Consider the following 230,686-nt stretch of genomic DNA (forward strand, 5'->3'; position numbering starts at 1 on the left):
CAGTGGATAATGCATTAAAAAATGTAAAATAGATATTTTATTGAAAGTATATGGGGGTGTACTTATGAAAAAAAGATTAATAATATTAGGCCTTATTGCGGCTATGTCAGTATCATTATTTGCAGGCTGTAGCAGTAGCGGTAAAACTGGAAATTCCACAGATGTACTTGTTATCGGTGGCGGTGGAGCAGGGATGGTATCAGCTATAACTGCTGCGGAAAATGGAGCTAAGGTAATATTAGTGGACAAGATGCCGATGCTTGGAGGAAATACTTTAGTTTCTGCTACAGGGATCACTGCTTCTGACACAAAGCTTCACAAAGATGCAAATAGACCATTTACTGTTGAGGATCATATTAAGAAAACAATGGAGGCTGGTAAGAATCTACCCAATGAAAAATTGGTAAGGCTTTTGGCTGAAAGTAGTAATGATGCCTATGATTGGTTAGTATCTTTAGGGTTAAAGTATAAATTAGATCCAAATGACTCATTTTGGATAATACCAGAGGAAGGACATTATGGAGCGCAACTTGTAGGAGCATATAAAAGAGAGCTTGAAAAACATAAAGAAAATATCGAAGTAAAGCTTGAAACAAAAGCAATGGAGTTAATAGTTGAAAATGGCAAAGTAGTCGGAGCTAAGATTAAAGATAATTCAGGAAAAGAAAGCACGATAAAAGCTAAATCAGTTATCTTAGCTACAGGTGGATTAGGCAACGCTCCAGAGATGATTGGAAAATATAATCCGAAATATAAAGGTGCACATGGTGTAATGAGTACTCCAGGTATAACAGGAGATGGTATTACAATGGCAGTGGCAGTAGGAGCCGCTTTAAGAGATATGGAATATCACCAGATGAGACCTCTCGCTACTGCATCATACTGGATAAGAGAAAGTGTATTGAGTGAAAAGGATCTTGGCGGAATTCTTGTTAATATGGATGGAAAAAGATTCACAAATGAAGAGCTTAAACCATTAGATTTAGTGCCAGAAATACTTTCACAAAAGAAAAGAACATCATTTGTAATATTTGATTCAAACATAGCCGAAACAAAAAATGGACAGGCTGCAATTAAAAAGGCCAATATTATTAAGGCTGATACTATAGAGGAATTAGCACAAAAGCTAAAACTAAATCCAATGGTAGTTAAACAGACAGTAGAAGAATACAACTCAGGCAAGGATGAATTTAGTAGACAAAACCTTGGTAAGGTTCAAAAATCACCTTTCTATGGTGTCCAAGTATTCCCATCCTCTCACTATACTATGGGTGGTATTGAAATAAATGAAAAAGCTGAAGTTTTAAATAATAAAGGTATGAAAATAGAAGGACTATATGCTGTAGGAGAAGTTGTAGGAGGACTTTATGGTGCAGGTAGAGTAGCAGGTAATAACACATTAGATGATATAGTATTTGGTAAGATTGCAGGGAAATTAGCTGCAGGAAAATAACAAGTATCTCACCCGTTTTTTATAATATATATTTAAAAGGTTGCTCTCTAAATATTAATATTAGAGTACAACCTTTTATTAGTTTTTTGTATATGATTTAATATATTTAATTATACAAACTATGCTATGTGTACTTCATATTGAAACAGAATATAACGTAGTTATATTCATCAGGGAGAGATTTAATTGCTCACTGATTTCTTTTTCTAAACACCATCCCTTAACACCAGACTTTATCTAGGTGTTAGGATATGAAGACATATTTACCTCCAAAAGAAAGATTAATCTTTCATATAGTATGCAAATTTATAGAGGACTGATAGTATGTAAACTATAGAAGGATATAAAAATTTTATATCCTTCTAAGAGGACTATAATTAATCAGTAAATCTTATAGAATTAAGGCGCTAAATTTTCCATTTTAGAAAGAACTTTTTTTAGTAAATTCATCTCATCCTCACCAATATACTGAGTTATAAACTTTTGTGTCTCCATCCAAAGAGGTTCTGCTTTACTTAATAGGTCGGTACCTTTATTAGTCAACGTTAACTCGCGGTTTCTAGTTCCTTTTTCGGAAGTATCTGCAACCAGGCCTTTTTCTTCTAATGGCTTCAATGTTCTAACCAGAGTGCTTCTATCTAATCTCATTTCTAGAGCTAAATCACTAACACTTAGGCCTCCATAAAATTTTAAATATCGAAGTAATGAAAATTGATTTACTGTGAGTCCACAAGATTTTAGTTTCTCATCATAAAATGATGTAATACTAGTAGAAGCACGGCGTATATTTATACAATGACAGGGGCTAGATTTTTTATTATAATTTTTTTTCAATAATTTCACTCCTTAAACATTTGTGTATATACACAATTAACATAGTTATTTTACTATTCTAAAAAATATATGTCAATGTATACACTATACCTAAATATGAAGAGGTGATATAGAGGTAATAAGGTTATATGAAAAGTACTCATGTTGACAAGCTAAATATTCAGTAGTAAACTAAGCTCATAAGTAATGCAAGCTATATCACAGAGAGATGTGATAAATTTTTTTAGATATATTCGTGCATATACACGAAATTTGCAGACGTTTTCAAATTTATTATCTTAAATTAAAAGGAGAAAGTTAGATTATGAACATAAAAGAAGATATTCGTAATTTTGTACTTGATTTAGGTATTGATGATGTAGGCTTTGCTGCTGCAGTAGATTATAAAAGTCCACGAACTACTCCTCTAGAACAAATTCTACCAGGTGTTAAAAGTATCATTGTTCTAGCTATACGTGAAATGTCTCACGTTGAAAGTCTGAGTGCAGAGATAGCTATGAATGGTAGATTAGATTCTATGAAATTTTTACACCACTGCAATTTTAAACTGGCTAGATATATAGAAATGAAATTACAGGCAAAAGCTATGGCAATCCCTTTTTCTTATCCACTAAAAATGGATCCTAACAATAAAGAAGGGATTGTAGCAGAAGTATCTCTGCGACACGCCGCAATAGCAGCAGGTCTTGGAAATTTTGGGAGACATAACTTGGTAATACATCCTCGTTTAGGAGCAAGAGTTATTTTTACAGCTATATTAACAGATCTAGAATTAGAGTCTGACCCACCAGTTACTGAAGATTTATGCATTCATTGTAATATTTGTGAAAAGACTTGCCCTGCAAATGCCCTAGAAGAAGAGAATTTTACTGATGTAAACCGTTGCCGAAAAAAATCTCAACCTTATGGATTAGGTAAAGCAATCGGCTTTTGGAATGAATTCGTGGACAAAACACCAGAAGAGCAAAAGAGAATGTTTATGACAAAAGATTACTGGCAAATGTATCAAACACAATTTATAGGTTTTCAATATTTTTGCTTTAACTGCTATAAAAATTGCCCTATAGGAATGAAGAAGATTTAAATGATATATTTAATAATTAAATATCTAAGATAAAAGCCAACCTAGCATTAATAGAAATATAATGCTAGGTTGTTTTATATATGAAAAAGGTTAATAGTCATCGGATAAAATAAAAAGCTTTAAAAATAGAAAACTTTTTGGAAATAAATAAGGTATATACTTATGAAAGCAACTAAGCAGGTATCCCAAATCTAGGATTTGGTGATGGTCGCTTACTCATTCGAGGAACGAGAAGGAGCTTCCTCCTTGTTAAGGAAAACTTACACCAAGAGTTAGTTAGATTAAAAAGTTGATTTAAAGGAATTAAGGAGAAATAGGGGGTAAGACAGTGGAGAGAGTTTTATTAGAAAAAATTAGAGAAGGAGATAATGAAGCCTTTGCTCAGCTGTATGAGAAATATGCAGAATACGCACTTAGGGTTGCCATGGCAGTTACAAGGGATAAGATGAGTGCTGCAGATGTTGTTCAGGAAACCTTCATAAAAACTTATAGGAGCATTAATGGGTTTGATTTAGATAGAGAGTTTAAGCCTTGGTTTTATAAAATTTTAATAAATGAATGTAATAGATTACTCAAAAAAACTCCAGATGCAGTACTTGTAGAAGATTTTGTAGAAGCAGGAATGCAGGATTATATAAAAGAAGATGATGATTATGATTTTGAGAAATACGAGGATTTGTATAAAGCTATAGAAAGTCTTGAAGATATAAATAGAGTTACCATAATTTTAAAATACTTAAATGGGTTTAAGGAAGCTGAGATTGCTGAGATACTAGGAATTAACATAAATACAGTAAAATCTAGACTGTTTAAAGGACGGCAGAAGCTGAAAAATTTAATGAGAAATTTTGAGGGAGGTAGTAAGATTAATGGATAATAGAGAAGATAAAAAAATTAATGAAGTACTTCTTAAAGGCACAGATGAAGCTTTAGAGTTAAAGGATATGGTATGGAAGAATATTGAGAAGGAATTAGGTTTAAAAGTAGGAAAGGTGATAGAGATGAAGTCTAAAGAGAAAAATAATAGAAGATTATTTAAATATGGAAGTATGGTTGCAGCAGCTCTTGCCGTAGTAATATTTTCAAATACAGAATATGGTCATGCAACAGCAAATAAAATTAGAGAAATATTTGCTCCTAATAAAACTATTACTCAAAGCTTAGAGGGAATGGACGAAGAGAGTAATGTTTCACTTAAAGAGGGTTCATCAAAATATATAGTCTACATTGATGAAGAAAGATATACTATGGTAAGTGAAAATGGGAAAGATCTAATTTCTCCAAAAACTAAAGCTGAAAACTTACCAGAGGTATACATGGAAATAGAGCAAGTTAAAGGGAAAAGTCCCAAAATAGTAGCTTCTGAAATAGAAAGTACTCTTAAAGTTAAATATCCTAAGGTAGAAAATAAGAGAGAGGTTACAGATCCAATTGAGAGTATATTAATTTCTGCATATAGCGGTTCAAATTGGAATGACACAGTTATAAAGTATTATTTTGTTGATAATAAGGAAGGGGGCACTTTTATAATTAAAGAACAGTACTTCCTTGAAGCAGCGGAAGGGCATGGAGCAAGATTCTATAATATGCTTAAAGAATTTAAAATACTAGAAGAATAAGAGGTAGGTTGCGGAGACGCAACTTACCTTTTATTCTTGAAAATCTAACAACTTGAAGTTCAATTTTTATAGCTTGACTTTAATAATAATATAAACTATATTAGTATAGTTATAATAATATAACTATTATACTAATATAACTAAGCTTGTTTACAAATAAGGTGGTTGATAAATTTGGAAAAAGAAAAACTTGAAGAGATAATGGAAAACTTATTTCTAATTCTACCTCTGTTTAAAAAGAAGTTAATAAGACATGATCTTTACGAAGAGGATATAGACTTATCTCCTTCACACTTTCATATACTTTTTACCTTACAAGAGAAAGGGGCAATGGCTACCTCGGAGTTAGGAAAAGTGCTTCATATATCTAAATCAAATGTTACTCCACTAGTACAAAAGTTAATAAATAAAGATATGGTTAAAAGAATTACTAGTGATAATGATAGAAGGTATATATATATTGAAGTTACAGAAAAAGGTGAAGAATTTTTAGCAAGACATAAAGAATTAGTAATAGAGCACCTAAAAAAGAAGATTTGTGGATTAAAAGAGGAAGAATTAGAAGTGCTAGCTGTATCACTACAAAACTTAAAAGAAATCATTATGAAATTTGAATAGAAAAATTAAATATTTAAGATGGGAGAGTAGATTATGAATAATTCAAATCAGTTAGGAGAAGAAAAGATTTTAAAATTATTATTGAGATTTTCTGTTCCTGCTATTATAGGTATGCTAGTTAATGCTTTATATAACATTGTGGATAGAGTATTTATAGGACGAGGAGTTGGATCTCTTGGAATTGCAGGGATTACTATAGGGTTTCCTATAATGCTTGTAATAATGGGATGTGCTATGCTAGTTGGTATTGGAGCAACTTCTTTAATTTCTATTAAGTTAGGAGAGCAAAACAAGGACGGGGCAGAACATATCGCAGGAAATGGTATGGCATTACTAATTATAATTTCTATAGCATTAACAGTTATAGGTTTGATTTTTTTAACTCCTCTATTAAAACTTTTTGGAGCAAGTGAGATTGTATTGCCTTATGCAAGAGATTACATGAGGATTATTCTTTTGGGAACTATATTTCAGTCTATTGGATTTGGTATGAATAACTTTATTCGTGCAGAAGGAAATCCTAAGATTGCTATGTTTACAATGTTGATTGGTGCAATTCTAAACACTATATTAGATCCTATTTTTATATTTGTATTTAACTGGGGAATAGGTGGGGCAGCCCTTGCAACCATAATATCACAAGCAGTATCTGCAGCTTGGGTACTATATCACTTCTTTAGTGGTAGAAGTACATTAAAAATTTATAAGAAAAATCTAAAGTTAGATAAAGCAGTAGTAAAAGGAATTGTAGCGATTGGATTTGCACCTTTTGCTATGCAGATTGCAGCTAGCCTTTTAAATGTAGTTATGAATAAAAGCTTAAGCTTTTATGGAGGAGATGTTGCAATATCAGGTATGGGAATAATTAATAGTATAACTATGTTAATGCTAATGCCTGTATTTGGTATAAACCAAGGTGCTCAACCTATTATTGGATATAATTATGGAGCAGAAAGATTTGATAGGGTTAAGGAAGCATTAAAACTTGCAATTGTTGGAGCTACTATAATTGTAACTATTGGGTTCATTGCTACTAGATTATTTCCAGAGGAGTTTATTGCAATGTTTAGCAAGGAAGATACGGAGCTTATAGCTTTTGGGGTTCATGCGTTAAATATATTCTTAATCTTCTTACCTATAATCGGATTTCAAATTGTAGGAGCAAACTACTTTCAAGCTGTAGGAAAACCAAAGCAAGCTATGATGCTGAGCTTATCAAGACAAGTGCTTATATTAATTCCAGCTTTATTAATTCTTCCAAAGTTTTTTGAAATTAATGGACTATTAATGGCAGGGCCACTTGCAGATTTATTATCATCAATAATAACAGGAACTTGGCTATATAGGGAATTAAAGCATTTAGGGGCAAAACATGAAGAGAGCTTTTCGGGCATATTACAAGAAGAATCATAACCTAGACTTAATTACTTAAGCAAATTTTAAATATAGAATAAAATATTTATTTAAGTATAAGCTTCAGGAGGGTTAGGATGAAGAATAAAATTTTGGTAACGGGTATTACAGGAAATGTGGGAAATGACGTTGGAAAGAAATTACTTGAAAAAGGTGCTAGAGTAAAGGCAGCTGTTAGAAACGTTGAAAAAGTAGAAAAGGAAGGCTTAGAGGGGGTAGAGTATGTGAAATTTGATTTTGAAGACACTACTACCTATGAGGAAACTTTAAAAGATGTAAGTAAGGTATTTCTAATGAGACCGCCACAAATTACTGATGCTAAAAGGCAGATAAAGCCTTTCGTAGAGGAAGCTAAGAAAAGGGGTGTAGAGCAAATTGTATTCCTATCCCTAATGGGAATTGAGAGGAATCCAATTCCACCACATTATAAGGTAGAAAAATACATTAAAGAATCGGGAGTGCCCTATACCTTTTTAAGACCTAGCTTTTTTATGCAAAATTTAAATTCAACCCATCGTGATGATATAAGGATAGGGATGATATTTTTATTCCAGCAGGAAAGTCTAGGTCAAGCTTTATTGATACAAGAGATATAGGAGAAGCGGGAGCCATAGTATTAACAGAAGAAGGACATAAAAATAAAGCCTATACCTTAACAGGGAATGAGGCGCTAGATTACTATGAGGTGGCAAAGATTTTTTCAGAAGTTTTAGGAAGAGATATCAAATATACAAATCCATCTCCTCTTAAGTTTAAGAGAGTAATGCTTGAAAGAGGAGTGGATAAAGCATTTGTCAATGTAATGGTTGCTCTTTACTTTACTACTGGAATGGGAATGGCAAAGAAGGTAACTCCAGATCTTGAGAACTTACTTGGAAGAAAACCAATTACAGTTAAACAATTTGTAGAAGATTATGAGAGTTGCTGGAGATAAGATTTAGTTTATTTTTTCTACTAAGTTGTTTTATAGCATATTCTCTTTTTTGAGCGGATATTTTATTATCATATTCTTCAAAGTATACCAGTTTAACTGGAAGTCTACAGCGTGTATATTTTGCACCTTGTCCACTAAGATGGGTCTTTAAGCGCTTATTTATATCAGTAGTCCAACCGGTGTAAAGAGTATTATCAGAGCATTCTAATATATAAACATAACACATTTTCATCACCAAAATTATTATAGCGTATAGACGGATTTACTGTCTATACGCTATATCTGTATTTAGAGACTATTAAATAAAATCAATTAATGAGTATATTTTAAAAATACAGCGTAAATTTAAAAGTATTTACACATACTAGATATATATAACTTAGAAGGTTTTACTTATGAAAGGATGATAAACTGATGAAAAAGTTAGCTAGATGTGTACTTTTTTTATTTATTTTTTGCATTGGATATACTAATAATTATAAATTAGTTTTTGCAGAAGATATACAATCTAATGAAAGCTACAATATAACAATGAAGAGAGATATTTTATGCCTAATGATGGCTTATCCAGAGTATATTACTGGAGTGGAGAGCAGTGAAGGAAAAGTATATATAGTTATGAAATCAGGTAGAAAAATTCTTTATGATGATAAAAAAGAAAAGAGTTTTAGTGCAAAACTACAGAATCCAGATCTACAGGATGCCCTAGAAGAGATTTATCCAATGGGTGATATAAAAGAATTAATGGCTGAAAATTGTGATCCAGGAAGAGCAAGGATTTATCCTATTCTAAAGGAAGTATACGGTGGTTCAAAAGCTCAAGTTCAATCTAATCTTAAAGGTATAAGGATTGGAAATCAACATTTTCAGTTTAATAAGAATAATAAAGCTGCTGAATCGTTACAAAAAACTATGAACGAATTAACTACTCTCGCTAAAAGTAATAGTAAGATATGGGCTGTTGCTTTCCCTGTTAATGGTACATTCAACTATAGGGTTATAGCAGGTACAAATCAGTTAAGTCCTCATTCATTTGGAACAGCTATAGATTTAAAAAGTGATAAACGAGATTACTGGAAGTGGGCATCAAGAAAAGACGGACAGGTAAGAATGCTCTCATATCCTAGAGAGATTGTAGAAACTTTTGAGAAGAATAATTTTATTTGGGGAGGAAAATGGGGACATTTTGATATTCTACATTTTGAATATAGACCTGAGATTATAATGAAGGGCAAGTATTTCTCAAATAAGTCATTAGATAAGGAAAATTGGTATAAGGGAGCACCTGAGGAAGATGAAAATGTAAAAAACTATATAAAGTTAATTGATGAAAAGGTTAAATAATAAAATGTAAAATTATTAGAAATAGTAATGGTCTATCTAATTTTCAGATAGACCATTATTTTTACCACTCTACTAAAAATCTATTTAGAGCAGGATTTATTTTTAATGCTTTCATTAAATCATTATATTCTTCTAAGGATTTAGGATTTTCTTCTTTTGTCTTTATAGCTCTTATCATAAGATTTTTAGGAGTTTCAAGAGGAGATATATATTCTACTACTGAAACATCATATCCCTTTGCTTCCAGCATAGCAGAGCGCATACCATCTGTAAGTATGTCTGCAAGCCTAGCTTTTAATACACCATGTTTTGTTATACTTTTAAAAGGATCATAAGAATATTGACTTAAAAGCTCTCTATGACAACATGGCACTGCAATAATTAAATCAGATGTTACTTTTATTCCTAAGGCTAATGCCATATCAGTTGCAGTATCACAGGCGTGTAGAGATAAAACTACATTTATTTTTTTATCAGGTACATAATCTTTTATATCTATTGCATGAAACTCCATATTTCTATAACCTAAATTATCAGCCATCTTTCTAGAAGATTCTATAACTCCTTCAGAATAATCAAGTCCTATAAAGTGGGATTTTATCTTTTTTACTTCTGTTAAATAATAGTTTAAAACAAAGGATAAATAAGATTTACCACAGCCACAATCTAGTATAGTTAAAGTTCCTTTATAATCTAATTTATCAAAAATACCATCAAGAAGCTCTACATAATGATCAATTTGATTATATTTTCTTATTTTATCATTCTTAATTTTTCCATCCTTAGTCATTATGTTTATTTCTTTTAAAAGACTATCTGCTTTTCCAACTTTAACGTAGTAGTCTCTGTTTAACAAAGTTGAAGTTGTTCCATCACTATGATTTCCTATAGTTGATAATTTAGTGATCTTTGCTTTGGGGTCAGCTAGATCCTCATCTTTAATTTCAATATTTTTCATTGTAACATTTTTATTATCTGCTGAAATTAATATATCTGTTCCACGTTCACTATATATAAAGGCAAGGCTCTCGTAACTTTCCGCATCTTTTAGGATTCTTTCTAATACAGTTTTAATATCATCAACTTGAGTTATTCCATTAAAATTATATTTAATTTTGCTATCTTCATAGCTTCCAGTACCATTAAAGGATTTTAATCCTGTATTAAAGGTAATCTTTAATCCTTTAAAAGTTGAGTTGTTTTCAGAAAACCTATTTTCTATTCCCATAAAAAAAAGCTTTAATTTGCTTAAACTTTGTTTGTTCATATGTAATTTTTAATCCTCCACTTTCACAAATCTTTTAATAGATAGTATATCAAAGTCAATGAAGGGTTACAAGGATGTAAGTTACAGGTGCTAGGCTGAGATGTATATTATTAAAATAATATATTCTAGTACTTAGCACCTGATTTTTACCACTTCTTAAAAGAGTCCTATTTAGTTATTACTTAATATTTACTATCTTTATTATCTATTGGGTGTTCCATTGCAGCCATCATTCGTTTTGCCATCTCACCATCTGCATTGCGGGCACCTGCCATAGATTTGTGACGATTTTTATATGAATCTAATCCCATATCTTCAGCTACTTCCATCTTAAAACTATTTAATCCTGTATTTGCTTCAGGAATAAGAGCTTTACGTCTTGACATAGTACATTCTCCTTTCTTTTTTAGAGTTACAATAATAGTTTCTGTAGAATACAAGCATATATACTAAAAAAGAACTCTAATTTATTAATATGTATTTTAGGCATATTAATAAATTAGATATTGTTTATAAAGTATTCAGAAAATTTTAAAAAATCTATTTATATCTTTATTTGTTTGTGTCATAATTATATTAGAGTCATAAACACTTTTATATGAGGAGGTTAAATTTTATGAAACTATATACAAGACGTATTGGCAAAAGTATGGGTACTGGAAGGATAGAAATAGAAAGTCCTAGGGAACTTTTGGATATTGAAATGGCCTTAAAACAATATAGAAAGCTGTTAGAAAAGAAAACTCAAACACCTTATGTTGTAGAACAAAAGAGTGAAATTGAAAGATTACTAGAGAGATTAAATTTTAGAAATGGAATAGCAATAGATTAAATACATAAGGATATCTGTGAAGTTAAAACTTCATCAGATATCTTTTTTACTATATATATTTTAAAACTATAACAAGATTTATTTAATAAATATTAAAAAATAGTTGCATAATTATAAATTTAATGATACACTAACAATAATTTAAAAAGTTAATAAAATGTTAGTTGCCTAGGGTAGAGGCGCTATAATTAATAGTATTTACTAGGAGTCGGCAGATGTTGATGAGTAAAGAAAGGAATTATGGCCGAAGAAATTAAGCTGGCAAGTTTAATTTCTGGCTTTGCATAAAATATATGTAAAGTTGTCGCGTAAGAAATTACGTGGAGAGCTACAAGGTACACTGAGTTCGGAATATAAGGATTTTTTATTTATATTGCGGCAAGGGTGTTCCTTGCTGCAATATTTTTTTTGAAATATATTGCAGCCACAATCTTCTAAATCATTAATCACTAATCGCTAATCTTTATTCACTACATTATGTGTGGAAACTATAGAGATAGCTATTAGAGACTAGAGATTAAGAGATTATGTGTTTTCTCCTAGTACCTCATATTACCACCTGAAAAGGATGGCAACTGCTTACTAAAAAGCGGGGGGCTATAAATATGGAAATAGTAGTGCAAAAATACGGTGGGAGTTCTGTGGCTACAACAGAAAAAATAAAAAAGATTGCAAAAACCTTAATTAAAAGAAAAGAAAAAGGGGCTAGTTTAGTTGTTGTAGTATCAGCCATGGGAGATACTACAGATGATTTAATTTCAATTGCTAAGCAAATCTCTAAGAATCCAGATAAGAGAGAGTTAGATGCTTTGTTATCAACAGGGGAAATGATGTCTTCAGCATTACTATCTATGGCAATAAAGGAATTAGGTCATGATTCTGTTAGTTATACAGCATACCAAATAGGGGTAAAAACAACGGGACAGTATGGCAAAGGATTAATTGATGATATAGATGATACAAAAATAAAGAAGAGTCTTAAAGAAGGTAAGGTCGTAATTGTGGCAGGGTTCCAAGGGATTAATGAAGATGGGGATATAATTACTCTTGGAAGAGGCGGCTCTGATACGTCAGCAGTAGCCCTTGCAGTTAAGTTAAAAGGTATATGTGAGATATACACAGATGTTGATGGAATATATAGTGTTGACCCGAGAAGATATAAAGAAGCTAAAAAACTTGAAGTTATTGATTATGAGGAAATGCTTGAACTATCAAGTTTAGGGGCACAGGTCATGCATTCAAGATCTATTGAACTGGCACAAAAATATGATATATCAATATATGTGGGTTTAAGTAATAGTGATATTAGGGGAACAATTATCAAGGGGGTTAATAAAATGAACTTAGAGAGTAAACCAGTAACTGGACTAGCTACTAGTGATGATGATATAGCGGTAACTTTAAAAGATATAGATGGGGATATAAATATACTTTCAGCTTTATTTGAAGCTATTGGTAGTAGAAAGATAAATATAGATATGATAAGTCAAACTGCACCTTTAAATGGAAAAGTAAATGTGTCGTTTACAATTCCAAGGGATGAGGAAGAAGAATGTATGGATATAATTAAGAATTTTGCAAGAGACAGGTATATAGCCATAGATGAGGATATAACTAAATTCTCAGTAGTTGGAATAGGAATGAAGAATACCTCTGGAGTTGCAGCAAAGATGTTTAAGCTTTTTAGTGCTAATAATATAAATGTTAAAATGATAACTACATCAGAAATAAGAATTACATGTGCTATAAAACAAGAAGATAAAACTAAAGCAATTCAGATAGTAGCAAAAGAATTTAATCTTTAATCAAGGTAATAATATTATTGAATGGGGGCTATTAAAGTGAAATTATTTGGAAGTACAGAAGTAGTAAATGAACATTTGCATATAGGAGGTATCAGCTCTAGTGAGTTAGTTGAAAGATTTCAAACACCTCTTTATGTTATGGATGAAAACCTAATTAGAAATAATTGTAGAAGATTTTATAATGGATTTAAAGCTAATGAAGGAAGAAATAGAGTAGCTTATGCTGGAAAAGCATTTTTGACCCTAGCTATGTGTCAGATTGTTAAAGAAGAAGGATTATACCTTGATGTAGTTTCTGGTGGAGAGCTATATACAGCATATAAGAGTGGATTTCCAATGGAAAAGATATATTTTCATGGTAATAATAAAACTCATGAAGAAATAGAAATGGGAATTAAGCTTGGAGTTGGAAGATTTGTAGCTGATAACTTTTATGAAATAGAAAAAATAAATGAAATAGCAGAGAAACATAATAAGACTCAAGAAATACTTTTAAGAATATCTCCAGGAATAGAAGCACATACTCATGATTATATAAAAACTGGACAAATAGACTCTAAATTTGGTTTCACTTTACTTGAAAATCAAACGTTAAGAGCTGTAAAGCAGGCTATATCTTTCAAGAATATAGACCTTACAGGATTCCACTGTCACATTGGTTCTCAAATATTTGATATAGAACCTTATAGGGATGAAGTTAGAATAATGCTTACTATAGTTAAAGATATTAAGGATGAATTAAGATATGATATTAAAGAACTAGATTTAGGCGGAGGATTCGGAATATACTACGAAAAAGGCGATGACCCAAAGGAAGCTGAAGAGTTTTGCACAGCTATATTAGATGAAGCTGAAAAAGTGGCAAAAGACCTTGGTATAGACTTACCAACTTTAACTATAGAACCAGGTAGGTCAATAGTAGGAAATGCAGGAACTACCCTCTATACAATAGGATCAATAAAACAAATACCAGAAATTAGAAAGTATGTAGCTGTAGATGGAGGAATGACTGATAATATAAGACCAGCTTTATATAGAGCTCAATATGAGTGTGTAATTGCAAATAAGATAAACTCATCAAGCACAGAAAAGGTTACAATATCAGGAAAATGCTGTGAATCAGGAGATATATTATTAAATAATGTAGAGATACCAGCAGCTGAAAGTGGAGATATATTAGCCGTTTTAGGAACTGGAGCTTATGGTTACTCTATGTCTAGTAATTACAATAAAATTCCTAGGGCTGCAGTAGTTTTAGTGAAAGATGGAAATGCAAAAATTATATGCAAAAGACAGTCTTATGAAGATTTAATAATTAATGAACTTGAGCTTTAAGCTCATTAAAATTTGCCATCCAAATTTAAAAAATATATTAGTAGGGGACTTATACAGAAATTTATGTATAAGTCCTTTGCTGATTTTTTGTTTAATCTTAATTTTTTTGGGGAACAATAGTTAGGCAATAATGAAAATGTAATTACATAACGAAGGAGTGACTTTAAATGGCCTATATTATGGCAGTTATATCTATAGTTTTGGTTATAGTAATATATTTATCATTCTTCAATAATGAGAAAGATAAGGAAGAAAATATATTAGACGATATGCCAGTTATAGATGTAAATGGAGAAGACTTAGAAAAGCATGCTATGCAAATATCAAAAAACTATTCTTATGCAAGAAAATCAAATTGTAGAAGAAAGTTATTTGGGAGCTTAGATATTAGCTATAAAAAAATAATAGAGGGCTATGAACATATAGATAGAGATGTAAGGGAGAAAAAAGACGTAGCTCCAGCATCAGAATGGCTTTTAGATAATCTGTATCTAATTGAAAAAGAATATAAACATATAAAGCATAATATGCCAAAGTCATATTATAAGGATTTGCCAGTTATAAAAAAGGGAATGATGAAGGGATACCCTAGAATTTACCATATAGCAGTAGAGTTAGTTTCTCATACTGATGCTAGAATTGATGAACATATAATAGAGAGATTTATTAGGGCTTACCAAAGTAACTCTGTTTTAACTAGTGGAGAGATTTGGTCACTTCCTATTATGCTTAGAATAGCTTTAATTCAAAACATAAGCAAAATAACAGAAAAAATAGTTATGAACTCAAAAGAGAAATCTGAAGCAGATAAAATTGCAGATAGACTAATAAACGCAGTTGAAAATCAGAAGACAAAAGAAGAAGTTTACCGTATTTCAAGAGAAGATATAAATTTTACTTCCCATTTTACAGAGAGATTGTTAAAGGTACTTAGAGATAAGGGAATAGACTCTAGTGAAATATATGAGTGGATAGATGAGAGACTTGAAATGAAAGAAACAAATTCTGAGAAGATGATAAATTTAGATCATCAGGAGCAGGCTACTTATCAAGTTTCCATTGGAAATTCTATAAGTTCAATTAGAGAAGTTGAGGCATTGAATTGGAGAGAAAGTTTTGAACATCTAAGCTTTGTTGAAAATGTTTTAAGAGAAGACCCAGCAAATATATATTCCACTATGGACTTTGAATCTAGAGATTATTATAGACATAGAGTTGAAAAATTAGCAAATATAATGAAAAAACCAGAGTCTTTTATAGCTAAGAAGGCAGTTCAATGTGCTGAAGAGGCAGAGCTGGTAGAAGGAAGAGAATTTGAAAAGCATGTAGGATATTATTTAGTAGATGATGGAGTAGATTGCTTAAAGAAAAAATCCTATTTTAAAGATAAAGGAATACATGGTATAAAGAATTCTATGAAGAGTTCTTCAGTAGGATATTACGTAGGGGTTATAGCTATAGGAACTATAATTGCCATGAGTATTTTTCTTGCAGTAAGCTATATGAATGATACAAATAGAGCTTTGTGGAGATATGTTGTTGCAGGATTTATTTTAATAGTACCATGTAGTGAGATAATAGTTTCTGTTCTAAATTGGAGTATAAATAATCTCACCACTCCTAGATTCATTTCTAAAATAGAATATAAAGAAGGAATAGGCGAGGAAAATAGAACAATAGTAGTAATACCTACAATTATAAACAGTGTTCAAAAAGTACATGAATTATTAAAAAATATTGAAGTGTATCATTTAGCTAATCTTGATGACAATATATATTTTACTCTCTTAAGTGACTTTCAAGATAGTTCTACTGAGGTAAATGAAGAGGATGAAAAGATAGTAGAAGCTGCTTTAGAACATGTAAAAAAATTAAATAATAAGTATTCTAAAGATAAGGGAGATAAATTTTTCTTTTTTAGTAGATACAGAAAGTATAATGAAAAAGAAGCTAAATGGCTTGGATGGGAAAGAAAGCGTGGTAAATTAGAGGAGTTTAATGCTCTAATTAGAGGGGAAGAAAAAACTAGTTATAATGTTATAAGTGGAGATATAAGTGAACTTAAAAAAGCTAGTTATGTAATAACTTTAGACAGTGACACTCAGTTACCTAGAGATAGTGCAAAAAAACTAGTTGGAGCTATGAGCCATATACTAAATAAGCCTTGTATTGATAAGCCTAAAAAAAGAGTTACAAGAGGATATGGGCTTATGCAGCCAAGAATAAGTATTAGTACTTTAAGTGCAAATAAAACTATTTTTTCAAGGATGTTCTCTGGAGAAACTGGTTTAGACACTTATACTACAGCTGTTTCTGATGTGTATCAGGATTTGTTTGGAGAAGGTATTTTTACAGGAAAAGGTATCTATCATATAGATACTTTTAATGAGATGCTTAAAGGAGAAATAGCTGAAAATATGGTGTTAAGTCATGATCTTTTAGAAGGATCTTATGTGAGAACTGCTTTAGTTACTGATGTAGAATTAATAGATAGTTACCCAGCTTACTATATGGCAAGTTCAAAAAGATTTCACAGATGGGTTAGAGGTGACTGGCAATTACTTCCGTGGATTAAAAATAAAAAGTCTATCAATTCTCTTTCAAAGTGGAAGCTATTAGATAATTTAAGGAGAAGCTTAGTAGCACCATCAATAATGCTATTGATATTATTATCTTTTAATGTTTTACCAGATGGAACAGATAAGTGGGTATCAGCAGCTGTTCTTGCGCTAATTGCACCTATACTTTTTAATGTTAGTGAATCTGTTACATCACCTATAAGGGGTATAAGTCTGTCAGGCAGAATTAATAATAGCAAAACTATTATTGAACAAGTTTTTTTAACATTTGCTTTTCTACCCTTTATAGCCTATTTAACATTAAATGCTATTGTAAAAACTTTATATAGAGTTTATGTGAGCAAAAAGAATCTATTAGAATGGCAAACAGCAGCAGATGCTGAAGCAAAGTCAGGAAAAAGTTTAACGGATTATATAGCATTTATGTGGATAGGAAGTTTGATATCTGCAGTAACATTAACTATAGCTTTTAACAGATCAAGTGATTTAGGGATTTTTATGCTACCATCTTGTGCAATATGGTTTTTAAGTCCTTGGATAGCTTGTTATATAAGTAAAGATATAAAAGAAAAGAATGTACAAATAAATACGCAACAAGAAACTATGCTAAGAAGAATAGGAAGAAAGACTTGGGCGTATTTTGAAGACTTTGTAAATGAGGAAAATAATTGGTTAGCTCCTGATAATTATCAGGAAGATCCAAGCAATGGAGTTGCCCACAGAACATCTCCGACGAATATTGCAATGGGTCTTACATCAAATCTTGTTGCTTATGATTTAGGATATATAGGTTTGGTAGAAAATATAAACAGACTAGAAAATGTAGTAAGAAATGTAGAAGACTTAAAAGGATATAGAGGGCATCTATTTAACTGGTATAACACTATAACGAAGGAGCCATTACACCCTAAATATGTATCAACTGTTGATAGTGGTAATTTAGTGGGATATCTTTGGTTATTAGAAGAGAATTTAAGAGAATATTTAAATAAACCAGCTATTAATAGAGAAATGATAGTAGGCCTTTCAGATACACTAACTCTTGCTAGTGAGGAGATATCTAGAGAACTTACCATTAAGGACTACTATGAGAATGATATAAATACATTGAAGGGATTAGAGTTTACTGTATTTTCTTGGAAGGAATTAACAATACGGTTAAGAGATAAGGCACTAGAAATAGAAAAAGATAGTAATAGTATAGAGCTTTACTGGAATAACAAAGTAAAAAGCGGGGTTAATAAATTCCTAGAAGAGATAGAACTACTTTTCCCTTGGGCTGATACTATAGGTAAAAATAAAGAAAATGATATTAGTTTATACAATAGCTTAAACAGAATAGTATTAAATACTTCTTTGAAAAATATAGGAGAAGAATTAAATAATGTATTAGAAAACTCTGATAGTTCTTATAAGACTATTGAAGAATTAAAAGGTTTAATACAAAAAACAGTAAAAGAAGTAGAAACTCTTATACAAAGAATAGAATTGCTAATGAATACATTAAACAAAATGGTTGAAAGTACAGACTTTAAGATGTTGTATGACAAAAAAAGAGGGCTTTTCTCTATAGGATATGATGTAGAGAGAGATTCCCTAGGAAAAAGTTACTATGATTTATTAGCTTCTGAGGCAAGGCAGGCAAGTTTTGTTGCCATAGCAAAAGGTGATGTTGGAATAAGACATTGGTTCAAACTAGGTAGGTCTATGGCTATAATAGGTAGAAGTAAGGGACTTGTATCTTGGACTGGTACTATGTTTGAATATTTAATGCCTTTGCTTATTATGAAGCCGTATCCTAATACACTTTTAACCCATACCTATAAGGCTATAGTAGAAGGTCAAAAGAAATATGGTGGTATTAAAAAAGTGCCTTGGGGGATATCAGAATCTGCTTATAAAGCTTTTGATGTAAGTTTAAATTATCAGTATAAAGCATTTGGAATTCCAGGTATAGGATTAAAGAGAGGACTAAAGAATGAGTTAGTTGTTTCACCATATTCTACAGTATTGGCACTACAAGTAGATCCTAAGAGTGCTATAGATAATATGAATAGACTTATTAATGAGGGATTAGAAGGTAGATATGGATTTTATGAGGCTATAGATTATACGAAAGATAGAATGATAAATGGTCAGGATAAGTCTATTATAAAATGTTTTATGGTTCATCATGAAGGCATGAGTCTTATGGCATTAGACAATGTATTGAAAAACAATATACTTGTAAATAGATTTCATAATATACCTTCTGTAAAAGCTACAGAACTACTTCTTCAAGAAAAAGTTCCAAATAGAATAGTTTATGAAAGAGAACAAAGATTTGAGGTAACAGAAGTAAGGGAAGAAAAACAAAGCATAATTGCTAGAACTTATGATACAGCACTTACTCCTATTCCAGAGACTCAACTATTTTCAAATGGAAGCTATTCAATGATGATTTCTAATAGTGGTAGTGGATATGGTAAAAAGAACGATATGACAGTATACAGGTGGAAAGGAGACGTTACCTCCGATAATAGTGGAATGTTTTTTTATATTAAAGATGTAAGAACAAATAATTATTGGAGTTCCACTTATGAACCTTGTAAAAGTGAAGGAGATGACTATAAAGTTATTTTTTCACAGGATAAAGCAGAATTTAAAAGAGTTGATGGAGATATACTTACCTATACAGAAATTACAGTATCTAGCGAAGATGATGCAGAGATAAGAAAGATATCTTTAACTAATACTGGAAGTGAGGATAAGATCTTAGAGATAACCTCTTATTGTGAAGTGACATTAGCTCCATTTAATTCAGATATAGTTCATCCGGCTTTTGGTAACTTATTTATAAGTACTGAATTTATCCAAGATCATGAATGTATAATTGCTAATAGAAGACCAAGAGCAAAGGGACAAAAAAAGCCTTATGTAGTTCAATGCATAGCACTTGAAGGAAACTCTATTGGAACAACACAATATGAAACAAGTAGAGCTGACTTTATTGGAAGAGGAAAAAGTCTAATGGAACCTATTGCATTAGGAGAAGATACACCTTTAAAGAATAATGTAGGGCCAGTTTTAGACCCAATAATAAGTATGAGAAAGAGATTAAAGCTTGAACCAGGAGAAACTTGTAGAATAGTTTATACAACAGCAGTAGCAGACTCAAGAGAACATGCTATTGAGCTAGCTATTAAGTATAAAGAGATAAAGAGTATTGATAGAGTCTTTGAAATTGCTTGGAGTCAAAGTACTGTTGAAATGAAATATTTAGGTATAAAATCACCACAAGCAAATCTTTATCAGCTTATGGCCTCTAGAATACTTTATCAAACAAGTCAATATAGAGATAGAGAAGATTATATAAAGAATATTAAAAGAAGTCAGCAGGATTTATGGAAATATGGTATATCAGGCGACGTACCTATTGTTTTAGTTGAAGTTAAAGAAGAAAAAGACAAAGATACGGTTCGTCAAATGTTAAATGCTCATGAATATTGGAGCGTTAAAGGTTTAAAGGTAGACCTTATAATTTTAAATGTTCAAAATGTTGCATATACTCAACCATTACAAGATAGCTTAAGGGATTTAATAGCTACAAGTCATGCAAGAGATAAGCAAAATAAGTCAGGTGGAGTATTCTTAACAGGAAATTCTACAATGGAACAAGAAGATATGGATTTGTTAAAAGCGCTTGCTAGAATTGTTATTGATGGAAGTAATGGGCTTATAATAAATCAAATAAAGAAGGAAGAAGGTGTAGAAGAAACTTCTACTACGAAACTCTTATCAGCTAAAGAAAATAACTATGTATATGAATCATATAAATTCAAAACAAATAAGCTAGATTATTACAATGGTTATGGTGGTTTTGACTTAAAGGATAACAAATATGTTATAGTCCTAAGAGATAGAAAAATCACTCCTGCTCCTTGGATAAATGTCATAGCAAATGAGGATTTTGGATTTATAGTATCGGAAAGTGGATCACCTTATACATGGCATAAGAATAGTAGAGAAAATAAGATAACTACTTGGTCTAATGATTGGGTAATTGATCCTCCTTCAGAAGCTCTTTACTTAAGAGATGATGATAGTGGGGATGTATGGAGTATAGCACCTAAACCGATTAGAGATGATAGAGAGTACGTAATTGAACATGGATTTGGTTATTCTAACTTTAAGCATGAAGCATACGGCATAATTGGTGAAGTTTCTATGTTTGTGCCTATTGAAGAAAAAGTGAAGTTATTAAAAGTAAAATTAAAAAATAATAGTAATCTCGATAGGAAAATATCGTTAACTTATTATGCTCATTTAGTTTTAGGTGTGGTTCCTCAACAAACAGCTACTAACATAGCTACTTATTTAAACGAAGAAAAAAAATATATTTATGCTCAGAATTCATACAGTAGTAATTTTAGCGATCAATACGCATACCTAAAGATTGTAGGTGGAAATGAAGAAAGTTTCACCGGAAATAGAACAGAATTTATAGGTAGGGGAAAAAGCATAGAAAATCCAGATGCATTGAAGCGAGTAGGATTATCTAATGATGTAGGAGCTGGAATGGATCCATGTCTTGCTGAGAACGCTAAAATAAGTTTAAGAAGTGGTGAGGAAAAGACACTAATAGTTATTTTTGGTGAAGATGCAGGAATTGAAAATATAGAAAAAATTATAAATAAGTATGTAGATGTTAATAAAGCTGAGGAAGAACTAGAAAATGTAAAAGCATATTGGAATAACCTTCTTGGAACTATCAAAGTAAAAACTCCTGACAAAAGTATGGATATAATGCTTAATGGTTGGCTGTTATATCAAACTATTGTATGTAGAGTATGGGCTAGAAGTGGATTCTATCAATCAGGAGGAGCTTTTGGATTTAGAGACCAGTTACAAGATGTAATGGCTGTGGCGTATGTAGATCCTAATATGACAAGAGAGCACATTTTATATAGTGCTACAAGACAGTTTGTAGAGGGAGATGTACAACATTGGTGGCATCCTGTAATTGATAGCGGTATAAGAACAAGATTTTCAGATGATTTACTATGGCTTCCTTATGTTACTGTAGACTATGTGAAGAGAACAGGAGACTATAGTATATTAAATGAGCAAGCTGGATATCTAGAAGATAAACCGCTAGAAGAAGGAGAAGATGAAAGATACACTATATCTAGAAAATCTGATAAAACAGGAACTATATATGAGCACTGTGTAAAAGCTATAGAAAAATCCTTGAAATTTGGATCACACAATATACCATTAATGGGTTCAGGAGACTGGAATGATGGAATGAGTGAGATTGGAAATAAGGGAAAAGGAGAAAGTGTATGGCTTGGATGGTTTTTATATAGTATATTAGATAATTTTAAAGATATATGTAAAGCACAAAATGATGAGTATAGAGTGCAAAGATATGAAGAGATGAAGGAGTTTATAAAAGAAAATTTAAACAAAAATGCTTGGGATGGAAATTGGTTTAGAAGAGCTTACTTTGATGATGGAACTCCGCTAGGTTCTGCAGAAAATGATGAATGTCAAATAGACTCTCTTTCACAGTCTTGGGCAGTTATATCTAAGGCAGGAGAGAAAGAGAAGACTAGAGAGGCTATGAAAGCTCTTGAGAAGTATTTAATAAAAGAAGATACAGGAATGGTATTTTTATTAACTCCGCCTTTTGCAGATAGCAAGTTAGAACCAGGATATATTAAGGGATATGTTCCAGGAGTAAGAGAAAATGGAGGACAGTATACTCATGCATCAACTTGGGTAGTGTTAGCTATGGCAGAGCTTGGTGAAGGAAATAAGGCATGGGAAACTTATAACATGCTAAATCCTATAAATCATACTAAGACTTTTTATGAATGTGAAAGATACAAGGTAGAGCCTTATGTAATGGCAGCTGATGTATATGGAAGAGAACCACACATAGGTAGAGGAGGTTGGAGTTGGTATACTGGAGCATCAGGCTGGATGTACAGAGTTGCTATTGAAGGAATACTTGGACTTAGATTTAATGGAAAAGAAGGATTTACAATAGATCCTGTAATTCCTGATAATTGGAATGGTTTTGACATGGAATATACAAAAGATAAATGTAAATATAAAATAAAGGTTTCAAGAGGACAAAAATCAGAAATAACATTAGACGGAAACCCTATAGAAAATAGACTTATTCCAATTTTAGACGAAGGAATTCATCAGGTAAATATAGTTTTGGAATATAGTAGTGTTAATAAAAAACTAGTAGAGATAAATTAAATCTCTACTAGTTTTTTCATTCTATAAAAATTTTTAAATTATTATGTAATGCTTTAATTTACAGTCTAAAAATAGTCATCCCAATAATCTTCATCCCATATAACATCATCCTCTTGATTGTAAGTATATTTAGGTTCCTTCCAAGTAGTGTTTTTAGATGATGCAGAATTAGTAACATTATTATGGATATCTACATAATCTACTTTAGAAAAAGAATTTATTTCTTTAGACTCTGTATCAGGATATTCTTCTTGGTCTAGTTTATATAGCTTACGTTCAATCATGGTTATTATCTCCCTTCTAATAAAATATTGCTTTCAAAAATTAGTATTTCACTAAAATTAAAATAAATTATGATTTTTGAACATATTATTTAATTAGAAAATTTTTTAGATTAGAAGGAGAATTAATGTATTTGTAGAATATAATTATTAAAGAATAAAAGTTATTACTTAAAGGGGGATTTAATATGACAAAATTAAGAGAAGTTTATAAATGTGGAATTTGTGGAAATATAGTTGAGGTTGTTCATAACTCAGGTGGTGTATTAGTTTGTTGTGGTAAACCTATGACCTTAAAAGCTGAAAATTCAGTAGATGCATCAAATGAAAAGCATGTACCTGTTATTGAAAAAATAGATGGTGGAGTTAAGGTTATAGTAGGAGAAGTAGAGCATCCTATGGCAGAAGAGCATTATATTGAGTGGATAGAAATCCATACAGAAAATAAAGTATATAGAGAGTACTTAAAACCAGGTCAAAAGCCAGAAGCAGTATTTATGGTTGAAGAAGAACTTTTATATGCAAGAGAATACTGTAATCTTCATGGACTTTGGAAAAGGTAAAAATACTCATCAGTATTTTATGAGATAAATTTTCATATATAAATACTGCTGAATATAACACATAAGTAAAGTATAAAATATCCTATATAACAAGATAATTGTTATATAGGATATTTTACTTTATAATGGTATATAGTAAAAGTTATCTATAAGTAAAGTGAATTACTAAAGAATGTGGAGGTATATATAGTGGAGCAGATGGAACAAAAGAAGGTTATTTTTAGTGGAATACAGCCTTCAGGAGAATTGACACTAGGAAATTATTTAGGAGCATTAAAAAATTGGGTTAAACTCCAGGATGATTATGATTGCTATTATTGCATAGTTGATATGCATGCCATAACAGTAAGACAAGAACCAAAGGATTTAAGAAGAAGAACATTAGAAGTTCTTGCAATATATATTGCGTCAGGTATTGACCCAGATAAAAATACTATTTTTATTCAATCTCATGTACCAGCTCATGCTGAGGCTGCATGGCTTTTAAACTGTAACACTTATATGGGTGAGCTTAGTAGAATGACTCAGTTTAAAGATAAGTCACAGAAGTATGGAAATAATATTATAGCTGGGTTATTTAATTATCCAGTTTTAATGGCCGGCGATATTTTATTATATCAAACAGATTTAGTTCCAGTAGGAAGTGATCAAAAGCAGCATTTAGAACTAAGCCGTGATATTGCGGAAAGATTCAATAATGCTTATAGTCCAACTTTTAAAATTCCAGATCCTTATATAGCAAAAGAAGGGGCTAGGATTATGGATTTACAAGAACCTACTAAGAAAATGTCTAAGTCTTCAGACAACCCTAATTCATATATATTTATTATGGATCCGCCAGATGTAATAAGAAAAAAAATATCAAGAGCTGTGACAGATAGCCTTGGAATTGTTAAGTATAGTGATGAACAACCAGGTGTTAAGAATTTAATGACAATTTTAAGTGTAATTAAGGGGAAAAGTATAGAAGAAATCGAGAAAGATTATGAAGGTCAAGGATATGCTCAATTTAAAAAGGATGTAGCAGAGGCTATAGTTGAGGAGCTTGAACCTGTTCAAAATAAAGTAAAAGAATTAACTACAAATAAAGAGTATTTAGAGAGCATATATAGAAAAGGTTCAGAAAAGGCTAACTATGTAGCAACTAAGACTCTTAGAAAAATGCAGAAAAAGATTGGGTTTATACCAGTGTCTAAGTAAAACATTTTTGTTATATAAAAATTTGAGGAATCACTGCCTATTTTATAGTGGTTCCTTTTTAATTGCTTAATGTTTATCCACTTGGATAGGAATCTCCTGAACTGCTGAGCAAAACTCTTTAGAAAGATGAATAAATCCTCCAAATATATAAGCACTATTCGCTTCAGGTATAACCTGCATATGAAGAGCTACCCCATTTGAAAATACTAGGTTTATCGCAATACGCTTCCCAATAGAATAAGGATCTTTACCTAGCTCTGAGGATTGTAATAAAGGTAGCTTAGATAGTTCACTATTAATAAGTTCAAGCAATTGTTTATTTTCGGACACACCTATAACAGAACTATCCTCTTCGCTACGAAGTTCAACAGAAGATACTTTTGCATAATCATCATCTATAACCAGAATAGCCCTTTCCTTTTTTAGATTTTTAACTGTATAAATTTCAGTTCCCTCATCAAGGGCGCTTGAAAAACTAGGAGGTATTCCTGTATAGATTTTACCTTTTAAATCTAAAGTCACTTTGCCAAGTTTTTCTCCTTTAAGTTTATCATAGTTAGGATTAATAAATTCAGAGCGAGAATAATTCAACCACTCTGAGGGACTATAAGCATAACCGTCTAAATAGACGACACTTATATAGCATGCAGTTGAATTAATAGAATTTAGACCGATTATTGAAAATTGTCTATCTACTGTATCAAAATCCTTTCTTAAATCTAATTTAAGTACTTTTCTAGTGATATAGATATGAGGTTGCATCATTTCAACTATAATACGATTCAAAGAGAAAAGATATAGCATCTTTATGTAAATTTATTTAAAAAGAATAATATGAATTTTACCATAGTTTGTAAGTATATAAATAAGAAGAGTATACGGAGAGTATGCTCTTCTTATTATTGTTGCATCTATGTTTTTTAATGAGATTTAAGAAATTTATATTAGGTTTTTATCTATACATTTTAAAAATGCATCAACGACCTTTGGATCAAATTGTGTTCCGGAGTTTAGTCGAATTTCTTGTAGAGCCTGCTCTTTCCTCATGGGACTTTTATAAGGTCTATGGGCTGTCATAGCTTCCCAAGAATCAGTTACACTAACAATTCTTGACATTAGTGGAATGTTATCACCTTTTAGACCATCAGGATACCCTTTACCATCCCATCTTTCATGATGAAAATTTGCAATATCAGTAATGATATTAAATTCTTTTACGTTAAAGATTGTATTTTCATCTTGAAATATTTCAGAAAGAATATCTTTACTATATACTGGATGTAGCTTTATTATGTTATATTCTTCAGGGGATAGCCTTGAAGCCTTATTTAATATAGTTTCAGGAACTCCTATTTTACCTACATCATGAAGCATTGCGGCCCATTCCAGAGCCTTTAAGTTATTTTTATCAATTCCTAGTTCTTTTGCTAAAGCTACAGAATACTCAGATACTTTTTTCGAATGTTCCCATGTATATCCGCTTTTTTTCTCAAGACTTTTAAATAAAGAGTTAACTATGCTATTATAAGCTTTTTTGATATTGTTTTGTTCCAATTTTCTTTTGTGTAAAATTAAGAAAAGGAATGCTATAAAGTATAGTAATACTATTGAAATATATAATATTAATCTAGTTAAATCATTATAGAAGTAAGATAGAGAATAGTCTAAAGTAAAATCAACGCCTACAAGACCTATTACAACACCATGTTCGTTAAGAAGTGGTGTATAGCCTGATATAAGACTACCCCATTTATTATAATAACTTGCACCTTTAAAAAAACTCGGCATATATTTAGTATTGTATTCAATAGGAGTTGTATTTTCATCCTTTTCTCCAAGACTATCTTTTTCAGAATCGAATATATACTCGATTTCAGTATCACTTAAACGTCTTTCGATATAAATATATTTTGCACCTGTATTTCTTTGAAGTTCCGAGAAAAATTTTTGCATTCCATAAAAATACGAACTTTTATCCTTGGATGTAATTATATTTTTATATTCATCTATATTTACAAATTGCTCAATTGACTTTGATATAGCTATAGCTACATTTCCAACATTATGAACAGACGACTTATATTGGTTATAAATAAATATTCCTTGAAATAATAAGAAAGAAGTTACTAGAACAAATATAATTACATTAAATTGTATTTTTTTCAATAATATCCCCACCAAACTCATATAAATGACAAAAAACAATAAATTAATATTCTTACTGGATAATTATACATAAAATCCAAATATAAATAAATGAAAATATAAAGAATATTAACAAAAATTAAAGCGACTTTAGTACGAATTTATTAATTACATGAGCGACCCCGTCTTCTTCATTACAAAGTGTTACATAATCAGCAACGTCTTTAACATGAGAACTTGCATTTCCCATAGCGACGCCAAGACCTGCATAGTTTATCATATCTATGTCGTTTCCAGAGTCTCCAATGCATATAACTTCTTCTTGTTTAATCCCGAACTTATCTGCTAAAAGTTTTACTCCAGTGCCTTTGCTAACTCCCTTAGATAGTATCTCTAAAGTATTTGAGGAAGGTCTTAATACTGTAAATCTATCGAAAAGTGTTTTTGGAATATTCTCTTTATCAAGAACTAAAGCATCATTTCCATTTAAAATCTCAGGAATAGTAATATTATAGTTATGTTTTTTTATTATATTGATAAGATTTTCTGTAAATTTTGCATTCTCGTTTATATAAACTGCTCTATTTATAATTATATTTTTATCTAAAGAATTGAAGTCGGTAATTTTCATATTTAAACCAGATAATAGAATTTCAAATTGAGTAGTTAAATTTAAAGTAGGTGTTAGGATTAGATTTTGTTTTTGTAGTAATATATTTAAGGTTATTTTTAGCTCATTAGCTAAACTATAAAGAAATTGTAAATCATCGTAAGATAATGGACTTTCAAATATTATTTCTTTTGTTCCTAAGCACTGAATAAAAGCACCGCTACAGGCTATTCCATAATCATCATTAGAATTTAAATTTAATTCCTTTGCATATTTTTCTAGTCCTTGGATAGGTCTACCAGTTGATAATATAACTTTAACTCCTTTTTTAACAGCCTCTTCTATGGCTCTTATGGTAGAAGTAGAGATAGTTTTATTTTTTCTAGTTAGAGTTCCGTCTATATCAATAGCTATAAGCTTATACATATAATACCTCCTGTAATATAAATATAAAGTTTATTAATTATAGTATAATATGTTTATTTTATATATTATAACATTTTAAGTTAGAATAGTATTTATAAAAATGAAATACAATTTTCTTTTAATATGACTTTAATAACTATTTAAGTTGTGGTAAAATTAATAGTTGACAGAAAATATGATAACTTTCTATAAATATAACAATAAATTTTAAATTATATAAGAAAGAGGAGAAATAAGTGGTAGACTTTATACGAGAAATAGAAAAAAGAAGAACTTTTGCTATAATATCTCATCCAGATGCAGGTAAAACAACACTTACAGAAAAACTTTTACTATATGGAGGAGCTATAAGAGAGGCAGGTTCTGTTAAAGCAAGAAGAGCTTCAAAACATGCTGTATCAGACTGGATGGAAATTGAAAAACAAAGAGGAATTTCAGTTACATCTTCAGTACTACAATTTAATTATGATAATCACTGTATAAATATATTAGATACTCCAGGACATCAAGACTTTAGTGAAGATACATATAGAACTCTTATGGCAGCAGATAGTGCTGTTATGGTAATAGATGGAGCAAAGGGTGTAGAAGCTCAAACAAGAAAGTTATTCCACGTATGTAGTTTGAGAGAGATTCCTATATTTACTTTTATAAATAAGATGGATAGAGAAACTAGAGACCCATTTGACCTATTAGAGGACATAGAAAAAGAACTGGGAATAAAATCATATCCTATGAACTGGCCTATAGGTACTGGATCTGATTTTAAGGGAGTTTATGATAGAGAAAAGAAGCACGTTTTAGTGTTTCGTGGAGGAAACCACGGACAAAGTGCTGTAAATGTATTTGAAGGAAATTTAGAAGATAAAGAGATTATAGAATTAATAGGAGAGCAACTTCATGAAAAACTTCTTGAGGATCTAGAACTTTTAGATGAAGCAGGAGAAGAATTTGACATAGAAAAAATAAAAGTAGGGGAATTAACTCCAGTATTTTTTGGAAGTGCTTTAACTAACTTTGGAGTTGAACCTTTTCTAGAGAAATTCTTAAAGTTAACACCACCACCATTAGCCAGAAAATCAGATATTGGTAAGATAGAAGTATTTAGCGAGGATTTTTCAGCCTTTATATTTAAGATACAAGCAAATATGAATAAGGCACATAGAGATAGAATTGCATTTATGAGAATTTGTTCAGGTAAGTATACTAAAGGTATGGAAGTTTATCATGTACAACAAGGAAAGAAAATTAAGCTTTCTCAACCTCAACAATTTTTAGCTGAAGAGAGAGAGATAATTGAAGAGGCTTATGCAGGAGATATTATAGGTGTATTTGATCCAGGCATATTTGGTATAGGGGATACTCTGTGTCCAGCATCTAATAAATTTAAATTTGAAGGTATTCCTACTTTTGCACCAGAACATTTTGCAAGAGTTAGAACAGTTGATACTATGAAGAGAAAACAATTTATAAAAGGAATAACTCAAATTGCTCAAGAAGGTGCTATACAGGTATTTAAAGAACTTCATATAGGAATAGAAGAGATAATTGTTGGTGTAGTAGGCGTACTTCAATTTGAAGTTTTAGAATACAGATTAAAAAATGAATATAATGTAGATATAAGAATTGAAAGATTACCATTTAAAAATGTTAGATGGATTGAAAAGTCAGATATAAAACCAGAAGATTTAAATATCACTAGTGATACAAAAGTAGTTAAGGACTTAAAAGATAAAGACTTATTAATATTTGCAAGCGAATGGGCAATAAGTTGGGCTCTTGATCACAATAAAGGATTAGTATTATCTGATATTGGTAAGAGTGATGCATAATAAAAAAACAGTTTAGGAAGCTAAAGCCTTCCTAAACTGTTTTTTTACCTATTAAAAGAAAATAACTTAGTATAAGGATTTGTATCATATAAGATTAGATCTTTTATAATTTGTGCTCCCATAAGGCTATAACAAATAGGATTTCTCCCAAGGGCTAGATTGAAATAGCAGTTTTCAAATTTTGGATGATTTCCAATGTAAGGAAGTGCATCTATGCTCTCGCCATAGGATGTAGAAAAGGAATATTCAGCTGATAAAGTATTTGAATATTCACAGGTGTCTTTAAATAAGTCTAATAGTCTTTCGTTAGTATAAAGATTTTTGTCACTATTAAAACTTGCAATCATAATCCTTTTATCGTATGTAGATCTAATATAAGTATAATCTTTATTATAATTTAAAATAAAATTTTTATTAAGTATACTTAAAGGTGTATCTAACGGATTAGTTACTATAGTGTTTATATTCTTTATTTGTATAAGATCTTTAATAGGTAATATATTATTTATGGATAAATCATTGGTAAAAATTATTTTCTTACATTCTATATAATGAGACGTATTTGTTTTAACCCTCAAAGTATTGGAGTAAGAATCATAGTTAGTAGCAGACGTATTCTCATATATTTTTGCCTGCTTTTTCTGAGCATTTTTTAAAAGGCCATGACAGAACTTAAAAGGGTCTATTACAGCAGAGTATTTAGAATAAGCATGTTTATGAATACTTTTTATTATATTACTTTTATCAAATCCACTATTTATAGAGTATAAGGTTTCTTTTTTATCAAAGATATGTGAGAAGTTGATGCTATCTAAAATGTACTCAATATCATCTACGGCTTTTTCACAAAGTTTATGGATAAGGAGAGCATTCTTTTTACCTGTAAATCTTGAAAGTTTATCAAATTCAAGATCAGGAGAAGCTTCTAAAATACCTATACCAGCAGAAACATTGCCTTGAGCTATAAGATTTTTTTCAAGCAACACTGTGCTTATATTATAGGCTGAAAGGTAATACGCTGTTAAACAACCAGATAGTCCACCGCCTATTACAACTACATCACATTTTTCGTTATTTGATAAGGATGGATAGTTTTTATATCCTGTAGTTATGGAATTCCAATAGTAGTTTGAATTATTTTTCATGAAATTTCTACCCTCCCTAGAGTAAATTAAACTCATAGAGAGGCTCCCTATGAGTTCAAAACTTTACATAGTTTTTTCTTTGTTATAAAGTAGGTCGATGAAAAATATTAGTGCGGCAATAACAATTAAGAAATTTATATGATTATTATCCACTCTAAAAATTAAGGCACTTAACCAACCCACAAGTACAAGTGTACCTAACCATCTTAAAAAGTTCATTATGTAGCCTCCATCATATGTTAATAATTAATTCCTTAATAGTATTTACAAATCTGAAAAGATTATAAATAATTTAAAAAACTTTGTAGAAATACATTTTTAAAATTATTCTTAATTATAATAAAGTAATATTAACAGGGTAAACTTATATATAATATAAAGTAAAAGAATGATAATTAAAATTCTTAGTATAGAAGATTAAATTATAAAATGTGTAATAATTCATATAAAGTTAGATATATTTATATAAGGAAGAATTTGTATTACTTTCATTTAAAGGGATAATATGATATATTTATTATGTAAGAAAATAGATTTAAATTAAGTTCTAGGAGAAAGTGATACCTTATGGATAACTATAATAATAATGTCCAAAAAAGCTATTATGAGAAATATGTAAGAATTAAGGATGAATTTGAAACATATCAAAATTTTGCTGAAAGTACTATACAGATGTTAACTGAAAAAAATATAAAGTTAGAAAAGAAACTAGATTCTATAACTAATATAGTTGAAATAAGTAAGTATATAAATTCATACCTTAGTGATAAAAATTTAATTCCCATGATAAATGACATGATAATAGGTATATTAGGTGCAACTTATTCTACCATATATATTATGGAAGATAATGAATTAGTTATGAAGGCATGTAATCTTCAAAACTATAATTATCAATGTTGTATTTCACATAAGGATTCATATAAAGAACTTTTAGATGGTAAACCGTTTATTTTAAATTCACGAGAACCATTATTTGATGTGGAAACTTTTAAGAGTAATATTCATTCTTTAATAGGGGTGCCAATATATCTTAGAGAAAAGTTTATAGGATATATAATAGTTGAACATGCATTAAATAACTTTTTTGCTCATGATCATATAAAATTTATTTCTACTATAGCTAATCAAATAGCTATAGCACTAGAAAATAATGCATTATATAATCAAATTAGAGAAAATTCAATTAGAGATCCTCTTTTAGGTATATATAATAGAAAACAATTTTATGATATTATTGAAAATAAATTAGATAAGGAACCAGAAAAGCAATTTGCTTTAGTAATGATAGATATGGATAATTTTAAACAATCAAATGATTTATACGGACATCAATTTGGAGACGAGGTTTTAAAACAAACAGTAAAGCTAATGGAAAATAATATAGATAAAGAAGATATTATTGGAAGATATGGTGGAGAAGAGATTGTAATTTGTATAAGTAAGTTTGAAAGTTTAGATGAAGTGTATTACAAGATTGAAAATATTAGGACGAAATTGAGTGAGAACATTATATTTTTCGGAGAGGTAAAAGGAAGTATTACAGCAAGCTTTGGAATAAGTTATTATCCAATTGATGGGAATACTTTAAATGAAGTTCTAAGTGTAGCTGATTCAAGATTGTATATAGCAAAAGGAACAGGGAAAAATAAGGTTATTAACAATTAAGAAGACGATGAATATAATTTCATCGTCTCTATATTTATTAATTTTAAGGTTGTGGTTTAAGCTATGAACAAAAAAAAACTTAAAAGTCTACTTAAAAGTTCAGAAGGTGTTAAGTTGGATTTTAAATTACAATTAGACTTAAATGTAGAGACAGGAAAAAAAGAACTGGCTAAAGATATTTGTGCTATAGCAAACTCTAGGGGTGGAAGAGGATATCTCATAATTGGAGTAGAAGATAAGACAAAAAAAGTTGTTGGAATTGAAAAGGACTCTTTAAATGAAGAGCAGGTTCAGCAAATAATAAGTTCAAGATGCGAACCGCCTATACCCATTAGTTTAGAAATTGTAGATTATGAAGAAGTCTACGTAGCTGTTATAACTATATTCCAGAGCAATCAGAAGCCCTATCAACTTAGAGAAAATGGGGCCTTTTATATAAGACGTGGCTCTACTACTGATACTATGAGAAAACAAGAGTTAATTACTATTTTTCAAGAGAGTACAAATTTAAATATAGAGTTGACACCAATAATAAAAAGTAGAATATATAATTTTGATACAGCATTAATAGATACTTATTTTAAAAAGCATGGTATTGAAGTTAATGATGAAAATAGAATTGCTTTTATGGAAAATACGGGAATGATATATCTTGACGATGAATCTAAAGAGTATTACGGAACTTTAGGTGGTTTACTTGTGTTCTCAAAAATTAATTATTTGTATATTCCTAGTAATATGATTAGGATAGTTAATAATGTAAATGAGAATTACAATGAGTTAATTATTATTCAAGGTGACTTGTTAAGTATGCTTTATAGGAGTAAAGAGATTCTTGAAGAAATACTCCCTAAAAACTATCCGGTTGCTGCAGTTTATGAAGGAATAAAAAATGCTTTAATATATAGAGACTATACTATTATAAATAAAGAGATAGAGGTTATTTTAGGATATAATAGTGTAAATGTAATAAGTCCAGGAATACTTTTAAAAGATAACTCAAATCATAACACTTCATCTCATAATTATATAAGAAGAAATATGTGGATATATGAGAAGTTAGTAGTTTTAGATGAAAGTAAAAGTGTGACACATTCAGGTAGAGGTTTTACAAAGATGAAGAAAGCTTTTAAAAATTATGGGAAAATTATATTTATAAATTCAATAAAGGATAATATATTTAAGGTCATTTATCCTGGAATTAGTTCTATAAAGTAGTACTTTTAAATAATAAGTATGTAATATTAGTTCCCCTAAAAGAATACTATATAATTATAGCAAGTTATATTAAAAAAGGGGGATTAACATGCTACGTGTTTTTTGTGATAGGAAAGGTTCTGGAAAAACTAAAGCACTTATTAAATCTGCAAATGAAGAGGTTAGTTCATCAGAAGGAAGTATAGTATATATAAATGATGATAATAAACCCATGTTGAAATTAGACAGAAGAATCAGATTTATATCAGCTGAAGAGTATGAACTGAATGATTATAATGATTTATATGGATTTTTATGTGGGATTTTATCACAAAACTATGATATTATAACTGTATATATAGATGGGTTATTTAATATCACAGAAAATTCTGTTGACGATGTCACGGAAGCACTTTCTAAAATTGAAGAACTATCACAAAGACAAAATATAGAATTCTATTTAAATATTGACGTTGAAAAGGATATCATACCAGAGGGTATAAAAAATATGTTGCATAGTTAATTTTTTAGTGTTAAACTGCATGCTTTATAATAGTATGCAGTTTTATTAATTAGTAAGAAGTTTAGTAATCAAACTCTTATCAATTAAGTGTTGCAAAATTTATATCTTGCATTTAAGATGGAATATTTATATAATATTATGTAAATAACTAAAAGGTAAAGATAATGATGGAAAGAAGTAACTATATAAATCATTTAGAGAGCTAGTGGTTGGTGAGAACTAGTTGAGGAGCATAGTGAAATACATTCCTGAATCTTAGATTGAAAAGCAATGAAATATTGCTTAGTAGATTGTTACGTATCATCCCTACGTTATAAGGGATTTGAGAGAATATGCATGCATATTAACTTGGGTGGTACCACGGAGATAATTCGTCCCTTTATATTTTTATATAGAGGGATTTTTTATTTTATAAATCAAAAAAATGGAGGAATTGGATATGGAAAATGTATTTAATGTATTAATGGAACGAGGATACATAAAACAAACAACTCATGAAGATGAGATAAGGGATTTACTAGGAAAAGAAAAAGTAACTTTTTACATAGGCTTTGATCCAACTGCAGATAGTCTTCATGTAGGACATTTTATTGCTATGATGTTTATGTCACATATGCAAAAGGCAGGACATAAACCTATAGCCTTAGTTGGTGGTGGAACAGCCATGATTGGTGATCCAAGCGGAAAAACAGATATGAGAAAAATGCTTACTGAAGAGGAAATAGGAGCGAATGTTGATAGTATAAAGAAGCAACTCTCTAAATTTATAGATTTTACTGATGACAAGGCTATACTTGTAGATAATGCAGATTGGCTTTTAAAGTTAAACTATGTGGAGTTTATAAGAGACATAGGAGTCCAATTTTCAGTAAACAAAATGCTTACAGCAGAATGTTTTAAGCAAAGAATGGAAAAAGGGTTATCTTTCCTAGAATTTAATTATATGATAATGCAAGGATATGATTTCTTAGAGCTAAACAAGAGATACAATTGTGTTATGCAGCTTGGTGGAGATGACCAATGGTCTAATATGATAGCAGGAATGGATCTTATAAGAAGAAAAGAAAGAAAATCTGCTTTTGCTATGACTTGTACTTTACTAACTAATAGTGAAGGGAAAAAGATGGGTAAAACAGAAAATGGAGCATTATGGCTTGATCCTTCTAAGACATCACCATATGATTTCTACCAATATTGGAGAAATGTAAATGATGCAGATGTAGAAAAATGCTTATCATTACTTACTTTTATTCCTATGGATGAAGTTAGAAGACTTGCGGCATTAGAGGATGCAGCTATCAATGAAGCTAAGAAAATTTTAGCTTTTGAAGTTACTAAACTTGTACATGGAGAAGAAGAAGCAATTAAGGCTCAAACTGCAGCAGAAGCTTTATTTGGTGGTGGGGTAGATATGAGTAATGTTCCTTCAATTGAAATTACTAATGAAGAGATAGGAACAGCTTTATTAGATATACTTTTAAAAGGAAAAGTAATTCCGTCTAAAAAGGAAGGAAGAAGACTTATTGATCAAGGAGGACTTCAAATTAACGATAATAAAGTAGAAGATCCAAACTTTATTTTAAAAGAGGAAGATCTTAAAGATGGAAGTGCCCTTGTTAAAAAAGGTAAAAAGAATTACTACAAAATAGTTATGCAATAATATTTTCTTTGTAAAAATTCTAGGGGGTGTGAAATAAATGGGTGGAATTTTGCAGATTAATAATGCTTATAATATAGATTCGAAAAAGATGCATAAGAAACTATCTTTTACAGTAGGAGAGCAAGTTACTGCTAGAATTGCTAGTGTAGATAAGCTGACTAATGAAGCTGTCCTTAAGCTTCTAGATGGATGGCAATTTTCAGCACAACTTAAAGACTCAATAGATTTCACACCTAAAGAATTGATAAAGTTTCAGATAGAAGGTTATGAAAATGGAAAGCTCATTGTAAAAGTTCTTAGTGACTCTGGAGAAGAAACTCAAGAGAACGTAATAGGAGATATTCTAGAAGAACAAGGAATAAATATAAAGCAAGAAGATTATAGCATTATTGAAAAAATGGTAAAATATAAAATGGCTTTAACAAAAGAAAATATTTCAAAGACAAAATCTTTAATAGACTTTCAGATGAAAATTCTTCAAGATGTTAGAGAAGAAGATAGTTTCATAATGAAGTATTTAAGTAATAAAGGTATAGATATTAATAGTGAAAAAGGACAAAATATATCAAATTCACTTAAAGGATTTTTTCATGAATTTAAAAATCTTGATTTAGATGAATTAATGACCTTAATTGAAAATGATATAAAATTTACTGAAGAAAATATTAAAAGTTTTAACAAATTAAATAAGGAATCTATGTCTTTATATAAGGATATTAAAGAATTAGAGAGTGAATTATCTAAAGCAGATAAAGGAAGTATTAGTCCAAAGGAAATTGAAATAGAAATAAAAGATGTAACTATGAATAATTTACAAAGCAAAGATGGAGTTGTAGATAATAAGGCCAATACTCCTTCAAGAAGTAGTGCTTACATTCAAAATGCTTATGAAAATAATGAAATTAAAGAGCTAGATAAAAAAGAGATATTAAGAAGATTATTGGATTTAGGAGATACAAATAGCTCTGATATGGAAGATGGAATAATAAATAATATAGGGAAAAATAAACTTCAAGTTGATATAAAGAATATTGATAGGGATGGCAGTTCGGAATTTATATTGAATTCTGAAACTGAAGGTTTGTTAGAAGATAACTTGTCTTCTAATATATCAAAAGATATACACCTTGAAGAACTTACTGAAGATATACATATTAAAAAGCTCAACAATGAAAAGGTAGAAGCATCACAACTTGTAAAGGAACAAATAGATACTAAGATTAGTGAGATGAAAGAATTAATAAAACAAGTTTTAGAAGAAAGTAACAATGTTAATAAAGATATTGCAAGTAAAGTTCTTCAAGGACTTGAAAGTAAGATGAATGATTTTAAGGTGTTCAACTCTGTATCTAATCAATATTACTATGTAGATGTTCCTGTTAATTTGAAAGATAAAGAATATCCATGTAAGCTAATAGTTAAAGATGATAGAAAAAAAGGCAAAAAAATAGATTCAACTAATGTTAAATTTGTAGCCTCTGTAAAAACTATTAACATGGGTGTAGTGGATGCTTATATTAAGGTATCAAATAGTACTATAAATATAGATATTAAATCTGAAGAAAATTGGGTTAAGGTTTTAGAAATAGGAAAAAGTAAAGTTGAGAAGAGTCTAAATAATATGGGTTTTATAACTAGTGTTAAGGTTGATAAAAAAGAGAAGGAAGCAAATTTAGTTAAGTGTAGAGATTTTTTTGAGGATAACGAATTTACTAGAATTAATCTAAAGGTTTAATAAAAGATTATGGGGGGAGAAGATGAATAAAGGCATGAGAAGAAAAGCTGCTGCATTAAAATATGAATTAAACTATGAAGCCCCTGTAGTCACTGCAGCAGGAATGGGATATATAGCAGATAAAATAATTGAGGAAGCTGAAAAGAACGATGTTCCAGTAGTGTATAATAAGGAACTGGCTGAATTATTAACTAATGTAAATGTAGGGGAAAATATTCCATCAGAGTTATATAATGCAGTAGCAGAGGTTATAGCATACATAATGGATATAGATACATTAGCAGATAGAAGGTGAGAAAGTGGCATTATATGCGATATCAGATTTACACTTATCTTTTGCAGGTGATAAACCTATGGACGTTTTCGGAGAGCATTGGCTTAATCACCACGAGAGAATAAAAGAAAATTGGATTAAAAAAATTAATCCTGAAGATACAGTTTTAATAGCAGGAGACATATCTTGGTCTATGAGAATGGAAGATGGAATTAGAGATCTTCAGTGGATACATAGCTTACCAGGTAAAAAGATTATTTCAAAAGGAAATCATGACTACTGGTGGGGAAGCATAAGTAAATTGAATGATTTGCATGAAGATATAAACTTTATTCAAAATAACTTTTTTATCTATGGGGATTATGCCATTTGTGGAACAAGAGGATGGAATCCACCAGGAGATAAATATGGTGAGCATGATAGAAAGATATACAGTAGAGAACAGATAAGATTAAAGTTATCTCTAGATAAAGCTGTAAGTGCAGGATATAGTAAGATAATTGTAATGATTCACTATCCCCCTGTTAATGATAAGTTTGAAGAATCAGATTTTCTAAAAATTTTTCAAGAGTATAAAGTAGAGAAGGTTGTATATGGTCATCTTCATGGACCATCATTAAAGAATGTCTTTGAAGGAGAACATAAAGGAACGGAATACATAATGACATCTTGTGATTATATAAACTTTAATCCTATACAAATCCTATAAGTTAATAATGAATATTCTTTAGTGACTAAAATATTAAAAAGTTGCTAGTCACAATAAGGTGCACAGAAGTACCCAAAGTAGTGATTAGCAACTTAAATTTATTTAATAGTTTTATTTGTTAAAGAAGGATGAAAAAAATCCTTTCTTCTTATTAGAAGTAGACTCGCTTTCAGACTCATCTTTTTCTAAAGATGAACTTTTAATAAGATCCTTTTGATCTCTTGTCATTTCTTTAAGTCTTTTATTTATGTTAGGAGTAGTAATTACTTTACTAAACCAAAGTAATGCATCTTCGTTATTTCCTAGTTTTCTATTAAGTTCGCCTATCAAATACATAGTAGTAAATCTATCCATACCATAAATAGGAAAGTCTTCATTAAAATATGCATCATTAAAACCTTTTAGTGCTTGGCTTAGATATTCATTTTCAGATTTAGAATCTTCAATTACTCTACACATCCATGCTAACTTTAAACAATTCATTGCTTTTTTACTAGCAGGAGAGTCCATATAAAAATAATTTAATAAAGATAATTTATAGCGCTCAATTGCAGTGTTAACATCATAGGGCTCACTATAAACTCTCCCTTTCCATTTAGATGATATATTTTGTTTTATTAGATATTTTTGAAAGCTTTTAATTTTTTCAAAGTCTGCTTTCATAGCAGCATATCCACAACTATTGCAAAGCCAAACATCATAAAAATAAGGATTTACTAAGTCATACCTAATAAAAAAGTCGCTATCTTTACCTTGTGTTCTATATGATGATGTTTTTACGGCTTTTACCGAAAAATTTTCACCACAAACAGGACAAATAATTTTTTTATCATATAAATGTATTAATTCATTTCGTACTGATTTTTCAGATGCTTCTTCTAATTCTTTTTCAAATTCTTCTTTATTTTTTTGATACAAGTCTATAGAATCAACATTTTCAAAACCCAAATCATTTAATCCTGAAAAAATATCTTTCATATTTAACCACCACCCGAAGTAATTACAAAATATACGCATAAATAAATTATATCAAAAAAGTTTACAAAAAGTACACAACAGATGAAATAATAATTTATATAATGTACAATTATGTATTATAATATTATAAGATATGTAAAAGTATACAATAATAACGTAAAGGGTGAATTATATGGCAGTAAGAGAGTGGAAAAAGTTTTTAATACCTTACGAGCAAGCAGTAGAAGAATTGAAGGTGAAATTTAAAAGTATTAGAAGAGAATATAGAAGGAAAAATGAAAATTCACCTATTGAGTTTGTAACAGGTAGAGTTAAGGAATTATCTAGCATATTAGAGAAGGCAAATAAATTTAGCATTCCTATTGAAAGAATTGAATATGAGTTAGAGGATATTGCAGGAATGCGAGTAATGTGCCAATTTGTTGATGATATATATAAGGTAGTAGATTTAATTAGAAAAAGAAAAGATATGCAAATTATATATGAAAAAGACTACATAACAGATGTGAAAATGAGTGGATATAGAAGCTATCATATAGTTGTAAAATATCCAGTAAACATGGCCGATGGAGTTAAAGATATATTAGCTGAATTCCAAATAAGAACTTTAGCTATGAATTTTTGGGCAACAGTGGAGCATTCCTTAAACTATAAGTACAAGCATCAAATACCTGAAGAAATAAAAAATAAGCTTAAGAATGCCGCAGATGCAGCTTTCAATTTAGATCAAGAGATGCTTGAAATTAAAGATGAGATAATGGATGCTCAAAAGTTATTTGAAGTTAAATCAAGTCTAGTTTCAGACATAATGAACAATGTCTTTACTCTTATTTCTATTGGAAGAAATACAGAAGCAGATAATTATCGTATACAGTTAAATAAACTTGTAGCAGAAGGAGACGCGGCTGAACTTAGTAAATTACTTGAAGCAACTGAAAGAAGTATTAGGATATATAAATAAAAGGATTTTGCCCTTGGCAAAATCCTTTTATTATTATTTAGCTACTATATTTACAAGTTTTCCTTTTACAACGATAACCTTCATAACAGTTTTTCCTTCTAAAGCTTCTTTAATAGTTTCATTGTTTAAAGCAGCTTCTTTAATTTCATCCTCAGTAAGATTAGTAGGGATGTTCATTCTAGCTCTTATTTTTCCACTAATTTGGATAGCTATTTCAACTTCATCTTTTATTAATGCATTAGGATCAAATGTTGGCCAAGGCGCATTAAATACTGAGAAATCCTTTCCTAAGGATTCCCATTGTTCTTCAGCAAAATGAGGAGCGAATGGAGCTAGAAGTTTAATGTAGTCAGTTAAGGCTTCTTTAAGGAATTCTATATTTTTATTTTCTTCGCTTAAATATTTAGATAAAGCATTTGTAAATTCCATCATTCTAGCTATTGCAGTATTAAATTGGAATTTATCTGTGTCCTCAGTAACATGATTAATAGCATAATGTCTTGCATAGTTTAATTCTTTTTCGGATTTTCCCATATTAACATTTGTATTACTACCATTAGCTATTTCAGTTTTACTGTCTTCTAAAAGTCTTTGAACTCTATCTATAAATCTACCCATAGATTTAATACCATCATCAGACCAAGCGCCACCCTCAGAATATGCAAATCCAAACATTAGGTACATTCTAAATACATCAGCACCAAATTCTTTTATATAGTCATCTGGAGAAATAGTATTTCCTTTGGATTTACTCATTTTCATTCCATCTGGTCCAAGTATTAAGCCTTGGTGAGTTAAAGATTTAAATGGCTCATCGAAGTTTACATATCCCATATCTCTTAGAGCTTTAGTTATAAATCTAGCATATAAAAGGTGCATTACTGCATGCTCAGGACCACCTACATATTTATCTACAGGAAGCATTGCATTTACTTTATCAGAATCAAAACACTTTTCTTCATTTTTATTATCTACATATCTCAAATAGTAGAAAGAAGAACAAACAAAGGTATCTAATGTGTCAGTTTCACGTATAGCATGCCCTCCACATGTAGGACAAGTAGTGTTTAAGAATGCATCATTCTTAGAAAGTGGAGATTTACCATCAGGAGTAAATTCTATATCGTAAGGTAGTTTTACTGGCAATTGATTTTCAGGTACTGGTACTGTTCCACATTTATCACAATAAACTACTGGAATAGGTGCTCCCCAATATCTTTGTCTTGATACTAACCAATCACGAAGTCTGTAGTTTACTTTCCAACCACCTAATCTATCTTTTTTTAGTTTATTTATTATAGCTTCTTTAGCAGCTTCACTAGATAGACCATCAAATTCACCACTGTTAACTAAAGTGCCATATTCAGTATAAGGAAGAGACTCTCCACCTTCAATAACTCTAATTATTGGCAAATTATACTTTGTAGCGAAAGCAAAGTCACGTTCATCATGACCAGGAACGGCCATTACACAACCTGTTCCATAAGTTGCAAGAACATAATCTCCAACCCATATTGGAACAGTCTTCCCATTAATAGGATTTATAGCATAAGCCCCAGTGAATACCCCTGTTTTTTCTCGTGTAGTAGATTGTCTTTCTATATCTGATTGTTTTTGAGCTTGAAGTTTATATTCTTCAAGAGCTGCTTTATTTTCAGCAGTTGTAATCTCATCTACTAAAGGAGTTTCAGGTGCTAATACTACATAAGTAACTCCATTAAGAGTATCAATTCTTGTAGTAAATACATCAAAGGTTAAATTAGAGTCTTTAATTTTAAAGGTTACTTCAGCACCTTTAGACTTACCAATCCAATGTTTTTGCATTGACTTAGTTTTTTCAGGCCAATCTAAGTCTCCAAGTTTTTCTAAAAGTTCATCTGCATAGTCTGTGATTTTAAAGAACCATTGAGTTAATGCTTTCTTTGTAACCTCAGAATCACATCTCTCGCAACAACCTTCTACAACTTGCTCATTTGCAAGAACTGTATTACAACTAGGGCACCAGTTTACAGGAGCATTTTTTCTGTATGCGAGTCCTTTTTCAAATAGTTTTAAGAATACCCATTGAGTCCACTTATAATAATCAGGAAGACAAGTTACCACTTCATGATCCCAATTAAACATAGCTCCCATAGCTTTTAGTTGTTCTTCCATATTAGATATGTTCTGAATTGTAGAATCTTTTGGGTGAATCCCAGTTTTTATAGCATAGTTTTCAGCTGGAAGACCAAAAGCATCAAAACCCATAGGTTGAAATACATTATAGCCTTGCATTTTTTTGAATCTTGCCCAAGAATCAGTAGGGCCATAGTTAAACCAGTGACCTGCATGTAATTTTGATCCTGACGGGTAAGAAAACATTTCAAGTACATATAGTTTTTCACCTGGTGCATTTTCATTAAAGCTATGTAAGCCAGATTCTTCCCATTTGTTTTGCCATTTTTTATCTACTAATGTTCCGTAGTTTGCCATTTAAAGTTGACCTCCTTGAATGTTTAAGTATGTAATTAATTTTAAAAAACAAAAAAACCCTCATCTCTACACTGTAAGAGACGAAAGTTACTTCCGCGGTACCACTCTTAATTAAGCAATATTGCTTCACTCATAAACATAACGGTTTAACCGTATCTGATTTTCACAGATAAGCTCAAAGGCAAGTTCATGTTTTATCAATACTGCCTTGCACCCTACGGCAGCTCTCTGGAAATGAAAGTAACACTACTACTCCTTATCAACGCAATTATAATATATTCTTCTAATTTTTCAATTATAGTCTAAATAGGAAATAGTGTCAAGAGGTATATTGAAAACAATACCATACTTATTGAGGTCTAATACTAAAATTAAAAACATACATACTATATATTAAAAATTAGTGATTTCTTTAATATTTAAACATAATTTGGTATACTATAATAAGTAGAGTAAAATTATCATTAGAAAAGATAAGGAGAGGTTATATATGATAACTGAAAAGTTTGAAGAAGGTTCAATGAGTGAAATTATGGAGCACATAGATAAAACTATGAAGCCTGTTCACAGTGGAGATATCATTGAAGGAGAAGTTATATCCGTATCTGAAAAAGGAGCCTTGGTCAATATAGGTTATATGGCTGATGGAATAATAGATAGAGCAGAAGTGTCAGAAGAAGAAGTTAATCCTACTGAGATTTTAAATCCAGGAGATAAAATTACAGTATATGTATTAAAGGCAAACGATGGGGAAGGTAATGTAGTCTTATCTAAAAGAAAAGCAGATGCAATAAAGATTTGGAATGAATTTGAAGAAAACTTTAAAAAAGAAACTTTATTTGAGGTTAATGTTAGTGAAGTTATAAAGGGTGGAGTTATTTGTTACATAAAAGGAATAAGAGCATTTATACCAGCATCCCATGTATCTAATTCCTTTGTAAAGGATTTAAATGAATTTAAAGGTAAGAACTTATTAGTTAAGATAATTGAATTTGATAAAGATAAGCATAGGATTGTACTTTCAAGAAAAGAAGTTGAAAAGAAAGAAGAACAGGTAAAGAAAGATGAACTATGGGCTACTCTTAAAAAAGGGGAGAAAAGAGCAGGTGTTGTTAGTAGACTTGCTAAGTTTGGTGCTTTTGTAGACTTAGGTGGAATGGATGGATTAATTCATAATTCGGATTTATCATGGAAAAGAGTAAATGATCCTTCAGAGGTAGTGAAAGTAGGAGATGATGTAGAGGTTTATGTATTAGATTTTGATAAGGAGAAAGGGAGAATATCTTTAGGACTTAAAGATGTAAAAGAAAATCCTTGGATTAATGCAACTGCTAAATACAAAGTTAATGATGTAGTAGAAGGAAAAGTAGTAAGACTTGCAGATTTTGGTGCTTTTGTAGAGTTGGAACCAGGATTTGATGGGTTAGTGCATATTTCTCAAATTACAGATGATCATATTGCAAAGCCAGCACAGGTTTTAAATATAGGAGATAAGGTAAAGGTTAAGATATTAGAATTAAACGTAGAAGGAAAGAAAATGTCTCTAAGTATTAAAGAAGCTGATACTAGTGTAAAGGAAGAGCTAGATAAGTACAATAAGGATAACGATGAAGGAAACTTCTTGTTTGCAGACCTTTTTAAAAACATGAAGTTCTAAGGAGTAAGAGAATAATAGATAAATCTCTAATCCCTAGTCACCATTCGCTATAATAAGAGATTAGCGAATAGCGACTAAAAAAAGATATATCATGCGGAGAACGCATGATATATCTTTTTTTAGTTGGCTACCCAAGCAGGATTCGAACCTGCGAATACTTGAGTCAGAGTCAAGTGCCTTACCGCTTGGCGATTGGGCATTATTTACTAATAAAATTATAGCACTTTCCTATTAAAAGTCAATATCTAAAGGATCATTTTACAAATTTACCCTTTAGATTAGTGTTAAAATAAGCTACAAATAGAGTTAATACATAGTCATATATGAAAAATGCTATTTGTAGTAAAAACCAAACTATATATAGAGATAATCTTATTTTTGATAAATCTACTAGATTTACTAAAAATGCATCATATAAAAAGAACAATATTCCAAGGCAAGAATTAAAAAATAAAACTTTAAGAGTTATCTCTATAGGAAGTATACTTAATCTCTCAATATAATATTTTATAAAGCCATAAGCTCCGAAAAATATTAAATAAATAATTGCTATACCTTTAGATGTAAGGAGAAAGAAACTTAATATACTTACTGATATATATAGAAGAAAGCTACTTTTTAGCCCTATAATTAAAATAGAAGAGATTATTATAAATGAAGATAGGGTGAGTAAAGCTAGCTTATTTGTAGGTACTATGGAAGCTAAATATATAAAAATAAGGCTTAAGGCAGCAAATAAGCCGCCTCTTGTTATATTTGAAGTTTTAAACATTACAATATCTCTCCTTTAGCAGCAGGAAATAAGATCGCCGCCACAGCATTCGCAAAGAGAGTCTGCACACCATAGTTTACAACATAAATCACAACATTCATCATTGTTTCCATAACTACGCCTATATGGACTTCTATAGGAATAATTTCGTCTATTGATGGATTTAAAGGTATTTGCATATTCCTTATTAAATGGATCAAGACTACAAGCTGTATTCATGTAATTATAAGCAGCATCATACCAACCCTTGTTAATGTTTATAACCCCCATTAAAAAATTCCACTCTGCATTGTGATCAGTCATATTATTTAATTGCTGCTCAGCAAAAGCATAATTTCCATGTTCAATGTTCATTCTTATATTCTTATAATTGGCATTATTAGAAGCATGATGGTTGTCAGAATAGCTTGAGGATGTTTGAGCATTTTTAGTTAGATGCTCATAAGCTTCATTTAATTCCCGCATTTTATCCTCAGCAAGATCTTTTAATGGATTATTGCCATATTGATCGGGGTGATATTTTCTAGCAAGTCTTCGATAGGCTTGCTTAATTTCTTCAAGAGAAGAGCCTTCCTTTAATTCAAGGATATCATAAGGATTTTTCATTTATAAATTCGCTCCTTTTAAATACTAAATTCATTTTATTTAGTAATCCATAATGAAGTATATTTTCAAGTAAGTCAACATTTTTCTTTATAGGAAGTTTCAAAAAAGATTCATAACACTGTCTAGCACAGCTAGTAAGTGTAAAATCTACTCTTTCTTCTATAATAGGTTTTAGTTCATTATATGATAGATTATTAGCATTTAGCGATACATTTAAAGCATTAAATTTATTTTTATACATATCTTTTTCTAAATCATCATAAGCATCTATAATATAAATCCATTTGCCAAGATTATAGCCAAACCAATATAAGTCTAGTTTATAGTTAGTGTCTGTAATGTAATTTGATATGATAAAGCCTGTTAAGTCAGCAAAGCTATGGGATAGTTCATCTAAAGTTTTTCCTTTAGAGTTATGTTCCATTATATAAAGTTCATTAAGCTTTTTCTCAGTATAATCCATAACAATCTGAAGATTGGAGGGAGTATTTTTTAAGTAACTGTTTAGGAAATATCCGAATAGTTTACTTTTTACTGATTTGTCATCCCTATAATCATCCATAAGCTTATGATAAGTTAAACATATATTACAAAAAGCTGCATAGTCTAAAGCTGGATTATCTATAATGATATTTTTATGCTTAAGGGGATGGGCTATGCAATTACCTTTTATATAAGACACTTTACTAGAGTCTAAAGAATCTATTAGTATACCTAAAAAGGTCATGTCATAGTTTAAAGAGAATCTAGGTAGATTTCCATAATTTTTTTTTATAGCAATGCAAAGACCACAATAATAGGAATTAAATTTTTCATAATCTCGTACTTTCACTTCCATTTTGTATGGACCAACATATCCAAACATTATAGACCTCTTAGACCTTTATTTTGTAATAGTTCATAAATAGTTTTAGAAGTAGTATCTTTAAGAGAATATCCTAGAAGAGTAACTACTTCTTTTAATTGCTCTTCATTATTGGTTTCAATTTCAATATAGGGAAAAGGACAAAAGGATTTTTCATTAATATCAATTTCAATAAGAGTATCCTTATATTTGTAGCTTTCTCTATACTTTTTAATAGACTGGACTAAATGAAGTCCAAGTGCTTTAAAAATATTCTCACCTTCAAGAGCATCGGTAATTAGAACTTCATTTTCATCCATGACTTTGTATTTTTCCTGGCTTATTAATTTTTTTACTGTCATATAGTATAAGTTTTTATTATTAAGTTTATCTTCAACTATTCTTATTCTTGCATAGCCTTTTTCATTCAAGAGCCTTTTATCGTTAAAGTCATATATATTATTAATTTGATTTTCTTGCTTTACTTTAACAGCATTAATATTCAATAATTTTTTTCGAATATCATCTACATCTATATCTATTATTCTAGTCTCAATCTCACGCAATTAATTCACCTCATAATCTTTAGTAACCTAAATTATACCATAACCAGATTATAAGGAAAAGGAGCTTATTTTAATTCGTTTGAGTCTTTAAAATCAACTGTAAAGAATTCATCTTTTTTCATTTCAAAATGTCCTGAACTATATGGATTACCTTCAATAGTGATATAAACTTTATCTACAGTATAGTATCTTGCTAAAGAATTTGTAATACTCTTTAGGATAGCGCCTTCAGTAGCGGATCCAGCATTCATCTCACTAACTAATTCTTTTGAAAAATCCACCATAACAACGTTTTTTTCAGTATCAGGATAAAGTTTGTTTATCTTAGTGTTCTTACTAATTAATGGTATTAAGTTTTCAGTTGGTGGATTTTTGAAGTATTGTTCAAAAATATTTTTAATTTCTTCATTTGTATTTAGTGTTATATTTCTTTTTACAAAACCAACTTTAATATCATTTTCTACAAGATGAGGATAAAAAAACTGTAGACTTTGTGTTAAGGATACATTATTACGAATTTCCTTTAAAGAAGTTGTTACTTCAAAATCCTTTGATGCAAATACAGATTTTACAAAACCTATATTTAGCACATAGTAATCCTTAATTGTATAATCAGAACCTTCTGTAGTAACTTCAAGAGCAGTATAGTCTCCGGAAGGAGTGTTTATATTTATAGAAGTACTTGTAATTGTGCGTTTTGCTCCATTTGGAAGTGTCCAAGAAGTACCTACAAGTAAAGGTTCTTTTAGTATAACCTCTTTATTGGTTGTGTTTATATTCATAGTAGTTAAATTATCCTTATAGTAAAACTCCTCTTTATTATATAAAATAGATAGCTCTCCATTTTTATTTTGTATTAACCTACCTAGAGTAGTTCCACCATTATTTACTCTAATTTGAATTACATTATCTTTTATAAAGTCTGTCATTATGGTTTGAGAAGCATATTCATTTCCTTTTCCCTCATATATCATCTCTATGTTTTCTTTAAAAGGATAATAATCACTTATAGTGTAGGCTTTAGGATTATTATTGTTCTCAGGAGTAGTAGGAGTAGTTGGATTAGAATCTTTTCCGCATCCAGTGAAAGCGAGAATTACTATAAACATTAGATACATAATAAATTTTTTCATAAAATTCACCTCTTTAATTTAATATTATATATTTAGAGAATATTGAAAAGTTAATCACTCTATTTATATTATAATACGTAAAAGTATTACATAAAGTTATTATACCTATTTTATTGTTTTTTTAATAAAGCAAGTATATAATTACTTTGGTATTTGATAAGTGACGATAATGGAGTTTATAAAATTATCACACTAAATAGAGTTATTAATTAGTGAAATTACAACTTGGAGGTATCTACGTGGAATATATAAATGAAATTACTATAAATGAAGCTATTGTACATATTTTAGATAATAACTCAGACGAACCCATACTAAATGAGTATACATTGGAGCTTAATGAAGAAATATATGCATTCTTGTATAAGCATATACAAAAATGTTTTAGAGATGAGGAACTAAAATATGCTATTTTTAGTGAAGATAGAAATATTGTAAAAGATGTATCTCAAGAATTTTTAAATGGAGAAAATAATTTACTTCAGATATCTAAAGAGTTAGCAAAACAGATGTTTTTACTTATGAGGTCTAAAGGGAGCATAGCATCCTGTGATATAATGCTTATTTCAATATCTACAGAATATGGACCATTACTTGGTATTATGAAGATGGATTATGTTAAGAATTATGTTCATAATGTAGAGTTTATAGATAATAAAATTGGAATAAATATTATACCTCAATTTACGGGGTTGCCAGCTAGTGGACAAAGAATTCAGAAATGCGCTTTTATAAAACCTTTAAGGTCTGAGAATACTTTTGATCTAATGGTAATAGATAAACAAGCAAAAAGTAAAAATAATGAAGAGTATGGTTCAAATTATTTTATAAGCAATTATTTAGGCTGTTCAATAATTAATAATGAGAGGGATTTAACTAAAAGCTTCGTACAATCAGCAGAAAAATGGACTAGAACAAACTTAAAAGAAAATGCAGAGGCTCAAGAAAATATAAGAAGTGTAATAAAAAAGAAGCTTAGAGAAGAAGAAGAGCTAGATGTAAAGGAAATGGCAGAAGAACTATTTGGAAATGAAACAAGTGCTAAAGAAAACTTTATAACTTATTTAAAAGAAGAGGGTGGAATAGAAAAAGTAGCTATTGATAAAGAATGGGTTGATAAAAAGCTAAAAAGAGTAAGACTTAAAATAGATAAGGATATTGATCTTTATATAAATGAAGAGGCTTATAATGATAATAGTAGATTTGAAGTAGTTCGTAATGGAGATGGAACTATTAATATGATTATAAAACATGTTTCTAATTATGTAGAAAAATAAAAATGAAGTTGCACTTAGCAACTTCATTTTTATTTTTTAAAGTTTATTATTAGATCCTAAAACATCTAAGATTTTTCTTTCAACTAATGATTTAATTAAATCTCTTCCAACACCTAAGTATTTTCTAGGGTCGAATTCAGATGGTTTTTCTCCAAATACTTTTCTTATACCAGCAGTCATTGCAAGTCTTAAGTCAGTATCCATATTTATTTTACACACTGCCATTGAAGACGCTTTTCTAAGCATTTCTTCAGGAACACCTTTAGCTTTAGAAGGGATTTTTCCACCGAATTCATTAGAAAGTGCAACAAGTTCAGCATCAACAGAAGATGCTCCGTGAAGAACTATTGGAAATCCAGGTAACTTTGCTTGGATTTCTTCTAATATATCAAATCTTAGCTTAGCTTCTCCTTCAAATTTAAATGCACCATGGCTAGTTCCGATAGCTATAGCTAGTGAATCACAACCAGTTCTATTAACAAAATCTACAGCTTGATCTGGGTTAGTGTAAATATGAACATCACTCTTAACATCATCTTCAACGCCAGCAAGAACTCCAAGTTCTGCTTCTACAACAACACCATGAGCATGTGCATAATCAACCACTTCTTTAGTTTTAGCTATATTTTCTTCGAAGTCAAAATGAGATCCATCAAACATTACAGAAGTAAATCCATTTTCAATACATAGTTTAATCGTCTCTAAATCTGGACCATGGTCTAAGTGAAGTGCAACATCTACACCAGTATCAGCTATAGCAGCCTCTACCATAGCCTTTAAGTATTTAGGGCCAGCATAAGTAAGAGCGCCTTTTGAAACTTGAACTATAACTGGAGATTTTTGTTCTTTGCAAGCTTCCATAACACCTTGTAATATTTCCATATTATTGATATTAAAAGCTCCTATTGCATACCTACCTTCATATGCGTCTTGAAACATTTTTTTAGTAGTTACTAATGCCATATATATTCCACCTTCCGAAATTAGTATAGTTATGTAGGACTATATTTGTCAATTAGACAGGATTTATCCTTCTATATTATACCTCAATATTAACACATTTACCATACTATATAATATAATGTAGCTAATATAGTGCCTTAAATGATAAAAGTACATTAAGTTTCAATAAATAGTATATTACATTTGTTTTTAAAAGATGTTATCTATTGTTATTTTTTCCATAGATAAGATTGATTTTAGAAAAAATTTAATTTCATGAACTACAGCTAAGGATTCAGATTTGTCTTTAACTTTTACGTATTGAGTCAACTTTAAGACTTGATCATTTATAGCCTCTACATGAAAATGATTAATATATGCGGAAATAACTTTTGAGTCTTCTTTCCATTCTTCTAAAAACTTTATTGACATATCATAAGCTGTATTCCAGGATTCTTTATTAAGTGAAGTTTCAAGAGAACTTGCCATTCCCTCATAGTAAGAGCATTTTTTATTAAGAAAATTTAGAGATACTACCATTCCAGTAACCATAATTATAAAAATCATGAATGAAATTATTAAATTTCTCATATATAAGTATATCCTTTCTAAAAAACTCATCTTATTTTTACAGTCATTGATAATTGCTTATTAGCTTTATATAAGTAAAAAGCTTAATTACATTTAAGAACTTCACTTATTATAAGATTGGCAAAAGAAGTTACCCCTAGAGTCTATAGTAGCTAAAAAAACATTTTTTATAGATTTAATTTTTTTAGATTTTAACTGATGTAGTAACCAATCTTCATTTTTATTGGCTAATTTCAAATTATGTTCGTTTAGTTTTCCATCAAGAATTAAGGTTATGGGAAGTGTTTCTTCAGCAATCTTTAAATTTAGATCTTCACGGCATACAGGTGCAGCGCAGTTTTTAGGCATTATTGATATTTGACCACTAGTTTCTAAAATAGCATACTGTATGTCAGAAATATTAAAATATCCGCTAATTCTTATTTCTTCAATCAAATCATTATAAGATAGTCTTTGATTTTTTAATTCTTGTATGTTAATTTTACCATTTTTAATTAGTATACTTGGAGTACCAGTTATTATAGCACTAGCTTTTTCACTTTTTATTTCTAAAAGGGTTATAGTTAGCTGAACTATAAGCAGGGTTACTATAGGAATGACTCCATGTATTAAAGGAATTCTTACATCCTGCATAGGAAGAGCTGCAAGCTCAGATACCATTATAGCAATTACTAATTCAAAGGGTTCCATTTCACCCACTTGTCTTTTGCCCATTAATCGCAATATAATGACAACTAAAATATAAAGGATTACAGTTCTAATCATTAATATAAACATTTCTGAGCACTCCTTTCAAATATCTATTTTTAGCAAAAAGTTATAAAATATAAGGGGGATAAGATATTATTTTGTATTTATAATATATAATAATAAAGAAGATGTTATTAAGTGAAACTTAATTCAGGTGTGGTTTGAAACCACACCTGAATGCTGGTAGTCATCAGATAAAAATAAATATAAGATAAATTTGATAATAATAAATAAGGAGAAATGTCATGGATAAGTTAAGTATAACTTTAGAAAATGATAAAGTAGTAAAGGTAGATAAGGGAGTAACATTAAGCAAGATTATTATAGACAATAATCTTGAAGAATATAAAAAATGTATATTATGCAAATTTAATGGAAAGTTACAAGAACTTAGCTATAAAGTTGATGAAGATGGATATTTAGAAGCAGTTAGCGCTACCGAAAAAATTTCTGTTAGTACCTATATTAGAACTCTCCAATTCGTATTTATTAAAGCGGTGTATGACTTATATCCAAAAGCAAGAGTTTCTATAGAACACTCTTTGAGTAAAGGACTATATGGAGAAATTTATAAAGATTCACCCCTTGATAAGACAGATATAGAAAAAATAAAAAAGAGAATGAAGGAAATAGTTATTGAGAATATCCCTATAAATAAAGTTTCTGTTAGTAAGGAAGAGGCTATAGATATATTTAAGGGGTATGGGTTTGAAGATAAAGTAAGGATGCTAAAATATAATAGTAATAACAGTTTAAAGCTTTATGAATTAGGTGGAAGATATGACTATTTTTATGGTCCAATAGCTATATCTACAGGATATATTGAGCTATTTGATTTAATTTATTATGCACCAGGTTTCATACTTATTCCACCTAAAGAAAATGATCTTACGAGTTTACCAGAGTTTGTAGAACATAAAAATCTAGCAAAGGTATTCTATGAAACAGAGCAATGGGGAAAAATTTTAGATGTAGCTGATGTAGGGTCTTTAAATGAAAAGGTGGTAAGTGGAGAGATAGTTGATATTGTAAGAATTTCAGAAGCTTTCCATGAGAAAAAAACAGCACACATTGCTGATATGATTGAGAATAGAGGAAATGTTAAGGTTGTTTTAATAGCAGGGCCTTCATCTTCTGGAAAAACAACTTTTACTAGAAGATTAGCAATACAACTAAGAGTTAATGGTTTGGTTCCAGTTCCGATTTCGTTAGATGATTATTTTGTAGATAGAGAGAGAACACCTAAAGATGAACATGGAGAATATGATTTTGAATCAATTTATGCTCTAGATTTAGAGTTATTTAATAAAAATCTTAAAGATTTATTAGAGGGTAAAGAAATAATAATGCCTCAATTTGACTTTTTAACAGGAACAAGAAAATGGCATGAAAACTCACTAAAGCTACCTGAAAATGGAATGATATTAATTGAAGGAATTCATGGATTAAATGAATTACTTACTACATCCATACCAAAGGAAAATAAGTTTAAAATTTATATAAGTGCATTAACGCAACTAAATCTAGATAATCATAATAGAATAGCAACAACTGATGTTAGAATAATAAGGAGAATAGTTAGAGATTCACTCTCAAGAGGATATGCTGGAGAGCAGACACTAAAGATGTGGCCATCTATAAGAAGGGGAGAGGAAAAAAGTGTTTTTATTTTTCAAGAGGAAGCAGATGTTATGTTTAATTCAAGTTTAGTCTATGAACTTTGTGTTCTGAAAAAATATGCTGAGCCAGAACTTGATAAGATACAGCAAGATAGTGATGTATACTATGAAGCTATGAGACTTAGAAGTTTGATACATTTTTTTAAAGATGTTGATAAGGATATAACACCTGATAACTCTATAATAAGAGAGTTTATAGGAGCAAGTTGCTTTTATAAATATTAAGAGTTAAATGTAACTACTTTTATTACATGACCATATACTAAAACAAGACAAAAGAATGTAATACAAGTAGGTGTGTTCTATGAAAAAGTATGGAATTATGATAGCAACGTTAATTTTAGTATTTATCAGTACATCTTCTAATCTAACAAATGCAGTAATCTATTCAATTGGAATGATTCCATTAGCTATACTGTTAGGAGATTTAACTTCAAATATGTCTTTATATATAGGAGAAAAAAGAGGAGGACTCCTAGCGGCAACTATTGGAAATTTTCCTGAACTAATGATGGGAATTTGGTCTATAAGTTATGGTATGATCCCAATGGTAAGATCAGCATTAATAGGTTCTATAATAAGTAATATGCTTCTAGTTTTAGGAATAGCAATATTCTGTGGAGGTATTAAGTTTAAGGAACAAAGATTTAATAAAATAATTGCTAGAACTAACTTTAATATGCTCCTTTTAGCTATGTCAGCAATGGTAGTGATGGCATCTATAAAAAGTTATGGAAATGTATCAGAAAGTTTGATGTTTGGACTTAGTATAAAGGTATCAATAGTGCTTATGGGAGTATATATATTAGGATTGATCTTTTCACTCTTTACTCATAGTAACCTTTTTGTAGTAAGTGAAAGAGAAGAAGAAAAGATAGATATTAAAAATAAAAAGAAAAGAAATATAATTATTATAGATATAGTAATAAGTTCAATTTTATTGTTTTTAATAAGTGAAAAGTTAATAGTTAATATTAGAGGATTAATTATTGATTACAATCTATCACAGGAATTTATAGGTATAATCCTAATACCTATATTAGGTAATATGGGAGAAAATATCTCAGCTATTATATGTGCTGCAAAAAACAAAATAAATATGAGTCTAGAGATTGCTATAGGTTCAAGTATACAAATTACTCTTTTTGTTACACCACTTCTTATAATATACTCATATTTTATAGGGGTAGAGATGAATTTTGTATTTAGTAATTTTCAAATTATAATGAGTGCTATAGCTATAGCAATGTCATTCTTTGTGTTTCAGGATGGAAGATCCTATTGGTTAGAAGGTGCAATTTTAATAGCCATATACTCCATGATTACTATGGGATACTATTATTTGGTATAAAATTAAGTACTTTATAATATAAATATTATGATATCAATTCGTAGGGTGATTAATTGGGAAGCAGAAAAGTTATACAAACATATTATTCTGATGTAAATAATTTAACAGATCTATTAGGTAAGTTAGTGAATTCTTATAGAATCTTGATTGGAGCAGCTGATGAGCTTAATAAAATTGCCTTATCAAAAAAAACAGATGTAAGAGATGCATTAAAGAGAGCGGATAAATTAGGAGACATTATAGATGAAATAATTGATGTATTAGAAAATACTAGTACAAATTATGCAGAGTACTGTGATTTAAAATCAAGTATATTGAAGAATAAAATAAATGAAAACTATATATATACAGAAATTGAAGAAGATATAAATTTTAAAGATTAAAAAAGTGTGACTGAAAAAATGTCACACTTTTTTTATCTTTAATTTACTAATCATAAGATAAGATAAAATAATTATTAATATACCAGTCATAAAAACATTAGAGGCATTTTTAAGGGTTATATAGGAATATAAGGATACTAACATACCAGCAGCTGTTATAGGTATTCCCATAAAAGTTCCATCAAATTCACTACAGTTGTATCTTGCTAATCTGTATGCTCCAGATAGCGGGAAAACTAATACTAAAACATAGCCTAAAAATCCTAAATCTATAAGATTATATAAATTGAAAACCAGAATTGAAGGAGCAACACCAAAAGATACTAAATCAGCTAAGGAATCTAGTTCTTTCCCGATTTCTGATGAAGCACCTAAATATCGGGCTATTCTTCCATCGTATCTATCCATAATACCTGCTAATAAAATGAAAATACAAGCTGTCTTATATTCGCCTTGAAATGTCATAATTAAAGATATTAAACCGCAGGCAAGGTTTCCTAAGGTAAATGCGTTTGGCACTACACTCTTTGTCATCATATCACTCCTAAATATTAATCCAAAAAAATAGAAATACACTACTATTATAATGCTTATTATACAATTATATAATATTTCTAACAAATATTTAAGTAGTAAAAGAAATTTTTTATAAATATTATAATCTTTTTGGGTAAAAATAAGCTGAGGAGGTGATAAGTATGGATATGAAAAACATAATGACTAAGATTGTAACTACTATAACTCCAGAGGATACAGTAGAACGTGCAGCTCAAATGATGAAAGAGCATAATGTGGGTTCTATACCAGTATGTAGAGGAGAAGAGGTAGTAGGAGTAATAACAGACAGAGATATTACATTAAGATCATCAGCTCAAGGTCAAAATGTACGTCAACAAAAAGTAAGCGAAATAATGAGCTCAAATCCAGTAACTGGAACACCAAATATGGATGTTCACGAAGCTGCTAGATTGATGAGTGAAAGACAAATAAGAAGACTTCCAATAGTAGATAATAATAAAGTAGTAGGGATTGTAGCTTTAGGAGATTTAGCGGTGGAGCCACAACTTGCAAATGAAGCAGAGAGTGCTCTAAGTAGTATTTCAGTACCAGCTAGTCCTGAAATGTAGAGATATAGATTATATTATAATAAAAGATTAATATTAGATAATTAATAAAAATATATTTAGAAAGTCTATGAATTTCTTAAGTCATAGACTTTTTAAGTTTACATAAAGCTAATAATTAGTATAATAATTAATATATGAAATTTTAAAATTATACATATTAAATATAGTTTGTTAAATAATCTTATTAGCATTATAATGGATATATAAATTAATGTAAAATAAAGAATAAAAAGTAAAGATATTTAAGGTTTGATAGGAGAGTATATATGAATAAGGTTAAGTTTATTTATAATCCATATTCAGGTGAAAATTCCATAGTAAGTGATATTGATAAAGTGATAATGCTTCATCAAAAATATAATTATATTATAGAGCCTTTTAGAATAGGTATGGATAATGAATTATGCGAAGCTTTTGAAGATATTGATGAAAGCTATAAGTATATACTTATAGCAGGCGGAGATGGAACTGTTGATAGTGTAGTCAATATTATGAAAAAATTAAATATAGATATTCCTATAGCCATTCTTCCAGTAGGTACGGCAAATGATTTCGCAAAGTTTATAGGTATACCATTAAATGTTGAAAAGGCTTGTGAAAAAATATTGAATAGTGACCCCGTTCCCCTAGATATAGGAAAGATAAATGATAAATATTTTGTAAATGTAGCAAGTACGGGACTTTTTACAGATATATCTCAGAAAACAGATGTTAACTTAAAGAATACTATAGGGAAGTTAGCATACTATGTGAAGGGGATTGAGCAGATTCCTTATTTAAGAAAGCTTAAAGTAAAGGTCTCCTCACAAGAGACAGAGTTTGATGGAGATATGTATTTAATGCTTGTCTTTAATGGTCAAACTGCAGGGAACTTTAAGTTAGCATATAAAGCAGATTTGAGAGATGGAATGCTAGATGTAATAATTATAAAAGCAGGGATGATAAAAGAAATAATACCTATGTTTATAAAAATGTTAAAAATTGAACATCTTGAAGACAATAAAGGACTTATCTATTTTAAAACAGATAAGCTTACAATTGAATGTGATGAAGATATTGTTACAGACATTGATGGAGAAAGAGGGCCAGATTTTCCAGTAACTATAGAATGTATTAAAGATGGAATAAGAGTTCTTGGTTTTAATGATATAAGAAGTTAAAAAGTGTGAATAATTCCAAGGAATATGAAATAACTATAAGTAACAACAATTTCTTGGAGAGAATGTATTGAAACCGTATATTTATCTGATACTTTTATTATTTATGTTATTTATTACATATGAAGGCTTTAGAAAAAGCTTAAAAAATACTCCTAATAAGATAAGACTGGTATGCATGTTTGCATTTACAGGAATACTGCTTCAATATGCGTGCCTTTTAGTTTTATTTTTAATTCAAAACATAGGGTATTTATATATTTTAAAACCATTATACTTTTTAAACCTAATATGTATTCCTATTGTTGGTATTATGACTCTTTATATACTTCTTAGAAATGATAAGATAAAGTTTTCTTATATATTTCTAATAAGTGGAGTTTTAGTAATGCTTTACTCTTATATAATATATAGTAATCCTATAAGAGTAAAAGTAAGCTTACTATATGGATATTACATGGAATTTATAGATAATCCCTATATTTATGTTGCTTATATGCTTATAAGTGTATTGTTTATAATTATTACTTTATCTTATTGGAAAGAAAATAAATATAAAATAGGAATAATTTTAGTAGTAGTATCAGCATCGACTTTAATTTGTGAGGGTATCCTTAGCTTAAGATTACAAGGTATATTTGAAACTCTTATTATAAGTGATATATTATGGATTTTAACTTTGAATTATGGATTAAATAAAGTAAAAAAAGTCAGGTAGAAAAATTCTTCTGCCTGTCTTTTTATTTATATTAGAATATTACTTTGCAAAAATCCTAAATATTAAGAAAAACGGAGTAATTTCAATTATAATTTAAGTATATTGATATAAATAAAAAATTTAAAATTATATTGCTGAATATGGTTGCATTTTAGAAATAATTTAATATAATCTATAGTAGATATAATTATTTTTTAACTCTTGAAAAAGATTTAAAATTAAATTTTATTCTAAATAAAGTGTAAGTCTACTAGTTAGTTTTGGTAAATTAAAGAAGAATATTGAAAAGAGGTGCATATTAATGGAAGGTGGTCCCCTTGAATGGAGATCAGAAAAATTTAATACTATGAGGAAAATATATAGAGAAACTTTATGCTGAATTAAAATTTAACAGTTGAGAGTTGACAGAAAATTTATGTCAAGCTGTCAGTTGTCAACTGTTAAATTTTATATTTATTAGTGGAGTTTCTCTATGCATGATTAGGAGGAATATCCATGAAAAAGCTAAATAGTTTTTATTTAAGCGAATTACTCCAAAAAAATATATATGATGAGTATGGTTATTGTATAGGTAAGTTAGTGGATATATATGTTACTACTGGAGATGGATATCCTAAAGCTATAGGATATCAGGTGAAAAAGAATAGTGAAGTATATAATAATGAATTTAGAAATATTGAATTCTATAATGAGGATGGAAAAATCCTAATTAAAGTTAGAGGAGTTAAAGATATAATACCAAGAGCATATACCTATCTTTTATCTAAGAATTTATTAGACAAGCAAATAATTGATGTAAACGGAAAGAAAGTTGTTAGAGTTAATGATTTAAGAATTGCAGATATTTCCTCGGAGATTAGAGTAATAGCTGTAGAAACAGGTTTTTTAGCATTAAGTAGAAGATATGGTATTGAGAAATTAGTTAATTTTATGTGTAAGCTTTTAAGAAGACAACCTAATAATACTATAATTATGTGGGACGATGTTGAATCACTAGAGATGATGGAACATAATTTAAAAATATCTATTCCATATAAAAAAATATCAGAGCTTCATCCTGCTGATATTGCAGATATTCTTGAGGAAGTAGATTCAAAGTATAGAAACAAAATTTTTGAAAGTTTAGATAAAGATTTGGCTGCAGAAACATTAGAAGAAATAAATCCAGAAATACAGGTTAATATACTAGAAACTATGAATCAATCTAAAGTAAGTGAAATATTAAATAATATGGCCAATGACGAGATCGCGGATATATTAGAGGAACTAGATGAAGATACTGCAGAAAAACTTTTAATTAATTTAAATAGTGAAGCTGTAGAGAAAGTTAGAGATCTCATGAGGTATGAGGAAGAGACTGTTGGAAGTGTAATGAGTACAGATTTCATATCTTTTAATGTAAACATTACTGCTAGTGAAACTATTGAACTTTTAAGGGAAATTCATCCAGAAGATAAGAATTCACATTATGTGTACATCATAGATGAAGATGAAAAATTAGAAGGTGTAATATCTATTAATAAATTAATTTTTTCAGATAGTAATAGCAAGTTAAAAGATATAATGGAAACAGAAGTTATAAAACTAAGTGATGATGAAAAATTAGATTCAGCTATTGGAAAACTTGTAAAATATGATTTAATAACTATGCCTGTAGTTGACGAAGAGGAAAAGTTACAGGGTATCTTATTTATTAATGATATAATAGAAGAAATGTTTCCGCAAATAGGTAAGAGAAAGTTAAAAAGAAATATCTAAATAATAAAAAAACTGCTACATAATATTGTAGTAGTTTTTTTATGTGTATTTTTTCAAAATATGCACAAAATAAATGTAATAGATTCATTATATTTAAACTTTTAGGAGGAATCTTTTGATGATGAGCAAATTAGGTTGGAGGAGAGTAGGAGTTCTTGTTGTACTAATTTTATTTACATTCTTTAGTACATCGGATTTTATTATTCCCTACTGTAATGTAGTAAAAACAGTAACCTATAAGTATGGCTCAAAAGGTCAAACGGTTAGGGAAGTACAAACTAGACTTAAAAGATGGGGATATTACAATAGTTCTGTAGATGGAGTATATGGTTATCAAACCTATCTTGGAGTAAAAACTTTTCAGAGAAAAAACAAACTTACTGTTGATGGAGTAGTTGGAAATGCAACATTAAAAGCACTAGGAATAAATGTTCCAAGTACAAGTGGTGGAACTGCTGGTTCAACTAAAACTGCATCAGCTAAAGTATCTACAAGTAGTTCTGATGAGTTATTATTAGCAAGACTTATAAATGGAGAAGCAAGAGGAGAGCCATATGAAGGTCAAGTTGCAGTAGGGGCAGTTATACTAAATAGGGTTAGAGATTCAAAGTTTCCAAATAGCATTGCAGGAGTAGTATATCAACCAGGTGCATTTACAGCAATTGTGGATGGGCAAGTACATGCAGAAATGGCACCAAATTCAATTAGAGCAGCAAGAGATGCAATTAATGGATGGGATCCCTCATCAGGAGCAATGTATTACTTTAATCCAGATACAGCTACTAGTGGGTGGATTTGGTCTAGATCACTGATAAAAATAATAGGAAAACATAGATTTTGCAGCTAAAAAATGTTGACAATTATACTATAACTTCATATAATAAAAATGTAATCCTTAGTGAAATAGTAGGAAATGCTATGATAGAGGAAAGTAATATAAATGATATATTCAGAGAAGAAATCATTTGCTGAGAGATTTCTATATGGAGTTTATATGAAGTGCCCTTTGGAGTTTTGCACCGAAATAATAGTAGGCTGCAACGGTGTTACCCGTTATAGTAATAGAGCATGAATAGTGCTTAAAACTTAAGTGGGATTAATATCCAATTAGAGTGGAACCGCAGAGTATAGCTTTGTCTCTAGAATATTTAGAGATAAGGCTTTTTGTTATGTTTTAATTATGTTATGGGGGGAACGATATGACTAATTTTTTTAAAACAATAAAATACGATATAAACAATATTCTACAAAACGATCCAGCTGCAAGGAATGGAGTAGAGGTATTTTTACTTTATCCAAGTGTTCATGCAGTTATAAGTTATAGAATAGCACATTTATTTTATAAGAAAAGACTATTTTTTATAGCTAGATTTATATCGCAGTTTGCAAGATTTCTTACTGGTATAGAAATACATCCAGGGGCTACAATAGGAAAAGGATTTTTCGTTGATCATGGTATGGGAGTAGTTGTAGGAGAAACGGCAGAAGTTGGAGATAATGTAACATTGTATCATGGGGTTACATTAGGTGGAACAGGTAAAGATAAGGGGAAGAGACATCCTACTATTGGCAATAATGTTATTATAGGAACTGGAGCCAAGGTGCTTGGACCTATATTAATAGGAGATAATTGTAGGATAGGAGCAAATTCAGTTGTGCTTAAAAATACTCCTTCAAATTCAACAGTAGTAGGTATACCAGGTCAAATCGTAACTAAAGATATGACTAAATAGTTTATTTAAAAAATAGAAGAAATGAGAAACTAATATCTAGAAGGGATATTTTAAAATAGTGAATTTAAAAAATGAAATAATAAATTATTGTAGTAGTTTAGGCCTAAATTTAGTTGGATTCACCCGTTGCAGAATATTTCATGAATTAAAAGAATTTTATTATAATAGAAAAAGTTCAGGGTTTGAAAATGAGTTTGAAGAAAAGGATATAGAGAAAAGAATTAATCCTTATATATATATGAAGGAAGGAAAAACTATTATATCAATAGCCTTTCCATATATTACTGAAAAGACTGAGAGTTCTAAAATTTACTTTTCTAAATATACTTTAGGAAATGATTATCATAGAGTCGTATCTAAGTATTTAGAGAATATTTGTTGTTATATAAGAACTTTAGGAGGAGAGGCAAAGTATTTTGTGGATAGCAACTCATTACCAGAAAGATACTTAGCTTACCTTAGTGGGGTTGGCTTTATAGGAAAAAATAATATGCTTATTACAAAAGAATATGGATCCTACGTATTTTTAGGGGAGATAATAACAGACTTAGAGTTAGAGAGTGATAAACCTATAGAAGTATTATGTGGTGAGTGCAATAAGTGTATCGAAGCATGTCCTACAAAAGCTATAAGTGAAAGAGTAACTAATTCTAATATATGTCTATCATATATAACTCAAAAAAAGGATATTCAGGATTATTGGTTTAATAAATTTGAAGGAAGAATATTTGGATGTGATACTTGCCAAGATGTATGTCCTTATAATTATAAAGTAAAATTATCTAATTTAGAAGAATTTACTCCTTATGATTTTATGAAGAATATAGATAGTGAAGAGATATTTAATATGAGCAATAGGGAATTTAAGGACAGGTATAAATTAACCTCTTGTGGATGGAGAGGAAAAAATGTTATTCAGAGAAACTTGCTTATTAACATGTTTAATTTAGAAAGTATAAAAAAAGAATTGGAATTTTCTTCCACTTATTTACAAGAATATTATAATAGACTTTTGAAAATTTCTGAAAAATAGTGTATTATATATAAAGAAGATTATGAAGGGTGGAATAAATTCATGTTATTATCAATTTTCAGTGGAATTATAAAGCACCTTCCAAAATGGCTAGTAAGATTTATATCTAGTAAATGGATAAATGCTTATGTTAATAAATACGCTAAAATAAATATAAAAAATGAAGAAAATATAAATAAAGTTAAAATGCCTGTTATATTTATATGTAATCATTTAAGTAATTCAGATGCACTTATTTTAAATAGAGTACTAGAGAAGTATGATACAACATTTGTAGCAGGAGTTAAATTAGCAAGTAATTCTTTTACAAGTTTAGGATTAAGTATTGTAAAAACTACACCAATACGTCCAGATACAGCAGATAAAGAAGGCATCAAAAAGGTTATTGATATTGTAAAAGCTGGAGGTAATGTTCTTATATTTCCAGAAGGGACAAGAAGTAGAACTGGTAAAATGATTAAAGCTAAAAAGGGGATAGTGTTAATAACTAAAATGTGCAAGGTTCCTATAATTCCAATAGGTATGACTGGAACTGAAAAACTTATGCCAATAAATCAAGAAGGACAAATGAGTAAGGAGAAATTTCATCACGCAGATGTTAATGTAAATATAGGTGAGGCATTCACTCTTCCAGTAAAAGGACAAGATGAATCAGCAAAAGAGTATGAAGATAGAGTTTTAGCATTGATTATGGGAAGTATAGCATCACTTCTACCAGAAGATTATAGAGGTGAGTACAAATAAAGTGCTTTTTTAGGGCAATATATAAAGAAAAGAGTACTAGAATAATTTTAGTACTCTTTTTAAATTTTTGAAATTAGGGTATAATATCAATAAAGATTAATACTTTATTATGGTAAAGTCACATGAAATTAGTATGAAGGTGGTAGCTTTGAAAAAAGAACATAGAGAAAAAGTTATAGAAATATTAGAAACTACATATAAGGGTGCAAAATGTGGGTTAGATTTTAGAAGTCCTTATGAGTTATTAATATCTACTATGTTGTCAGCTCAATGTACTGATGAGAGAGTTAATAAAGTAACTAAGGACTTATACTCAGACTATAATAATCCGGAAAAAATGACAACTTTGACTGAAGAAGAATTAGGCAATAAAATAAAAAGTTGTGGATTATACAAAAATAAGAGTAAGAATATATTAGAAACCTCTAAGATATTACTTTCACATTATAGGGGTGAAGTTCCTGAGACTATGGAGGAATTAATTAAACTTCCAGGAGTGGGAAGAAAAACTGCTAATGTAGTATTATCTAATGCTTTTGGGGTTCCTGCTATTGCTGTTGATACTCATGTGTTTAGAGTATCAAACAGAATAGGTATAGGAAAAGGAAATAATGTTAATGAGGTAGAAAATCAGCTTATGGAGAACATACCAAGAGAAAAATGGAGTGATACACACCATTATATTATATGGCATGGAAGAAAAATATGTAAGGCAAAAAAACCTCAATGTGAAGAATGTCCAGTAGCTCCTTATTGTGAATACTTTAAGGGTAAGGAAATAGATTAACTATAAATAATTATGGGGGAGATTTAGTTGAGCATTAAAGAAGAAGCGTTGAAAATTCACAAAGAAAATGCAGGAAAAATAGAGGTAACAAGTAAGATAGCTATTAATAGTAAATATGATTTATCTCTTGCGTATACGCCAGGGGTAGCAGAACCATGTCTAGAAATAAAGGAAGATAAGAATAAAGTATATGATTATACAATGAAGGGAAACACTGTTGCAGTAGTTACCAATGGAACAGCAGTACTCGGTCTTGGAGATATAGGACCTGAAGCAGGGCTACCAGTTATGGAAGGAAAGGCCCTTTTATTTAAGGAATTTGGGGGGATAAATGCTTTCCCTATATGCTTAGATACAAAGGATCCTGATAAAATAATAGAAACAGTAAAGTTAATAGCACCATCTTTTGGTGGAATTAATCTTGAAGATATAAAAGCACCTGAATGTTTCTATATAGAAAGAAGACTTAAAGAAGAACTAGATATTCCTGTTTTTCATGATGATCAGCACGGAACAGCAGTAGTTGTTTTAGCAGGATTATATAATTCACTAAAACTTCTAAATAAAAAACTTGAGGAAGTAGAAATTGTCATAAATGGAGCTGGTGCAGCTGGAATTTCTATATGTAGACTATTACTTTTAGCTGGAGCTAAAAATATCATTATGTGTGATAAAAATGGAGCTATAGCTGAAGGGGAAGAGTGGCTTAATGACTCTCAAAGAGAGATATCCATGATTACTAATAGGGAGTTTAAAAAGGGAACATTAAAAGATATCATAAATAATAAGGATGTTTTCATTGGAGTTTCTGGACCTAATGTATTAAATGAAATAATGGTTAAGTCTATGAATAAAGATAGTATTATATTTGCTATGGCAAATCCAACTCCGGAAATAATGCCAGATATAGCTAAAGCAGCAGGTGCAAGGATAGTGGCTACAGGAAGATCAGATTTCCCAAATCAAATAAATAATGTTTTGGTATTTCCAGGAATATTTAAGGGAGCTCTTGAAATTCGATCAAAAGAAATAACAGAAGATATGAAACTTGCAGCTGCAAGGGGAATAGCAGATCTTATACAAAGTGAAGAATTAAATGAAGATTATATCATCCCAGATGCCTTAGATAGAAGAGTTTGTGAGGCTGTAGCTAAAAAAGTGAAAAAAGCAGTTGTTTAATTACAACTGCTTTAATACTTTATTTAGTTCTTTACTTAATTCTTCCAGAGTATAGGGTTTATTAATTACTCCTTTAAAGCCATACTCTTTATAGTGGGAAATAACACTGCTAGCAGAGTAGCCACTTGATACTATAGCTTTAATATCGGGGTCAATTCTAAGAAGGTGTTTTATTGCCTCTTCTCCTCCCATTCCACCTGGGATTGTAAGATCCATAATTACTGCATCAAAAGGGGTATTGCGTTTTAATGCATCCTCATAGAATTTTATGACTTCAGCTCCATCTTTTGATAACTCTACTTTATAACCTAAGTGATTTAGCATAGAGCTTATTACTTTTCTTATTTCAATCTCATCATCCATTACTAAGATTTTATTTTCACCATGGAAAACTGATTGTGAAATTTGTTCCATTTCAATTGGAATCCCTTCACAGGCTGGTAAGTATACTTGAAATACAGTTCCTTTTCCTAGCTTTGACTTAACTATAATATGTCCGTTATGTTTTTTTATAATGGAATAACAAGAAGTTAGTCCAAGACCACTTCCAGTTTTTTTTGTAGTGAAGTAAGGATCAAATATCTTAAGAAGATTACTTTCATCTATTCCTATACCTTGATCTTTAAAAGAAATATTAATATATTTTCCAGAGGATAATCCTATAATTTCGTTATCAAGTAAGGTTACATTTCTGGCTTTAACAGTAACAATTCCTCCATTTTGCATAGCTTGATAGGCGTTTATAATTAAATTGCTTATTACCTGGCTTATTTGACCAGGATCAATTTCAACAGGCCATAAATCATTAGGCAGATTTAAATTACACATTACATTAGTACCACATAGAGCTAGTGTAGCAGTTTCCTTTATTAATACATTTATATAAGTTATTTTCTTTAGGGGATTACTTCCTTTAGAAAAAGTAAGTAATTGTTTGGTTAAATCCTTGGCTTGAAAAACAGTCTTCTCTATATTTAATAACTTTTTTTCTGTTTTTTCATCAATATTTTTATAGGTTTTTAACATAGATATATTTCCAAGAATTATGGTGAGTATATTGTTAAAGTCGTGGGCAACTCCACCAGCTAAGGTTCCTATGGAGTTTAGCTTTTCGATTTTTAACATTTCTTCTTCAGTTTGTTTACGCTTTGTGATGTTTCTTGATATAACCATAGCTTCATTATCTGAGAAGGGAGTTATTCTTGCCTCAAAGTGTTGCAAACCTTTAGGTAAATTTAAATCATATTCATACAGTACTAAAGATTTTGTTTTAATTGATTTTATTATAGAAGATTTTAGTTCATGTCCTAGAGGATTAGGGAGAAGATCTATTATATTTTTCCCTATTAACTTAGTAGGAGGAGCAAGCATATCATCTATATTTTGAGATTTACAGTCTAAAAAAGTACCCTCTTTATCAAGTTTGAAATATATGTCAGGAAGAGCCGTGAAGATAGAATTAAGCTGCTTTTCACGCTCAATTAAACTTAGTTCTATTCTTTTATGTTCTGTGATATCGTACAGTAGTAGTATTATTACTTCAATATCATCATTGGAATTATATATTTTATTAATTTTTATTTGAAAATACAGGTCTTTATCACCACTGATTATTTTTTTGTCAAAAGTACATTCAGTTAAGTCATTATTAATAAAATTTAGAACAAGTTGTTTAAGATAAGTTAGAATAAATGGAGTTTCACAATATGAATTTTCGAATAAACTTACCTCTAATTTCTTTAATAAATTTTCAGCGTATATATTCATGTTTTGAATTTCACAACATGTATTTAGTGCAATAACAGGAACAGGCAAATTTTTTAACACATTAAAACAAGTATTATGATCATTTATCATGGAACATCAACTCTCCTTGATTAAAAAACTAAGTAGTAAATTACTATATACAATATTCCATAAAAATCCTTAAAATCCTTTTTATTCAGACTTAAAATTACATATAGTACTAAGATATGAATAGTTTAAGTATTAAAATAAAGGATACTTCTGTTTTAAGGTTAAATATACCATATTAAGCTATATACTTTTCTTATGTAATTATAGAATGTTTTGTAGTATAATATATGAGAAAGAGGGGGAAATGGATGAGTAGAGGAAAAAAAAATAAAACTAAGCAAAAAAATGCAAAAAGAGTAAAAAAATTGTTGTTTGCAGTTATTTTGCTTTTAGCTTCAGTGTCTATAAGTTATGCGTACTTTACAATTGAAAAGTACAATAATGTGATGTTTCCAGGTGTAGTAGTAAAGGGCATTAACTTGTCGGGAAAAACAAAGGAAGAAGCGATTAATATATTAAGAAATAGTTTTGGAAATTCTATTTTAAATAAAAAGATAAGTATTAAAACTCCAAGTAATACTTATGAAATGAGTTACTCTGAGTTAAATGCACAGTATAATATTATTGAAACTGTTGATGAAGCTTTATCCTATGGCAAGGATTTAAATATAATTTCTAAATTCAAAGCTATAAGAAGCCCAATTAAGAAAGAGTACAGCCTTAAATTATCTTATAATAATAAGCCTATTGACAATATAATAAAAAGTATTGAGAAGAAAATAAATGAGTTACCTAAAAATGCAAGTATACAAATGGTAAATAGAAAATTTAATATAACAAATAGCCAAAATGGTATGGAACTTGAGAGTGATAAACTTAAAAATACTATTATCTCAGAAATAGACAGAAATCTTGAAGAAGATATAGAAATAGAAGCACCTATTAAGATTTCAAAACCTAAAATAACAGAGGAGGCTTTAAAATCCATAGATTCTAGAATTGCTTCATACTCCACAAGCTTTGCTACATCTTCATCGTCGAGATCTACAAATATTGATTTAGCAACAAAGAGTATTAATGGAGTAGTTTTAATGCCTGGAGATTCCTTTAGCTTCAATGAAGTAGTTGGAGAAAGGACAAAGGCAAGAGGATACCAAGAGGCAGGAGTAATTGTGAACCAACAATTGGATTCAGGAGTAGGTGGAGGAATATGTCAAGTATCATCTACTTTATATAATGCTATATTACAAGGAAATATAAAAACCACTCAAAGAGTACATCATACATTCCCATCAACTTATGTTGGAATTGGACTTGATGCTACAGTAGATTGGGGAAATATTGATTTTAAATTCATGAACTCATACGATTATCCAATATTTATTCAAGGATATACTAGCAATAAACATCTTTATTTTAATATATATTCAAATTCTTCTTTAAATAAAAGAACATATTCTATTAGTACAGAAATATATGGTCAAGTCGAGCCTATTATAAAGTATATTGATGATCCAAACTTGCTAGAAGGTAAAACAGAAGTAGTAAAAAAACCATATACGGGGTATAGGGTGAAAACTTATAGAAATATATATGAAGGCGGAAAATTTATTAGTAAAGAACTTGTTACAAATGATTATTATGTGCCTGTAAACGGAATAATAAAAAAGGGCACAAAAAAATAAAATCTTATGCTGATATAGTATTTACTATATCAGCATTTTTACTAAAAGTTATTTTTACTTTATAATGATAATACAAAATTTTTTAATAAAGGAGAGATTCTATTGACGTATAAATTAATTTGTTTAGATATGGATGGAACATTGTTGAATAATAAAAAAGAATTAACAGAAAGGAATAAAGAAGCTATAAAAAAAGCTCATAATAAGGGAATCAGAGTTGCTATATCTACAGGAAGATTATTTACTTCAGCAAAGTATTATGCTGGACTTTTGGAAATAGAGGCGCCTGTTATAGCTGCAAATGGAGCGTATATAAGAGAAAAAGATAGAGATGAAATTATATATGAGTCAGTAATATCTATTGAAGATTGTAAAGCTATATTATCTATAATAGAAAAATACGATTTTAAATTTTACTATAATACTTTTAATACTATAATATCAAAAACACCCTTTCCAAAAGGGTACACTTATCTAGAAATGAATCAAGATTTACCGGAAGAAATGAAAATACAATTATGTGTAAATGAAAATCTAAGGAAAGTATTTGAGGAAAGAGATGGAGAAATACTTAAATGTATTTGTATCAGTAATAATACAGATAGTTTTTCTAAAGCAAGAGATGAAATAAGACAACTTGGTAAATTTGAAGTTGTAAGTTCACTAAGTGATAATTTTGAAATAATGAATAAAGGTATATCTAAAGGAAATGCTGTAGAGATTTTAGCGAATTTTTATGGATTAACAAGAGATGAAGTAATATGTATTGGCGATGGAGAAAATGACTTATCCATGATAGAATATGCAGGAATGGGTATTGCTATGGGAAATGGTGCTAGGTGTGTAAAAGAAGCTGCAAATTATATAACTGATACAAATGAAAATGATGGGGTTGCAAAAGCTATAGAAAAATTTGCTCTATAAGAACTTAATCTTTACCTTATTCTTCAATTAAGGTAATATATTTATTATGTATCACTTGAGAGGGAGGAATAATAAGTGGAATTAAGTAATTTAAATATAGTTTTATTTGAACCAGAAATACCTCAAAATACAGGGAATATTGGAAGAACATGTGTGCTAACCAATTGTAAATTACATTTAATTAAACCCTTAGGATTTACATTAGATGACAAACAAGTAAAAAGAGCAGGTCTTGACTATTGGCCGGAACTTAAATTAGAAATCCACGAGTCTTTTGATGATATGATATCAAAGTATCCAGATGCTAGAGTGTTCTTATCTACTACAAAAGGTACTAAATATCATCACGACCAAGTAAAATATAAAGAAGGAGACTTTATTGTTTTCGGAAAGGAATCCTCAGGATTACCTGATTATATTAGAGACAGGTATGAAGAAAACAGAATTAGAGTTCCAATGGTAAATACAACAACTAGGTCTTTAAATCTTTCAAATACCGTAGCTATAGTAGTTTATGAGGCTTTAAGACAAATAGGATATCCACAAATGGAGTAGGAGTGTAGCTATGGAAAAAATAAAGATAATAACAGATAGTACCTGCGATCTCAATAAAGAAATTATTAAAAAATATGATTTAGAAGTGATTCCTCTAACAGTAAATTTTGGAGAAGAAGAATATTTAGATGGTGTAGAAATAGACATAAAAGAATTTTTAAGAAAAATAAATGAGGAAGATGTTTTTCCAACAACCGCTGGAGTTAATCCTCAAAGATTTTATGAAGTATATAAAAAGTATTTAGATGAGGGATATAAGATTATATCAATTCATCTTTCGTCTAAAATGAGTGGTACATATCAGTCAGCATGTATTGCTAAAGAGATGACAGATAGTGATGATATAATTGTAATAGATAGTTTAAATGTAACAGCAGGACTAGGTGTTGTTGTAATAAAGGCAGCTGAACTTAGGAATGAAGGTCTTAGTATAGAGGAAATTGAAACAAATATTATAAGTATCATACCGCATGTTAAAAGTGCTTATGCATTTGTAAGTTTAGATAACTTAGTTAAGGGAGGAAGACTCTCAAAAACGGCAGCCACAATAGGAGGGTTTTTAAATATAACTCTTATATTAGGTGTAATTAATGGTAAAATGGAACTTATAGATAAAGTAAGAGGAACTAAAAAAGCTATAAAAACAATTTTGAATTATTTAGATAGCAATAATCTTGATAATACAGAAACAAGTATATTGCTTCATATTTATAATGAAGATATATTTCCGGTGTTACAAAGAGAACTTACAGAAAGAACAATTAATTATATAGAATGTGAAGCAGGATGTGTAGTAGGGACTCACTCGGGTCCTAATGCATGTGGTATAGCATATATAGAGAAAGTTTAATTAAAATTGTTTTTATGTTTAAATTTATGTACATAAGTATGTACAAAGTGGTGATAAAATGAAGATGGAATTCAAATTAAACTTAACTCAAGAACAAAAGTTAATTATGACTCAACAAATGCAATTATCTGTGAAGTTACTTCAAATGTCAAATTTAGAAATTCAAAAATATATAGAAAAAGAACTTCAAGAAAATCCTGTACTAGATGCGGAGTATAATAAAAAAAATGACGAAAATGCAGAAAAAATAGAAGATAAAATAAAAGATGAAATTGATTATAAGGCATTATTAAAACATCTTGAATTTGATGACTATGGTAATGGGGCTTATTATAATAAGAATGATGAGGATGTATCACCATTAAATTTTATAATTGCTAAAAAGTCTTTAAAAGAATTTTTGTTTGAACAAATAATAGAATTAAGTGAAAATATGCAAATAAAATCTGTTTGCAAGTATTTAATAGAAAATATAGATAACAGAGGATATTTAAGTAACAGTATTGAAGATATACAAAAAGAACTAGGTATAGCCTCATCGCTATCAAAGAAGGCATTAAAGATTTTACAAAGTTTAGAGCCACATGGAATAGGGGCTAGGAATATAGAAGAATGTCTAAAAATCCAGCTTCATTTAAAAGGAATTAAGGATAAAAATATTTATGAGATTGTAGATAAATATCTAGAGCTTATAGCAGAAAATAAATACAATATTATATCAAAAAGTTTAAACATAAGTATAAGTCAAGCTCAAGATTACGGTGATATTATAAAGTCTCTTGAACCCAAACCATCTCGAGGCTTCTATACAGGAGAAGAAACCTGGTATATAGTTCCAGAAGCCTATATAAAGAAAATAGATGGAGAAGTTTGTATTTTTATGAATGATGATTCTATTCCTGTATTAAGAATAAATCAACTGTATAGGCAAATTATTAATAATGAGAAAGATAAGGATACAATAAGATTTGTAAAAGATAAATTAAATAGTGCTATATTTTTAATGAAAAGTATTGCACAAAGAGAAACTACAATATACAATATTTTGAAAAAAATTGTAGAAGTACAGAAAGATTATTTTAATTTAGGGGATGAATATCTTAAGCCTATGACTTTGAAAGAGATAGCAGATGATTTAGAGATACATGAGTCTACTGTAAGTAGAGCTATAAGGGAAAAATATATTCATACAGATAAAGGAACAATAAAAATTAAGGACTTATTTACAACGGGGATATCAAGAAACGACAATTTTGAGGATATATCAACTAGAATAATAAAAAAAGAAATAAATGACTTAATTGACAAAGAAGATAAAAGTAAACCATTGTCAGATCAGAAAATCTGCGACTTACTAAAGGATATTAACATAGAAATATCTAGAAGAACTGTTGCTAAGTATAGAGAAGAGATTGGAATAAAATCATCAAGTAAACGAAAACGGTTTTAAAAAAACGTATTATAGGAATACTAAGAGAGAGGAATAATTCTCTCTTATTTTTTTGAATATTAAAAAAATGTCCATAATTTTCTTATTTTTCATAAAAACTCTTTTAAAACAAATATATCTGAATTATAATAAGAGTGGGACTATAAATTAATATATGGGACTATTTTAGTCCAAAGAGGTGATTCTTTGAATTATGCTTTAGAAGCTCAGAAGAAAATTGTTCCTGAATTATTAGAATTACTAGATAAAAGATACAGTATCTTAACAACAATATATTATAATCAACCTATCGGTAGAAGAATGCTATCAAGTTATCTAGCAATTGGAGAGAGAATTGTAAGAACGGAATTAGATTTTCTAAAGAAGCAAGGTTTAATAGATATTAATTCTGATGGCACAAAAGTAACAAATGAAGGTAAAGAAGTTTTAAATGACTTAAAAGGATTTATTCATGATTTAAGAGGATTATGCAAATTGGAAGAAATTATAAAAAAAGAATTAAATTTGAAGGATATTATTATTGTACCAGGAGATGTTGATGAAAAGGGTCTTGTCCTAGAAGAAATGGGGAAGAGCGCAGCGAATTTTCTAAAAAGTATGCTAAAAGATAAGATTATAATAGCCTTAACTGGAGGATTAAGTATAAAAAAAATAGTTGACAATATGGTAAAAATAAACGATTATAAAGATGTGCTAATTGTTCCAGCAAGGGGAGGACTTGGAAGAAATGTGGAGATTCAAGCTAATACTTTAGCTGCAAAACTTGCTGAAAAACTATCTGCTGATTATAAGATGTTGCAACTTATTGATAACGTAGATTATGCAGAAATATTTGAAATTTTGAATGAAGAAAGCATTAAAGAAGTGGTAGAGAGCATACATAAAGCTAATATTTTAATATATGGTATTGGAAAAGCTGAGGAGATGGCATTAAAAAGAAAGCTAAAGGAAGAAGAAATACGTAAGCTTAAAGATAATAATGCAGTAGGAGAAGCTTTTGGATGTTATTTTAATCCTCATGGAGAAATAGTTTTTTCTACTCCCACCGCAGGAATAAAGAGCCAGGATACAAAAAAGATAAAAAAACTAATAGCTATAGCTGGAGGAAAAAGTAAGGCTAAGGCTATTATATCAGTTCAAAGGTATAATACTAATAATATTCTTATAACAGACGAAGGTGCTGCTAGAGAAATTATAAATATTATAAAAAAAGAGAAGACTACTACGGATAGCTAAGGACTATAAAAATAGTTTAAATATTTATTTTTAGGAGGTAATCTAAATGAAAAAAGTGGCAATTAATGGATTTGGAAGAATAGGGAGAAATGTATTCAAAGCACTAGTGAACAATTACAGTGAGGATTTACAAATAGTTGCAATTAATGATTTAACAGACCCAGCTACATTAGCTCATCTATTAAAGTATGATTCATTATATGGAATATTTAATGGAGACATACAAGCAAAGGAAAAATCTATAGTAGTAAATGGAAATGAAATAAAAATATTTGCTGAAAGAAGCCCTAAAGATATAGACTGGAGCAGCACTGGAGCAGAAATTGTTCTAGAATGTACAGGAATATTCACTGATGCAGATAAGGCAAAAGATCACATACAAGGAACTGTTAAAAAAGTACTTATATCAGCACCAGCTAAAGGTGAAGATATTACAATAGTTATGGGAGTTAATGAAGATAAGTATGATGCAACAAATCACAATATAATATCAAACGCTTCATGTACAACAAACTGTTTAGCACCATTTGCTAAGGTTCTTCATGAGGAATTTGGAATAGTAGAAGGATTAATGACTACAATTCACTCATATACAGGAGACCAAAGATTACTTGATGCTCCGCATAAAGATTTAAGAAGAGCAAGAGCAGCAGCTGAATCAATGGTTCCTACAACTACAGGAGCTGCTAAAGCAGTTGCATTAGTATTACCAGAATTAAAAGGAAAATTAAATGGATTCTCTATGAGAGTACCAACACCAACAGTTTCTGTAACTGATCTTGTATGTACTCTATCAAAAGATGTTACTGTAGAATCAGTTAATGCAGCGTTCAAGAATGCAGCAGAAGGAAAATTAAAAGGAATTTTAGGATACAGTGAAGAGCCACTAGTATCAATTGATTACAGAGGAGACGAGAGATCTTCTATAATTGATGCATTATCAACTATGGTTATAGGACCAAGAATGGTTAAGGTTATTTCTTGGTATGACAATGAATCAGGATATTCAAACAGACTTGCTGATTTAGCTAAGTACGTTGCAGATAGATTATAATTATTAGTATTCTAATAGTAAAAGCATTGTTTTGACAAATTGTCAAAACAATGCTTTTTTATAGTTAGGTTATATATTAAATATATCTAGAGATCTATCTAGGATTCCTGTAAGAAATGCTAGGAGAACTCCATAGTTTACAATGGGGACCTTGTTTCTTTCGCATATATCTATTCTTGTTTGAACTGTTTTTTTATTTACCATACATGCCCCACAGTGAATTACTAAATCATATTTTTCAATATCCTCTGGAAAATCAGGACCCATCTTAAATTCATAGTTAAGTTCTTTTCCTACATGTTTGTTTATTAATTTAGGTATTTTAACTCTTCCAATATCTTCGTGAGAAGTGTTATGAGTACAGCTTTCAGATATTAAAATCTTAGAGTTTTCATCTAAATCTTTTATTTTTGATATTCCCTTAGTGAAGGATTTTAAGTCTCCCTTATGTCTTGCGAACAGTATAGAAAAGCTAGTTAGTTTTATATTCTTAGGTACAAGTTCACTTACTTTTTTAAAAGCTTGGGAGTCTGTTACCACTAAATCAATATCTTTAATATCTTGTAGGGCATATTCAAGTTCTGTATCTCTCACCACATAACTCTTTATTCCATGATCTAAGCAATCGCGTATAAGCTGGACTTGAGGAAGGATAAGTCTTCCTTTTGGAGCTTCAGAATCTACGGGTACTACCATAATAACCTTTCCGTTATAAGGAACTAAATCCCCTAATATGGTTTCTTCTTTATCATCTTCTTTAAGTCTTTTAATTAGTTCATCTTTTAAGAAGAGTATATTTTCTTCTTCTTTTGCAGAAACAAAAACAGCATTATCAAATTTCTGTTTAGCTAGATTTATAGTTTTCTCCTCAGCTGTATCAACTTTATTTATGACAATCATATAAGATATCCCATGTTTCTTAAAATTATCCACAGTTTCTTTATAATTATCCTCATCTATATCATTTATATCCACAACGTAAATAGCGAAATCTATCTTTTGAAGAGTTTTAAGACTTCTTTTTACTCTAAGTTCGCCAAGTTCACTGACATCATCAAGACCAGCTGTATCTATAAAAAGAACAGGGCCAAAGGGGATAAGTTCCATAGCTTTACTTACAGGATCTGTAGTAGTTCCTTTGATTTCAGATACTAAGGAAATATCTTGCCCTATAATTGCATTTAATAAGGATGATTTACCGGAATTAGTTTTACCATAGATTCCAATATGTGTTCTATTAGCATTTGGTGTAGTATTCATATTACCTCCTATTTATATATATAAATCTCTTTCGCCATTTTTAATTTTTTCTATATTATCCGATGTTAAGTTTCTAATATCTTCTCTTTGAATCTTTTTTAATTCTTCTTGAATTAAGGCTTCACCTTTTTTATAAAGTTCTTCATCACTATAATCCATTAAAAATTCCATTAATGTCATAAGGGCGTTTGGAGTACATACATTTTGAATTTGTCCTGATTTTGCAAGACTCATAAATCTATCACCAGTTCTGCCTTTTCTATAACATGCTGTACAATAACTTGGTATATATTTGCTATCTATTAGTTCTTTTAAAACTTCCATAGGAGTTCTGTTATCACCCTTTTCAAATTGACCTATATTATTTCCATTTTGACTTTCTCTGTACCCACCAACCCCTACACTAGAGCCAGCACTAAATTGAGAAACTCCATATTTTATAACTTCTCTTCTCATTTCTGCTGTCTCTCTTGTAGACATAATAATACCTGTAAAAGGTACAGCTATACGAATGATTGCTACAAGCTTTTTAAAGAGTTCGTCGGTTACTAGATGTGGAAATTGATTTAAATCATTACCTTCAGCTTTTTTTAGTCTTGGCATAGATATTGTATGAAAACCAACACCGAATTTTTTCTCGAGATGTTCGTTGTGAAGCATTAGACCTAGAACTTCAAATTTAGGATCAGCAAGTCCGAAGAGTACTCCTGCCCCTACATCATCAATGCCACCTGTAATAGCTCTATCAAAGGCAGTTAAATGATATTCATAATCTCCTTTTATGCTATTAGGATGCATTTTTTCATAAGTTGGCTTATGGTAGGTTTCCTGAAATAGTATATAAGTTCCTATCTTCGCTTCTTTTAACTTTTTATAATTTTCAACAGTAGTAGCTGCAATATTTACGTTTATTCGTCGAATTACGCCATTATCATTTTGAGCACTATATACATCATCTATACAATCTAGTATATAATCAATATTGCAATTTACAGGATCTTCTCCTGCCTCTAATGCAAGTCTTTTATGTCCCATCTTCTCAAGGATTTTAACTTCTTCTTGGATTTCTTCTCTTGTTAGTTTTCGTCTAGGAAAAGTATTATTTTTCTTATATCCGCAGTATACACAGTTATTTTCGCAGTAATCACTTACATAAAGGGGAGCAAACATAACAATTCTATTTCCGTAGATAGATTTTTTTATATCACCTGCTATTGTGTACATTTCCTCTAATTGGTCTTTATCTTCAACTTGAAGAAGTGTTGCTATATCCTTATGGGATAATCCTTTTTTTTCTTTAGCTTTATCTAAAACTTCTTGTACCTCTAATTTTTTAGCATTTTTAGCTTCATTTAATAAACTATATATATATTCGTGATCAATAAACATATCATTTTCTCCTCCATAACTTATTATCTCCTCTAGACATCTCAAGAGAAAAACCAGCACTTTTTATTCTACCTTCAATACACATTCTGCATTCGGCAGCTTCATCACCTGTACAGATTTTTCCATCATATAAAGCATACTTTGACCTAACCTCTGTAGGAGATAAATTTGGCATTACTACGTTTGCACCTGCTTTTAAGCCTTTTTCTCGTCCAAGTGGGTCTATACTTCCAAGGGCAGTAGTGGCAGGAAGCAAAACCTCAGGTAGTAGTAATCTAATAAGAGCTAGTAAGACTATAGTATCCTCAACTGTTCCCCCTTCCTCTTTTCCAAGGGGAGTATATTTTTGAGGTATAAATGGTCCTATTCCTACCATTTCAGGTTGAAGTTCTTTTAGGAAGAGGAGGTCATTAACGTAGTCAGCATTACTCTGTCCAGGGAGGCCTACCATAAATCCAGCTCCAACTTGATATCCAATATTCTTTAAATCTTTTAGGCATCTTATTCTATTTTCGAAACTCATGCCAGGATGTAATTTTTCATACAACTCTTTAGTTGCAGTTTCATGTCTTAAAAGATATCTATCTGTACCAGCATCATAATACTTTTTATAAGATTCATAGGACTTTTCGCCTATGGAAAGAGTTATAGCACAATCGGGAAATTTAGACTTTATCATTTCTACTATTTCAACAATTTTCTCATCAGTATAATAACTATCTTCTCCACCTTGAAGAACAAAAGTCTTATATCCTAACATATACCCCTCTTCACAAGCACTTAAAATTTCATTTAAAGATAATCTATATCTATCAGCATTTTTATTTGAAGTTCTAATACCGCAATAAATACAGTTCTTATTACAGTAATTAGTAAATTCGATAAGACCTCTAGGGTATACTACATTCCCATAGTGCTTAACTCTAGTTTCATGAGATTTAATTAGTAAATAGTCTTTATCATCCTTACTCATACCATTAAGTAAGTGGAGAAGTTCTTGTCTCTCTAAGTAATTGTCTTTGTATAATTTATCAATTAAATTTTTCATAGCTTATATCTCTTTTTTGGATATTGATGTTTTAACTGTAACATGGTCAATATTACCCAGTTTTCCTGTAAGACTATTTATTTCATCTAAACTTCCAACTACAGTAATACATATTACGGCTATTCCGTTTTCTTCAAAAGGAATACCCATTCTACCCTTAATAATACCTTTAAAAGAAGAGACAACTTCATTGAATTCTTGTTGACATTGTTTTGGTTCTTCTAAGATAGCACTTATTACACCAATCTTTTTCACTATATTTCCTCCTTAAATAACAAATATATAATTATTAACTTACTAATCGTATTTAGACATAGGTTTTAAAAATAAAAAAACTTTCCTAAATGGGAAAGTTTAATTTACATAACAGAAAGACTTTGATATTTTCAAAGCCATAGATATGTTTATAAATTATAGTTCCTTTTAGATTAGAATACTCTTTTCTATTAGGTTAGTATTTGCATAAACAAATAATTAAAGACTACTCTCTAAGTATTTGAAATTTAGCTTTTCTTATTAAGTATATTGTATTAATTATAGTATATGAATGTCAATAAAACAGTTAAGATTATTCATAAAATCAATTTTTTATTAAATAACTATTTAAATTTATGGAAATTTATACTATAATAAAGTGGGACTCTGAAAATATATAAGGGACTTAAAAAGACCCCCCACTAATATCTAGTAATCATAATAAATAAATTAAAAACGGTGTACAATAATAAACATGAGGCTAGGCTGAAATATTAAAAACTTTAATTAGAGTAGAAGTTAGGCAACTACATAGATTAAGCAAAATTTAAACTTATAATAAAATATTCTAGTTTGCCAAATATTTTGATATTATTCCAATTTAGTATTATAATGATTTAGTATGCTTTGATTTATACTTTAAATTATGAAGGGAGTATAATTATGAAATTAAATAAGAAAACTGTTGAGGAAGTACAATTAGAAGGTAAGAGAGTACTAGTTAGATGTGATTTTAATGTACCACTTAAAGATGCAGTAATAACAGATGAGAATAGATTAGTAGGAGCAATGCCTACAATTAAATATTTAATAGAACAAGGAGCAAAAGTTATTCTTTGTTCGCATCTTGGTAAGCCAAAGGGAGAAGCAAAACCTGAATTATCTTTAGCACCTGTAGCTAAGAGACTTTCACAAATGTTAAATAAAGAGGTAGTATTTGCAGCAGATAGTAATGTAATTGGAGAAGAAGCTAAAAATGCTATATCAAAGATGAATAATGGAGATGTAGTTTTATTAGAAAATACAAGATATAGAAAAGAAGAAACTAAAAATGAAGAAAACTTTTCAAGAGAACTTGCATCTATAGCAGAAATATTTGTAAATGATGCTTTTGGAACAGCCCATAGAGCACACTGTTCAACTGTTGGTGTAGCAAGTTTTGTAGAAGAAGCAGTTTGCGGATATTTAATTCAAAAGGAATTACAGTTCCTTGGTGAGGCAGTAGAAAATCCAGAAAGACCTTTCGTTGCAATCCTTGGAGGAGCAAAGGTATCAGATAAATTAGGAGTTATAAATAATCTATTAGATAAAGTAGATACTCTAATAATTGGTGGAGGAATGGCTTACACATTTTTAAAAGCTTTAGGTCATGAAATAGGTAAGTCACTTCTAGAAGAAGATAAGATAGACTATGCTAAAGAAATGATGAGTAAAGCAGAAGAAAAGGGAGTAAAAATATTACTGCCTATTGATGTAATATATGCTGATAGATTTGATGAAAATGCAGAGCCAAAAACATCAGAAGGAAGAGATATTCCATCAGATCATCAAGGATTAGATATAGGACCAAAGAGTGCAGAACTATTTAGTGATGCAATTAAAGAAGCTAAAACAGTAATATGGAATGGTCCTATGGGAGTATTTGAATTTGCAAACTTTGCAAAAGGAACTATAGCTGTAGCTAAAGCTATGTCAGAGGTAAATGCAACTACCATAATAGGTGGAGGAGATAGTGCAGCAGCAGTAAATATACTGGGCTTTGGAGATAAAATGACTCATATATCAACAGGTGGTGGAGCATCACTTGAATTCCTAGAAGGAAAAGAATTACCAGGAATTACAGCACTTAAAGATAGATAATAAGTGGAAGATGGAGGAGTAAATATGAGAAAAGCTATTATTGCAGGGAACTGGAAAATGAATAATACTATGGATGAAGCAACTAAACTTGTAAATGAGTTAAAACCATTAGTTGCTGATGCTACTTGTGAAGTAGTAGTTTGTCCACCAGCTATATATTTAGATTTAGTAAAGAAAGCTACAGAAGGAACAAACATAATGGTTGGGGCTCAAAATATGCACTTTGAAGAGAGTGGAGCTTTTACTGGAGAGATTTCCCCAGTTATGCTAAAAGAAATGGGAATTCAATATGTTATTTTAGGCCATAGTGAAAGAAGACAATACTTTGGAGAAAATGATCAAGACTTAAATAAAAAGATGAAAAAGGCTTTTGAATACAATCTAATTCCAATACTTTGTGTTGGAGAAACACTTGAAGAAAGAGAAGCAAATATAACTGAAGAAGTACTAGCAAAGCAAGTAAAGCTTGATTTAGCAGGACTTGAAAAAGAGAAAGTAGAAAAATCGGTTATAGCTTATGAGCCGATATGGGCAATAGGAACAGGAAAAACAGCTACAGCAGAACAAGCAGATGAAACTATAGGATTTATAAGAAGTATTGTAGGAAAAATGTTTGGTTCTGATACTGCTGAAAAGATAAGAATCCAATATGGTGGTTCTGTTAAACCTTCAACTATAAAGGAACAAATGGGTAAAACTAATATAGATGGAGGACTCATAGGAGGAGCTGCACTTAAAGCAGAAGAGTTTGCTGCAATAGTAAATTATGATAAGTAAATAAGAATTTTACTTTGTAAAATTCTTATTTGCAGACTTTTGGGGGTGAAAAAATGGGCAAAAAACCTGTAATGCTAGCTATTTTGGATGGTTTTGGTATATCGGACCATGATGACGGAAATGCTGTTAAATTAGCTAGTAAACCTAATTATGATAGACTCTCAAGCACTTATCCATATACTACAATAGGTGGAAGTGGATTATCTGTGGGACTTCCAGATGGACAAATGGGAAACTCAGAGGTAGGACATTTGAACATAGGAGCGGGAAGAATAATATATCAAGCTTTAACTAGAATAACAAAGGCTATAATGGACGGAGAGTTATCACAAAATGAAACTCTATTAAAAGCTATTAATAATGTTAAACTAAATAATTCATCGCTACATCTTTTAGGACTATTATCAGATGGAGGAGTACATTCACACATAGACCATTTAAAAGGTTTGATTTCTTTTGCTGCTGAGCAGGGAATAAGAAAAGTGTATGTACATGCATTTTTAGATGGAAGAGATACACCGCCAGACTCTGCTCCAAGCTATATAGAAGAGTTAGAAAGCTATATGCATGAGCTAGGTGTTGGTAGTATTGCTACCCTATCAGGAAGATACTATGCTATGGATAGAGATAATAGGTGGGAAAGAACTCAGTTAGCCTATGAAGCAATGGTATTAGGTAAAGGTGAAAATGAAGTAAGTGCAAAAGAGGCTGTACAAAGATCTTATCACGATAATAAAACAGATGAATTTGTACTTCCAACTGTAATATTAAATGGTGATAAGCCTACAGCAACAATAAAGGATAGTGATTCTGTTATATTCTTCAATTTTAGACCAGATAGAGCAAGACAAATGACTAGAGCGATAAATGACAAAGCATTTGAAGGTTTTAAAAGAGAAAATCTAGATTTAACATTTATAACATTAACTGAGTATGACAAGACTCTAGAAAATGTTCATGTTACTTTTGGTCCAACCTCATATAAAAACACCTTAGGTGAATATTTAGCTGGACTTGGCAAAAAACAGTTAAGAATAGCAGAAACAGAAAAATATGCTCATGTAACTTTCTTTTTTAATGGAGGAATAGAGGAACCTTATGCTAATGAAGATAGAGTTTTAATACCTTCACCAAAGGTTGCAACCTATGATCTAAAGCCAGAAATGAGTGCCTATGAAATGACTGAAGAAGTAATAAATAGAATAGATTCTGATGTATATGATACTATTATACTGAACTTTGCAAATCCAGATATGGTGGGCCACACAGGAGTTGTAGAAGCAGCTGTTAAAGCTATTGAGACTGTGGATGAATGTTTAGGAAAGATTGTGGATAAAATACTAGAGGGAAATGGCTCAATATTTATAACTTCTGACCACGGTAATTCTGAACAAATGATAGATTATTCCACAGGTGGACCTATGACAGCTCATACTATAAATGCAGTTCCATTTATATATGTATCAAAAGATACAGAAGGAAAAGAGTTGAGAGAGGGAGGAGTCCTTGCGGATATTGCTCCAACAATACTTGAAGAAATGGGATTAGAAATTCCAAAGGAAATGACAGGAAGAACTCTATTTAGATAATTTTATGAGTTTAACTTTAAAATTAAGGTATATCAGTAGATAACTGTTTTGATTATGTTATCTACTACATATAAATTCAATGTGATTTTTAGGAGGAGATTTTTAATGAAGACTTTTGTAGAAATAGTAGACGTGTATGCTAGACAAATACTAGATTCAAGAGGAAATCCAACAGTAGAAGTGGAAGTAGAACTCGAAGATGGTACAGTAGGTAGAGCAGCAGTTCCATCTGGAGCATCAACTGGAATATTTGAAGCAGTAGAATTAAGAGATGGTGATAAATCAGTTTATTTAGGAAAAGGCGTTCAAAATGCAGTAGATAATGTAAATGACTTAATAGCTGAAGAGTTAGTAGGAATGAATGCATTTGATCAAGTTGCTATTGATAAAGTTATGATAGAACTTGATGGTACAGAAAACAAAAGTAAGCTTGGAGCAAATGCAATGCTTGGAGTATCCCTTGCTTGTGCAAGAGCTGCTGCTGATTATTTAGGAATTAGTATCTATCAATACATAGGTGGAGTAAATGCTAAAGTTCTTCCAGTTCCTATGATGAATATATTAAATGGTGGTTCTCATGCTGATAATAACGTAGACTTACAAGAATTTATGATAATGCCAGTAGGAGCTGAATCTTTCTCAGAAGCTTTAAGAATGTGTGCAGAAATATATCATACATTAAAAACTATATTAAAAGACAAAGGCTTATCAACTGGTGTAGGTGATGAAGGTGGATTTGCACCAAACCTAAATAGCAACGAAGAAGCTATCCAAATTATATTAGAAGCAGTTGAAAAAGCAGGATATAAAGCAGGAGAGCAAATATTTATAGCGTTAGACCCAGCATCTTCTGAATTCTATAACTCTGAAACTAAGATGTATGAATTAAAGGGAGAAGGAAGAACTTTAACACCAGCTGAGATGGTTGACTACTATGCTAACTTAGCAGAAAAGTATCCAATAATCTCTATTGAAGATGGTATGGCTGAAGAAGATTGGGAAGGCTGGAAGTTAATAACTGATAAATTAGGTAAAAAAGTTCAGTTAGTTGGAGATGATTTATTCGTTACTAACACTGAAAGACTTTCAATGGGAATTGAAAGAGGAGTTGGTAATTCAATTCTTATCAAGCTTAACCAAATAGGAACATTAACTGAAACTTTAAATACAATAGAAATGGCAGCAAGAGCTGGATATACTGCAGTAGTATCACACAGATCAGGAGAAACAGAAGATACTACAATATCTGATTTAGTTGTTGCAGTTAATGCAGGACAAATCAAAACAGGAGCACCAGCAAGAAGCGAAAGAGTTGCTAAGTACAATCAATTATTAAGAATTGAAGAAGAGTTAAATGGTATGGGAGAATATAGAGGAATTAATACATTCTTCAATATAAAAAGATAGTAAATTAAATTTAAATTCAATAAAAGCCTGCAATTATTAAGTTGCAGGCTTTTATTGTAATTACATAATGCATATGATAAAATATTTATAATGAAGTAAACGTGTGATGAAACATAAAACATTGGAGGTGCATTTTTTTGATTAGAGCTTTACAAATCGTTCAGATAATAATAGCAGTTGCGCTTATAGTTACTATATTAAAACAGCCAGGAAAAGCGGACGGATTTAATTTAATATCTTCTAGTGGAGAAACCTTTTATTCAAAAAATAAGACTAAAACTTACGAAGCTTTCTTATCTAAGTTAACAGTTTTTTTAGCTGTAGGTTTTGCAATTATAACATCGCTTTTAACTATACTAAGATAGTACATATATATAATTTAAAAGAGTATACTAGAATGTAGAAAGACGTATAGATCCGATAAAGGTATTTGTGCGGCTTTTTTTTTACATAAATTTATACTAAACTTTAAGTTAAGCTAATAGAATATAAATAAGCCTGTTACAATACGGGTTCATTTAAAAAAAATTATCTATATGCAGAGGAGGGTAAAAAATGAATTTATATTTGCCAATAATATGTGGGGTTTTAGCACTAATTTTTGCATTTGTATTAAGTCTAAGTATTACTAAAGAAGATGCAGGAAATGCAAGAATGAAAGAAATAGCAGGGTACATTCATGAAGGAGCCATGGCTTTTTTAATGAGGGAATACAAGTACTTAACAGCCTTTATAATAGCTGTAGCAGTTATTATACTTATAGCTATTGATTATAAAACAGCTATATGTTTTGTTTTTGGAGCTTTATTTTCTATTCTAGCAGGTTACTTTGGAATGACTGTAGCAACTAAAGCAAATGTAAGAACAGCTCAAGCAGCACATCATGGACAAAGTAAAGCTTTGAAAATTGCATTTTCAGGTGGAGCTGTTATGGGAATGTGTGTTGTAGGACTAGGTGTATTAGGACTTACAATACTATATATGATTTTCGGAGATGAGATTAGTATTATAACTGGCTTTGGACTAGGAGCAAGTTCTATAGCCCTTTTTGCTCGTGTAGGTGGAGGAATTTACACAAAGGCAGCAGACGTTGGAGCAGACCTTGTTGGAAAGGTTGAGGCAGGAATACCAGAAGATGACCCAAGAAATCCAGCAGTTATTGCAGACAATGTTGGAGATAATGTTGGAGATGTTGCTGGAATGGGTGCAGACTTATTTGAATCTTATGTCGGTTCTATAATATCAGCTCTTACTTTAGGATTCTTTTTATTCACAGGTGAAAAGGGAAAAATTGCTTTCCCACTTATTTTATCAGCTATTGGAATAGTGGCATCTATAATAGGAGCAGTATTTGCAAGAAATAGTAAAAATGATAATCCTCAAAAGGCATTAAATACAGGAACATATATAGGTGGAATACTCGTAATTATAGGATCAGTAGTATTAAGTAAACAGACATTTGGAGATTATAAGGCTTTTGGAGCTATACTATCAGGTTTAATAGTAGGAATAGTAATTGGTAAAATTACAGAAATTTATACTGCAGATGAATATAAACATGTAAAGAGAATCGCAAAACAATCTGAAACAGGGGCAGCTACAACTATAATTTCAGGTTTTGCTACTGGTATGTATTCAACTATGTTACCTATATTATGTATATCAGTTGGAGTATTATTTTCCTTCTATATAATGGGTGGAGCAAGTAATATTAATATGGGGCTTTATGGAATATCTCTTGCAGCAGTTGGAATGTTATCAACTACTGGACTTACAGTAGCAGTTGATGCCTATGGCCCTATTGCAGATAATGCTGGTGGTATTGCTGAAATGTCTGGATTAGATCCAAGTGTTAGAAAAGTAACAGATAAACTAGATTCAGTTGGAAACACTACAGCAGCTATTGGAAAAGGATTTGCTATAGGTTCAGCAGCACTTACAGCATTAGCACTATTTGCATCTTATGCACAAGCAACTAATCTTACTGCAATCAACCTTTTAACACCTGTTACTTTAGTTGGTGTTTTAATAGGAGCGATGTTACCTTTCCTATTTGGAGCACTAACTATGGAATCAGTAGGAAAGGCTGCAAATGAAATGATTGAAGAGGTAAGACGTCAGTTTAAGACTATACCTGGAATTATGGAAGGCACAGGAAAGCCGGATTATAAAAAATGTGTTGATATATCAACAACAGCAGCATTAAAGGAAATGATGATTCCTGGAGTACTTGCAATAGTTGCACCGCTTGCAGTAGGAATGCTTCTAGGAGCTGAAGCTTTAGGAGGGCTTATTGGTGGAGCTGTAGCTTCTGGAGTTCTTATGGCTATAATGATGGCTAATGCTGGTGGAGCATGGGATAATGCTAAAAAGTACATTGAAGGTGGAGCTCATGGTGGAAAAGGTAGCGATGCTCATAAAGCAGCAGTAGTTGGAGATACAGTAGGAGATCCGTTCAAGGATACATCAGGTCCAGCTATGAATATTTTAATAAAATTAATGACTATAGTATCATTAGTATTTGCAACAGTTATAGCAAATAATGGTGGAATACTATTAAATCTTTTTAAATAGATAAGACATCAACTTTTCTAGGAAGTTTCATTAATATATTTTAATAAGCTAAAGGATATGTAGTTCTATTGAGGATTACATATCTTTGTTTTATAGATAGAATTTTAAATGTTATTTAAGAAAATTATAGTATTAAATCCATAGTTTGACTTGTAAATCTAATTAGGTTACTATATACATAACATAATATTGTGTATTAAAGATAATATAGTGAATACTATTTATGATAATAGCAAAAAATATAATAAATTGTTTATAAAAAGGCTTTATATAAACATATGATGTTATAGGAGGAGTGAAAATGAACATAAAAAATGCAGTCTTAGACTTTATGAGAGAACAAGCATATAAGCCCATGGACATAAATGAACTAGCATCATCTTTTGGAATCAATAAGAGCGAAATAAAAGATTTTAAAGATATATTAAAGTTTATGGAAAAAGAAGGAAGTGTAGTTAAGAATAGAGCAAATCTTTATGGACTTCCAGAAAAAATGGGTCTTGTAGCAGGAAGACTTCAAGGGCATCCAAGAGGTTTTGGATTTGTTATACCAGATGAAGGTGGTGCAGACATTTTTGTTGTATCTTCTTCTATGAATGGAGCTATGCATGGAGATAGAGTACTTGCTAAAGTTTTAAAGGAAGAAAATAAGAGCAAAAAACGTGAGGGAGAAATAGTTAGAGTTACTGAAAGAGTAAATAAGACAATTATAGGAATTTACGAGGAAAATAAAACTTTTGGATTTGTAATTCCTGAAGAAAGAAGAATACAACAAGATATATTTGTACCTGCAGAACATGCTAACGGAGCAACACATGGAGATATAGTAATAGTAGAAATAACAGATTGGCCTGAGAAGAGAAGAAATCCAGAAGGAAAAGTTACAGAAATATTAGGTAAAAAAGGCGATAGAGGAATAGATATCTTAACTATTATAAAGAAATTTAAACTTCCAGAAGAGTTTCCACCAAAGGTTCAAACTTTTGCTCAAAATATTCCTAATGAGATACCAGCTGATGAGTATAATGGCAGAGAAGATTTAAGAGATATGAAGATGGTAACTATAGACGGAGAGGATGCAAAAGACTTAGACGATGCAGTATCTATACAAAAGCTTTCTAACGGAAACTATTATTTAGGAGTTCATATTGCGGATGTATCTCACTATGTAAAGGAGAAGAATCCGCTAGACAAAGAAGCATTGAAAAGAGGAACTTCTGTTTATTTAATTGACAGAGTTATACCTATGCTTCCAAAAGAATTATCTAATGGAATATGTAGTTTAAATCCTAAAGTAGATAGACTTACTATGTCTTGTTTCATGGAAATTAACGACCAAGGTAAGGTTGTAGATTATAAAATTACAAAAAGTGTAATAAGAACTAATGAAAGAATGACTTACACAGATGTAACTAAAATTTTAAGAGATAAAGATGAAGAACTTATAGAAAGATATAATTATCTATATGAAGACTTTAAAGCTATGGAGGAACTATTTGAAATCCTTAATAAGAAGAGATCAAAACGAGGAGCTATAGACTTTGATTTCCAAGAGTGTAAGATAATATTAAATGAAACTGGAAAGCCGATAGATATAAAACCTTATGAGAGGGCTGTTGCAAATAAAATAATAGAAGAATTTATGCTTGTATGTAATGAAACTGTAGCAGAGCATATGTTCTGGACTAAGCTTCCATTTGTTTATAGAATTCATGAAGATCCAGATGAAGAAAAACTTCAAAAGTTTAGAACTTTTGCTTACAATTTAGGATACTTCATAAAAGCAAGTAATGATATTCATCCAAAGGCTCTTCAACAAATAGTTGAAGAAGTAAAAGGAAAAAAAGAAGAAGTAGTAGTTAATACACTTCTATTACGTTCTTTAAAACAAGCTAGATATTCTCCAGAATCTGTGGGTCATTTTGGACTTGCGGCAAAATATTATTGTCACTTTACATCACCAATAAGACGATATCCAGACTTAATTATTCATAGAATCATTAAAGAGTCTTTAGTTGGTATTGTAGATGATAGCAGATTTAAAGAGTTAGAAAAAGCTGTTGAAGTAGCAGCAGCTCAATCTTCAGACATGGAAAGACTTGCAGTAGAAGCTGAAAGAGAAGTTGATGATTTAAAGAAAGCTGAATATATGAGTGAAAGAATTGGGGAAGAATATAGCGGTATAATATCTTCAGTAACAAACTTTGGTATGTTCGTTGAATTATCAAATACAGTAGAAGGATTAGTTCATATAAGTAATATGGATGATGACTACTATGTATATGATGAAGAACATCTATGCTTAATTGGAGAGAGAACTAAGAAGCAATATAGACTAGGTGATGAAATAAGAATAAAAGTTTCAAAAGTTGATATGGGTTCTTATGATATATACTTTGATATAGTTAAAGAAGAAACCGAAGAAGAAGCTGTAGATGAACTTCCAAAGACTAGTTTTGTAAAGCTTACTGAAGAAGAAATACAACAAGCTATAAAAGAAGAACATTTAATTAATGAAATACAAACTTATATATAGTTAGAGATGGAAAGTGGAAATTATCCACTTTCCTTTTTAAGTAAAAGCAATTAGTTGTAAATTTCTTGACTTGTAGATAAGTATGGTGTAAAATAATGCCACAAACTAGTAATGTGAAGTAGGTGTTAATATGGGGAAAGAAAATAAGAATACTACCCTAGCGCAAAATAGGAAAGCACATCATGATTATTTTATAGATGAAGTATTCGAAGCTGGTATGGTACTTGTTGGAACAGAGGTTAAATCTATTAGAGCAGGTAAGGCAAACTTAAAAGAGAGTTATGCACAGATTAGAAACGGAGAAATATTCATATCAGGTATGCATATAAGCCCTTATGAAAAAGGCAATATATTTAATAAAGATCCTTTAAGGGAAAGAAAATTACTTCTTCATAAAAAAGAAATAGCTACTTTACTTGGATATACAGCTCAAAAAGGATTTACGCTAATACCTTTAAGCTTGTATTTAAAAAAAGGAAGAGTAAAGATGGCACTTGGAGTAGCTAGAGGTAAGAAAGATTACGATAAGAGAAATTCTATAGCAGAAAAGTCTGCTAAGAGAGATATAGACAGAGAATTAAAAGAAAGAATGAGATAAAGACTGTACTTAATGTGCAGTCTTTTGTTTTTTAAATTTAATAGGAAGAAAATAACACTGGTTATCCCTAAGTAACTAACTTTATATCTCCCGCATAATCTAATAATATACATTTTTTTATGAGGAGGGATACCAATGATTATAGAATTAACAGCTCTGCACTATGCTTATTTGATTTTCATATTAGTAATTATTGCAGCAATGGTAGTGAAGAAAGATATATCTTTGATATGTATAATAGGTATATTTACTCTAGGATTAATAGGAACAGAGTCTATATATAAATCTTTAATGGGGGTATTTAATAGTTTTATTTATGCTACTAAAGAATTAATGCCAACTATATTAATTATCTCGGTTATAACAGCTATGAGTAATGTTTTAGCTGTTTCAGGAATAAATGGGGAGATAGTATCTCCATTTAAGAAAATTATAAAATCCTATGGGGTAGCGTATTGGGTTATAGGTTTAGTTATGATGATACTTTCATGGTTTTTCTGGCCATCACCAGCTGTAGCTCTTATAGGAGCACTATTTTTACCTATAGCTAAGAGAGCAGGACTTCCAGCTATGGGAGTAGCTATAGCCATGAATCTATTTGGACATGGTATAGCCCTATCAAGTGATTATGTAATACAAGCTGCGCCTAAACTTACTGCAGACGCTGCTGGATTAGAGGTATCAAAAGTAATTTCAGCTAGTATTCCTTTAGCTATTACTATGGGAGTAGTAACCACTGTAGTGGCCTTCTATATGTTACGAAAAGATATTAAAAAAGGTTATTTATCTACTGAATACGAAATAGTTCAAGATGAAGTAGAAGTAGAAAACTCTCAATTAATAGCTTCAAAAGTTACAAGAAAACTTTTAGCTTTACTTATATTTATACTATTCTCAGCAGATATAGTTATAATGTATTTTGCGAGACTTCAAGGGGGAGATGCTACTGCTTTAATAGGAGGAACATCAATTTTTATACTATCTTTAGTTTCTGTATTAATTTATAAGAAAGAGGCTCTAGAGAATATAACAAATGATCTAGTTAAAGGGTTGCAGTTTGGGTTTAAGATATTTGGAATAGTAATACCTGTAGCTGCCTTCTTCTATCTAGGAGACTCAGCTTTCAATGATATATTTGGAAAGATACTTCCGGAAGTATCTAACGGAATAGTTAATGATCTAGGAGTAGCTTTAGCAAATTTAGTACCGCTAAACTCAGTAGTTGCATCTATAACATTAACCTCTGTAGGTGCTATTACAGGACTTGACGGTTCAGGTTTTTCGGGAATATCTCTAGTTGGATCTATAGCTAGATTATTCTCAACAGCTATAGGTGGAGGAGTAGAAACTCTAACAGCACTTGGACAAATATCAGGAATATGGGTAGGAGGAGGAACTATAGTTCCTTGGGCTTTAATACCAGTTGCGGCCATATGCGGAGTAGATGCTTTTGAACTTGCCAAACGAAATCTAAAGCCAGTTGTTATTGGACTTGCAGTTACTACAGTTGTAGCTATGTTCTTGATATAAATAAGTTTTTTTATGCTAGGTAGTGAGTTGCGACGGTAAGAGATTACTGGTAATGTTTAGAGTAAGAGCTAAAAAGAAGTGTGTAATTAGGAATTGACAAGGACTATAAATTGTCAGTTCCTAATTTTGTTTTTATTTTATCCGACCAATATCTGGCGTATGATTCTTGATAAGGATTTCCCTTAAAGGAAACTTATATATAAAATATAAAAAGTTGATTAATGTAACTCTAAAACCCTATTGATAACTTTATGTTAATAAGGTATTATACTAATTGTCACCAAGTTAGTTCAGACTTATATGGATAAAACTTTAGAAATATTGACAAAATAGAAAAGTAATGATAGAATAATATATTACAAGAATGATTTTTGAAAACTGAATATACTGCTTATAAAGCAATATATCACACATGGGGGCGTACATGGCTTTCGACGGGGGTATGTTGTACTACAGAAGCGAGTCGATGGTTTCCTGGACCAGCGTTAAAAAACTGGGAACTAAACGTAAACGCAAACGATAATTTCGTTTTAGCAGCCTAGTCGCTGCTCGTCCTACCCAAGAGTCCCACGACTTGGGATAGGGCGTCATGAAGTGGGGAACCGAGCTTAGGAAAGCTTTGACCTAGGAACGGAATTTATGAAGCTACTGAAACTAGAAGCCTGTCCTTAGGCGTCTAGTGGAGGGAATGTCAAATTAAGGACTGCACTCGGAGATGCTGTAGTATTGCTACTTTCGGACAGGGGTTCGATTCATAAAAGAGTCGCCTTATGAAGTGATTCATAAGTGAAAACCTAGCTTTATCGGTGAAACCGTAACGTACATTAAGACGACGGCAATACCGAGTGGTATGTGAGGAAACTCAACAGCCACGTATCGACTCATAGGCTTCTAAGTCCATAAGTTATTGGATATTGAAGTACTAGGATAGAAGTTAAAAAACTATATTATGGCTTCTATAATACGCTAGGGCACTTACAAGTAATATGTAAGCGCGAGATATAGTCAGCACTATTAGAAATAATAGATAGATGTGTCCCCTCGCCTCCACCATACATAGTAGAAAAAACACCAACGTAAAATTGGTGTTTTTTTACTTTATACTAATAAAATCATTGTAGAATTTCTCTTTAGATTCTAACATTTCTTTAGAATATCTACCATTTCTAGGAGTAACCCTCTTATAAACATCTATAATTAATCGTGCTCTTTTCTTTTTACTTTCTATAACTAAATAGGGTTCTATCTTTTCAAGTAAATCAATAGCATCATTATATTTAACAATATAGGTAAAAGAATTTTTATGTTTCTCTAAACAGTAATTCTTTTTTTTCTTTAATAGTACCAACTCTAGTTTTGTTCTTTAGCCATTCTAATAGTTCTAAAGTTGTTGAACTTATACTTATGCAAGGAGCAGGGAACTGGTTATTATGAAATTTCAATAACATTATACTTCCTTCTCCATCAATTATACCTGCAATGTAGGCTTTTTCTTCTGTAATCAAAATACCACCACCTGGGAATAGGGTAGTATATATTTTAGGAAATGTAAAGTATAAAAATGTGGCAATACAGGGAAAACTAAAAAATTATTAAAGAATAATGCAAAGTTTTAACAGGAAATTGAGATATTAAGAGAATTGTCGTAGGAGATAGTGTATGATAATTCAACAAGTGACTGTCACTGTAGTAAGAAGGCTTGCCTACGAATTCCCTAATAAATACAAAAAGTGGTAAATAAGTTTATTTTATAGTATAATATTGCAAGAAACTAAAAAATATGTAGAATATAAAGGAGTAAATTGGGGATGAAAAGGGCAATGTTTTTTTCAGCTTTTTTATTAGTGCTAACAATTTTTTTTAGCTTTTCCTTAAGAAAGAAACCAATATTAATTGGGTTTTCAGCTAAGTTGACTGGTAATCAAGCTGAATTAGGAGTACAAGAACGGAATGGAGTTCAATTGGCTGTGGAAAAAATTAATTCTGAGGGAGGAATTAATGGCCATAATATTGAGCTTTTAATCCGGGATGATTATGGTATACCTGAGGAAGCAAAAAGAGTTGATAAAGAACTTATTGATGCTGGAGTTGTTGCTATCATTGCACATGCAACTACCATGCAAACCATGGCAGCTTTAGAAGTGACAAACCCTGCAAAAGTTGTTTTGATAAGTCCAACTACATCAACACCATTACTAACTGGTATTGATGATTATTTTTTTTCAGTTTGTCCATCGTTTAAAGATAGTGCACAAGCTTCGGCTAAATATGTCTATACAAATTATAAACAAAAAAATATAGCTGTAATTTATGATAGTGACAATTTATTCTATTCTAAAACATATAGTGATATTTTTAGTACTACACTTAAATCATTAGGTGGAAATTTAACTAAAGAAATTGGTTTTTCTTCCAAAGCACAAATAGATTTTTCAGATAAACTAGCAGAGATTAAGAAGTCTAAAGCAGATGGATTATTAATAATAGCTTCAGATATTGATACAGCTTTAATTGCACAAAAGCTTCGCTTAATGGATTATAATATAAATTTATATAGTACGGGTTGGGCTAATACGTCTACTTTAATAAATAATGGTGGAAAGGCTGTAGAAGGGATGCTAATAGATCAAGATTATATTTTTGATTGTAAGACATCAAGGTTTAATGAATTCAAGGATAAATTTAAATCTAGATTTGGTGATGATGTATCCTTTGGGTCAACCTTTGGTTATGATACGGTCTTAGTGCTAAGAGAAGCATTAGAAAAGACTGGTGGAAAGGCAGAGGGGTTGAAAGAGGAGTTGAGTTTAATTACTAAATATGAAGGAGTATTAAATACCTTTATTATGGACAACTATGGTGATACTGAGAGAGATCGTTATTTAAGTGTTATAAGTAATAAAAAATTCAATATAATTACTAAGATACAGAATGTGGAGGTAAGTAATGAACAATGAAAAAGATATTCCCTTACTTCTTCAAGTATTTAAGCGATTGTTACTTTTTCGTTTATTTCTACCATTGATATTTTTAACTTTAATAATTTCTATTGGAATAAGTTACAATGAGCGACAAAATACTGTAGATTTGCAATTAAAAACAGCTCAATCTATGGCAAATATCATTACGTATCATGTTAATTTAGGTAGTAATATTATAGATGCAATAGCTAAGACTGCTGAAGTATCTGAAAAACACAGTCTAAGTATTTTTATGGAAAGTACGTGGAAAGCATATGGCTATTTTGACACTATATATTATTTAGATGAAAATAATAGAATAGATTTACTTATACCTTTAGATCCTCGAATTAATGGATTTGATATGTCGAATATTCCAGACTTTAAAAAAGGAAAAAGTAAAGATGATATTATAATTTCTCGCCCATTTATATCAATTAGGACAGGAGAGCCAACTGTTTACTTAATCAAGCATCTTATTAAGGGTGGTACTATTGTAGGGGAATTAAAATTAGGAATTTTGCAGCAAGAAATTTCAAAAATTTTAGCTAATTCCAAAAATGATTATATCTATATTATGAATGCATCAGGAGGTATATTGGCACATCCATCCTTAGATTATGTTAAGCAGCAAACAAATTTTAGCGATTTAGAAATTTTTAATAAAGCTAAGCATGGAGAAACAAATGCAATTTATAAATATAATGGGAAGAGTGTTTTTGGTAGTGCAATTAGGATGGATAAGTATGGGTGGTATATTGTAAACCAACAATCTGTGTCCGTTTTTTTTAATATTTTTTTAAAAGCTTTTGCAATAGTAATAGTGGGGTTTTTTATTATTTGGTCAGTTATAAATTGGAGTCTTAGCAAACAGCTTGATAGATATATTATTATGCCATTGGAGAAGTTAAGTAAAGGTACAAATGCAATGGCAGCAGGTAATTATAAAGAGGCAAATTCTATTTGCTCTAATCTTAACGCCTTTGTTGAATTAAATATACTTTTAAAAGACTTTAATGCTATGAGCCAAAATCTTCAATTACGTGAAAATGCATTAAAGGAAAGTGAGAAAGAAAAAAGGAGAGTTCTAGAACAAGCCCTTATTATGAAAGACGAGTTTATTTCATTAATTAGTCATGAATTGAAAACTCCCTTAAATGTAATATACTCAGCTATTCAATTAATTGAAGGTGTGTATATTAATCAAGTTCCAGACAAGGTTAGAAGTCTGTTAGATAGTATTAAACAAAATACCTTTAGACAATTGAGGCTTGTAAATAATCTGCTGGATATTACAAGATTAAATTCAGGGCAAGTTAAGTTAAATGTGAAAAAGAATGATATAGTATTTTTGACAAAAGTCATCGTAGAATCTGTAGAGTTATTTTCAAGTGAAAAAAATATAAAAATAGAGTTTAAAGGGAGTATAGATGAAAAAATTATTAGTATTGATGATGAAAAATTTGAAAGAATTATATTAAATATACTTTCAAATGCGATAAAATTTACAAATCCAGGTGGACAGATTACTGTAATACTTGAAGAAATAACTCAATCAAACATGATTCAAATAAAAATTAAGGATACAGGTATCGGTATTCCGAAAGATAAAATGCAGTTTATTTTCGAAAGATTTGGACAAGTTGAGAGCAATTTATCTAGGCAAGCTGAAGGAACGGGGATTGGACTATATATAGTTAAGTTATTAGTTAGCATTTTAGAAGGTAGTATTTACGTAGAAAGTGAAGTAGGTGTTGGTAGTATATTTACTTTAATGCTGCCTATAAAAGAAGGGTCTGAAAATTGTAATTCAGAACAATGTCTAAATATTGATAATCGTCTAGTAAATGAAATTAAAGTTGAGTTCTCAGACATTTATTTTTAATACAGGTTTTAATATTAAATCCTAACTTATACTAGGAAATTCTTATGACAAAATAACAAGAAATTATGTACTCTACCTTTGCGCAAATTGAGGCAGCCATTGAGCATGGAAATGATACTTTAATATCGGAAATTAGAGGTTTGAAAAATTTAGAGAATAGAACTTCTTTCTATCTACAAGAAACCAACTGGTATTTCTTATGTTTTTTAGAACTATTTATGGAAATATTAGCCTAAATAGAAAATTTTGAAGATGCAAAGTGGATAATCACTAGTGAGAAAAAATATGATTGCTTCATAAAAATAATTTAGATTTTGACTAATTTGCTTCGTATCCACCATATATATTAAATATGGTTCTATGGATTTAAGTAAACTATTCCTTCTACATAAATTATACCTGAAAAATAGACTTTTTCTTCTGGAATCAAAATAAAACCACTTGAAAATAAAGTATTATATAGAATAAATTCGACAGATATAAACTTATTATACATATAGAACTAGGTTCTTAATGCCAATAGCAAGATGTTACATATAATGATATTGAAAGATGTAAATAAAGTGAGAATAGATTTTGCGCTCGTAATGTGAATAACAGAACTTCCTAATCGCAGCGTAGAGTGAATTTATTAAAAAAAATTTAAGATGAAAGGTAGCGGTTGAATATATAGAAGGAGTTTAGTTCATAATAATTACATTGTAATAAATAAAAGAAAGGTGTGATATTATGAATTCAATTATTTCTAGAGTTTCATACTTAAATGGCTTAATTGAAGGTTTGGGTATTACTAGTCAAACTAAAGAAGGAAAAGCAATTACTGAACTTGCTAGTATACTAAGAGATATGGCAATAGAAATTGAAGATCTTCAAACAGCTCAAGAAGAAATTGAAGATTTCATTGATGATATGGATGATGATTTAGCTGAGGTTGAAGATGAAATTTTTGAAACTAGTGATGAAAATGATGAAGATGACTGTTATGACGCTAATGTAGAATAACCTTCATCGTAATGAAAGATTAAAATTAGGTCAGTATAAACTACTAAAGTTTATACTGGCCTAATTTAGTTAAATCTAAGTTATATTTAGAAGAGGGTAGAGTGTATCACATTATGTTAATAGTTCTGCTAAATTAGCAGTAACTTCTTCTATTTGATTAGGGATAATGAGTATAACTTTTTATTTGAATGTTTTTGAAAAAAGTTGACATAAACAGTATTCAAGTTATATATATAGTACATGCTTAAAATATGGTATATTATAATTCAATATTGAATTATATTCAATATTGAATTAAAGATAGAGAAAAGAAAGTAAGGGAGTGGAATTGTTATAATATATAAGTGGATTAGAGAGAAGTACAAAAGAAATAAATTATCATATATTCTAAACTTATAGGGGTATATTTATTAGAATAATTTTTATGATAAGAAATTTTAATATCTGGGGCTTTTCAGTAATAGGGGGGAATTTATCTTGAATGATATGGATCGTAGCAAAAAGGACATTATAAATGAGTTGATTCAACTCAGGCAACGCAATTTTACATTAGAAGCATGTTTAAAGTATAAACTTTTTCATGATTCATATTTTAATATTAATTATGATTTTTATGAAAATATGTGTAAATGTAAAGAGTACCTAACTAGTTCAGAAGTAATATGTCGAATGAGTTCTGATTGGAGTGAGATGTACCAGTTAAGTAGCAGGGAGTTTTTGAGTAATATGGAAGAGCCAAGTAAAAATTGGCTTCAAAAATACATACCACCCGAGGATCAAATTAAAGTTAAAAATACTATAAATGAAGTTATTAGTAAGAAAAGTATTTTTGAACTTGAACATAAAGTTTGGCGGGCTGATGGTAGTATAGGATGGGCTTGCTCATGTGTAGTTCCTATAATAAATAATAAGGGTGAAATAGTTGAATGGTTTGGTACAGCAAGAGACATTACAGAGTACAAACGTCGTGAAAATCATTTATATTTTTTAGCCACAATTACAGAAGAATTTACTCACCTTTCGTCAGCTGATGAAATTATACAGATGGCATGTTCTAAAGTTGGTAAGTTTATGAATGCAACTAGCTGTATTCTGGCTAAAGTAAATGAAATACAAAATGAGGTTAGCGTGAATTATTCTTGGTACGCTGAAAATATGTCCAAGGAAATAGATGGACAAGAGTTATCTTCTTTTATGATAGGGCAACTTGAAAAGAACGTTCATGATGGAAAAAATATTATTATACATAACACACAAACAGACTCGGGGATTTATGCTGGACTCAACACTTATTCCTATGTTACCTTATTATTTCATTATGGTGGACAAGACAAATATTTATTCACTATAAATCAATCTTCTGCTCGTAACTGGTTAGAAGATGAAGTCCAGCTGATTTATGAAATAATAAATCGGATGTTTCTACGTATAGAACGAATTCGATCAGAAGAAGCGCTACGCCAGAGCGAAGTTAAATATAGGACTTTATTTGAGAATATAAATGAAGGCTTTTTTTTGGCGGACATAATTTGTGATGAATTAGGTAAGCCTATAGATTATATGTATTTAGCAGCTAATTCTGCGTTAGAGAAAATTTTCAGTATGAAGAATGAGGAAATTATTGGTAAAAGGGGGAGTGAGGTACTAGCTATTCCTAATTCTTGGATTGAAGTTTTGGGGAATGTAGCCTTGACTGGACAACCAGTAACTTATGAGGATTTCTTAGTTAATGTAGACTCTCACTTCTGGATTAGAGTCTACTCACCAGCATATGGTCAATTTGCCTGTCTTATTAAGGATATTAGTGAAAATAAAAAACTAGATATAGAATTAAAATGTCAAAAAGAGATGTTTGAATCAGTAATTGAAAATATGCATGATGCGCTTATTATCTTTAATAAAGAAGGTTATGTAATCTTTATGAATGCAGAGACTCGTAAGCTTTATCCTAATATGGATATTCAAACACATATAAGTAATGCCTTTAGCACTTTTGAATTTTTTGATCTTAAGAATAATGTAATATTAGAAGAGGATTTACCTATGAGGAGAGCTTTTAGAGGAGAAAAAGTAAGAAATGAAAGGATAATTACAAAACGACCAGATAAAATACAGTATACGGAAATTAATGCAACGCCTATTTTTGATAATAAAAATAATTTATCTTCTTTAGTAGTGTGTCATCGGGATATAACAGAGCTTATACAGAATCAGCGGCGAGTGAAGTATAAGCATAATCAATTACTGAGAGTAGAGAAAGAAAAAAGAGAAACTCTTCAAGCTGATATGAAATTAAAAGATGAGTTTCTTTATTTAATAACTCATGAATTTAAAACACCAATGGCAGTTATTTATTCAGCTTTACAAGCAATAGATTTTATTTGTAAAGATGATGTTACCGAAAGACTTGGAAAATATTTAAACACTATAAAAAACAACACTAATAGACAGCTTCGATTAGTGAATAATTTGCTTGATGTTACAAAGATAAACTCTGGAAATATAAAACTGAGTAGATATAATTTTGATATAGTTTACGTAACAAAGTTTATTGCTAAATCTGTTGAAATTTATGCAAAACAAAAGAAGGTTAATATAAATTTCAAATCAAGTATAGATAAAAAAGTAGTTTATTTAGATGAAGAGAAGTTTGAACGCATAATGTTGAATCTTTTATCAAATGCATTAAAGTTTACTAAAGAAGGTAAATCAATAAATGTGTTACTAGCGATTAAAAGATATGAGAATGAAGACTTTATTAGTATAAGTGTAATTGATGAGGGAATTGGTGTTCAAAAGGATAATCAACAAATGATATTTGAACGATTTGGTCAAGTAGATACAAATCTATCACGCCAAGCTGAAGGTACAGGCTTAGGGTTATATCTGGTTAATCTTTTACTTAAGGCATTAGATGGAAAAATATTTTTAGAAAGTGAAGTTGGAAAGGGTAGTAATTTTACGGTATTACTACCTATGGTTAAGCTTTCTCAGTGTGATGAAACAGCTAATTCTAGTGATCAAAATAATCAATTGATAGATGGAGATAATCGAATTATTCGAGCTATATCCATTGAATTTAGTGATATATATTTTGATTAGAAAATTATATATGAAAAATAAAGATTACTTATCAATAAAAACCTCTACAAAAATAAAATTTGGAGGTTTTTTAATTTTTAACGTCAATTTTAACGAAGCATTAAGGCAAAATTGATATTAATTTTACTACTATTAATTTTAATACCTATTGTTTTATCAGGAATATATACTTACAATAAAACAAGTGATCTTTTGTATAGTGAGTTTAAAGCCTCCACTACAGAAACCTTGGATTTAGCCAATATAAAAATTCGACAAAATGGTTATGTATTTGTAACCGATTCCAAAGGGATTATGATGGCTCATCGCGATAATAAGTTGCTTGGTGGAGAAAACTCCTTATTCTCATTTACCGAGGCAAAAAATATTTCATTAATATTTTTCACTCCAAGATTAGATATCTGCTGATTAAGCCAATCCTCTGTAAGATTTAGTTTTGTTAAAACATTCTTGTATACCATTCCCTCAATTATTATAGGATATGCTAATGGGGGAATATTTTTATTTAGGTTAAGATCTTCTACAGTCACTTCAGATTTATTTGGCTTTTTTAATACAGATATATTTCCGTTTGATTCTATAATCCCTAAGTGTACTTCACTAATATCAAAAACATCTTTTTCTCTAAGCATTTGAAGAACATTATCATAGGATTAAAACACCAAACTTAATGTTGGTGTTTTTGTTTATTATTGTAATAGTAGCACATAGGTGTGATAAAACAGCTTACCATTTAATAAAATGATATGTGGCAAAATATATAGAATAGTTTATCTATAATTAGTGAAAAGAATTTCTCTAGAGAATAATCCTAAGGGGGAAATGTAAATGAAAGAGGTTGTAGTCATTGGTGGTGGATGGGCTGGATGTGCAGCTGCTATAAGTGCAAAAAAAGCTGGAGCAAAGGTAACTTTATTAGAGAGAACAGACCTATTACTAGGACTAGGGAATGTTGGAGGACTTACTAGAAACAATGGAAGATATACAGCGTCAGAGGAGTCTATATTATTAGGTGGCAGAGAATTATTTGAAATAACAGATGGTTTTTCAAGACATAAAAATGTTGACTTTCCAGGACATAAGCATGCAAGTATATATGACGTAAATTTAGTTGAAAGTGCAGTAAGAAGAAAATTGCAAGAGATGGATATCGATATTTTATTTTATACAATAGCTAAGAATGTAGAAATTGAAAATAATAAAATAAAAGCTATTGTATTGGATGATGGAAATAAAATTATAGCAGATGCTTTTATAGAAACTACTGGATCTACTGGTCCAATGAATAATTGCCACAAATATGGAAATGGATGTGCCATGTGTATACTAAGATGTCCTACCTTTGGTGGAAGGGTAAGTATCACAGAAAAATGTGGGATCAAGGATATGATGGGAAGAAAAAATGATGGAACCTATGGCTCTTTTAGCGGTTCTGTAAAAATAAATAAAGATACATTAAGTAAAGAACTTCAAGAAAAGCTAAATAAGGACGGTGTAGTAATTGTACCTTTATCTCCTGAAGAAAGAAATGCAGAAAAGTTAAATATTAAAATATGTCAGCATTATGCCCTAGATGCATTTGTAGAAAATATAGTTTTACTTGATACTGGCCATGCTAAATTAATGGCACCATTTTATCCTACTGAGAAATTAAGAAAAATTAAAGGATTTGAAAATGCTAGATTCGAAGATCCGTATTCAGGGGGAGTAGCTAATTCTATAAGACATCTATCTATTGCTCCAAGGGAAAACACAATGAGAGTAAGGGGAATAGAGAATCTCTTTATAGCAGGAGAAAAAAGTGGATTTTATATTGGACACACAGAAGCTATTGTTACTGGATATTTAGCAGGTCATAATAGCGTAAGATATGCATTAAATATTCCTCAGCTAGAATTACCAAATAACTTAGCAATAGGAGACTTTATAACCTTCTCTAATGAAAAGATGTATGGAGAAGATGGAGATAAATTAAAGTTTACATTTGCCGGTTCTGTTTACTTTGAAAGAATGAAAGAAACCAGTCTCTATTCAACAGATCATGATGAATTATATAGTAGAGTAGAGAAAACTGGATTACTCAATATATATGATAAGAAGTTATGCTAATCTAGGGAAAGTAATAAGGTGGATTTAAAGAAAAGGGGTGGCTAATTTTATATAATCACCCTTTAACAATAGGGAATTATAACTTAGTAATCACTTATTATATAAAAAATAAATATTATGTAATGATAGCAATATATAAGGTGAGTTTAATGTTTAAAAAAGGTGACTTTCATATGCACTCCACAGCTTCGGATGGGGAACTTAGACCAGAGGAAGTAGTAAGACTTGCAAAAAGCAGAGGAGTAGATATAATATCTCTTACTGATCACAATACTACACTTGGAGTAGAGGAAGCTATAAATGCAGGTAAAAAGTATGGCATTACTGTAATACCAGGGGTTGAGTTATCCACTAGGTATAATGGAGAACGTATCCACATTTTAGGGTATTTTAGAGATGATAGGTATAAGGATGCAACATTTCAAAAGGCATTAAGTCTTATAAAAAATAGAAAGTCCGATACAGCTATAGAGATGTTCAAGAAGCTTAGGGGATTTAATTTTCATCTTGATGATGTTAGAGGGGGAAGCAGGCTTACAGTTACAAGTGGTATAGATTTTCTTAAACTATTTGGAGCAGTAGTAGTTTTAGCTCATCCTGTTGTTATAAGAAAGGAAAGTCTAACCTATATTCTTAATTTGCCCTTTGATGGGATAGAGGCAAAATATTTTAGAAATAGTGAAGATGACACAGAATTTTTTATAAAGCTTGCAAAGGATATGGGAGTATTTTATACAGCTGGTTCTGACTTTCACAAAAGTAAAGAGGTAGATTTAAAGCATGGACTAATTGGAGATAGGTATCTTGATGAGAGAGAAATAGAAGAGTTTTTAAGAAATTTATAAGTTAACTTATTTTAGTAAAAACGTAAACTTATTTAGTCTACGTTTTTATTAAGATTTACTAAGTATAATATTTATTTAAAAACTTTAACCCTATTATCTAAAGGCTCAAATTGTTTTTCATCAGGTTTAACTGTAGGCTTTCCAAATGGCATTTGAGCGATAAGCTTCCAGTTATTTGGTATATTCCATTCAGTTTTTATATCAGCTTCAATTAGTTCATTATAATGTTGTAATGATGCACCAAAACCTTCAAGCTCTAATGAAGTCCAGATAACATATTGATGCATTCCGCTTGATTGCTGAGACCAAATAGGGAAATTGTCTTTATATAAAGCAAATTGTTGTTGTAGAGATTCTACGATACTATTATCTTCAAAGAATAAAACTGTACCGTATCCATTGGCAAATGAATTTATTTTATCTTCAGTAGGTTTAAAACGGTCAGGTGGAACAATCTTTCTTAAGGCTTCTTTTGTAATATCCCATAACTTGTCGTGATGTTTTTTCAGTAATAAAACTACTCTTGCACTTTGAGAGTTAAAAGCTGATGGAGTATGTTTTACTGCATATTCAATAATTTCCTGAATCCTTTCATCGGAAACAACCGATTCCTTACTAATTCCATAAAAGGAACGTCTATCTGCTATTGCATTAAAAAAATTCTTTTCCATTTAGTTTTCCTCCCTTTATTTTTAAAATCGAAAATAGTTATTAATTAATTAAAAGTACATGTAAATAAATATTCTCCGTATATAGGCAAATTTCCTCCATATTTAAAAAAAATTTCAGCATATTAATAGAAGATTTTATCTAACGTAAATATCATATGTATTATATCGATATCTAAGGTTCTTTTTTACCTTCAAATATTTTACTGTTTATTTCTTTGAAAATATTATTCCCGCTACTAGAAGGAGGGTGAGGAGGGATATTAGAACCAAGAGCTGCTTTAATTTGTGATATTTCATTCATTAATATATTAAAGTCCTCCTTTGTTAGAGGTTTTTTACTTTCTTTTAACTCGTAACCTAATTGTCCACTAACTTCAATGGTAGCGTATTTAAGATCATCAATTGAAGATACTCCAACTTGTCTTAAGCGAGTTTCAAGTTTGTCAACGGATAATCGTAGTCTTCTTAAATTATTAAGGTTTAGAGTTCCGTTTTCAACAACCATGACTGATTTACCTGAAAATAAAGTTTCAATAGGGTCTATTTTAACTTGAAGATATTCTGCAATTATCATTAATATAGTTAGTAAAAATGCTGAAAGAAAAGTAATAGTAAGTCCTCTTCCAGCAAGAGGTTGAATTAGTAAAGAACCGAGTCCAATCATTACAACTGTCTGAGCTATAGTCATTTGAGAAATTGATTTTCTTCCACCTACTCTTAATATAAAAGTTCCAATAAAAAATATAATAATTGCATGCCAAATCCAACTAAGTTCCATTATTTTCAGCTCCTATTAAAATAATAATTAATCTATTTTTTAGTATTCTCTAATTTTTATTTTACATCCAATAAACCATAAATAGTAACAACAAAGTAAATGTAAAATAAATGTAACAAACATAATTCATTTATATAGAATATAGTAGGGGGAATAATGTGAGGTGAGTGGGATGAAAAGTATGAACCCTATGAATAAAATAAAAATGGTAATTTGTTTATTTGGTTTTATGGTTGGAGCTATTTTCCCTATATTAGTAGATTACTTTGTCATCTGGATACCTGAAAGAAAAATTTTATTTAATATATCTTGTATAATAGCTGGACTTATAGTTGGAATGTTTGCTTATTTAGTAGTAAAAGTAGTGTTATATAAAATTGACAAAGATTATAAAAATATAATTAAGCTAAAGCTAGGAGTGCAGATTGAAAAGAGATTTTCAGATAAAGGAGATATATTAATTACTATGGAGAAAGAGTTTCAAGTAATGCTAGAAGAATTTTCAAGAATAAAGAAAAAAGAAGATGATAGACTTAAAAAACTTACGATTACTGATGGATTGACAAAGTTATATAATATAAGATTTCTTGAAACATACAGTAAGAATATATATATGAACTTAGAAAAGGAGATAGGAATTTTATTCTTAGATATAGATTATTTTAAAGACATAAATGACAATTTTGGACATAATATAGGGGATTTAGTGTTAAAATCCTTAGCAAATATTATGAAGGAGTTTATTGGGTCAAAAGGAAGGATAATTAGATATGGAGGAGAAGAGTTTTTAGTTTTACTAGAGAATTCTTCATTAGAAGAAACTATAAATACAGGGGAAGACTTAAGATTAGAGATAAAAAATAGTGTAATTATACCAAGCTGTAAGGAAGGAAAATCAGTAACTGTAAGTATTGGCATAGGTCATTTTCCAACACATGGTAATAGCCTAGAGAGTATTATTAAAAAAGCAGATTATGCTATGTATAATGCAAAAAAACAAGGAAGAGATAGGTGCTGTATTTATGAAGATAATATTCACTTATTTCATTGATATAAAAAGAGATGGTAACTATATAAATTTACCATCTCTTTTGCATATAACATAGACATTTGCAAAAAGTAACTATACAATATGGGTTATGAAGAAATTTTTAGTAATTGAGAGGAGATAGAGTATGAAACTAGGAGAGATCACTTTAATATTAACAAATATAATTTTGCTAGTAGTGTTGGTATCTAATAAAGTTAAGAGAAAGAATTTGAAGCTAATAACAAGAATAGGGCTAATGGTACTTGTATTTCAATTAGGGGTAGAAGTTACTAGATGGCAGATGATCTTTTCATACATAGTTACATTATGGGCCTTTAGGAGAGTACATGTTATAAAGGAAGAAAAAGTAAGTAGAAAGGCATTTTTAATAATTTCATTAATACTTATAGTATTATCTATTGTTACATCTTACTTTGCGCCACAATTTACATTCGTTAATTAAATGGAGTGAATAGAAGTATGAAAAAAAGACTATTTTTAATAAAGGTTTTAACACTTGTTTTATTAACTACTGTATTATCAGGTTGTTCGAAACTAGATAGTAAAGATACATTAAGTAAGAATACAACTGAAAAAAAGGAGCTTGTTATTGCCATAGGAGGAGAACCAGAGAACGGATTTGATCCAACTACGGGTTGGGGTAGGTATGGCAGTCCTTTATTTCAAAGTACTTTATTTGTAAGAGATGAAAAACTTAATGTAGTTAATGATCTTGCTAGTGGATATAAAGTAAGAGAAGATGGATTAGTATGGAGTGTGAGTATTAGACAAGATGCAAAATTCTCAGATGGTAAGCCTCTTACTGTAGAAGATGTTAAGTTTACTTTTGAAACAGCAGAAAAAAGCGGGTCTATAGTGGATCTTTCTGTACTTAAAGAAATCAAAACTAGCGGAAACTATTCTATTCAGTTTATATTGAACAAACCTCAATCTACGTTTATAACTAATCTTTTAAGCCTTGGCATTGTTCCAAAGCATGGATATGGAAAGGATTATGCTAGTAATCCTGTAGGTTCAGGTCCTTATAAATTAGTACAATGGAATAAGGGGCAACAACTTATAGTTGAGGCTAATTCAGAGTACTATGGACAAAAACCTTATTTTAATAAAATTACATTTCTATTTTTAAACGAGGACGCGGCTTTTGCAGCTAGCAAAGTAGGAACTGTAGATATATCCTATGTAACCCCAACCTTTGCAAAGCAAGAGGTTGAGGGAATGAAACTTCTTAATATAAGCAGTGTAGATAATCGTGGTATTGCATTTCCACATTTAAAGAGTGGAGAAAAAGATTCAGAGGGAAATATTATAGGTAATGATGTAACCTCAGATATAGCGATATGTAAAGCTATTAACATTGCAATAAGCAGACAATCTCTTGTTGATGGAATTTTAGAAGGCTTTGGAACTCCTGCTTATACTGTATGTGACAATCTGCCTTGGTGGAATGAAGATACTGTTATTAAAGATGGCAATATAGAAGAAGCTAAAAAAATCTTAGCAGATGCAGGATGGAAAGATAGGGATGGAGATGGAATTCTAGAGAAGAATTCAGTAAAAGCGGAATTTAAGTTATTATATCCTTCTAGTGATCAAACTCGACAATTCTTATCTATAGCTGTAGCAGATATGATGAAGCCTTTAGGCATAAACATTATTCCGGAAGGACAAAGCTGGGATAAGTTAGAGAAAAATATGTATTCTAATGCTGTACTTTTTGGATGGGGAAGCCACGATCCTTTAGAAATATATAATATATATAGTAGTGATAATAAGGGAGTAGGCTTTTATAATACTATTTATTATAGTAACAAGGTAGTAGATGAGTATATGGAGAAAGCATTATCTTCTATAAGTGAGAGAGAAGCAATAGAATATTGGAAAAAAGCTCAGTGGGATGGAAGTACAGGACTAAGTGCTAAAGGAGATGCACCTTGGGCTTGGTTAGTAAATTTAGATCACTTATATTTAGTAAATGAAAAGCTAGACATTGGAGTTCAAAAGGTTCAGCCACATGACCATGGATGGCCTATTACTGATAACATAGTTCAGTGGAAGTGGAAGGAAAATTAAAAGGAGGTTCATCCTATTATAAATTATAAAATAATATTTAAATTTGTAGTAAGTAAAATAATAAGAATGAGTATTCTTATTATTACCTTAAGTTTTCTTTCTTTTATGCTTATTAAATACTCACCAATTGATCCAGTTGAGGCTTATATTGGTGGTGACATTATGCGTATTGGAGTAGAGCAGAGGGAAAAGATTGCTGAATATTGGGGGCTTAACAAGCCTCCGATAGAACAGTTTATTAGGTGGGCCTCAGCAGCTATATATGGTGATTTTGGAACATCTCTTATTTTTCGTCGTACTGTTCTTGAGATAATTAAGGATGGATTTATTGGGTCAGTTCTTCTTATGGGAATATCATGGCTTCTATCTGGTATATTAGGTTTTGTGCTAGGTATTGTTGCTGCGGTAAAGGAAGGTACCTGGATAGATAAAATTATAAAATACTATTGTTTAATTTTAGCTTCTACCCCCACTTTTTGGATAGGTATTCTTTTGCTTATTATTTTTTCAGTGAAGCTAAAATGGTTTCCCATTGGACTTGGAGTTCCAGCAGGTGTATTAAATGAAGATGTTACCTTTGGGAGTTATATCCATCATTTAGTGTTACCAGTTATGGCACTAAGTTTACTAGGAGTAGCTAATATAGCATTACATACAAGACAAAAGTTACTAGAAATATTAGAAAGTGACTATATATTATTTGCCAAAGCAAGAGGAGAGAGGGGAGCTTTATTAATTTGGAGACATGGAATTCGGAATATACTATTACCTGCCCTTACTCTTCAATTCTCTTCTTTTAGTGAACTTTTTGGAGGAGCAGTACTAGCAGAACAGGTATTTTCATATCCAGGACTAGGACAATTAACGGTGCAAGCAGGATTAAGAGGGGATGTTCCACTTTTGCTAGGAATAGTAATTTTTAGCGCTATCTTTGTATTTGTGGGAAATCTTATAGCAGACTTTTTATATACTATTGTGGATCCTCGTATGAGGGGAGGAGCTATATGAAGTATAGTTTAAGACAAAAAACTGGAATTAGGCTTTTATTTATTCTAGGATTATTAATAAGTATAATAATAGGAGGACTTCTAATTAGCAGTAAAGGGCTTACTACTAATTTTGAAATACGAAATCTCCCTCCTTCGATAGGACATTTATTTGGAACAGATTGGCTTGGACGAGATATGTTTACTCGTACACTAAAGGGACTGACTCTAAGTATTGGAATTGGATTATTATCAGCTTTCATAAGCGCTATAATTGCATTAATATTAGGGATTTTATCTGCTATGGATAACAAGTTAATTAATAATTTTATAATTCTTCTAGTAGATTTATTTCTAAGTGTCCCACATCTTGTTACTCTAATTTTAATTTCTTTTGTAGTTGGTGGAAGGGCAAAAGGAGTAATTATAGGAATAGCTTTTACACACTGGCCTAGTCTTACAAGATTAATTCGAGCAGAAGTATTACAGTTAAAGTCTTCAGATTTTGTTCAAATTTCTCGTAGACTGGGAAAATCTCAATGGTGGATTTTTTTACAACATATACTACCTCACTTAATTCCTCAAATTTTCATAGGGTTTATGCTACTATTTCCCCATGCTGTTTTACATGAAGCAGCTATTACATTTTTAGGATTCGGTCTGTCACCCCATAAACCTGCTATTGGAGTTATACTCTCTGAATCGATGAAGTACTTGTCTACAGGAATGTGGTGGCTTGCTTTCTTCCCAGGACTATCTTTATTAGTGGTAGTAAGAGGATTTGATGCTCTTGGAGATAATCTACGTATTTTAATAGATCCACATAGTGCACATAATTAAAGATCTTTATTTGAAATTAGGTGGTGTAAATCATAGATATAAAAAACGGAGCTCCTTTATTAGAAATAAAAGATTTATCTATATCTTTTACACAGTACACAAATAGATTTAAACAAAGTGAGATTAAGGTAATTACAGATCTTAGTTTATCTATATATGAGGGTGAAGTCCTTGCTATAATGGGGGCTAGTGGTTCAGGGAAAAGTCTACTAGCTCATAGCATTTTAGGTATTCTTCCAAGAAATGCTACCACAAGTGGTACTATAAAATATAAACAAGAAGTGCTAACAAAAAAACACCAAGAAAAATTAAGAGGTAAAGAAATTTCTCTTATACCTCAATCAGTTACTTCTCTAGACCCTTTAATGAAGGTAGGCAAACAAATAAGGACATCTGTTAACAATGGTAATCCAATTGAAGAGCAGAGAAAGATTTTTAAAAAATATAGGTTGTTAACTCATATTGAAAATATGTTTCCATTTCAGCTCTCAGGAGGCATGGCAAGAAGAGTGTTAGTTTCTACAGCTATGGTAAGTGGAGCGAGACTTGTTATTGCAGACGAGCCAACACCAGGACTAGATTCAGAGGTAATTAAAGATACAATAGAATCTTTTAGAGAATTATCTAAAAAAGGATCTTCTGTAATGCTTATTACTCATGATATAGAAATAGCGCTTCAAGTTGCAAGTAGAATTGCTATTCTTTATGCAGGGACTGTTCTTGAGATTGCTCATGTAGAAGATTTCTCAGGTAAAGGAGAAAACCTAAGACATCCCTATAGCAAGTTATTATGGCAGGCACTTCCACAAAATGATTTTATATCTGCTTCAGATTCAGGGTCCTCTAGCAATGAATTTATAAAGGGATGTTTATTTGTACATAGATGTAGCATGGCAACAGAAGAATGTTTTAATAAGCTACCTGAGACTCGTGATTTAAGAGGGGGATTAGTGAGGTGTTTTCATGCTTCTTGAAGGAAGAAATATTGGATTTCAATATAAAAAAAATATATGGACTCTGCATGGAGTAAATGTTTCAATAAAATCCGGTGAGAGTGTTGGACTTATAGGGCCCAGTGGATGTGGGAAAACAACTTTAGCACGTATAATGGCGGGATATATTACTCCACATGAAGGCTCTGTATTAATAGATAATTGTAAGATAAGTTCTACTGGCTACAGTCCTGTGCAACTTGTTTTTCAGCATCCAGAAAAGGCTGTTAACCCAAGATGGACTATGAATAAAATATTAAATGAAGGCTGGAATCCAGACAAGGAAATACTTAAAAAGCTTGAAATAAAGACAGAGTGGCTTAGTAGATGGCCAAACGAATTATCTGGTGGAGAACTGCAAAGATTTTGTATAGCAAGAGCACTCGGGCCTAAGACAAAATTTCTTATTGCTGATGAGATGACCACTATGCTAGATGCTATCACTCAAGCACAAATTTGGAAAGCAGTAATTGATATTATAAAAAAAAGAGATATGGGTCTTGTAGTGGTAAGTCATGACAGATATCTTATTGATAGAATTTGTTCTAGAGTTATAGATTTTAAAAAATGGGGGACTTAGAATGGAAAAAGGGGAACATAATGCTTTAGGCATTAAAGAAGGAGTTGTAGCAGGACTCCCTTTAGTTATTGGATATTTTCCAGTAGCTGTAGCTTTTGGAATCTTAGCAAAAACAACGGGAATTTCACTTATGGAGAGCTTTTTATTTTCTTTTTTTGTCTTTGCTGGTGCAAGTCAGTTTATGGCTTTAAATTTACTAGCTGTAGGAGCAGGAGTTGGACAAATCATATTAACAACACTACTCGTGAATTTTCGCCACTTCTTGATGAGCGCATCACTTACAACAAGGATTACAAAAGATATGAAAAAATGGGTACCTCTAATTGCCTTTGGAGTAACAGATGAAGTTTTTTCAGTTGTATCCTTTAAAGAGGAGGAGCTTACAACAAAGTTTATCCTGGGTTTGCAGTTAACATCATATCCATCCTGGGTAATTGGAAGTGTAGTTGGGTACTTAGTTGGTGAAATATTGCCACCTTTAATAAGAAATAGTATGGGGATTGCCTTATATGCTATGTTTGCAGCACTTTTAGTTCCAGAGACAAAAAGATCTAGGAAGATTCTAGTTATGGCCTTATCCTCTGGACTATTAAATTCAGCTTTAAACTATTTTAAGTTATTACCACAAGGATGGAATTTAATTTTATCAATAGTATTAATATCTGCTTTAGGAGCTGTAATATTTAATGAGGAGGAAGTTGTTTATGAATAAAATATTATTAATGATACTAGGAATGACTTTAGTAACTTATATCCCTAGATTGCTTCCTTTTTTAATGGTATCTAATGAAGATATGCCAAAGAGACTACGTAGGTTTTTAACATTAATCCCTTATACAGCCTTAGGTGCACTTATTATTCCAGGAGTTTTCTCTACAACACCAGATATGCCAGCAGCCTCATTAGTAGGAATTAGTTTTGCAGTAATATATGCTTGGTTTAAGGGTGGAATAATAGTTCCTGTAATAGGATCAATAGTGGCAACTTTTATTATGTTAGTGGTGAAATTTTAGAACAACATAGGAGTTTTAAATAATTTACATATAAGTAAAAAATTAATAATACATACTAAGTGAAGTATTTTAACACTTGAGTAGGGGTATAACATATACTATAGTATACTCAAGCTAATTAATATTTTGGAGGTATGCAATATGAAATTTGGTATGAGAAAACCAAGTTTGAAAAAAAGAATTGTGGCTAGAACTAGTGTTAAAAGAAATTTGGTACACAGATTAGGAATAAAGATGCCAAGAGGTTATGGATGGCTTAGAAGTCCTAAAAAATACGTATACAATAAAGTTTATAGAAAAACTACCTTTGATATATTTAAGTTGATAAAGAAAATATTCAAATAAGTAATATGAGTCATATATTATCACTGAGATATATTAGATTAAGTTGCATACAGAACCTAGTGTTTTCATATATTAGGTTAAGTATGCAATTTTTGTTTAAAGAAGGTGAAGGTATTGCCAAAGTTAAAACCAGAGAAATTATTTGTAGAATATAGACAAGGGATAACTAAAAAAGAACCTATTTTTAATAGGTACTATACTTTAACTCATTCTGATGAAACAGGAGAACTTTTTTTAACTATAGGAAGTATGTATGCTTTTGACAAAGTTAATTCTATGAGAGATGAAGTTCTTGGACAGTGGATTAAATATAATGACGAGTATTTCTTTTATATTTATCTATTAATAGATGGAGGAGAAATTCCACCATCTAAGGCAGAGATAAGGGATAAGATTTTTAGAAAAGAACTTCCATTAGCTCTTGAAGCTATAAGATATGGGGATAGGGAACTCTTCAAGGCTAATAAAGAGCTTGATAATGCACATATAATAGTATTCTTCAGTTCATCTATGCAAGAATACAATAACATTGAGAAGTGGGGAAAGTTATCAGACTATAACTTAGCATATAGAAGTGTGAAAGAGTCAAGTCTAGGAGAAGGAGAAATTCTAGACAGGGTAATTGCTACAATGTTAAATCCATACATTAAAAAGGAAATCTTTAATATCTATGAAAAAGATGAAAAATTTTGCTTAAAGGAAGTTGAAGTAGGGGCTCTTGAAGAAATAGGTACGGAGGATGAATGTGGGCCAAATTATGATGTGACTGTAGGATTAAAGGTAGGAGATGATCCTGCACCCTTCAATAATTTTATTATAAACTTCACTGTAACACCGAGTGAGGTAATAACTAGGTCAGTTAGAAAAGTTAAATATTATAATGTTTAACTTTTATAAGACTGATGAAAATGGTGTATACGGCAAGCCAGAGATATATGAAAAAGATGATGAGATAAAGGTAAGTATTTTTAAGGATTTAGTTATAGATTTAAAAATAGTATTTTAGTGAGTGCAGAGCAAAAGCTTTGCACCTTTTTTATTGCTAAATAGTATGTGATGTCAAAAAGTTTATTTAAAAATGAACCTTTTCAAGGGTACAATAGTCTTATATATAGAAAGAGGTGAGATGGTGGATGTAATAAACTTAGTGAGAGAGGCAAAAAAAGGGGATAAAGAAGCATTGATAGAGCTTATTATGGATAAAAAACAGGATTATTATAAGCTTGCCTATGTATATATGAAAAACAAAGAAGATGCTTTGGATGCAATGGAAGATATGATTGTAATTCTATATGAGAACATACACAAATTAAAAAAGGATGATGCATTCTATAGCTGGAGCAAGACTATTTTAGTAAATTGCTGCAAGAATGCTTTTAAAAAGAATAATAGAGTAATTTCACTAGAAGATATTAGGGATAAAGTACAAGAGGACTATGATAACAGTAAGGCAAGCTACAATGAAGAAATTGAAGAAAAAAATCAGCAAATTATTATAGAGGAATACATGTCAAAGCTAAATAAAAAGCATCAAGAAGTTATAAAACTTAGATATTTTTTAGACTTAGATTATAAAACTATTGCAAGTATATTAAAGATACCTAGTGGTACTGTAAAATCACGTATATCTATTGGACTTCAAAGATTGAAGGAATGTTTTGGAGGTGAAGAGGTATGAGTAAGGTTGAAGATATGTTAAATAATAAAAAATTAGAGATGGATAAAATAGAAGTACCAGAGGAATTAGAAGGAAGACTTAGAGGTGCACTATATAAAGTACAACCTAAAAAAAGTACAAGGCATAAAGTTATATTAAAAGTAGCCTCTTTAATTATGGCTATAACATTGATAGGATATAACATTGATACTTTAGCCTTTTATGGAAAAAAGATAATGGGTTTTGATGAAGTTATGACAGATACATTAAAAGAACTTAATGAAATGGGAAAAGGTCAGAATATAGATAAAAGTTATACCTTTAAAAATGGAGTAAAGGTAACAGTAGATGGAATTATGATAGATGATAATCAGCTTTTAATGTTCTACACAATAAAAGATCCAAGAGGTAATATAGATGATCCTAATCTTATGAATACTGATCCATATATACAAGGGATTATAGGTAGATACAATATGGGCAGTGGAGAAGGTAAGATGAATGAAGAGAATACTGAAATAAAATGGAAAACTGAATTTGAGAAGCCTTATTTCTTTGAAAAAACTTTAAAGTGGAGCTTTTGGCTAACGGAAGATAATAACAAAGAAGTAGGAGAAATAAAGTTTAAGATAGATAGAAGTAAAGCTATGGGTCACATTCTTAAGAAAAGCTTGAATAAAAGTATTAAAATCGACCAAGGAGAGATAACCTTTAAATCTATTGTAGCCTCTCCAACAGTGACTTATATAGAGGGTTCACTACAAAATATTGTTGAACTTGCTAGAGATGAGGTTAAAGGAGAAGGCTTTAGACCTTCAAGTTTAGATATAAGACTTATGGCAAATGGCAAAGAAGTTCAGCCGCAGGGTAGCGGTATGAGTACTAATATGAATGGAATTACCTTTGATAATAGATTTGATGCTTTGCCAAAAGAAATTGAAAGTCTTCAGATTAAAGTTGTGAGTCTTCAGACTGATAATAAAGTTAATGAACAAGTAAAGCTTAATAATGGGGACGAAAGTAAGAAACTTGAAATTTTAGGGCAACAGATAGAAATAAATAAGGTATGTGAATCAGAAGGAAAAACTTATGTGACAATTACAACTGAAGAGGATGTTCTCTTATCAAATGTACACATGGTTATGGATGGCGAAAATGTTGGACTTAAAAATACTACTCCAGCTAGTCATGATAAAAAGGCAGATGGAACCATTTTATATACAAGAAATCTTTGTTTTGAAGATACAGGAAAAGAACTATTCATGGAGATAAAAGGAATTAGATACAGAAAAGATTATAATGAATTAATTGATATTCCAATTAATTAAAATAAGTGCCAGCCTCAAATACTGACTTTAAGAGGCTGGCACCAAATGTTAAATGTTATTTTGCTAATTCCTGTTTTCCTGTAACTTTACTCTTGTCATCCATTTTGAAAGTAGATTGAGCTTCTGCATTAGCAAAATATACATTTCCATCAACTGTAGCATCTACTAATTGGAAGTTTTTAGATGAAACATAAAGATCACCTTTAAAAGTTCCGCTTTGAATTCTAGCTTCTGGGCTATTTATAGTAAGTTTTGGTGCTGTTAAAGTAAATCTAGCAGTTACTTTGCGATTTTCATCTTGAGTATATAAAGCTATCTTTCTTTGTATGATATCTTTACCAGCCTCATCTTTTTTACCATTCTTAAATTCACCATTGAGTGTTAGCTCTTTATTAATAGTTATATCTTTAACTGTTGCAATAATCCAAGTACCAGTGTCACTTATAGCTTTTTCAAAAGCTTCTCCATTATCTACTATTGAAGCTGTTGTTACAACATCTGGTGTTGTTTCAGGTGGAGTAGTTTGCTTTGGAGTCTGTTCTGTTTGTGTTGTGTCAGGTGTCTTTTGTGGTGCAGCTTCGTCACGAGCACATCCAGAAAAAATAGCAGTCGCTACAAGTAATGTTGATAATATAACTTTTACTTTCATTATAAATCCTCCTTAAATTTGTTATAAGTATATGTTCTGCTTTAAATATAGCATTTCCAGAATGATAAGAATTTACACATACTCTAAAATTTTTATATAACTCGACTTGTTTTGAAAAATTGAAAGCACAAGCTTAGTTTTTAAGCCTGTGCTTTGTAGGTGATTTTATATTAGATTTTTCATAATGTGGTATCAGCGTTAGTTTTTATTTTAGTTTTTACTTTTTTAGCAGCTACTGTGAAGATGAATAGTGATAAAATTGCTGCTATAATTCCTGCTGGTAAACCGATACTCATTGATAATTTAAATCCTTCTGGAGCAACTATTATATAAGTAGTACATACAGCTGTCATAAAGGTAGCTGGAATTGTTGACATCCAATGATTTCTTCCTATATTAACTAGATACATGGATGCAGTCCAAAGTACTATAGTTGCTAAAGTTTGGTTTGACCAACCAAAGTATCTCCAAACTATTCCAAAATTTATTCTAGTTAATGCAAAGCCTATTGCAAATAAAGGAATACTAATTAAAAATCTATTTTTAATTGGTCCTTGACTGAATTTTAATGAGTCAGCTATTGTAAGTCTAGCACTTCTAAAAGCTGTATCTCCTGAAGTGATAGGGCAAGCAACAACACCAAGTATTGCTAGTGTTCCACCAATAGTTCCAAGTAAACTTTTACTTACAGTATTAACAACTAAACCAGCATTGTTATTATTTGCAGCCATAAATCCTGATAGTCCATCAACTCCACCAAAGAAGCTCATTGCCGCTGCTGCCCATATTAAAGCAACAATACCTTCAGCAATCATTGAACCAAAGAAAATTTTTCGTCCTTGACTTTCTTTTGTTAAACATCTTGCCATTAAAGGTGATTGAGTTGAGTGGAAGCCTGAAATGGCACCACAAGCAATTGTTATAAATAACATAGGGAATAATGGATAGCTTTCTGGTTTAACATGCATATTTCTTAAGTTGCCAGCAATTTCAGGAATTGGATAGCCTCCGATTATTAGAGTAGCACCAACCCCTACAGCCATTATCAATAAACATATTCCAAATATAGGATATATTTTACCTATTAACTTATCTATAGGAACCATAGTAGCAATTAAATAGTATGCGAAAATTATATATAAGAATGTTTTAATACTTATACTTGGAATTAATCCATTTAGTATTCCTGCTGGACCACTTACAAATACAACACCTACAAGAACAAGAAGAACTACTGAGAATACTCTCATAAATTGTTTGAAACCGTTTCCTAGATACTTACCAACAACTTCAGGAATACTAGCACCGTCATGTCTTACTGATAACATACCTGAGAAATAATCGTGTACTGCTCCTGCAAATATACATCCAAATACAATCCACATAAATGCTGCTGGTCCCCACATTGCACCTGCAATGGCTCCAAATATAGGACCAAGTCCTGCAATGTTTAAGAACTGAATTAAGAAAATTTTCCATCCAGGCATTGGAACAAAATCAACTCCATCTTCAAGTCTTACTGCTGGAGTTTCTATATCGTCATTAGCACCAAATAACTTTTCAGTTATTTTGCCATAAATGAAGTAACCAACTATTAAAGCAATGATTGATAAAATAAATGATATCATATTCTAACTCCCCCCATAAAACAAATTTAATATAATTAATTTATTAAATTCATTATACTAAAAGTAGCTTAGTTTTTATCACTTCACTCATTAAAGAGCAAAAAAAGCACATGAAGTGCATTTATATGCCCATTAAGTGCTTAAAGCTACTAATATTATTTCGACTAACAGGAACTTCTTCTGATAATCCTTTAAGTTTAACCATGTAAGTATTATTAAACCAAGGTATTATTTCAACTATTTTATCTAAATTTACAATATAAGACCGATGAGTTTTAAAGAAGATATCCGTTGGAAGTCTCTTTTGGAATTCTGATATGCTAAGATGTTCAATATATGTATCACTTGAAGTATATATTAAGGTTTCTCTTTCCTTAGCTTCACAAAAACATATTTCACATACATCTATTACTTTTAATTTATTATTTTTTCGTAATGTAATTTTTTTATATACTGGAGCCTGTGCAGTATTCTCTTCTGTTTTTTCTAGTTTCTTCAAGGTATTAACAATTCTCTCTTCTGAATAAGGCTTAAGTATATAATCAAAGGCTTCAATTTCAAAAGCGTCTACTGCGTGTTCTTTATAAGCAGTAATAAAAACAACTATAATCTTTTTTTGAAAGTTATTTATTATTCTTCCAAGTGCTATTCCATCTAATTTAGGCATGCTAATATCTAAAAAAATAATATCAGGTTTGTTTTTCTGAATGTATTCTAATGCATTTATAGAGTCATCAAATTCTCCATCAATTCTTATGGAGCTAAATTTTGATATAAAATGCTTTAACTCTTCTCTTGCAGGATATTCATCATCCACAACTATACAATTCATATAATCACCCCTTCAAAGGTCTTACAACAAAAGTGGTTTTTGTCCCTTTAAGCAATCTTTCAATATAAAGTCCTTTTCCATATAGGAGTTTTAGTCTATTATTCACATTTGCAATTCCTATCCTATTTTCTTGAAGTGTTCCTTTATGCACTTGCTGTATTATATCATCAGAAATTCCTATTCCATCATCTTCTATGATTATTTTAACTTCATTATGATCATTATTTTTTATAATTTGAATTTTAATTGTACCATTTGTATCTCCTTGGAGTATACCGTGCTTTACGGAATTTTCTACTATGGGTTGAATTATTAGGCTAGGTATTTTTATATCTATATCTTCATCTATATCGTACAATACATTTAGCTTATATCCAAATCTTGCTTTTTCTATTTCTACATAGGCTTTAACTTGTTCTAATTCTTTATGAATATCTACAAGATTATCGCCTATCTCAAGATTATATCTTAAATAGGTAGAAAGGTTAATTATTAATTCTCTAGCTTTATTAGGGTCTATTCTTACAAAAGATACAATTGTATTTAAAGCATTAAATAAAAAATGTGGATTTATCTGTGCTTGGAGTGCTTTTATCTCTGCTTTGTTTGCAATTTCCCGAAGGTTACTTAATTTACTTATTTCTAGTTGTGTTGAGATAATTTGAGAAAGCCCTATAGCTAAATTTTTAGTTCGAAAAGATAAAGCATCTTTCTCTGAATAGTATATCTTTAATGCTCCTATCATATCTTGGCCTTGCTTTAAAGGAACCACAATTCCAGATTTTAATGAACATCCTTCCTCAAAACAATCTATTTGATTTTCTTCATCTATAAGGATTATTTCACCAGTATCAATTACTTGCCTTGTTGCTTTAGTTAATATTTTCATTTCTTTATGATGATGATCAGAACCTAAACCTACATGAGCTAGAATATGTTCTCTGTCTGTAATTGCTACTGCATCAGCTTTAATAGAGTCTCTTATTATTTCACATACCTTCTCCATACTATCATTTTCAAAAACTCTAAAGTAAGGCAAGGTTTTATTGGCTATTTCTAAAGCAAGCTGAGCCTGTTTTGCTGCTATTTCTTCTTTTTCTTTAAAAATATTTTGTACTAATAAAATTAATATAGATATACCGATAGCATTTGTAAAGCCCATAGGTATATAAATATTTTTAACTATACTGAGAGCTACTGGAAAGGGCCTTGACATGAGTAAAATAAGAACCATTTCCATGCTTTGCATTATAATTCCACCAATTAATCCGTAAAGCCATTTATTTTCCTTATTAGAAATCTTATAAAGTCCTGCCGAAACTATTCCCGTAATAATTGTTGAAATTGAACAGGGGATTGCGGTAAGTTCTCCAATACTTATTATTCCTCTGTGTATACCTGCAATAAGACCAGATAAAATACCTACAAAAGGACCGCAAAGTATTCCACCAGCGAGGACTCCTATAATACGAGTATTAGCAATTGCACCGTCTATTTCTGTGCCAATGTATGTACCTAGTATTCCAAAGGTTCCAAATATAGCAGACAAAATGATTAAATCTAATTTTTGAAATTTGTCTTTTTGTATAATTTTTTTAAAACTACTTAATTGGGAAATTATAAAAGCTATTAGGATAACATAACCCATATTGTTAGAAAGATTTTTTATTAATTCGATCACTAGTGTCACTCCATTCTTAAGAATTAAACACTTACAGTATAAAATATTATTATTAATATAACCCATTTAATTCTTATATTATCATTAATATATTATAGTTGATACTACAAATTAATATTGGTAATAGCTTGTCGTTAAAAAATACATAATACGAGGAAATGAGGGGAAAGTAAAAATAAAAGGAGGTTTTAATATTTATGAAAGATAATAAGAAAATTAATGTATTTAAAGTATTAATAATTGGAGCAACTGTTTTATCTATAGGGACTAGCAGTTATGTAAAAGCAGCTCATGCATTTGAAGAGGAGTCATCTAAAGCCACTATAAGTGCAAGTGTTTATAGAAAAGGAAAGAGTGGAAAGTTATTAAAGAAATCTGTAAATGATTTAGTTAAAGAAGGTGTACTTACTAAAAAGAAGGCGGATAATGTACTTTCTTATGCAAAGAAAAATAAAGATAATAAAGAAGGATACCATAAACTTTTTGAAAATATGGTAAATGAAAAAATTATTACACAAGTAGAGGCAGATGCAATTAGAGAAAAGAAATATGAAAATATAATGATACTTAAAAAAGAGAAAATAACAAAGAGTCTTAAGGGCTTAGTAAAAGATAATACAATAACACAGGAGCAAGCAGATAAATTCATGGAAAAATTCGAAAAAAAGAGTAACGAGAGGAGGGACTTACATAAGAAACTTAGAGGCATGACTAAAGAGAAGAAAAAAGAATATTTAGAGCAAAATAAATTAAAAGGAAAAAGTATAATTGATGAAATGGTGGAAGAAAAAATAATAACAGAAAAGCAAGCTGAAGCTATAAAAGAGGCAATGCCAAAGGCAAAGCAGCATAAAGAATAACTATATTTTAAATTAAAGTTAGTAAGAGCTATGGGAAACTTCTCATAGCTCTTACTACTTGTATTATGTTTAATTTATCCATTACACACAGTTTTGCTAATTTACTTAAATTATACATATTTTTTGAAAATTATAAATTTTTGAGAAGGAATTTAGATGAAAGTGTAGAATAATTGTATTATAAATATTAAATGTAAAAATATGAAGTTAATATAAAGAAAGGTAATAAAAATATGTTAAGACTAACACCCATTGAATTTTTCTTAAGACTTATTCCAGAAATGATGATATTTATGTGGGGAATTTACGTCATTTCAAGAGAAAAGTTTAAATTTAGAAATTACATGTTATCAAGTCTAATCCTAGCTCTGGCTAGTTTTTGGGTAAGAGAGCTACCTATAAATTATGGAGTTCATACAATTATCAATAATGTTTTAACAATTTGCATTCTTATTGTTATAGAAATTCCAATAATAAAGGGTATTTATAGTACCTTAGCTATGACTCTACTATTGGCCATTTCTGAAATTCTTAATATGTTTATTATAAAACTATTTAACATTAATTTAGAAAAGCTACTCAGTAATACTATTACAAAATGTATACTGGGAATTCCTTCATTAGTAATTTTATCAATAATTATATTATTATTGATGTTATATTTCAATAAAAAAGAGGGGAGAAATAGTGTATCTAACTGAACGATTAGCTATTAATATTGGAATAAAATCAAAAGAATTTTTAAACGTAGATGAAAATAAGGAAAAGATTATAGTGTACGGAGCTAGTAATTTACTTCAAGTAATATGGTCCATAGGATGGACTTGTATTATGGGTTTAATTTTTGGAGTTTTATTTGAAGCAATATTATTTTCAATAATAATAAGTGCTTTAAGAAAATATTCTGGTGGTGTACATGCCTCGGCACCAAATAGATGTGTGATAATAGGAACTTTTGTAACTGTGAGTTTTGGAATTTTAATAAACAAAGTTTTAATTAAGTCTAGTATTTCTATAATGTCAGCAATTGGTATTGTTTGTATATTAATAGCTCTAATAATAGTTATTAAAAAAGCACCTGTAGATAGTGCTAAAAAACCTATTATTAATCCAGTAATAAAACAGCGTTTCAAGCTTTACTCTATAATACTTATTTGTTTTTATATGCTTTGTCTCATAATCTTTTTAGAATTATACATAGTATATGAAAACTTAATGTATTGTAAAGCTTTTCAATGTATTGCTTTAGGAGCCTTATGGCAAAGTATTACACTTACAAGGAGTGGAGCTAAGATTTTAAATAAGGTTGACGATATTTTAGAATATATTTTAAAGGTAGGTAATTAATATGAAAAGAGGAATGGGAAGATTAATGACTGCTCTTATTGCTAGCATCTGCACACTTATGGCTTTATCAATTTCTGCATCAGCTTGCTCATGGGGATACTATCAACCAGAAGAGCCAAAAGCTTTAAGAAAATAATTTAAAGCACTAAAGATATGATGCACATAGAAGATAAAAGAGATTTTCTTATCTTATATGTGCATCATGTTTTAAATATTTTTATAGTATTTGGAGGTAATAAATGAAAGGTACTAGTGAAGTAAGTGAAAAAAATGTAAGCATAATGATATTAATTGTAAAAATTGCTATTATATTTTTTACAGAGATTGCTATATATAATAATTTATCTAACTATTTCCCATCTTTTGTGGAAAAAAATGTAATGTTTAATTTATATGCAATGATAATATTAGTATGTAATATTATGTTGATTTATGTATTTTGGTTTATAATAATAAAAAATAAATCAATGGAAAAGAAATATAATTTACTTTCGTGGATTGAAACTTCATTTTTTATAGCTTTTCTATCATTCTCCATGTACCTATCAAATTCTTATGAAAGTCAAGTAAAATACATATTCGTACTTCTTATTATAACTACAGTTATTCAGTATGGCTTACGTTATGGAATGATTATTACTCTTATATCCTCTTTTATAATACTAGGCTTTGATTTTGTTTACGCTCCAATAACAAATGGTATAAATAAAAATTTTGAAGGAGATTTGATTATAACAGGTATTTATATTTTTATAACTTGGGTACTTGGATATTACGTAGAAATTGAAAGAGAATACAAGCTGCGCACTACAGAGCAGCTTCACATATTAAATAGTGAGTTAGAAGAAAGTGATAAAAGTAGACACTACATTGAGGAAGTACTGTTAAAGAATAACATGTGCTTTGAAATGCTATTTGAAAATGCTGAGAATGCTATTCTTGTACATGAGGATGGAAAAATCTTTTACGCCAATGAAAGAGCAGCTAAGCTTTTAGGCTATGATAATGCTGAGAAATTAAATGAAATATTTATGTATGAGCATTATCCTATAACGAATAAAGAATTAATTAAAAATAAGTATATAAATATTTGTAATGAAAATTTATATAGGATTATAGAAGATGAAAATATATTAGATTGCCTGGGAAATTCAATTTTAGTGCGCAATACCTCATCTTTTTTTATCTATGAAGGAAAGCCAGCAGTATTAACTTTTTTACTAGACATAACATCAGAAAAACAAATAGAGAACTTAATTAAGAATATTGAAATAAATGAGAAGCTTTTAAATGAAACTAGGGAATATAATGTACTTGTCACAGAATTTTTCACAAATATTTCTCATGAGTTAAAAACACCAGTAAATGTTATTTACGCTGCTCTTCAAGCTATGAATACATATCTTGATAATTATAGTGAAGAAAATATAGAAAAATGTAAATCATACTCGAAGATGATGAAGCAGAATTGTTTTAGACTTATAAAATTAATTAATAACCTCTTAGATGTAGCTAAATTAGATTCAGGATTTTTAAAGCTAAATAGAAGTAATAATAATATTATAAGTGTAGTTGAAGATATAGCTCTTTCAGTTGCAACTTACGTAGAAAGTAAAGATATTGAACTAATTTTTGATACTAATGTAGAAGAAAGAAATATGGCTTTTGATCACGATAAAATAGAAAGAATTATTTTAAATTTACTTTCTAATGCATTTAAATATTCACCTTTTGGAGGGCAAATATTTGTTGATATAGAAGATAGAGAGTCTCTAGTAATTATATCAATAAAGGATCAAGGGGAAGGAATTCCAAAAAATAAATTAGAATTTATATTTGAACGATTCGGACAAGCAAATCGCTCTCTTTCACGGTTAAATGAAGGTACAGGTATAGGACTATACCTGGTAAAATCTTTTGTTGAAATGCATGGGGGAAATATAAGAGTTATTAGCACAGAAGGAAAAGGTAGTGAATTTATAATTCAGTTACCTGTAGAAATAATTGATAATAAAGACTATGTAGAAACTACTTATTTTGAAACTAATGTACAAAGAATAAATGTAGAATTTTCTGATATATATTCTGTATCAATTTAAAATTTGTAGCTATAAGAATATCCTCATAGCTACGAGTTTTATTTATATTTATTTTCTAGTTCCTTTATTTTTTCATATAACCAAGCATTTGTAGGAGTTGGAATACCATGTTTTTTACCAAGTTCTATAGCAGTTCCAGCAAATAGTTCTACTTCAGTTGGGCGTTTTGCTTCTATATCTTGTAGCATAGAGGGTTTGCTAGAAGGAGTTAAGGTATCAAGTACTAAAAGCCAGTATTTAATATCATCTTTTGAGAGATTTATCCCTTCTTTTATAGATAGTTCTCTAACTTCCTCCATAGCTTTTATCATAACTTCTCGGGGTTCACCAGAAACTTGAACTCCTCCATAAGGCACACCAAATACAGCAGTAACCTGGTTTAGCCCAGCGTTAAACATAAACTTACCCCATTGTCTTTTATACATATCCACTGGTACTTCATAAGGAAAGCTAGTGCTTTCAAAAAACTCAGCTACAGATCTTACCTTTTCAGAACAAGTTTCATTGCGCTTTTCTCCAAAGGAGAGTTTGCCCATGTTTATATAAGTTAAGTGATTCCCTTCTTTTACTGCATCCATACCCTGTGCAACGCAGTATAGAACTTTATCTACTCCATAAGCATTTCCAAGGAGTTCTTCGCTAGATATTCCGTTTAATGCAGAAATGATAATTGTATTTTCTCCAATCTGATTTCTAGCATCTTCAATAGCTTCTAATAGATGAGTAGATTTTACTGTAAATATAATTAAATCAGTTGGCTCTACGATTTCATCGCTTGGAATATAGTTAAAATTACAAAGTTCATCATTACAATAAACACCTTCACTTGTGTATTTTTTTATTCGCTTTCTATTTGCAATAACTCTTAAAGAATCCTTTGGGAGTATTTTTGAAAAGTGGTTAGCGTACATTGTTCCCAAAGCCCCGAGTCCTATAATTGAAACAGTTTTAATTTTCATGTGTCATCAGCCCCTTATATTGTAATTCAAAAGTTATATTATATGAGTATTATTAATTTTATATTATATCTATATTTATATAGTATTTGTCAATAAAAGAAAAGTCATTGTAAAACAAATGAAATGTATAGTACTCTAGTATATGGTATAATAATTACAATTAATTTAGGCTAAGTTTTAAATTATACCAAATCAACAACTTTTTAAAGCATAGCCCTAGTTTAAAGAAAGGAATGATATTTTATGTTAAATATAAATAAAAAATTGAAGACGGATATTGTAATAGATGGGGAGGTGTGTGCGGAATAATCCCGAGTGTCTCCCCAATACTGTAATTTTATAATTTAGTATGGGAGGAATAAAAAATTGAATAAAATAAATTTATATGATTTAGGATTAAGCGAAAGATATATTCAGGAAGCTACAATGTATGAGGAAGGTTTATACATTGCAAGAGTATCTGTTCAATATAAAGATATGTATAAGGTAATTACTGAAGAGGATGAGATATTAGCAGAGGTTTCTGGTAAATTAAATTACTCATCAAAGCTAGCTATAGATTACCCAGCGGTTGGAGATTGGGTATTAGTAGATAGGATTACCGACAAAAATGGAAACGCAATTATTCACCACATTCTTTCAAGAAAAAGTTGTTTTGAAAGAAAGGTGGCAGGTTCAAGAATTGATAGTCAAATAGTTGCAGCTAATATCGATATAGTATTTATATGTATGTCTCTTAATAATGATTTTAATATCCGTAGATTAGAGCGATATATTTCAATTGCTTGGGATAGTAGGGCCACACCAGTGATAGTACTAACTAAAGCAGATTTGTGTGATGACATTGATAGAAAGGTTTTAGAAGTTGAATCTGTTGCTATTGGTATAGACATATTAGTTACAAGTAGTGTATCTGAGGATGGGCATTTAATTATTAAAGAATACATGAAAAAAGGCAAAACCATAGCTTTTATTGGGTCATCAGGTGTTGGAAAATCTAGTCTTATTAATAGGCTTATGGGTAGCGATATTTTAAAAACCAATAATATAAGAAATGATGATAAAGGAAAACACACTACTACCCATAGAGAACTAGTACTAATTCCTAATGGAGGAGTTGTAATAGATACTCCTGGAATGAGAGAACTTGGAGTAGTAAGTGCGGACCTAGATAAATCTTTTAGTGACATAGAAGAGTTAGCTAGAAAATGTAAGTTTTCAGATTGTCGTCACGAAAATGAACCTAAATGTGCTGTTAGAGAAGCCATAGAAAGTGGCCTTCTTGATGTAGAGCGTTTAGAAAACTATAAAAAACTTCAAAGAGAGTTAAAGTATAGTGGACTTAACTCTAAAGAAGTGGAAAAAGAAAAAATAAATGAAATGTTTGGCAGCATGGGAGCTATGAAAGAAACCCAGAAGTTTATTAAAAATAAGAACAAAAGAAAACATTAAGAAGAAATAGAGATGAGATTTCCTAGTGGAAGAGTGGAAGCACTAAAGTGCTTACTTCTCTTCCACTATTATTTTTATTTATTATTTCCTATTTCACATTGAGTAGTATATATCTTTATAATAGATTTAATATTAAGATATAAAAAAAGCTATTGACCTTAACGCTGCGTAAAGGTGTAAAGTAATATTGTAAGGAGGGTGAGCAAATGGAATATACAGTACAAAAGCTAGCGACTCTAGCAGGTGTTAGTGCTAGAACACTTAGATATTATGATGAAATAGGGATTCTTAAGCCGGCAAGAATCAATTCTTCAGGATATCGTATCTACGGACAAAAGGAAGTGGATAAATTACAGCAAATATTATTTTATAGAGAGCTAGATATAGACTTAGACAGTATAAAAGATATAGTAACTTCACCTTCCTTTGATGGAGCAAAGGCACTGAAGGAACATCGTGACAAGCTTCTAGAGAGAAGAGAACAACTAAATAAATTAATTGAAAATGTTGATAAAACAATAGCTTCAACAGAGGGGAGAATTAAAATGAGTAATAAAGAAAAATTTGAAGGATTTAAACAAAATATGGTTGATGAAAATGAGAAGAAATATGGTAAAGAAATTAGAGAAAAGTATGGTAATGATACTGTAAATAAATCAAATGCAAAAATAAAGAATATGTCAGAGGAAGAATATGATGAGATAACAAAACTTACAGAAGAAGTAAACACAACATTAGCTGAGGCATTTAAAACAGGAGACCCAGCAGGGGAACTAGCACAAAAAGCTGTAGATCTTCATAAGAAATGGCTAATGTTTTACTGGAATGATTATACTAAAGAAGCACATGCAGGTCTTGGTCAAATGTATGTAGATGATGAAAGATTCACAGCATACTATGATAAAGAACAACCTGGTATAGCAGAGTTTTTAAGAGATGCAATCTTGATTTATATAGGAATGAATAAGTAATAAAATAAATGTAAGATGACTTTTTTAGAGTTTTATATTGTTTAAATTAGGAAAACTAGTGGTGTAAGCCACTGGTTTTTTTTTACATTGATTATGATATAATTGGCTCTAAGATAACTCAATATAACATTTTTATAAAAATATTATATTTTTTGAAACATTATACTAAGATTTAGCATCAGTATATTGTGAGAGAATAATTTTTTAACAAAAGCTAGAAATACTATATGAAAAAAATTGAGAAATGTAATATAGGAGAGAAAAGATATGAATAAGAGTAAACATACAATTATACTAACTACAATAATAATTATTGCAACAGTATTTATGATTTCAGCAACTTATATGGAGAACTTAGATAGAAATACTCGTATTTTAATTGGTTTTATATATACGGCTATAATTGCTGTTACAAGTGTCGTAAATCTTATATATATTTTCAAAAAGGAAAAATAATTTATTGGGTTCAATAAGTTTTGATAGTGAAAAGTTTTTTATTTAAGAACGGACTGGTAGACTGTGGCAAAACAAAGATTTACTTTTCTACAATGGAGGTTAATGACATGAAAAAATTGCTTTTTTATATAATGCAAGAATCAGGAGAACCTGTAAAACCGATTGTGTCACTGAATGATAGCAATAAATTTACCTTTACCTATATTGTAGATTTAAATTATTTGTATTTGACGAGATGATAAAAATGTTAAAGGAGGATATAAAATGATTACGAACTTGGAATCATTAAAAAAGAAAAAATATACAAAAGTAATGGCTTCAGGTCTATGTATGCTATTTGCACTGATATTATCCTACTCGGAAGAAAATGATATTACAGAAAACTATTTTGTATCTATAAGTAGCCAATGGGGATGCGGTGTAGGTACAGCTGAATTGTCTATGGTTTATGTATATATAACAATAATTCTAATCTTAGGAGCAATATTTGCAAGATATTTTTGGCGTTATAAATAGTTAAGTAAAGTTACAGTAACTATATAGAATTAGATTTGAAAATTGCTAATATTACAAAGCAAAAGTATTATAATGCATACTAATCATAGTGAAATTTTTATACAGGAGGCAATATGGAAAGTTCTATATTTTGTTTAGCAATCTCAATTATTATTAGTGCTTCTATCATTTCAAAAGGAATGAATAAAAATGGTCAGTATGTTAGTGATGGTCTATTTAGTATAGGTTCTGGATTAAATGGTATCAACAGTGTAATAAATCAATCTAGTATAAGGGAGAGCCATAAAAATAATTACAATTTATTTGAAGCATCTATGTATTTAGGAATTTCAGAAAGCGGATTAACAGATCTTGTTAATAATAAAAATTCTGGAATACCCTATCTAAAAATGGATGGCACTTATGTATTTAGTAAAAATGCATTAGATAAATGGCTAGAAACAGCTAGAGTTAAAATGTGATACTAAAACAAATATGAAGTACAAATAAAAGGATTATTACAAGTCTTATTGTTATTAATAATCTATACTTCTAATAAGTAATAAAGGTTGTTTAGGATGGATACTGGAGGAATAAAAATATGAAATTACTTTATTGTATTTTGGGGAGTGCGATACTTGCATTATTAAATAATCCTGTATTTAGTGAGGCAAGATTTGCAATACATATGAAATATTTATTTGTAATATTATTTATTCGTCTTGTTAACATATTGTCGCTATTTGGATTTATATTATTAATAATATTTTCTAGTATATTAATTATAAGAAATATTCCTAAAGAAAAATAAGAAATTTTTTAGTAGTTGGTAATAGACAAGCGGTATGGGAATGCCCGTACGTTATTATGGGGCGCGATTTCAACCTTTTTTGGAAATATAACTATATTTATAATAAGTAGAAATAAATATGAAAAATACATAGAAAAAATGATTGAAGGACAAGGATTTAACCTTGGGGTGGGACAGGTGTACCATACTACAAATCCGTTAAGAATGTTGATAATTAAGAATTAGAAAGGAAATTTGGTATGAGAGTTGAAAAGGAGCATTTTATTACTTTACTATTCATAATTTTATTGGTTTTATTATGGTTTTTACCTAACGTTGTAAATTCAATTACTTCTGAAGAGATAAAGTATAAAGTCACTATTATAATGTGTATATCAGTTTTATCAAATCATCTTAAAAGCGATAAGTTTATAAAGAAATAATAAATTATCTAAGGTACAAATTTTTTTATATTATGACTTAGTATTTCAAATTTTCAGGTGATCTAATGAAGGTCAATACCATTTTTAACATTAGGATTTTTATTTATTAAGAACTGGTTTTTCAGAAGGTAATGTTATGCAAAATTAAATTTATTGGGGGGATTACTATGGCAAAATATGAAAATATAATAACAGGTAAATTTGAGGAAATTCTTAGTCATTTAGAAAATGATATTAGTAATAGTGGAATGACTATGAATTTAGTGGACAAAAGCAACTATAGTTGTGGAGATACTAAAATAGCAGTGCGGGTATATGATAAATATTTTATGCGTAACGGAAATAGAGCAAGCTTAAGTTTAACCGTAGTTGGTCATGGAATGAATATTTTTATTTCAGCAATCGGTGCTGGAGGGGGACAAGGAATGATTTTTAACTTTAGTCTAGGTGCTGAAGATGAGATGGTAGCAATAGTAGAGGAAAGCATAGAGGGAATAGAGTAAGATTTACGCGTTTTAAATATAGCTCATGAACAATTTAGTTATATTGAAAATAACATTAATAACGATATTAATGAGTTAAATGCTATAAAAGGAATAGAGTTGAAAGTATTATGATTAAATTAAATGGGCTGTGTCAAAATAACTCTATTAGTTATTTTGACACAGCCCTTTACCTTGAGGGAAGGTAAATTAATAAGCAACTATGTTTTAAGTATTTGTAGATTGAGAGATTTTATACCTAATATTTAATAAGACTATTTAAAATCATTCCAATAATAACTAATAGTATCCCTACTAAGCTAATACATGAGGGCATTTTATCATGAAATATAAATACTCCTCCGATTAACGTAAATATCACTTCACCAGACTGAGTTGATTCTATAATTGCTAATTTAGAGGTATCCCCATTTACCATATCAGTTGCTTTAAAAAATAATATTGTAGCAATAACTCCTGAAAAAATAGCAACCATTAAGGAATTAACTGTTTGTCCTTTGTTTGGCAGACCAACAGATAATACCCCATAAGCTGATATAATCATCCAAAATGGCATACTACATAGTGTCATACCGAATACTCTTTGAAATGTATTATATCTATTATTACAAATCTCTATCATTTTACGATTTCCAAGTGGATAAGCAAATGCTGCTATAATAACAGGTATAAATCCTATTAGGATTGTTTTAAAATCAGGGATGTCCTTTGTCTTTTCAAACTGCATTAAAAATATACCTAATAATATTATTGAAGAGATTAGTAGAAATCTTTTAGGAATTTTATTTCTCGTTTTATAAATGCCATTTTCAGTTTTTACAGTTTTAAAGAATAAGGGGGACATAAGTGCACCAGCTACAATAGTTATTTGCCAGGTTCCAGCAACTAACCATGAAGGACCATAGGTTGAAGCGAAACATAAAGGAGCATAAAATAATCCAAAACCAACTGTGCTCCAAGTAATCCACTGAATAGGTTTTTCGAGTATATCTTTTACCACACTAAATAATTCATTTTTTATTATAAGAATGATAAATAGGATTGGTAACATAAAAATATATCTCAATGAAGAACTCCAAATCCAACTACCACCAGAGATATCCATTTGCTGATTAAGTACAAAAGTAAATGCAAAAAAGAATGATGATATTATTCCTAATATAAGTGCTTTTGTCATTTTAACTCCTCCATATTTGAAATTAAAGATACATATTAAATAGTTTTGTGTAATATATTATATAAAAATATGCTATATTACACAAGTCGTAATTTACATAATCCTTGAACTACTATAATATAGTAGTTGTTACAGCCTAAAAATCCTATAAATAAAAGGAGTTAAAAATGGAAAATTTAAATTTGATTATAGGGAATAGATTAAAAGATATAAGAAATAAAAGAAGTTTAAGTTTAGATGAGGTAGCTAAATTAACTAGTGTTAGCAAGGCAATGCTAGGTCAGATAGAAAGAGGTAAGTCAAATCCAACGGTTTCTATGCTATGGAAAATTGCCACAGGATTAAAAGTACCTTTTTCAACATTTATTGATGAAAATCAAGAGGATCTAAGCATAGTATATCAAGATGATATTACCCCAATAATAGAAGAGGATAATATGATGAAGTTGTATCCAATATTTCCTTTTGATGCTAATAAGGGTTTTGAAATATTTACTATTGAATTAGAACCGGGTTGTAATCATATATCTACCCCACATGATGAGGGCGTAGAGGAGTACATAATAATTACTGAAGGTAAAATTGAGATGATCATAAATGACAAAGAATTTGTATTACATAAGGGTAACTCTATTAGATTTATGGCTAATAAAGCCCATCAATATAAGAATAGCAGTGAGAAAAGGGCAGTGTTTCACAATATGATATTTTATTCTAGATAACTTAATTACGTTGAAATGTTTTCAAATAGGAATACTGAATGGTAATAGGTAATATTTTAATAGTTATCTCAAAAGCATTAATTGTATAAATTAAGTAGAAACTATAGTATACAAAAGCTTTTAGCTGGAGGGATAAACTTGAAGAAATATTTCACATTAACAGTTATGATATTTATTTTCTTGGCTACGATATATCCGTATAAGGAAGTACGAGGACAAGATATTATAATAACACTACAAAGTGAAATTATTAATTTTAATGATAAAAATTTAGAAACTGGAATAAGAGATAAATTAAATAAACCTAAAGGAGATATAACTAAAGATGATGTAAAGATTATAGAAGATTTAACTTTAAATCATAAAAATATTTCATCACTGGATGAAATCCGGTATTTAACTAATCTTAAAAAATTAAACTTAATGTTTAATAAGATTAGCGATATAAGGCTGTTAAATTCTTTACCAAATTTAGTGAGTTTGAATTTAGGATATAATCAAATTAGTAATATTAACGCACTAAGCAATTTAACAGGATTGCAAGAATTGAATTTTCAGAAAAACAATATAAGTGATATTAGACCGTTAGGCAATCTTAGAAATCTAAATATATTAGATTTATCTTTTAACCGATTAACAAATTTACAACCTTTGAGAGAATTAACCAATTTAGTTGACTTGGATTTATCCGATAATAAAATTGAAGATTTAGAGCCATTAATCTCCTTAGTAAATTTGACTACACTGACATTAGGAATGAATAAAATAACTAATATTGACTCTCTTAAAAACTTGAAAGAGTTGAAGATACTGCAATTAAGCGAAAATAATATTACTAATATTAAGTCATTAAGTGATTTGACAAAATTAGCTGACTTGTATTTGGATGGAAATCAAATTAAAAATATCAATCCCTTAAAGAATGTAAAAAGCCTAATACATTTATTTATATCAGAAAATGAGATCACCCACATTGGTGCATTGGGCAAACTTGAGAATTTAAAGACCTTGAGCTTGGATAGAAATAAGATTAATAACATTAAAGGTATTGGTACTGCAAAAGGTTTGGAAAGTATAGGACTGTCATATAATGAAGTGTCTTTTTTAGATGAATTGAGTTCACTTAAAAATTTGTCTTCTTTAAATTTGAGTAATAACAAAATAAGTAGTGTAAGTCCCCTAAGTTCATTATCTAATTTGAAGTCTTTAAATATATCACATAATCAAATAAGTGATATAAGTCCATTGAGAAGTATACCTGAATTAGCATTAACAAATATAGAATTTAGTGAAAATCCTTTACCGAATTATATTTTTACTGATAAACTCAACCAAGAGTTTATTTTGAGAACACTCTCTCCGTACATAGAATCAGCTATAAAACAATATTATGGAGAATATAGGCTATATATGAATGCAGGGATTTTAAGCACTGAAAAGACGGATGGAAAGTATAGACTTAAAATCAGGGTTGAAACATTTGTGGGACCTCATAACCCTCCATATGGAATAGAAACTATGATTATAACAGAAGATTCTTCAGGAATAAAAGTTGAAGAATTTAAACATCAAAGAAACCTCATATCTGATTACTTTATCAAAGTATATCAGATATGAGGTTTCTTTACATGATGGTGTTTTTTTAAATGCTTAAATATTATAAAGAGTATAAAGAATTAAAAGAAATTACAAATCCATACCAAGTAGAATATATGATCCTGTAGAATGAAAAATTTATATATGAATATCTATTGAAAAATAAAATTAATTTTAATTTGAAAATTTACTAGAAAAATTGAAACATTTCTCTAATATTTTTATCTAATTAATAGAGTTAAGTTTGAAATATAAATTAAGATTTATGGAAAAAGTAAAGCCTAATAGAAAGTGGGGTTATAAATAAAATCGCAGAATTTATTACTGAAAATGATTAGATATATTGAGAGGTCTAGTAAGGAGTTAAATATGAAAGTTAAAGCTATAATAGCATTTACTATATGTTTATTATCAATGATTACGTTAAGTGCTTGTTTTTCAGATTATAATAAAATTTTAGAAAGTAATTGGGGAATTTTACTTCCAAAAGGCTATAAAGAATTATATTCAACTGATAGCGGAGATTCCTTTCTAGGTGATGGACAAAGATATCATGTTTTTGACTATGAAGAAAAACTTAAACAAGAAGAAATTGAAAAGTTTAGTTCGAAAAAAAATATAAAGGTGGAGGAAGAAGCTGAAGGTATTTTGATTCAACTAGGAGTATCCAAGGAAAAAAGACCTAATTTCTCAAAAGAATACTATTGGTATAAAAAAGTTCATGATATAGATTCATGTAGCAATCTGTATTTGATTTATGTCTTTGAGAATAGTATGGTTTATGTTATAGAAGAATTTTATTAGGATAAATGAGAAGAATTAGATTAATTAAAGGAGGTATTTATGAAACTATATTTAAAAAGATATAAGAAAATAGCTTTCTTAATAATCTTAATATCCCTAAGCTTATTATTTTCTATAGTACCTACTAAGAGCTCCTTTGGTAAAGAGTTTTTGAAGTATTATAAAAATGATACCTTTAATAGATTAACTCTTGACTATAATGATGAGCGTGAATCAAAAAGAGAATATATATACAGACATAGATAAAATTAATAGTGTTTTATCATATTTATCTAATGTTAAAATACGTATACATAATAATCATAAATTCAATGATAATGATAGTAAAAATATTAAAATTGAACATCAGCTACGTATTTCAACTTTAAAAGGAAGTACTCTAAATATTATTATATTTAACAATAATATTATAGTTGTAGGTTGCAATACAGATAATGGACACTACCTAAAATTCTGCCAGGTACTAGATGATATTTTAAATTCAGATTATATAGTCAATCTACTTAATAAATAAGTAGATGTTTATTAGAGAAGTGCTTTTTAAATTCTATAATTTAATACAACTAAAAGTATTTAGAAAAAACTAGGCAAAAGTCTAGTTTTTTTATTTTTTTAAAATAAGCTGAAAAATTGAAACATTTCTTTAATATCTTTATCTAATTAATAGAGTTAAATTTAAACTCTAAATTAAATAATCCGTGGAGTGATGAGGGGAAATGAAAGGCAAGATTTATAGTATATCCATTTAAAAGATTTGGAAAGTTTGTAGTGGGGCAAGAGGCATTAGAATATTAAAATATTTAAGCATATGTATGGGTTTATTTTTAACTTATATAATACTAGGGTGTCATTGTAAAATACTGTTCACTAAGTTATATGTGAGACTGCTAAATCAAAATTGATTAAAAGGGGGATGTTTTATGTTCTTTTTAAACAAGGAAGATGTGTATATAGGCTATTCACTAGAGGAATTGTCTAAAGTAAGAGAAACTCTGGAGAAAGAAGGCATTAAGTATACCTATAAGGTCATAAATCACATGGGACAGTCCACTGGAATAGGTACAAGAAGAGGAAAGTGGGGAAGTTTTGGAATGAATATGGATTATGAAAAACAATACGTTGTTTCTGTTAAGAAGAAAGATTATGAGAAAGCAAAGTATCTGGTTAATAAGGCTTTACACTAATTTGGTAACTATTTTTAAGTTATCAAAATCATTGGCTAATCTAGAAAGTTTTAGAAAATTACAGTTGTTTTCTAAAAAGGTTATACCGGGTGATTATTTTATACTTCATCATGGTATATACATGATACAAGAATATTATATTGTTAATCTGTGTAGATCTTCATGTATGCGGATCAACTAGTTACTTTCAGAAAGGACGTTATGTTATGGTTGTAATGATATTATCAATAATATTAATAGGATTAGCAACATTAGAGGGAATTATGTATAGAAGAAAGAATAAAAATTGGAATAAGATAAGATTATTTATAGGAATATTGATTATCTGTTTATTACTTTCAATATTTTATTTTATAACTGATACAACCATTGGTATGTTTTATGTATTCTTAAGTGCTAGTACTTATATTTTAATAGGTATATTTAATTATAGAAGCAATTCAGAATGGCTTAAGTATTCATCATATGTAATAGGGTTACCTGTTATGCTATGTTTATCAATCAAGGCTATTCAAAATATGCTTATTAATCCACAGTATTTTTTTCTATTATTACTCGTAATAAATTTCGTATTAAGCCCTTCATTTATCCAAAGAACTAGAAAAGAAATCATTGCATTTGCAATAGGTATTGTAATTGCAGTAATAGTAATATTTTCTTATTACAAATCTCCGGGCTTTGAAGAAAAAGTTATGTCTAGGCAAGAGTTGATAGCACAAAAGTATCTAGAAGAATTAGGTATGTATGGACTAGATATTTATGCTGATAAATCTAGTATAAAATTAAGAGGAGAAGATATAACGGTAAGAGCATATAATTTATCGGGAACTTCTATAATAATGACATATAAAAATGGTAAGATCATAAGCTACGATATAAAAAGTAATGAGTAGCAGTTAAGATGAATTCTTCTTATGAAGTGTAATTAAATATATTTATATAGAGAAAGGTAAATGAGTATTTTTGTATGATGCATATTAATTAGGGGTGGTGATATTGTGGAATTGAATAGAAAAACAATAAAGTGGGGTTTAATTTTTATTGGGATATCTTTAATTTTAACTATGGTATTAGCAATGGCTTATAAGTTAGAAAGCCCTGTATTCTTGAAAATGTATATTCAAGAAAGTATATATTCTAATGAAAATTCAGAGTCAGTAAATAGCTTTGAATTAAAATATATAACTAACATATCAGATAAGAGAAAAGTTGTGGATATTGACTTTAAAGAAGAACCTAATATTCAAGCTATTGTTTCAGACAAGCATCTAGGTGGGATAAGTTTCTCATCTTTCTATAATAACAACCCTAATGAACAAAGAGGAGAAGTATATGGTAGATATCTCGTAAATACAGTATATCTTGATTTGAATTTAAGTAATATAAACAAAAATTTGAATCAATTTGAGATTAATAATATGAAAATAAGATTTGATGATGGAAGTACACTTGATACAAACATAGGTCGCATAATCTTGCAAAGAGAGGAAATGAAACATGAGAATACAGATTACAGTAATTCCAGTGCAGGTTCTTCTTCAGATGGAACAGCATTTTGTGAATATATCATAAATAAGGATATAAAATTACTGAGCATGGATTCGATCCTGTTAAATGAGTTAGAAGAATATTTTCAAATTTCTGTGGGAGAAATTGATTATAAAGAGATTTTGGGAGCTAAGTATGAGAAAGATACAATGCTAATTATAAATTCTAAGTGGAAATTTCCAAAGTCTATAGCTCAAAAATATAGCTACTATAATATTCACCCAAAGCTTTACTATGAAGATGATAAAGGAAATAAGGGATATATTCCTATATACAATATTAAATACAGACCATATAGTTTTGATTTGAAAGGAATATTTAACTACTTAAAGTCAAGGGGTGAGATTTAAAAATGTATAATGGATATAATAAGGTGTTTTGGGGGATAGTCATTGTTACATTTCACATAAATTTAGGAATGGTAAAGATATTACCACCCTTTATTGGATTTGCAATTATATTAAGTGGGGTAAGCTTATTATATAAAGAAACCAATATAGAATCCTTTGAAAGGGCCAAGATGTTCACAATTATTAAAATTACTATAAGCATCATAGGAGAAGTAATGGAAGCTTTATCAATTGAATTAACCAATTTTTTTATGCTTAATGAGGTTTGGATGGTTTTTCATAGTGTTATAGAGCTTCTTATTTTTTATAAGTTATTTGAGGCAGCAATTCAACATTTTAATAATACTAATGGCTTTGATTTAGCTGAAGAGACTATAAGAAAATTAAAGTCATATATTATAGTTTCAGTAATTGGTATCATATTTTTAAATTTCTCTTATACATTCAATATAGCATATCTGAAGGCTATAGTAGGGATAGCTTTCCTTATCTTACGTATCTATCTGATGACAATTGTTAATGGATTTAAAAAACATTACATTAGTGAAGTATAGACTGACTACACATGCTTATATGCTGTCAAATTATAAAGAGGATTCTTGGCTTCAGATGGAGTTTTTTTCTCCAACTGAAGCTTAGAAACCCTTATCTAGGGACTTAGCAGCCGTTATCTCCCACTTAAGCAGATATCCAAAATCTTAAGTAGATTGCCCAAATCTTTGATTTGGTGCAAGTCACTTACACAGAGTGCTGATTTTGTGATAGTCGCTTACTCATTCGAGGAACGAGAAGGAGTTTCCTACTTAAGATGGGAGTAGTGGACTAGTTGTAGATTAAGGACAATTAACAGAGCGGAGGATATATTTTGAAAAAGAAAATTTCAGCACTTCTATTACTTTTAGTGCTTGTAAAAGCAGAGGTTAAAAAACAAAGGAATTTATATGAAGATATATTGAAGACAGCAGATAATAAATATGAGATAAGAACTACCATGGATAATATAATAAAAAAATCAGGATTAACTGAGAATGAATATTGGAATACATATGCTGTGCAAGGTTATAAAAATGCTTTAATTATAGGGAAAACTAGAGAAAAATTAGGTGCAGATATTGAAAGAACACTTAAAGAGTTAAGATTAAAAGCAGAGATAAATTATTATAATTGATGACTTATATTCTTATTTTGGGGTGTAATTGTAGAATATTACGTCTTATAGATAGTATGAATACCTACTTTATCTAAATATAAAACTCCTTAGAAATATTAAATTTAATCAGAATATTTCTAAGGAGTTATTCATTTTAGTTAATATATTATTTTATCAAATTTGCACCTAGTTCAAATGCTTTTTGACAATCTAAAGGAAATTGTATTTTTCTATGTGCTGCTTTTGCTTCCTCAGAAAAGGCAGTAGATTTATATTTTGAGTAATCATCAAATTGGTAAGTATTATTTGAATACATAACTAATGGTTTTGTAAGCATACGTTCAATAGCGGATTCAATATTATTGAAGGTTTTTAAATAACCAATCTGGTCCATTACTTCTTCTGGAGCATTCATTGTATAAATAAATGCTGTTGGCATCTTCTTTGGTGCAATAAAAGAATAGTTCTCATCATACACTAAGTAAGGAAATATTAGCCTTTCTAAAAATGATTGTAATTGACCTGTTATAGTACCAAAATATATTGGAGATCCAAAAATAAGCCCATCAGCTTGAGATACCTTTTCTAAAACTTCTTGAATATCGTCTTTTACTGCACATTTTCCATAACTTTTACCTTCAAGTCTTTTGCAGGCAAAGCAGCTTTTACAACCAGTGTAATTTAAATCATATAAATTAATTATTTCAGTTTCAATTTCCTTATCTTTTACAGATTCTTTTACTCCGTCTAAAGCATTTTGAAGTAGTATAGCTGTATTTTTATTTTTTCTTGGACTTCCGTTAATAGCATAAACTTTCATAATAGTAACACTCCTCGTATTTATCTATATTTTTTTCACTTATCTTTATATTTATCATTTTATGCTATAATTATATATCATAAGGTTATAAATATATAAGTACGCAGTTTTTTCTGTGTTAGTATAAAAATTATACTATTGAATTTAAAGGAGCTGTAGTTATGAATAATGATTTGGATTCCAATGTAGAATTTGCTAATGATAATAAATATGAGAATTATGGTACAAGATGTCCCCTTATATACGCATTAGAGATTATTGGGCAAAAGTGGAAGCTTCCTATTATGTGGTACTTATTTGAGAATGATCTCACTAGATATAATGAATTAAAACGAAAAGTTAAAGGTATTACTAATATGATGCTTACAAAATCTTTAAAAGAATTAGAAGAACATAATCTTATTGTTAGAATCCAATACGAAACGATTCCTCCTAAAGTTGAATATGGTCTAACAGAAAGAGGTAAAACATTACTTCCCGCACTGAATGAATTGTCTATATGGGGTGAAGAACAACTTAAACTTGATAAGTCGAAATCAAATTTTTAAACGCTTCTTATTTACTTTAATACGCAATATTCTTATGTTACGTCGATACCGTGATCTATTATTCACTTGTAAATTGTAGTGAGTTGTTATAATTAAAATGTTAGGTCAAGAGAACTATAACTGGGGCAATATATACATTTTTAATACACCTAAAGGATATAGAACAGCAATATCAGAAAGATCTGGATTTCTTTGGAGAGCAAAAACTGCTTTCTATATGTATGAGAATTCTGATTTAATAAAGACAATTGGGTGGGGAAGCAATGAAAAAGCTACCCTATCGTTCAGAAATAGGAAGTTTATTTTATGAAAACAATAATTGGACAGCAGAAGATTTAGCTTACTATCCTCCAAATTCAAATACTCCTTATTATCCTTTCAAAAATATAAACTGAATAAATAATAAGATACTTTTGTAGCACTTATAGTTAGGAGGTGTAAAACTTGAAATCATATTATATAGATACAGGAAATGACAGTGAACAACTAACAATTAGCGAAATCGATGTTTCATATGCAGATTATTATAGTGGAAGTCCATATAATACAGTATTTAAGGTTAAAGTGGTTTCAGGAGATTTTGCAGGAACTTCTAAATTTGAGTATAACATTAAAGATTTTATTAAATTTATTAAGAAGATAAATGAGTTATATGATTTTAAATTGAAGAAAGTTGAATTAATAGTATGTGCTTGTAAGATTCAACAATGTTTTTATTTTGTGGAGTAGTTTTTCTTTAGGGCATCATTGTAGAATATTATGAAAGGCCTTGATGGTGTTACAGGAACTGTGGTATATAGCAAGGAGTTTTTTGAATAAAGCAAATTTGATATAGTTTCCTATTTTGATTTTTTTATCATTTTAATAAATAACAAGTTGAATAGAGTCAAAACTCTCAGAACAAGAGCTTGGCATATTGTATAAATAATAAATGTCATTAGGTTATCTATGTATGGCATAACATTAAAGATCTTATCAATAATATAATTATTCGCAAGATAACTGAAAAAATTACTGAGAGAAGTTAACATTAAGAGTAAAACTGTAATATCAATGCCGAATTCAGAAGAGTAAGAATTGTTGGGACATATGAATAAAAATTAAATCGGAGGAGTGATTTATAGTGAAAAAAGTAATGATTTTTTTGATACTTGTTCTTTTCAGTGTTACATTGCTTACAGGCTGCGGGTCAGGAGCACATATAGGCGATGTAAATCAAAGCGGGGGCTGGATTTATTATGTAAATAACGGTTCTCTTTATAAGATGAAAACGGACTGGACAGGGAAAACGAAACTTACAGACAAGGCATACCAGTTAAGGATAGATGGCGAAACAATTTATTATCTCGACGATTCAGTTATATGCAATCTCTTTAAAATTAATGCAGATGGCACAGGGAATATGAAGCTCAGTGATGATATCGTATCGTCTTTTGCCGTCTCAGACAATTGGATTTATTACAGCACGAAAAAAAGTAATGATGAAATGAATGATCTTGAAAAGAAATCCCCTCCTGATAAGCTTACAACGATAATTGTTGGTGGCGTTTATAAGATGAAGACAGATGGTTCGGAAAAGAAAAAGCTGGCAGATATTGATCTTACTTCAGGCGTGATACGAGTTTCAGATGATTGGATATATTATACAAACAGCGGTGGCATATACAAAATGATGATTGATGGTACGGGTAAGACCAAGGTTGCTGACAATGCAGGCCTTCAGGTAGTCAAAGATAACTGGATATACTACACATATGATGAAGTGCATCAATTTATGTATAGGATAAAAACAGATGGGACAGAAAAAACTCAAATTGTAAATGACAATACAGCGGATTTCAATTTGAACGGAAATTATATTTACTATTCTGTCCATGGCGGAAATGGGATTTACAGGGTAAATCTGGATGGAACAGAAAAAATAAAGATAAGTAATATCTCAATCAACGAAATCAAGGGTATATACGGAGAGTGGATCTATTACGGAGGTTCTTCTGGCAATGCTTACAGAATCAACATGGATGGGAGTGAAAAGATGAAGTTTAAATAGAGGTCATAACTAGCTATAGCTAATGTATTATTGTCAAGTATGCTAAGTTGGCAATTTTCATACACGGTTCATTAATTCTTAAATGCAGGATTATGAACCGTTTCATAAAATTGTGACCTAATAAATCAGGATACATCTATAACTTTATGGAAAGTAAATCTTTATGCTTTGATGACATTAACTTTAACTGTATCAGATATACTCTCATGTTCGATATTTTTCACATCAAAGTGTAATAATTTAAATGTAAATTGTAAAATAAATCCGATTCCTAATACATATATTGCTGTTCCTATGCCGATCTTTGCACCTAGTAGCCAGCCAATAATAAGAACAGTACCTTCTAGTAAACCTCGTACTGCCCCTATGGGTACATTAGGCATACGTTTTCCTAGTGCAATCATAAGTGCATCACGGGGACCACACCCGAGAGATGAACCAATATAAAAATAACTTCCAAAGCAGATAACAACTTGCCCTAAAAGGAGCATTAGTAAGCCAAGTCCAAGATTGGACATTTTGGGAATAATATTGGTAAATTGAATTAGATCAACAAACTTTCCTATCAGTATAGCATTGAGAATTGTACCAAATCCAATTTTTTCTTTCAATGTAAAATCAATAACAATGATAATTAAGCCAGTAATAACAACGATATTGCCATAGGATAGATGTGTTAGATAGGCTCCACCCATGCTTAATGCTTCCCAAGGGGCTAAGCCAATGTTAGCCTGTATGGTTAAAAAAGAACCAAGTGAATATAAAAACAGTCCAAATATCAGCTTGATTATTCTTTTAACATAATTATTCATAGTAGAATCCCCCTTTTATTCATGATACAGAATCATAACAATGTTTACCTCTTTGTCTGTTGAGTTTAAATATTTATGGTTGCAATTAGCAAGGAACTGTATTGCCTCGCCTTCTTGTAAATGGAATGTTTTGTCTCCAACTTGTACGCTAAAAATGCCCTTTGTGCAAATAATATACTCTCTTATACCTGCTTCATGGTACTCGGAGGAACGTTCAGAATTGGGAGCAATTACATGACGAAATATTTCAAACTTTTTATCAGGGTCAAATTCAAACAAAACAAATAATTCAAATCCATCCCATGCTGAATAGTGCTTAACTGTATCATTTGTGGTAACAGATACTTGAGGCGTTTCAATATACGTAAGTTGAGAGAGTGGAACATTAATTCCATTACATATTTTTTCAAGGACAGATATTGTGGGACTTTTGGTGCAACGTTCAATTTCACTTAGCATACTCTTGCTAACGCTGGTTAATACAGCTAAATCATCCAATGTAAGATTTCTCTCTTGTCGAATTCTTTTAATATTTCTACTTATAGTTTCGTTTGCTGAAATCATATGAATCTCCTTGTATATTATAGTGGATTAATTACTCTATAGTGAATAAAATATCATGATCTAGATTATTTGTAAAGATTTTCTTAAAATAATACTATCGATATCATATGGATTATAGACATAAAATTAAGACGTAATCGTAATCAAATGTGATATATGAACGATATAAACAACTCGATCAGTATCATTAATGTGCCAACTGAGTTTTGGACTTTATGTGTTAATTTTATATACGATATAGTATAATTTATAAAAAATATAACTGAAAAAGAGGTGTAAATTATGTTATCTTTAGTGATTATAGTATAGATAGTAAGTAATAATATAACTATATAGAATAGTAGTATTATACAAGGGTAAGAGAGTATAAATGGAGAGTGTATAAGAGTAAGTGAGTACCATACTTGGTATAAATATTAATAAGGCAATATTATCATTGATATACGTTAGGTATAAGTGGTAAAATGACAATATAAACTTGTTAGACATATAAAATAAGTATGGAGGAACAGAAGAAGTGGAATTACACACGATAAGATATAAAGAAAAAGATATCGTTGTTTTGTTAGACAATAGTATGAGGTTGGTTAAGCCAGTATATGACTACTTGAAACACCTTAGACAAAAAGATAGAGCATTTAACACTATAAAGGCTAATTGCAATGATTTAAAGTTGTATTGGGAGTTCTTGAATAAGGAGCATTACCAATATGACGAAGTAACACCTAATGTTATAGGTGAGTTTATAGAATGCCTTAGAGAGCCTAACGCTACCGATAACGTAGTTAGTATTTATGCAGAAAGTAAGCGTACAGGTAAAACAATAAATAGAATACTTAGTACAGTTTATAACTTCTATAAATATTGTGGAATGGTTAAAGAGATAAATAACCCTATCATAATGGAAGACGTAAATAGACCATTTGATATGTTTAAGAGCCTACTACACCATGCAAGAAGTAATAATAAGACTAAGCAATCCATATTCAAAGTTAAAGAAAGTAAAACTACTTTTAAATTAGTATCAGATAGTGATGCAGAAATATTTTTAAATGCTTTAACTACTTGGAGAAATAAACTTATTTTCAAGATAATGTACCTTACAGGGGCAAGAATCGGTGAAGTTTTAGACCTTCAAATTGAGGATATACCTTATCCTGATACTTCAAAAGAAATTGGAATGTTGGAAAATATAAAGTCTAAAGGTAAGAGAAGAAACTTATATATTCCAATGAATTTATTAGAGGAAATAGATAATTTCATAATGGAAGAAAGGAATAACATTGATACAGAACATAGTTATATCTTTGTATCACAACAAAAACAAAACTTAGGTAAGCCACTAACTTATAGAGCAATCTATGAAGTATTTAATACAGTTAAAAAGAAAACTGGAATAGAGTTAAATTTCCACGATTTAAGGCATACTTGTGCAACTGCTTTAGTTCAAAGTGGTATGGATATTAGCGTTGTTAAGATAATCTTAGGACACGAACATATTACTACTACTCAACAATATACTCATATTTCAAATCAGTATCTTGAAGATAATTTAAGTAGGTATTGGAATAAGAGTTCATTAGTTGGAGGTGGAGCATGGCGAGTAAAATGCCTAACAGTGATGAGTGGGAATTGATAGATAATGATAGCAACTCACAACATTACGGAAAGAAGTTTAAATTTGATTTTTCATATATCGAGAGCGATAGCATTAAAAATGTAGTTAAGACTTATATTTGGAGAAACTATAAAGAAGGAAATAAGGTTTTAAATGGGTTATATATAGAATCTTCTAGTAATGTTAAAACTTTAAATGATTTTTTAAAATTAAATAACATTCATAATTTTAATTCTCTAACAAATAAAGAAGTAGATTTATTAATTTCATACTTGAAACTTTTGATTAATCCTAAGACACAAAGGAATTATTCCCAATCTAAACAAAGACAATGTATTATCACTCTTAGAAATATAATTCGTTGGGGACAATTATATATGCCTAACAAAGTACCTAAAACAGAAATATTTACTGGTAATGAATATACAGGAGTTAACAGTAAGCTTAAAATAAATTTTATTCCAGATGAAGTATTAAGTCAGATAAACAAAGTTCTAAAAAATGAAGAAAATCCTTATGTAAAATACGGAATAATCATTCTTCAATCAACTGGTATGAGAATTGGAGATATGCTAAAGTTAACTGTTCGTTGCATTAACCCACACTTAATTAGTGGATATACATTAACTTGGTATGACCATAAAAACCGTAAAGAACGTCAACCTATGCCTATTCCTAATGAATGTGCTATCGCAGTGAAAAAGTTGATAGAGCATACACAAGAATTAAGGAAACAAGCTAATGATAGTATTAAAGATTATTTGTTTATTAATAAATACAAAATAGGAAACTTAAAAAATAATATAAAACCAATTATAAATAGACCTTCAACGTATAATGAATGGCTTAATAACTTCATTAAAAATAATAATATCAGAGATACCAATGGTGAATATTACAACCTTACAGCCCACCAATTTAGAAGAACACTTGCTACAGATATGTTATCTAAAGGAACTGATTTAAAGGCTATACAAGAAGTTTTAGGACATTCTTCTCCTATGACAACAAAGCAGAGTTATGCTGATGTTAAAGATAAGGAAAGAGCTGAAGTATTTAAGAATATAGGTATTATAGGTAACATAAACAAAGTTGATGAGACGGTTATAAGAGATAAGAATGATTTAATTTGGTTCAAAAAAAACACAGACAAAGGAGCAAGAATGGAAGATGGTTATTGCACTAAGCCTTGCACTGATGGAAAGATTTGCGATAGATTATTAAAAAGGCAGAAATGTTACACTTGTAGCAGATATATCACCACTCCAGAGTATTTACAGGCTCATAAAAACCATTTAGCAGAATTAGAAAAACAATTAGAAGAAAATATTTATGGCGACCACTATGCAGAGCATTTCCTTCCTACTATTGAAATTCTAAAAGAGATTGTAAAGAGATTGGAGGAAATACAAGATGTCAATAACTAAGTTAAATTTACAACCAATAACTATTGAAAGTGATTATAGTAATATAACTATTGGAAACTCTAAATTTACTGATGATATATGGGATTTATCCCCTTTTATAACTGCTAAAACAACCAAAAATAGTCATAAAAAAATCAACTTTGATTTTATAAGAAATGAAGATATGAAGCTTACTGTTAAATTTTATACTTACTATAGATTAGGAAAAGTTAAACCGCAAACTGCTTTCTACAATATTAATGGACATTTACCTATATTTATAAAGTTTTGTGATTCAAATAGTATCAATAGTTTTAATGAAATAACTAAAGAAGTATTTTTAAATTATTCATTATGGCTTAAAGAGGAAAAGAAAGTGTCTCAAAGGACAGGATATTTGTATTGTTCAGTAATTGAAGAAATCATTAAGATAGGTCAAATTAAAGGTTGGAATGTTCCTAAAACTAATATATTTGTAGACTTTACTTCTTTTGATTTATGGGATGTTAAAAAGGATTTAAAAGAAAATAGAACTAAACCCGTTCCAGAAGATATATTTGATAAAATACTTCAAAGTGCATTAAAAGAAAAGAATATCTTAACTAAAGTAGGAGTAATAATTCAAAGTCAAACAGGACTTAGAATTAATGAAGTGTTATCTATTCGACAAGGTTGTGTTCACACAACGAAGGATGGATATGATTATATGGAAGTTACTCTTGGTAAAACTGAAAAAGGTGAGCCTATAATTCATAAGGTATTTATTAATGAATTAGTTAAAAATGCAGTATCAGAACTTGAAGAATATACTAAGGATTTAAGAAAAGAAAGTGGATTAAAGGAACTATTTATAATTAAAAATCATGGAATAAGAGTCTTAAACACTTCTAAATGGTCAGAAAAAAGATTGCCTAGCTTCATTAAAAGATGGGATATAAGAGATAGTAAAGGCAACTTATATCCGTTGAAATCTCACCAATTTAGAGCAACATTTGTTAGAGAACTTATTAAACAAAAAGTACCTATAGCACATATTATGAAACAATTTGCCCATGTATCTATTGAAATGACTTCACACTACCTTACTTTAAAAGAAGAAGAAGTTAAAGAAATATATTCAGATATGATACTTGGCAAAGATTCTAAGATTGCTGGACTAAGAGCAAAGGAAATTAAATCTAAACTTAATGAACAATTTCGTGGTAAAACAGAACAAGAGATTGATGATATAATTTCTAACTTATCAAAATCTATGAGTTTTAATCCTTTGCCGACAGGTGTATGCCTTTATGATTTTAGAAGGGGTAACTGCTCCGATGGAGACGGTTGTTTTTTCTATAACTGTCCTAACTACGTTACCGAGGTAAAGTTCTATCCTATCTTAAAGCAAGAATTAGACCTTATGGAAAAGGAAATGGCAAGATATAAAGAGTTAGGACAACAAAGGTCTTGGGAAAGACAGTATGTTAAATATAAGTATTTAAAACCACTTGTAGATAGTTTGGAGGTGCAAATGAATGGTAAAGAAGCCTAATAGAAACACAGAAGGTTTAAAGGAATTTGCAGAAAAGAAGAACCAAGAAACTATCGACAAAGTTAATAAAGTAATAGATAAATTAAAGCGTTCTAAAACGAAGAAAATCAACTTTAAAACAGTAGCCGAGGAAGCAGGAGTATCTAAGGCTACTCTATATAACAATGATATTCTAAAAGAGCGTATATTAAGCCTAAGAGCCATTGAGAAAGGTGTTCCTGATGATAGTAACGTTACACATAAAGATAAAATAAAGGCTAAAGATGATAAGATAAAGCAATTATACGAAGAAGTTAAGAAACTTAAGGAAGACAAGCAAAATTTAATTATTCAGTTAGTTGAAATGGAAGAACTTAAAGAGGAAAATAAAAGATTAAGAGAACAATTAGATAAATTAAAAAGTATAAAGTAAGTCGCAATCGTATAAAATTACGAACTAACAATTATTTATATAATTATATCGATAAGTAAGAATTTGAAGCAAAAGCAGAAAGATAAGAAAGGAAGGTGATGTAATGACTTTGCAAAATTTAAAATATATGATTATGATTGCAGAAACAGAATCTATTACAGAAGCAGCTAGGCAGCTTTTTATTTCTCAGCCCAGTTTATCAAATGCAATCAAGGAAGTGGAGAAAGAATTAAAATTTAAGGTTTTTACTAGAAGCAGAACTGGGATTGCATTAACAAAAGAGGGGATGGAATTTCTGGGATATGCCAGGCAGGTAATTCAGCAGATGGATTTGCTGGAAGATAAATTCATTACGAAGCTTCCGAAAAAACAAAGATTTTGTGTTTCCACTCAGCATTACACTTTTACAGCGAACGCTTTTGTTGAGACGGTAAAACAGTTTGGACAGGAACGGTTTGAGTTTATATTAAACGAAACACAGACCCACCAGATTTTCGAAGATGTAAAGAACCGGTTTAGTGATTTGGGCATTATTTATATCAGCAACAGTAATAAAATTGTCATACAAAAAGCGTTGGAGGATAATAAGCTTACATTCTCCGAATTATTTACTGTTAGACCTCATGTTTTCATGAGATCAGAACACCCATTGGCGCATAGGACTTACGTGAAATTGGAGGACTTGAAGGAGTATCCTAGGTTGAATTTTATTCAGGGAAATTATGAATCTGCTTATTTTTCGGAAGAACTGTATAGCACTGTATTAAGCGAAAAGAGTATAAAGGTCAGTGACCGTGCGGCTATAGTAAATCTAATGATTGGGTTAGATGGTTATACTATCTCCAGTGGTATTTTTCCTAAATATTTGCAAGGAGACATGATTATTGCAATTCCATTAGATGAAGATGAAGATGAAGAGATGTGTATTGGCTATGTTCTGAATGAAAATCATGAATTATCCGAATTGGGGCAAATATATATTTCAGCATTAAAAAAATATAACGAGAACTAATCATAGACTGAAGCTATGGATTAACATAAAAATAAAGAATTACATATGGAATGTTCTTTTATGGTATTCTAAAGAAAAATGAAAAGGATGTTTGATTATGCCAAGTTATGTATTATTTAATTTCTTTATTTATTCGTTAGTTAACGCTTTTACACCAGGACCGGGGAATATTTTAGCACTAAGTACAGTTACAGACTATGGGTGGAAAAAAGGAAAGCCATTATTCTTTGGGATTTTTATTGGATATTATGTGGTACAAGTTATCTGTGCAATTTTTGTCTATGGTGTCAGTTTCTTATTGCCAAGTTCACTTGAAATCATGAAATATATTGGTGCTATATATATTTTGTGGCTTGCAATCCATATTGCATTGAGCAAGGTAGGAACAGGAAACACAGAAAAGTCGGCATCATTTATTAAAGGATTCATGTTACAGTTTATAAATGTCAAAATTTATATGTTTGGAATTACGGCATTGACAGGATATGTAATAGAATACAGCACATCTTTTATCGTGCTTTTGGTATTTGAACTCGTTATAGCTACAATAGGAACTATTGCAACAATAACGTGGATTGGGATTGGAATGATGATTCAGAAGGTGTATTTGAGACATTACCGTATTATAAATATAGTCTTAGCAATTATCTTATTAGAAAGTGCATATAGCATAATAAAATGAAATAGGTTATTACTTATCCAATTGAAAAATTCAATTTGTAGTTGTACTATTACGCATTCTTAATATATAACGAATTATCAACATGTTATACACAGGAAAAGGTATAAAAAGAAAGGAAGTGAGTTTTAGTGAGGGCTTGGTACTTATAATACACTCTCTCACTAAAGATAAATTATGATAAAACCAATTATAAAAGATATATTGTTTTTAGGACAGAAATCAGAAGATGCAACTAAAAATGATATAGTAGTAATTGATGATTTAATAGATACATTAAGAGCAAACCTTGAGAATTGTGTTGGATTGGCTGGTAATATGATTGGAGTAAGAAAGCGTACATTAGTATTTACTGTAGGCAACCTTATTGTGCCTATGATAAATCCAGTTGTATTAAATAAAGAAAAGGTTTATGAAACTGAAGAGAGTTGTTTATCTTTAATTGGCTTTAGAAAAACAAAGAGATATGAAATGATAGAAGTGGAATATCTTGATAGAAATTTTAAGAAGCAAAAGCAAGTATTTACTGGATTTATAGCACAAATAATTCAACATGAAATGGATCACTTTGAAGGTATAATAATCTAATTGAATAATTAAAATATGAAGTAAGTATTAGCCTAGAGGTCATTGAGAATCATGTGAGCTTGATAAGTGAGGTTTTGCTCTGATCATTAATTAATAATGATTAGGGATACTGTTATTTAGAAATATAGTATATACTTGATTTGAAGAGAAATAAGTATTTAAAAAAGAAAGAGAGAGAAAAAATGGAAAAGCTTTTTAAAGCAATAGAGGAAAAGATAAGAAAGTCAGGATATCCTGGAGAAGTTAGTGGCGAAGAAATCTACGCTGAAATAAGTGATGAGGCTGAGAATCAAGAAGAAGGAAGTTACTTATTCATGAAGAAGCAAAATGATGATATCATGTTTGAATACAGATTGGATATTTTAGAGGACAATATTAGTTTAGCAACCCTCACGATACATACACCAGAGAGAGAGTACTTTATTGATTTTGATGCTGAATAGATAGAGATTTTGGGCATGAAGTATGTTACTGGTAAAATAAAATTGTATTTTAAGAATTTTTGTGATTTTTTAAATTAAGAAATAGTTTTGTTGATGATAACTATGGTGTTATTACACTTGGATGAAACTTATTTCCAGATAGAAAACCTAGAGATACGTATAGAAATAATAATATTGATGCAATAATAAAAAGAAATTCTGAAATTTTTACATAAATTTAAAGACAAATTCCAATTTGTAGACCTGATGTAACATAATTTGGGCTTTAGTTTATTCGCATTTTTCTAATTTTGCGCCGTTCGTATATTAAGAAAAATAACGAAATATTCATATAAACAAAATCAACCCTAGGATATTACTCCTTGGGCTTTATCTTTAGGGAATGGTATTGGTATGGGTAAGTATTTAAATTATTAACAGATAGAGCAAAAAGTATACATATGTAGAATGAAATTCTAAATATTTCTTTATATATAAATAGAGGGAATAAGAGAGGATTTAATATGAAAAATAGTAAGTTGATTTTGTATGAAATTGCTGTTAAATGGAGATTAATATTCTATCTAATTGCTGCATCCATAGTTCTTATACCTATATCCATAGTATTAATCACTGATAATACTTTTAAGCTTTTTTCTTCTGAAGCATTAATTAACACAGCATTGCTTTTTGTTATAATGGGTAAAATATTAACTGCATATAAAAAGACTATAGAAAATGAGTCTATCAATTGGAGTAGTATTGGAGTCATTACAGGACTTTTGATTGTATTTATAAGGAGCGTCTTGAAATAAATATAATACTATTAGAGTTTTTTAAAAGAGCTTGATATTTTAAATGTGAGAACTCAATTTTACATAAGAGGAGACAGACAGAATGATGATTCAATATGATTTAACAAAAGAAGACTATATCGCTTTTAATATGCATCATATAAAGAGCTCTAAAACAGTTAAGAAAACTCTATTTATACAGCTTGGAGTTCAATTGAAAGAATAGAAGAGAATGAGGATTATATTTTTATCTATATAAGCTCTCTTTCTGCTGCAATTATTCCATTAAGAGCATTTACTGATATAGAAGAGAAGAATAAGTTTTTGATGACATTAAAGAGATACAGAAATGACTTAGAACATATTGAATGTTTTAAATAAAAAACTGAATGATTTAAAAAAATTATCGAGAATATAGGATAGGACTTTTAAAATCAAAAAATACTAAAGGAGATGTTAATTTATGAATCAAGGGCAAGAGATGTTTTATAATTTTTTTATTGAACGAGTAATGGATGACAAAAAGGAAGAAGCTAAATCAATGTTAGAGGAGAGCTTTGCAAGACAAGCAGCAGGAACATTTGATATGGCATATTTTCAAGAAATAATGCATAAGTTTTTTGCAATAATAAAACCTGAAGCAGTAGAAGAAGTTAAGGAAGCAATGAATAGCTTTTCATCAAGATTTTAAAGCAAAATAGATACAAGATTAAATCATTAAGATTACTCATCTTAGCAGTTGACAGCAATAATTGTTATCTATATAATTATACTAGAAATTAACAAATTTGATCTTAAGAAAGGGCAAGGTATTGGCAGAAATGAGAATATATAATTCACTTATGTTTATCTAAAATAAAAGTTCAAATAAGGTCTTAAGGAAGGCTTTGTTGTTGTGCGCTTTATTTTAACTTTGTGAGTGGATAGTGTTTTTGTAACTGTTGATAGTTTGTCGATATAATATGTTTTTAACCTTAATTAATTGCTTGAATCTTGATATGTACAGGTGTTTTTTGTACATAGATCTAAGATTTTATTTGTAATACACTAAGGTTATGATATAGTTAGGACGCTATCCTCTCCAGGTTACAAGGAGGGGATTTTTTATTTTATTAATGGAATGCAAGTAATATTATTTTAAAAATGATTGGAGTGTATATTAACATATGGATAAAAATTGGAAAAAGAACATAATACTCTTTTTAACCAGTCAGACTATATCTCTTTTTGGGTCAATGCTGGTTCAATATGCAATTATGTGGCATATTACTTTAAAAACACAATCAGGATCAATGATGACCATGGCAATTATATGTGGTTTCTTACCTACCTTTTTTCTTTCACCATTTGCAGGGGTATGGGCTGACCGCTATAATCGGAAAATGCTTATAATCTTGTCAGATTCCTTAATTGCCATAGCAACACTTATTTTAGCTATAATGTTTTTTAAGGGATACAATGCAATATGGATGCTTTTTGTAGCTTCTGCTGTACGTGCTGTAGGTTCAGGAATTCAAACTCCAGCTATAGGAGCTTTTCTTCCGCAACTTGTGCCTGAGGATAAGCTGACTAAGGTAAATGCAACAAATGGAAGTATACAATCACTAGTTATGCTAATTTCACCAATGCTTAGCGGGGCGCTTTTAACTAAAGCTAGTATAGAGGCAATATTTTTTATAGATGTTATTACAGCAGCTATAGCTATTTTAATATTACTTTTATTTTTAAAGGTTCCATCTCACGCAAAAGCTTTAAGTAAGCCAACAACTAGCTATTTTACTGATATGAAAGAGGGAGTAAAATATATCAAGAATCATGGTTATGTTAAGAGATTCTTTCTCTTCTGTGCAGTATTCAATATATTAGTGGCACCAGCAGCATTTTTGACACCGCTACAAGTTACACGTACTTTTGGTAATGAAGTTTGGCGTCTAACAGCAATTGAAATTACTTTCTCAATTGGTATGATGCTTGGAGGTATTGTAATGGTTTCATGGGGTGGCTTTAAAAACAGAGTTCATACAATGATACTATCAAGCTTTTTTATTGGAATTTGTACTGTTGCACTTGGAATCATTCCAAACTTTTGGGTATATATAAGTTTTATGGCCCTGTTTGGAGTTATTATGCCCGTGTTTAATACACCGGCCACAGTACTATTGCAAGAGAAGGTAGAGGAAGATTTTCTTGGAAGAGTATTTAGTGTTCTAGGAATGATATCGAGTATTATGATGCCCCTTGGCATGCTTGTATTTGGACCACTATCCGACATAATTAGAATAGAATGGCTACTTAGAGGAACAGGAATTTTACTATTTATTCAAGGGTTCTTTATGCTAAGTAGTAAAGTCTTGGTTAAGGCTGGAGAGCCAATAGTAAAAGCTGAATAGTAGCTTTTGTATGGAGGGGAAATCTTATGGAGAATATAGTTATTTTAGATGTTAAATTTAATTTTGGATATGGCGAAGATGCAATTTATCCTGTGATACTTGTGGATAAAAATGAAATGATTTTAGTGGATTGTGGATATATAAATTTTCTGACTCTTTTAGAAGAGGCTGCATATAAAAAAGGTATTGATTTCTGTAAATTAACAAAAGTAATTGTAACTCATCATGACCATGATCATATGGGAAGTCTTGTTGCAATAAAGAGAAAGTACCCTCATGTTCAGATTATTGCAAGTGAAAAGGAGACACCTTATATTGAGGGAAGATCAAAGTCATTACGTCTTCAGCAAGCTGAAGAGATACAGTCAATTCTGTCACCAGAAGAGCAGGAGGCAGGTAAGGCCTTTCAGGATATTTTAAAATTCGTAGGAAATGCAGAAGTAGACGTAATTGTAAAAGACGGAGATGATTTTCTTTGGTGTGGAGGAATAGAGATTGTGGAAACCCCAGGGCACACTCCAGGACATATTTCAATATATTTAAGAAAGCCTAAAGTATTAATCAGTGGAGATGCTTTAGCAATAGAAAATGGAAAGCTTGAAATTGCTGCACCTCAGTATACATTAAATATGGAAGAGGCAAAAAAGTCTGCTTTAAAATTGCGTAACTATGATATAGAGAAAGTAATATGTTATCATGGAGGCGAATATGTAGGGGATATACCTGATGCGCTAAACAAGATTGGGAAGTTAGGTTAGTAGAATAAAGGTTAAAAGATAATATTAGAAAAGTACGCTAATCAAATGGTTTTAGCGTACTTTTTTAAATTTTCGCCATAAATATAGAAGAAATCTTGAAAATATAGATTTAACATTATAAGAATATACTATTTTTGAACTGATAATAAATCTTCGACACGATCACTCATGTATTTGTATGAGTCATGTACCCCCTGATTATAGAATTCTGGGCCTAATTCTTCTATAATGAAATCTAACATAAGATTTGAGGCTAAGTCACCTAATTCTTCCTCTCTTTCGTTAAAAAAGTAGGTTTTTATTGATGAAATCATACTTTCTCTTGTTTCTTTAGTTAAGTTAAACTTATCTTTCTTTTTCATAATATACCTCCGTTACAGTCTATATTCTTAATACAAGATATACAAACTACATATCTTTTCTTATTCCTTTATAAAATCTTAGGATGATGTTTGTTGGAAATAAACGCTGCTGAAATAAAAGAACAATTGATAATCCAGCCTGAACTAATCCAATAATAAAGAATAAAACATGAAGAAAAACAACATCATTAAGCATTATACATTGAACTACAATCCAAATGACTAAAGCCCAGCTAAAAATACTACTTATATAACCTTGAAGTTTTGACCTGAAACGAAATATTATAGCACTAATGATATTTCCAAGACCTATTACAGAAAAAAGTATAATTCCAGGTATTAAATAATTACTAAAAGGTGAATTCTTTAAAGAAGCAACTGACGCTCCAAGGGGATCCAGAGGATTAAGAATAGCAGCAGCTCCCCCCATGATGGCGCCTATTCCTACAAATACATGTAAGGAAAATAGAAAACGATGTATTAATTTCATAGCTATGGGCTCCTTTACATTTAAATATTAATAAGAAATGTTATCGTAAAAGAGAGTAATTTATAACCATATTCTTTTTATTTCTACAATAACAATAAGTATAGATATAAATATATTTAGAACATTTATCCAATTGCGTTTCCAACTAAAGTTATATTCAAAGCATTTGGAATCAATAATGCTCCCTGCATTTGAAATGCCAAGCAAAAACCATAAAATAAGCCACTGTGTTTCTTTAAATATATTTTTATTAATAAAAAAGTAATAAATACATATAACTAACATAGTAATGGAAACAATCCACTGAGTTACATGATGGACTTTTTTTAATGAATCTTTATTAATCATATTTTTAATCCCTTCATAATTTCTAAGAATCTTGTGAACAGAGCAGCTAAAGTCAGATAGTCATGTCTTAGTCCCAATTCCAAAGGCGAGTTTCACCTACAATTATTCGTTTTACAAGGTTTTCTTCTCGTAGTTTTAGGATTTCTTTAGTAGGGCCAGTAATAGCAACACCTAGTATTTTCACTCCATTTTTATTAACATAGTTTATAGCATTTTCGATATTTTCAATTGAATCAAATGGATCAACTATATTAGCTATATATTTATGTTCATCTAGAAATTCTAAGGTATTTATAAAATATTCATTTCTAAACTGAGCATTTGTATAATAATCTATAAATTTTGGCGGAGGATCAAACCAATTTCTGCGAAGCTCTGGAAAGTCTTGAGTATGAGGGAATCCTAGTACTGTATGAGAATTATTCTTAGCACCTGTATCCACTGCAAGCCATAGAAGATTCATGTCCTTATTCTTAAATATACTAAACACTTCCTCAGTTTCGTACAGTTTGTCAAAAGTGATATAGGCTTCTGCAACAGTTCCTTCATGAAGCTTTTCTAAGGTGTTCCACATTGTTTTATCTAAAGAGATATTAGTATTCTCATTGTTATAAGGTGTATTGTCAAAAAAGAAATTATTAAAGTTTAAATAATCTGGTGATTTAGCTGTTACAGTGACTGGCTTAGTAAAATGAAATTTAAGAGTAACATTACCTCCTTTAATCGTTTCTTTGCCAACTTCCTTTGAATAATCTATTCCTATTTCGCTACTAAAAAGTAGACCTGCTCTAAAAGTAGATCCATTTAGCTTAGCATTAGGTTTTGTTGTATTTATAGCAGATTTAATAGCATTTCTATACAATGTATGTTTACTTGGATTACCAAAGTTGTAATACTTAGAGGTAAGAGGGCGTGAAATTATCAGTAAAATAGATAATAGAATTAATGCAATACATACATTTTTAACTTTATTTTCTGAATAGGTTTTTAATTTTTCTTTAAAATTATTGTTCAAGTTAATTTATCCTTTCTTTAGTGGTTTCTTAATACTTAACAGACAGGGGAATAATCTTCTTCTATCCCCTAAAATATAAAGTTCTGTTAGTAAAACATGATCTAAGATTGTATTGTAAATATAATTACTCTTTTACTTTATTAAAACTTGTGATTAATATATAACCTAAAATCATTTGGAAGATTGGAATAAAATGCATTCTAGTTTCCATAAAGGATGATAAAGGTTGCCTGATAAAATCTATTGGACAATAATAAACAAATATACTTAGTGAAAAATAAAGTGTAGGAATCCCTAAAAATATTACTTTAGGAAGATTTATTTCCCATTTTCCTTCCTTGCGTATTTCTAATAAAAATTTCTCTAATCCAAGGAGTAATCCCAATACTATAAATATTACAATTCTCCATATTGTTAATGGTAAAATATTGTAAAACTTTTGTGCTTGTTCATTCAAGTATATTAAGATTTTATTACTTAACATAATATAACCTAGTAGTATTACAGCATATACAAAGTATGATAACCAATTATTCTTTCTCACACATACCCCTTCTTTCAAATTATTATTAAAACTAATCCACACTATTTTTATGGTTTGTCTAACTCTAAATACAAAAAAATAGCCTATTTTTTATTCTTGTTAATAATCCAACATCTTATTATCATAATAATTAACGATGAAATTACTGTAATATCTGTTATTGTTGTTATAGGGAAATACATAGGTAAAGCTTTTAATCTTACATACCTTATAAAAATCAATATTAATGCTAGAAAAAGCTGTAGAATATATAATAATTTATGCAATATACTACTTCTCATAATTAAATCACCCTTAATAATTTAATATAAAAATATTTTGAAATATGTGACTAAAAGTTAGGCTTTTGAAATAAATGATTATTTTGTTTCTAAATATAAAAAGATAATAGGTTCTCGTTATTAATTAAGGTTTTTAATTATCTTTATTTAAAATTTTATCTGTGCAAGAATAAATAATAATTGAGAGTGTTACTGTTGCAGCTAAAATAGCACTAATAATATCACTATTACCTAGAAATACAAATACAAACATAAAAATGAAATATGAGAAAAAACCTCTAGAAATTAAAGTCAATAGTTTGTCTATATCTTTTTTATCCAAATATATACCTCCTTTAAGTATAGGAAAGTTTTGAATTTAATATTAAGGTCCAATGGTACTATCCCTGAAAGGTAGATCGTGCTATTTTTATATCTTATTGGTCTTATAATATATTGAATTATAGAATATGAATCATGGGGAAGTTTATATGCTGATAATCCTGATATAAATAAAATCCCCAGATATTTTAGTAGCTTTTTATTATCCTTACTCAATGTAATCATCTCCTAGTCTATATTTTATATATTTAAGTATTAGACTTACTAAAGATGTTTTTTGTTTCAAAATATAATGAGATTTTTTAGAAATATAATGTTTAGAGGGGAGAGTCTACTAAATAAATTCAAGGAATTAAGAGATACTATTGGAGGAATGAAAATCTATATGTTCATTAGATAAGATAAAAAGCAGGGCTGATACTACCAGTTTAGTTCCAGACCTACTCCAACTTCTTTCACTGGCAAAAATTTATGCATTGTTGCTCTAACAGCAAATGAAGTACAATGACAAGGATACAATTCCTTTAAGTTATTCTGTTTTAGATATTCTATTGTTCTATTAACTTGTTCAGTTACTTCGAATAAATGAAAGCCACCTATAATCCCCAATACTCTATTGTCATTGCACACTTGCTTTGCATATTCTACTATATTGCATATTCCACTATGAGAACATCCTGTAATAATATAAAGTCCATGTTCACTTTTATATACAAGAGCTGTATCATCCATTACATAATCATCTATTAAAGTTTCGCCAACAATTTGTTTGCCAATGGACTTTCTAATTTCGAAATTATTAATTTGAGGTATTTCACCTAAGAAGATTATATTTTTACTAACTTTTTTAGGTTCTTTTGAAAGAACTAGGTTACATTTTTCTTTTAGTTCTTCTTGTAAAATAGGTGAACAAATTTTTAAATTATCTATTATCTTTTCTTTAAACGTATCTGGGTGAGCAATAATCATAATGTTATTTTTATTATTTTGTTCAAAGTAATATTTTAATCCTCTTGTGTGATCATCATGACCATGAGAAATAACAATAGTATTTATGTTTTTTAAATCTACATCTAACGCATTTGCATTTCTAATAAATAAATCTGAATACCCCACATCTAATAATAGTCTAGTATCTTCGTCTTCAATATAATATGAAACAGCAGGTTCACCATAATAATATTGGTCAATGTATGTATTGTTATCTACTAGAACTTTTAATTTCACCTTTTTACTCCTTCACTCTCTTCATAACGAGTATATATACCTTCTTCTCTTTTCTTTGTTGCTCCAGCACTAACATAAGATCCTTCTACTACATTTTTGTAACCTTTCTTTGTCACTATATTTTTAATGTAATCTACATGTGGACATCTATCATAGTGATGATTATCAGTTATCATACAAGAAGATAAGTGAATTACAACTTCATCTTTATTAATATTATTCTTTTTATATAATTTGTTAGAGAAATGTTCAAGCTTAGCGGCAACCCCTTTACCACAACATCCACCACAAGTAAAAGAGATATATCTTGTCTCATTATCATAGTCCTTAAAAACTTCATCTCTATTGTAAAAAGCATTTGTACATGCAAAGCCACTGCATCTTATGTGTGCAATATCGCACTGAATTATAACAACATATTTAGTATTCATGGTTAATTCCCCCTCGTTTTATTTAAGCTCTTTCAGACAAAATAGCATATCTAGTTAGTTTTTTATCTGATCCACTTTTCATTCATCTTTATCTATGAAATCTAACTTCCATTCCTCATTATCAAAAATAAAATATACATGTAACGTTTTTAACACATTTGATTGTTGAATTGGAAAAAATTCATATATTGAACTAAATTCTTTTTTATCATCACTAAGCATGTATGCTCTTTGCCTAAGAGTGAATTGTTCCTTAGATATTTCAAGTTCTCCTTTATTTTTACTATTTGATACTAATTTGTTGCCAGAAATAGTAATATTATTAGTTATCTTATCTTTTAAATAATCAGTATTGCCCTTAGATAGTTCGGATAATATCATATGTGTTTTATAATCTAATATATTTCTTAGATCGTATAGTTCATTTTGTGCTTTTATGTTTTTATTTATTTGCAATAATTAATTGTTGTTTAAGTTCCTTATTTTCATTCTTTAATGTAGTATTTTCAAGATTTATATTACTTGTGCAACCTACTAAAAAAAAACGATGTAACAACACATAATATAAATTTTTTTATGCATTTTGTCATTTTCAAAGCCTCCCTTTATATGGATTTTATTACATCATATAACTAATGTTTTATATTATAACATAAATAAATTCATGCGAAGACTTAAATTTAAAATCATATTGTAGATTTTTGAAAAGCAAGAATTATATATAGTAAAAGCATTATTCATTTTTAAAAATCCTTTATCGGGTGAATATATTAGGATTGTGCAACATAAAAACACTAATTTATTTTTAAATGTAAACCTGTAATTCTAAATTTCTTTATATTTAAATTCAATAAGAATAATTCATCTAAATAAAAAATAAAAATATTTTATTTTTTGAAACATTTTTATTTTTTTATTTATCTTCTGTATGGAAATAAAGAATATAGATTAAGGAGAGATTAGTATGATATCAATATTTAAGCAAAATTCATTAAGGTTCAAATTTATAACATCAGTATTTTTATTAATATCAGTAATTTTTTTTATAACAGGCTGTACAAGTACAGAAAAGGTTAAAGCATCAGATGCTAACATGAAAAATATGGATATACTAACTGGCAAGGTAAAGGTACAAGGGGAGGGTGTTAGTATAACACTTACAGATGACCCAACAGAGAGAGATAAACAAGATAGATATTATTATATAGTTCATGATTGGCATATAAAAAAGATAGTAAATTTATTAGAAAATGCCGGAGCAGAAGCTATTTCTGTAAATGATGAACGAGTAATTTCAACAAACAAAATAAAAGCAAATGAAATGAAGATTAGGGTAAATAATAATGAGTTTGAATCACCTTTTATTATCAAAGCTATTGGAAACTCTGAAGTATTGATGAATGATGATGAATTAAAAAATGAATTAAACTATTGGTCAAATAAAAATCACATAGGAATTAAAATAGAAAAAAAAGATAAATTATTAATACCTCAATATACTGGAAGTATAGATTTTAAATATGCTAATCCAGTAGAAATAAATAACTAAATACATTCTTTTGTGGGGTATTCATTATAAAGAAAAGAGGAAGTGTATGAAAAATGGTTAAAATAATAGATGCTATTTTGCTATAGGATCAAGTATATTTATACTAATATTATGGGGGTATAAAATGTTAGTTACAAGTGATATACCTGTGAATGTATCTTTTGAGGATAGTGCATTAATATTATGTATATCACTGCTATTTTTCACAGTATATGATTTTTGTATAAGAAATACAAAATATATCTTATTGAATATTATGTTATTAATGCTACCATTATTTCTTTGATTTATGGTTATGGAACAATCAGTAAAACATCCTTACCTAAAACATGATACGGTAGCTGGTATTATAGGTTTTTTTTTAATCTTTTTTTCTGAATATTCTCATTTAGAAGATGCTTGGATTGAAAATTATAATTAAAAGTATCATCAGATGAAACTGCAAAATCATTTGAAGATATAATTCCAGTAATTAAAATAGTAAAAGCTAAAATTATTAATTTTATTTTTAGCATTGATTGTATCATTAGGAACAAGTATTCCAGCTTTTGCAAAAACTAAAGAGGTATCATCGTATGAAAAAATATTAAATTCAGTAAATAAAGAATTTAACTTAGATTTAGGTTATATTCCTGTAGATGAATCTAAAGTAAGTATTGAAGAATATGAAGAAACTACTCGTAAGATTGCAACGCAGCAGAGAGAATTATTAGACTATATTAATATGCGTAAAAAACAATGTGAATTAGAGACAGCAATAAAATCAACAAACCTTATGGCAATTAATTCTGTTACAAAGACAGTAAAAAAAGATGTCTGGAATTTTGAGAGTTCGTTCTTTATTGAAGTTACATATAACGTAAATGGTACAACAGTAAGTTCATTAAGGAACGCTTCAGTAGATACTAAATTAATGGCAACAATTGCCGGTACTGGTATCATGAATCATTCTGCTCCAAGTTATTCTATCCTTGATGGTGGCAGAACAGGAGGAGTATCTTTTAGAGCAAATATATATTTTAACAATGGTACTGTTAATTATACAAATGTATTACTTTATTGTGAAGTATCTTAGTAATGGTTAAGTGATAGTGAATAAAATTTATAGTTAGCTAATACATCAAATAAAAAGAGTTATAATTTAATATGTTGAAATTATACTAGATGACATCGTTTTTCAAATGATGTTATCTTAGTTTTTTAGTTGAATTCTTTCATAATTGTAAAATAAATATTAATCACATGTATTGACAATATATGTATTTGCTTTATAATATAAAGTGAATTAAAAGAAAGGATGATTTTATGAAAAAAAATATGGAAGATACTTTAGAAGATATATTTATTATTAAAAATTCTATTGGAAATGCAAAAGGAAATTATAATAAATTGTATAAAATTTTGATAGCTTTTGGTGTAGTTAACTTAATTTATTATTTAACAACAATAATATTATCAATTATGTTTAAACCTCATATGATACAACCACATTTCAATATTATATTAAATATAACGATATATACTTTTTTATTAATTTATTTTACTAAAATATATAGAGAAGAAAGAAAAAGTTCAAATAAGTATTATCTTAATTTTTTAAGTATATGGGCAATAGTTACGTTTTTATTGCCATTATTACTATTTATAATAAGAATAATAATTAATTTTAATATTCATCTTGAAGAGAAAGGAAGATCTTTAATTCAGTTGCAATACTTAAGTATGTTATCTAATATTCTACTTTTATGTTTTTGTATAATGATATGTGGTTATATTTTGAAGAAAAAAAGATTTATAGTTATTTCAACAGTTGTTTTATTTATATATTTAATGCTGTCATCAGTTTATAATAATATTGGTTATACTATGAATTATTCAGAAATAGATATTACTTTCCCATTATCAGGAATATACTATCACCTAGCAGTATCAATTGGTTATATAATTATAGCAATGATTTTAAAACATGAGGAGAATAATATAGATGGAATTAAATAATATTCCTGAAGCGCTTACTTTGCCATTAAGATTATCTTTAATAAGTTGTCTAGTTGATGGAGAAAAAACTTTTAAAGAAATACAATCTATAACCAAATCCTCTGATGGAAATATATATGTTCAATTATCAAAATTAGAAAAATGGGGATATATAAAATCTGAAAAAAAAATGATTAACAAAAAAATCCAAACGCTTTATACAATTACGGAGTTTGGATTGAACAAATTAGAAGAGTATGTTGTATTGCTAGAAGAAATAGTAAGAAAAAATAATTATAATTTATTACCTAATGTTATTAAATAAATGTATTATTTTAGATAAAAGATTACATTGATTAAAGCGAGTATAATTGTCTATATAAAAGAGTTAAACAGGATTTTATGTTTTGCTCTTTTGTTTTTTGATTTTAAATATAATATTTTTATTCTAATTATAAATAAGTTCTTTCAGTGCCGTAAATTTTGAGTATTGATACTAATGGAATATAGAAGAACAATTACTACTTAGAATGGTGTAAAAAATTATAATCACAATTAGATTAGTGTTATGTTTTATTTATCAATAAACTATTGTTAAGTAGTATGATATATAAATTGCAAATATAATTACAATTATTGCAGTAAAAAACATTAGTAAAATTGACAACAATAACTTAAAATGTTATTATATCTATGAAATTAATAGACAGGAGAGAAAAATGGAAGAGTTAATTCGTAATGCAACTATTGATGATTTTAAAAGAGGGTATCTTTGGAGTAACAAAGAAGCTCAATTTGTTTGCTTAATATGTGGTGAAAATATAGGTGATAAAAATGATGGTGTAAATATACATATTGAGAAACATGGTAATCCTATTGAAAGACTATTATTGCTAGATAAGAAGTATACTGGGCTTACTGAAATTCAAAAAGAGTTTTTATCAATGGTATCAAATAAATATAGTGATAAAGAGATTTCTAGAAGGCTTTCTTGTGCAGAATCAACAGTAAGAAATATGAGATTTGCTTTAAGAGAAAGAGCAAAACAAGCAAGAGCCTTTTTAGCGGTTATGGAATTAGTGGAAGAAGATATGCCGACAGTAACACATCCTAAACTTCGAGCCTTTCCAGCTAGGGAAGGAAAAAGAAAAGAACTGTTACCCCGCTTTGCTAATCTCTTTGAGCCAAATAAAGAGTATACAGAAAAGGAAGTAAAGAAGATTATTAAGACTATTTATGAAGATGACGCAACTATACGCCGATACCTAGTAGATTATGGGTACCTAATTAGAAATAAGGATGGAAGTAAATACTTTAAGAATTGTGAGGGAAACAATATGGATAAATTAGAGAAGAAAGAACTTATTAATATATATAAACAGCAAGAAGTAGAAATGGGGATAATTCGAGTATATAATACGGAGACAGGATATTCCTTTGTGGATATATGCAGTAATTTATATAAGCCTTTTGAAGGAATAAAGTTTAGATTGAATTTAGGTAGATTTAAAGTAAAAAACCTTCAAGAAGAATGGAATAAATATGGAGAGGGAGTTTTTAATTTTGAAGTTGTAGAAAAACTTGAGAATACTGAAGGAGCTACAGAGAAAGAAAAAATGGATGACTTAAAAGAACTTTTAGAGATGTGGGTTGATAGCCAGGGAGAGAATTTGAAGTTGTATAAATAAGTGCTACGTTACAATTTAAGCAGAAAGATCTTTAAATAATGGATTTATGGTAATATATAGTTAAATTTCAAATTTTCATGTATAATAATTAATATATATTATAGTGAAAGAAGGTAATGTTTAATGTATGAATTTAAAGAAGAGTATAAAACTGGAATAGATTTTATTGATGAACAACATAAGGTTCTTTTTGAAATAGCCGATAAAACTTACAAGTTACTAAAAAATGAATTAATAACCGATAAGTATGATAAAATAGTAGCCTTAGTAGAAGAACTTCAACAATATACAAATTTTCACTTTACTGCTGAAGAAGAATATATGAAAAGTATTAATTATAAGAGAATGTTTACTCAGAAAGTTTCACATGATGGATTTATTAAGAAAATTAATGAGGTAGATTTTTCAAAAATTGACGAAAATCAGTATGAATATATAATTAGCTTACTACAGTTTTTGAATGATTGGTTAGTAGAGCATATAGTTAAAAGTGACAAGCTTATAGGAGAATAATTTTATTCTTGTGGAGAAGTAAAGGCGTTAAAGGGCTGAGTGAAGAAGTGTAGACTAATCTACATTAAGAATCTCAACTGACTTCGCTTCTCCACTAAAGTTTCCTTACCATTCTCTTCCAGGGGTCTCAGACATTAAGTTCACAGTTCCTCGTGGATAGAAAACAGAGTAATGGTCTAATAAAGGGTTAGGATTTTCCTTTGTAGGTTCAGGGAATACGAGTAATATTTTAAAATCCTTGTTTGCTACATAGCCAATGATTTCTTCGCCCTTTACTTTAACATCATAGGCAGGTTTACCGAGTACTTCTTTTACTTTAGAAAGAGGTATTTTTTTTATTTTACTATCAAAAGTTCTAACTTCAAATATTTGTGAACCTTTATTAATTCCAAAGGACATGTTATGTTTTGGATATGTGGCATAATTTCCTCTAGCTTCAGGAATCCAATTCATTTTCTCAGGTTTTCCCCATACTTTCTCAATATCTTCAATAGTAGTAGTTTTAAGAGGAAAGTCGCAGTTAATAACTTTACCTTTCTTAGCTAAGTCCATAATATTTAATAAAAGTATCTTTGTAGAATCTTCAGGTTTATTAATACTTTCAAATGTATTCTCTACATTGGTATTAGAATTGGATTCAGTAGATTTATCTGGTTGTTTAGTAGTGTTGCATCCTGTCATTAAAGCTATTAACATAACAGGTACCATAATTAATTTAATACATAAACTTTTTTTCCATAGAAACATTATAATAATCCTCCTTTAAATTTATAGTACTACTTAATTAGACGAAAGTAATTATACTTTTGTTCAATAAAAATAATTTTTCTTGCTGTGGGATTTATAGTAGCTTTTGTGGTAGGTGTAGGTGTTTTTTATTTATAAAATAAAAAGTAAAGGTATATCTAGTACCAATATATTAAAATATACGTATATATAAGTGATATAGCAGAGAACTTTAATTTAAAAACTGGAGGGATAGCTTATGATAAGGAAAGTAGTACTACTATTAAGCATTTTATTGATGTTTAGTTTAGTGGGATGTAATAAGGAGATTGCTGAAGAAAAGCTAGGGATAAGGGGAGAAATAATAGAGGTATCATTAGATGATAATGATAGGGCAACAAGAATACTAGTAGAAGGAAAGATTGATGAGGACACACAATATGATAAAGCAAGTGTCCGCATTGTAGAGAAAACTAAAATTTATGAAAAGAATACTAATGAAGAATTAGAAATAAGTATTTTAAAAAAAGGCGCAAAAGTAGAGATAATATTCGAAGGTGATGTTGCAGCATCTTATCCTGTTCAGGCTGAGGCGAAAACAATTATGGTTGCTGAGCAAGTTGATCCTATAGTAGAAAAAATAAACACAATGACTTTAGAAGAAAAGATCGGGCAAATGTTAATAGTAGGTATTGAAGGATACGAGTTAAATGATAGATCTAGAAGCCTTATAGAAAACTATAAGGTAGGAGGATTTATAATCTTTGGAGAGAACGTTAAAAATGCTGATCAGTTACTTAATTTAACTAATTCATTAAAGAAAGAGAACTTAAATAATAAGATTCCCTTGTTTCTATCTGTAGATGAAGAAGGTGGAAAGGTAACAAGGATGCCTAAGGAATTTAAGAAGTTTCCTACAAATAAAGCAATTGGGAAAATTAATGACAAGGACTTTTCTAATAAGATAGGGAAAACTATTGCTGATGAGATAAAGTCTTTAGGGTTTAATATGAACTTTGCTCCAGTTCTTGATGTTAATAGTAATCCAAAGAATCCAGTTATAGGGGATAGGTCTTTTGGATCAAACCCTGAAATAGTAAGTAACTTAGGTATTAAAACTATGAAAGGAATTCAGTCGGAAAATGTGATTCCTGTAGTTAAGCATTTCCCAGGACATGGTGATACTTCAGTAGATTCACATGTAGGACTCCCAACTGTAAATAATGACTTGCAAAGATTAGAAAGCTTTGAGTTAATACCTTTTGCTGAAGCTATAGAAAATGATGCGGATGCTATAATGATTGCTCATATACTTTTACCTAAGATTGACAAGGAAAATCCTTCTTCTATGTCAAAAACCATTATAACAGATATATTAAGAAATAATCTAAAGTTTAATGGTGTTGTTATAACTGATGATATGACAATGGGTGCAATAACTAAAAACTATAATATTAGTGAGGCTGCAATAAAGTCAGTAAAAGCTGGAAGTGACATTATATTAGTATGCCATGGTTATGATAATGAAGTAGGAGTAATTAGTGCTCTAAAAGATGCGGTATTAAAAGGAGAATTATCAGAAGAAAGAATAGATGAAAGCATTTATAGGATATTGAAATTAAAGGAGAAGTATAGTTTAAAAGATAGGACAATAAATTCTATAGATATTGATAAGATAAATAATAATATAAAGATACTTTTAAACAACTAGAAGGTATCCTGAAAGTTTATAACTTTTGGGGTACCTTTTTGTAACATTTATATTAGTTTTAACGTCTTTGTTATTGTAAATGTCTAGAGAGGAAAAGAGGAGTTGAATAAATGAGGTATATGATAAATAAGTATAAATTTTTCATAAACTTTTATAAAACAAAAAACTTTTTTAGCTTTTTTCCTGTATATATAGTATAGGATGCAAAAAAGGGGGAAACACATATGAAAAAAAGAGTGCTAGTTATAACTACAATATTAGCAGTACTATCAATTGGAACAGCTTCAGTAAGTTATGTATATGCAACAGGGAACAACTGGCAAGATGTTGTTTATCCAAAAGTTTATATAGAAGACATAGATGTAGGTGGAAAGCCTCTTGCAGAGGTAGAAAAATTAATACAAAAAGAATGTAGTGATCCATTACGTTCAAAGAAAATTGAGATTAAAGTAAATGATAAAAGCTACACATTAGATTATGATAGCATTGGAGCTGTATATAATACTGATGAGATTATAAAAGAAGCTTTTAGCTATGGTAAAAAAGGCAATTTACTTGAAAAGTACAGACTTATTAAAGGTGATGAAAAGAAAGTTTATAAGTTGAAATTTGCTTATAACACTAAGCCTATTGATAATTTAATTGATAAGATAGAAAAGGATGTTAATAAAGCTTCAAGCAATGCAAAAATATCTATAACAAGAGGGGATATAAAAATTACTCCAGAAACCACTGGAACAAAGCTTCAAAGAGAGAATTTAAAACAAGCTATTATGAAGGCTATTAGTGGTGAACTTTCTGAAGAACATGCTAAAATTGAAGCACCAGTAGAAACTACTAAGCCACAGATTACTAAAGAAAAGTTAGCTACTATTAATGCTCCTATTTCTTCTTTTAGTACGAGCTTTTCAACATCTATAGCAAACAGAATTAATAATATTGAACTTGCTACAAAAGCTATTAATGGAACTCTTCTTATGCCAGGTGAATCCTTTAGCTTTAATGAAATTGTAGGGGAACGTACAAAAGCAAGAGGATATAAAGCAGCAGGAGTTATCATAGGAGATAAGATAGAATCAGGTCTTGGAGGAGGTATCTGTCAGGTATCAAGTACCCTTTATAATACAATGTTAAAGGCTAATCTTAAAGCTGATGAAAGAAGAAATCATTCACTTCCACTAGGATATATTGGAAAGGGATTAGATGCCACTGTAGATTGGGGAAATATAGATCTTAGATTTACAAATACTCTAGACAAACCTATTTATATAGAAGGATATACAAAGGATAAAAAAGTATATTTTAATATATATGCTGATAAGTCATTAACTAAGAAAACTTATAAAATGGATACTGAAATTTCTGTAGTAGAACCAATTATTAAATATATTGATGATCCTAATAAGTTAGTAGGGGAAACAGTAGTAATTAAAAAACCTTCTAATGGGTATAGAGTAAAGGTGTATAGGAAAACTATTGAAAATGGTAAAGTAATTAATAGTGAAGTGATTTCTAATGATTACTATAGGGCTATAGGTGGAGAGATACTAAGAGGGACAAAGGTTCTGCCTAAAACTGAAACTAAAACCGAAATAAAAATTGTAACAGAATAGGGGGAGAGTTATGAATGTAGATTTAAAGCAAAAAGTAGACCTAATGGTAGAGAACTATAATGAGCTAAAAAAGCCCTTTAAGTGGGAGAATAATCTACTAAGACATTTTAGTGCTATGGTTCATGGAACTAAAAATAAAAAAGTTGATATAGAAAGACTTCAAGAAATAAAGCAATATCTTAAGGACGAAACTAGCTGGACTTCTTATTTTAGAGGTACCAATGAGTTTCTTTTAGTAAATCTTCTATGTTTTGAAGAGAATTATAAGGGATTTTTTAAATGCATAAACGATTTATATGAAAAAATGAAATCAGAGGGTTTTAAGAGAAGTATTCAGCTACCTTTAGCCTCTTATACAATTGCAAAAGAATCTTCTATGGAGGAGTGGGATTATAGAATTAAAAGAACAAAAGAATTCTATGATAGGATGAAGGAAAATCATTCTATATTAACATCAGCTGATGATTATGTTTTTGCTGCTGTTTTAGGTACTACTGGCTTAGAGGTATCAGAAACATCTGAAAAGATTGAGGAGTGCTATAGCACTTTAAATAAGGAAGGCTTTTATAAAGGAAATAATCTTCAGACCTTATCACACATATTAGCTCTTGGAGAAGAAACTGTAGAAGAAAAATGTAGTAAGGCAATGAGACTTTATAAAAAGCTAAAAGAAGTAAAGTGTAAGCTTGAGTATAGTAGCCTTGCCACCCTTGGAGTGCTTGCACTTATAACTGATGATGAAGATAAAATAGTAAGTGAGATAGAGGAAGTCGGTGACTATATATCTGTGCAGGATGGATATGGTTTTTGGAGCGTTAGCAAAGCAACAAAAGTTATGTTAGCAGCAAGTCTAGTTTCAGATTTTTATGTAGACGAGATTAAAAAAGGTGTTCTTAGAATAGCCCTTGGAAATAGCATTAATGCAATTATTATAGCTCAACAACAAGCAGCTGTAGCCACAATGGTTGCCACAAGTGCTGCGGCAAGTGCAGCTTCTAATTAGAGGCTGCCGTAAGTTTATTAGTATCGCGTAATAAAAACAAAAGCAAATGTTAAGAGGCAGCCTCTTAACATTTGCCTTTTTTTACTTATAGGTTTACCTGTGGAAGAGTTGCAAAGCCTTTTTCAAGGTCTTCATCTGTAGGGATGTAATCTGTCATAGTTCCACTGTTGTAGCTCATGTATGCAGATAGGTCAAAGTAGCCTGTCCCTGTAAGACCAAATAAAATAGTTTTCTTTTCTCCGGTTTCTTTGCATTTAAGAGCTTCATCTATAGCAACTCTTATAGCGTGAGAAGATTCAGGAGCTGGAAGAGTACCTTCGCAGCGAGCAAACATAGTAGCAGCATCAAATACCTTTGTTTGCTCTACAGCACGAGCTTCCATGTATCCATCGTGATAAAGTTTAGATATTATAGGACTCATTCCGTGATATCTAAGTCCGCCGGAATGGTTTGGTGCTGGCATAAATCCTGCACCTAATGTGTACATCTTCATTAAAGGTGTAGTTTTGCCTGTATCCCCGAAGTCAAAGGCGTATTTTCCTCTTGTTAATGATGGACAAGAAGCAGGTTCTACAGCTATGAATTGAATATTATTTTTACCTTCAATTTTATCACCCATAAATGGTGATATAAGACCTCCAAGGTTTGAACCACCACCAGCACATCCAATGATAACATCTGGCTTAATGTCATATTTATCACATGCTATCTTTGTTTCTTCTCCGATAATAGACTGATGTAATAGTACGTGATCAAGAACACTACCTAGCACGTAACGACAGTTATCAGTTTTAATTGCCACTTCCATAGCTTCAGAGATGGCACATCCTAAAGAACCCCCTGTTCCAGGATTTTCTTCTAAGATTTTTTTACCTATTTCTGTTGTAGTTGAAGGAGATGGAATAACTTTTCCACCGTAAGTTTCAATTACAGCTTTACGATATGGCTTTTGTTCTGTTGACACTTTTACCATATAAACGCTTAGTGGAATATTATAGTAAGCACATGCCATTGAAAGAGCAGTACCCCATTGACCAGCACCAGTTTCAGTAGTAAGACTTGTAAGTCCTTGCTTTTTAGCATAGTAAACCTGTGCTGCTGCTGAATTTAACTTGTGTGAGCCAGAGGTGTTTGTACCTTCAAACTTGTAGTAAATTTCTGCAGGAGTATCAAGTAGTTTTTCTAAGCAGTAAGCACGAACAAGAGGAGAAGGACGGTACATTTTATAAAAGTCACGTATTTCCTCGGGAATTTCTATATATTTATCTGTTGTGTTAAGCTCTTGATCAACGAGTTCTTTACAAAATACATGACCAAGATCCTCAGCAGTACAAGGTTCTAAGGTAGCTGGATTAATGAAGGGAGTAGGCAATTCCTTCATTACAGCTTTTAAGTTGTACCAACTTTTAGGCATCTCTTCTTCAGTTAAATAAATTTTATAAGGTGTTTTTGGCATAGTTATCATTCCTTTCAGCTTATTAGTTATTAATTTAAATTTGTATAAAAAAAAGTCTTTGTCCAAAATATAGGACAAAGACTGTAATCTCTGCGGTACCACCCAAATTGCGTAAAAAACGCCACTCATTTTATGTACTAACATACACTATCCATTTATAACGGGGGGAATTCCCGACTGGCATACACTTCCTAGAATTTCTGCCAAGTCCTCATGAGTCCATTCACAATAAGCTTATCATCGCAATCTCACCATCTGCGACTCTCTTTAGATAAGTAGATTATGCTACTACTCTCAATCAACGGTTTAAAGTTATATACTTATTATGATATTTTACAGTTATCAGAATTTATTGTCAATAGTAAAAATATATATGTAAGAGATGATGTCTTAAGATTTATTAAGCAATATAGGCTTAAAATTGTATTTATATAGTAGAATTATTTGTAATATTTTATAAGAATATATCAAAGAAACTGGATAAAGCTTCAATTATATATTATAATTAGTATTAATTAATAATTTTTATTGATAATTCAATGGATATAGAATTTATAAGATATTTAAATTGATATGCAGTTCTAAGGGGGGAATTATATGTTTTTTAAGTCGAAAAAATCGCCATGTCACGAGGCTGATGAGATTATAAATTATGTAGATAAACGTATGAAGGGGAAAATAATTAAAAGACCAGATGTTAAATATGGTATTCATGTAAAGATAAGTGACCACTTCGAAGAGCTTTTTTCAAGTCAAGAGAAGATGTCAGAATCTGCAAAGAAAATTATTGATATTGGTTCTATGATAAGTAGTTTTGATACTGAAATGAAACATGTATCTAATATGTTAATTGATTTTGCTGAGGATATGTCAGAGGTAAGTCAATCTAATTTAGCAATTGTTGAAGAAACTACTGCAAGTATGAATGGGGTTAATGAAACAACTAATGTGGCTACAGAGACACTAAATTTAGTTTCAGACTCATCTCAAGCTATTATGAAAAGTAATATTGAGGGGCTTGGGCAAATGGAAGAAATTGCAACAATTAAAGAAGATGTAGTAAATAATGCTAATATAATGAGCAGTAAGATAGATTATCTTATAGAAATGCTTAATAAAGTTACTGGTATTGTAAAAACTGTAGAATCAATAGCTTCTCAGACAAACCTTTTAGCACTTAATGCGTCTATTGAAGCAGCTAGAGCAGGAGAGTATGGGAGAGGGTTTTCTGTAGTAGCTGATGAAATAAGAAAACTTGCAGACAGTACTACACATAACCTTGATGGTATGAAATCTGTAATGTCAAATATTCATGAAGCTGCAAAAGATGGAAAGAGTAGCATGGATAGAACAATAAAAGAAACAAGTAAAATGAGTGAAAAAATCGATACAGTCAAAGACACTATACAAAAAAATGTTCATTTGTTAGGATCTACGGTTAAGGATATAGAAACACTTAATGAATCTATGAGTGGTATTAATACTTCAGTAAATGAAATTAATAGGGCCATGGAAGTATCAACTGTAGATGCAGAAAAGCTAAATAATATGTCAGAGGAGATACATAAGAATGCTATGCAAAGTGCAGAGCAGGCTGAAAAAGTTTCTCAAATAGATAAAGATCTTTCAAAAATAGTAAAAGAGATGTTAGCTAATTTAAAAAATAGTCCAAACTCTCTTACTAATGAAGAGTTTATTACGTATTTAGAAAAAGCAAAGAAATCCCATGAGGTCTGGGTAACTAATTTAAAGAAAGCTGTAGATGATATGAAGGTATACCCTATTCAATTAGATGGAAGCAAATGTGCTTTTGGGCATTTTTATTACTCTATTGACATTGAAAATCCTAAAATTTCTAATGAGTGGAAAGAAATTGATGGAATCCATTTAAATCTTCATAACTTGGGAAAAAAAGTAATGAATTCAATTAAGGAGAACAATTACGAAGGTGCTAATAGTTACTATAATCAAGCGAAGAACTTATCTGGTGATATATTTAAGCATCTGAATAGTATTATAAATAAGGTTAAAAAATTTGAAACAACTGGAGAGAGGGTATTTTCTATTATAGATAGCTCTTATGAGAGTTGTGGTGAAGGATGTAATTGCGGTTAAATTAAATAATAAAATGTTTAAGAATGTTGGGTAACTTTTACTCAGCATTTTTTTATATTTAGAAATTAATAAAAATACTGAACTTGGAGAAGTTATAAATAAAATATTTTTTATGTAAGTTATTAAAAATTATTAGAGAAGTAACTAGAGAGGAGAATAGGCTTTATGAAAAATGAAATATTAAATAAAATTTATCAAAATAAGATTATTGCAGTTACAAGAGGAATTGAAATAGACAAAATTGTAGAAACTGTTGGCGCACTACTCGAAGGAGGAATCACTTTATTTGAGGTTCCCCTTAATCAAAAATACCCAGAAAAATTAGAAGAGGGTTTAAAGAGTTTAAGGCTACTAAAAGAAGAATATAAAGATAAAATTTGTGTTGGAACAGGCACAGTTTTAACAGTGGAGCAAACAGTTTGTGCAGCTGAGGCTGGAGCTGATTATATTATATCACCAATTGTAGACGCTGAAATCATTAAGAAAACTAAAGAACTTGGGAAGATATCTGTTGCAGGTGCCTTTACCCCAACAGAAATATTTACAGCATACAATAAAGGTGCAGATATAATAAAGCTTTTCCCAGCAGGGATACTTGGAGTTGACTATATAAAAGCTGTTCTTGCACCCCTAAACCATATACCTGTTATGGCTTTTGCGGGAATCGATATAAATAGTGTTGATGAATTTATAAAAGCAGGTGCAGTTGGAGTTGGTATTGGAGGAGAACTAGTAGATAAAAAAGCTATTGATGAAGGAGAATTTACAAAGCTTACAAAATTAGCACAGCAGTATATTAAAAAGATAGGATATTAACATAATGTCGATCTAGATACTAACACCCTTTACATTATGAGGTATTAATTATGTAAATTACCTCATGATATGTACTGCTTTATGTGGTAAAATAAAACGCAAGAAAGATTCACATATTTTTAACAAATTAAAAGCTTCAAGGGGAGATGGGAAGGATATGAGTAAAGGAGTTAGATTTAGAAGCATTAGTATATTTTTTATTTTTACGTTAGTAATAGAGATGTTTGTAGGTATAAATTTTAAGGCTTCAGAGGCTGGAGCAAAAGAGGTAATCCCAAAGGTTGGAATAGTATCCCTGGATCATTCACCTTTTAAAGAAGGAGATAACAATTCATTCTTCATATCTACTAAAGAATTTAGTGGACAAGTTCAATATCAATTATTTTATACTTGTAAGACTACTATGGGGAATAACTGGGAGTTAATCAATAATAGTAGTACTATTAATGGGTGGACAAAATCTGTAGATGCAAAAGTGCCTGTAGAATTTGATATCAGTGGACTTAATTTAAAATCAGATTCTTATAGATTTGCTATAAGAGTAAGAAGGGTAGGGGTAAAAGGGAAGTATAGTAATCAATATGGAGACTATGATTCTGCTTATCCTTTTAATTTAAATGTGGTTAAAAATGCAGATATAGATTTAAGTGGAGATATGTTACTTGATAAAACGCTATATTCTCAAAATGAAAGCATTAAGATAGAGGGAGTAAAAGGTACTTCTGATAATGCAAAGTATAAGCTACATATTTATGATGTTAATAATAATAAGTGGATGACTAATCTTACTGAATATAATAACAGCATTAATTATGATATTAATTATTTACCAGCAGGATATTATATTCTAGATATATGGGGAAAAAGTGAAGGGTCAAATAAAGTATATGATGGATGGAAGCTAAAAACTATGGAGGTAAAAAAGGATGAGATTCCAGAGATAGGAATAGTTTCTTTAGACCATACTCCTTTTATAGAAGGAGATAAAAATGAGTTTTATATAACTTCTAAGGATTATAATGGACAAGTTCAGTATCAATTATTTTATACAAATAAAGCAACAATGGGAACTCAGTGGAAGGTTATTAATAATGAAGATACTGTAGATGGATGGACAAAGGCAGTAGATTCAAAAGAACCTATTACTTTTGATATTAGTGGACTAAACTTAAAGGCAGAGGCTTATAGATTTGCCATAAGAGTAAGAAGGGTAGGAGTAAAAGGAAGGTATAATAATCAATATGGAGATTATGACTGTGCTTACCCCTTCAATTTAAATGTAGTAAAAAGTGGAACTGTAAAATTAAATGGAGATATGTTAATAGATAAAACTAATTATGCAAAAAATGATAATTTAGTTATTAATGGAGTTAAAGATGCAGCTTCAAATGTACAGTATAAGCTTCATTTATATGATGTAAAAAATAATAAGTGGTTAACAGAGTTAACAGGCTATAGTAGTAAGATTGATTATGATCTAAGTAATATTCCAGAGGGAGTTTATATAGTAGATATCTGGGGTAAAAACTCTAATTCATCAAGCAAGTATGAGGGGTGGAAGCTTAAGACAATCAATATAGGGTCTGAGGTTAAAACTATCACAAATGTTGATAATATAACTACGGAAGCTTTTAGAGGAAATAGCTATACCTTACCGAAGACTCTTTTAGCTACCTTTGAGGATGGCACAAAAGCAAATAAGACAGTTATATGGAACAATGTAGCAGATACAAGCAAAGCTGGAGTATATAATTTTGAAGGAACAGTAAAGGGATATGATAAGAAGGTTCAGCTTAATCTAACTGTAAAAGAAGGTAGAGGGAATACTTCTGGAAATATCATAAATTTAGGTATGGTTGCTGAGAAAGATGGATGGATTTACTATATAAATAATTATGATGAGGGCAAACTTTATAAGGCAAAGCCAGACGGAAGTTATCCTACTAAGATAAGTGAAGATTCCCCTATTTATATTAATATAGTTGGAGAATGGTTATATTATTGTAATCTATCCGATGAAGGTAAATTATATAAAATGAAACTAGATGGTTCCAGTAGAACAAAAATAAGTAATGATTTTGCAGAACAGATTACAGTAAATGGAGACTGGATATATTATTCAAGTGCTTTAGAGGATTATAAATTATATAAGATAAAAACTGATGGGACAGGAAGAACAAAACTTAATAATGATATTTCATTAAATCTTAATTTAGAAAATGGATATATATACTACACTAATATGTCAGATAATAATAATATATATAAAATAAAAGTTGATGGTACAGGGAGAGTAAAGGTTAATAATGATATCTCAGGGTTTATAAATGTAGTCGGTGATTGGATTTACTACTCTAATTTATCGGATAGTTATAAGATATATAAGATAAATATTAATGGAACAGGCAGAGTTAAAGTAAGTAATGAGTCAGCTATGTATATTAATGTGCAAAATGGATGGATTTATTATTCTAAATTAAATGAACAAGGACTTTTGTCCAGAATGAAAGTAGATGGTACAAATAATAGAATTATTAATGTGTATGGAGCAGACTTTATTAGCGTTATAAATGATCATGTATATTATTGCGTAGAAGAGAATGAACTACAGATTTTCAAGGTTAAAATTACTGGAGAAGACAATGAAGGATTTGGTTTAGGAATTAAAGATCCTTATTACAGAGAAGTTAGATTAGAAAAAGGAGACTATTATAGTTTACCAAATCCAGTAGAAGTTAAAATGATAGATGGATCAAATAAGTTTTTTGATGTAACTTGGAATAAAACTTATGTAGACACAAGTAAAGCTGGAGTATATGAATATGTAGGAACTGTTAAAGGTCACTATGAGAAAGCATTGATTAAGGTTAATGTTATAGAAGCTATGGGATTTGAAATTGAAGCAGAAACAGAAACTATCTCTAAAGTTAGACCAAAGGGAAGTAATCTTACTTTACCTTATTTTGGATATAAAGTATATAGCGATGGTTCTAAAAAAAGTGTACCAATAACATGGAATCCTTCAATACCTAATACAAGCCAAGTTGGAGAATTTACCTATGAAGGTTCTATTCCTAACTACAATAAAAAAGTAAAATTAAATTTGTCAGTTGTAAATAGTGATAATGTAGTTACTGGGGAAATTGTTTATGAAGATAATGAATGGATTTACTTTAAAGATGAATGTGATAAATATAAACTGTATAAGATTAGAAAGGATGGCACAGAAAAAACAAAAGTTATAGACACAGATGTTTATGTACAGATAATTAAAGAAGGATGGATATATTATCTAGATAGTAGTAAGCTATATAAAATCAAGACAGATGGTACTAATAAGGTTCAAATGGTAAATGAAAATATAGAAAATTTAAAGGTAATAGAGGAATATATATATCATGTAAACTACTCTACAAAAACCTTAAGCAGAATAAATATGTATAGCAATCAATATCAAAAACTAACTAATGATAAAATTCAGTATTTCTTTACGGTAGATAAAGATTGGATTTATTATTCAAATGGAAGTGATGGTAGTAAACTCTATAAAATAAAAATGGATGGCACAAATAGAACGAAATTAAATGATCAAATGACATATGAAATAAATATAATAGATAGTTATATTTATTATTCAACAAGAGACAGTAAAAATATAGGTAGTTTCTTTAAGATAAAGACAGATGGTTCAGATAAGCAAGCGCTTTCTTCAAATAGTCTAGCATCACAGCTTAAGGTAATTGGTGAATGGATTTATTTTGTGGAAAATACTGATCCAGGAAGTCATGCTTCACCTGTGAGTAAGAGTAGAATAAGTAAGCTAAAGATAGGTACGTCTCAAATTATACCTGTAACAAGTATTATAGATAATCAAGTAACTATTATGGATATAAAAGATAATTGGATTACTTATTATAATTATTCAGATGGCTATGAAAAGATTTATAAAATTAAGATTGATGGTACAGAGAATACTAAGATAGTTTCGTTGAATGGCTTTATGTATATAAGAGATGGATGGGTATACTATAGAAATTACCAGGATGACGGTCTTATTTACAAAATGAGGCTTGATGCTACTGAAAACCAGATAGTAGCATAAAAACATATAAAAACGTAGGATATTCAATTATCCTGCGTTTTTATATTATATAATAAAATCTGAAGAATTTGTCACCTAAAAACTTCATCATAAAACTTAATTTCTACAACTACTTGATAACTACAGTCTTTTATATTAAATTAAGAGTAAGAAATAAAATGGAGAGTCAGGAGTGAAAAATATGAGCACAGAGAGAAATATAGAAGAGCATAAAGGCTTTGAAGTGGGACCAATTAGACCACCAAGTGAAGCACAGAGTTTATTACTTAGAATAACGAGAAATTGTCCTTGGAATCAATGTAAGTTTTGTACTTTATATAAGGGTCAGAAATTTAGCATTAGACCTGTTGAGCATATATTAAAAGATATCGACATGCTTAAATACTTTATTGATGCCATTAAAAGTATACAAGATAATCCGCAGCTAGATATAAATGAAGAGATGAGAAAGCTTAGCAGCTCTGTTTCACCAGAAGAAAACTGGGCTTATTATTCAGCTATAACTTGGATTAGCGGTGGCATGAAATCTATATTCCTTCAAGATGCTAATAGCATAATTATAAAGCCAGAAGATATGATAACAATACTAAAGTATGTTAGAAAGAATTTCCCTAACGTTGAGAGAATCACATCCTATGCTAGATCTCAGACTGTTGCTAGAATTAGTGATGAAGATCTTGCGAGGATGGCTGAAGCAGGTCTAAATAGAATTCATATAGGAATGGAATCAGCAGCGGATGTAGTATTAGATTTCATTAAAAAGGGAGTAGATAAAAAGACTCATATTATTGCTGGACAAAAGGTTAAGAGAGCTGGAATTCAGCTATCTGAGTATTTTATGCCAGGATTAGGGGGAGCTGATTACAGCAGAGAAAATGCCCTTGAGACTGCAGATGCTGTAAATCAAATTAATCCAGATTTCCTTAGACTAAGAACTCTTGCAGTTAAAGATGATTCACCACTAGGCAAGGATTATGCAGAGGGAACTTTTAAAAAGCTAAATGATGTTCAGATGGTAGAAGAGCTTCTTTTATTCATTGAAAACCTAGAGGGTATAACTACTACTATAAAAAGTGATCATATTTTAAATCTTATACCAGAAGTAGAAGGTAAGCTTCCAGAGGCTAAACAAAGAATAATTTCTCATATTAAAAAGTTCCTAGATCTTAGTGAAGAAGAGAAAGTAGTTTTTATGATTGGAAGAAGAACATCAACTATCGGGGGAATTAATGATATGGATTACCCAGAGAGAACAGCTAGAGCAAGAGAGATTGTAGCTCAGCATAATATAACAGTAGAAAATGTAGATAGTGTAGTTGCAGAACTAGTGAAGAGATTTATTTAAATTATATTAAATAAAGATATTATTAGTTTAAGAAAAAAAAATATTATACGAAATATCATATAAACATATTATTAAAGTTGTGGTAGAAGAGAAGCTTCTATAGCAACTTTTCTTTTTCAAATAGATAAAAATTTTAAAGATAAATAAATTTAAAAATAGTATTTGAAAAATATTGTATAGGACTTAAAAAATATAAAAGTATTGTAATAAAAGAATGAAGAATGTAAAAATTTGTTGTATAATAATTATGGGGCAAATTATGAATCGAAGATAAATGAAATACATATTATCCGGGGGTTATAGATATGAAATTTAACAAATCTAAGCAGATTATTCTTCTTATAATCTGTATTAGTAGTTTTATATATTTGTATGGATGCAGTAAGGAAAATGAAACAATAAAAATTGGGGTATTAGGAACAATGACAGGTGTTAATTCTGATTTATCTGTTTCAGGGAGAAGAGGCATTGAAATTGCAGTTGATGAGATAAACAAGGCTGGAGGATTAGATGGAAAAAAATTTCAGCTAGTTATTAAGGATGATAAAAATGATTCTCAACTAGCAGTTAATCTAGTTAATGAATTCATTGATGAAAAAATACCAGTTATAATTGGGCCTTATACAAGTGGAATGATTGTTAACTATATGAGTTACTTAAAAGACAGGAATATATTGTTTTTAGGGCCAACAATAAGTTCAGATTCATTATCAGATATAGATGATAACTTTATTAGGTTTATTGCAACTACTAAGGAGCAAGCAATTGCTCTAACGGATATGGCTAAGAAAAATAATAATAATAAATTTGTAGTATTATATGATATAGAAAATAAAGGATTTAATAATTCTCTTTATAATAATTTTAAAAAGTTTTTAGAAAAAAATGGAGGAGAAATTATTGAAACAAAAGCATATACCTCTAATTCAAAGGTTGACTATTTATGGTTAGCGAAAGAAATAGCAGAGTCAAAGGCAGAAGCACTTTTCTTAATTTCAAATTCAGCAGATGGTGCGGCTATAACTCAGCAACTAAGAAAAATTTCATGTCAGATTCAAATTTATGCCTCATTATGGTCAAATACTACTGACTTAATTAAAAAAGGTGGAGCTGCTGTTGAAGGTATGTTTATTGTAGGGGCAATTGATTTAAATGATAAATCATCAGCTTTTGTTAAATTTGAAGAAAATTATATTGAGAAGTATGGAGATGAGCCGAGTTTTTCCTCTGTATTTTCTTATGAAATTGCTATAGCATTACTTCAAGCTATGGAACAGGGACCAGATTTAAAACCTTCTACCATTAAAGATAATATTATTAAAATTAAAAAATTTAATGGACTACATGGAGAATATGAAGTTAATAAGTTTGGAGATAATACAAGAGAATATATGATATTTAGGATAGAAAATGGCAAATTAAGAAAGGTTGATTAAAACATGAGAAGCAAAATTAGCTTAAAGAATCACATGCTAGTAAGTAATTTATTAATATTTGTTTTGCCATGTTTAATTCTTGGATATATTACTATCTCTTTCTTTAATGAAAAAGTTAAAGAAAATATTCAATACAATAATGGTATTATTGCTACAAATATCAATAGGAACATTGAAAATTTTGTTGAAGATCCAATAAATGTAATAACACATGTAGGAAAGTTTCTATATAAAAAAGATACTATTAATGATGACAATACTAATGCATACCTTAATACTATAAAAAATCTATATTCTTATTTTGATAAGATACAAATTATTGATGAATATGGAATAGTAAGTAATGTGGCTCCATTTAATAAAGACTATATAGGGACAAGCATGATACATATGGATTATTTTGAAAAAGCAAAAAAGTCCGACAAACCTGTGTGGTCTAGAGTATTTATATCAGAACAGACTAATAAGCCAACAGTTACTATATCACTTCATATTAATGGAAATGTTTTGATTGGAGATTTGAATTTATCTGAAGTAACAAATGTTATTAAAGAGGTCCCTATGAAGGGAAAAGGAACTATATCTATTCTTGATGAAAATGGAATATATATTGCTGACGAAAATGATGAAAATGTAAATCAAAGAAGGATATTTGATAATTTTAGTTATGTAAAAGACAGTATTAATGAGGAAAATATAGTTATAAAGGATAAGGACAATAAAGATTTAATAATATATTCAAGTGAAATAAAGTCAACAGGTTGGTATTCTGTAATTACTGTAAAAGCTAATGACGTATTTGAACCTGTAGATAAACTTAAAGAGATGTTTTATGTAGCTCTTATGATGTTTTCATTTACAAGCTTTGCCACTTCTATAATGAGTGTAAATAAACTAACAGAATCTTTAAAAAGTTTTATTTTTAAAACTAAACTAATTTCTAATGGTGACTACAGCATAAAGCATGAAGTTAAGGGCTATAAGGAATTTATAGAGTTAGCTAAGAATTTTGATATTATGAAGGAAAATATAAAGGAACGGGAAGAAAAAATAAAAGCACTAAATGAGGAATTAGAAGAGAGAGTTGTTGAAAGAACTATACAACTTGAAGAGACTAATTGCATGTTAGAAGAAACTAATGCTATTCTAGAGGAAGAGATCTCTGAACGGGAAGAAGCAGAAAATCAAATAAGAAAACTAAATGATAGCCTTGAATATAAAGTTAAAGAGCGTACCAGTCAGTTAGCTGAACTAAATAGGGTACTTGAAGACTCTAATAGATTAACAAGTGCAATTCTTGAGAGTTCACCAGAGTTTATTATGTTTGCCTTAGATACAAACTATCGTTACCTCATTTTTAATAAGAAGCATAAAGAAACAATGCTTAGTATATGGGGAAAAGAGATAGAAGTTGGAATGAGTATGCTGGATGTTTTTAGTAAACATGAAGACTGCTATAAGGCAAAAGAAAATTTTGATAAGGTTCTAGATGGAGAGAGTTTTATTCTTGCTGAAGAATATGGAGACGAAAAGTACTCTCGTTTATTTTGGCAAAACTATTACTCGCCTATACTATCTTGTGAGGGCAGCGTTATTGGAATAACTTGTTTTGTGATGAATATTACAGAACAAAAACTAGCGGAAGAGAAAATGATTTATCTAAGCTATAATGATCAACTGACAGGATTATATAATAGAAGATTTTATGAAGAGGAGATAAAGAGATTAGATTCAGCGAAAAATTTACCTTTAACTATTGTTATGGCGGATGTAAATGGATTAAAGCTTATTAATGATTCCTTTGGACATGTTGAGGGAGATAAACTTTTAAATAAGGTAGCAGAAATTATAACAAAAGCTTGTCGAAAACAAGATATTGTGGCTAGGCTAAGTGGGGATGAATTTATAATTTTATTACCTAAGACGAATAGCTATGAAACTGAGGAAATTATTAAGAATATAAAGGAATTAGCAATGAAAGAAAAGGTAGGCTCTTTAGATATATCTATTTCTTTTGGATATGAGACTAAATATAATGAAGGAGAAAGAATTCAAGATATATTTAAAAAAGCTGAAGACCGCATGTATAAGAAAAAGCTTTTTGAAAGTCCAAGTATGAGAGGGAAAACTATTAATGCTATTATCAATACTCTTCACGAAAAAAATAAAAGAGAAGAGCAGCATTCTCATAGAGTTTCACAATTATGTGAGAGGATGGGAAGAGCTCTTGGTTTATTAGAAGAAGAAATTCAAGAGCTTAAGACTGTGGGGCTACTTCATGATATAGGTAAAATAGCTATAGAAGAAAATATACTAAATAAACAAGGAAAGCTTACAGAAGAGGAATGGGAAGAAATAAAACGACATCCTGAAATAGGGTATAGAATACTAAGTACAGTAAATGACATGTCAGAGATGGCAGAGTTTGTACTAGCTCATCATGAAAGATGGGATGGAAAAGGATATCCAAAGGGATTAAAGGGTGAAGAAATACCAATTCAATCAAGAATTATTGCAATAATTGACACCTATGATGCTATAACTAGTGAGAGAAGTTATAGAAGTGCTTTATCAGAGGATTTTGCTATTAGTGAACTAAGAAAGAATGCAGGTACTCAATTTGACCCAGAACTTGTAAAGATATTTATTGATGATGTATTAAAAAATTAATAAAAAGGATTAGCTGAGTAGAGTGCTTCTACTTAGCTAATCTTTTTTGTTAGAACTAAGAACCAGATTTAAAGAGATCAGTTAGATTATTAAATATAGAACAATCATAGTCATCATGAAGAGTAACATCTAAAACGTCATATAATTTTCTAAGTTGTTTTATTATTTGATCGATAAAATCATCATTTTTAACTAAAAGAAACATACAACTATTAGATCCGTCGCCTATTTGACCGCAGAGTATACCCTCAAGATTAAATGCTTTTCTTGCAAAAAGCCCAGTTATATGGGACATTGCCCCAGGATGATTACGAACCACTAGTTCAATTACAGAGTGATTACTATTTGGCATAGTCTTCACCACCTATCATTTCGTTATTTGATCCACCAGGAGGAACCATAGGAAGTACGATTTCTTCTGGGCTTATTGGAATATTAATAATATATGGACCAGACTTAGATAATATTTCACTAAGTTTACTTAAGGGGTCACTTTCATTACCTAGGTTACAGGAAGGTATATTAAAGCCTTTTCCAATTATCTCAAAGTCAGGATTAGTTATAAATTTTGTTGCAAAGTAATTTTTATTAAAAAATAGTTCTTGAAGTTGATTTACAAGGCCAAGATGTTGATTATTTAATATTATAACTTTTACATTTAAATTGTGATCTGCAAGGGTAGCTAGCTCTTGAATATTCATTAGTATAGAGCCATCACCGCTAAAGCAGATTACAGGTTTTGAAGGATTAGCCAGAGCTGCTCCAATGGCTGCAGGAAGTCCAAAGCCCATAGTTCCTAGACCTCCAGAAGTTATTAGAGTACGAGGCTTTTTAAAAGGATAAACCTGAGCAGTCCACATTTGATGCTGCCCTACATCTGTTGTAATAATAGCATCACTAGGAAGATTTTTAGCTACATATTTTATAATATTCATTGGATGAAAAATATCACTTTCACATGGAAAGCATAGTGAATGTTTTGATTTACATAAATTAACTTCATCTACCCATTCAGATCTATCATCTTTCTTTATATGAGGAAGTAGAGCATGAAGGGTAGTTTGTATATCTCCAGTTATGGAAAGGTGAGCAGATCTTAATTTATTAATTTCTGATTCATCAATCTCAATGTGAAGAATTTTAGCATTAGGACAGAAGTTAGATATATTTCCAGTAGCTCTATCATCAAAACGAACTCCAAAGGCTAAAATTAAATCAGCCTCATGCATCACTATATTAGTAGAACGAGCAGCATGCATTCCTACAAGTCCAAGATATAGTGGGTCATCACAAGGAAAAGCACCAAGTCCCATTAGGGTAGTGGCAACAGGTATATTATTTTTCTTAGAGAACTCATACAAAATATCATAAGCTTCAGAGTTAATAACTCCGCCACCAATATATAAAACAGGGCGTTTAGAAGTATTAATTAACTCAGCTATTTCTAAGATTTCTGATGCTTTAACATCATTTTCGATTTTTGAAAAGGCTTCTACAGAAGGCCATTCATCAATTTCTATTTCTTGTAACTGAATATTTTTTGGTATGTCAATGAGCACAGGTCCAGGACGGTCACTTACTGCAATCTTAAAAGCTTCAGGTATCATTCTAAAAAGTTCTTCCATAGAATGTACGAAAAAGTTATGTTTTGTTATAGGTATAGTTAATCCGTATATATCAATTTCCTGAAATGCATCTGTTCCAATCAGTGAATAAGGAACTTGCCCTGTAATAGCAATAATAGGAACAGAGTCCATTTTTGCATCTGCAATTCCTGTAAGTAAGTTAGTAGCCCCAGGACCAGAAGTTGCAAAGCAAACAGCAGGCTTTCCAGTAGAACGAGCCATACCATGAGCAATAAAAGCAGCCCCCTGCTCATGTCTTGCTAGGATATGTTTAATGCTACTTCTAGAAAGTGCATCATATAAGGGTAATATAGATCCGCCAGGAATACCTGATATAGTTTTTATACCCTGCATTTCTAATAGTTTAATTGCGATTTCAGCCCCATTAAGTTTCATAATATGCCCCCTTAGAATATATTAGAATAAAAAAACTCCTAGTCCTAAACTAACAGGACGAAGAGTATACTTCGCGGTACCACCTATTTTTGTATAATAAATACACACCTTAATATAATACGGGCAATAAGCCGATATTACTTCCTTTTTAACGGTAGGATTCCGGTTAATTCTACTCTCGGTCAGATTTCCATTAACAACTCCGTGGCTACCTTCTATATATCTATCATGGAAAATTCACACCAGCATTTCCTCTCTTTATTTCAAGAATATATGTACTCCTCCACATCAATGTTTTTACTAATTTCTAATTTATATGTATTGTATATTATTGCTTTATTATTGTCAAGAAAAATGAGAAGATTTCGTTAATTCAAAGTGTTTTTAATAAATAAAGATGTTATAGTAGAAGTTTTCATGTTTTTAAGAATAATTAAAAAAATCATTGCAATTATCATATGTATATAAGTTTTTATGTGTTAATATGTATATATAAGTAAAAATTTGAACTAGATTGGTAAAGCATATATTAAAGATGATTTATAGAGCATTGTTTAACACAATATATTTAAATTTTGGGGCTAATAATAAGGAGGATATAAAATGTTTGATAATAAGAATTTTGATGAGTTAAATACAATTGCAATGAAATTGGTTTTAGATAATCAATGGGATAATACTGCCATTGAGGTGAATAAAAGAATTATTCAAGAAAAACTTAATCATCCTGCTGCACACACAAGATTAGCAAAATGTTTATTAGCAAAAGGCGACCAACAAGGGGCCTATAAAATATATAAAACAGTATTAGAGTTTGATCCGAATAATACAATTGCATGGAATTTTGTTAAGTGCAAAGAATTTTCGGTAAAAAAAGAAATACAAAAGAAAGAACATGAAGAGATAACAGCTAAAAATTTAGAGGAAAAACAAAGAAAAGAAAAAGAAATTAAACGAATGATTAGTGAGATTTAGTAACTCAATATATTTAGCACTTAATGCTAAATATATTGAGTTACTTATCTTTACTATAGTATACTATAACCGGGGAATGGGAAAAACTAAAATATTAACACTTAGGAAGGAGGCTTTGTAAAAGCAGAATAAATAAGTTTATTAAAACTTATAAATGATGTGCAACAATGTATTGTATATATATCAGCTTACATAGGGGTGAACTTTCAAACTATTTAAATTAGCTTAAAAGATATTATTAAAGTTTAAAACAGTATTTTGCAATTATGTATGATTATTTATAATAACAACACATCGTGAGGGGCTATGTGAGGTTTTATTTATATTTTAATCTATGGAGGAAAAGGCAATGGGAAATCTAATGAAAAAATGGAATGAATTAAGTCTGGTAAAACGGATAATTATAGGTTTAATTATAGGTATTATTTTAGCTGTAACTGTACCAGATGCAGCACAACCAATAGTTATTTTTGGTTCTTTATTTGTAGGTGCACTAAAAGCCGTTGCACCTATGTTAGTATTCTTTTTGGTTATGTCCGCTATCTCTCAACATAAAAGCGGTCATCAAACAAATATGAAATCGATTATAGTTCTTTATCTTTTAGGAACATTTTTAGCGGGGCTTGTAGCAGTTGTAGCAAGTTTTATGTTCCCAGTAACATTAACACTCTATGTTGGCGCTGTTGATAGTGTAACGCCTCCAGGCGGTGTAGTAGAAGTTTTAAAAGCATTACTACTTAATCTTGTTGATAACCCAGTAAGAGCACTTTTCAATGCTAATTATATTGGTATATTATCTTGGGCTATACTTCTTGGTTTTGCGCTAAAAGGTGCACCAGATTCAACAAAAATAATGATTACGAATTTTTCAGATGCATTATCTCAAATAGTTAGATGGGTTATAAATTTTGCACCACTAGGAATTATGGGCCTTGTATTTGAAGCTATTGCAACAAGCGGGATTGAGTCTTTACTTAGCTACGGACAATTACTTATAGTTTTAATTGGATCAATGCTTTTTGTAGCTCTTGTTATAAATCCAATTATTGTATACTTATATATTCGTAAAAATCCATATCCACTTGTATTTAAGTGCATAAGAGAAAGTGGTATTACAGCATTCTTTACACGTAGCTCAGCTGCAAACATTCCTGTAAACATGAGCTTATGTGAAAAATTAGGTTTAGATAAAGATACTTATTCAGTATCAATTCCACTAGGAGCTACTATAAATATGGCTGGTGCAGCTGTTACTATTTCTGTATTAACTTTAGCAGCAGTCCACACTCTTGGAATTGAAGTAGATATAGCTACAGCATTTATTCTAAGTATACTATCTGCTGTAAGTGCATGTGGTGCTTCAGGAGTAGCTGGTGGATCTTTACTATTAATCCCTCTAGCTTGTAGCTTATTTGGAATTTCAAATGATATGGCTATGAAGGTAGTTGGAGTAGGATTTATTGTAGGTGTTCTACAAGATTCTTTCGAAACAGCACTAAACTCTTCTACAGACGCACTTTTCACAGCAACAGCTGAATTTGCAAAGTGGCGTAAAGAAGGTAAAAAGATTATTATTAATAAGTAAAAATTAGAGTTGAATTTAGCCCACTAGTTCTGGAATATAGAACTAGTGGGCTTTTAAATTATTCTATAATTTTTTGTTGGAGAAATATGAAGATATTATTGTCTAAGTTCTAATAAATAAAAAGGATTAATATAATTTCTAGGTAGGGATTATATCTCATAATATATTATAATTTATAGGAGAAATGAAAAATGAAGAGTAGTAAAACTACAGAGTTAAAAATCCTTAAAGCTATTTTATGGACATACATTGTTTTATGTTTAGTAATTGCAGGACTAAACTACGGCTATGCAAGTAAAGCAACTCCAAAAGTTGCAGAGTTTATTACATGGTTTTGGCACTTCTACGAAAACTGGATAAAAACTCTTTTTATAATTATATGTAGTTTTCTCACTCTAAGGATAGTTGGTAATTCTAAAGAAACTACAATGAGAAAAAGAAATTTGATTGGTTTTATTATAGCTGCCTTAGTTGTGCACATAGTAACTCCTTTCTTTTTAAATAATACTGAATTATACTTTTTTACAATGCCCCTACCTTGGACAACGACTCCACTACAGCTATTAAATGCAGAGTCTTCTTTTTATCTTAGCCGTTTTCCAGTTTGGGGAATGGCAGGGGTAACATCTGCTTTAGTATTTTATGTTTGTATGAGTGTTATCGTTATACTTGGAACACTTCTACTAGGTAGAAGATGGCAATGTTCCACTTTGTGTCTTTTCAATGGATTTGCAGCAGAAGTCTTTGCACCGGCAATGCCACTAGTTGGAGAACCTAAAAAAATGGATGAAAAAAGACTTAAAGTTTTTTTGGTTTTAAGATGGGTATTTCTTAGTATTGCAGTTTTCTTCACACTTTGGTGGACACTCTTTTTATTAGGCATACCAGTAGGTGAAAATGTTAAGCTACTTGGCAGAATAGAGAACTATAAATATCTTACTACAGAATTACTAATGGCTATGTTTTTCTGGGTAGCCTTTATTGGGAGAGGATATTGTTATTACTGCCCACTGGGCACTGTATTAGGTTTTATCGGAAAGTTGGCTGGTCAAAAGATTAGAACAGATAAGTCAAATTGTGCTGAGTGTGATCAGTGCAATAAAGCTTGCCCTATGACTATTGATATTAAAAATAAAGCAAAAGAAGGCGAGGATGTTAGAGAACTTAGATGTGTTGGGTGTGGGCATTGTGTAGATGTTTGCCCTACAAGAACACTATCTTACTCAACAAAGTTCTTAGATTGGAGATCAAGTAGAAGGAAGATATCAACCATAAATAAACAAATAGATAAACCAGTAGAATAAATACAAAAATGATCATTTGTTGTAAAAATAATTAAACAGAAAATTCTGATAATAGTCTTTACTTTTTAACTAACTCATGATATTATATATACAAGAAGAAGAAATTCTTCCTACAAACCCTAATTTACAAGCAAAAGTTAGTTTTTAAGTAAGAATTAGTTTCTAAGTAAGAGTTAGTTTTTAGTAAGAATTAAACTGGTTATGAATTAGAGTTGTAAAGAAGTTTAAAAGGTAAAAGATTTAAAGTTAAGAAGGTTTAAGAAGGTAAAAGGTAAAAGGTTAAAGATTTAAAAAATCAAGAATTTAAGAAATTAGAGTAAGAGTTAAAGATTAAAAAAATGAAGAATTTAGCAAATCAGAGTAAGAATTAAGAATTAAGAATTAAGAATTAAGAAGTTAATAGGTCAAATTAATAGTTAAAGATTTAAGAAATGAAGAAGTTAGTAAATCAAAGTAAAAGTTAAATGTTTAAGAAAAAAGAATGTAGAGAAAATATTTTAGATTTGCCAAAAGATCAATTAAAATTTAAGTATTTGCAATTGGAACAGAGGTAATTAGGAAGGAAAGTTTTATTGAGTAAAGAGGTTATGATTAATGTTAAAAAGTAAATTAGGGTTTGTGTAGTAGCTAGCTTAAGAGTGTTATGTAAGCTAGCTACTATTATTTTTTGCCCAAAATAGAAATAGATACTGAAAATTTATCATAGTTGACTTTACAGTCAATACAGCTTGTATTATAATTGACTGTAAAGTCAATGGTTTAAATATCCATTATATAAATTTAAAGGGAAGTGTGTTAAATTGTACTCTACTTTTGAAAGATTACCAGAGGATAAAAGACAGAAGATTATAAAGGTGTGTATAGATGAATTTTCAGCAAATGGTTATGAAAGTACATCTACTGATGTTATTACAGAAAAAGCGGAGATTTCAAAAGGTAGTCTGTTTTACTATTTCAAAAACAAAAAAGGTCTGTATCTTTATATCATTAAATATGTTTATGATTTGCTTTTTCAAAGATTTATGAAAGCTTTTGATGAAGTACAAGAACAAGACTTCTTTGAAAGAATTAAATCACTTATTATAACTAAGCAAAAGCTAACTATTCAATATTATAATGAGACACGGCTTATCATGAATGCTTTAAGCAATCCACCGATAGCTTTAAAAAAAGAATGCGAGGATATTTACAAAGATAATTGGAAGAGATATGAGCGTCTCAAGGATTATGTGTATAAAAAAGGATTGATCCATTCTGAAAATTTACGAGACAATATTTCAGCAGAAATCTCTGCTAACTTTACAGCAGCTATTCTTGAAAGACTTTCGGAAAGATTTTTCGCAATGTATAGTGCTGGGAAAATTGATTTAAATAATTACTGTGCAACCATAATAAAGGAATTAGATGAATATATTGATATTATTAAATATGGGATATTTAAAAGGAAGGATGATAAGTAAAGTTCTAAAAAAGCATAGTCTTTAATATAAGGAGGGGGATATATGGAGACGATTTTGAGAGCAAAAGATTTATCAAAATATTATCAGATGGGAGAAGTGCGGGTAGATGCACTAAAAGAAGTAAGCTTTGAAATTTATAAAGGGGAGTTCATTGTAGTACTAGGACCTAGTGGTTCAGGAAAGAGTACAATGCTTAATCTAATCGGAGGAATGGATACAGCTAGCAGTGGAGAGATATATTATAAAGAAAAAGCACTTCATGGTGCTACTGAAAAGACTTTAACAGAATATCGCAGGAATGCAATAGGATTTGTATTTCAATTTTATAACCTTATTGCTAACTTAACAGCTTATGAAAATGTTAAGCTTTCAGTTGAAATTTCAGAAAATCCTTTAAAAGTTGAAGAGGTACTAGAGCAGGTTGGTCTATTAGAAAGGTCAGAGCATTTTCCAGCACAGATGTCAGGAGGGCAACAGCAAAGAGTGGCTATTGCTAGGGCTATTGCAAAAAATCCAGAAATTTTATTGTGTGATGAGCCAACAGGTGCTCTTGATTTTTCTACGGGTATACAAGTGCTGAAACTTTTGAGAGATTTTAATAAAACATATAAAAATACAGTTATTGTTATTACTCATAATGCTGGTATAGCAAAAATGGCAGATCGGGTATTTTATATTCGTGATGGAAGGTTAGACCATGTTGAAGTAGTGGATAAGCCTCTGGAGCCAGAGGAGGTATCTTGGTAAATGTTGTGGCTTAAAATGATAAGAGATATTAAGGGTAATATCATAGCCTATTTAGCATGTATGATTGTAATTACTATAGGATTGATTTCCTATGCAGCAATATCAATCTCTAAGGATAACTTATTTATTGCTCAAGAACAGTTTTATAAGTATTATAATTTTGCTGATGGTTTTGCCACAGTTCGCACTATGCCATATGCGCAGCTTAAGAAGCTACAGAACATAGAAGGAGTAGATCAGCTTCAAGGTAGACTTGTAAAAGATGTAAGAGTAATAATGCCTGAAAGGGATGAAAATATATATTTACGATTAATATCTATTAATAAATCAGAATCTAACCCTATCAATGGTGTGAAACTTATAAAAGGTTCCTTTCCACAAGAGAAAGATCGCGGCATACTGCTTGCTGATAAATTTTATACCGCTAACCATCTATCCTTAAGTGACACTATTGTTATGATTATAGATGGAAAAAAGGTAGAATTACCTTTAGCGGGAACTGGACAAAGTCCAGAATATGTATATGCAATAAAAGATGGACAAAGTATTGCTCCAGAGCCTGAGAATTTTGAAGTAGCCTATATGAACTATGAGGAAATGGAAGCCCTATTCAATGAAGAGGGTAGGGTAAATGACATTATATTTACTCTAAAACCTGGATCTACCTTTACTGATGTAGAAGAAAAAATAAAAACAGAATTAAAGAAGTATGGCATGGATAGCTTAATTCCTCGTAAAGATCAGTTAAGTAATGTAATGCTATCGGAAGAATTAAATCAGCTTGAAGGTATGTCTAAAACCGTACCAGTGCTATTTTTAACTATTGCAACTACCATTTTATATATTATGCTTAAGAGGCTTGTTGAATCTCAGCGTGGACAAATCGGAATGTTTAAAGCTATGGGATATAGAACTGGTGAAATTTTAGTGCATTATATGTCTTTTGGTTTATTTATAGGTTTCTTTGGAGGAGTTACTGGTGGGTTAATGGGAACAACTCTTTCTATGTCTTTAACCAAGGTATATCAGACATATTATAGTTTACCTAATCTTACAGCTAGATTTTCATGGAAGTACTTTTTATATGGGATGGTGTTATCAATTTTCTTTGGTTTAGTAGCTGCCTTTCAAGGAGCTAAAGGTGTACTAAAACTTCAGCCAGCAGATGCAATGCATCCACCTGCTCCAGTACTTCAGAAAAAGACTATATTTGATTATATTCCAGCTCTATGGTCTATTTTTACAGTGCAAGGACGAATGGCTATAAGAAATGTACTTCGTAATAGAGGAAGGAGTTTTTTTACTTTTATCGGCATTATGTTCACTTTCAGTATGATGGGAGCCCTGTTGTCTATGAATGGATTAATGGACATTATGGTGAAAGACCAATTTACAAAGGCCCAGAAGCAAGATGTGAAAATATCTTTTACTCGGCCATTAGATGGAAAAAGCGTTCTTAGGGAATTTAAGTATATAAAAGGTGTAAAACGTGTAGAACTTATGCTGGAAGTACCTGTAACCTTGAGACATAAAAATTATAAGAAGGATATAATTGCTCTTGGAATCACAGAAAAGGCAGAATTGTATAAGATTTTTGATAAGAACGGAAAAGAAGTGAAGATTCCTAAAGAGGGTGTACTTGTTTCTGAAAGGGTAGCAGAAAAACTTAGGATACAAACTGGAGACAAGCTTCAGGTAGAAAGTCCTTGGGCAAAGGATTCCCCTTTCTATATAGTTGTAGCAGGTATTATACCTCAGTATATGGGAGTCAATATTTATATGAATCAGGATACATTAAATAATTTGCTTAAACAAGGAGATATGTCTACATCTATACTTATAGCAGTAGAGAACTCACAGATATCTGCATTGAAAGAAGAATACAGATTATCAAAGAATGTGGGTATTATAGAGGAACGTCAGAAATCTATTGATAAATATGAGGAACTTATGGCTACATCTGGCTATAGTATGTGGATAATGTCCATACTAGCTGTGGTTACAGGATTTGCTATTGTATATAATTCAAGCATCATCACTCTAGCTGAGAGGAAAAAAGAATTAGCATCTTTACGGGTCATGGGAATGACTCACAAAGAAGTTTTAGAAGTTGTTTCTGTGGAACAGTGGTTTATTGGGATATTTGGAATATTAGCAGGGATTCCACTTACTTACTTAATGCTACAAGGTATTTCTAAAGGAATGAATAATGATATATTTACTATTCCTGCTATTGTTGATCCATCTGCATTGATTTTAGCCTTCATAGGTACAGTTTTAGCCATAGGATCAGCACAGGGATGGGTGAAAAGAAAAATTCACAAAATGGACCTGGTAGAAGTTTTAAAAGAGAGAGAATAAAAAGGTAGGGATAAAGGAGATAGATTATGAAAAAGAATATAAAATGGATTTTTGGTATCTTTATAATAGTCTGCATTGCTGGTTACGCTATATATAATTCTAAAAAACCTCTTATTGCTGAGTTGATTGAGATACAGCCAAAGACGGTGGCACAGGAATTTGAAGAGGAAGGCATAGTGCAAAGCGCAGATGAGAGACCTATCTACAGTATAGTTAGCGGAAAAGTTATAGCAATGGATTTAAAAGAAGGAGAAAAAGTCAAAAAAGGACAGATTCTTGCGAGGATTGATAATAAGGATTTAGAATATCAGATAAATCAATTGAAAGCACAACAAAAGAGTCTAAGAGGACAGGAGAAAAAAACTTATCAAGAGATGCATCAGCAGCTAGGACAATTAAAAGGACAATTAGAAAGCATCAAAGGTCAAGAGCTTCAATCTAATAAGCCCATTTATGAAGCTGAAATTAATCGGCAAAAGTTAGCAATTGAAGAAACGAAGCGACAATTAAAAGAAAGTGAAGAGAATTACGAAAGAACAAAAACTCTTTTTGAGAGCGGTATAGTAGCAAAAATAGAGCTTGATTCCGCTAAAAGCAAGGTTGAGCAATTAAAAAATAAATTATCTCAAGAGGAAGAAGCTCTTAAGCTTATTATGGAACGCTCTAATCCTGTTCTAGGTACAACAGAATATTTTCAGGGATTAAAAAACGCAGTGCAGGCGCAAATTGATGTATTAGAGTATGAGATACAACAAAGTGGTAAAGCAAGTACAGGAACAAAGCAATATTATCAAGGTCTAATTGAAGCAGCAGATGCACAAATTAAACAGCTTGAGAATCAGATGTCAAATAGTGTAATCATCTCACCAGTAAATGGGAAGGTAATTAGATTAAATGCTAAAGTAGGGGAGATAGCTTCTCCGCAGACGGCTTTAATGACACTTTTAGGTGAATCTCTTTATGAGGTAAATGTATATCTTTTAACTGAAGATATTCTTAATGTTCATGAAGGAATGAAGGTAAAACTGATTCAAGAAAGAAAAGATAAGGATTATGAATTTAGCGGAGTAGTAAAAGCCATTGCACCTTCAGCAGTAGAAAAAATGTCTGCTTTAGGCCTTGTTGAAAGAAGAGTTAAGGTGGTTATTACACCAGAGGGAGAAATACCTGAACTAAGACCAGGATATGCACTAGATGTTAAGTTTACAGTACTTCAACAGCAAAATAAGCTTGCTGTATCTAAAACTACCCTGTTTCCATATGAGGATGGGGATGCCCTATGGGTTGTAAGAAATGGGGTTGCTGTTATTCAAAAAGTGAAAAAAGGATTGAAAACTGATGAACTAGTAGTCATTGAAGAAGGTCTAAAAGCTGGGGATAAAGTTATAAAGAATCCGGAATTAGAAGGATTAGAAGAGGGTAAAAAAGTTATTTCGAATGATTAAAAAAACAGTTGAATAGCAATAAAGGAGCTGAGTAAACATAATAATACTCAGCTCCTTATTTTCTTTTACACATTTCTCTATAAGTGCATATGTACTCTATAAGATAAAATTTTAGAGGGGGAATCTTTATGGCACTATATAGACAATTACAATTATCATTCTGGAGAGATGCTTTTGTTATGGATCTTACACCAGAGGAGAAATTCTTCTATGTGTATCTTTTACAGTGTTCTAATACTAAGCAATGTGGAATCTTTGAACTTCCTAAAAGAGCTATTGAATATGAGACAGGTTATAATAGAGAAACTATAGACAAGCTACTAGAGAGATTTATAAACTATGGGAAAATAGAATACTGTGAAAAAACAAAGGAGATTATGATTCTAAACTGGATAAAGTACAACTTTATCAACAGTAGAAACACAATTCTGTGTATAAATAAGGAATTAAAGGAAATTAAGAACAAAGAATTTGTGGATAAGTTTTTTATAATGTGTGAAAAGTTAAGATATCCTACTGAAGAGATTTTTAAGGATATTGAAGGCTTTCAGGAAAAAACAAGGGGCCTACAAGGGGCTTACAAGCCCCTAGGGGAAGAAGAAATTAAAGAAGAAATTAAAATTGAAATTGAAGAAGCAGAAGAAGTAGTAGAAGAAAATTTAAATTTAGTAGTGAGCAATTCTGATGATGCTGCTACAGAAATCTCAGGAATGAGTGAAGTAGTACAGGTCTTTAATAATAATATCCACCCAATAACCCCTATAGAGCTTGAAAAACTAAGGGATTGGAGTGAAGATTTAAGCTGCGATGCAATTATTCTAGGTATTAAAGAAGCTGTAAATCACAATGGAAGAACCATGAGTTATATAAATTCCGTATTAAACAATTGGTATAGTCTTGGACTTACTACAGGTAAAGCAGTGCTTGCTTATCAAAGGGAGTGGAAGGACAAAAATAAAGATAAGGCAAGTGATACCCCCTTTGAAGGCTCTAATGCTGCAGCTTACGTGTATGTAGAGTAGGGGGCACAAGCATGAATATTAATAGATTTTACAATGAGGATGCAGAGGTAAATCTTCTAGGAGCCATATTTAGGGACAATAATGCCCTTTGTAGCGTTATGGATTTTTTATCCAGTGATGACTTTTTTGTAACTAAGCATAAGTTTATATATAATGCAGCATTAAAGCTATATGAAGAGGGGAAACCTATAGACGTTGTTTCACTTTGTGAAAAACTAGGGACTAGTCTTACAGAGGTAGGAGGACTTAGCTATTTAAGTGAACTATATGCATCTTCACTTCCTTCCTCAAGAGTTGAATATTATGGAGAAATAATTAAAGAAAAAGCCAATTTAAGAAGAATGATGACTCTTCTTGAAGCAGAGAAAAAAGAACTTCAGGATAAGGATAAAAGCTGGGATGAAATTGTGGATTCTTTAGAAAATGCTTTCCTAAAGCTGAAGAGAAAAGATAATTTTAAAGATGCCAGCACTGAAGAGAGCTTAATGCAGGTCATTGATATGCTGGAGAAACGGTATAAAAATAATGGATCATTACCAGGCATTAGCACAGGCTATAGAATAATTGATAAAATGCTTGGGGGACTTAACAGGGAAGAATTCATAATCCTAGCTGCAAGACCTTCTATGGGTAAAACAGCCATGGCTTTAAACTTAGCTTTAAATACAGCTCTAAAGGAAAATGCTAAAGTAGCTTTCTTCAATCTAGAAATGGGAAAGAATCAAATTCTTGAAAGGGCATTATCTACTCTAGGAGAAATAGATTGTGGAAATATAAAAACTGGGTCCCTTAGAGATGAAGAGTGGGAAAAAATTTTAAAGGTATCTAGTGATTTATCAAAATCAAGTCTATACATATACGATAAGGTATTCTCTATTAGAGGGATAAAAAGTGAATGTAAAAGGCTTAAGATACAAAAGGGATTAGATATTGTCATAATAGACTATCTTCAGCTTATAAATAGTGAAGAAAAGGTAGAAAACAGAAATCTTGATATATCTAAAATATCAAGAGAGTTAAAGCTATTGGCCAAAGAATTAGATATAACTATAATTGCCCTCTCTCAGCTTTCAAGAGCACCAGAGGCAAGGGCCAACCACAGACCAATGCTCTCTGACCTTAGGGAATCAGGAAGTCTTGAACAGGATGCAGATGTAGTTATGTTTTTATATAGAGATGCCTACTACAACAGGGATACTGAGGATAAAAATATAATTGAGAATATAATTGCTAAGAATAGAAATGGACAGGTTGGAATAGTGAAGCTAAAGTGGAAGCCAGAGTATCAGAAGGTGGAGTGATTACGTAAATTTATTTAAAATAATCTGCGAACACATGTTTGCAATCTGTTTTAAGTGGTTATAATATTAATATAATGAACTCTAGTAAGTTAATAAGCTTTTACGCAGATATGTACATAACTATTACAGATGGCAATGAAGTTTATGAATATGCTTTAGAATTTCAAACTATCTTTGATAAAGAAATTGCTGTTAGAATTTTTAGATATAGTTTTGAAAGAGCTGTTAAATTAGCAGACTATTCAAATTCAAAAGAAATAATTAAGCTAAAAATGCCAGAACCATATGTTATTCTTATTGAGGAAACTGCAGGAGTAAAAGACAATATTAAATTAGAACTGGAATTTGGCAAGAAGCAAAAGTTGATGTAGTTAAGAATATGCTTGTTGATGGAGAACCTGAAGAAAAAATAAAGAAATATACAGGGGTTACGGATGAAGACATTGAGAGAATAAAGAGGCTTATATCAACACAAGGAGAACACTAAATATATAGGAAATAAAAAGTTGCTTTAGAAACACTAAATTCTAAAGCAACTTTTTTATGTAAATATCCTTAAAAGCACAATTTTAAAGGAGTCATTGATATTCCTTTTTCCACAAGTTCCAAAAACTCATCTCTAGGAATACTAATTGCACCAAGACTTTCAAGATGCTCAGTATAAACTTGGCAGTCTACAATAAGATAGTCTCTTTCCTCTAGGAATTTGCAAAGAGTAATAAAAGCTGCTTTAGAACTATTGCTCATAGTTGAGAACATAGATTCCCCGAAAAAGCATTTTCCTATACTAAGTCCATATAATCCCCCTACTAGAGTGTCCCCGTGCCAGGCTTCCACAGAATGAGCAAAACCTAGTTCATGGAGTTTACAGTAAGACTCTATCATATCATTGGTAATCCATGTACCACTTTCTTTTCGTACACTGGCGCAATTACATATGACTTCTCTAAAACAAGTGTTAAAGGTAATTTTATATGTATTTTTTTAAGTAGCTTTTTCATAGAGTGAGATACTTTTATATCCTTTGGGTATATAATAAATCTAGGATCAGGAGACCACCAAAGAATAGGCTCATCCTCTGAAAACCAAGGAAATATACCATTGCAGTATGCAAGAAGTAACCTCTGTGGAGAGAGATCACCATGTACAGCTAAAAGGCCATCTTTTCTTGATAGAGAAGGATGAGGAAAAACTAAGTCTTCATCTAATGAGTAAATTGGCATAACATTCACCTCTTAGAAAATATATTACAATCACTTTAACGATTCTGCAAGAAATTAAATATAAGAAGTTGTATATAAATATTAAGTTTCTTCTATAAAATTTGTTAAGTTCTAATTATTGAAGATAACTAATATAAATTTTCCGTAGAGATTAAATCTCTCAATATGATATCTATAGGAGAAGTGCAGAATGAAGAGAAAGAGAATTATACCAATATTTTTATTAGCAATAATACTGATAGTAGGAATTATACCAATTAATAGAGACGGTGAGAAAAAGCAACTAGCCTCATCTAAATCTCAAGAAGTTAATTTATCAGATAAAGATATTTTATCTATAATAAATAATGCACAAGAATCCTTTTATAAGGTTACTAGAAGTGTTGAAGCTGTTGATAACTATGGTGTACTTAATGAAGAGTTTAACTCACCTGAAAAATTGCAGAAATATTTAAATTTATATTGGACTAAGAGCTCATCTAAGAAGCTAATGAATTTCATTGGAGCTAGATATATTAATAATAAATATTTTATAACTTTAGGAGATGCGCCCTATATTGAGATCGTGCAGGGGGAAATAATAAGGAAAAGACAAGAGAAAGATAGAATTTATTTGACTGTAAAGGCTTATTGTCTTGATGAAGCAGATAATTATGACTTTGAGCTAAGGTTTGAAGATAATAAATGGGTAGCTGATTATTTTGAAGGCTCCTTTGGTGTCATTGGGAAGAGAGAAGAGATACAAGGAGAAGATTAAAAAGTAATAAATAGATTTTAAGGAATGGAGTAATTATGACTTCAGAAGTGATTTGCCAGTGGGCGATTGAAAAAAATGAAGGAAGTGTAGCAATGAAAAAGATTTTAAGTATAATTATTTTAATTTTCATCATCTCATTTGCATTTATAGGATGCAAAGCTAATGAAAAAAGTATAGACAAATCCAAAACAAATGTATCAGATCCAGAATCATCCATATCTTCAAAGGTTGATAGTGAAGTGCAACCCAATAGTAAAAATAGTGCATTAAAATTACTCACAAGCAAAGGAGAAAAAATTAATGATTCAGCTATTGCTGTAATTTTAAATTCTCCTAATAAATCACAGATAGATCAAGTTAGCAATTTATCTAAACAGGTAATAGAAGAAAGTGAAGATAAAATTCTTATTTTACCAATAAAAAATGGCATTGATATAAGGATCGAGAAGGTAAAGTATGAAAATAGTAAATTGATAACTGAATCAATTGTTACAGAAAATAAAAACACTCCTGACGGTTATGGTTTGTATTTAACTGCTACTCGCTCAGAAGGAATTCCACTATATCAAATAGTAATTTCTGATAAAGATACATCTAGTACTTATATTCTTCAGTATAACGGAAAAGATGGAACACCGCCTATTGAATGGATATTGCCTGAAAAAAAGTGATACAACTGATTCGTCTACAAAAGCAATATTACGTCAATTAAAAGATTTAATTGTTATCAGTATAAATGTTAAGAGGTATCCTCTTAACATTTATCACTTAATAATTCTTTATCTAAAATAGTTATAGACTGGGCATCATATAGGATTAGACCCTGATTTTTCATCTTTTGAAGTTCCCTTGAAAGGGAAGTTCTTTGTACGCCCATGCGATCTGCAATTTCTTTCTTTGTTAAATAGAGCATGATTTTGCTTGAATTTTGAAGTTTATATGCATTTTTCAAGTAGTCAATTAAACTTTCACGTATAGAGCGATTTACATAATGTTTTAGCTTATTACCTAAAAGTAGTGAATGATCTGAAATGTATTCTAAAAACATTTTTAAGAAATCTTTATTGCTAGAACATAACTCAAAGAGTAACTCTTTTTTTATCTCAAGTATGGTAGTTTCAGATTTTGATGTAATAGTCATAGGATAATAAGGGCTTTTAGAAAAAATCAGATTACCACCTAATATATCATCCGGATAGAATTCAGTAATGGTGAGCAGATTCCCGGATTCCTCAATACGTTCCACTACTACTTTCCCTAATAATAAAATTTCTAAATTTCTACAAACATCCCCGTCGAAATGGATAATTTCATCTTTACAGTAAGTCTTAATTTTCAGTAATTCATCATGAAAACCTTCTTCTAATAATTCTATTGATACTGGCTTTAACAAGGAATAGTTATTTGATAATGATAATAAATCCATAATATTCTCCTCTAAGTGTTACCTTGGTAACTCTAGTTTTCTTAATCTTATTGTATAATGATTTTAATCAATAAGAAAGGGGAATTTTTAATGGATATTTTTACTCTCTCATTTTGGGGGATATCAATTATCTTAATGGTTGTATCTTTGATAAAAAGTAAGCAGAGGACATTTAAAGCCATGAAAAAATCAAAAGCTATGATGGGAAATATGCTTGGACAAATTGTTGCAATTATCTTTATCATTGGATTAGTCCTTACATTTGTGCCACCAGAATCAATAAAAAGTGTGCTTGGATCAGAAAACACTGTTATGGCCACAGTTATTTCTGCTATTGCTGGAAGCATAACTCTAATACCTGCATTTGTTGCATTTCCTTTAGTAGGTTCTTTTATAAATGTAGGAGCTAGTATAGTTCCAGGGGTAGCATTTTTAACAACTTTAACTATGGTAGGGGTGGTAACCTTTCCCCTTGAGAAAAAGGAATTTGGCCTTAAATTCGCGCTAACAAGAAATCTGCTAAGTTTTGTTGCTGCATTATTTATTGCAGCAGTAATGGGGGTGGTGCTATGACATTGACTCAAAGAATAAAGAAAAACAAGTTGTTATTCATAGTAGGCATAATTTATCTCGTATTATTTGTTCTAATGCCAGATAAAGCATCAAGTGCAATAAATAATAGCGTTTATTATCTAATTGAAATGTTTCAAATTCTACCAGTGATTTTTCTGTTGACAGTAGGTATTGAAGTTTTGATTCCAAAAGAGGTAATTATAAAGAGGTTTGGAGAAAAATCAGGATTTCTTGGAAATATACTTTCGCTTGTATTAGGGAGTGTTTCAGCTGGACCCATTTATGCCGCTTTCCCTATTAGCAAAATGCTGCTTTCAAAAGGAGCAAGTGTTGAAAATATTGTTATTCTACTAAGCTCATGGGCGGTTATAAAAGTACCAATGCTAGCCAATGAAGCAAAATTTTTAGGTGTCTCTTTCATGGGTGTTCGATGGATTTTAACGGTGATAGCAATTCTTTCAATGGCTTGGATTACAGGAAAATTTGTGAATAGAGATGAAGTTGCTACAGGTGTAGTTACTAAAAAATTAAAGAAAGAGGGAGCAAAGTTATGATCGAAAAGGTATATCAAATGACTTTTGGAAATGAAAAATTAGTTGAAAAAATTATACAAGATGAAAATGTACATTATATCCATATGATATTCAATATAAATGAAGGATTGCCAGAGCACTATTCAAACTCTAATGTTTATATGACTGTACTCAGAGGGTGTTTATCCATAGGATTAAATGATGAAGCTGTGAATGAGTATAGCGCTGGAAGTATTTTAAAAATTCCTTTTAATACAAAGATGAATGTGAAGAATTTACATGAAGATGTATTAGAGCTTATTGTTATTAAAGCACCTGCACCTACGAATTAGACGTATTATAGAAAAAATAAAAAATTATATTCAGAATTTAACAAAAGGTATAGTCTTAAAACAGGCTATACCTTTTTAGCATCTGATACTAGTAACTCAACAGCAGGAATATCTGCAGGAGCCCAGTTTAAAGAAAGTAGATTTTCTTTATTTAACCATATAAGCTTTGCATGTTCACTGGCAATAGGTTGTCCATTTATAATTTTACATTTTACAGTAATTAAGTTTACGATAATGTTGTCGTACTCATGGGTATTGTCATTAAATATATCAATGAATCCAATATCACAGTTAAGTTCTTCTTTAATTTCACGTATTATAGCATCGCTAAGAGATTCACCTTTTTCTACTTTTCCACCAGGAAACTCCCAAAGGTTTGGTAGTACCATTGTTGTAGAACGTAGAGCACAAAGGATTTCATCATGTTCATTTTCGATAATTGCACCAACGACTTTTACTAGTTTCTTCATCTTAAACACCTCATGAAATAGTGTAGCATAGATAGATATATTATCAAGAGGAAAGTGTATCCTGTAAAAATTATAAAGCGATTTTTTGTTGTTAAATATTAATTAGGTGAAATTTACATAGAATTTATTATACTATAATATTTATAGCATATCATAGATAATAAGGACAAAAAACATAGCATTTATAAAGATCAAAAAGGGGATGTGAAGGTTATGATAATCTTAAATTGTGATGAATATCTGATTAAGACAAATAAAAGAGGATATGTTGTTATTAATACTAATGGAGATTATAAGAATCACAGCCATTTTAAGAAAATAGGAGCTGCAAAAAAAAGCATTGCTATTACAAAAAATAAAATAATTCCAAAGTCAGAATATATGATGGAGGCATGCATGAGATTATCCACAGATGAAGCTTATATAGCAAAGATAAAGGAATTATATGAAGTTAAAAATAATAAGAAAAAAAGTAAATATAAGAATAATTGTAGAAAGGTTTTAGGGATAGCGTAGACTAAAAATAGTACAGCAAATTATCAATAATTGCTGTACTATTTTTTAATTATAGATACCTTTTGTTATAGTAAAGCTTAAAGTTGTTATTATAAGGCTTATTGGATATAATTTATACAAAGAAGTAAAGCATACACAGATTATTTTATAAACACTGGAGGAAATAATATGAGTTGTTTATTTTGTAATTATGATAAAGAAAAATACATCGCAGAAAATGATTTTGCCTTTGCAATATATGATAATTTCCCGGTAAATAAAGGGCATACACTTATTATTCCTAAAAGACATTTTGAAAGCTTTTTTGAAGCTACAGAAGAAGAGATTAAAGAGATGTATAAGCTTATGCATGAAGTGAAAAAGATTCTAGAGGAAAAATATAAACCAGATGGTTATAACCTTGGAGTAAATATTGGGAAGTACGGTGGGCAGACTATAATGCATCTTCATATGCATCTTATTCCAAGATATAGACAGGATGTAGAGAACCCTAGAGGGGGAATTAGAAAGTTTAAAAAGGAATTGGTGGAGTATGATGGGTAAAATAATTGAAGAATTAAAAGTAGAAAAAATAAATGAAGTTATGGAAATCTGGAAGGATGCAACAATAGATGCTCATAAATTTATAGCAAAGGAATACTGGCTAAAAAATTATGATGTAGTAAAAGATGTGTATATTCCAATGGCAAAGACTTTTGTATACATTGAAGAGAATAAAATACTAGGCTTTATAAGCATTATTGAGGATGAGTTCATTGGAGCATTATTTATAGATGTTAATAGTCAAAGCACGGGAATAGGAACTACGTTAATAGACTTTGTAAAAGAGAAGTATAATAAATTAAGTCTAGCAGTGTATGTGGAGAATAACAGAGCAGTAGAATTTTATAAGAGAAGTGGATTTAGAGTAGAAAGTGAAGGATCAAGTGAAGATAGCGGGTACAAAGAGTTTATTATGAGTTGGGAGAGGTAATTGGATACATTGGCCCAAATGGAGCAGGAAAAAGCACTACTATAAAGATTATTCTTGGTTTATTAGAAGGATACCAAGGCCAGATTAAGATTTTTGGAGAGGAAATATCAAAAGACAATATAGAGTATAAGAAAAGAATTGGATATGTACCTGAAACTGCAGAGATATATGATACATTAACTGCAAGAGAGTATTTAACTTTTATTGGAGAACTTTATGGAAAAGATTCAAAAGTAATAGAACAAAAAGCAAGAAAGATGATGAGTATTTTTGGAATTGAAGAAGCCTTTGATTCTAAAATAGAAAATAAGTACTAGAATTATTTTATTGCGTGATGGACAAATACTCGCTGATGGAAGTTTTGAAGAATTAAGAGAACAATCTGAAGATAAATCCCTAGAGCAAATTTTTAATCAGCTAACTGGTTTTGATGATCATCAGTCAATAGCAGAAGAATTTGTGTCTAATTGCTCTTTTTATTTCAATAGGTGAAAACTATATTTTTCAGATGGGCCTTGCCTTTGCAATTATTATGTTTTTTCTTTTATTTTTAGTAGAAGTAATTTTAATAGACCTTTTTATAGTGGCTTTGACAGCTCTATTATACTTAATTATTTTACGTTTTTTTGATGGAGAAAAGCTAAAAGACATAATTAATTATGTACAAATTGGATTATCTATTACTATAACAATAGGATATCAATTATTTGGTAGGTTATTTAATATTATAGATTTAAATGTAACATTTGAGCCAAAGTGGTGGCAGTATTTTATTATTCCAGTTTGGTTTGCTAGCCCTTTTGAAGTATTATTACATCATAACATTAATAGCTACTATGTTATATTTAGTATACTTGCCTTAGTAGTACCTATAGTCTCCATTTCTTTATATATTTATCTAATTCCAACCTTTGAGAGAAATTTACAAAAGCTAAATAACAATAGTGTTAGAAATAAAGGAAATAAAGATAAGTTTTTAGACTTTATATGTAACATTATGTGCTCTAGTAAAGAGGAAAAGGTGTTTTTCAAATTTGCTTCTAAGATGATGAAAAATGAAAGAGAATTTAAGCTTAAGGTATATCCTTCTCTAGGATTTGCATTTATTTTTGTGATTTTTTCTTGCCTACTGCAATTTTAATGCTATCATATTCAGCTAATTATAAAGGAGCATGGATTTATAAAGTTATGCCTATTAAAGACGTGGCACCTGTATTTAAAGGGGCACTTAAAGCTTTTTTAGTTAATTTGTTAATGCCTATATATATTTTTGATTGTATTGTGTTTATTTATATATTTGGATTTCGTAGTGTACCTGACCTAATAGCAGTAATTCTTAACATTTATATATATACTGTAATAGTTTTTAAAGTTTTAAATATAGATCTTCCATTTACTAAATCCTTTAAAGCTGCCCAGGAAAGTAGTGGATGGGCTGCCTTTGCTAGTATGCTAATACTGGCTGCTCTAGGGGGAATTCATTTTCTAAGCACACGTATAAACTATGGTACATACGTGTATATAGTTGTAGCAATAATAGCAAATATAATATTGTGGAAAAGAAGTTTTAATGTATCTTGGGATAGGATATAACAGAAGTAAGAGTTATAGCTACAGGTAGCTCAGAAGGGTTGTTTTCTAAGTTTGACTGGGGTGCAGCAAATAACTTTACTAAAAGTGTTGAGGAGATTTTGAAGGTGTATAAGATTTAATGAAATTTGATTCTTATTAAAGTTATGAGAGTTAAATATATAGAAATAAATATAGTAACACATAAACACAAGAACAATGTGGATATGTGTTATTTTATTACCCAAAAATGTGGAAGAAAAAAGAATATGTGGTAAAATAGATGTAATTAAGTAAATATGTAGAAATGGATAATATAATAAAAGAAGCAATAGATGTTAATAACATTATTGATAATTTGATTTTTAGGAAGGTAATCTTAAAAAGTTAATGGGGGCGGTAGTAGTGTCAAAGCTCGGGTCATTAAAAAAGATAGATGATTTAAGAAGTATTTGGAAGCATGAAGAAAGAGATTTTTCAGCATGGTTAGCACAAGAAGATAATTTAGAACTTTTAAGCAATGAGATAGGATTAGATATAGTACTGGAGGAAAGAGAATCCTCTGTTGGTGGCTTTAGTGTAGATATTTTTGGTTATGAAGGTGGAACAGAGCGAAAAATTATAATTGAAAATCAACTTGAAGACACTAATCATGATCATCTTGGAAAGATTATTACATATGCAGCAGGTAAAGATGCTGAGGTGATTATTTGGATTGTTAAGAAAGCTAGAGATGAGCATCGTCAAGCTATTGACTGGCTTAATGGACATACAGATGATAAAATTACCTTCTTTCTTATTGAGTTAGAGCTTTGGCAGATAGGTGATTCACTTCCAGCACCAAAATTTCAAATTGTAGCTAAACCCAACGATTGGGCAAAAGCTATAAAAGTTGCAGGGCAGCTAACAGATACAAAGCAACTTCAATTAAAATTTTGGCAAGGTTTTGTTGAATATGCTTCAAAAACTAATTTTTCAAGAGATTTTACACTTAGGAAACCACGTCCACAGCATTGGTTTAATATAGGCATAGGAATGTCAGAAGCACAAATAACGCTTACAGCTAATACTCAAAAGAAAGTATTAGGTGCAGAAGTATATATTAGAGATGATAAGGAATTATTTAATTCTTACTTTGAAAAAAGAGAAGAAATAGAAGCTGAATTGGAATTTAAAATGGAATGGAAGCCTATACCAGATGGTAAGGCATGTAGGATTATTTCAAAGTATCATGGAGATATAAGGGACGAAGAAAAGTGGGAAGAATGTTTTCAATGGTTTTTAGAGAAGGCCAATAGAATCAAGAAAGTTTTTAATAGGTATAGGTAATCATTATCATAGTGTAAAGCAATATGTATTGTTTAATAGCATGATGGGTAAATTTATCCATCATACTATTCATAAACTTTTTCTAGAACAATGTTTTTATAAAAACCACCACGAGCCTCTAACTTTTCAGTACGTTTATTTAATAGGTCTTCTTCGCTACAACCTAAGTTTTTAGCTAGAGCAAAAATCACTTCCATAACATCAGCTAGCTCTTCTAAGTTTTCATCTGAGTGAAATTCAGCTACTTCTTCATCCAGCTTTGTATGGAGTAATTTTAAGGCTTCAGATTTGGTTGCAACATGTGAATCAAATTTTTTATTAGAGTTTTTTATAATTTCAGGAATCTTATCACGAACAAGTTTATTATATACTTTCATAGAAATCGTCCTTTCTGATTAGTTATACATTGATTTTATATTTTTCAACATACTATGTCAAAGGCAAGAAATAAATTTTTTACTAAAGAAGGTGATGTTGTGAACAAAAGATATGTTAATAAAACATATAGTGAAGTTGAAGATATACATTTAAATATTGATAGTAAGGACATTGAGGTTTCTTCTGATAATTGTATTACAGGAGATAAGAATCATTTATATACATATATAAAGAAAGCTATTAAAGAAGCAAGAAGTATTGATATTATAGTAGCATTTCTTATGGAGTCAGGGGTAAGGCTTTTAGAAGAAGATTTAAAGGAAGCTGTTAAAAGAAATATTCCCATAAGAATTTTAACAGGGAATTATCTTAATATAACTCATCCTTCTGCTCTTTATCTTTTAAAGGAGGTTTTAGGAGATAAAGTAGATCTTAGATTTTATAGTGATAAAAGTAGAAGCTTTCATCCAAAGGCTTATATATTTGAATATGAAGCTGAAGGAGATATATTTGTAGGTTCTTCTAATATATCAAGATCAGCTTTAACTTACGGCATAGAGTGGAACTATAGAATAGGTAAAGAAGGACACGAAGAGGATTTTAAATATTATAAGGCAGTTTTTGAGGATCTATTTTTAAATAAATCTATAATAATTGATGATGAAGAACTTAAAAAGTATTCGAAGGAATGGGTAAAACCAAAGATTTATAAGGATTTAGATAAGAAAGAGGAAGAGAGCAAGATAATAGCATATCCACAGCCAAAGGGTGCTCAAATAGAGGCATTATATCAGCTTAGAAAAACTAGAGAAGAAGGTATGAGGAAAGCTATAGTTGTAGCTGCTACTGGAATTGGTAAAACATATCTTGCAGCTTTTGATTCTATGGAGTTTAAAAAGGTATTATTTGTAGCCCATAGATCTGAAATATTAAAGCAAGCTGAGAGAAGCTTTAAAAGTATTAGAGAAAAAGTAACAACGGGATTTTTTATGAACAGTATAAGGGATACAGAATGTGATATCTTGTTTGCTACAGTTCAAACCTTAGGTAAGAAAGAGTATTTAAATGAAGAATATTTTGAGAAGGATGCTTTTGACTACATAATTATTGATGAGTTTCATCATGCCATAGCAGGAAGTTATAAAAATATTATAGATTACTTTAATCCAAAGTTTTTACTGGGACTTACAGCCACACCAGATAGACTAGATAACAAAGATGTTTTTGCTTTATGTGAATACAATCTAGTGTATGAAGTAGGTCTTAAGGCTGCCATAAATAAAGGATGGCTTGTGCCTTTTAGATATTATGGAATATATGATGAGAGCATAAATTATGAAGAAATAGAGTACAAAAACGGAAAATACAATGAAAAGAAATTGGAAGAAGCCTTAAGTATAAATAAAAGAGCAGAGACTATATTAAGTAACTATAAAAAGTATAACAGTAAAAGAGCTTTAGGTTTCTGTACATCAAAGAAACATGCACAGTTTATGGCAGAGTATTTTAATAGTAATGATATACCTTCCTGTGCTGTTTATAGTGGAGATGATGAAGGCAATACAGAAAGAAAGGAAGCTATAAGTAAGCTTATAAAGGGAGAAATCAAAGTGATATTTTCAGTAGACATGTTTAATGAGGGGTTAGATATACCTTCCATTGATATGGTAATGTTTTTAAGACCTACAGAATCCTCTACAGTATTTCTACAGCAGCTAGGAAGAGGGCTTAGAAAGTATCAGGATAAAAAGTATCTTAATGTACTAGATTTTATAGGAAATTATAAAAAAGCTAACTTAGTTCCTTTCTTTATAACTGGAGATAGAGAACAGATAAAGAATAGATTAAAAGGAAGTCTTCCACATGAAGAAGATTATCCAGAAGATTGTTTAGTAGATTTTCAATGGCAGTTAATAGACATCTTTAAAAAGATGGAAGAAGCTAATAAGAAAATACAAGATCTAATAAGAGAAGACTACTTTAGAGTAAAGGAAGACTTAGGAAAAAGACCTTCAAGACTTGAGATGTTTACCTATATGGATGATGATATATACGAAAACATGAAGAAGAAATCTAAATTGAACATATTCAATAATTATTTAAGATTTTTAGATAGCATAGAAGAACTAAGTGAAGAAGAAAAAGCTATATTAAACACTAAAGGTGAAGAATTCATAAATATGCTTGAAACTACTAGTATGAATAAAACCTATAAGATTCCTGTATTCTTAGCTTTCTATAATGAAGGTAATTTAAAAATGAAGATAAATGATGGGGATATCTATAGAAGCTTTAAAGAATTTTATTCTAAAGGTTCTAATGGGATTGACCTTGCGAGACATAAAGGAACCAGTGACTACGAAAACTGGAGTAAGAGAGAATATGTAAAACTAGCTAAGGATAACCCTATAAAATTCTTATCAAAATCTTCAAGTGAGTTTTTCTATAAGGATGGAGATGAGTTTTATTTGAATGATGAGATAGAAGCGTTTAAGGAAAATGAAGTATTCTTAGAACATTTTAGAGATGCTGTGGAATTTAGAGAGAGGGAGTTTTATAGGAGGAGGTTGGAATGAGAATTGATAATTACAGAATATAGGAAGATGAGATTTAGGATATTTTACGGTTAACCGTACCATAAGTAACGGCGGTTTTTAATTGTAAGCGTTGTAAACACTAAGATGTGTGATGGTTTATATAAGTTGGTATTAATTATTATCTTATAAGGAATCAAGAAAAATGAGATTATATGCGAGGGAGAGGTTGTTTGGGTTATGGTATGGTTTCAAGGCCGTATCATAACCCAAATGTAAATAATTACAAAGCAATAGAATTAGCCTCAATTGAACAGATTAAAACTCTACTTTATCTGGTAATTGTAAAGAAAACACTAGATGAAAATAATAGAATCAAGACAATAGATATGAATTTCATTGAGTAAAATCAACATTTTTTAGGAACCACTCCCTTCTTCTGTCTTTGGGAAGAAGTCTAATCATGTGATTGGATTTAGGATGAAAATACAAATGATTGGTAAATTTATGTAGGATTAAATACATTTATGGCGAATATGGAATATTGATGGGTAATAGATTAGAAAGGGGTATTGTTATGAGATTAGTAAAGCTATTATTAAAAGACTTTCGGGGGTATGACAACTTAGAATTGAATTTTCATCCTAAAATGAATGTGATTATTGGTAAAAATGATGTAGGAAAAAGTACAATTCTCGATGCATTAAATATATTTTTCAATGATGACATAAAGGCAGAAATCATCGATTGTAATATTAAATCAGAGGATAGGATTATTGAAATAGGAGCCTCATTTGAAATATCTGATGATGAACTTGTAATAATAGATTCTTCAAATCCTACATCATTAAGAGAAGAATATTTACTAAATAGTAATAACCAACTAGAAATCCGAAAGAGAATAAATGCAGGGGGAAAGTCCATAACAACAAAGGGTACAAGTGTACATATCTATGCTAATCATCCAAAGTTGACCGAAAAACCTCTTATTACATACAAACAAGCAGATTTAAAGAAGTTATTAGCTGAATATAAGGATGAAATTGAGGGTTATGAAGAAATTAATAAAAACAAAAAAGCAGATATGAGACAGGCATTATTTTCACACCTTATAGATGAAGAAATGATTTTTGAAGATACTCTAATTAATATTACTGAAATTCAAGATGACAGTTTAAAAACATGGGAGAGGCTGAAGGCAAGCTTACCTCTTTTCACCCTATTTCAATCAGATAGAGCAAATACTGATGGGGACAAAGAAGTTCAAGACCCAATGAAGGCAATAACAAAAGAAGTACTTTCAGATCTTCAAAATGAATTAGATGCTATTAGAGATGAAGTAGTTAAAAAGGTTGAAGAGGTAGGAAAAAGTACAATAGAGAAACTTAAGGAATTTAATAGCGAAATTGCAAATCAACTTCAAACTATTCCCGATTTAAAAAGCTGGGATTCCATCTTTAAGTTTAGTTTAGGTACAGACGATAATATTCCGCTAAATAAACGGGGGAGTGGAGTAAGAAGGTTGATACTACTAAGTTATTTTAGAGCTCAAGCAGAGAAAAGTGCAAAAGAAATCGGTAAAAAACAAATTATATATGCTATTGAAGAGCCAGAGACTTCACAGCATCCAGATTATCAGAATATGATTATTGATTCATTAACTAAAATATCGGAGCAAGACAATCATCAAGTATTTATAACTACTCATACACCAGAAATTGCCCAGATGGTTGACAAGGACTGCTTAATTTTAATTAAGAAAGATGAGCTTGGAAAACCAAAGGTCATAATAGAGCAGGAACTAAAATTAAGAGAGATTAGTACAACACTAGGGATTTTGCCTACCATATACTCTAAATTAGTAATTTGTGTAGAGGGGTCAAATGATATTTCTTTTTTACAAAATATAAATAAAGCTATACCAGAATTTACAGAAATTATTGATTTTGAAAGTACTGGTATAAGTATTTATGATTTAGGCGGTAGCAGACTAATTAACTGGATAAATAAAGACCACTTTAAGAATTCCAATACTAAAGAATTTCATTTATATGATGGTGACATACCTAAGTATAAAAATATGATAGACAAAATAAACGATGATAATGATGGTAGACGTTTCGGAAGAGTGACTAAATGGAGAGAGATGGAAAATTACATACCTATTGATTTAATTGAGGAACAGTTTAAATGTGATTTAAAAAGTTATAAAGATAATTGGCATGAATTTGATTTGCCTGTTTATTTAAAAAATATTTGTATGACTCATATTTCAGACATGCAAGAAAGAGAGAATGCTATTAAAGGGATTATCAATGGTAGTTTAACAAAGAAACTAACAGCTCAAAAACTTCAAGAACATGGTGTATATGATGAAATTAAGGAATGGTTTGAACAGATTAGTGCAACTTATAATGACTAAAGAAGGATATATAATATTACAATTTATTTATAGCCGTAAATAGTGTAGAAAATATTAAAGGATATACATGAGTAATATTTTGAAAATGAGTCATTAGTCCGCTCTAATAGAGCCACTATCACACTAAAAATGAGCCACCTTTACTCGGGGTGAACCACTTGTCATCTTAATTGATAGATTATTAAATACTTGACTGCAGGCACACGGTGCCAGCCTAACATATCAAATCCCTACAGTAAAGCAATGAAAAACCGTATTTAAAATTACAAAATACCTAGGCGGCTCACCCCAGCACAGTAGTGGCTCTATTTGATCGTGAAGGTGGATCAGTATACAGCGGAACGGTGGCTCAACTTCACCGAAATATTCAATACAGGAAAAGGGTATAAACTAATATTTAATAATAGGGAATTTACCTACTATGAGTATACTAATGGAAATGAGTTTGAAAACTTATTATTCAATAATTTTATCTATTAGGAGGATTTATTTTGAAGTTTAGAGTGAAAAGTGTGAATTACAAACCAGATTCAACACAAAGAAATACTATGTTTTTAATAGAGGATAAATGGGATGATTGGTTTAACTATGAGACTATGTATGATCTAGAATATATTGATGAGTATGGTGAACATAAATATATTGGAAAAATTAAAATAGGCGAGAAAGTAATGAAATCAGAACAGAGAAGACCAAAGATTCCTAATGAATTTGAATATCTAAATGAAAAATTTTTTTCATTAGGTCAAACAGATTACTATTATGAGAATCTCAATAAATTGGGAGAAGAAATAAGGCAAGATGTTTTAAAAAGTTTAAATGATATAGCATTAGATACTGATTTATTTGAAGAGGTACGTGGTCGTGATGTTACTCGAGTATCTTTAATGAGAGATATTACAATAACAACAGTACTGAGACAATTTAATAGAATTGCTAATGGTGGAGTTAGACTAACAGATTATAACTTCAAATTTATTTCTCCAGAAGATGAGAAGGCTTTATCTGATCCAATGGAACTATCTTTCTCTGTTACTCCAGAATCCAATCCTCCAACTAATATCCATGTTGTTATTGGAAGAAATGGAGTAGGTAAAACTCGACTTATTAAAAATATGATTAAATCATTAGTTTATTATAAAACCGATGAAAAAACAGGAGAATTCTTTGTCGGAAGGAGAAAGGAAAAACCTTTTGCTAATGTAATTTGTGTAGCGTTTAGTGCTTTTGATGAATTTTCATCTATCTTTTCTGAAGATATTAAGAGCGATGACAGTATTCCTTTTATTAATATTGGATTACCTTTATATAATGAACCTGACAATAGTAATAAAATAAATGATAGATTATCTCAACTGGCAAAGATTTTTGTTGAAAGTGCTGATATCTGTATACATGGTGCTAAATATAAAATGTGGAACAAAGCAATAAAAAACTTAGAATCAGATCCAATATTTAAAGATGCAGGCATCAGAAAACTAAGAAGATATAATAGTGATGTGTTTAAAGAGAAATCATTAAAGCTTTTTGATAACTTAAGTTCAGGACATAGAATCATACTACTAACAATAACAAAACTAGTTGAAGTTGTGGAGGAAAAATCTTTGATAATTTTAGATGAACCTGAAGGACATTTACATCCTCCTCTTTTATCAGCTTTTATTAGAGCACTTTCAGAATTATTAATTGATAGAAATGGTGTGGCGATTATAGCTACACATTCTCCTGTCGTTCTTCAAGAGGTACCTAAAAGTTGTGTTTGGAAACTCAGAAGAAGTGGCAGAGAAGCAATTGCTGAAAGGCTAGAGATTGAATCATTTGGAGAAAACTTAGGGGCTTTAACAAGAGAAGTGTTTGGATATGAAGTAACCCATTCGGGTTTTCATAAAATGCTTAAAGAAGCTGCTGAAAAATATCGTAGTTATAATAGGGTAGTTCGTCATTTTAATGATGAACTTGGCATGGAAGCTAAAGCAATACTTAGAGCTATTATTGCTAACTTGGAAATTGAGGAGTAATAGATTATGAGAAAATTACCTAAGCCAAATGATGATGCAAAAGAAGTTTTTTTAGAGTGTATTAGTAATACAAGGAATAAGGCATACAAGAAAAATCTAGAGATATGTGCCGATGAAATAGCATCTGCTGTTATCGACTTTGATGCTAAAAAACATAGTGACGAGATCCATACAATTTCTTCAGCAGACAATGTTGCAGGAATCATCTCAAATGAAGATATGAGTAAGTTATATAATAATAAGCTGGTAAATAAAAAGGGGCCAGGGAGAAAATATTATGATAAATTAATTACTTCATCTAAGAATGGTATATGCCCAATTTGTGGTCATAGAGAAGTATCAACATTAGAGCATTATTTACCTAAAATGAAATACCCCTCACTGGCTGTTGCTTTGATAAATTTAATTCCTACATGTAAAGATTGTAATTTTGTTAAAGCTGATAATGAGTTTAACAATCAGATAGATGTAACAATTCATCCATATTACGATGAAATTGATGATGTGATATGGTTAAATGCAAATTTGAAAGAAGAAGATGAAATAATATTTACTTTTGAAGTCTTAAAACCTGAAGAATGGGATGACCTTCTTTATGAACGTGTTAAAAATCATTTTAAGGTTTTTGAACTTAATCAACTTTATAGTGTACAAGCAGCTGTAGAATTTGAAGGAATAAAAAGAATGCTTATTAATATTAATAATAGGTCAAGAGGTGAAACCGTTAGAAATTACTTGAAAGAATGTCTGGAAAGCTACAAATATGTTAGCCTAAATTCATGGAAATGCGGAATGTACAGAGCTTTAATAAAAAGTGACTGGTTTTGTAGCAATTGGTTAGAAAGACATAGAGAAGCCAATAATTCTGAATAATTAGTGTTGGTCTTAAACGATTTTAAAGGGACGAGGGAACAGGTGCATTGTCCCGTAATTAAGAATAGCAAGTGAGTCCAGCAAAGCATGGCCTCACTAGAAATCCAGGGTAGAAGAAAATTCCAATTCAAAGAGAAACAAAAATTCTTCGCTAAGTTACCAATTTTTGAAAGGTGACACGTGCCCTATAGAAAATGGAATGAATGTTAGTAAATTCTGTTTTGTATTGCTAAAAGGATGTAAGTCTATTTAAGATGAAATAAGAAATATTTGATTTTGAGGTCATTATTTACTGGAACTGGAGAGGCAGAACCATGATGGATAATGAATTAAAAGATAATAATTTTGTTTAAGATGTATTACTCTTTATTTAATGTCAATAATCAAAACAGAGGTGATTATTGATGGAGTCTACTAAACAAGAATTGCAATATACTACTTTATGGAGTTTTAAAGAAAGAGGAAATTGGGCAACACACAAAGGAGATTATCGGGGAAATTGGAGTCCTTATATACCTAGAAATATTATTTTGAGATATAGTAAAGAGAAAGACTTAGTGTTAGATCAATTTCTAGGCAGTGGAACGACTGCAATTGAGGCAGCATTATTAAATAGAAAATTTATAGGTATAGATATTAATGATAATGCACTATCTTTAGCTAAAGAAAGATGTAGTAATTACTCTAATAATATATCCATTATAAAAGGTGATGCTAAAAATATTAAAAATATTAAAGATGAAACAATAGATTTAATTTGTACCCATCCTCCATATTCAAATATTATAAAGTACAGCAATTCTAATAAAGATGATATATCTTTACTTGATTTAAATGAATATTATAAGGTAATGGAAGTAGTAGCAGAAGAGTGTTATAGAGTCCTCAAAAAAGATTGCTATTGTGCTATTCTTATAGGTGATACTAGAAAAAATGGACTAATTCAACCATTAGGATTTAATATTATGAACAGTTTTATAAATGTTGGATTCAAAATAAAGGAAATAATAATTAAAGAACAGCATAATTGCTCATCAACAGAAAAATGGATAGAGATAAGTAAGAAAAGAAATTTTCTTCTTATTGCTCATGAATATTTATTTATATTTAAAAAGTTTTAAAAGAGCTATCACAATAGCTCTTTTTTAATGTAAAATAGAAGAGTTATCAAATTTAAATAAATTGATATTAATGGTGGTTATAATGAAAATATATAAAGAAAGTCATAATTTTATGTTATATAAAGGCGACTGTAATAAAGTTTTAAAAAAGTTAGACCAGAAGTCTATAGATTTAATTTTTGCAGATCCTCCTTATATGCTTAGTAATGATGGAATTACATGTCAAAGTGGTAAAATGGTAAGTGTAAATAAGGGAGAATGGGATAAATCAAAAGGTTTTAAGGAAGATATAAAGTTTCATAAAAAGTGGTTGAAGAGTTGTGACAGAGTATTAAAGGATGAAGGTACTATATGGATATCTGGAACCTATCATTGCATACATCAAATAACATATATTTTATTAGAAATGGGATACTATATAATAAATGAAATTTCATGGATTAAACCTAATGCAGCACCCAATATGGGGTGTAGATGTTTTACTGCAAGTCATGAAACTTTAATCTGGGCAAAGAAAGCAAAAAAGTTTAAGCATACTTTCAATTATGAGATTATGAAAGAATTAAACGATGGTAAACAAATGAGAAGTTTTTGGACCATATCAACTACTCCTAAAAAAGAGAAGCTCTTAGGAAAACATCCGACACAAAAACCATTAGAGTTACTTAGAAGAGTAATATTATCTTCATCAAATGAAGGAGACTTAATATTAGACCCTTTTGCAGGTTCAGGAACCACTGGAGTTTCCGCACTTATATATAATAGAAAATTTATAGGTATTGATACAGAAAGAGATTATTTAGATTTAGCATATAAAAGATTAACAGAAGACAAAATGAATCGGAGTGAAGTAAATGACAAATAATGCAAGACCATTTTTAAAATGGGCTGGAGGAAAAACTCAATTATTAGACCAATTTAGTAATTTTTATCCAAGAGACCTAGAAGAAAGTAATATAAAAATTTATGTTGAACCTTTTATCGGAGGAGGAGCAGTTTTCTTTAGTTTGCAGGAGAAATATGATTTTGAAAAAGTTATTATAAATGATATTAATAAAAATCTTATAATAACTTATAAAGTTATTCAAAATAATGTAAATAAACTTATAAATGAACTAAGAAATATACATAACGAATATCATGCTACTGAGGACATGGAAGTTAAACAAAACATTTATTATAATGAAAGAAAAGCATTCAATGATGAAAATGGCAATATAAATTCTGACGTGTTTGCTGAAAAATGGATATCGCATGCATCAAGAATGATATTTTTAAATAAGACTTGTTTTAATGGCTTGTATAGAGAAAATAAAAAGGGTGGTTTCAATGTTCCATTTGGGAAAAGAGTAAATGCACCAATATTAGATGAAGAAAACTTAAAAGAAGTGAATAAAGTTCTTAAAAATGTTATTATTTTAAATGGAGATTTTACAGAGGTTGAAGAGTATATTGATAAGGATACTTTTGTCTATATAGATCCACCATATAGACCTTTAAGTAATACATCTAATTTTAAAGATTATTCTAGCACTGAATTTAATGATGAATCTCAGATAAGATTGGGAAATTGGGTTAGAAAAGTGTGGGAAGAAAAGGGAGCTAAGATAATGCTTAGTAATTCTGATCCTAAGAACACTAATGAAGAAGATAGTTTTTTTGATGAATTATATAGTGAGTTTAAGATAGAAAGAGTTAGAGCCCTTAGAAATATAAACAGTAAAGGAAATGGTAGGGGAGCAATTAACGAGATATTGGTGCGTACATATTAAGTAGCAATTGATTAGTAAAGAAAAATAGTCCATAATATATGGGCTTTTTTTGCTTTTTTGTGCTAAACTTGTAGTAATTAATTATCTGGAGGTATATTATGGAACTACAAGAAGCATTTATTAAAATAAAACCTTATATAGGAAAACTATTTGGAGAAATATTATCTAATGATAATATGCAAGATATTATTAAAAACAAGGGTAAAAGTGGACAACTTTTAGAGATACTACTTGGTATGAAAAATACAAATAAAGCTTTGGATTTTGATGATGGAGAGTTAAAGACTAATAAATGTGACAGAACTGGTAAACCACTAGAGACTATGTTCATTACTCAAATATCTGGTATGATAGACGAGTTGCTAGAAGAGAGAAATTTTTATGAAAGTAAACTTTATAAAAAGATAAAAAATCTCTTATATGTGCCTATAAGTAAAGATGGACAACCTGCCGATTGGTTTATTTTATCTGAAATCAATATAAATCTTGAAGATTCAAAATTCGTTAATTTACGTAATCAGTTAGAAGAGGATTATTACAATATATGTAAAAAATTAAAAGAACATATAGAAACAAGTAGTGATGGATTTATTCATACATCTAATGGAGAGTTTATTCAGATTAGAAGTAAAGATTCAAAGCCTTACTTTCCAATTTACTCAGAGACTTATGGTAAATATGTATCTAATAAGAACCATGCTTTTTATTTTAAGAAAGAGTTTATGCGTTATATAACTTCATTATAAAATTATATAAAAGAAGGTGTATTATGAAATCAGTGAAGAACTTGTTAGAAGAAGTCTTAAAAGAGCTTGGAATAGATTCAAAAATTGAATTTGATGAAATCACTACAACTAGATTATTTTTAGACAAACTAAATAAATATTTTTATCAAAAGAGTGGAGTCTATGTATCGGATTTTCATCATTATTGGGAAAAAAATCATAAAGAAATATTAAATATATCAATTGATGATGAACAAGCAATAAAAATAGCAAAGAAATTTGATGAAGTTTTTTCAAATAGAGAGGAATTTATTGACATAGAGATAAGTCCTAAAATAAATAAAGAAGGTCTTACTTCTAATAATATAGCGAATGTAAGATTTTTCACAGCCATTCAAGATTTTAAAATTAATATCTATAAAAAGGACAGAGATCCATTTCAGCAGTTTTTAAAAACACCTGACTGGTTTGATGCTAATAAAATTGTTAATGACAAATCTATAATTTATGAATTCCTTGACTATTTAGATGCAACTGGCTCTCAAGGTGATAAAAGAACAAAATGGATGCGAAATGCTGCCGATTTTCTAATAGAATATTGTGAAAGTGATGCTTTTAATATTTATGAAAAGTGTGGAAATGATGTGCTGGAAGTTAGGAGTTTATTAGCTGACAAGATGGAAATAGGGTATAGTAGAAAAAAAGCAGATATGTTTCTTAGGGATATGATGGATTGGAAGGTATGGAAACCGGGAAAAAATATTCAGTCTTTAAATGTTGCAAGTGATTCTAATACAATGAGGATAGCATTAAGAACTGGTCTTTTGAAAATGCCTATTCCACTACTGGCAAGTTATTTAGATGTTTATTGTCATCAATATGGATTAATGGATAAAATGACTCAAGAAGCATGGAGGCGTGTTTGGGAGGTGTGGAAAGAGTTGCCAAATAACTCATGTCCACCAACACCAGCATCTATGGATTATTTAGTATATAAGTCAATAGGCAAGGCCAACTGTTTATTAAATGCTAGGAAGTGTAGTAAATGCCTAATGAATTATATCTGTCCAAAAGAAAAAAGAAATTTAAAGCCGCCTAAATCTATTTCTATAAAAGGCATGACAGGATGGGATAGTGGAACCACTGATGAAGGTGGTGGTGGTGGAATTATGGCATAAAGACGGTTAGTTATTAGCAACATACCTTGTCAGCAAAGCTGCCAAGCTCTAGCATACAAAAGAGCCACAGTAACAAAAATTCTCCACTACGTTACCGATTTTTAGAAGGTGACAGCTACCCTGCAGAAAATGGAATGAATGTTAGTGAATTCTGTTTTCTGTTACTATCATACACTTAAAACATGATCTATATGGGGAAAGATAAAGATTGATAAGTATGGGTACTAGATATTGAAAGTTTTTAATAACATGAGGTAATCAATATGAATAATATAGCTAAAGATAATTTGTCCATTAAATCAATTGAATATGAGTCATTAAATATAGAGCCTAAAAGTATAGAAAATGAATCCTATTTAGTAAATAACAAATTAATAGTCAATTCAGATCAAAGTAATTTACTAAATGAACTAAAAATATGTTTAAGTGAATGTGAGAAGTTTTATTTTAGTGTTGCCTTCATAAATTTTAGTGGCATACAGCTTCTACTAGATACCTTTAGAGATTTAGAGTTAAAAGGCGTAGAAGGCAAGATAATAACTTCCACTTATTTAAACTTTACAGAACCTAAGGCTTTAGAAAAGATCAAGAGCTTTAGCAATATAGACTTAAAAGTATTTATTGCAAATAAAGACAATGGTGGCTTTCATACAAAGGCATATATATTTGAAAATAAAGATGATTATAAAATTATTATAGGATCTTCTAATATCACTCAAAGCGCATTAAAAAGCAATGTAGAGTGGAATGTTAGAGTTGTTTCTAAAAAGGAAGATACTTTTATTAAAGATGTATTAAAAGAATATGATAAGCTTTGGGATTTCACAGAGATTGTAAATGAAGAGTTTATTAATACATATGAGAGTTTTGTAAAAGAAATTAGAAAAATAGATTCCTCAAAGAAGATTGAGTTTGAAAACTATCAGTTAATAAAACCTAATGAAATGCAAGTAAAAGCAATAGATAATTTAAATAGGTTAAGAGCCTTTGGAGAAAATAAAGCATTAGTCATAGCTGCAACAGGAACAGGAAAGACATATATGTCAGCTTTTGATGTTGTTAATTTCAAACCTAAAAAGATGCTGTTTATTGTTCATAGAGAAGAGATATTAAAAAGTGCAGAAAAGACCTTTAAAAGATTAGTTAAGAATAAATCAAAGACAACAGGACTCTTAACAGGAAGTAGTAAAGAACTTGATGCAGATTATTTATTTTCTACAATACAATCTATGAATAATAATTTATATGAATTTGATCCAGAGGAATTTGAATATATTGTTGTGGATGAGGCACATCATGCAGGAAGTCCTACCTATAAAAAAGTTATAGAATACTTTAAACCTAAGTTTTTAATGGGAATGACAGCTACACCAGAGAGAAGTGATAGCGAGAATATATTTGACATCTTTGATAATAATGTAGCATTAGAAGTTAGATTGCGTGAAGCTTTAGACTTAGATTTAGTTATACCATTTCACTATTTTGGAATAACTGATATAGAGGGTGTAGATTTAAGTGATATCAGCCTAGATAATATTTCAGAAGTTAGCAAGAGATTAAAAGTCAATGAAAGAGTTGACTTTATAATTGAGAAAATGAACTTCTATGGATATGATGGTAAAAAGTTAAAAGCTGTAGGCTTTTGTGCCACTATAGATCATGCAGAATATATGGCTGCTGAGTTTAATAAAAGAGGTATTAAAAGTGTATCTTTAACAGGAGAAAATTCACCAAAGGAGAGAGAAGAATATATAAAAAAGCTAGAGTCTGATGAAGAGGATCTTCAGGTGATTTTTACTGTGGACATTTTTAATGAAGGTGTGGATATACCTTCTATTAATTTAGTACTAATGCTTAGGCCTACAAATTCACCTATAGTTTTTATACAACAATTAGGTAGAGGACTTAGAAAACATGAAGATAAAAGCTTTTTAACAGTGCTGGACTTTATAGGAAATCATAATAAAGCTTTCTTAATCGCTATAGCATTAAATGGTTCTAGGTACTATGACAAGGATAGCTTAAGAGTAGCTGTAGCAACGGAATTTGCAAATCTTCCAGGGTGCACAAATATTCAAATGGACAGAATTTCTCAAGAGAGAATACTAGAACAATTAGGTGCAGAAAACTTTAATTCTATGAAATATTTAAAAGAAGAGTACCTTGAATTTAAAATAATGAGAAGTGGTAAAATCTCTTACTTACTAATGGATTATTTTAAGTATGATGGTGCACCAGATCCAATCAAGTTCATAAATAAAGAAAAGACTTATTTAGGATTTGTAGCAAAAATGGAAAAAGATGAAGTAATTCAAGGATTACTAGGAAATGAGATTTTTTCTAAAGTCTTAAAAGAATTATCAAGTAAGCTTCCAGTAAAGAGAGTATATGAGTTTGCAATTATGCATTACTTGCTGAATCATTCTAAGATAACTTTAGAAGAAGGTAAAAATCAAATATTAAAATATATAAAAGATGTTGATAATGGAAGTGTGGAACATGCTTTTAGGTGCTTAAATCAAGAGTACTATGATTCAGCGCAGGTTAAAAGCAATATAAAGTGTTTTGATTATAGTGATGGAGTTTTAAATGACACAGAAGAGTTCTTAAGTATAATTAAGAATAAAGACTTTAGAGTTTATATAGAAGATATAGTAAACTATGGACTCTTTAGATATAAAAAAGAATTTGGAGATAACTACTATGGTATACCTTTCCTTAAACTGTATGAGCAATATAAAATGGTAGATACAGCTTTATTATCTAACTATACAAAGATTCACAGTTCTTTTAGAGGAGTTGGGTTAACAGTTAATGAAAAAGAATATTTTATATTTATAGACTTGCATAAAGAAGAAAATATAAAAGAAAGCATTAACTATAAAGATAAATTTATTAGTAAAACGCTTTTACAATGGCAAACTCAAAATAATACAGCACAAAAATCAGACAGAGGAAAAAATATAATATTTAATAGAGAGAGAAAGACTAACTTGCATATATTTATAAGAAAATATAAGGAGCTAGATGGAAAATCAGAACCATATATCTATATTGGAAAAGGAAACACTGTTGAATATAGTGGAGAAAAACCTATAACAGTTGCTTTAGAATTAGAAAATGAAATACCAAGTAGTTTATATTTAGAATTTAATAAGAAGGTATAGTCTTTAACTAGTCTATACCTTTTATACTTCTGATACTAATTATTCAACAGCTAGTACATCAGCAGGGGCCCAATTTAGAGAAATTAGGTTTTTCTTATGTAACCAAATAAGTTTATCATGCTCACTAGCAGTAGGGCATCCACTTACAATTCTACACTTTACAGTAATTAGCAAGCTCAGTCAGGCAAGCTTTCCCTCACAAAAGGGTCAGACCCTTGTAAAAAGATGTAAAATTAGTTTGTCATGAAACATAATAAAGAGACGTATTTATACGAGAATATGGAATATCGATAGTAAATAAAGTAGGGGAACAGAAGAGGGATTTAATATATAAATAGAAGTAAGAACAGTAGAGTGTGTATATTCTACTGTTTTTTGCGTTAAGTAGGAGTTTAGTGAAGAGATGAAAAAATCTGAGATGTTTAAACTATATGAGGAAAGGATGGTTCTTTTAAGAAATACTCTTACAGCTATTGATAAGGCTTATGAAGGCTGTAAAATAGATATAAGTGATTATAATGATATGAACATAGTAATTGAAAATTTAAGTACATATTTTATAAATATGTATGGTAAGTATAGAGATTTTGATTTGGAAGTTGAAAGTATGGTTAAAAGCTTTTATGATCCAAGAGTTGAGGAAAGAGGAATAGAAAAAGGAGTGGAGCAAGCTCAGGGGTATCTCCTTGGCAAGTACCCCTGAGGGGGGGATTTGTATTTATAAATTAATTATTTGTGACGAGAAAATGACGAGTTAATGGCGATTTACAATGTTCAATGTGAAATTAGGTGATTTTTATTCCATCCTACTAAATATTAAGAACCTTGCGTATATATAATTGGAGGTGCTTATTAGTATGAAGATTAACAGAGTATTGGAATATAATAAATATTATGATCATAGAGAGTCGAGCTATAAGGGTGATCTTAAGCAAAGAAAGCAAACTATAAATAATGAGAATATAACATTTTCTGAAGTGCTTAAGAATATAGAAAAGAATAAAGAAAAGAATACATATAGATAAAAATATTAACACAAAAGGGTCAGGCACTTGTAAAAAGATGTAAAATCATTTTATCATCAAATATAAGAAATAGACGTATTTATATCAGAATAGAGAATAGTTAGAATAAATAAAGTAGGGAATCTAAAGAGGAATTTAATATATAAATAGAAGTAAGAACAGTAGAGTGTGTATATTCTACTGTTTTTTCGCGTTTGTAAGGATCAGACTCCAGGGTAAAACTGTAAGTAGGGTATGACCTCAAAGGTTGTAGCAATAATTGGGAATTATTGTTTGATGTTATACATCAGAATTATAAGCAAGAGTATTCTCATAGCTCCGTAATACGATTACAACATGTAGTTATTTTAATAATTATAAATAATATTTTTACTAAGAGGATAAATATTATATGTTATAATATTTATAAAAAGGATGATGATAAATTTGTCAGCTAATTATAGATATATTAAAAGACAGAGGAATTTCGTGGGGAGAATACACAGAAGAACAAAATAAGATCAGCACCCCAGGGGTGTAATTTATGTCAACAAACTTTTGTTATAATGTAATTATATAAATAAATATAAGGGAGGGGTATTGAAATGCCATACATAAATTCAAAGCTAACTATAAAGCTCTCAGAGCAAGACAAAGAAGTCTTAAAGACTAAGATGGGAGAAATCATAACAGAAATTCCAGGAAAATCTGAAGACTGGCTTATGGTAAGCTTTAATGAAGATGAAACTATTTATTTTAGAGGAAATAAAATGGAAAAAGCTGCTTTTATTGAAGTTAAAATAGCTGGAACTGCGGAAAGAGAACATAAGAATAAAGTTACTAACTTATTATGCAGCCTTTTTGAAACACAACTTTCTATATCAAAGGATAGTATATTTATTACCTTTAGTGAAGTTGAAGATTGGGGATGGAATGGGGAGCTTTTTTAAATTAGTGGATAAACAAGTTCACTCAGTCAAGCCTTCCCGCGAAAAGGGGCCACACACTTATAAAAAAATAGTAAAGGGGTAGAGAGTATATGGTAAAAAATATATTAGATGAAGTTTCATTAGATAAAGAAATTAAAGAGGGTACTTTTGTAGTAGTAGATTTTTGGGCATCATTTTGTACTCCATGTGAAATGTTAGAACCTGTTTTTCAAGAAGTATCAGAGGAATTAAGTGAAAAAGCAAAATTTCTAAGAATAAATATTTTTGATCATGAAGAGATAGCGAAAAAGTTTGATACTTACACAGTTCCGGCTGTCATTATATTTAAAGATGGAAATATTGTTGATAAATCACTTGGATTTAAACCAAAAGAAATTATGGTTCAATGGATAGAGAAGTACATATAAGTTTAGGGCAATAAAAAAAAATATGAAAGTATTTAAAAGTAAATTATCAATTTATTAATTATTAAGAAAACGTATACTAAATATATGGACTTTATTGGGGCAAAATGATAATATATTTGTATATATAATGGAAAAGGGGGATAAAAATGAAAAAAAGAATTGCTTTGATGATGGCTGGTGCTTTGACATTAGCTATGCTTACGGGGTGTGGAAGCACAAAATCAACTTCAAGCTCAAGTAAAGACGCGAAGGTAATTAAAATAGGTATTTTTGAACCAGCATCAGGACAGAATGCAGGTGGTGGAAAGCAAGAAGTTTTAGGAATGCGTTATGCCAATACAGTTACACCTACTGTAGCTATAAATGGTGAAACATATAAAATTGAACTTGTAGAAGTGGACAATCAGTCAGATACTAGTAAGGCTAAAACAGCTGCACAAAAGCTTGTTAGCGAAAACGTTTCAGCTGTACTTGGTTCTTACGGTTCAGGTGTTTCTATTGCGGCAGGTGCAATTTTCAAGGATGCAAAGATTCCTGCGATAGGGGCATCATGTACAAATCCTCAAGTAACTCTTGGAAATGATTATTATTTCCGTGTATGTTTCCTTGATCCGTTCCAAGGAACAGTTATGGCAAACTTTGCAAAAGAAAAGGGATTCAAGAAAGCAGCAGTTCTAACACAAGCAGGAGATGATTATTCTGCAGGTCTTGGAAACTACTTCAAAAAAGCTTTTGAAAATGCTGGTGGAACAGTTGTAACGGCTGATTTCCAAAGTGGAGAAACTGATTTCGCAGCAATATTATCAAACTTCCAAAAGGGGAATGTTGATGTAATATTTGCTCCAACGTCAATCGAAACTGCACCTCTTATTATCAAGCAAGCAAGAACAGCTGGTATTAAGGCACCAATTATGGCAGGAGACACTTGGGAAAACGAAACTATAATAAAGAATTCAGGGGATGCTGCAAAAGACATTTTCTTATCTACTTTCTTTGATGAAAGTGATACTTCAAATGTAGCAGCAACTGACTTTGTAAAAGGATTTAAGGCTTTCTTAAAGGCAGATCCAAAGAATCTTACAAATAACGGAGGAACTGAAGGTGTTGCAGCAGTTTCAGCTCTTGGCTACGATGCATATATGGTAGCTGTTGAAGCTATTAAAACAGCAAACAGTACTAAAGGCGAAGATATAGCTAAGATAATGCCAAATACAAATTATAATGGAGTTACAGGAAACATAACA

226 protein-coding genes, 1 tRNA gene, 1 other RNA gene, 6 pseudogenes, 1 riboswitch and 5 other annotated features (2 of these 240 running past the window's edge) are annotated in these 230,686 nt (G+C 30.1%); of the genes and pseudogenes, 174 read left to right on the forward strand and 60 right to left on the reverse strand.

The features are described from left to right. Positions 1–32: the 3' end of an FMN-binding protein gene (locus ACX0KU_RS08430; protein WP_472989368.1), read on the forward strand. Its footprint begins 313 nt before the window's first position; the window shows 32 of its 345 coding nt (coding positions 314–345); its start codon lies beyond the left edge, outside the window; the stop codon is at positions 30–32. Between the two features lie 32 nt (positions 33–64). Then, complete coding sequence (locus ACX0KU_RS08435; RefSeq protein ID WP_472989369.1) at positions 65–1,453, forward strand: FAD-dependent oxidoreductase; 1,389 nt, start codon at positions 65–67, stop codon at positions 1,451–1,453. 399 nt (positions 1,454–1,852) lie between these two features. Here the strand turns inward: ACX0KU_RS08435 and ACX0KU_RS08440 are convergent, their stop codons facing one another. Then, positions 1,853–2,287, reverse strand: coding sequence for a MarR family winged helix-turn-helix transcriptional regulator (locus tag ACX0KU_RS08440; RefSeq protein WP_472989370.1), 435 nt, complete (start codon positions 2,285–2,287; stop codon positions 1,853–1,855). A 304-nt stretch (positions 2,288–2,591) separates the two neighbouring features. Between ACX0KU_RS08440 and ACX0KU_RS08445 the strand changes: the two genes are divergently transcribed. The 7 genes from ACX0KU_RS08445 to ACX0KU_RS08475 all read left to right on the forward strand — a co-directional run bounded on the left by ACX0KU_RS08445 (position 2,592) and on the right by ACX0KU_RS08475 (position 7,955). Beyond that, positions 2,592–3,371, forward strand: coding sequence for a 4Fe-4S binding protein (locus ACX0KU_RS08445; protein WP_472989371.1), 780 nt, complete (start codon positions 2,592–2,594; stop codon positions 3,369–3,371). A 328-nt stretch (positions 3,372–3,699) separates the two neighbouring features. Then, positions 3,700–4,248 carry an RNA polymerase sigma factor gene (locus ACX0KU_RS08450; RefSeq protein ID WP_472989372.1) on the forward strand — a complete coding sequence of 183 codons (549 nt, stop codon included), beginning with the start codon at positions 3,700–3,702 and terminating at the stop codon, positions 4,246–4,248. Continuing rightward, positions 4,241–4,990 carry a hypothetical protein gene (locus ACX0KU_RS08455; protein ID WP_472989373.1) on the forward strand — a complete coding sequence of 250 codons (750 nt, stop codon included), beginning with the start codon at positions 4,241–4,243 and terminating at the stop codon, positions 4,988–4,990. Before ACX0KU_RS08450 ends, ACX0KU_RS08455 begins: the two co-directional genes overlap by 8 nt. A 174-nt stretch (positions 4,991–5,164) precedes the next feature. Beyond that, positions 5,165–5,608 carry a MarR family winged helix-turn-helix transcriptional regulator gene (locus ACX0KU_RS08460; protein WP_472989374.1) on the forward strand — a complete coding sequence of 148 codons (444 nt, stop codon included), beginning with the start codon at positions 5,165–5,167 and terminating at the stop codon, positions 5,606–5,608. A 33-nt stretch (positions 5,609–5,641) separates the two neighbouring features. Then, on the forward strand, positions 5,642–7,021 hold the full coding sequence (locus ACX0KU_RS08465) for an MATE family efflux transporter (RefSeq protein ID WP_472989375.1): 1,380 nt from the start codon (positions 5,642–5,644) through the stop codon (positions 7,019–7,021). Positions 7,022–7,098: 77 nt separating this feature from the next. Further along, positions 7,099–7,617, forward strand: coding sequence for an NmrA family NAD(P)-binding protein (locus ACX0KU_RS08470; RefSeq protein ID WP_472989376.1), 519 nt, complete (start codon positions 7,099–7,101; stop codon positions 7,615–7,617). An 89-nt stretch (positions 7,618–7,706) separates the two neighbouring features. Continuing rightward, positions 7,707–7,955: a hypothetical protein gene (locus tag ACX0KU_RS08475; RefSeq protein ID WP_472989378.1), complete on the forward strand. Its 249-nt coding sequence runs from the start codon at positions 7,707–7,709 to the stop codon at positions 7,953–7,955. Here the strand turns inward: ACX0KU_RS08475 and ACX0KU_RS08480 are convergent. Next, positions 7,915–8,181: a GIY-YIG nuclease family protein gene (locus tag ACX0KU_RS08480; RefSeq protein ID WP_472989380.1), complete on the reverse strand. Its 267-nt coding sequence runs from the start codon at positions 8,179–8,181 to the stop codon at positions 7,915–7,917. The two genes, ACX0KU_RS08475 and ACX0KU_RS08480, sit on opposite strands and share 41 nt — an antisense overlap. Positions 8,182–8,369: 188 nt before the next feature. Here ACX0KU_RS08480 and ACX0KU_RS08485 point away from each other — a divergent pair, with 188 nt between their 5' ends. Further along, positions 8,370–9,299, forward strand: a complete 930-nt coding sequence (locus ACX0KU_RS08485; RefSeq protein ID WP_472989382.1) for a M15 family metallopeptidase — start codon at positions 8,370–8,372, stop codon at positions 9,297–9,299. 61 nt (positions 9,300–9,360) lie between these two features. Here the strand turns inward: ACX0KU_RS08485 and ACX0KU_RS08490 are convergent, their stop codons facing one another. Continuing rightward, positions 9,361–10,566 (reverse strand): class I SAM-dependent methyltransferase, encoded by a 1,206-nt coding sequence (locus ACX0KU_RS08490; RefSeq protein WP_472989384.1) that lies wholly within the window; start codon positions 10,564–10,566, stop codon positions 9,361–9,363. Positions 10,567–10,748: 182 nt separating this feature from the next. Beyond that, positions 10,749–10,952, reverse strand: coding sequence for a small, acid-soluble spore protein, alpha/beta type (locus ACX0KU_RS08495; RefSeq protein WP_472989385.1), 204 nt, complete (start codon positions 10,950–10,952; stop codon positions 10,749–10,751). A 230-nt stretch (positions 10,953–11,182) separates the two neighbouring features. Between ACX0KU_RS08495 and ACX0KU_RS08500 the strand changes: the two genes are divergently transcribed. The 4 genes from ACX0KU_RS08500 to ACX0KU_RS08515 all read left to right on the forward strand — a co-directional run bounded on the left by ACX0KU_RS08500 (position 11,183) and on the right by ACX0KU_RS08515 (position 23,372). Beyond that, positions 11,183–11,398, forward strand: a complete 216-nt coding sequence (locus ACX0KU_RS08500) for a hypothetical protein (protein WP_472989386.1) — start codon at positions 11,183–11,185, stop codon at positions 11,396–11,398. Positions 11,399–11,564: 166 nt separating this feature from the next. Then, positions 11,565–11,737: riboswitch (Lysine riboswitch) on the forward strand. Between the two features lie 266 nt (positions 11,738–12,003). Then, entirely contained in the window at positions 12,004–13,203 is a 1,200-nt protein-coding gene (locus tag ACX0KU_RS08505) for an aspartate kinase (protein WP_472989387.1), read from the forward strand. Positions 13,204–13,239: 36 nt separating this feature from the next. Continuing rightward, positions 13,240–14,538 (forward strand): diaminopimelate decarboxylase, encoded by a 1,299-nt coding sequence (gene lysA, locus ACX0KU_RS08510; RefSeq protein WP_472989388.1) that lies wholly within the window; start codon positions 13,240–13,242, stop codon positions 14,536–14,538. A 167-nt stretch (positions 14,539–14,705) separates the two neighbouring features. Next, positions 14,706–23,372, forward strand: coding sequence for a glycoside hydrolase family 94 protein (locus ACX0KU_RS08515; protein ID WP_472989389.1), 8,667 nt, complete (start codon positions 14,706–14,708; stop codon positions 23,370–23,372). Between the two features lie 65 nt (positions 23,373–23,437). Here the strand turns inward: ACX0KU_RS08515 and ACX0KU_RS08520 are convergent, their stop codons facing one another. Continuing rightward, on the reverse strand, positions 23,438–23,656 hold the full coding sequence (locus ACX0KU_RS08520; RefSeq protein ID WP_472989390.1) for a hypothetical protein: 219 nt from the start codon (positions 23,654–23,656) through the stop codon (positions 23,438–23,440). Between the two features lie 185 nt (positions 23,657–23,841). Here ACX0KU_RS08520 and ACX0KU_RS08525 point away from each other — a divergent pair, with 185 nt between their 5' ends. Beyond that, complete coding sequence (locus ACX0KU_RS08525) at positions 23,842–24,216, forward strand: desulfoferrodoxin (RefSeq protein ID WP_472989391.1); 375 nt, start codon at positions 23,842–23,844, stop codon at positions 24,214–24,216. Positions 24,217–24,414: 198 nt separating this feature from the next. Then, positions 24,415–25,416 (forward strand): tryptophan--tRNA ligase, encoded by a 1,002-nt coding sequence (gene trpS / locus ACX0KU_RS08530; RefSeq protein WP_472992425.1) that lies wholly within the window; start codon positions 24,415–24,417, stop codon positions 25,414–25,416. A 66-nt stretch (positions 25,417–25,482) separates the two neighbouring features. Here trpS and ACX0KU_RS08535 read toward each other — a convergent pair whose 3' ends face one another. From ACX0KU_RS08535 to ACX0KU_RS08545, 3 genes are all read right to left on the reverse strand, one after another. After that, on the reverse strand, positions 25,483–26,202 hold the full coding sequence (locus tag ACX0KU_RS08535; protein ID WP_472989392.1) for a hypothetical protein: 720 nt from the start codon (positions 26,200–26,202) through the stop codon (positions 25,483–25,485). A 153-nt stretch (positions 26,203–26,355) separates the two neighbouring features. Further along, positions 26,356–27,582 carry an HD-GYP domain-containing protein gene (locus ACX0KU_RS08540; protein WP_472989393.1) on the reverse strand — a complete coding sequence of 409 codons (1,227 nt, stop codon included), beginning with the start codon at positions 27,580–27,582 and terminating at the stop codon, positions 26,356–26,358. A gap of 118 nt (positions 27,583–27,700) precedes the next feature. After that, positions 27,701–28,597 carry a Cof-type HAD-IIB family hydrolase gene (locus tag ACX0KU_RS08545; protein WP_472989394.1) on the reverse strand — a complete coding sequence of 299 codons (897 nt, stop codon included), beginning with the start codon at positions 28,595–28,597 and terminating at the stop codon, positions 27,701–27,703. 236 nt (positions 28,598–28,833) lie between these two features. Here ACX0KU_RS08545 and ACX0KU_RS08550 point away from each other — a divergent pair, with 236 nt between their 5' ends. Next, the gene (locus tag ACX0KU_RS08550; protein ID WP_472989395.1) at positions 28,834–30,429 is read left to right on the forward strand and encodes a peptide chain release factor 3; all 1,596 of its coding nucleotides are present in this window, start codon (positions 28,834–28,836) and stop codon (positions 30,427–30,429) included. 44 nt (positions 30,430–30,473) lie between these two features. Here the strand turns inward: ACX0KU_RS08550 and ACX0KU_RS08555 are convergent, their stop codons facing one another. Next, positions 30,474–31,574 (reverse strand): FAD-dependent oxidoreductase, encoded by a 1,101-nt coding sequence (locus ACX0KU_RS08555; protein WP_472989396.1) that lies wholly within the window; start codon positions 31,572–31,574, stop codon positions 30,474–30,476. 63 nt (positions 31,575–31,637) lie between these two features. Then, a complete protein-coding gene (locus tag ACX0KU_RS08560) occupies positions 31,638–31,793 on the reverse strand; it encodes a hypothetical protein (RefSeq protein ID WP_472989397.1) in 156 nt (51 codons plus the stop codon). A gap of 348 nt (positions 31,794–32,141) precedes the next feature. On the opposite strand from ACX0KU_RS08560, the gene ACX0KU_RS08565 reads away from it, so the two are divergent. The 7 genes from ACX0KU_RS08565 (at position 32,142) to ACX0KU_RS08595 (ending at position 39,340) form a co-directional block, all read left to right on the forward strand. After that, complete coding sequence (locus tag ACX0KU_RS08565; RefSeq protein ID WP_472989399.1) at positions 32,142–33,242, forward strand: sensor domain-containing diguanylate cyclase; 1,101 nt, start codon at positions 32,142–32,144, stop codon at positions 33,240–33,242. A 63-nt stretch (positions 33,243–33,305) separates the two neighbouring features. Continuing rightward, on the forward strand, positions 33,306–34,460 hold the full coding sequence (locus ACX0KU_RS08570; RefSeq protein WP_472989400.1) for an AlbA family DNA-binding domain-containing protein: 1,155 nt from the start codon (positions 33,306–33,308) through the stop codon (positions 34,458–34,460). 88 nt (positions 34,461–34,548) lie between these two features. After that, positions 34,549–34,962 (forward strand): hypothetical protein, encoded by a 414-nt coding sequence (locus tag ACX0KU_RS08575; protein WP_472989401.1) that lies wholly within the window; start codon positions 34,549–34,551, stop codon positions 34,960–34,962. Positions 34,963–35,117: 155 nt separating this feature from the next. Continuing rightward, positions 35,118–35,344: a binding site (T-box leader), on the forward strand. Between the two features lie 57 nt (positions 35,345–35,401). Then, a complete protein-coding gene (gene tyrS, locus ACX0KU_RS08580; protein ID WP_472989402.1) occupies positions 35,402–36,622 on the forward strand; it encodes a tyrosine--tRNA ligase in 1,221 nt (406 codons plus the stop codon). A gap of 37 nt (positions 36,623–36,659) precedes the next feature. Beyond that, on the forward strand, positions 36,660–38,357 hold the full coding sequence (locus tag ACX0KU_RS08585) for a hypothetical protein (protein WP_472989403.1): 1,698 nt from the start codon (positions 36,660–36,662) through the stop codon (positions 38,355–38,357). Between the two features lie 22 nt (positions 38,358–38,379). Beyond that, entirely contained in the window at positions 38,380–38,652 is a 273-nt protein-coding gene (locus tag ACX0KU_RS08590) for an EscU/YscU/HrcU family type III secretion system export apparatus switch protein (protein WP_472989404.1), read from the forward strand. Between the two features lie 4 nt (positions 38,653–38,656). Next, the gene (locus ACX0KU_RS08595; RefSeq protein ID WP_472989405.1) at positions 38,657–39,340 is read left to right on the forward strand and encodes a metallophosphoesterase; all 684 of its coding nucleotides are present in this window, start codon (positions 38,657–38,659) and stop codon (positions 39,338–39,340) included. Between the two features lie 111 nt (positions 39,341–39,451). On the opposite strand, the gene ACX0KU_RS08600 is transcribed toward ACX0KU_RS08595, so the two are convergent. Then, the gene (locus ACX0KU_RS08600) at positions 39,452–40,318 is read right to left on the reverse strand and encodes a DUF2225 domain-containing protein (RefSeq protein ID WP_472989406.1); all 867 of its coding nucleotides are present in this window, start codon (positions 40,316–40,318) and stop codon (positions 39,452–39,454) included. A gap of 172 nt (positions 40,319–40,490) precedes the next feature. Between ACX0KU_RS08600 and yjbM the strand changes: the two genes are divergently transcribed. Continuing rightward, positions 40,491–41,279 carry a GTP diphosphokinase gene (yjbM, locus tag ACX0KU_RS08605; protein ID WP_472989407.1) on the forward strand — a complete coding sequence of 263 codons (789 nt, stop codon included), beginning with the start codon at positions 40,491–40,493 and terminating at the stop codon, positions 41,277–41,279. A gap of 33 nt (positions 41,280–41,312) precedes the next feature. Here yjbM and leuS read toward each other — a convergent pair whose 3' ends face one another. Beyond that, on the reverse strand, positions 41,313–43,751 hold the full coding sequence (gene leuS, locus ACX0KU_RS08610; RefSeq protein ID WP_472989408.1) for a leucine--tRNA ligase: 2,439 nt from the start codon (positions 43,749–43,751) through the stop codon (positions 41,313–41,315). A 73-nt stretch (positions 43,752–43,824) separates the two neighbouring features. Next, positions 43,825–44,023, reverse strand: a binding site (T-box leader). A 218-nt stretch (positions 44,024–44,241) separates the two neighbouring features. Between leuS and rpsA the strand changes: the two genes are divergently transcribed. Then, positions 44,242–45,408: a 30S ribosomal protein S1 gene (rpsA, locus tag ACX0KU_RS08615; RefSeq protein WP_472989409.1), complete on the forward strand. Its 1,167-nt coding sequence runs from the start codon at positions 44,242–44,244 to the stop codon at positions 45,406–45,408. 124 nt (positions 45,409–45,532) lie between these two features. On the opposite strand, the gene ACX0KU_RS08620 is transcribed toward rpsA, so the two are convergent. From ACX0KU_RS08620 to ACX0KU_RS08645, 6 genes are all read right to left on the reverse strand, one after another. After that, positions 45,533–45,607: transfer RNA gene (locus ACX0KU_RS08620), tRNA-Gln, on the reverse strand. Positions 45,608–45,661: 54 nt separating this feature from the next. Beyond that, positions 45,662–46,180: a hypothetical protein gene (locus ACX0KU_RS08625; protein WP_472989410.1), complete on the reverse strand. Its 519-nt coding sequence runs from the start codon at positions 46,178–46,180 to the stop codon at positions 45,662–45,664. Between the two features lie 15 nt (positions 46,181–46,195). Next, the gene (locus ACX0KU_RS08630; RefSeq protein ID WP_472989411.1) at positions 46,196–46,786 is read right to left on the reverse strand and encodes a J domain-containing protein; all 591 of its coding nucleotides are present in this window, start codon (positions 46,784–46,786) and stop codon (positions 46,196–46,198) included. Then, positions 46,770–47,651: a DUF5685 family protein gene (locus ACX0KU_RS08635; protein WP_472989412.1), complete on the reverse strand. Its 882-nt coding sequence runs from the start codon at positions 47,649–47,651 to the stop codon at positions 46,770–46,772. The genes ACX0KU_RS08630 and ACX0KU_RS08635 overlap by 17 nt, the downstream gene beginning before the upstream one ends. Beyond that, a complete protein-coding gene (locus ACX0KU_RS08640) occupies positions 47,651–48,196 on the reverse strand; it encodes a class IV adenylate cyclase (RefSeq protein WP_472989413.1) in 546 nt (181 codons plus the stop codon). The genes ACX0KU_RS08635 and ACX0KU_RS08640 overlap by 1 nt, the downstream gene beginning before the upstream one ends. 65 nt (positions 48,197–48,261) lie before the next feature. Beyond that, positions 48,262–49,329 carry a GerMN domain-containing protein gene (locus ACX0KU_RS08645; RefSeq protein WP_472989415.1) on the reverse strand — a complete coding sequence of 356 codons (1,068 nt, stop codon included), beginning with the start codon at positions 49,327–49,329 and terminating at the stop codon, positions 48,262–48,264. 239 nt (positions 49,330–49,568) lie between these two features. Here ACX0KU_RS08645 and ACX0KU_RS08650 point away from each other — a divergent pair, with 239 nt between their 5' ends. Beyond that, positions 49,569–50,606, forward strand: a complete 1,038-nt coding sequence (locus tag ACX0KU_RS08650; RefSeq protein ID WP_472989416.1) for a nucleoid-associated protein — start codon at positions 49,569–49,571, stop codon at positions 50,604–50,606. Positions 50,607–50,642: 36 nt separating this feature from the next. Here the strand turns inward: ACX0KU_RS08650 and fba are convergent, their stop codons facing one another. From fba to ACX0KU_RS08665, 3 genes are all read right to left on the reverse strand, one after another. Next, positions 50,643–51,569 carry a class II fructose-1,6-bisphosphate aldolase gene (gene fba, locus ACX0KU_RS08655; RefSeq protein ID WP_472989417.1) on the reverse strand — a complete coding sequence of 309 codons (927 nt, stop codon included), beginning with the start codon at positions 51,567–51,569 and terminating at the stop codon, positions 50,643–50,645. A 189-nt stretch (positions 51,570–51,758) separates the two neighbouring features. Then, on the reverse strand, positions 51,759–52,139 hold the full coding sequence (locus ACX0KU_RS08660; protein ID WP_472989418.1) for a DUF4363 family protein: 381 nt from the start codon (positions 52,137–52,139) through the stop codon (positions 51,759–51,761). A gap of 102 nt (positions 52,140–52,241) precedes the next feature. Next, positions 52,242–52,916, reverse strand: a complete 675-nt coding sequence (locus ACX0KU_RS08665; RefSeq protein ID WP_472989419.1) for a DUF421 domain-containing protein — start codon at positions 52,914–52,916, stop codon at positions 52,242–52,244. A 218-nt stretch (positions 52,917–53,134) separates the two neighbouring features. Between ACX0KU_RS08665 and ACX0KU_RS08670 the strand changes: the two genes are divergently transcribed. From ACX0KU_RS08670 to ACX0KU_RS08680, 3 genes are all read left to right on the forward strand, one after another. Further along, on the forward strand, positions 53,135–54,793 hold the full coding sequence (locus ACX0KU_RS08670; protein WP_472989421.1) for a nucleoside kinase: 1,659 nt from the start codon (positions 53,135–53,137) through the stop codon (positions 54,791–54,793). A gap of 79 nt (positions 54,794–54,872) precedes the next feature. Next, the gene (cax, locus tag ACX0KU_RS08675) at positions 54,873–55,919 is read left to right on the forward strand and encodes a calcium/proton exchanger (RefSeq protein ID WP_472989422.1); all 1,047 of its coding nucleotides are present in this window, start codon (positions 54,873–54,875) and stop codon (positions 55,917–55,919) included. Positions 55,920–55,972: 53 nt separating this feature from the next. After that, on the forward strand, positions 55,973–56,302 hold the full coding sequence (locus ACX0KU_RS08680; RefSeq protein WP_472989423.1) for a hypothetical protein: 330 nt from the start codon (positions 55,973–55,975) through the stop codon (positions 56,300–56,302). 21 nt (positions 56,303–56,323) lie between these two features. Here the strand turns inward: ACX0KU_RS08680 and pssA are convergent, their stop codons facing one another. After that, complete coding sequence (gene pssA, locus ACX0KU_RS08685) at positions 56,324–56,836, reverse strand: CDP-diacylglycerol--serine O-phosphatidyltransferase (RefSeq protein WP_472989424.1); 513 nt, start codon at positions 56,834–56,836, stop codon at positions 56,324–56,326. A 164-nt stretch (positions 56,837–57,000) separates the two neighbouring features. Here pssA and ACX0KU_RS08690 point away from each other — a divergent pair, with 164 nt between their 5' ends. The 10 genes from ACX0KU_RS08690 to ACX0KU_RS08735 all read left to right on the forward strand — a co-directional run bounded on the left by ACX0KU_RS08690 (position 57,001) and on the right by ACX0KU_RS08735 (position 66,538). After that, the gene (locus tag ACX0KU_RS08690) at positions 57,001–57,429 is read left to right on the forward strand and encodes a CBS domain-containing protein (RefSeq protein WP_472989425.1); all 429 of its coding nucleotides are present in this window, start codon (positions 57,001–57,003) and stop codon (positions 57,427–57,429) included. A gap of 266 nt (positions 57,430–57,695) precedes the next feature. Continuing rightward, the gene (locus ACX0KU_RS08695; RefSeq protein ID WP_472989426.1) at positions 57,696–58,589 is read left to right on the forward strand and encodes a YegS/Rv2252/BmrU family lipid kinase; all 894 of its coding nucleotides are present in this window, start codon (positions 57,696–57,698) and stop codon (positions 58,587–58,589) included. Between the two features lie 67 nt (positions 58,590–58,656). Continuing rightward, a complete protein-coding gene (locus ACX0KU_RS08700) occupies positions 58,657–59,304 on the forward strand; it encodes a hypothetical protein (RefSeq protein WP_472989427.1) in 648 nt (215 codons plus the stop codon). A gap of 495 nt (positions 59,305–59,799) precedes the next feature. After that, a complete protein-coding gene (locus ACX0KU_RS08705) occupies positions 59,800–61,062 on the forward strand; it encodes a magnesium transporter (RefSeq protein WP_472989428.1) in 1,263 nt (420 codons plus the stop codon). A 118-nt stretch (positions 61,063–61,180) separates the two neighbouring features. Continuing rightward, positions 61,181–61,909 (forward strand): spore cortex-lytic enzyme, encoded by a 729-nt coding sequence (gene sleB / locus ACX0KU_RS08710; protein WP_472989429.1) that lies wholly within the window; start codon positions 61,181–61,183, stop codon positions 61,907–61,909. A 62-nt stretch (positions 61,910–61,971) separates the two neighbouring features. Next, positions 61,972–62,206, forward strand: a binding site (T-box leader). 55 nt (positions 62,207–62,261) lie between these two features. Beyond that, the gene (gene epsC, locus ACX0KU_RS08715) at positions 62,262–62,795 is read left to right on the forward strand and encodes a serine O-acetyltransferase EpsC (RefSeq protein WP_472989430.1); all 534 of its coding nucleotides are present in this window, start codon (positions 62,262–62,264) and stop codon (positions 62,793–62,795) included. Positions 62,796–62,853: 58 nt separating this feature from the next. Then, entirely contained in the window at positions 62,854–63,828 is a 975-nt protein-coding gene (gene queG, locus ACX0KU_RS08720) for a tRNA epoxyqueuosine(34) reductase QueG (protein ID WP_472989431.1), read from the forward strand. A 42-nt stretch (positions 63,829–63,870) separates the two neighbouring features. Beyond that, positions 63,871–64,572, forward strand: a complete 702-nt coding sequence (locus ACX0KU_RS08725; RefSeq protein ID WP_472989432.1) for a lysophospholipid acyltransferase family protein — start codon at positions 63,871–63,873, stop codon at positions 64,570–64,572. 148 nt (positions 64,573–64,720) lie between these two features. Continuing rightward, complete coding sequence (gene nth, locus ACX0KU_RS08730; RefSeq protein ID WP_472992426.1) at positions 64,721–65,359, forward strand: endonuclease III; 639 nt, start codon at positions 64,721–64,723, stop codon at positions 65,357–65,359. Positions 65,360–65,386: 27 nt separating this feature from the next. Further along, the gene (locus tag ACX0KU_RS08735; protein ID WP_472989433.1) at positions 65,387–66,538 is read left to right on the forward strand and encodes an NAD(P)-dependent malic enzyme; all 1,152 of its coding nucleotides are present in this window, start codon (positions 65,387–65,389) and stop codon (positions 66,536–66,538) included. On the opposite strand, the gene ACX0KU_RS08740 is transcribed toward ACX0KU_RS08735, so the two are convergent. Further along, entirely contained in the window at positions 66,539–68,395 is a 1,857-nt protein-coding gene (locus ACX0KU_RS08740) for a hybrid sensor histidine kinase/response regulator (RefSeq protein ID WP_472989434.1), read from the reverse strand. It lies immediately after the preceding gene. Between the two features lie 248 nt (positions 68,396–68,643). Here ACX0KU_RS08740 and ACX0KU_RS08745 point away from each other — a divergent pair, with 248 nt between their 5' ends. The 7 genes from ACX0KU_RS08745 to gap all read left to right on the forward strand — a co-directional run bounded on the left by ACX0KU_RS08745 (position 68,644) and on the right by gap (position 76,089). Then, positions 68,644–70,020 (forward strand): VanW family protein, encoded by a 1,377-nt coding sequence (locus ACX0KU_RS08745; protein ID WP_472989436.1) that lies wholly within the window; start codon positions 68,644–68,646, stop codon positions 70,018–70,020. 102 nt (positions 70,021–70,122) lie between these two features. Further along, the gene (locus ACX0KU_RS08750; RefSeq protein ID WP_472989437.1) at positions 70,123–70,944 is read left to right on the forward strand and encodes a Cof-type HAD-IIB family hydrolase; all 822 of its coding nucleotides are present in this window, start codon (positions 70,123–70,125) and stop codon (positions 70,942–70,944) included. Positions 70,945–71,019: 75 nt separating this feature from the next. Continuing rightward, positions 71,020–71,499 carry a tRNA (uridine(34)/cytosine(34)/5-carboxymethylaminomethyluridine(34)-2'-O)-methyltransferase TrmL gene (gene trmL / locus ACX0KU_RS08755; protein WP_472989438.1) on the forward strand — a complete coding sequence of 160 codons (480 nt, stop codon included), beginning with the start codon at positions 71,020–71,022 and terminating at the stop codon, positions 71,497–71,499. Between the two features lie 10 nt (positions 71,500–71,509). Further along, complete coding sequence (locus ACX0KU_RS08760; RefSeq protein WP_472989439.1) at positions 71,510–72,349, forward strand: DegV family protein; 840 nt, start codon at positions 71,510–71,512, stop codon at positions 72,347–72,349. 64 nt (positions 72,350–72,413) lie between these two features. Continuing rightward, complete coding sequence (rpoN, locus tag ACX0KU_RS08765) at positions 72,414–73,799, forward strand: RNA polymerase factor sigma-54 (RefSeq protein WP_472989440.1); 1,386 nt, start codon at positions 72,414–72,416, stop codon at positions 73,797–73,799. A gap of 186 nt (positions 73,800–73,985) precedes the next feature. Beyond that, positions 73,986–75,035, forward strand: a complete 1,050-nt coding sequence (locus tag ACX0KU_RS08770; RefSeq protein WP_472989442.1) for a sugar-binding transcriptional regulator — start codon at positions 73,986–73,988, stop codon at positions 75,033–75,035. 46 nt (positions 75,036–75,081) lie between these two features. Continuing rightward, complete coding sequence (gene gap / locus ACX0KU_RS08775; protein WP_472989443.1) at positions 75,082–76,089, forward strand: type I glyceraldehyde-3-phosphate dehydrogenase; 1,008 nt, start codon at positions 75,082–75,084, stop codon at positions 76,087–76,089. A gap of 69 nt (positions 76,090–76,158) precedes the next feature. Here gap and hydF read toward each other — a convergent pair whose 3' ends face one another. Genes hydF through ACX0KU_RS08795 form a run of 4 tightly spaced genes read right to left on the reverse strand, consistent with a single transcriptional unit; the run spans position 76,159 to position 80,041 of the window. Next, on the reverse strand, positions 76,159–77,349 hold the full coding sequence (gene hydF, locus ACX0KU_RS08780; protein WP_472989444.1) for a [FeFe] hydrogenase H-cluster maturation GTPase HydF: 1,191 nt from the start codon (positions 77,347–77,349) through the stop codon (positions 76,159–76,161). Between the two features lie 12 nt (positions 77,350–77,361). After that, the gene (gene hydG / locus ACX0KU_RS08785; protein WP_472989445.1) at positions 77,362–78,738 is read right to left on the reverse strand and encodes a [FeFe] hydrogenase H-cluster radical SAM maturase HydG; all 1,377 of its coding nucleotides are present in this window, start codon (positions 78,736–78,738) and stop codon (positions 77,362–77,364) included. A 1-nt stretch (position 78,739) separates the two neighbouring features. Next, complete coding sequence (gene hydE / locus ACX0KU_RS08790; protein ID WP_472989446.1) at positions 78,740–79,786, reverse strand: [FeFe] hydrogenase H-cluster radical SAM maturase HydE; 1,047 nt, start codon at positions 79,784–79,786, stop codon at positions 78,740–78,742. A gap of 3 nt (positions 79,787–79,789) precedes the next feature. After that, positions 79,790–80,041: a TM1266 family iron-only hydrogenase system putative regulator gene (locus ACX0KU_RS08795; protein WP_472989447.1), complete on the reverse strand. Its 252-nt coding sequence runs from the start codon at positions 80,039–80,041 to the stop codon at positions 79,790–79,792. A gap of 663 nt (positions 80,042–80,704) precedes the next feature. On the opposite strand from ACX0KU_RS08795, the gene ACX0KU_RS08800 reads away from it, so the two are divergent. From ACX0KU_RS08800 to ssrA, 10 genes are all read left to right on the forward strand, one after another. Beyond that, positions 80,705–81,901, forward strand: coding sequence for a phosphoglycerate kinase (locus ACX0KU_RS08800; protein ID WP_472989449.1), 1,197 nt, complete (start codon positions 80,705–80,707; stop codon positions 81,899–81,901). A 24-nt stretch (positions 81,902–81,925) separates the two neighbouring features. Next, positions 81,926–82,678, forward strand: coding sequence for a triose-phosphate isomerase (tpiA, locus tag ACX0KU_RS08805; RefSeq protein ID WP_472989450.1), 753 nt, complete (start codon positions 81,926–81,928; stop codon positions 82,676–82,678). 53 nt (positions 82,679–82,731) lie between these two features. Further along, on the forward strand, positions 82,732–84,267 hold the full coding sequence (gpmI, locus tag ACX0KU_RS08810; RefSeq protein ID WP_472989451.1) for a 2,3-bisphosphoglycerate-independent phosphoglycerate mutase: 1,536 nt from the start codon (positions 82,732–82,734) through the stop codon (positions 84,265–84,267). Positions 84,268–84,372: 105 nt separating this feature from the next. Next, positions 84,373–85,674, forward strand: a complete 1,302-nt coding sequence (gene eno, locus ACX0KU_RS08815) for a phosphopyruvate hydratase (RefSeq protein ID WP_472989452.1) — start codon at positions 84,373–84,375, stop codon at positions 85,672–85,674. A gap of 137 nt (positions 85,675–85,811) precedes the next feature. Then, positions 85,812–86,039, forward strand: coding sequence for a preprotein translocase subunit SecG (secG, locus tag ACX0KU_RS08820; RefSeq protein ID WP_472989453.1), 228 nt, complete (start codon positions 85,812–85,814; stop codon positions 86,037–86,039). Between the two features lie 190 nt (positions 86,040–86,229). Continuing rightward, positions 86,230–88,248, forward strand: a complete 2,019-nt coding sequence (locus ACX0KU_RS08825) for a sodium-translocating pyrophosphatase (RefSeq protein WP_472989454.1) — start codon at positions 86,230–86,232, stop codon at positions 88,246–88,248. Positions 88,249–88,549: 301 nt separating this feature from the next. After that, positions 88,550–90,784: a ribonuclease R gene (gene rnr / locus ACX0KU_RS08830; RefSeq protein WP_472989455.1), complete on the forward strand. Its 2,235-nt coding sequence runs from the start codon at positions 88,550–88,552 to the stop codon at positions 90,782–90,784. 130 nt (positions 90,785–90,914) lie between these two features. After that, on the forward strand, positions 90,915–91,382 hold the full coding sequence (gene smpB, locus ACX0KU_RS08835) for an SsrA-binding protein SmpB (RefSeq protein WP_472989456.1): 468 nt from the start codon (positions 90,915–90,917) through the stop codon (positions 91,380–91,382). A 135-nt stretch (positions 91,383–91,517) separates the two neighbouring features. Continuing rightward, positions 91,518–92,912, forward strand: a complete 1,395-nt coding sequence (locus ACX0KU_RS08840) for a hypothetical protein (protein WP_472989458.1) — start codon at positions 91,518–91,520, stop codon at positions 92,910–92,912. A gap of 423 nt (positions 92,913–93,335) precedes the next feature. Beyond that, positions 93,336–93,667, forward strand: a transfer-messenger RNA (tmRNA) gene (gene ssrA / locus ACX0KU_RS08845). Between the two features lie 338 nt (positions 93,668–94,005). Here ssrA and ACX0KU_RS08850 read toward each other — a convergent pair. Next, positions 94,006–94,417, reverse strand: a pseudogene (locus tag ACX0KU_RS08850) (LAGLIDADG family homing endonuclease). Between the two features lie 303 nt (positions 94,418–94,720). Here ACX0KU_RS08850 and ACX0KU_RS08855 point away from each other — a divergent pair. From ACX0KU_RS08855 to ACX0KU_RS08875, 5 genes and pseudogenes are all read left to right on the forward strand, one after another. Further along, positions 94,721–95,869, forward strand: coding sequence for an ABC transporter substrate-binding protein (locus ACX0KU_RS08855; RefSeq protein ID WP_472989459.1), 1,149 nt, complete (start codon positions 94,721–94,723; stop codon positions 95,867–95,869). Beyond that, the gene (locus ACX0KU_RS08860) at positions 95,859–97,757 is read left to right on the forward strand and encodes a sensor histidine kinase (protein ID WP_472989461.1); all 1,899 of its coding nucleotides are present in this window, start codon (positions 95,859–95,861) and stop codon (positions 97,755–97,757) included. Before ACX0KU_RS08855 ends, ACX0KU_RS08860 begins: the two co-directional genes overlap by 11 nt. A 56-nt stretch (positions 97,758–97,813) precedes the next feature. Further along, positions 97,814–97,948: pseudogene (locus ACX0KU_RS08865) on the forward strand (radical SAM protein); the annotation flags it as partial. A gap of 538 nt (positions 97,949–98,486) precedes the next feature. Then, positions 98,487–98,759, forward strand: coding sequence for a CD1247 N-terminal domain-containing protein (locus ACX0KU_RS08870; RefSeq protein ID WP_472989462.1), 273 nt, complete (start codon positions 98,487–98,489; stop codon positions 98,757–98,759). Positions 98,760–99,245: 486 nt separating this feature from the next. After that, positions 99,246–101,861, forward strand: a complete 2,616-nt coding sequence (locus ACX0KU_RS08875; protein WP_472992427.1) for an ATP-binding protein — start codon at positions 99,246–99,248, stop codon at positions 101,859–101,861. Positions 101,862–102,163: 302 nt separating this feature from the next. Here ACX0KU_RS08875 and ACX0KU_RS08880 read toward each other — a convergent pair. Beyond that, positions 102,164–102,499, reverse strand: a pseudogene (locus ACX0KU_RS08880) (DUF421 domain-containing protein); the annotation flags it as partial. A gap of 190 nt (positions 102,500–102,689) precedes the next feature. On the opposite strand from ACX0KU_RS08880, the gene ACX0KU_RS08885 reads away from it, so the two are divergent. Then, positions 102,690–103,970: an FAD-dependent oxidoreductase gene (locus ACX0KU_RS08885; protein WP_472989464.1), complete on the forward strand. Its 1,281-nt coding sequence runs from the start codon at positions 102,690–102,692 to the stop codon at positions 103,968–103,970. Positions 103,971–104,119: 149 nt separating this feature from the next. After that, positions 104,120–104,815: a PHP domain-containing protein gene (locus ACX0KU_RS08890; protein WP_472989465.1), complete on the forward strand. Its 696-nt coding sequence runs from the start codon at positions 104,120–104,122 to the stop codon at positions 104,813–104,815. 71 nt (positions 104,816–104,886) lie between these two features. Here the strand turns inward: ACX0KU_RS08890 and ACX0KU_RS08895 are convergent, their stop codons facing one another. Together ACX0KU_RS08895 and ACX0KU_RS08900 are read right to left on the reverse strand one after the other, a co-directional pair. Beyond that, positions 104,887–105,486, reverse strand: a complete 600-nt coding sequence (locus ACX0KU_RS08895; protein WP_472989467.1) for a nitroreductase family protein — start codon at positions 105,484–105,486, stop codon at positions 104,887–104,889. Positions 105,487–105,658: 172 nt separating this feature from the next. After that, positions 105,659–106,264 (reverse strand): DUF421 domain-containing protein, encoded by a 606-nt coding sequence (locus ACX0KU_RS08900; RefSeq protein ID WP_472989468.1) that lies wholly within the window; start codon positions 106,262–106,264, stop codon positions 105,659–105,661. A gap of 172 nt (positions 106,265–106,436) precedes the next feature. On the opposite strand from ACX0KU_RS08900, the gene ACX0KU_RS08905 reads away from it, so the two are divergent. The 14 genes from ACX0KU_RS08905 to ACX0KU_RS08970 all read left to right on the forward strand — a co-directional run bounded on the left by ACX0KU_RS08905 (position 106,437) and on the right by ACX0KU_RS08970 (position 117,129). Then, positions 106,437–107,315 carry a GGDEF domain-containing protein gene (locus ACX0KU_RS08905; protein ID WP_472989469.1) on the forward strand — a complete coding sequence of 293 codons (879 nt, stop codon included), beginning with the start codon at positions 106,437–106,439 and terminating at the stop codon, positions 107,313–107,315. A gap of 124 nt (positions 107,316–107,439) precedes the next feature. Next, positions 107,440–107,757 (forward strand): hypothetical protein, encoded by a 318-nt coding sequence (locus ACX0KU_RS08910; RefSeq protein WP_472989470.1) that lies wholly within the window; start codon positions 107,440–107,442, stop codon positions 107,755–107,757. 17 nt (positions 107,758–107,774) lie between these two features. Next, the gene (locus tag ACX0KU_RS08915; protein WP_472989471.1) at positions 107,775–109,388 is read left to right on the forward strand and encodes an ABC transporter substrate-binding protein; all 1,614 of its coding nucleotides are present in this window, start codon (positions 107,775–107,777) and stop codon (positions 109,386–109,388) included. 66 nt (positions 109,389–109,454) lie between these two features. Beyond that, positions 109,455–110,396 (forward strand): ABC transporter permease, encoded by a 942-nt coding sequence (locus ACX0KU_RS08920; protein ID WP_472989472.1) that lies wholly within the window; start codon positions 109,455–109,457, stop codon positions 110,394–110,396. Next, on the forward strand, positions 110,393–111,214 hold the full coding sequence (locus ACX0KU_RS08925; RefSeq protein WP_472989473.1) for an ABC transporter permease: 822 nt from the start codon (positions 110,393–110,395) through the stop codon (positions 111,212–111,214). Before ACX0KU_RS08920 ends, ACX0KU_RS08925 begins: the two co-directional genes overlap by 4 nt. An 80-nt stretch (positions 111,215–111,294) precedes the next feature. Continuing rightward, positions 111,295–112,188: an ATP-binding cassette domain-containing protein gene (locus tag ACX0KU_RS08930; RefSeq protein ID WP_472992428.1), complete on the forward strand. Its 894-nt coding sequence runs from the start codon at positions 111,295–111,297 to the stop codon at positions 112,186–112,188. Next, entirely contained in the window at positions 112,178–112,786 is a 609-nt protein-coding gene (locus tag ACX0KU_RS08935) for an ABC transporter ATP-binding protein (protein WP_472989474.1), read from the forward strand. The genes ACX0KU_RS08930 and ACX0KU_RS08935 overlap by 11 nt, the downstream gene beginning before the upstream one ends. A gap of 1 nt (position 112,787) precedes the next feature. Beyond that, positions 112,788–113,498 (forward strand): AzlC family ABC transporter permease, encoded by a 711-nt coding sequence (locus ACX0KU_RS08940; RefSeq protein ID WP_472989475.1) that lies wholly within the window; start codon positions 112,788–112,790, stop codon positions 113,496–113,498. After that, positions 113,491–113,799: an AzlD domain-containing protein gene (locus ACX0KU_RS08945; protein ID WP_472989476.1), complete on the forward strand. Its 309-nt coding sequence runs from the start codon at positions 113,491–113,493 to the stop codon at positions 113,797–113,799. The genes ACX0KU_RS08940 and ACX0KU_RS08945 overlap by 8 nt, the downstream gene beginning before the upstream one ends. 141 nt (positions 113,800–113,940) lie before the next feature. Beyond that, entirely contained in the window at positions 113,941–114,144 is a 204-nt protein-coding gene (locus ACX0KU_RS08950) for a hypothetical protein (protein WP_472989477.1), read from the forward strand. A 114-nt stretch (positions 114,145–114,258) separates the two neighbouring features. After that, the gene (locus tag ACX0KU_RS08955) at positions 114,259–115,032 is read left to right on the forward strand and encodes a staygreen family protein (protein ID WP_472989478.1); all 774 of its coding nucleotides are present in this window, start codon (positions 114,259–114,261) and stop codon (positions 115,030–115,032) included. Beyond that, positions 115,025–115,150, forward strand: a complete 126-nt coding sequence (locus ACX0KU_RS08960) for a hypothetical protein (protein ID WP_472989479.1) — start codon at positions 115,025–115,027, stop codon at positions 115,148–115,150. Before ACX0KU_RS08955 ends, ACX0KU_RS08960 begins: the two co-directional genes overlap by 8 nt. A 72-nt stretch (positions 115,151–115,222) precedes the next feature. Continuing rightward, positions 115,223–115,822 (forward strand): RNA polymerase sigma factor, encoded by a 600-nt coding sequence (locus ACX0KU_RS08965; RefSeq protein ID WP_472989480.1) that lies wholly within the window; start codon positions 115,223–115,225, stop codon positions 115,820–115,822. Then, positions 115,819–117,129 (forward strand): DUF4179 domain-containing protein, encoded by a 1,311-nt coding sequence (locus ACX0KU_RS08970; RefSeq protein WP_472989481.1) that lies wholly within the window; start codon positions 115,819–115,821, stop codon positions 117,127–117,129. Before ACX0KU_RS08965 ends, ACX0KU_RS08970 begins: the two co-directional genes overlap by 4 nt. Positions 117,130–117,184: 55 nt before the next feature. Here the strand turns inward: ACX0KU_RS08970 and ACX0KU_RS08975 are convergent, their stop codons facing one another. The 4 genes from ACX0KU_RS08975 to ACX0KU_RS08990 form a co-directional block, all read right to left on the reverse strand. Continuing rightward, the gene (locus ACX0KU_RS08975) at positions 117,185–117,778 is read right to left on the reverse strand and encodes a hypothetical protein (protein WP_472989482.1); all 594 of its coding nucleotides are present in this window, start codon (positions 117,776–117,778) and stop codon (positions 117,185–117,187) included. 179 nt (positions 117,779–117,957) lie between these two features. Beyond that, positions 117,958–119,406 (reverse strand): carbon starvation CstA family protein, encoded by a 1,449-nt coding sequence (locus ACX0KU_RS08980; RefSeq protein ID WP_472989483.1) that lies wholly within the window; start codon positions 119,404–119,406, stop codon positions 117,958–117,960. A 121-nt stretch (positions 119,407–119,527) separates the two neighbouring features. Continuing rightward, entirely contained in the window at positions 119,528–120,238 is a 711-nt protein-coding gene (locus ACX0KU_RS08985; RefSeq protein ID WP_472989484.1) for a LytR/AlgR family response regulator transcription factor, read from the reverse strand. A gap of 4 nt (positions 120,239–120,242) precedes the next feature. After that, positions 120,243–121,919, reverse strand: coding sequence for a LytS/YhcK type 5TM receptor domain-containing protein (locus tag ACX0KU_RS08990; protein WP_472989485.1), 1,677 nt, complete (start codon positions 121,917–121,919; stop codon positions 120,243–120,245). A gap of 197 nt (positions 121,920–122,116) precedes the next feature. Here ACX0KU_RS08990 and ACX0KU_RS08995 point away from each other — a divergent pair, with 197 nt between their 5' ends. The 5 genes from ACX0KU_RS08995 to ACX0KU_RS09015 all read left to right on the forward strand — a co-directional run bounded on the left by ACX0KU_RS08995 (position 122,117) and on the right by ACX0KU_RS09015 (position 126,225). Beyond that, positions 122,117–122,779 carry a hypothetical protein gene (locus tag ACX0KU_RS08995; RefSeq protein ID WP_472989486.1) on the forward strand — a complete coding sequence of 221 codons (663 nt, stop codon included), beginning with the start codon at positions 122,117–122,119 and terminating at the stop codon, positions 122,777–122,779. A 233-nt stretch (positions 122,780–123,012) separates the two neighbouring features. Further along, positions 123,013–123,480 (forward strand): hypothetical protein, encoded by a 468-nt coding sequence (locus ACX0KU_RS09000; RefSeq protein WP_472989487.1) that lies wholly within the window; start codon positions 123,013–123,015, stop codon positions 123,478–123,480. Then, positions 123,467–124,126 carry an accessory gene regulator ArgB-like protein gene (locus ACX0KU_RS09005; protein ID WP_472989488.1) on the forward strand — a complete coding sequence of 220 codons (660 nt, stop codon included), beginning with the start codon at positions 123,467–123,469 and terminating at the stop codon, positions 124,124–124,126. The genes ACX0KU_RS09000 and ACX0KU_RS09005 overlap by 14 nt, the downstream gene beginning before the upstream one ends. 1 nt (position 124,127) lies before the next feature. Beyond that, the gene (locus ACX0KU_RS09010; RefSeq protein WP_472989490.1) at positions 124,128–124,262 is read left to right on the forward strand and encodes a cyclic lactone autoinducer peptide; all 135 of its coding nucleotides are present in this window, start codon (positions 124,128–124,130) and stop codon (positions 124,260–124,262) included. Positions 124,263–124,365: 103 nt separating this feature from the next. Continuing rightward, complete coding sequence (locus tag ACX0KU_RS09015) at positions 124,366–126,225, forward strand: PAS domain-containing sensor histidine kinase (protein ID WP_472989491.1); 1,860 nt, start codon at positions 124,366–124,368, stop codon at positions 126,223–126,225. A gap of 38 nt (positions 126,226–126,263) precedes the next feature. Here ACX0KU_RS09015 and ACX0KU_RS09020 read toward each other — a convergent pair whose 3' ends face one another. Beyond that, on the reverse strand, positions 126,264–127,184 hold the full coding sequence (locus tag ACX0KU_RS09020; RefSeq protein WP_472989492.1) for a ketopantoate reductase family protein: 921 nt from the start codon (positions 127,182–127,184) through the stop codon (positions 126,264–126,266). A 366-nt stretch (positions 127,185–127,550) separates the two neighbouring features. On the opposite strand from ACX0KU_RS09020, the gene rsgA reads away from it, so the two are divergent. The 8 genes from rsgA to ACX0KU_RS09060 all read left to right on the forward strand — a co-directional run bounded on the left by rsgA (position 127,551) and on the right by ACX0KU_RS09060 (position 132,294). Next, positions 127,551–128,636, forward strand: coding sequence for a ribosome small subunit-dependent GTPase A (rsgA, locus tag ACX0KU_RS09025; protein ID WP_472989494.1), 1,086 nt, complete (start codon positions 127,551–127,553; stop codon positions 128,634–128,636). Between the two features lie 206 nt (positions 128,637–128,842). Further along, entirely contained in the window at positions 128,843–129,607 is a 765-nt protein-coding gene (locus ACX0KU_RS09030) for a MerR family transcriptional regulator (RefSeq protein ID WP_472989496.1), read from the forward strand. A gap of 267 nt (positions 129,608–129,874) precedes the next feature. Further along, entirely contained in the window at positions 129,875–130,063 is a 189-nt protein-coding gene (locus tag ACX0KU_RS09035) for a hypothetical protein (RefSeq protein ID WP_472989497.1), read from the forward strand. A 264-nt stretch (positions 130,064–130,327) separates the two neighbouring features. Continuing rightward, on the forward strand, positions 130,328–130,579 hold the full coding sequence (locus ACX0KU_RS09040; protein ID WP_472989498.1) for a hypothetical protein: 252 nt from the start codon (positions 130,328–130,330) through the stop codon (positions 130,577–130,579). Positions 130,580–130,692: 113 nt separating this feature from the next. Continuing rightward, entirely contained in the window at positions 130,693–131,040 is a 348-nt protein-coding gene (locus tag ACX0KU_RS09045; RefSeq protein ID WP_472989499.1) for a helix-turn-helix domain-containing protein, read from the forward strand. 119 nt (positions 131,041–131,159) lie between these two features. Beyond that, on the forward strand, positions 131,160–131,369 hold the full coding sequence (locus tag ACX0KU_RS09050; RefSeq protein ID WP_472989500.1) for a hypothetical protein: 210 nt from the start codon (positions 131,160–131,162) through the stop codon (positions 131,367–131,369). A 239-nt stretch (positions 131,370–131,608) separates the two neighbouring features. Beyond that, positions 131,609–131,791, forward strand: coding sequence for a hypothetical protein (locus ACX0KU_RS09055; protein WP_472989501.1), 183 nt, complete (start codon positions 131,609–131,611; stop codon positions 131,789–131,791). Positions 131,792–131,958: 167 nt separating this feature from the next. Then, positions 131,959–132,294, forward strand: a complete 336-nt coding sequence (locus tag ACX0KU_RS09060; RefSeq protein WP_472989502.1) for a DUF6054 family protein — start codon at positions 131,959–131,961, stop codon at positions 132,292–132,294. A gap of 238 nt (positions 132,295–132,532) precedes the next feature. On the opposite strand, the gene ACX0KU_RS09065 is transcribed toward ACX0KU_RS09060, so the two are convergent. After that, positions 132,533–133,471, reverse strand: a complete 939-nt coding sequence (locus ACX0KU_RS09065) for a DMT family transporter (protein WP_472989504.1) — start codon at positions 133,469–133,471, stop codon at positions 132,533–132,535. Positions 133,472–133,638: 167 nt separating this feature from the next. Here ACX0KU_RS09065 and ACX0KU_RS09070 point away from each other — a divergent pair, with 167 nt between their 5' ends. The 10 genes from ACX0KU_RS09070 to ACX0KU_RS09115 all read left to right on the forward strand — a co-directional run bounded on the left by ACX0KU_RS09070 (position 133,639) and on the right by ACX0KU_RS09115 (position 140,843). Next, on the forward strand, positions 133,639–134,193 hold the full coding sequence (locus ACX0KU_RS09070; RefSeq protein WP_472989505.1) for a helix-turn-helix domain-containing protein: 555 nt from the start codon (positions 133,639–133,641) through the stop codon (positions 134,191–134,193). A gap of 138 nt (positions 134,194–134,331) precedes the next feature. Continuing rightward, positions 134,332–135,810 carry a leucine-rich repeat domain-containing protein gene (locus tag ACX0KU_RS09075; RefSeq protein WP_472989506.1) on the forward strand — a complete coding sequence of 493 codons (1,479 nt, stop codon included), beginning with the start codon at positions 134,332–134,334 and terminating at the stop codon, positions 135,808–135,810. Between the two features lie 309 nt (positions 135,811–136,119). Then, the gene (locus ACX0KU_RS09080; RefSeq protein WP_472989507.1) at positions 136,120–136,593 is read left to right on the forward strand and encodes a hypothetical protein; all 474 of its coding nucleotides are present in this window, start codon (positions 136,120–136,122) and stop codon (positions 136,591–136,593) included. A gap of 39 nt (positions 136,594–136,632) precedes the next feature. Continuing rightward, positions 136,633–136,839: a hypothetical protein gene (locus ACX0KU_RS09085; protein ID WP_472989508.1), complete on the forward strand. Its 207-nt coding sequence runs from the start codon at positions 136,633–136,635 to the stop codon at positions 136,837–136,839. Beyond that, entirely contained in the window at positions 136,793–137,107 is a 315-nt protein-coding gene (locus tag ACX0KU_RS09090; protein ID WP_472989509.1) for a hypothetical protein, read from the forward strand. The genes ACX0KU_RS09085 and ACX0KU_RS09090 overlap by 47 nt, the downstream gene beginning before the upstream one ends. A 406-nt stretch (positions 137,108–137,513) precedes the next feature. Further along, positions 137,514–137,777, forward strand: coding sequence for a hypothetical protein (locus tag ACX0KU_RS09095; RefSeq protein WP_472989510.1), 264 nt, complete (start codon positions 137,514–137,516; stop codon positions 137,775–137,777). A 206-nt stretch (positions 137,778–137,983) separates the two neighbouring features. Next, a complete protein-coding gene (locus tag ACX0KU_RS09100; protein WP_472989511.1) occupies positions 137,984–138,670 on the forward strand; it encodes a hypothetical protein in 687 nt (228 codons plus the stop codon). 111 nt (positions 138,671–138,781) lie between these two features. Then, positions 138,782–139,675 carry a hypothetical protein gene (locus ACX0KU_RS09105; RefSeq protein WP_472989512.1) on the forward strand — a complete coding sequence of 298 codons (894 nt, stop codon included), beginning with the start codon at positions 138,782–138,784 and terminating at the stop codon, positions 139,673–139,675. 68 nt (positions 139,676–139,743) lie between these two features. Continuing rightward, positions 139,744–140,229 carry a hypothetical protein gene (locus ACX0KU_RS09110; RefSeq protein WP_472989513.1) on the forward strand — a complete coding sequence of 162 codons (486 nt, stop codon included), beginning with the start codon at positions 139,744–139,746 and terminating at the stop codon, positions 140,227–140,229. Between the two features lie 311 nt (positions 140,230–140,540). Further along, the gene (locus ACX0KU_RS09115; RefSeq protein ID WP_472989514.1) at positions 140,541–140,843 is read left to right on the forward strand and encodes a hypothetical protein; all 303 of its coding nucleotides are present in this window, start codon (positions 140,541–140,543) and stop codon (positions 140,841–140,843) included. Positions 140,844–140,991: 148 nt separating this feature from the next. On the opposite strand, the gene ACX0KU_RS09120 is transcribed toward ACX0KU_RS09115, so the two are convergent. After that, positions 140,992–141,645: a flavodoxin family protein gene (locus tag ACX0KU_RS09120; protein ID WP_472989515.1), complete on the reverse strand. Its 654-nt coding sequence runs from the start codon at positions 141,643–141,645 to the stop codon at positions 140,992–140,994. Positions 141,646–141,806: 161 nt separating this feature from the next. Here ACX0KU_RS09120 and ACX0KU_RS09125 point away from each other — a divergent pair, with 161 nt between their 5' ends. The 4 genes from ACX0KU_RS09125 (at position 141,807) to ACX0KU_RS09140 (ending at position 144,243) form a co-directional block, all read left to right on the forward strand. Continuing rightward, positions 141,807–142,193 (forward strand): winged helix-turn-helix transcriptional regulator, encoded by a 387-nt coding sequence (locus tag ACX0KU_RS09125; protein WP_472989517.1) that lies wholly within the window; start codon positions 141,807–141,809, stop codon positions 142,191–142,193. Between the two features lie 263 nt (positions 142,194–142,456). Further along, positions 142,457–142,588, forward strand: coding sequence for a hypothetical protein (locus ACX0KU_RS09130; protein WP_472989518.1), 132 nt, complete (start codon positions 142,457–142,459; stop codon positions 142,586–142,588). Positions 142,589–142,637: 49 nt separating this feature from the next. Next, complete coding sequence (locus ACX0KU_RS09135; RefSeq protein WP_472989520.1) at positions 142,638–142,922, forward strand: hypothetical protein; 285 nt, start codon at positions 142,638–142,640, stop codon at positions 142,920–142,922. Between the two features lie 394 nt (positions 142,923–143,316). Then, positions 143,317–144,243: a DUF5050 domain-containing protein gene (locus ACX0KU_RS09140; protein WP_472989521.1), complete on the forward strand. Its 927-nt coding sequence runs from the start codon at positions 143,317–143,319 to the stop codon at positions 144,241–144,243. Between the two features lie 161 nt (positions 144,244–144,404). Here ACX0KU_RS09140 and ACX0KU_RS09145 read toward each other — a convergent pair whose 3' ends face one another. Both ACX0KU_RS09145 and ACX0KU_RS09150 read right to left on the reverse strand, forming a co-directional pair. Beyond that, positions 144,405–145,055 carry a YczE/YyaS/YitT family protein gene (locus ACX0KU_RS09145; RefSeq protein ID WP_472989523.1) on the reverse strand — a complete coding sequence of 217 codons (651 nt, stop codon included), beginning with the start codon at positions 145,053–145,055 and terminating at the stop codon, positions 144,405–144,407. 15 nt (positions 145,056–145,070) lie between these two features. Continuing rightward, complete coding sequence (locus ACX0KU_RS09150) at positions 145,071–145,619, reverse strand: helix-turn-helix domain-containing protein (RefSeq protein ID WP_472989524.1); 549 nt, start codon at positions 145,617–145,619, stop codon at positions 145,071–145,073. A gap of 517 nt (positions 145,620–146,136) precedes the next feature. Here ACX0KU_RS09150 and ACX0KU_RS09155 point away from each other — a divergent pair. The 14 genes from ACX0KU_RS09155 to ACX0KU_RS09220 all read left to right on the forward strand — a co-directional run bounded on the left by ACX0KU_RS09155 (position 146,137) and on the right by ACX0KU_RS09220 (position 157,232). Then, positions 146,137–147,255, forward strand: a complete 1,119-nt coding sequence (locus tag ACX0KU_RS09155; protein ID WP_472989525.1) for a tyrosine-type recombinase/integrase — start codon at positions 146,137–146,139, stop codon at positions 147,253–147,255. Next, a complete protein-coding gene (locus ACX0KU_RS09160; RefSeq protein WP_472989527.1) occupies positions 147,216–148,664 on the forward strand; it encodes a tyrosine-type recombinase/integrase in 1,449 nt (482 codons plus the stop codon). The genes ACX0KU_RS09155 and ACX0KU_RS09160 overlap by 40 nt, the downstream gene beginning before the upstream one ends. Beyond that, complete coding sequence (locus tag ACX0KU_RS09165; protein ID WP_472989529.1) at positions 148,651–150,177, forward strand: tyrosine-type recombinase/integrase; 1,527 nt, start codon at positions 148,651–148,653, stop codon at positions 150,175–150,177. Before ACX0KU_RS09160 ends, ACX0KU_RS09165 begins: the two co-directional genes overlap by 14 nt. After that, complete coding sequence (locus ACX0KU_RS09170) at positions 150,161–150,589, forward strand: DUF6262 family protein (protein WP_472989531.1); 429 nt, start codon at positions 150,161–150,163, stop codon at positions 150,587–150,589. Before ACX0KU_RS09165 ends, ACX0KU_RS09170 begins: the two co-directional genes overlap by 17 nt. Before the next feature lie 103 nt (positions 150,590–150,692). Further along, positions 150,693–151,601: a LysR family transcriptional regulator gene (locus tag ACX0KU_RS09175; protein ID WP_472989533.1), complete on the forward strand. Its 909-nt coding sequence runs from the start codon at positions 150,693–150,695 to the stop codon at positions 151,599–151,601. A gap of 97 nt (positions 151,602–151,698) precedes the next feature. Next, positions 151,699–152,283 (forward strand): LysE family transporter, encoded by a 585-nt coding sequence (locus tag ACX0KU_RS09180; protein WP_472989535.1) that lies wholly within the window; start codon positions 151,699–151,701, stop codon positions 152,281–152,283. Positions 152,284–152,457: 174 nt separating this feature from the next. Beyond that, positions 152,458–152,868, forward strand: coding sequence for a peptide deformylase (locus ACX0KU_RS09185; protein ID WP_472989537.1), 411 nt, complete (start codon positions 152,458–152,460; stop codon positions 152,866–152,868). A 140-nt stretch (positions 152,869–153,008) separates the two neighbouring features. Continuing rightward, positions 153,009–153,311: a hypothetical protein gene (locus ACX0KU_RS09190; protein ID WP_472989538.1), complete on the forward strand. Its 303-nt coding sequence runs from the start codon at positions 153,009–153,011 to the stop codon at positions 153,309–153,311. Positions 153,312–153,814: 503 nt separating this feature from the next. Further along, a complete protein-coding gene (locus tag ACX0KU_RS09195) occupies positions 153,815–154,105 on the forward strand; it encodes a hypothetical protein (protein ID WP_472989540.1) in 291 nt (96 codons plus the stop codon). Between the two features lie 82 nt (positions 154,106–154,187). Next, on the forward strand, positions 154,188–154,310 hold the full coding sequence (locus tag ACX0KU_RS09200) for a hypothetical protein (protein ID WP_472989542.1): 123 nt from the start codon (positions 154,188–154,190) through the stop codon (positions 154,308–154,310). 29 nt (positions 154,311–154,339) lie between these two features. Further along, entirely contained in the window at positions 154,340–154,465 is a 126-nt protein-coding gene (locus ACX0KU_RS09205; protein ID WP_472992429.1) for a hypothetical protein, read from the forward strand. Between the two features lie 82 nt (positions 154,466–154,547). Further along, positions 154,548–154,775 carry a hypothetical protein gene (locus tag ACX0KU_RS09210; protein WP_472989544.1) on the forward strand — a complete coding sequence of 76 codons (228 nt, stop codon included), beginning with the start codon at positions 154,548–154,550 and terminating at the stop codon, positions 154,773–154,775. A 475-nt stretch (positions 154,776–155,250) separates the two neighbouring features. Then, a complete protein-coding gene (locus tag ACX0KU_RS09215; RefSeq protein ID WP_472989546.1) occupies positions 155,251–156,474 on the forward strand; it encodes an MFS transporter in 1,224 nt (407 codons plus the stop codon). 26 nt (positions 156,475–156,500) lie between these two features. Next, positions 156,501–157,232, forward strand: coding sequence for an MBL fold metallo-hydrolase (locus ACX0KU_RS09220; RefSeq protein WP_472989548.1), 732 nt, complete (start codon positions 156,501–156,503; stop codon positions 157,230–157,232). 128 nt (positions 157,233–157,360) lie between these two features. Here ACX0KU_RS09220 and ACX0KU_RS09225 read toward each other — a convergent pair whose 3' ends face one another. The 10 genes from ACX0KU_RS09225 to ACX0KU_RS09270 all read right to left on the reverse strand — a co-directional run bounded on the left by ACX0KU_RS09225 (position 157,361) and on the right by ACX0KU_RS09270 (position 162,707). Beyond that, complete coding sequence (locus tag ACX0KU_RS09225) at positions 157,361–157,594, reverse strand: DUF2164 domain-containing protein (protein ID WP_472989550.1); 234 nt, start codon at positions 157,592–157,594, stop codon at positions 157,361–157,363. 46 nt (positions 157,595–157,640) lie between these two features. Beyond that, a complete protein-coding gene (locus ACX0KU_RS09230) occupies positions 157,641–158,084 on the reverse strand; it encodes a hypothetical protein (protein ID WP_472989552.1) in 444 nt (147 codons plus the stop codon). A gap of 60 nt (positions 158,085–158,144) precedes the next feature. Continuing rightward, on the reverse strand, positions 158,145–158,432 hold the full coding sequence (locus ACX0KU_RS09235; protein WP_472989554.1) for a hypothetical protein: 288 nt from the start codon (positions 158,430–158,432) through the stop codon (positions 158,145–158,147). Between the two features lie 67 nt (positions 158,433–158,499). Continuing rightward, positions 158,500–159,447, reverse strand: a complete 948-nt coding sequence (locus tag ACX0KU_RS09240) for an anti-sigma factor C-terminal domain-containing protein (protein ID WP_472989555.1) — start codon at positions 159,445–159,447, stop codon at positions 158,500–158,502. Between the two features lie 124 nt (positions 159,448–159,571). Continuing rightward, positions 159,572–159,991: a hypothetical protein gene (locus tag ACX0KU_RS09245; RefSeq protein WP_472989557.1), complete on the reverse strand. Its 420-nt coding sequence runs from the start codon at positions 159,989–159,991 to the stop codon at positions 159,572–159,574. 83 nt (positions 159,992–160,074) lie between these two features. Then, a complete protein-coding gene (locus ACX0KU_RS09250; protein ID WP_472989559.1) occupies positions 160,075–160,272 on the reverse strand; it encodes a hypothetical protein in 198 nt (65 codons plus the stop codon). Positions 160,273–160,405: 133 nt separating this feature from the next. Further along, positions 160,406–160,594 carry a hypothetical protein gene (locus ACX0KU_RS09255; RefSeq protein ID WP_472989560.1) on the reverse strand — a complete coding sequence of 63 codons (189 nt, stop codon included), beginning with the start codon at positions 160,592–160,594 and terminating at the stop codon, positions 160,406–160,408. Positions 160,595–161,013: 419 nt separating this feature from the next. Beyond that, a complete protein-coding gene (locus ACX0KU_RS09260; RefSeq protein WP_472989561.1) occupies positions 161,014–161,820 on the reverse strand; it encodes an MBL fold metallo-hydrolase in 807 nt (268 codons plus the stop codon). Next, positions 161,817–162,251, reverse strand: coding sequence for a CGGC domain-containing protein (locus ACX0KU_RS09265; protein ID WP_472989563.1), 435 nt, complete (start codon positions 162,249–162,251; stop codon positions 161,817–161,819). Before ACX0KU_RS09265 ends, ACX0KU_RS09260 begins: the two co-directional genes overlap by 4 nt. 78 nt (positions 162,252–162,329) lie before the next feature. Further along, the gene (locus ACX0KU_RS09270; RefSeq protein WP_472989564.1) at positions 162,330–162,707 is read right to left on the reverse strand and encodes a hypothetical protein; all 378 of its coding nucleotides are present in this window, start codon (positions 162,705–162,707) and stop codon (positions 162,330–162,332) included. Between the two features lie 508 nt (positions 162,708–163,215). Between ACX0KU_RS09270 and ACX0KU_RS09275 the strand changes: the two genes are divergently transcribed. Both ACX0KU_RS09275 and ACX0KU_RS09280 read left to right on the forward strand, forming a co-directional pair. Then, positions 163,216–163,800: a DUF881 domain-containing protein gene (locus tag ACX0KU_RS09275; RefSeq protein WP_472989566.1), complete on the forward strand. Its 585-nt coding sequence runs from the start codon at positions 163,216–163,218 to the stop codon at positions 163,798–163,800. Positions 163,801–163,924: 124 nt separating this feature from the next. After that, on the forward strand, positions 163,925–164,086 hold the full coding sequence (locus ACX0KU_RS09280; protein ID WP_472989568.1) for a hypothetical protein: 162 nt from the start codon (positions 163,925–163,927) through the stop codon (positions 164,084–164,086). A 61-nt stretch (positions 164,087–164,147) separates the two neighbouring features. Here the strand turns inward: ACX0KU_RS09280 and ACX0KU_RS09285 are convergent, their stop codons facing one another. Continuing rightward, positions 164,148–164,315 carry a hypothetical protein gene (locus ACX0KU_RS09285; RefSeq protein ID WP_472989570.1) on the reverse strand — a complete coding sequence of 56 codons (168 nt, stop codon included), beginning with the start codon at positions 164,313–164,315 and terminating at the stop codon, positions 164,148–164,150. On the opposite strand from ACX0KU_RS09285, the gene ACX0KU_RS09290 reads away from it, so the two are divergent. The 5 genes from ACX0KU_RS09290 to ACX0KU_RS09310 all read left to right on the forward strand — a co-directional run bounded on the left by ACX0KU_RS09290 (position 164,315) and on the right by ACX0KU_RS09310 (position 167,978). Further along, the gene (locus ACX0KU_RS09290; protein WP_472989572.1) at positions 164,315–164,875 is read left to right on the forward strand and encodes a hypothetical protein; all 561 of its coding nucleotides are present in this window, start codon (positions 164,315–164,317) and stop codon (positions 164,873–164,875) included. The genes ACX0KU_RS09285 and ACX0KU_RS09290 overlap by 1 nt on opposite strands. Positions 164,876–165,105: 230 nt before the next feature. Then, entirely contained in the window at positions 165,106–165,798 is a 693-nt protein-coding gene (locus tag ACX0KU_RS09295; RefSeq protein WP_472989574.1) for a hypothetical protein, read from the forward strand. Next, on the forward strand, positions 165,785–166,102 hold the full coding sequence (locus ACX0KU_RS09300; protein ID WP_472989576.1) for a transcriptional regulator: 318 nt from the start codon (positions 165,785–165,787) through the stop codon (positions 166,100–166,102). The genes ACX0KU_RS09295 and ACX0KU_RS09300 overlap by 14 nt, the downstream gene beginning before the upstream one ends. A 394-nt stretch (positions 166,103–166,496) precedes the next feature. After that, complete coding sequence (locus ACX0KU_RS09305; RefSeq protein ID WP_472989578.1) at positions 166,497–167,465, forward strand: DUF2087 domain-containing protein; 969 nt, start codon at positions 166,497–166,499, stop codon at positions 167,463–167,465. A gap of 123 nt (positions 167,466–167,588) precedes the next feature. Next, positions 167,589–167,978, forward strand: a complete 390-nt coding sequence (locus ACX0KU_RS09310) for a bacteriohemerythrin (protein ID WP_472989580.1) — start codon at positions 167,589–167,591, stop codon at positions 167,976–167,978. Between the two features lie 105 nt (positions 167,979–168,083). On the opposite strand, the gene ACX0KU_RS09315 is transcribed toward ACX0KU_RS09310, so the two are convergent. Next, positions 168,084–168,725 carry a YjgB family protein gene (locus ACX0KU_RS09315; RefSeq protein WP_472989582.1) on the reverse strand — a complete coding sequence of 214 codons (642 nt, stop codon included), beginning with the start codon at positions 168,723–168,725 and terminating at the stop codon, positions 168,084–168,086. Between the two features lie 238 nt (positions 168,726–168,963). Between ACX0KU_RS09315 and nagZ the strand changes: the two genes are divergently transcribed. The 3 genes from nagZ (at position 168,964) to ACX0KU_RS09330 (ending at position 173,031) form a co-directional block, all read left to right on the forward strand. Next, entirely contained in the window at positions 168,964–170,415 is a 1,452-nt protein-coding gene (gene nagZ, locus ACX0KU_RS09320) for a beta-N-acetylhexosaminidase (RefSeq protein ID WP_472989583.1), read from the forward strand. 224 nt (positions 170,416–170,639) lie between these two features. Continuing rightward, positions 170,640–172,028, forward strand: a complete 1,389-nt coding sequence (locus ACX0KU_RS09325) for a VanW family protein (RefSeq protein WP_472989584.1) — start codon at positions 170,640–170,642, stop codon at positions 172,026–172,028. Positions 172,029–172,038: 10 nt separating this feature from the next. Next, the gene (locus tag ACX0KU_RS09330; protein ID WP_472989585.1) at positions 172,039–173,031 is read left to right on the forward strand and encodes a DUF4003 domain-containing protein; all 993 of its coding nucleotides are present in this window, start codon (positions 172,039–172,041) and stop codon (positions 173,029–173,031) included. Between the two features lie 85 nt (positions 173,032–173,116). Here the strand turns inward: ACX0KU_RS09330 and ACX0KU_RS09335 are convergent, their stop codons facing one another. Next, a complete protein-coding gene (locus ACX0KU_RS09335; RefSeq protein ID WP_472989586.1) occupies positions 173,117–174,487 on the reverse strand; it encodes a TrpB-like pyridoxal phosphate-dependent enzyme in 1,371 nt (456 codons plus the stop codon). 67 nt (positions 174,488–174,554) lie between these two features. Further along, positions 174,555–174,798 (reverse strand) — a binding site (T-box leader). 286 nt (positions 174,799–175,084) lie between these two features. Here ACX0KU_RS09335 and ACX0KU_RS09340 point away from each other — a divergent pair. The 6 genes from ACX0KU_RS09340 (at position 175,085) to ACX0KU_RS09365 (ending at position 186,971) form a co-directional block, all read left to right on the forward strand. After that, positions 175,085–176,602 (forward strand): methyl-accepting chemotaxis protein, encoded by a 1,518-nt coding sequence (locus ACX0KU_RS09340; RefSeq protein ID WP_472989588.1) that lies wholly within the window; start codon positions 175,085–175,087, stop codon positions 176,600–176,602. A gap of 165 nt (positions 176,603–176,767) precedes the next feature. Then, positions 176,768–177,418, forward strand: a complete 651-nt coding sequence (locus ACX0KU_RS09345; RefSeq protein ID WP_472989589.1) for a bifunctional 4-hydroxy-2-oxoglutarate aldolase/2-dehydro-3-deoxy-phosphogluconate aldolase — start codon at positions 176,768–176,770, stop codon at positions 177,416–177,418. A gap of 157 nt (positions 177,419–177,575) precedes the next feature. Next, positions 177,576–181,520 (forward strand): DUF5050 domain-containing protein, encoded by a 3,945-nt coding sequence (locus tag ACX0KU_RS09350; protein ID WP_472989591.1) that lies wholly within the window; start codon positions 177,576–177,578, stop codon positions 181,518–181,520. A gap of 181 nt (positions 181,521–181,701) precedes the next feature. Further along, positions 181,702–182,865, forward strand: a complete 1,164-nt coding sequence (locus ACX0KU_RS09355) for a radical SAM protein (protein WP_472989592.1) — start codon at positions 181,702–181,704, stop codon at positions 182,863–182,865. Between the two features lie 305 nt (positions 182,866–183,170). Next, a complete protein-coding gene (locus ACX0KU_RS09360; protein WP_472989593.1) occupies positions 183,171–184,301 on the forward strand; it encodes an ABC transporter substrate-binding protein in 1,131 nt (376 codons plus the stop codon). A 3-nt stretch (positions 184,302–184,304) separates the two neighbouring features. Next, on the forward strand, positions 184,305–186,971 hold the full coding sequence (locus ACX0KU_RS09365) for an HD domain-containing phosphohydrolase (RefSeq protein WP_472989594.1): 2,667 nt from the start codon (positions 184,305–184,307) through the stop codon (positions 186,969–186,971). 55 nt (positions 186,972–187,026) lie between these two features. On the opposite strand, the gene ACX0KU_RS09370 is transcribed toward ACX0KU_RS09365, so the two are convergent. After that, on the reverse strand, positions 187,027–187,323 hold the full coding sequence (locus ACX0KU_RS09370) for an ACT domain-containing protein (protein WP_472989595.1): 297 nt from the start codon (positions 187,321–187,323) through the stop codon (positions 187,027–187,029). Beyond that, positions 187,313–188,992, reverse strand: coding sequence for a biosynthetic-type acetolactate synthase large subunit (gene ilvB / locus ACX0KU_RS09375; RefSeq protein ID WP_472989596.1), 1,680 nt, complete (start codon positions 188,990–188,992; stop codon positions 187,313–187,315). The genes ACX0KU_RS09370 and ilvB overlap by 11 nt, the downstream gene beginning before the upstream one ends. Positions 188,993–189,042: 50 nt before the next feature. Next, positions 189,043–189,293, reverse strand: a binding site (T-box leader). A gap of 302 nt (positions 189,294–189,595) precedes the next feature. Here ilvB and ACX0KU_RS09380 point away from each other — a divergent pair. From ACX0KU_RS09380 to ACX0KU_RS09425, 10 genes are all read left to right on the forward strand, one after another. Further along, on the forward strand, positions 189,596–189,967 hold the full coding sequence (locus tag ACX0KU_RS09380; RefSeq protein WP_472989597.1) for a tetratricopeptide repeat protein: 372 nt from the start codon (positions 189,596–189,598) through the stop codon (positions 189,965–189,967). A gap of 349 nt (positions 189,968–190,316) precedes the next feature. Next, complete coding sequence (sstT, locus tag ACX0KU_RS09385; RefSeq protein WP_472989598.1) at positions 190,317–191,552, forward strand: serine/threonine transporter SstT; 1,236 nt, start codon at positions 190,317–190,319, stop codon at positions 191,550–191,552. Between the two features lie 191 nt (positions 191,553–191,743). Next, complete coding sequence (locus ACX0KU_RS09390; RefSeq protein WP_472989599.1) at positions 191,744–192,856, forward strand: 4Fe-4S binding protein; 1,113 nt, start codon at positions 191,744–191,746, stop codon at positions 192,854–192,856. Positions 192,857–193,656: 800 nt separating this feature from the next. Beyond that, positions 193,657–194,316 carry a TetR/AcrR family transcriptional regulator gene (locus tag ACX0KU_RS09395; RefSeq protein WP_472989601.1) on the forward strand — a complete coding sequence of 220 codons (660 nt, stop codon included), beginning with the start codon at positions 193,657–193,659 and terminating at the stop codon, positions 194,314–194,316. 42 nt (positions 194,317–194,358) lie between these two features. Beyond that, the gene (locus tag ACX0KU_RS09400) at positions 194,359–195,063 is read left to right on the forward strand and encodes an ABC transporter ATP-binding protein (protein ID WP_472989602.1); all 705 of its coding nucleotides are present in this window, start codon (positions 194,359–194,361) and stop codon (positions 195,061–195,063) included. Further along, a complete protein-coding gene (locus ACX0KU_RS09405; protein WP_472989603.1) occupies positions 195,064–197,424 on the forward strand; it encodes an ABC transporter permease in 2,361 nt (786 codons plus the stop codon). A 26-nt stretch (positions 197,425–197,450) separates the two neighbouring features. Next, positions 197,451–198,869, forward strand: a complete 1,419-nt coding sequence (locus ACX0KU_RS09410; protein ID WP_472989604.1) for an efflux RND transporter periplasmic adaptor subunit — start codon at positions 197,451–197,453, stop codon at positions 198,867–198,869. A gap of 128 nt (positions 198,870–198,997) precedes the next feature. Next, positions 198,998–199,891 carry a DnaD domain-containing protein gene (locus tag ACX0KU_RS09415; RefSeq protein ID WP_472989605.1) on the forward strand — a complete coding sequence of 298 codons (894 nt, stop codon included), beginning with the start codon at positions 198,998–199,000 and terminating at the stop codon, positions 199,889–199,891. 11 nt (positions 199,892–199,902) lie between these two features. Continuing rightward, positions 199,903–201,192, forward strand: coding sequence for a replicative DNA helicase (gene dnaB, locus ACX0KU_RS09420; RefSeq protein WP_472989607.1), 1,290 nt, complete (start codon positions 199,903–199,905; stop codon positions 201,190–201,192). Between the two features lie 74 nt (positions 201,193–201,266). Then, positions 201,267–201,563 (forward strand): hypothetical protein, encoded by a 297-nt coding sequence (locus ACX0KU_RS09425; RefSeq protein ID WP_472989608.1) that lies wholly within the window; start codon positions 201,267–201,269, stop codon positions 201,561–201,563. 184 nt (positions 201,564–201,747) lie between these two features. Here the strand turns inward: ACX0KU_RS09425 and aat are convergent. Continuing rightward, a pseudogene (gene aat / locus ACX0KU_RS09430) lies at positions 201,748–202,415 on the reverse strand (leucyl/phenylalanyl-tRNA--protein transferase). Positions 202,416–202,605: 190 nt separating this feature from the next. Here aat and ACX0KU_RS09435 point away from each other — a divergent pair. Both ACX0KU_RS09435 and ACX0KU_RS09440 read left to right on the forward strand, forming a co-directional pair. Continuing rightward, entirely contained in the window at positions 202,606–203,172 is a 567-nt protein-coding gene (locus tag ACX0KU_RS09435) for a DL-endopeptidase inhibitor IseA family protein (protein WP_472989609.1), read from the forward strand. A gap of 35 nt (positions 203,173–203,207) precedes the next feature. Continuing rightward, positions 203,208–203,843, forward strand: a complete 636-nt coding sequence (locus ACX0KU_RS09440) for a hypothetical protein (protein WP_472989610.1) — start codon at positions 203,208–203,210, stop codon at positions 203,841–203,843. 83 nt (positions 203,844–203,926) lie between these two features. Here the strand turns inward: ACX0KU_RS09440 and ACX0KU_RS09445 are convergent, their stop codons facing one another. Beyond that, the gene (locus ACX0KU_RS09445; protein ID WP_472989611.1) at positions 203,927–204,598 is read right to left on the reverse strand and encodes a Crp/Fnr family transcriptional regulator; all 672 of its coding nucleotides are present in this window, start codon (positions 204,596–204,598) and stop codon (positions 203,927–203,929) included. 90 nt (positions 204,599–204,688) lie between these two features. On the opposite strand from ACX0KU_RS09445, the gene ACX0KU_RS09450 reads away from it, so the two are divergent. Genes ACX0KU_RS09450 through ACX0KU_RS09460 form a run of 3 tightly spaced genes read left to right on the forward strand, consistent with a single transcriptional unit; the run spans position 204,689 to position 206,036 of the window. Continuing rightward, positions 204,689–205,171, forward strand: coding sequence for a permease (locus ACX0KU_RS09450; RefSeq protein WP_472989612.1), 483 nt, complete (start codon positions 204,689–204,691; stop codon positions 205,169–205,171). Beyond that, entirely contained in the window at positions 205,168–205,725 is a 558-nt protein-coding gene (locus tag ACX0KU_RS09455) for a permease (RefSeq protein ID WP_472989613.1), read from the forward strand. The genes ACX0KU_RS09450 and ACX0KU_RS09455 overlap by 4 nt, the downstream gene beginning before the upstream one ends. After that, complete coding sequence (locus tag ACX0KU_RS09460) at positions 205,722–206,036, forward strand: cupin domain-containing protein (RefSeq protein ID WP_472989614.1); 315 nt, start codon at positions 205,722–205,724, stop codon at positions 206,034–206,036. Before ACX0KU_RS09455 ends, ACX0KU_RS09460 begins: the two co-directional genes overlap by 4 nt. A 65-nt stretch (positions 206,037–206,101) precedes the next feature. On the opposite strand, the gene ACX0KU_RS09465 is transcribed toward ACX0KU_RS09460, so the two are convergent. Continuing rightward, positions 206,102–206,506 (reverse strand): (deoxy)nucleoside triphosphate pyrophosphohydrolase, encoded by a 405-nt coding sequence (locus tag ACX0KU_RS09465; RefSeq protein ID WP_472989615.1) that lies wholly within the window; start codon positions 206,504–206,506, stop codon positions 206,102–206,104. 213 nt (positions 206,507–206,719) lie between these two features. Here ACX0KU_RS09465 and ACX0KU_RS09470 point away from each other — a divergent pair, with 213 nt between their 5' ends. The 8 genes and pseudogenes from ACX0KU_RS09470 to ACX0KU_RS09505 all read left to right on the forward strand — a co-directional run bounded on the left by ACX0KU_RS09470 (position 206,720) and on the right by ACX0KU_RS09505 (position 210,893). Next, the gene (locus ACX0KU_RS09470; RefSeq protein WP_472989616.1) at positions 206,720–207,022 is read left to right on the forward strand and encodes a hypothetical protein; all 303 of its coding nucleotides are present in this window, start codon (positions 206,720–206,722) and stop codon (positions 207,020–207,022) included. A 168-nt stretch (positions 207,023–207,190) separates the two neighbouring features. Then, positions 207,191–207,565 (forward strand): HIT family protein, encoded by a 375-nt coding sequence (locus tag ACX0KU_RS09475; RefSeq protein WP_472989617.1) that lies wholly within the window; start codon positions 207,191–207,193, stop codon positions 207,563–207,565. Continuing rightward, entirely contained in the window at positions 207,558–207,995 is a 438-nt protein-coding gene (locus ACX0KU_RS09480) for an N-acetyltransferase (RefSeq protein WP_472992430.1), read from the forward strand. Before ACX0KU_RS09475 ends, ACX0KU_RS09480 begins: the two co-directional genes overlap by 8 nt. After that, positions 207,986–208,487, forward strand: a pseudogene (locus ACX0KU_RS09485) (ATP-binding cassette domain-containing protein); the annotation flags it as partial. The gene ACX0KU_RS09480 and the pseudogene ACX0KU_RS09485, both read left to right, overlap by 10 nt. A gap of 40 nt (positions 208,488–208,527) precedes the next feature. Then, positions 208,528–209,136: a hypothetical protein gene (locus ACX0KU_RS09490; RefSeq protein WP_472989618.1), complete on the forward strand. Its 609-nt coding sequence runs from the start codon at positions 208,528–208,530 to the stop codon at positions 209,134–209,136. Beyond that, positions 209,118–209,588 carry a hypothetical protein gene (locus tag ACX0KU_RS09495; protein WP_472989619.1) on the forward strand — a complete coding sequence of 157 codons (471 nt, stop codon included), beginning with the start codon at positions 209,118–209,120 and terminating at the stop codon, positions 209,586–209,588. Before ACX0KU_RS09490 ends, ACX0KU_RS09495 begins: the two co-directional genes overlap by 19 nt. Beyond that, positions 209,585–209,707, forward strand: coding sequence for a DUF6054 family protein (locus ACX0KU_RS09500; RefSeq protein ID WP_472992432.1), 123 nt, complete (start codon positions 209,585–209,587; stop codon positions 209,705–209,707). The genes ACX0KU_RS09495 and ACX0KU_RS09500 overlap by 4 nt, the downstream gene beginning before the upstream one ends. 262 nt (positions 209,708–209,969) lie before the next feature. Continuing rightward, positions 209,970–210,893, forward strand: coding sequence for a DUF4268 domain-containing protein (locus tag ACX0KU_RS09505; protein ID WP_472989621.1), 924 nt, complete (start codon positions 209,970–209,972; stop codon positions 210,891–210,893). 65 nt (positions 210,894–210,958) lie between these two features. Here ACX0KU_RS09505 and ACX0KU_RS09510 read toward each other — a convergent pair whose 3' ends face one another. Continuing rightward, entirely contained in the window at positions 210,959–211,270 is a 312-nt protein-coding gene (locus ACX0KU_RS09510) for a phosphoribosyl-ATP pyrophosphohydrolase (RefSeq protein ID WP_472989622.1), read from the reverse strand. 54 nt (positions 211,271–211,324) lie between these two features. Here ACX0KU_RS09510 and ACX0KU_RS09515 point away from each other — a divergent pair, with 54 nt between their 5' ends. From ACX0KU_RS09515 to ACX0KU_RS09565, 11 genes are all read left to right on the forward strand, one after another. Further along, positions 211,325–213,847, forward strand: coding sequence for a DEAD/DEAH box helicase family protein (locus ACX0KU_RS09515; RefSeq protein WP_472989624.1), 2,523 nt, complete (start codon positions 211,325–211,327; stop codon positions 213,845–213,847). Between the two features lie 203 nt (positions 213,848–214,050). After that, the gene (locus ACX0KU_RS09520; protein WP_472989625.1) at positions 214,051–214,212 is read left to right on the forward strand and encodes a hypothetical protein; all 162 of its coding nucleotides are present in this window, start codon (positions 214,051–214,053) and stop codon (positions 214,210–214,212) included. A gap of 170 nt (positions 214,213–214,382) precedes the next feature. Further along, the gene (locus ACX0KU_RS09525; RefSeq protein ID WP_472989626.1) at positions 214,383–216,227 is read left to right on the forward strand and encodes an ATP-binding protein; all 1,845 of its coding nucleotides are present in this window, start codon (positions 214,383–214,385) and stop codon (positions 216,225–216,227) included. A 491-nt stretch (positions 216,228–216,718) separates the two neighbouring features. After that, on the forward strand, positions 216,719–218,245 hold the full coding sequence (locus tag ACX0KU_RS09530; RefSeq protein WP_472989627.1) for an AAA family ATPase: 1,527 nt from the start codon (positions 216,719–216,721) through the stop codon (positions 218,243–218,245). Positions 218,246–218,251: 6 nt separating this feature from the next. Further along, positions 218,252–219,118, forward strand: a complete 867-nt coding sequence (locus ACX0KU_RS09535; RefSeq protein WP_472989628.1) for a hypothetical protein — start codon at positions 218,252–218,254, stop codon at positions 219,116–219,118. Between the two features lie 404 nt (positions 219,119–219,522). After that, a complete protein-coding gene (locus ACX0KU_RS09540) occupies positions 219,523–220,239 on the forward strand; it encodes a TRM11 family SAM-dependent methyltransferase (RefSeq protein ID WP_472989629.1) in 717 nt (238 codons plus the stop codon). Between the two features lie 82 nt (positions 220,240–220,321). Continuing rightward, positions 220,322–221,104: a DNA-methyltransferase gene (locus ACX0KU_RS09545; protein ID WP_472989630.1), complete on the forward strand. Its 783-nt coding sequence runs from the start codon at positions 220,322–220,324 to the stop codon at positions 221,102–221,104. Then, positions 221,094–222,011, forward strand: coding sequence for a DNA adenine methylase (locus ACX0KU_RS09550; RefSeq protein WP_472989631.1), 918 nt, complete (start codon positions 221,094–221,096; stop codon positions 222,009–222,011). The genes ACX0KU_RS09545 and ACX0KU_RS09550 overlap by 11 nt, the downstream gene beginning before the upstream one ends. Before the next feature lie 98 nt (positions 222,012–222,109). Beyond that, positions 222,110–222,757, forward strand: coding sequence for a MutH/Sau3AI family endonuclease (locus tag ACX0KU_RS09555; protein ID WP_472989633.1), 648 nt, complete (start codon positions 222,110–222,112; stop codon positions 222,755–222,757). 23 nt (positions 222,758–222,780) lie between these two features. Further along, a complete protein-coding gene (locus ACX0KU_RS09560) occupies positions 222,781–223,914 on the forward strand; it encodes a hypothetical protein (protein ID WP_472989635.1) in 1,134 nt (377 codons plus the stop codon). A 263-nt stretch (positions 223,915–224,177) separates the two neighbouring features. Then, positions 224,178–227,081 carry a DEAD/DEAH box helicase gene (locus ACX0KU_RS09565; RefSeq protein ID WP_472989636.1) on the forward strand — a complete coding sequence of 968 codons (2,904 nt, stop codon included), beginning with the start codon at positions 224,178–224,180 and terminating at the stop codon, positions 227,079–227,081. Positions 227,082–227,120: 39 nt separating this feature from the next. Here the strand turns inward: ACX0KU_RS09565 and ACX0KU_RS09570 are convergent. Then, positions 227,121–227,222 (reverse strand): annotated as a pseudogene (locus ACX0KU_RS09570) (8-oxo-dGTP diphosphatase MutT); the annotation flags it as partial. Positions 227,223–227,484: 262 nt separating this feature from the next. On the opposite strand from ACX0KU_RS09570, the gene ACX0KU_RS09575 reads away from it, so the two are divergent. The 5 genes from ACX0KU_RS09575 to ACX0KU_RS09595 all read left to right on the forward strand — a co-directional run. Beyond that, positions 227,485–227,784: a hypothetical protein gene (locus ACX0KU_RS09575; RefSeq protein ID WP_472989637.1), complete on the forward strand. Its 300-nt coding sequence runs from the start codon at positions 227,485–227,487 to the stop codon at positions 227,782–227,784. Positions 227,785–227,938: 154 nt separating this feature from the next. Continuing rightward, positions 227,939–228,106: a hypothetical protein gene (locus tag ACX0KU_RS09580; protein ID WP_472989638.1), complete on the forward strand. Its 168-nt coding sequence runs from the start codon at positions 227,939–227,941 to the stop codon at positions 228,104–228,106. Between the two features lie 584 nt (positions 228,107–228,690). Beyond that, entirely contained in the window at positions 228,691–229,035 is a 345-nt protein-coding gene (locus tag ACX0KU_RS09585; RefSeq protein WP_472989639.1) for a phenylpyruvate tautomerase MIF-related protein, read from the forward strand. Between the two features lie 89 nt (positions 229,036–229,124). Beyond that, positions 229,125–229,442: a thioredoxin family protein gene (locus ACX0KU_RS09590; protein ID WP_472989640.1), complete on the forward strand. Its 318-nt coding sequence runs from the start codon at positions 229,125–229,127 to the stop codon at positions 229,440–229,442. Between the two features lie 146 nt (positions 229,443–229,588). Next, positions 229,589–230,686, forward strand: the 5' portion of a protein-coding gene (locus ACX0KU_RS09595; protein WP_472989641.1) for an ABC transporter substrate-binding protein. The gene runs 99 nt beyond the window's last position; the window shows 1,098 of its 1,197 coding nt (coding positions 1–1,098); it begins with the start codon at positions 229,589–229,591; its stop codon lies beyond the right edge, outside the window.

This window comes from Clostridium sp. X (genome assembly GCF_055755365.1).

Coding starts and splice junctions, on each gene's coding strand:
- ACX0KU_RS08435 (WP_472989369.1), top strand. CDS start 65: ATGAAAAAAAGATTAATAATATTAGGCCTTATTGCGGCTATGTCAGTA.
- ACX0KU_RS08445 (WP_472989371.1), top strand. CDS start 2,592: ATGAACATAAAAGAAGATATTCGTAATTTTGTACTTGATTTAGGTATT.
- ACX0KU_RS08455 (WP_472989373.1), top strand. CDS start 4,241: ATGGATAATAGAGAAGATAAAAAAATTAATGAAGTACTTCTTAAAGGC.
- ACX0KU_RS08465 (WP_472989375.1), top strand. CDS start 5,642: ATGAATAATTCAAATCAGTTAGGAGAAGAAAAGATTTTAAAATTATTA.
- ACX0KU_RS08470 (WP_472989376.1), top strand. CDS start 7,099: ATGAAGAATAAAATTTTGGTAACGGGTATTACAGGAAATGTGGGAAAT.
- ACX0KU_RS08480 (WP_472989380.1), bottom strand. CDS start 8,181: ATGTGTTATGTTTATATATTAGAATGCTCTGATAATACTCTTTACACC.
- ACX0KU_RS08485 (WP_472989382.1), top strand. CDS start 8,370: ATGAAAAAGTTAGCTAGATGTGTACTTTTTTTATTTATTTTTTGCATT.
- ACX0KU_RS08490 (WP_472989384.1), bottom strand. CDS start 10,566: ATGAACAAACAAAGTTTAAGCAAATTAAAGCTTTTTTTTATGGGAATA.
- ACX0KU_RS08495 (WP_472989385.1), bottom strand. CDS start 10,952: ATGTCAAGACGTAAAGCTCTTATTCCTGAAGCAAATACAGGATTAAAT.
- ACX0KU_RS08500 (WP_472989386.1), top strand. CDS start 11,183: ATGAAACTATATACAAGACGTATTGGCAAAAGTATGGGTACTGGAAGG.
- ACX0KU_RS08505 (WP_472989387.1), top strand. CDS start 12,004: ATGGAAATAGTAGTGCAAAAATACGGTGGGAGTTCTGTGGCTACAACA.
- ACX0KU_RS08515 (WP_472989389.1), top strand. CDS start 14,706: ATGGCCTATATTATGGCAGTTATATCTATAGTTTTGGTTATAGTAATA.
- ACX0KU_RS08520 (WP_472989390.1), bottom strand. CDS start 23,656: ATGATTGAACGTAAGCTATATAAACTAGACCAAGAAGAATATCCTGAT.
- ACX0KU_RS08525 (WP_472989391.1), top strand. CDS start 23,842: ATGACAAAATTAAGAGAAGTTTATAAATGTGGAATTTGTGGAAATATA.
- trpS (WP_472992425.1), top strand. CDS start 24,415: ATGGAACAAAAGAAGGTTATTTTTAGTGGAATACAGCCTTCAGGAGAA.
- ACX0KU_RS08545 (WP_472989394.1), bottom strand. CDS start 28,597: ATGTATAAGCTTATAGCTATTGATATAGACGGAACTCTAACTAGAAAA.
- ACX0KU_RS08555 (WP_472989396.1), bottom strand. CDS start 31,574: ATGAAAAATAATTCAAACTACTATTGGAATTCCATAACTACAGGATAT.
- ACX0KU_RS08560 (WP_472989397.1), bottom strand. CDS start 31,793: ATGAACTTTTTAAGATGGTTAGGTACACTTGTACTTGTGGGTTGGTTA.
- ACX0KU_RS08565 (WP_472989399.1), top strand. CDS start 32,142: ATGGATAACTATAATAATAATGTCCAAAAAAGCTATTATGAGAAATAT.
- ACX0KU_RS08570 (WP_472989400.1), top strand. CDS start 33,306: ATGAACAAAAAAAAACTTAAAAGTCTACTTAAAAGTTCAGAAGGTGTT.
- ACX0KU_RS08575 (WP_472989401.1), top strand. CDS start 34,549: ATGCTACGTGTTTTTTGTGATAGGAAAGGTTCTGGAAAAACTAAAGCA.
- tyrS (WP_472989402.1), top strand. CDS start 35,402: ATGGAAAATGTATTTAATGTATTAATGGAACGAGGATACATAAAACAA.
- ACX0KU_RS08585 (WP_472989403.1), top strand. CDS start 36,660: ATGGGTGGAATTTTGCAGATTAATAATGCTTATAATATAGATTCGAAA.
- ACX0KU_RS08590 (WP_472989404.1), top strand. CDS start 38,380: ATGAATAAAGGCATGAGAAGAAAAGCTGCTGCATTAAAATATGAATTA.
- ACX0KU_RS08600 (WP_472989406.1), bottom strand. CDS start 40,318: ATGAAAGATATTTTTTCAGGATTAAATGATTTGGGTTTTGAAAATGTT.
- yjbM (WP_472989407.1), top strand. CDS start 40,491: ATGGCAGTAAGAGAGTGGAAAAAGTTTTTAATACCTTACGAGCAAGCA.
- leuS (WP_472989408.1), bottom strand. CDS start 43,751: ATGGCAAACTACGGAACATTAGTAGATAAAAAATGGCAAAACAAATGG.
- rpsA (WP_472989409.1), top strand. CDS start 44,242: ATGATAACTGAAAAGTTTGAAGAAGGTTCAATGAGTGAAATTATGGAG.
- ACX0KU_RS08625 (WP_472989410.1), bottom strand. CDS start 46,180: ATGTTTAAAACTTCAAATATAACAAGAGGCGGCTTATTTGCTGCCTTA.
- ACX0KU_RS08630 (WP_472989411.1), bottom strand. CDS start 46,786: ATGAAAAATCCTTATGATATCCTTGAATTAAAGGAAGGCTCTTCTCTT.
- ACX0KU_RS08635 (WP_472989412.1), bottom strand. CDS start 47,651: ATGTTTGGATATGTTGGTCCATACAAAATGGAAGTGAAAGTACGAGAT.
- ACX0KU_RS08645 (WP_472989415.1), bottom strand. CDS start 49,329: ATGAAAAAATTTATTATGTATCTAATGTTTATAGTAATTCTCGCTTTC.
- fba (WP_472989417.1), bottom strand. CDS start 51,569: ATGGCATTAGTAACTACTAAAAAAATGTTTCAAGACGCATATGAAGGT.
- ACX0KU_RS08660 (WP_472989418.1), bottom strand. CDS start 52,139: ATGAGAAATTTAATAATTTCATTCATGATTTTTATAATTATGGTTACT.
- ACX0KU_RS08665 (WP_472989419.1), bottom strand. CDS start 52,916: ATGTTTATATTAATGATTAGAACTGTAATCCTTTATATTTTAGTTGTC.
- ACX0KU_RS08670 (WP_472989421.1), top strand. CDS start 53,135: ATGGATAAGTTAAGTATAACTTTAGAAAATGATAAAGTAGTAAAGGTA.
- cax (WP_472989422.1), top strand. CDS start 54,873: ATGAAAAAGTATGGAATTATGATAGCAACGTTAATTTTAGTATTTATC.
- pssA (WP_472989424.1), bottom strand. CDS start 56,836: ATGACAAAGAGTGTAGTGCCAAACGCATTTACCTTAGGAAACCTTGCC.
- ACX0KU_RS08690 (WP_472989425.1), top strand. CDS start 57,001: ATGGATATGAAAAACATAATGACTAAGATTGTAACTACTATAACTCCA.
- ACX0KU_RS08695 (WP_472989426.1), top strand. CDS start 57,696: ATGAATAAGGTTAAGTTTATTTATAATCCATATTCAGGTGAAAATTCC.
- ACX0KU_RS08705 (WP_472989428.1), top strand. CDS start 59,800: ATGAAAAAGCTAAATAGTTTTTATTTAAGCGAATTACTCCAAAAAAAT.
- sleB (WP_472989429.1), top strand. CDS start 61,181: ATGATGAGCAAATTAGGTTGGAGGAGAGTAGGAGTTCTTGTTGTACTA.
- epsC (WP_472989430.1), top strand. CDS start 62,262: ATGACTAATTTTTTTAAAACAATAAAATACGATATAAACAATATTCTA.
- ACX0KU_RS08725 (WP_472989432.1), top strand. CDS start 63,871: ATGTTATTATCAATTTTCAGTGGAATTATAAAGCACCTTCCAAAATGG.
- ACX0KU_RS08740 (WP_472989434.1), bottom strand. CDS start 68,395: ATGATAAATGATCATAATACTTGTTTTAATGTGTTAAAAAATTTGCCT.
- ACX0KU_RS08745 (WP_472989436.1), top strand. CDS start 68,644: ATGAGTAGAGGAAAAAAAAATAAAACTAAGCAAAAAAATGCAAAAAGA.
- ACX0KU_RS08760 (WP_472989439.1), top strand. CDS start 71,510: ATGGAAAAAATAAAGATAATAACAGATAGTACCTGCGATCTCAATAAA.
- rpoN (WP_472989440.1), top strand. CDS start 72,414: ATGGAATTCAAATTAAACTTAACTCAAGAACAAAAGTTAATTATGACT.
- gap (WP_472989443.1), top strand. CDS start 75,082: ATGAAAAAAGTGGCAATTAATGGATTTGGAAGAATAGGGAGAAATGTA.
- hydF (WP_472989444.1), bottom strand. CDS start 77,349: ATGAATACTACACCAAATGCTAATAGAACACATATTGGAATCTATGGT.
- hydG (WP_472989445.1), bottom strand. CDS start 78,738: ATGTTTATTGATCACGAATATATATATAGTTTATTAAATGAAGCTAAA.
- hydE (WP_472989446.1), bottom strand. CDS start 79,786: ATGAAAAATTTAATTGATAAATTATACAAAGACAATTACTTAGAGAGA.
- ACX0KU_RS08800 (WP_472989449.1), top strand. CDS start 80,705: ATGAAATTAAATAAGAAAACTGTTGAGGAAGTACAATTAGAAGGTAAG.
- tpiA (WP_472989450.1), top strand. CDS start 81,926: ATGAGAAAAGCTATTATTGCAGGGAACTGGAAAATGAATAATACTATG.
- gpmI (WP_472989451.1), top strand. CDS start 82,732: ATGGGCAAAAAACCTGTAATGCTAGCTATTTTGGATGGTTTTGGTATA.
- eno (WP_472989452.1), top strand. CDS start 84,373: ATGAAGACTTTTGTAGAAATAGTAGACGTGTATGCTAGACAAATACTA.
- ACX0KU_RS08825 (WP_472989454.1), top strand. CDS start 86,230: ATGAATTTATATTTGCCAATAATATGTGGGGTTTTAGCACTAATTTTT.
- rnr (WP_472989455.1), top strand. CDS start 88,550: ATGAACATAAAAAATGCAGTCTTAGACTTTATGAGAGAACAAGCATAT.
- smpB (WP_472989456.1), top strand. CDS start 90,915: ATGGGGAAAGAAAATAAGAATACTACCCTAGCGCAAAATAGGAAAGCA.
- ACX0KU_RS08840 (WP_472989458.1), top strand. CDS start 91,518: ATGATTATAGAATTAACAGCTCTGCACTATGCTTATTTGATTTTCATA.
- ACX0KU_RS08855 (WP_472989459.1), top strand. CDS start 94,721: ATGAAAAGGGCAATGTTTTTTTCAGCTTTTTTATTAGTGCTAACAATT.
- ACX0KU_RS08860 (WP_472989461.1), top strand. CDS start 95,859: ATGAACAATGAAAAAGATATTCCCTTACTTCTTCAAGTATTTAAGCGA.
- ACX0KU_RS08870 (WP_472989462.1), top strand. CDS start 98,487: ATGAATTCAATTATTTCTAGAGTTTCATACTTAAATGGCTTAATTGAA.
- ACX0KU_RS08875 (WP_472992427.1), top strand. CDS start 99,246: ATGGATCGTAGCAAAAAGGACATTATAAATGAGTTGATTCAACTCAGG.
- ACX0KU_RS08885 (WP_472989464.1), top strand. CDS start 102,690: ATGAAAGAGGTTGTAGTCATTGGTGGTGGATGGGCTGGATGTGCAGCT.
- ACX0KU_RS08890 (WP_472989465.1), top strand. CDS start 104,120: ATGTTTAAAAAAGGTGACTTTCATATGCACTCCACAGCTTCGGATGGG.
- ACX0KU_RS08895 (WP_472989467.1), bottom strand. CDS start 105,486: ATGGAAAAGAATTTTTTTAATGCAATAGCAGATAGACGTTCCTTTTAT.
- ACX0KU_RS08900 (WP_472989468.1), bottom strand. CDS start 106,264: ATGGAACTTAGTTGGATTTGGCATGCAATTATTATATTTTTTATTGGA.
- ACX0KU_RS08905 (WP_472989469.1), top strand. CDS start 106,437: ATGAAAAGTATGAACCCTATGAATAAAATAAAAATGGTAATTTGTTTA.
- ACX0KU_RS08910 (WP_472989470.1), top strand. CDS start 107,440: ATGAAACTAGGAGAGATCACTTTAATATTAACAAATATAATTTTGCTA.
- ACX0KU_RS08915 (WP_472989471.1), top strand. CDS start 107,775: ATGAAAAAAAGACTATTTTTAATAAAGGTTTTAACACTTGTTTTATTA.
- ACX0KU_RS08920 (WP_472989472.1), top strand. CDS start 109,455: ATGAGTATTCTTATTATTACCTTAAGTTTTCTTTCTTTTATGCTTATT.
- ACX0KU_RS08925 (WP_472989473.1), top strand. CDS start 110,393: ATGAAGTATAGTTTAAGACAAAAAACTGGAATTAGGCTTTTATTTATT.
- ACX0KU_RS08935 (WP_472989474.1), top strand. CDS start 112,178: ATGCTTCTTGAAGGAAGAAATATTGGATTTCAATATAAAAAAAATATA.
- ACX0KU_RS08940 (WP_472989475.1), top strand. CDS start 112,788: ATGGAAAAAGGGGAACATAATGCTTTAGGCATTAAAGAAGGAGTTGTA.
- ACX0KU_RS08945 (WP_472989476.1), top strand. CDS start 113,491: ATGAATAAAATATTATTAATGATACTAGGAATGACTTTAGTAACTTAT.
- ACX0KU_RS08950 (WP_472989477.1), top strand. CDS start 113,941: ATGAAATTTGGTATGAGAAAACCAAGTTTGAAAAAAAGAATTGTGGCT.
- ACX0KU_RS08960 (WP_472989479.1), top strand. CDS start 115,025: ATGTTTAACTTTTATAAGACTGATGAAAATGGTGTATACGGCAAGCCA.
- ACX0KU_RS08965 (WP_472989480.1), top strand. CDS start 115,223: ATGAACCTTTTCAAGGGTACAATAGTCTTATATATAGAAAGAGGTGAG.
- ACX0KU_RS08970 (WP_472989481.1), top strand. CDS start 115,819: ATGAGTAAGGTTGAAGATATGTTAAATAATAAAAAATTAGAGATGGAT.
- ACX0KU_RS08975 (WP_472989482.1), bottom strand. CDS start 117,778: ATGAAAGTAAAAGTTATATTATCAACATTACTTGTAGCGACTGCTATT.
- ACX0KU_RS08980 (WP_472989483.1), bottom strand. CDS start 119,406: ATGATATCATTTATTTTATCAATCATTGCTTTAATAGTTGGTTACTTC.
- ACX0KU_RS08985 (WP_472989484.1), bottom strand. CDS start 120,238: ATGAATTGTATAGTTGTGGATGATGAATATCCTGCAAGAGAAGAGTTA.
- ACX0KU_RS08995 (WP_472989486.1), top strand. CDS start 122,117: ATGAAAGATAATAAGAAAATTAATGTATTTAAAGTATTAATAATTGGA.
- ACX0KU_RS09000 (WP_472989487.1), top strand. CDS start 123,013: ATGTTAAGACTAACACCCATTGAATTTTTCTTAAGACTTATTCCAGAA.
- ACX0KU_RS09010 (WP_472989490.1), top strand. CDS start 124,128: ATGAAAAGAGGAATGGGAAGATTAATGACTGCTCTTATTGCTAGCATC.
- ACX0KU_RS09015 (WP_472989491.1), top strand. CDS start 124,366: ATGAAAGGTACTAGTGAAGTAAGTGAAAAAAATGTAAGCATAATGATA.
- ACX0KU_RS09020 (WP_472989492.1), bottom strand. CDS start 127,184: ATGAAAATTAAAACTGTTTCAATTATAGGACTCGGGGCTTTGGGAACA.
- ACX0KU_RS09030 (WP_472989496.1), top strand. CDS start 128,843: ATGGAATATACAGTACAAAAGCTAGCGACTCTAGCAGGTGTTAGTGCT.
- ACX0KU_RS09035 (WP_472989497.1), top strand. CDS start 129,875: ATGAATAAGAGTAAACATACAATTATACTAACTACAATAATAATTATT.
- ACX0KU_RS09040 (WP_472989498.1), top strand. CDS start 130,328: ATGATTACGAACTTGGAATCATTAAAAAAGAAAAAATATACAAAAGTA.
- ACX0KU_RS09045 (WP_472989499.1), top strand. CDS start 130,693: ATGGAAAGTTCTATATTTTGTTTAGCAATCTCAATTATTATTAGTGCT.
- ACX0KU_RS09050 (WP_472989500.1), top strand. CDS start 131,160: ATGAAATTACTTTATTGTATTTTGGGGAGTGCGATACTTGCATTATTA.
- ACX0KU_RS09055 (WP_472989501.1), top strand. CDS start 131,609: ATGAGAGTTGAAAAGGAGCATTTTATTACTTTACTATTCATAATTTTA.
- ACX0KU_RS09060 (WP_472989502.1), top strand. CDS start 131,959: ATGGCAAAATATGAAAATATAATAACAGGTAAATTTGAGGAAATTCTT.
- ACX0KU_RS09065 (WP_472989504.1), bottom strand. CDS start 133,471: ATGACAAAAGCACTTATATTAGGAATAATATCATCATTCTTTTTTGCA.
- ACX0KU_RS09070 (WP_472989505.1), top strand. CDS start 133,639: ATGGAAAATTTAAATTTGATTATAGGGAATAGATTAAAAGATATAAGA.
- ACX0KU_RS09080 (WP_472989507.1), top strand. CDS start 136,120: ATGATTAGATATATTGAGAGGTCTAGTAAGGAGTTAAATATGAAAGTT.
- ACX0KU_RS09085 (WP_472989508.1), top strand. CDS start 136,633: ATGAAACTATATTTAAAAAGATATAAGAAAATAGCTTTCTTAATAATC.
- ACX0KU_RS09090 (WP_472989509.1), top strand. CDS start 136,793: ATGATGAGCGTGAATCAAAAAGAGAATATATATACAGACATAGATAAA.
- ACX0KU_RS09095 (WP_472989510.1), top strand. CDS start 137,514: ATGTTCTTTTTAAACAAGGAAGATGTGTATATAGGCTATTCACTAGAG.
- ACX0KU_RS09100 (WP_472989511.1), top strand. CDS start 137,984: ATGGTTGTAATGATATTATCAATAATATTAATAGGATTAGCAACATTA.
- ACX0KU_RS09110 (WP_472989513.1), top strand. CDS start 139,744: ATGGTAAAGATATTACCACCCTTTATTGGATTTGCAATTATATTAAGT.
- ACX0KU_RS09120 (WP_472989515.1), bottom strand. CDS start 141,645: ATGAAAGTTTATGCTATTAACGGAAGTCCAAGAAAAAATAAAAATACA.
- ACX0KU_RS09125 (WP_472989517.1), top strand. CDS start 141,807: ATGAATAATGATTTGGATTCCAATGTAGAATTTGCTAATGATAATAAA.
- ACX0KU_RS09130 (WP_472989518.1), top strand. CDS start 142,457: ATGAAAAAGCTACCCTATCGTTCAGAAATAGGAAGTTTATTTTATGAA.
- ACX0KU_RS09145 (WP_472989523.1), bottom strand. CDS start 145,055: ATGAATAATTATGTTAAAAGAATAATCAAGCTGATATTTGGACTGTTT.
- ACX0KU_RS09150 (WP_472989524.1), bottom strand. CDS start 145,619: ATGATTTCAGCAAACGAAACTATAAGTAGAAATATTAAAAGAATTCGA.
- ACX0KU_RS09160 (WP_472989527.1), top strand. CDS start 147,216: ATGGCGAGTAAAATGCCTAACAGTGATGAGTGGGAATTGATAGATAAT.
- ACX0KU_RS09165 (WP_472989529.1), top strand. CDS start 148,651: ATGTCAATAACTAAGTTAAATTTACAACCAATAACTATTGAAAGTGAT.
- ACX0KU_RS09170 (WP_472989531.1), top strand. CDS start 150,161: ATGGTAAAGAAGCCTAATAGAAACACAGAAGGTTTAAAGGAATTTGCA.
- ACX0KU_RS09175 (WP_472989533.1), top strand. CDS start 150,693: ATGACTTTGCAAAATTTAAAATATATGATTATGATTGCAGAAACAGAA.
- ACX0KU_RS09180 (WP_472989535.1), top strand. CDS start 151,699: ATGCCAAGTTATGTATTATTTAATTTCTTTATTTATTCGTTAGTTAAC.
- ACX0KU_RS09185 (WP_472989537.1), top strand. CDS start 152,458: ATGATAAAACCAATTATAAAAGATATATTGTTTTTAGGACAGAAATCA.
- ACX0KU_RS09195 (WP_472989540.1), top strand. CDS start 153,815: ATGAAAAATAGTAAGTTGATTTTGTATGAAATTGCTGTTAAATGGAGA.
- ACX0KU_RS09200 (WP_472989542.1), top strand. CDS start 154,188: ATGATGATTCAATATGATTTAACAAAAGAAGACTATATCGCTTTTAAT.
- ACX0KU_RS09210 (WP_472989544.1), top strand. CDS start 154,548: ATGAATCAAGGGCAAGAGATGTTTTATAATTTTTTTATTGAACGAGTA.
- ACX0KU_RS09215 (WP_472989546.1), top strand. CDS start 155,251: ATGGATAAAAATTGGAAAAAGAACATAATACTCTTTTTAACCAGTCAG.
- ACX0KU_RS09220 (WP_472989548.1), top strand. CDS start 156,501: ATGGAGAATATAGTTATTTTAGATGTTAAATTTAATTTTGGATATGGC.
- ACX0KU_RS09225 (WP_472989550.1), bottom strand. CDS start 157,594: ATGAAAAAGAAAGATAAGTTTAACTTAACTAAAGAAACAAGAGAAAGT.
- ACX0KU_RS09230 (WP_472989552.1), bottom strand. CDS start 158,084: ATGAAATTAATACATCGTTTTCTATTTTCCTTACATGTATTTGTAGGA.
- ACX0KU_RS09235 (WP_472989554.1), bottom strand. CDS start 158,432: ATGATTAATAAAGATTCATTAAAAAAAGTCCATCATGTAACTCAGTGG.
- ACX0KU_RS09250 (WP_472989559.1), bottom strand. CDS start 160,272: ATGAGAAGTAGTATATTGCATAAATTATTATATATTCTACAGCTTTTT.
- ACX0KU_RS09265 (WP_472989563.1), bottom strand. CDS start 162,251: ATGAATACTAAATATGTTGTTATAATTCAGTGCGATATTGCACACATA.
- ACX0KU_RS09275 (WP_472989566.1), top strand. CDS start 163,216: ATGATATCAATATTTAAGCAAAATTCATTAAGGTTCAAATTTATAACA.
- ACX0KU_RS09280 (WP_472989568.1), top strand. CDS start 163,925: ATGTTAGTTACAAGTGATATACCTGTGAATGTATCTTTTGAGGATAGT.
- ACX0KU_RS09285 (WP_472989570.1), bottom strand. CDS start 164,315: ATGCTAAAAATAAAATTAATAATTTTAGCTTTTACTATTTTAATTACT.
- ACX0KU_RS09295 (WP_472989574.1), top strand. CDS start 165,106: ATGAAAAAAAATATGGAAGATACTTTAGAAGATATATTTATTATTAAA.
- ACX0KU_RS09300 (WP_472989576.1), top strand. CDS start 165,785: ATGGAATTAAATAATATTCCTGAAGCGCTTACTTTGCCATTAAGATTA.
- ACX0KU_RS09305 (WP_472989578.1), top strand. CDS start 166,497: ATGGAAGAGTTAATTCGTAATGCAACTATTGATGATTTTAAAAGAGGG.
- ACX0KU_RS09310 (WP_472989580.1), top strand. CDS start 167,589: ATGTATGAATTTAAAGAAGAGTATAAAACTGGAATAGATTTTATTGAT.
- ACX0KU_RS09315 (WP_472989582.1), bottom strand. CDS start 168,725: ATGTTTCTATGGAAAAAAAGTTTATGTATTAAATTAATTATGGTACCT.
- nagZ (WP_472989583.1), top strand. CDS start 168,964: ATGATAAGGAAAGTAGTACTACTATTAAGCATTTTATTGATGTTTAGT.
- ACX0KU_RS09325 (WP_472989584.1), top strand. CDS start 170,640: ATGAAAAAAAGAGTGCTAGTTATAACTACAATATTAGCAGTACTATCA.
- ACX0KU_RS09330 (WP_472989585.1), top strand. CDS start 172,039: ATGAATGTAGATTTAAAGCAAAAAGTAGACCTAATGGTAGAGAACTAT.
- ACX0KU_RS09335 (WP_472989586.1), bottom strand. CDS start 174,487: ATGCCAAAAACACCTTATAAAATTTATTTAACTGAAGAAGAGATGCCT.
- ACX0KU_RS09340 (WP_472989588.1), top strand. CDS start 175,085: ATGTTTTTTAAGTCGAAAAAATCGCCATGTCACGAGGCTGATGAGATT.
- ACX0KU_RS09345 (WP_472989589.1), top strand. CDS start 176,768: ATGAAAAATGAAATATTAAATAAAATTTATCAAAATAAGATTATTGCA.
- ACX0KU_RS09350 (WP_472989591.1), top strand. CDS start 177,576: ATGAGTAAAGGAGTTAGATTTAGAAGCATTAGTATATTTTTTATTTTT.
- ACX0KU_RS09355 (WP_472989592.1), top strand. CDS start 181,702: ATGAGCACAGAGAGAAATATAGAAGAGCATAAAGGCTTTGAAGTGGGA.
- ACX0KU_RS09360 (WP_472989593.1), top strand. CDS start 183,171: ATGAAATTTAACAAATCTAAGCAGATTATTCTTCTTATAATCTGTATT.
- ACX0KU_RS09365 (WP_472989594.1), top strand. CDS start 184,305: ATGAGAAGCAAAATTAGCTTAAAGAATCACATGCTAGTAAGTAATTTA.
- ACX0KU_RS09370 (WP_472989595.1), bottom strand. CDS start 187,323: ATGCCAAATAGTAATCACTCTGTAATTGAACTAGTGGTTCGTAATCAT.
- ilvB (WP_472989596.1), bottom strand. CDS start 188,992: ATGAAACTTAATGGGGCTGAAATCGCAATTAAACTATTAGAAATGCAG.
- ACX0KU_RS09380 (WP_472989597.1), top strand. CDS start 189,596: ATGTTTGATAATAAGAATTTTGATGAGTTAAATACAATTGCAATGAAA.
- sstT (WP_472989598.1), top strand. CDS start 190,317: ATGGGAAATCTAATGAAAAAATGGAATGAATTAAGTCTGGTAAAACGG.
- ACX0KU_RS09390 (WP_472989599.1), top strand. CDS start 191,744: ATGAAGAGTAGTAAAACTACAGAGTTAAAAATCCTTAAAGCTATTTTA.
- ACX0KU_RS09400 (WP_472989602.1), top strand. CDS start 194,359: ATGGAGACGATTTTGAGAGCAAAAGATTTATCAAAATATTATCAGATG.
- ACX0KU_RS09405 (WP_472989603.1), top strand. CDS start 195,064: ATGTTGTGGCTTAAAATGATAAGAGATATTAAGGGTAATATCATAGCC.
- ACX0KU_RS09410 (WP_472989604.1), top strand. CDS start 197,451: ATGAAAAAGAATATAAAATGGATTTTTGGTATCTTTATAATAGTCTGC.
- ACX0KU_RS09415 (WP_472989605.1), top strand. CDS start 198,998: ATGGCACTATATAGACAATTACAATTATCATTCTGGAGAGATGCTTTT.
- dnaB (WP_472989607.1), top strand. CDS start 199,903: ATGAATATTAATAGATTTTACAATGAGGATGCAGAGGTAAATCTTCTA.
- ACX0KU_RS09425 (WP_472989608.1), top strand. CDS start 201,267: ATGAACTCTAGTAAGTTAATAAGCTTTTACGCAGATATGTACATAACT.
- ACX0KU_RS09435 (WP_472989609.1), top strand. CDS start 202,606: ATGAAGAGAAAGAGAATTATACCAATATTTTTATTAGCAATAATACTG.
- ACX0KU_RS09440 (WP_472989610.1), top strand. CDS start 203,208: ATGACTTCAGAAGTGATTTGCCAGTGGGCGATTGAAAAAAATGAAGGA.
- ACX0KU_RS09445 (WP_472989611.1), bottom strand. CDS start 204,598: ATGGATTTATTATCATTATCAAATAACTATTCCTTGTTAAAGCCAGTA.
- ACX0KU_RS09450 (WP_472989612.1), top strand. CDS start 204,689: ATGGATATTTTTACTCTCTCATTTTGGGGGATATCAATTATCTTAATG.
- ACX0KU_RS09455 (WP_472989613.1), top strand. CDS start 205,168: ATGACATTGACTCAAAGAATAAAGAAAAACAAGTTGTTATTCATAGTA.
- ACX0KU_RS09460 (WP_472989614.1), top strand. CDS start 205,722: ATGATCGAAAAGGTATATCAAATGACTTTTGGAAATGAAAAATTAGTT.
- ACX0KU_RS09465 (WP_472989615.1), bottom strand. CDS start 206,506: ATGAAGAAACTAGTAAAAGTCGTTGGTGCAATTATCGAAAATGAACAT.
- ACX0KU_RS09470 (WP_472989616.1), top strand. CDS start 206,720: ATGATAATCTTAAATTGTGATGAATATCTGATTAAGACAAATAAAAGA.
- ACX0KU_RS09475 (WP_472989617.1), top strand. CDS start 207,191: ATGAGTTGTTTATTTTGTAATTATGATAAAGAAAAATACATCGCAGAA.
- ACX0KU_RS09480 (WP_472992430.1), top strand. CDS start 207,558: ATGGGTAAAATAATTGAAGAATTAAAAGTAGAAAAAATAAATGAAGTT.
- ACX0KU_RS09490 (WP_472989618.1), top strand. CDS start 208,528: ATGTTTTTTCTTTTATTTTTAGTAGAAGTAATTTTAATAGACCTTTTT.
- ACX0KU_RS09510 (WP_472989622.1), bottom strand. CDS start 211,270: ATGAAAGTATATAATAAACTTGTTCGTGATAAGATTCCTGAAATTATA.
- ACX0KU_RS09515 (WP_472989624.1), top strand. CDS start 211,325: ATGTCAAAGGCAAGAAATAAATTTTTTACTAAAGAAGGTGATGTTGTG.
- ACX0KU_RS09520 (WP_472989625.1), top strand. CDS start 214,051: ATGGTTTCAAGGCCGTATCATAACCCAAATGTAAATAATTACAAAGCA.
- ACX0KU_RS09525 (WP_472989626.1), top strand. CDS start 214,383: ATGAGATTAGTAAAGCTATTATTAAAAGACTTTCGGGGGTATGACAAC.
- ACX0KU_RS09535 (WP_472989628.1), top strand. CDS start 218,252: ATGAGAAAATTACCTAAGCCAAATGATGATGCAAAAGAAGTTTTTTTA.
- ACX0KU_RS09540 (WP_472989629.1), top strand. CDS start 219,523: ATGGAGTCTACTAAACAAGAATTGCAATATACTACTTTATGGAGTTTT.
- ACX0KU_RS09545 (WP_472989630.1), top strand. CDS start 220,322: ATGAAAATATATAAAGAAAGTCATAATTTTATGTTATATAAAGGCGAC.
- ACX0KU_RS09550 (WP_472989631.1), top strand. CDS start 221,094: ATGACAAATAATGCAAGACCATTTTTAAAATGGGCTGGAGGAAAAACT.
- ACX0KU_RS09555 (WP_472989633.1), top strand. CDS start 222,110: ATGGAACTACAAGAAGCATTTATTAAAATAAAACCTTATATAGGAAAA.
- ACX0KU_RS09560 (WP_472989635.1), top strand. CDS start 222,781: ATGAAATCAGTGAAGAACTTGTTAGAAGAAGTCTTAAAAGAGCTTGGA.
- ACX0KU_RS09565 (WP_472989636.1), top strand. CDS start 224,178: ATGAATAATATAGCTAAAGATAATTTGTCCATTAAATCAATTGAATAT.
- ACX0KU_RS09575 (WP_472989637.1), top strand. CDS start 227,485: ATGAAAAAATCTGAGATGTTTAAACTATATGAGGAAAGGATGGTTCTT.
- ACX0KU_RS09580 (WP_472989638.1), top strand. CDS start 227,939: ATGAAGATTAACAGAGTATTGGAATATAATAAATATTATGATCATAGA.
- ACX0KU_RS09585 (WP_472989639.1), top strand. CDS start 228,691: ATGCCATACATAAATTCAAAGCTAACTATAAAGCTCTCAGAGCAAGAC.
- ACX0KU_RS09590 (WP_472989640.1), top strand. CDS start 229,125: ATGGTAAAAAATATATTAGATGAAGTTTCATTAGATAAAGAAATTAAA.